The sequence below is a fragment of the Parasediminibacterium schistidii genome (assembly GCF_046546515.1).
Classification (GTDB): Bacteria; Bacteroidota; Bacteroidia; order Chitinophagales; family Chitinophagaceae; genus Parasediminibacterium.
Window position 1 is genome coordinate 1 of record NZ_JBKHKJ010000003.1, and the last position, 230686, is coordinate 230686.

Genomic DNA, 230686 nt, shown 5'->3' on the forward strand with positions numbered 1-230686 from the left:
CGAGACATCAGTGCAACAACAGTTTATCAAGCAATAATTATTGTTCAATAATACAAAATGCCCTGCCCCCTATTTGGGAGTGGGGCATTTTTATAAATTCCATTCTTCTTAGATATTGCATACTGATGTGCTTTCAGGTCAATTGCTTTAACCCGGATTTTGCAGTTGAAATCTATTGCAAGCCACAAATACTTCAAACACAAGCATTTGCTTGATTTTTTGGCCTTGCCATAGTACACTATGTTTTCGACCAAAAATTCGGCTCAAATACTTGTCTTTATTGCATTTGAGCCTTTCTTAACGAAGTCAACTGCAAAATCCGGGTTTAATCATTTAATTTTCGGTATAACATGAAAAAGATAACAATTTTCGCCATTTTATTTATTTCAATAACCTTCTCTTCCCAAGGGCAAGACGTGGGTAAATGGAGGGCAGGTAGTCCTTTTAAATTAACCGGGGGCGTATATACTTTAACTTGCTTTGTATCGAGGCCTGATGAAGAATGGGCTTATGATGCTAAAATAAAGAAGTTGAATGTGTTGAAAGAAAACCAGGAATGGATTAAAACGCAAGCGTTGAAATATGGGTTTAGTGTGGATTTTAGCGAGAGCGGGCATTTGGGTTTAAAAGAAGACATAAAGCTGCCTTCTATTGAAAGCGGCACAGGCTCGGGTAAAGAACCCGTAAATTTAGTATCCCAAGTACTCTATAAGGCTGGGTATAAAAGCACTTTAGATTTGTTTGACTGGGTGAAGCACCATACAAAAGCGGAAAACCTGCAAGTGATTATTTTTGCAAAAGGTCAGGGAAGGGGGTATTCGATGGCTTCGAGCAGCGCCATGAACAAGGAAAAATATTTTGTTGAAGGTACTGTTTTGTACGAAACATCTACTTCAGGTAAGGAGTCGTCCACATCCGCAATTGCACATGAGATATTGCATTTATATGGTGCATGGGACTTGTATAAAACATTTTGCCAAACAGCAGAAAATGAAAAGAAAGCCAGAGAGTTGTTCCCTAACTCGGTAATGCTAAAAGTTTCTAATAACCTTAATAGCTTGGAAGTAGATAAAGTAACGGCCTGGCGCATTGAATGGAACAATGAACCCGAAGAATGGTACGAATCGTTCCGTGGGGATTGCAGGCAGTGACACTATTTTTACTCCTGCCCTATTCTTAGTGCTTCTTCGTGTCTTTGTGGCTTCTTGGAAAAATAAATAGGGTGGACATAAAAAAACCCCATGCAATAAAGCACGGGGCCATTAAAAACACACAAACACAAAACTATAAAATTGTAATTTCTTTAGGCAAAACCTTTACTTCTTCTTTTTTAGGAAGCAATAGTTTTAAAATCCCGTTTTCATATTTTGCTTGAATATTTTCGCCATCAATCTTGTCGTCCAAGCTAAAGCTGCGTTTAAAGCTTTCATGGCTAAACTCGCGCCTAATGGTTTTGTAATCCTTTTCTTCAGTTTCTTCTTTCTTTTCAAAACTGATTGTCAACAAGCCATTTTCTACGTTTACTTTAAAGTCTTCCTTATTCCTGCCAGGTGCATTCAATTCTAAATGGTACCCATCAGTGCTTTCATGGATGTTAACCGCAGGGATAGAAGTGTTTGTGTGCAAGTCTTTCCCCCAGCCTGCTGGGAAAGTGTTGAAAATTTCATCAAACAAGTAGTTGATGCTTCTTGGGCTGTGCTTTACTAGTGTCATAACTGATGTTTTTTATTTGTTTTTTAAAAATTGTTTTCTGATAACATACATTACAATTGCTGTTCCAAGACAATTTTTAAACCAAAAAACAGACTTTATGTCGCTTTTACTAAACAATTGATGACATTAAGACACTTTCGATACTCGAAAAAAGGCAAATTGGCTCTTTATAGAAGAAAACTAATGTGCTGCTTTACCGTATTTTTGCACTTTAAATAAAACAATAGAAAATGTACCCAGCAGAAATAGTATTGCCCATGAAGGCAGAATTGACAGAGAATGGTTTTGAAGATATGAATACAGCCACCTTGGTTAGTGATACCATTAAACAAGAAGGCACAACACTAGTAGTCATCAATTCTGTATGTGGCTGCGCAGCAGGTGCTTGCAGGCCAGGCGTGCTAATGGCTGTAAACAACGCAACTAAGAAACCCGATCATTTAGGAACCAGCTTTGCAGGTTTTGACGTGGAAGCAGTAAACAAAGTGCGTGAATTGCTATTGCCTTACCCACCATCTTCACCAGCTATTGCCTTGTTTAAAGACGGCAACTTGGTAAGCATGGTAGAGCGCCACCAAATTGAAGGCCGCCCAGCACAAGTAATTGCCCATCACCTGATTAGCGAGTTTGAAAAATATTGCAATTAGCCTGTGATTAGCCACTTAGGCACAAAGAAGTTAATTTATCTGTAAAGCCCCACCCTAAAGTGGGGCTTTTGCACATTTATTCCTTTCATGGTTGATGGCAACTGCCGTTTATTATTTATCATTGCAAACTTTTCTACCACGCCAAAGGTTTATTTATAATTTATTGATATGTACCCTAATTTATACTATGCGTTCAAGGACTTGTTTGGTTTGCAATGGCCATTCTTGAAATTAGTCAACTCGTTTGGCTTTTTCGTGGCTATATGCTTCCTTACGGCTGCATGGTTGGTGAATCTGGAACTAAAACGAAAACAACAACAAGGCTTCTTAACCTATACCGAAGAAAAAATAATGGTGGGTGCACCTGCTTCTATTGCAGATTTGCTGGTAAATTTTTTGTTAGGGTTTGTATTTGGATATAAAATTATTGCGGCATTTGTAATGCCCACTGTTTTGAACGACCCTCAATCGTTCATCCTTTCTTCACAAGGAAATTGGCCTATTGGGTTGCTTGTTGGTGGCCTATTTGCAAGCCTAAAATGGTGGGAAAAAAACAAAGAAAAACTAGCCAACCCCGAGCAAAGGGTTATAAGGATATGGCCAAACGACCGTGTGGGCGATATGGTTATTTACGCAGCCGTTTTTGGCTTTGCTGGCGCAAAAATATTCCACAACCTAGAAAACTGGGGCGATTTTATCAAAAACCCCATTGATGCATTGATTTCTTTTAGTGGGCTTACCTTTTATGGAGGGTTAATATGTGCAGGTGCAGCTATTATTTTCTTTGCAAAAAAACACAAGATTATTATCATCCATTTGGCAGACGCATTTTGCCCAGCTTTGATGCTTGGCTATGCCATAGGCCGCATAGGCTGCCAAGTGAGCGGCGATGGCGATTGGGGCATTTTGAACAGCAGCTACATTTCTGCACCCACTGGGCAATTAATAGAAGCTAACCCTTATGATTTCCAGAAAGCTTTGGCACACAATTCAGACTTTTATACAAGCCAATTTAAAACACTAGATGCAGTACACCACATATCAGTACAGCCGTTCTGGCATTTACCCAACTGGTTGTTTGCCTACAACTACCCGCACAATGTGATCAGTGAGGGCGTAAGGGTTGCAGGCTGCGATGCCCAGCAATATTGCAGCCAACTGCCCATTGCAGTTTTTCCTACTGCTTTGTACGAGATTATTATGTGTACTACCCTGTTTTTTATCTTATGGTCATTGCGTAAGAAAATAAAAACGCCTGGCGTAATCACTGGTATTTACCTGATACTGAACGGCACAGAACGTTTTTTTATTGAAAAAATAAGGGTGAACACCAAATACGAGAGTCTCCCCTTCCAGCCAACACAAGCAGAGCTTATTTCTTTTTTATTGATTATAGCAGGGATATTTTTGTTAGTAAAAGTATCTAACAAGAAAACTGTGAAAACAGTCCCAAGTACGGCCTCGTAGGGGCAGAAAATCTCCTGCCCCTACATCTAAACTTACTATGCTTAACCACTCTATAAACTTATCAAAGTATTTCTTGGGTGCTGTGTAATTATTTCCCCACATTTTAGGTATTTAACTGACCTTGCGCAGACTTATACACAAAGTCAATGTATACAATGGTTGCAGAAGCATTAATGTAGTTTTCATAATCACCTAAAACCCTTGATAAACATACAATTTTTTATAAAGATGCAAAACATCAGTAATTCAGACTTTTTCCCACCATGGGGGCATTTTGGGGCACTCATGGTGGCATATTTCCCCCATATAGGATTGTTCTTTTGCTCGGGTCTCAAATCAATCCCAACTTTGTAGTATATAATCCCTTGTTTTAGTTGGTTCAATCCCTACAGAGGCCATAGCCTTGGTTCGTTACCCCACTGGGGCTCATTTTAATCACACAAAAAAACATTATTATGAACTACATCAGTACTCCAAAAAACACGAAAAAGTACTCACTTTTCTGCGGAAATCATGCACAAAATACGCACAAATCACGCATAAAATAAGCATAAAATAAGCACAAAATACGCATCTTAAAAAACATAAAAACACTGTATTTCAATGAGTTATGATGCATGAATACCTAAAAAATAAATTTAGGGTGCCAAAAGCCAGCCAAACCAAGGTAGCAATGCCCGTGAAAATGGGTCATAAAAGGTTTAGCTATGCTTCACTCAATATAAAATATCTAATCCTTTCCGCTACATAAAATCCTTCGTGCTGCTTTGCGTTTTGTGCCTTAGTAGCTATTTCATTTTGCACAATTCAAAACAACACAAGTGTGGCACGTTTATTTATTATGTTTTAACTAAAAAAAGGATTAATGAAAACAGCACACCAGCTTGAAGAAGATATTTTGGCCATAACAATGACTATAAACGAGCAATACCCGGAACTCTCAAAGTTTATAACGGAAATGCCCCTTAAAAACCAAAGTGAATCCAACCCGGAAATAAACACAAAAAACTTGCAGGATTATTATAATTCCTTGCAAGTACTAGTAAAAAATTATATTCCTACTCATCTATCTGAAAAACAATAATCATGACAATTGCAAAAAAGCTTGGCGTATGGATGGATCATTCAATAGCCCATTTGATGGAGTTTACAACAGACCCCATCCAAACAAAAACAATAGAATCGAGGTTTACTAGGCAGGAACACGCATACAGTTTAGCAAAATGCGAAACATTGGTTTACTTGCAGGAGCAAAAAAAACGTTCTGCTTATTATATGCAATTGGTAGAAATTATTAAAAATTACAAAGAAGTAATTCTCTTTGGCCCAACCTATGCAAAGGTTGATCTGTACAATGCCTTGAGAGCAGATACCCGTCTAATAAAAACGAAAATTGAAATAAGGCAAACTGAAAAGATGAGCGAGAACCAATTGCACGCATTTGTAAAGCAGCATTTTTCAAGGAAGGGTGGTATTACTTTTTGATTTTTAATTTCCATAATAAGTTAGCGATTAGTCCAAACCCCTCAAAAACTGAGAAAAGTGAGTAAAATATGACAGAACAAAAAGCACCAACAAAGCATAAATGGCTAAAAATTACAGGCTTAATGATAGGCTGTTTTTTGCTGTTGGTCATATTTGCAATTACTTGGCTTCAAACAGCATCAGGCAAAAACTTTGTGCTTACTAAGGCTGTAGGCTACTTGCAAAAAAAGATTGGCACAGGGGTAAAAGTTGGCGGGCTAGATTATAGTATACCTAACTGGATAAAACTAACAGATGTTGTATTTATAGACAAGCATAAAGACACTTTATTGGGCGGGCAGTCTCTATACGTGAAGCTAGATATGTTAGCCCTGATTAGGGGTAATATTGTATTAAACGAAATAAAACTAAACCAAATCAACATAAACATCAACCGTTCTGCTAAAGACAGCAGTTTTAATTTCCAATATATTGTAGATGCTTTCGCAAGCAAAAACCCCGACACAACCAGCAAAAAGGCTACCCAGCTTTCAATAGGGAAAGTATATCTGGACAGCATTGCTTTTAAATATAACGATGGGGTAAGCAAGCTAACTTGCAACGCAGTAGTAGGGCATTTGTATGGTAAACTAGAGGCCATAGACCTAGGCAAGATGAACTTTGCTGTAACAGATTTTATCCTTAACAACACCGCCGTAACCGTAATAGACAAAAGCCCTAAGATAGATAAGCCAGTTGGGGTAGATACATCTTCTACCACCTCCTCCCCTTTCAATTTGTCGGCAAACAATATTGATGTCCAAAAATTAACGGTAAGCTATGCAAGTCTGAAAAGTGGGTTAGATTATTATAACAGGATTGATACCCTTCAAGTACGCAATGCCAAGCTGGATTTATTGGCACAGGCATTTGCCGCAAAAGCCTTTACACTAAACAATTCTGCATTTACATTGGTAACAAACGATGCGGGCGTATCAATAAAAGACACGGTGGGCAATGTGCTAAAAGTGGCTGCACAAAAAGGATGGGATGTAAGGATAGACAACATTAGCTTGGCTAAAAACAATGTTTTGATGGATAACAATGCCTACCCTGCTGCAAAGGAAGGGCTAGACTATAACCATTTAAAACTAAACAATATAGCCCTGCAAACAAACGGAGCACATTATCATTTAGATACTGCTGCTGCCAATATCTTAAGCGGCACGGTGCTGGCTAATGATTTTTTGGTAAAAAATATAAAAGGCAATATTGCTTTGGATAATAAGAAGGCATTGGCAAAGGGTTTTTTGTTAAACACGCAAAACTCGTTGATAGCTGCAGATGCAGCCCTTGTTGCGCCAGCAACAAAAGCCCTTTCGACTAAACAAGGGAACAGCAATGATTACGAGTTTTTGGATGCGGCAAGCAAGGCAACCAGCAGCATACAAAAATCATATATTGGGTATAGCGATGTATTGTTTTTTATCCCTTCGTACAAAAGAAAATCACCGATTGACTTAAAGCCTACCCAAAAAATATTGTTCAATGGCAAGGCTGATGGCACGTTGAAAGAACTGGATATAGCACTATTGGATGTGGCAACCGATGATGGCAGGCTGCAACTGAATGCCAAAGGAAAGGCAGAAAATGTAATGGAGACAAAGAAGTTAAGGTACAATGTAGTAGTAAATAAACTATATGTAAACAAAACCATCCTATCTGCCAGTATGTTGCAACAGTTAAAAAAACAGCAGGTGAATTTGCCTGTAAACATGCAGGTAAATGGCACAATAGCTGGCGGTATTGATGATGTAAAAACCGTCTTGAAATTAACTTCCCCGTTTGGCCTAGCGAATATCAATGCCACTGTAAATAATTTTTCTAATGTAAAAGCCATGCAATACAACCTAGATGTAACTGGCAATCAATTGCAAACGGGCAAATGGATATATCAAGATAGTTTGCTGGGCTTGTTCACAGGAAATGTAAAAATAAAAGGCAGTGGCACAGACTACAAAAAAGCCACCATACAAACAACAGCAGCCATCAAAAGCTTTGTGGTGAAAGGGTATAAATACACCAATGTAAACTTAAATGCTGCCTTGCAAAAAGGAAGTTTTACAGCCAAAGGAACAATAAAAGATGAAAACTTAGCCACTGCAATAGACCTGAAAGGCACAGTTGGCGGTCAATACCCTACTGTGAAAGGGCATATAGCTTTAGACAATGCAGACTTGCGGAGACTTCATTTTACAAAAGACAGCATACAAATACTATCTACCATTTTTATTGATGTGGCAGACCTTAACCCAAAATCTATCAATGCCGTAGTGTCTTTAGATAGCAATATTATTATGTACAATGGCAAACGGTTATTTGCAGACAGCATGTTTATCAAAGCCAATGCAGCAAATGATACCACTAAATTATTTGTATCTGCCCCTTTTGTGCAAGCAAACATGGTTGGGAAATACGATTATGAACATTTGCCTACCGCCATCAAAGCATTTATACAAAACAATTATTTAAAAAACATACCTGACAGCTCGCAGAAAATTGCGACTAAACTGCATATACAAAAACTACCTACCGATACTGGTAAGGTTGTTCCCCAGCAAATGGTATTTAATGCGGTATTTAGGGAAGATGCTATTATAAAAGCAATGGCACCTGCATTGGTCATGGACAAGCCAGCCATTATACATGCTTCATTTGACAATAGCCAAAAAGATACTTCAGTTGTATTAGCAGCCAATATCCCTTCTGTTTTTTACAATGCCATAGAGGCAAATAATATTATCCTGAATGCTGATGGTATAAATAGTGCTTTAGAATTTAATTTAGGTACAAATTATGTTGTTGCGGGTGGCAACAAATTTTACAACGCTACTGCAAAAGGAAATTTCACTGACAATACAGCAAAGTTGACTGTAAAAACAGAAGATGGCAAGAAAAAAGAGTTTTATGCCATAAGCACAGTGATAGAATTACTAAAAGATGAAACAAAGATACATTTAAGCGATAGCCTACTACTAAACCATGAAAAATGGAATGTAAGCAAAGACAATTCAATTGAAATAAAAAACGATGGCTATATAGTTAATAATGTAGCCATCAACAAAAATGATGAGTCTATACTGATACATAATAAAGAGGCCGTTGCCACCTCACCTATCCTTATTAAAATAGAAAAATTTAACCTGGGTGATTTGCTAGCCATTGCCAATCAAGATAGTACTATGGCAGGGGGCATTTTAAACGTAGATGCTAGCCTTCAACAACCCATTACAAGTTTGCCATCTATTCTTGGCACGGTAGGGATAGACCAATTAACTTACCAAAAAGTGGCTATCGGCAATGTAGCCGTGAAAACAGCCATCGGTGCAGACGGTATTATTTCTGTAAAGGGCGGCATCAGCGGGCCAAACAACCTGACAATTGATGGCGGTTATAATACCAACGATGATGCGTTTAGCATCAGCACAGAAATAACACAACTGAACCTGAAAGCCGTAGAGGCTTTTTCGCAAGGGCAAATAAAAAGGGCTAAAGGCAATGTGCATGGCAGCATATTTGCCCATGGCACTGTTAGCGACCCACGCTGGCAAGGCGAACTGGTTTTTGATACCACCCAGCTATCTAGTGCTATGTTCGGCTCTTTGTACAATATAGACAATCAAAAAATAGATTTCGATTACCCAAAAATTGGCTTGTACGACTTCACTATTACTGATAGCATTGGCAATAAACTGGTACTTGATGGCTCGGTAGAAAGCACAGCAGACAAAGACTTTGCCCTGAACCTGAATGTAAACACCAAAAACTTTGTTGCCGTAAACACACCTAGCAGCCCCAATTCATTGGTATATGGGGTAGCCATCGTAGATGCAGCCATGATAGTGGGCGGCACCACTTCTGCCCCGGACGTTTCTGGCAATGTAACCTTAGACGACAAGAGCGATGTTCATTATGTGCAGGCAGGCAAGAATAACTACAAGGACGATTTGAAAGAAGTAGTAAGGTTTATAAACATTGATACTATTAAGTCTTTCAGCCATCGAAATACAATTTTCACCAGTGCGGCCGACACATCTTTAAAGCTAAAATATGCAGGCATACAATACAACCTAAACCTAGAAGTAAAAGAAAAAGCAAGTATTAGTGTAATCATGGATCCGGCATCGGGTGATGAGTTGAAAATTAAAGGCAAGGCACAGCTGAATGCAGGCGTTGATGAAAATGGCATACTTGGCCTTTCAGGCGTTTACCAACTAAAAGAAGGCTCTTACAACCTATCGTACCAATTCATAAAAAGGCGGTTTGATCTGATGGATGGCAGCACTATTACTTTTAGTGGCGACCCGTTGGATGCAGTGGCAGACATAACTGCACAGTATGAGGTAGAAACCTCACCAAAAGAGTTATTAGGGAATGAAGTTGCAGAAAACAGTTCCACCCTTGGCTCCGGTTACAACACCAAAGTGCCATTTGAAGTAATATTAAAAATAAAAGGCCCGCTTACCAAACCCGAATTAAGTTTTGACATTAAGGTAAAAGACAATGCAGAAAATGTAAACACCGCATTGGCCACTACTATCGAAAACAAACTAGTCCAGTACCGTGGCGATGTTTCTGAAATGAACAAGCAAGTTTTTGCCTTGCTGATATTGGGCAGGTTTATTGGCGACAGGAGCAGCGATTTTTTTGCCACCAACAGCAGCGGCGGCACTACTACCAACGATGCTGTGGTACAAAGCGTAAGCAAGTTTTTGGCAGAGGCCGTGAACCAGATTGCAGCCGATTTAATTAAAGGCGTGGATGTAAACCTAGACCTCAAAAACTACGAGGGTGATGCTACCACCAATACGGCTGCCCGTACCGATTTGAACGTGGCACTTTCTAAACAATTAATGAACGACAGGTTAATTGTAACCGTGGGCAAAACCTTTACCATAGATGGCGAAGACCCCGTGGCAAAAACACAAAGCAATAGCAACTTGCAATTTTTGCCAGATATTTCAACCACTTATAAATTATCCAAAGATGGCAAATATGCCCTAAAGGCATACAGGAAAAACCAGTACGAAGCCATACTGGATGGCTATTTTACGGAGACAGGTGTAGCGTTTTCATTGACCATGAATTATGAAAAATTTAAGGAGATATTGCAAAAAGGAAGAAAAAAGGCAAATAAATGAGCAAACCAACTACATATATAGCGAATATAAAATGGACTATGCCATTTTGCAAAAATGCAAGGAGCAAATATGCTTTGCAGGTAATGGTTATACCTTTAGTGCTTGCAATGCTTGCATCTTCCTGTAGTGTGCGTAAAAGGCTGCCGGCAGGGGAAACATTGTACAATGGCACTAAAATAACCGTAACAAAAGACAGCACTGGCTTTAAGCTAAATACGAAAAGCATGAAAAGCCAAATGAAGAAAATTGCAGTGCCGCAAAAAAACAAAATGCTATTGGGCTGGCCTTACAAAGTATGGGCATGGTACAAAATTGGCGAGCCAAAAAGACAAAAAGGGCTGAAACATTGGTTGAGTGAAAAATTTGGGGAAGCCCCTGTTTTTGGAAGCACAGTGCAAACCAAATTGAACGTAGAAAACATGAAAGGCTACCTCGAAAATGAGGGCTATTACCGCAGTAATGCCAGCGGCTCCACGTCGGTAAAGGGCTATAAACTAACTGCACTTTACAAAGTAATAGTAGCACACCCCTATACAATTAATACAATTGATTGGAAAATAGACAGCAGCAAATTGCTGAACAGCATTTTGGCTACGCTGAAAGATAAAACAGTATTAATACCGGGGGAAAGGATAACATTGGATAAAATAAAATCAGAACGCAGCAGGATAGACTTATTATTAAAAAACAAAGGCTATTACTATTTTAATGCAGATTACCTAGTGGCTTATGTGGACACCACCACCTTACACAGTGTAAAAGCAACTTCTCAGGCAGACAGTGTGCGTTTAGCCCGCATACCTGATGCTACAAAATCAACGCCAGGCAACTACAAAGCTACTATTTACATGAGCCTAAAAGCAGGCACGCCTGAAAAAGTAAAGCGTACTTATACCATTAACAGCATTGTTGTATTCCCCAACTATACATTGCTGAAACCGCCGCCAGATACTTCCCGTGCGGATTTGAAAGAAACAGACCATATTTATATTAGGGATACATTATATAAATTTAAGCCATTTGTATTTACAAAAGCAATCACTTACCGCCCAGGCAGTTTATATTCATTGACTGAGCAAAACAAAACGCTTAACCGCTTTATAAACCTAGGTGTTTTTAAGTTTGTAAAAAATAGGTATGAGCCTGCAGTGCGTAGCGATACGCCCAATAGTTTAAATGTTTACTATTATCTTACCCCACAAAAGAAAAAGACCATACAGGCAGAAATAGGTGGTTTTAGCAAATCAAATTCTTATACAGGCGGGCAGTTTAATGTAAACTGGCTGAACAGGAATGTTTTTAGTGGCGCAGAAGCATTAAATGTAAAAACCTATGTCTCTTACGAATCAGCTTCAATTGATTCTTTAAAAAACAACAACAATTACCATATTGGCACAGAGATTAGCTTAACCTTCCCACGGTTTTATGTACCCGTGAAATGGAAAGACGATTACTTGTTCCCGCCCCATACCAAAGTTACGCTTGGCTATGAATGGTTTAGGAGGCAACAATTATATACAAAGAATTTTGTACGGTTGCAATACGAAATAGATTGGAAAACAAAAATAAATGTTGAGCATACCATTGCGCCTATCAGCATCACTTATACTGGCACCTCGGCACTTGCCCCACAGTACTTGGCACAAATAGGCAACGATAGGGTTTTAAAATTAAGTACCCTTCCCGAGATTGTTAGCGGATCTTTTTATAGTTTCAGGACATCTACTACTTACCCCGATGCCACTAATATTTTTTATTTCAATGCTAATGTAGAAGCTGCTGGCAATATAGCAGGGGGTGTTACCGGGGCAAAAAACCCTTATTCCAAAACAGTAGCGGGCGGCTATTTTGCCGAATATGGCAAAATTGACCTCGATTTTAGGTACAGTAGAAAATTAGCCCCCAACTATTATTGGGCAAACCGTATTTTAATTGGTGCTAGTATGCCCTATGGCAATTCGAGGTTCTTGCCATTTTCCCGCCAGTTTATTATTGGTGGTTCCAGCAGCCTACGTGGTTTCAGTCCACGAAACATTGGGCCTGGTTCTACGCTTACTACCGCTTTCCAGCAACTGTATTACCCACAAGTTGGCGGCGACTACAAGTTGGAAATGAACACGGAGTTCCGCTTCCCCGTAATTGCCCCACGCTTAAAATCGGCCGTGTTTTTAGATGCTGGCAATATCTGGACAAGGGACAGCATACTTTACTCCCCTACTGGGCAATTAACCAAAAGTTTCTTAAAGCAATTGGCCGTTGATGCAGGTGTTGGCCTTCGCTTTGACATCAGTATTTTAATCATCCGCTTCGATATTGCCTTCCCACTTGCCAAGCCATGGCTACCCGAGGGGCAACGCTGGGTATTGTCGAAGGTAGATTTGGGGAACAGTGCATGGAGGTCAAGCAATTTGGTGTTTAATTTTGGCATTGGGTATCCTTTTTAATGATATATAAACCTTCGCTAATCTTCTTGCCTAAAATAGACTAACCTACCCCCGTGTTGCTTAGTATTTTGTACCCTTATGGCTTAAAAAAAGCATAGTGGATGTGGTGAGTAGTAACAAATTATTTTGTCCTAATAGCCACCACTGGATCCATCTTGGCTGCAATACTTGCAGGGATGATACCAGACAGGATACCAAGGATAATACAAAGGCTAAGTGCTAAGATAACAATATTTGGGGCAATAAAAATGGGAAAAGGCAAAATAGTACTAAGTACAGATGCGAGTATCCATACAAAAAATAGCCCAATCAGCCCACCAATAATACATAGAAAAGCACTTTCAATTAAAAACTCAATCAATATGGTACTCCTCCTAGCACCAATGGCTTTTTTTAGCCCTATTTGGCTAGTCCGCTCCCTTACTGTAACAAACATTATATTGGCAACGCCAAAGGCACCCACAATAAGGCTTAGCCCGGCTATAAACCATCCGCCTAGGTTAATGGAAGCAAAAAGGGAATCTGTTTTCTCGGCAAAAGAACTAATATCGTTCAAACTAAAATTATCGTCTTTCTGGGGGCTTAGTTTCCTAAGTTGCCGCACCACGCCTTTCAATTCATCTTGCAGGGCTTTGGTAGCAACGCCTTCTTTTCCTTGTATAAGTATGGAGGGGTCTGCCTTGTCTGGGTTGTACATACCAGCAAAATATTTGTAAGACGTAATCATGGCATTGTCAAAATCGAACACATTTACAAGGGACTGACCTTGTTTTTTAAGGACACCCGTAATTTCCATTTTACGGCCATTAAAAGTAATTTCTTTACCCACTGCATACCATGGTTCGCTAAAAAGCTGGATGGCTATTTCGTTGCCAATTACTACGGAAGGGGTGCCACGGCTAAACTCGCCATCGGCTAAATAACGACCAGCCTGTGTTTCTAGCAGCTGTATTTTGCTAAAATCTTCCGAAGTGCCAAAGAGGCCCACGTTAGAGAGGATATTGTCTTTGTAGCTTGCTTTGCTAGATTGCCTGCACAAGAAAGCAATATTGCCTGTTAGGAATGAACGTTGTTTTATTAGCTGCACTTCTTCATACTTAGGTACAGGGCGGTTGATATATTTCCACCATGGATAGTTGTTTCCTCCGCCATATTCCCATTTGTCTAGGTAAATGCTATTGGAGCCTACTTGTTTAATATCGCCTTGTACTTTTCTTTTCAGGCTATCCACGGTTGCCAAAACACCTATAATGCAAAATATACCAAATGTAACCCCCAAAAGGGAAAGAAACGTCCTTAGCTTATTGGCTTTTAACTCGCCAAAAGCCATCTTGAAACTATTCCATAATATGGTGAGTAACTTCATTATTAATTAGAAATTAAAAATTAGGTTGTTTATGAAACAAAGATAAGTGGTTGCTTCAATCTATTTAGCAGTATTTGCATTCCAATCTTTCCCAAAAACCCGTTGCAAAGTGGTTGATGTCCTAGCGGAAGCATTGGTGCGTATATTTATTTCTTGATCTTCTATTTTCTTGAACATTTGGTTGGTTACTACTATGGCCAGGATATTGTCTAGCCCAAGATTTAAATTAGCCTTATTGCCTAAAACGAGTTTTACAGGTGCAACCATTTTGTCCCATTCAGATGCTATTTTATATTCTTCCAAGGCATTGCGCATGACCGGCCTTACAGCAGTTCTTAAAGAATCCCCTACTTTGTTTCTTAAATAATCGGTGGCTGAAGTGCCACCATTTTTCACAATGCCAATGGCATCTGTAATGGTAATGTTTTTGATGCCATAGGCAAAAATGGGGGCAGATTTTGTAACCGTGGCCGTGGCTGCATTGTCAAGCGAGTTGGCAAAATGGTCTAGCTGGGAGGTTAACCCCAATTGCTCCAATGTTTTCACGACATTCTGGAGATTTTTTGGGAGTATGGCTGCAAGTAACACATCTCGGCTAAATGAGCCTTTTTGGCTTAAACTAGCTGACCCATTTTGCACGCCATTTAATAGTGCTTCCCGGATGGCATTGGCTGCATCGGCTTCCGAAAGGAAATTGCTAGCTATGTTTTTTAACGAATCGCAACTACTGAATAAGCAGGTAGTGGCTAAAAGGCATGTGTAAAGTAATTTCTTCATTGTACAAATTTATTGCATGAAGCATTATACAATGAACGTGCCTTAAATGTGATTCGCAACAGTTTTTCGTATTTAGTAGTTAAACTTTACCCAACCCCGACCTCATCCAGACCTTTCCAAAAGGAAAGGAGGAAGAACAACGACGAGGGCAATGCGAAAAACTCCTACGTTGAATGTAGCTTGGTTATAATTCAACCCGGATTTTGCAGTTAAAATCTATTGCAAGCCCCAACTACTTCAAACACAAACACTTGCTTGATTTTTTGGCCTCAACGTAGTGTACTATGTTTTCAGCCAAAAAATCGGCTCAAGTGCTTGTGTTTATTGCATTTGAGCCTTTCATAACGAAGTCAACTGCAAAATACGGGTTCAAGAAAAGGAGAAAAAAGGGGGTACAAAGAGCGTACCCACCTAATTTTTTGGCCTTTCGTTTCAGCATGGTGAATGTAGCGGGGGAGTTTGAGACAGTACAACCGAAAGTTCTTTTCTATGATAATTGTATTTCTTTGGCTTTTTTGCTAAGGAATTCCATGATACGGTTACTAACGGGTTTTGCTAAAGGCATATCGACTTCCATGATGTAATTTGTAAGTTCATCGACCACCATGTAATAGTAGCCGATGTGAATTTTTTTGTTCATTTTTTCGATGCTGCTTGCCATTTTGTGGATGTTGCCCATCTCGGCCGTAGTAAGCTGCCTGTTTTCTGCTAATGCGAGATTCTGTATCTCGGTAATCATGTTGTAGAAATTGCCAACTATTTGGTTGACGGATGTTTGTTTTGCAGAGCGAAGCAAGGGCCAGTTGTCTTGTTTAGACCAACGGGAGATAGTGTTCGGAGCTATTTTAAAAATTTCTGCTACCTGTTCTTGGGTAAGAGAGGAGTTGACAAAAAGAGATGCTGCGCGCCCACGTTCGAGTGTTTTTTTCATTTTTAATTTTTGGTTAGAAATTTTAGTAATTATTCATTATTGTAAATCATTGAAATACAGTCTTATTTCATCTTTTTAGACGGTTTTTCTGTGAAATTTTATATTGATTTCATGGTGATTTATTGTGGATGGAATGTTGATTCATTGTTGACTAATATTGATTTAATGTTTATCAAAAGTGATTTGTTGTGTATGAAAAGTGCTTGCCCCTACACATTCTAACCTCATCCCAGTACACAATGTTTTCGACCAAAAATCCGGCTCAAATACTTTTCTTTATTGCATTTGAGCCTTTCATAACGAAGTCAACTGCAAAATCCGGGTTTATTTGATTTATAATGAGCCCATTGGATATAAAGTTGGTTTTTATGTGTGGTTAAAACAAAAGAAGAATCCTATATGGGGGCATTTTGGGATGCTCATGGGGGCATATTTCCCCCATATAGGATTTTAGTGGTAAGCGGTGAGGCATAAGGGATAGGACAATAGGGACGTGGGGACATAAATTTCGGGTAATCACCCTTCATCCACATAAATAACCCTATTGTGATTAACATTTTAGTAATGAATTGCTTTATTTAGTTTTAATTCGTGTTTTATGTGCGTTTAAAACAAATATGGCTAAGGAGAAAATAGAAAATAGGGTTTTTGAGAATGAAACGGGGGTACAGGGGCAGTATAAAAACTGGTTTTTAGATTATGCTTCCTATGTAATCCTAGAGCGGGCTGTTCCTGCCGTGGAAGACGGGCTGAAACCCGTGCAGCGGCGCATTCTGCACGCCATGAAGGAAATGGATGATGGTAGGTTTAACAAAGTGGCCAATATTATTGGGCAGGCCATGCAGTACCATCCGCATGGGGATGCAAGCATTGGCGATGCCTTGGTAAACCTTGGGCAAAAAGATTTATTGATAGACACGCAGGGCAACTGGGGCGATGTGCGCACTGGAGACTCAGCTGCCGCCCCTCGATACATAGAAGCAAGGCTAAGCAAGTTTGCATTGGAAGTAGCCTTTAATGCAAAGACCACCAATTGGCAATTGAGTTACGATGGGCGCAAGCAAGAACCCGTTACCTTGCCAATGAAATTTCCTTTGCTATTGGCGCAGGGGGTAGAGGGTATTGCCGTGGGCTTGTCTACCAAGATAATGCCGCATAACTTCTGTGAAATTATAGATGCAGCCATTAAGTACCTGAAAGACAAGCCTTTTGAACTATATCCAGATTTTCAAACAGGGGGCATGGTAGATGTTTCTAACTACCAAGGCGGCAAGCGTGGCGGAAAGGTAAAAGTGCGCTGCATAATAGAAGAGCTGGACAAGAAAAGCCTTATTATCAGGGATGTGCCTTTTGGCGTTACTGTTTCGCAACTTTGCGACAGCATCACCAAGGCAAACGAGCAAGGCAAAATAAAAATCAAGAAACTTACAGAGTTCACGGGCAAAAACGTGGAAGTGCAGGTGGATTTGGCCCCGGGTATTTCGTCTGACATAACCATTGATGCCCTCTATGCTTTTACCGATTGCGAAGTAAGCATATCGCCCAATGCTTGCATTATTGAAGGGCAAAAGCCCCGTTTTGTAGAAGTGCAGGAGCTGCTGCGAGTATCGGTAGATAAAACAAAAGCCCTCCTGAACCGGGAGCTGGAGATAAAACTAGGCGAGCTAAACGACAAATGGCACTATACTTCGCTTGAAAAAATATTCTTTGAAGAAAAGATATACAAAGAGCTAGAGCAAAGGCACGAGACATGGGAAAAGGTAATAGAAGCCATAGAACTTGCTTTTGTGCCTTTTCAGCCCATGCTAAGGCGGCTGGTAACAAGGGAAGACGTACTGAAACTGACCGAGAAGCCAGTACGCCGGATTTATAAACTGGACATAGAAGACCTGAACAACCAAATAAGGGGGATAGAGGCCGAAATAGCCCAAGTGAAACACGACCTTGCCCACTTGACTGACTTTGCGATAGCTTATTTTGAAAACCTGTTGAAAAAATACGGCAAAGGCAGGGAACGCAAAACAGAGATAAAACTATTTGATACCATCAGCGTGCAGCAAGTGGCCATTGCCAATACAAAGCTGTATGTAAACCGGGCAGAGGGCTTTATAGGTACTTCCCTGAAAAAAGAAGAATACCTGTTTGATTGCAGCGATATAGACGACATCATCATTTTTACCAAGCGTGGCACGATGAAGGTTGTGAAAGTGGGCGACAAAGTGTTTGTAGGCAAAGACATTATACACATAGCCATCTTTAAAAAGAACGACGAACGCACAACTTACAACATGATTTACCTAGATGGGCAAAGTGGCACGTCTTATGCCAAAAGGTTCAACGTATCGGGCATTACCCGCGACAAGGAATATGACCTGACCAAGGGCAGCGACAAAAGTAAAGTGCATTACTTTACTACGAACCCCAATGGCGAGGCAGAAGTGGTGAAAATATCGCTAAGCCCCAATGCCACTGCAAGGACGAAAGAATTTGACTACCATTTTGAAGAGTTGGAAATAAAGGGTCGTAGCAGCCAAGGCAACACTGTAACCAAATACCCTGTAAGGGCTGTTAAGTTTAAAGAAGCAGGCAGAAGCACCCTTGCGGGCAGGAAGCTATGGTTTGACGACCAGTTTGGCCGGTTGAACATTGATGAAAAAGGCATGTATTTGGGCAGTTTTGAGGGTGACGACAAACTAGTGGTGATGTACACCGATGGGCAATATGAAATAACAGACACCGAGCTTACGCAACGCTTTGACTCGGACAAGATTATATTGATAGAACGCTTTGAAGCACGGAGGATATTCACGGCCGTTTACTTGGACAATGCCAAGCAGCAATACAATGTAAAACGGTTTAAAATAGAAACCACTACACTAAAAACCAAATACTTGTTTATTAAAGAAGGGGAAGGTAATATGCTGGAAACGGTAACCTCGATAGACGAGCCAGTATTGGTGGTAAAAGCAGGAACGGGCATACATGCTACAAAGTCGAAGTTTAAAATAGCCGACATGGTGGAAATGATGGGCTGGCGAGCTATTGGTGCCAAGCTGATGAACTATTCCAAGACAGTAGAGATGGAATGGGAACAAGCACCAAAGGATGAAAACCCCCAGCCGGAATTGTTTTAACCCGGATTTTGCAGTTGAAATCTATTGCAAGCCCCAACTACTAAGTTGTCTATGTTTTGTAAAAGCCTTTTTTATTGCCCAGTCGAAGCGGATCAATTTTTTGCCCAGTGCTTACAAATTTACCAAATTTTATACAGATATTGATTTCAAAATAACTTTCTCCAATGTGATTAATATCTTTTTTATGGCTAAAGCCTGATAAATACCCACTTGTACCCCATGCCTAAAGGTATAGGGGTATTAAGGATAGAAATCCCATAATGTTTTGGCTTGCACTCCCCTTGAAGGTATGGGAAAAAGCATCGTATATTCTTAATCACTATCCTTTATTTTCCGATAAAAGACTTTACCCCATCACCTTCCACTTTAAAGGCAAAGGCATAATCGCAGGGCTGGGTTTTTGGGGCAATGATTTCTAAGCCATCACTAGTACGCTTCCACGACAAATGCCCGCTGCTGCCCAGTAATGTTACGTTCTTGATTTTTCCTTGTAAAAGAGCGGTATTGCCTTCTGCCAACGATTGGATATTCCATTTCCCGTTTGTTGGCCAGCCCAGTGCAATTGCGTAAAGTGTATTGCCTTTCTTGGTAAACCGTATATCGGTTGCATCATACACCGCTTCTACCCTATCCTTTCCTGGCCCTTTCGGCCCAGGCTTGTGCGTGCCTTCAACGGCAAGGGCAGCAGGACGAGTACCATATATGGCTTCTCCATTTACTTTCAACCATTTGCCAAATTCTAGCAATATATGCTTTGGTTCTTCGGGTATAGTGCCATCGGCCTTGGGGCCAATATTTAGCAAATAGGTACCGTTCTTGCTTACAATATCCACCAATTCGTTGATGAGTTGCTTGGGCGATTTAAATTCCTCGTTGCTGATATAGCTCCACGATTTTGCACCAACCGAATTGTCGGTTTGCCAAAAATCTGCCCTTGCCGTATCTGATACATCCCTTTCTATATCAAACACTCCAGCACCTTTTGCTACGATATCTGTTTTGTAGTTAATAGCCACACCCGTTTTCCATTCTTCTGCCTTGTTATAGTAGTGTGCTGCAAATTGTTGCATGTAGGGCTGAAACTCCTTAGACCAACTACCCACCACATCGAAATAGACCAATTCTGGGTGATAGGTATCTACTAACTCGTTGCAACGTGCCAACCAATCTTTCAAAAATGACTTTCCTTCTGCACTACTTAAATCTTTTCGGTAAGGCCGTGCCGGCCCATACAAAGAATAGTAGGCAGTGTCCTGCACATCGCTGGGCAAGTTGCGGCCACCTTCGAAAAACCACCAATGTTCTGCCCTGTGCGACGATAAGCCAAAGTGCAAACCATTAGCCCTGATAGTCTTGGAGAGTTCGCCAATAATATCACGGTGTGGTCCCATTTTTACTGCGTTCCAAGAATTGATTTTGCTGTCATACATTGAAAAACCATCGTGGTGTTCTGCAACGGGAACAACATATCTTGCACCAGAAGCCTTGAACAATTCTGCCCATTCTGCGGGGTTAAATTTCTCTGCCTTGAACATCGGGATAAAATCCTTGTAGCCAAACTTATCTGGCGTGCCATAAGTGGCTACATGGTAATCATACACATGCGAACGGCTTTTTTCATCGTTTTTATACATCCATCGTGGATACCATTCATCGTGATAAGCTGGCACACTGTATACACCCCAATGGATAAAAATGCCAAACTTGGCATCCTTGTACCATTCGGGAACTTGGTATTGGCTAACGATGGATGGCCAATTAGGCTCAAATTTTTTAGGTTTAATTGGCTGTGAAATTCCTTGTAATTGTAATGCAAATACAAAAAAGCCAAGCAATCTAATAATTAGCTGTTTCATTGTAACTATAGTGTTCTTTTAAATGTATTCAAATTTGTATTTAAATTTTACTTTGCCCCAGCAAAATCTATATAGTTGCACAATAGCTTTTTAGCCACTGCGGAAGTAGATTCAGGTGATTGCAGGTTGCCACAAATATCTAGGGTAGAGAAAATGATTTTGCCCTTTCCGCAGTTTATGATGCCAACGCTCGTCCCCAATTTTTGTGGGTAACAATGATAGCTGCCAGCCACTAGCTCCTCCCCTTCCATTTCAAACCCCAATCGTTCATTGCCATTGTGGACCACCGCCTCATAAGGCCAGTTGAGCCCTTGGTTTACAGGCAAATCTTTAAACAATGGGTGTTCTTTTGCAAACGCAACTCCGCCAAGCCAATTGGTACCCACTTTAAACTTGTCAGTATATTTCAAGGAGGTGTTCTTTGCAATCAACTCCATCCAAGCATCGGAATTATCAATGATAACAAGGGTAGTGCCATCGTCTTTTACACGGTTGATAAGCGTTTGCCCATCAATAGGCAACGGATCGGGGATAGCCCAGAACAACCTGCAAGCCCCCGAATGGCGGCGGTGCTGCAAGGTTGCTTTTATGGATACAGCTTTTCCTTCAGTCAATTCTATATCTCCCTTTATCAGCTTTGCTTTGGCATCATAAGCCAGCTTTTTGCCGTTAATAAACAATGTGCCATCGCCACCGTAGGCAACCTCCATTTCAAAATGGTATCTGCCAGTATAAGGTGGCACTATACTTCCCTCCCATTTAATGCTGTAATTGTAAGTTGTAGGCACATTGGGGTGCGGTGTTGCGCCAGAATATACTGTAAGGTTTATGTCTTTATCTACCTGTTGTGCTACCTGCTTGTCAAAATCGGCACCGACATAATAGGTAGCTGTTACTCCTTTTGTTTTGCCAGTAACATCCCGCAATTGTTCATTTGGCACTATTGTAATATCCCCACCTTTTGGGGAACGAGACACCACTAACCAATCCAGTTTCTTAGCCGCATCGGTATAGTTGGGTACTTCTTTTTGCTTCGCATCTTTCAGGAAAGCTTTGACGATATTGCCATTTTCCCAAACAGCCCCAGTGCCTTTTAGGCTTTGTGATTGCCAATCTACGCCCAATATTTCATCGTGGCCAGTAGCAACAATACCTGATGGATTTTTGATTGTAGCAATTATTTTATACATGCCAGCCATTTTTGATAGGGTTATAGGGATACTATCGGCAATGAGCTGCCCATACATATCGCCACCGCTGATGGCCACAGGTATTTGCTTGGTAAATATCGCTTTACCGTTAGGGTCTTTCACATTTAGCTCCAAACTAAAATTCCCTTTTAGGTTCTTTTCATTCACAATATAAAAATCAACGGCTACATTACCGGGTAGTTCTACTACCTGTTTTCTTGGCTTTACTGCCACATACAAAGGCTGATTGTAGTAGGCAAGAATGGCAGGATCGGCCTTGGGGTTGCGGTAACAATCAACTATGCCAGAATGGTTTTCCAGTATCTCTGATTCCCAGCCGTTAATGGCGTATCCATCGCTAACATTCCCAACACGGATGTTTTCAATTTTCCGACCTTGGTGTTCCAAGGAAATTGCCCCCATGGCAGATGTCAATGCATCTACACTAGGAAAAGTATTCTGTAGCTTTTTATGCTGAATAAACTCATCAAATGCTTTGTATTCATCTAGGTACATCGCCCCGTCCCAGCCAATATTAGGCTGCTTTTCTACGGCTTTCTTTATTAAGCCAAGCCTTGATGGAGTGGACAATGCGCCTTCTTCCCCCCAGTAAACAATCTCCTTTTTGTTTGTGGTATAGCCATAGAAGTCGGTAGGGCTTTTGTATAATGACTGCATCCAAGTGTGTGACCCCGGCGCACGGTGGTAATCGAACCACCCGCTCATGTATTGGGCAGTATCAAAGGGGCGCATGTGGAGCTTGGCTTGGTCGTTTTTATCAATGCCCTCTATTGCCCAGCCAGAAGTACGGACTATCACACGGGAAGGGTCTATTTCATGTACCGCCCGCATATCGCTCCTGTGGGAGATAAACAGCAGGGAATCAACATCCCGCATTTCGTTTTGCATGGTGTAAATAATCATGCAAGGATGGCTACGGTCCCTCTTTACCATCCTGCAAAGCTTTTCACGCATACAAGCCCTTGAAAAAGCATCTTTGTTGCCTGCCAAGTAATTGCCAGGCTCCTCATAATACAATAACCCTATTTCATCGGCCTTTTCCATAATGATAGGCGACCCGATGCAACGGTGGAAGTTCAACATATTCAACCCCAAGGTTTTTGCGAGGCGTACTTGCTTTTCCGCAAGCTCGGGTGTTGGGAAGATGCCATTCTCTGGCCAAAATCCCCAGCTTATGGCAGTCCTCAAAACCATGCGCTTCCCATTCAACCGATACATTGCATAGCTGCCAATACCTGCCAATTCAAACCAACGGAAGCCAAATATTTTTTTATCTGCATCCATTGTTTTTCCTGCATCTTCCAATGAAATCTGGCAAGTATAAAGGTTGGGATTATCAATATCCCACAATTTGGCGGTTGGGGCGTTTATTTTAATGGAAACAGTGTCTTGCCCGGGCTTGATAGTAACGCCTTTCAATACCGTATGGAAAACTTCCACACTTGGGTTTTTCTTTTCCCTTACACTTATTGATAAATTGGTTTTATTAACTTTAGCAGTAGCATTTTTTAAAGTTATAATTGCGTTTGCAGTATGGTACTCGGGGGTGTTCTGTACATAAATATCGTCAATATAAACTTCATTGCAACTAATCAATTGCACTCGCCCCGTGATGCCACCAAAACCATGGCTGCCCGTTACTTTCACCTTGCCCCATTGGATATTGTCGCCATCGCCCCAGTCAAAGTTCCCACCCGGGTCTGTAACTCTCACGGCTAGCTGCACTGTTTCACCCGGCTTCACAGCATTGGTAATATCCACTTCAAAGGGGGTGTTGCCAATAAGGTCGTACCCCACCAGTTGATGGTTAATAAATACTTCCGAACGGTAACGGGCAGCTTCAAAACGGAGCAATACTTTATGTTTATTGCCCAAAGCAGGCACTTGTATGGAACGATACCACCAGCTCACGCCTTTTATATCCCCATCTGGCCCTGAAATTTTTTGCAAGTATTCTTCTGCTGTGCCGGGTACTTGCACATTCAGCCCATTGCTATTGTTCAACACATCCCAGCCACCCGTGGGTAGATGAATAGGCAGTTTTGCAATATCCACAGGCGGTAAAAACACTTCCTCCTGTTTCCATGTGGTGTCGGCGTCTTTCCAAAGTTTCCAACCTCCGCCAGATAAATCTGTTGTTACCCTATCTTGGGCAAAGGAGGTAATACAATTAAAAAGAAAAACATAAAGGGAAATACCTAAACTTATTTTTTTCATGGTTTAATTTATTATTGAAGCCTTATTTTCCTACAAAGCCACGGAGACTCGAAGTAGCTTACATGCCTTGATTTCTTCCATTTTTACTCCCCCTCCAAAGTATCATCGGCAACTTCCATTAATCGGTAGCCCTTTCCCCAACCCTTGGGGAAGCTGCTACCAATGGTTGGGAGTCCTCCCAATCATTGGTAGCGTCCTACCGACTATACGTAGCATCCCTCCGAGCATTTTATAGTCCTCCCAATCGTCCGTAGCGTCCTACCAACTATCCGTAGCACCGCTCCGAACGTTCCGTAGTACTCCCAACCATTGGGAGCGGTGTGCAAAACTGTTCGTAGTGTCCCAACCAACGTTCTGTAGCCCTCCAAATTATTGGGAGCGGTGCGCAGAACCATTCAAAGTATATTTACCAACGGTAGGCATTACTCCCAAATATTGTGAGGAGTATACTGAACTATCCGCGGCATTCCTCCGAGCATTTTGTAGTACCGCCAACCATTGGGAGCGGTGTGTAAAACTCTTTGTAGTATTCTTACCAACAGTCGGTATTACTCCAACTTTAAAACCACTGCATAATCGCAAGGCTTTTGGCTTGGCAAGGTTACTTTCAATCCTTCTCCATCTTGGCTGAATGTAATCTTGCTTTTACTACCAAGTAGCTTCACTGTTTTTAAAATTTTACTATCAGTATTTTTTGGCAATGATTGGATGGTAATAATTTCACCGTCCCCAGGCCAACCTAAAATAATGGCATATAGCACATTTCCTTTTGTTGTAAAACGAATGTCCTTTGCTGTGAATGGCTGTTTGGGTTCATTCATATACGCTGCTTTAATCATTGTTGGCCCCTCGCCAAATATTTTCCATGGCCGTGTCCCAAAAATGGCTTCTCCGTTTATAGGCATCCACTTAGCCAAATCTGCAAGCACCTGTTCACATTCAGGATATAGGCTACCATCCCCATATTGAGGAAAATTCATCAGCAGGTTGCCATTTTTGCTCACCACATCTGCAAGCGTATGGATAACGACAGCTGTTGTTTTGGTATGCGACATTTTATCGGCCTTCAATGTACTTTCAGTATTTAGAAAAAACCAGCCACCAAGGGAGGTATCGTCTTGCCAAGGGTTTGGCGTGATAGAGTCGGCAACGCCCCGCTCATAGTCCCTGATGCCAAAATTTCCTTTTACGTTTATAACGGCTTCTGGTTTCCCATTATGTTTTGCTGCATTTACATTATAAAAATGCGCTGCCAGCTTTAGCCCTGCTTCCTTTGAAAAAGGCAATGGTCCATCGAAGTATAATAGTTCGGGCTGGTATTTATCAATCATCTCCCGATGGCGGGCATACCATAAGGCAATAAACTCGGGTGATGGCTTGTCTTTAGGCCCATGTGGTTTTTGGTAAAGCGACCAATAAGCAGGATTGTTGCCATCGTAAGGGATGCCCTTTTTATCGCCAGATGTATCTGCCCCATAGCTACCCTTATAATACCACCATGCCCTATCTGCATGGGATGAAATGCCAAAATGCACATTATTTGCCCTTGCTGCTTTTGCCCAATCGCCTACTATATCCCTGTGCGGCCCCATTTCCACGGCATTCCAACGGGTGTAGCTAGAGGCATAATTGTCAAAATTGTCGTGGTGGCATGAAATGGTAAAAAAGTATTTGGCACCTGCGGCAACATATTTCTTCATCAATGCTTGAGGATTAAATTTTTCTGCTTTCCAATCCTCAATCACAGCCCTGAATCCTTTTTCAGATGGATGCCCATAGTGGGCAAGGTGGAACTTGTAATCTGCCGACCCTTGATGGTACATATCGGTTGGGTAGCCATTATCAATCCCTGGAACGGAGGCGGGTGTCCAATGGCTCCATATACCAAACTTTGCATCACGGAACCATTCGGGGCAAGGGATGCGTTTTAATGAATCATTTACTGGCTGAAAAGGCCCTTCATCAAAAGGCTTGGCCATCACTGCCTCTGCTGCTTTCAGGTTGGCAATATCTTTCTCAGGCTGTTCTTGTGCTAGTAAAATAATAGGCGTACCTAGTATTGTTATAAAGAGAAACACTAAAACCGTTTTTTTCATATAGACACCATTTTTAAAATACGCTTTGCTTAATCTTTCGTTTTAAAAAGATTCGGATTTTTATAAGGCTTTGCATTACTTACTCCCCACCACTTCTTTTCCATCACGCATTACCATCACTTTGGTTCTGTTGGTAGCATCTACAGCAAAATCTAGCACATCTTTTTGTCCATCTTTCCAAGCAATGGTCGTAATTGACCCTTCGGTTGTGATGGTTGGCAACTCTTCCCCATATTTAAAAGGTATCAACAACACTTTAAAGTTGGCAGTAACAGTGTTTTTATTGATTGCCAATCGATTGTAAGAGCCAATGCTTTGTACAAAATTGGTAAACTTTATCCCATCGGCTTTAGTGGCTTCTTTCACAGTTTCCATTACAACATTATTCTCCTCATTGGGTTTGGCAATGCTGTAAACCAGCAATAATGGGTCGCCTGTTTTAGGTGATAGAGGGGCTACATCTGTTCCTTTAGCCCAATCTTTTTCTAATTTATCGTCGTGTGCTAGCACCACTGCCCCTTTTGGCACATTCTTGTAATCGGCTTTCCAAACACCTTTTGCAGTCATGGCAGTCCATTGGTATAAGTGTTGGTTTGCATCTTTCTTGGCATCGTCCACAATTATTGAATACGGATGATTACCTTTTATCAAGCCTGCCGAACGATAAACATATTCAACTGGATTCCACAAAGCCCTTAGGTTGGGCACAAAATTGGAAAAATTGTAAGATGGCCACCAATACCTCATTTTGTAATGGGTAGTACCTACAAAATACTTGAAGTTATCAGGCCGTGTTTCCAATTCCCAGCCATCTTTGGCAACCGATGAATCGATGGTACTGAACCCTTCCCCCCATTTCATCGGCACTTGCGTGCACCATTGATAGGTATATGAATAAGTCATATTCTCTGAACTGAACGCACCCATTGGCTTTAGGTTTGCACCTAAATAATCGCCTCCTGCTGCTGGGCCTTCTGCTTCTGCTTTGCCATCTATAATAACCTCATTGTGGTATCGGGCTGAGTATGCCTTCGGCGATGGCGATTCCGTAATCCAGTTTACACCAAGCCCTGAGAAATAAAACATGCCTATATCTGCATGGTGATGGCCAGAACCAATATAGTGGTTGTTGCGCGTATGGAAACAAAGCCAAGTGGCATTTTCAGTATTGTCAGAGGAAGCAGAAAGGATGCCGTGGGTTTCGGTATTCCAAATAGTTGGCAGTTTCAAATCTTCTCGAGTAGTGGGTTTCCAATCCGTTACATAAGGAAAAGAAAAAACAAACCCTGGATAGCTAGTCCCTGGCAAACGCACGCCACTAATTTTCTTTTCTAGTTGGGCTTTGTAGGCATTCAAATCTAGTTGCGCTACATTTATGTCTGGAAATGCATTTTGCAACAGATAATCTGCTGCTCGGTCGTTCGGATAAAATGATTTAATACTCATCACACTTGGTGAAGAAAAAGCACTGCCACCCCAAGTGCCACTGCTTAATGTTTCTTTTCTGTTTGGCGAGGTGGTATAAACTTGTGCAGTAAGCATTTTTCTAAAATGCGGATGGCCAAAAAGGTTGTCCCCACGGCGCGCTTGCAATAGCATCGACAAAAATTCAAATTGGAAACCTCCCCCGCTTTTGCCATTGCTTTCAAACATCTGGCCTTTGTTATCAATACCCCATTCCAAAAAATCGCTAGTTAGTTCGCTACCAGTGGCATAGCCTTCTGGGTCAAAACCATCAAGCCCTTCTATTTCAGCCTCGCATATATAATGGGTCAAATGCCAAGTAACATGGTTCACGTCCCTGAACCCCCTGCGTGGGCCATCGCCCCCTTCTGCAACACGGCCATAAGTGGCTTTGGCTATCAGGCGTTCCACAAATTTCCTTTGCGCTGCCGTCATGTATTTCCCAGCATAGTCCAGGGACAAAGCCAAATCCATGTGTGGCACCATGCCAATCATGCCACGCCAAACGGTTTCAGCATTGTTAGCATCGTCGCCACTAATGCCAAACTCGCTATCGGAAGTCCGCAGGTGATTTTCTACCAGTTTATCTGCAATAATGTAATAGTTGCAAAGGGCATCAGCCACTTTTTTTCCCAAGGTTTCATTGTCTGTTAACAAACAATACAAAGCCATTGTGGTAAGGCAATTGGTAATATAGTTGGTGTGGGAAGTCTGAATGCCAGGTTTAAAATCCTTGGTCAATCCTACAACGGCATAGGTATTAGTACCCATGCCAGCAGGAACGTTCTTGTCAAAATCGCCGCTTGCCAGTTTATCAAATAATTTACCATCACTGGTTGTTGGGTCAAACCAAGTTTTCTTAAATAAAATCTCAATCTCTGCCATTGATTTTTGGGCAGTTTTATTTTCACTTATATGTTTCCTTAGCATTGGCAAATCTTCGGGGCTAAACAACAACCTTGGATAAACACCAGGAGCAGGTACTTTACTGCCTAATAAAGATTGGTTGAAACCACTATAATCGTACTGGCTTTTTGGCGTAACAGGCCATTCGGTTTCCTTACCTTCTTCCAACGCCTTTAGGTCTTCGGGTTTCACACGGGCGTGGTCTGTCCATTTTCCTTGTGCTTTTAACGTAGGCACATATTTAGTAGCAATATCTGGATCCATCAATTTTTCAGGTGTATCGAAAATACTCACGATACAGTCGCTCAAAACAGGGTCGCTATCTTGATAGGTAATGGGCTTATCGCTGATGAGCAAAAGCCCTCTTTTGGTCAGCAATATTTGTTTGCCCAATGCTTTTGCCAAATCATCCGCAGCGAAATAAACAGCCCCATTGATGGTTATTTTTTCTACCGAAGCGGGAATGATATAAGCTGGCCTATCTACCTCATACACCCAACGGGGTTGTAATACTTCCAAGCCTTTCGGGATGGGTTTAGGGTGTATTTCTTTCTGGCTCATGATGGTTGCAAATGCTTCTGGCACAAATATTTTACCATTCTGCTTTACTGCTTCTGCACGGAGGATGTCTTTGGTGTCTAGCCTTATTTTATAGCCATTCACATAAGCATAGCGGCTACCAGCAAACAAGGCTGTAGTACCCTTCAACGCTTCCAAGGCACGGGGGCGTGCAGAACGGGTGTAGGGCAGGCCAGCATCTTGCGGTGGCGGGGTAAGTTTAGGGGTTTGAGCATTGGTAAAAACACACACAATAAGTGGTGCAACAAAGGCAAGTAACTTTTTTTTCATAAACTATCTTCTCGTTAAATGGGGTGATTGTTTGAATAAACCATTAAAATAGATGAATTCAGAGGCTTTATTATTAAAAAGGTTTAATGGAAAGCCAAAATTTTAGGGAAATAATCTAATAAAGGAAAATAACGTTTATCAACTTTGGGAATGGTGTATGTCAGTCTTTCTATCAGGCATAAGCCCCCCAAAACAAACAAGCAACCAAAAATTTTCAGGATATACATGGCAATTATTTAGTATCGTCTTTAAGAAAGGCAATGCTAATGTTTAATATGCCAGCGGACTTGTGTGTATGTGCCTAACACTATACTGCATGGGGCAAAATAGATTGAAAAAAGAGGATAATGGAGCCGAAGGCTGCTTAAAAGTTTGTATGCTAGATTATGGAGTTTTACATGTAAGGCCTTGTTTTGACGTATCCAATTACGGTTGTAGTTTTAGCTTTTATCATATCCATTTTTCCTAGCTTTTTATTAAAATAGTTTCAGTTTTGCCAATTTTTGGTGTTTTTTCCTCCTTTGTCGTTTTTGAAAAATCGCTTTCACTCATTTAAACCATTAATTATCAACAATATAGCAAAATTTTTGTGCGTGTTTTATGCGTGTTTTGTGCGTACTTTTTGAGTGATTTGTGCGTATTTTGTGAGTGATTTGTGAGAAAAAGTGAGTGATTTATGGGTGATAAACGCAACACCCAATTTTGGCACTACAACTATTTTAATATTAGCAAAAAAAGAACTACGATAAAAATGCCTAAATATTAGCTTGTAAATAATTTTGTATCAAGTGCATTTCTGGCATAAAGATACGTGTTTTGTAAATTGGAGGCACTTGCTTTTATTCTAGCGGTTGGTGTCTCACCAACCGCTAGATAAATAAAGAGCCTTTTCTAATGTTTCGTATCTCACCAACCAACGTAAGCTAATCCCGAAAATCCTTTACTATGCCAAATTGGTCACTACCATCAAGGTAAAACCCTGCACTACTCCATAAATATTCTTCAGGATACCTACAAAGCGACCATTTATCTAGCGGTTGGTGTCTCACCAACCGCTAGATAAAATGAAGGGCCTTTTCTAATGTTTCGTATCTCAACAACCAACATAAGCTAATCCCGAAAATCCTTTACTATACCAAATTGGTCACTACCATCAAGGTAAAACCGTGCACTACTCCATAAATATTCTTCAGGATACCTACAAAGCGACCATTTTTCTTTAATGGGATTATTATGGATGTATTTTAATTTGTCCATTAAAATTATCTCCGAACTTATCTGGATAGCAAGAGGGTCACGTTTCCAAAATTGAAATGACCTATCACTTTTATCTGATTTATATTGTTGCAATAAGGTTGGATTAACCTGTAATAAATATTTTCTAAAAGCATGGGCAGTAAATTTTGTAAAGCTACCGGCCACACTTTCTTTGCCATTCATCTTCAAAATGTTCCAAATTAAATGGATGTGGTTAGGCATTATTACATACCCATAAATATCTGCCAATTCATTTTTTACCAGATATTGCCAAGATTGAATAATAATCATCTTTAAATCATCATTAGCTAGTAGGTGTTGAAAATGGTGAATGGTATCTGTATAAAAATAAGCCTGCCTAAAGCCCATTTGCCCCTGTCTTCTATGGATTATATGCATGATACTAGATATCTATTTTACTCGTCGCAAAATACTGATTATTAAATAAGAAATATTGGGATATATTGGGATGAAATTTCCTAATGATTGCTGAGACACCAACCATTAGAAGAAGGTATTTAATATTAGTAATGTTTCTGGATTATTTTTTCTATAGGTTGGTGAGACACCAACCTATAGAAAAACAGCTATACCTCAGTGGCTTTGTATGACAATGATACCTTATTGAACCTGCCGCTGGCACTGCAAAAAGCCAGCTTCGATTCAATAGTGCTTACCGCTCAATGGAAAAACCCAAGCATTGGCAAACATGCCTTGGTAGCCCATTTGCTAGATAGCACCGTTTGGGATTTCCCTTCCAGCCCTGTTGCTTTTACCATAAGTGCCCCACTACCTGTTACCATCACCCATTTCAACGCCTCCCCTAGCGGCTGCGGGGCGATTGTATTGTGGGATGTAGCCGATGAAACAAACGTGCAAACCTATCAACTACAGCAAAGCGATGCCGCAGGCATATTTACCACAATGAAAACAATATTAGCAGCAAACAATGGCAGCAACAACAGCTATACCACCCAGGTACCCCAAACTACTACCACGGCATATTACAGGCTGCTATTGCAAACCAACACAGGCCAGCAGCTATACAGCCAAACAGCCAAAGTGCAAACGGATTGCTCGGAAAAAGAAACCCTTGCATTGCTGCCCAACCCTTCCCAAAAAGGGCGTAGCGCTAGCCTTAGCTACAAAAACGTTGCTTCCGCCAGCATACAATCTGCCATTGCCATATATGATGCTGCGGGCAAGATGGTTTACCAACAACCCGTTTCCTGGCAAAAAGGTGATAACCAATACAAGCTGCCTACATTGCCCACGGGCATGTACATCATTAAACTGCTGCACAATGGCATGGCGGTTAAATGGCAGGTGCTGTAAAAATTGCCACAAAGGCACGAAAACACGTAGCACAAAGAAAAGTTGCTTATTAAGTGCAAGTTTGGCCAATCTGTCACGAAGTAACGCATGTACAAAAATCATTACCGTACTCTTCAACCTCAACGGCTTTAAACCCCACACCGCCGAAAGTATCGGCTACGACAAAAACGCTGGCTTTATCTTCTTTTATATTCACAATTCGAGCGTGGATGAGGAGGAGCTTATAGTGTTAGGGTGAAGGCGTAGATTTGTCATAACAAACAGGCTGGTGTATGTTCTCTGAACTGTGCCTAGCCATTGCTTATTTTGAGATATTGACAAACATCCCTAAATTGTCGAAAGCAAAAAACAAGAACTCCGGCAAGCACGGGCCGGGAGTCCTGCGCCAGAAAATTCAAAGACTTTCCCAAGCATTTAATTGTTATTTTTAAATTTAATCAATATAAAAAATGTCAGATAAAATATTAGTTAACAACCAATCCTTTTTTTATGATAGTTTAAAATACATGTATAGTTTACGACCTAAAAACAAATATGAAATTAGGGGCAAATTAAGTGGTGTTTCATATTCAAGCAGTCCTGATACGTCCATTGAAAGTGGGCAAGATTTTCCAATAATATTACAAAATATAAGAATAATAAACTCTGCAATTGTGATTAATTGCTTTGCTTTATTTGAAAGTGCTTTTGAAAGTTGTCTTTTAAAGAACTTAAACACATCATCGTTGACTGGAGTTCAAGAGAAAATTGTAAGTAATTATATTAATGATATAATAAAACTAAGTAGCGAAGTACGTTATGCTGCAGAATTTAAGTCAATTACTGGCAAAAGATTGAAAGATTTTTTTTCTTCATTTGAATATGAAAAATATGAAATTATTAAAGAATTTTATTTACTCAGGAATTTAATTGTACATGGTTCAGCGACAAAGCAGGTTCATATCAATGTAGAAGCCTACAGTAAATTCGAGATGGACTTAGATGATAAAGAATATCAAAACTTAGTTGAATTTATAAAATCAAAAAAAAAGATAGAGGTTTCAAATCATCTTTTTTCACTTGATGTAATGTTGTCATGTAATGACATCATTGATATGCTTTTTGTTGCGGTAATTACTGTTTCTGCCAAACTTACAGAGGACGTCAAGTTATTCAAGTTTATAGATGAGAATAAAAACATTTTTAAAGCTGCTGGCTTCGCTTCACATTTATTTTAGTTACTCCAGCCAGTCCATTTTATTTAATCCCAACTAAAACAACACAAATAAAAGAAGTTCTGCTAGTGCTGTTTATTAAAAAGCACAAAGGGCATATAAGTACTTTGTACACCCAGATAAGTGGGTAAACTTTGTATTTATATGCCCTGTTGTAATAGCCTTAAACCGCTAAGAATAGTTTGCTATTTGTTTATGATTAGTTTTTTCAAAACTGATTCTTCTCCTTTTACTACTTTAATATAGTACATGCCATTGCTTAGGCCAGCTATATTTAGGGTGGTTGAAGTGCCAGCAGATGTTGTTTGTATCACTTGTTTTCCCGTACTGCTTACAATATATATTACCGAGTTTTTTACATTTTGCAGGGTGATATAATTTTTGGCAGGGTTGGGGTAAACTGTTACCGCTTGATCCGGTGCAGTTTCTACAGCCTGTACAAAGCTTTGGGCTGCAGCATGGGTGGCATTGCTGGTGCTTGTGATGCTCATAGAAGAAAGCTTGTCGTTAAAACTAAGCGAGGTAAGGCAGGAAACATCTGCCGTTAAGGTAAGGGAGGTGCCAGTAAGGCTATCGCCATCGTATAAAACAACTGAATATCCAGCGGGGATGCGTATGGAGGAGGCATCGTTATTTACACCGCCTGCTGCTACAATATTTGCTGTATAATAAGTGCCTGCTACAAAAGCTGCTGACCAAGTACCTCCATAATTACAATCTTTAAACAATTGCACCTCCTGTATAAACTTGTGCCAGTTTACATTTAGGCTGCCTGATTCGTGGTAGTACCTAAGTACATGGCTGCCAGCAGTAAGGGCAATATGGTTTTTAGATACGGTGGTATATACGCTCCATCCGCCTGTGGAGGCAACATTTACGGTGCCAGTAACATTTACGCCGTCTATCAACAGATGGTATGCACCACTTAAAGCGGTTGCTACACGGGTATTGATGGTGTATTTGCCAGTAGCGGCTACGTTGATGGAATATTCTTGCTACTCGCCGGTTGATAGCCATCCTACGTTATAACCACCTTCGCTACAAGTTTGTATGTCTACATCATCAAACCTGTACTGGCCGCCTGTATTGCCAAAAGTAGTATCGTGATAAGATATGCCTTCGCCACCTTTATCGTAATTCTCGGCTTCTATTTGCCCGGGCACGGTAGCAGCACTTGGACCAGGATAAGGTGCCCGTGTTTCTGTTACCCTTACTTGTGCTGTGTTGGCAGCATAGCTCCAGTTTGGTGCGTCGAAAACTGTTGAGGTAATGCTGTGCGAGCCTGAAACCACGCCAGTGTAAGTGGTAGTGTAGGTAACAGAATCGAAAGAATTGGAGACTTTGTTTATGGTTAGGCCTGTAATTTCTACGCCATTATCGTAAAACTTAATGGAAGAAATGCAGTTGGCAATATTGGGGCTTTTTACACCTGTGGTAAGCGTAAGTGTAGCTGGTGCAACATAGCTACTAGCGGTTACTTTGATGATTGCTTTAGGATCTACACCCAAAACTTTGGTACTAGCAACGCTAGTGCGGAAAGAATCTGCGTATAAGCCTATGCGGTTAATATGCCAATCTGTACTGCCTGTAAGCTGTAGGGTAGCAGATAATCTTAAGCTATCCATTTGAAAAGGCACAATGGGGTTGGCCAATTTGTTGGTTACTTTTAAGTTGTTTTGAAATACCATGCCCCACTTCACGAATGGATCGCTTGTTTGGGCGTAGGTATTATTGGTTGTTCCGTTTGCATTGAACAAATTGGCATCTGATACATAATTGAAAACCTGTGTAGTGCCTGTGAAACCCATATACACATTGCCTTTTGTTTGAGACCAAAGGCGAGAGGTAAATGCCTTATTGGTACCAGCCACGGTATCAAGCAAATCAGCCAATTCTGGGTAAGCTGCGCGGTAAGTGGCACTGCTGTAATAAAGGGCTTTTAGGTTGTTGAATTTAGTAATATAGGCTGCAATGGTATCTCTCTCAAAGGAAGAACTAACTGGTTTTGAACAATTAATCAGCACGTTATTAAAGAACCGATTAAAGTAACCATCGTGGTTATATTGCCCAATTACCCCGTTTACAACTATATTATAATTGCAACTATCTCCTGATGTATAATTATCTAAGTATAGTCCGTTGCCATTGGGAGAATCATGCAGGTAATTGTGGTTTAATTTATTGCCCCTATCTTGCCAATTGCCTGTGGCATAAAAACCACCCATGTCACTATATTCTTTTACCACATCGTATACTTCGTTGTACTCTAGTAGATTATTGTTGCTATTATCAAATTCAATACCTACATGGGGGCAATCGTGTATTTTGTTATAGGCAACATAGTTGCCAATGCTATTGCGCACATCTACGGCTGGAGAATAGAGGGGTATTGTTGTAGCATAAGAATAAATGTGGTTATTAATTACCTGATGGTTAGCAGCAGGAAGGGTTTTCAGATCGTTTGTGTATGCGGTGTCCCTTATAATAACACCCCCCGCCCCTACTAAATGTATGTCGGAGCTTTTTACGGTACAGTTGCTACCATTCTTTATATAAACGCCGTTGTTAGTACAGTAGCTGATATCAAAACCAGCAATAGTTACGTTGGTACAATTGTTTAACTGCACGCCATTGCTTGAGCCACTTACTATTTTAATGTTTTGAAACTGTGTGTTGGTTACATCGGTAGCTACTATTGCAGATAAATCGCCATAGCTAGAGTATTGGATGGTGCCTGTTGAGGGTACCCACATGTACAACATTTTGGTATTGAAGTTTACGCTCCATTCGCCAACAGTATCTATTTCTTCAAACAAATTGCTTACAAAATAGGGTTCCTTATAGTTGCCCGTTGGGCGGTTGTATTTATCGCCAATACCACCAGTTGTATAATCTTTTTGGGTAATGATCATACCAAGGGTATCGATAGATTTTGTTTTTATAAAATCTTGCACCCACGGCACACGCCAATTGCCTGCTAGCCATACACCTTCATCGGCTAAGGCTTTTACCCAGTATTTGGTGCGTAGGTTTTTGTATTTGAAGATACCGCCAGAGTCGGGCTTGTTTACTCCATTATACAATACACCGTTCATAGACATAGTACTGTCGTTTGGGTAACGGGATAGGGGCAATGTAACACCGTCTTGGTAAAAGCTGGGTACTTTTAAGTTGGCAACGCCAAATACACTTAACCAAACAGTAAGATTTTGTAAATTATAAGGCGTAAGATCTAACTGCATTACATGCGTTTTTGCAGCAGTATCTACAATCCTGTTTTTAACACTGTCTGGGATAGGTTGAAAGTCTGACCTATTTAAGGTATTTACGGGTTGAAAAATAGCCATTAGCGGGTTAACCGCTTTGTAGGTAACAGGGTAAGCTGCTGCCCTCGCATCTGTGGCATCTAACGAAAACTGTGGGTAAGTGCCATCTTGTAACCAGATAACACAAGGAACGGTAGTGTTTGCTTTGGCTACATCCCTTGCCCTGCTTAGGTTTACAGGTGTACCAGCAGTGGTACCATTACCAGATGAACTTCCCGTTGGTGATACATAGATATTGACCGTTTGGGCATATATATGGGAAGAAAGAAAAAGGGTGATAACAACCAAACATATTTTTTTGAGTCTAGTTATATATTTCATATGGCAAAATTTATTTTATTAAATGAAGAAAACCGTGGCGGTTTAAGCAGCACAGTGTCAAACTGGAAGACTAAGAATCGTTTAAACAACAGCTATTGAAGCAATCTATTTTGATATTAGGGTGGTTGTATTGTTTGTGAAAACCTTAAAAAGGAATAGTAAACACATGCAACAGGTTGTTGCATTGCTGGCAAAGCAAATCGTTGGTTAATCATACAGGAATCGTTATGGTGTAAAAGTGCGTTTTATTTATTGTTGCTTATTATCCCAAAAGAGCAGCTTTATGTGAAGATGGTGCAATAGTTTATTTGTGGGCTAGTTCACTTCAACTTAATCCTGACTAAAATAATAATAAAAAAAAAGAAGTGTTGCTTGTGCAGCTAATAGCGTGTACTTATCGGTTTGTTCTTTTTACTGCTCGTAAGCGGTAAAACTTCCCGAAAGTTTTCAACTTTCGGGAAGTTTGGTGTACATTTTGACTTACTTACTTGTACAACAAAAAAGAACATTATATGCAAAAAATAATTCCAAATCTCTGGTTTGATGGCAACGTAAAAGAAGCCGCTGAATACTACCTGTCAATTTTCAAAGACGGGAAAATGATAAATACTACTTACTATCCAATGACAGAAACAGAAGGACTGGCAGACTTTCAGAAAGATTTTGCAGGCAAAATTCTTACTGTGGAGTTTGAAATTTTAGGTATGCGATTTATTGGTATCAATGCTGGCCCATTATTCAAATTCACTGAAGCAATTTCGTTCATGATACCATGCAAAGACCAAAAAGAAATTGACTACTACTGGAATGCACTCACAGCAAATGGCGGTGAAGAAAGTGTTTGCGGTTGGCTCAAGGACAAATACGGATTAAGCTGGCAAGTGTGCCCTGAAAATTGGGAAGAACTCAATAAAAAACCTGGTGCATTCAAAAAAATGATGGGAATGAAGAAGCTAATTATTGCTGATTTTTAAAGTGAATTTACTTACGACAAGTGACAATTATTAAGTCCAGCTTGTACACGTCAGCTTAATCCTAAATAAAACAAGGCAAATAAAAAGGGTTTCTGGTGTACTCATGTGGCGCGTACCCTTCTATGGGTTATCGTAGCGTAGTAATCACCCCACCCTTTGGCATCCCTCGAGAGGGGAATTTGGCCACTAGCCCAGCCGTTCAGCTTTAATTGGTCACTTGTGCTTACCCAATAAAAGAAAAAAATACCCCTACCCGTTTTACCAGATAGGGGCATTGTGTATTTATAATCAACCCTTTTAAAAAATCACTTTGCCATCCCTTACCAACTGTGATACGGTATGCCCGTCTGCTTGTTTGGTAAAAGTGTATTCGTCTTTCTGGTCTTTCCAAGTTACGGTTAAGTGCGTGCGGGTGGCATCCCAGAGTGTTTTGGGAAGTTCTTCGCCATGCAGGTAGGGGAACAACAGGACTTTGAAATTTGGCGACGTGGAGCGTGAGGGCACCACTAGGCGTTTTGCAATGTCCATGCTGCGCAGATAAAACTGGTGCATATCCTCTGTTTTCAGGTTTTCAAAGGCTTCTAGCCTAGGGTTGGGTTCTTGGTTGGGTATGGCAGCTTCTGTGCTTTCTAGTACCCTCACCAAAAGTTGCGGATCGCCTTTTTGTGGGGCAAAACGGCCTACATTGTAAACGCCGCCCACGGTATTGTCCACTTCCTCCATATTGCGTTTCATGCGCTTGTCGCCCAGCACAATATCGTATTCACCCTGTGTGCGCTGATCCGACAAAGCATTAAAGCCCAGCGTCAATGCCCCTGTTTGCTGCTTTACGTCCACCAATTGCTTGATGGATACCAGTTCCACATCTAACTGCATAGGCATTGCCCACTCGTACAAATGTTCTTGGTTGTCTTTTTTAATATCATCCACAATCAACACATAATCATGCTTGCCTTTTACCAAGCCAGCCGTGCGGAAGGCATATTCCACAGGGTAGTTTTTTAGCCGCATTGGCCAGGTATCTTCGCCCCACATCAGTGGGTTGGTTTCCATGTTGCCATTGTAGTAGTCGGCCACCTTTCGCAAAGGGTCGCGTTGCGGCACTTCGTTGGGGTAATAGCGTTTCAGCTTGTCAGCCGTGTTTTTATACACGCCTTCTGCCCATTGCGGGGGCATTTGCTTGCCCACCATATTGTCTGCCACTGGCGATTTCAGCCAACTCCAATCGAAGCAGTATTTATAATCAACCGTGCCAAAAGTGGCTTCGGGCTTGTCGAAGTAGTTTTTCCAAGCAGCAGGGGTGGCAAAATAGCCTTGCCCACGACCATCAATGGTTATCACGGAATGGTACTTGCTTTCGGTGCTGCGCCAGCCATCCATCACCCAAACACGGCCATTAGCAGCCAGCCAAAAATTGCCCCTGTCCGCATGGTCGTGCGATTGGTACATCATGTCTTGCCTGCCATCAAACTGGAACATCAACCCATCCTTGCCCCATTTGTTCCTTGCCACCAAGCTACCCCTAGTAGGCACAAAATAAGTAAGCGGCATCTGCACGGGCGGTATGTTGTTGTACTGGGCAGCGGTTTTGTCGGGGTCCATGCAAAATACAAAGGCCGACACATCAGGTACTTGCTTAATGTCTTTGAACAAGGAGTTGGCATATAAGTAATCTATCTTGGCATCGGTGGGGAAAAAGTACTTCATGATCATCATCATCAACCAAGGTATGTCTGCCGTGCTGCCTGTATCGCCATGCGAATGCCAAAGTGCCTTGGCGTTGGGCGCCAAGGTATAAATCAACCAATCGGGTATGGCACGGAAATGCGGGTTGGTGAATGTATTGTAGGTTTTGTCCCTCCGGGCAATGGCAGCCATGGCCAGCAGGTCGTTTGGAAAAGCGTTGAAGGTATAAACGATACCTTCTGAACTCATGCCCTCGGGCGTGTAGGAATAGGTAAGGTAATCGCTCACAACGTCTTTCCCTCGCTCGAAAATGCGCTTGTCCCACCCTTTTTCGTTCTCAACCGCCAAGATAGATAGCGGACATGCAATGGACATGGCAATATGGTTCCATCTACGCCAATGTGGGGGCATCTCCATGCCTAGGCCATAATGGCCATAAGTGGCTTTGGTGTAAAATTTAATGAACCATTGCTTGTCGGCAGCCGACATACCAGCAGCAGTAAAGTCGAACAACTTGGCAATTTCGCCATTTGTGTACAAAGCTTCTTTTACTTCCATGGCGTGTACTGGGTTCACTGGCTCGGCATCAATATGCAGGCAAAGAGCTTTTAGGTAACGGGCAGCAATGGTGCCTGTTTCGGTTAAAAGTGCTTTGTCGCTATTCAGTTGTGCCAGCAAGCCCTGCACGGCCAACAAATTGCCTAGTTCTTTAGCTGGCAGAGAGTCTTGCCCGGCAACCAATTCCCTTGTTTTTAGCAGTTGGTAATATTGCCCCAATTTGCCATCGCCCTTGTGCAGCTTGTCCAAAGCATCGTTTGCTAGTTGCATAAAGCGTTTGCCCATGGTGGTGGTTTCCAAGCGGCTTTTGATGGCTGCAAATTCATCGGGCGAGGTAAAGATGCGTGGATGAATCCCGTTGGCAGGTGTCTTGCCTATTTTAGACATATCGAAGCCCTCTGCATTTGGCACAAGGGTTTGCTTGTATGGGTTTACCCAATGCATCGTGCCGTTTAATGCTTCCTCTGCGGTAAAAGCCCTTTTGGGCTGCTCTAGAAGCCTTGCATCATTGGCAGCAAGGGTATCATCTGCCCAATATTTAAATGTCTCTTGGATAGACTGGGCAAAACTGTGGGATGCGATAAGCGCACCTGCCACCACTAGGAACTTTTTCTTCATATTCATACTCTATATTGCTTGTGAGGTTATTATTGCTGTTTTATTATTAAATGATATACTAACTTTTTTAGGCTTCTTTGAGCGAATCTTGTAATCAACCACTTTGCCTTTTTCCCATTGTATATCTACCGTAAAGCCGCCTCTTGCTTTTAATCCTTTTACTAAGCCACTAGGCCAAGCAGCAGGAAGCGCAGGTAGTAATATTATCCCATCATCGGTTGATTGCATTAACATCTCGGCAACGGCAGCAGTGCCCCCAAAATTGCCATCAATCTGGAATGGCGGGCAAGCATCTAGCAGGTTGGGGTAAGTGCCTCCTGGCCCGTTATAAATAATAGTATCGCCTATTGGCGGAAGATAGCGCAATAATTCCCTATACATTTTATAGGCATGGTTGCCGTCCTTTAGCCTAGCCCAAAGGTTAATTCTCCAACCCTTGCTCCAGCCTGTTGTTTCGTCGCCCTTAATCTCTAACGTTCTTTTACAAGCATTAGCTAATTCAGGTGTTTTGTCTAAGGTGATATGGCTGCCAGGAAACAAGCCAATCAAGTGTGATTGGTGGCGATGTGTAGGCTCGGGGTCCTTCCAATCGTAATACCATTCTTGCAGGTTTCCCGCTGCTCCAATTTGATAAGGGTGTAAATTATCCAATTTGTTTTGTAGCGCAGTTACAAAACCTGCGTCAACTTTCAAGGCTTTAGCTGCTTTGATAGTGCTGATAAAACATTCCCTTATAATGGCCAAATCTGCAGTGCCGCCATACAATACCGATCCATTGTAGCCTGCATCTGTAATAAATGTGTTTTCTGGAGAGGTAGATGGGGAAGTTATATAATTGCCTTTTTTATCTTTCACCAAAAAGTCCATGCAAAACTGGGCGGCACCTTTTAGTATGGGATAACCTTTTTGTTTTAGGTAAGCCGTGTCTTGCGAAAAGGAAAAATGTTCCCAGATATGTGTACTCAACCATGCCCCGCCCATCGAGAAATTGCTCCATCTTGGCCTGCCTAGCCTATCACCAACTGGGTTGCTCATTGCCCAAATATCTGAGTTGTGCCCACAACACCAACCGCGGCAATGATAGAAGTTGCGGGCATTGGCAGCCCCTGTTTTAGAAATGTTTTCAATCTGCCCCAATAAAGACAGATGCAATTCGGTGAGGTTGGTTGTTTCGGATGGCCAATAGTTTTCTTGAGCGTTAATGTTGGTGGTGTAGTTGCATTGCCAAGGTGGGCGTACATAATAGCTCCAAATACCTTGCAAGTTGGCTGGCAAGTTGGGGGTGCGGGAGCTACTGATTAGCAAATACCTGCCAAAGTTAAAGTACAAAGCCTCCAAAGCCTTGTCCTCTACACCTGTTGCATATTGCTGCAACCTTTCATCAGTGGGCAATGCTTTATCGGTTTTAGGCCATCCTAGCTGCAAATCTACCCTTGCAAACAAACGCCTATAATCTGCAATATGTGCTTTCTTTATGGCATCGTAGCTTTTGGCCATCGCTTTGTAAACAATGCTTTGCGCAACTGATTTATAAGGCTTCCCTTGTTTTACAGGGTCTTTATCAAAACCATTAAAACTTGTTGCCAACGATACATAGATAATAGCCTCTGTTGCACCCGTTATTTTAATGGTAGAATCACCTACTATTTGTTTACCATCCTTGGCCTTTACTGCCATGTTGGCACCAAAATGAATACCCCTGTTTTCATCATAAAATATTTTACCGATGGTACCTCGGGCAGATGCATCCTGCCTGTAAGGCGCATAGCCAACAGCCATAATACCGTTGTTGCACTTTTCAAAACCGTAGTGAAGCACGCTATTAAAGCCCAGCTCAAAGTTTAAGGCTGCTTTTTTACTTGCTTTTAGCTTGATAATAATCAGCTTATCGGGATTAGAAACCAAGTATTCCCTATCGTAGTTTACACCGTTTACAGTATAATGCACTTTTGAAATGGAACTATCCAAATTAAGCCTGCGATAATAATTTGTTACTGCTGTGTCATGATCCATTTGCAGGTAAAGCGTACCTAAAGCCATGTATGCCTGACTGTAATGCCCCTGTAATTTTTTTATTAATGTATCTGCCGCAGGATAATCCTCCCTTTGCAAAGCCTCCCTTACTGTAGGTAGGTTTAGGTAATAATCTTTATAAAGCGTATCGCTTACCGGCTCACCCGACCATAGTGTGGCATCATTCAAATAGATTTTTTCTTTTGCAACACCACCAAATACAGTAGCACCTTGTGTGCCATTGCCCAATAGAAGGCTCTCATTAAAAAAGCGGGCTGGCTTATCAAACCATAGCACTTTGTCAGGTGATTGCGCATTTGCCAACATCAACCATAGGGTTGATACAACGGCTAATAGAATTTTACTTATATTCTGTTTCATGTGTTTACTTTACCATGGTTTTAAGCATCTCCTGCATATTCTCCCAGCCTGCTTCATGGTCTTTTGCATCTTTGCTACTAACAATAACAATTGACTGCCCGGCAGGCAATAGGTAGCTTTTAGGGATAGCAAGCAAAGGGCTGGCATTGGGTGCAGTAGAAAGATGAATGCTTGAGGGAATACCTTTAATAATTATCCCACCAAAATTTAAGGTTGCATCGGTAGTTGACCCATTAAAGAAGATGGTGTATTGCTTTGCGTTCAAGTAAACCTGAAAAGCAATAACCCCATCCTTACTAGGCAATTGTTTTACAATTGCCTCCCCCTTTGCCCAGGTTGTTTTTATCTCGGCTATAAAATGATAATTGGTAGATAGCGGATAATGATGCTCCACATTTTCCCCTTCACCCGCTTCATCCTGCATCAGTATTTCTGTAATAGGGGCTTTTGGCAACCTAAAAGGCACTTCTGCCGCCTTTAGACTTTTGTAGTTGTGGTCATGGATTTTCACAATCAAATCGCCATAAGCATATTCATTGTTGCCTAATTCCTTGATTTTCTTGGGTGTTTCCGCCAAGGCCGTGCCACCAAAAACTAGGCTAATTACGCCATCTATGCCATAAGCTGCAGCTTGGTCTTTCAATGGTTCGATACCTAACAATCCAATCACCCTGTCTGGTAGCCCTAGCCAAAGTTGCATTCCCTTCCAATCTACCACTGGCCCTTTTGTTGAGCTTCCATATTGGTGCAACTGATATGACCCTGCAACAGCACTAAAATCCTTGCCCATCACCACTGAGCTTTTCAGTTTGGAAGTAAGCCAAGCATAAGCAGTTTTGTTTATGCTGCCGTCTTTGCTAACCACATCTTTTTTTGTACGAATGCGGGAGTAAACACTCATCAAGGATGAAGATAATTTGAACTTGTTATCTGTAGCTTGCAAACCCATGATGGTGGCAATGCCAGGCTCATTATCGGGTATATCCCTTACGGTGGCTGCATAGTTGAATTGCCCATACCATGCCCTTGGCCCACAAATATTCCTATCTATTACCGTATAGTTTTCTGGCAGTGGCACTGGCTTTATATCGTTCCTGTACCAGCCAATATTGGGACGTGCGTCAGGCCAGTTCTTTAAGTCTGGCTTATCATTTTCACCACCCAAATCCAATATCCAGCGCAAGTATGGATTTCCAGTAATGCTTGCAACAGGCTCCCCGCCACATGGGCGGGCATTATTGGCATTCCAAGTCCCTTTCCAAGAAGGCACTGTCCAAAATTCGCCTAAACGGCCACTAGAAACTGGTCCATACCATTCCGTTCGCCTGAGTAATTCGAAGCATTTTTCATCACCAGTTACTTCATAATAACGGGACAAATAAGACACATCTGCATCATGGTAAGCATGCGATTCATTTTGATGATCCTTATAAGCAACTGCCCCATCGGCATATATATTCTTTGCCTGCACTTCCATTAAAAACTTCGATTTGGCAAGCAAAGTATCATCATGCAGGAACAAACCAAAATTCAGCAGCTCGTAAGACAATGCAATATCTATATTGGCATAATCGCCCTGCCTGTCCTTGGCTTTGCCATACATAACCCTTGCCCCTATTTTCATCCCCTCCTTTAATTTCTCTTGTTGGCTTGGCAATAAAAGATTGGGGAACAATTCGGCAAACTCACGCAAAGCACAGCTTGCAGGGGCAATGGCAAAGTCATCGAATATCTGTTGCCCTGCTTTTACTTCCTTCCCATTAAGCAACCCATCCACATAAGCTAAGTACCTACGCAAAAAACGCTTGAAAAGTTCAGGATCGCCACCCATTGGGCTGGCGGGGTTAACTAACAGCCAAAGCATGGCTTGCAACCTAACTGCAGTAGCACGGGAACCATATGCCCCCCCGTTTTCCTTAAATATTTGGCTTGTAGGCGTTATTTTCCCCCATACAATATCTTCTTTTTTTAGTTCATCTTTTGCTCCTGCAACCAGCCTTTCAATATAGGGGTTGCCATCTTTTACCTTCGGCATCTTCAATGCGCTTATCAGGGAAACATCATTGGCTTTTGCCACAAATAAAGAAGGTGGTTTATTAATATTAGCCGCAATATCCGCCAAGACCACCGAAGCCTCCTCAGGCAAATTAGCAGACATGTCATTCTCCGCCTGTTCTATTGCCATTTCAAAAACTACTTTCTTCCATTTTTCAGGCTGGCTGCCTTGCGGCAAAGCACCTACTTTGTTTTTTAACAAAACAAGGCTGTCGCCAACTGTTGGCTTTGTTTGTACTTGGCCAAACGTTTGTAAGGAAGCCAATAATCCTATTAAGTAAAGAAGCTTTTTATATTTCATAATCAATTTATTTATGTTTTTAGCTGCCAATGCACCAAGGCAAGAAGTTGAACTAAGACCAGTTGAACCCTTCTTGGAGTTCTGAATTGTAACGTTCCTGCAAGTTTAGGGGGTAAACCCTGCAAGTTACGGGGTATCCCTACGAGTTATAGGGGCATCCCTAAGAGTTATAGGGGCATCCCTAAGAGTTATGGGGGCATCCCTAAGAGTTATGGGGGCATCCCTAAGAGTTATGGGGGTATCCCTAAGAGTTATAGGGGCATCCCTAAGAGCTATAGGGGCACCCCTAAGAGTTATAGGGGCATCCCTAAGAGTTATAGGGGCATCCCTGCAAACTCGTAATTCAAAGACCTAGGGTATATCTATTAAACAAAAACCCTCAAAGCAAAAACACTTGGCATAAGAATAAAAGGAAGCGCAAAACCTCCTATTTATTACTTACTACTACTTCACTGGCAACTCCCAATTATCTGTCCTGAAAACAGCGGCGGGCAAGCCAGCCTTGTTCCAAAAGTTCAAATCGGGTGTAGGATGATCTGCCCAACCATACCTTACTGACTTAGGGTTTGCCACATTAGGGCTTGTAACCACTACTTTATCCCCTTCTATCACGGCATTACCTACATAAAATTTCTTATCCTCCCCTGCTATGGAGAAGCCGCAAAGTGCAGTGTCTTTGGCTACCAAACCTCCGCCAATATGGGTAAAACTAAGTATGGCTTTGCTGCCTTTAAACTCCACGCTTTTGTACAAAGGCCCGGAGTATTCTACCTTTTGGTTATACGCCATTGCCTTTGCTGCCAATACCAGCCTTGCACCCAGGGGTTCTTTTCTTTTGTAATGTACATCTCCATCAGGTTCTACCAAATCTGTGGTAACTAGTAATGCAGTATTTGGCTCGCTCAATGCGGAACGTTGCGCATCGCTAACAGTTGCAATGCCACTTGGCAAGTTGGGGTCTAAGGTTTTCTTCCTGTTGGGGCAAAGCTGCACGATGAAAAAAGGTATATTGCCTTGCCCCCACTCGCTACGCCACTCTTTTATCAAGGCAGGCAACAATTGGTAATAAGTGTTTGCCCTACCCACATAGCTATTGTTTTCCCCTTGGTACCATACCATGCCTTTGATGGCGAAAGGGATTAGCGGGGCAATCATCCCATTGTATAATACATTGGGGCCTCGGTAATCGCCCACCATGCCAGCAGGCACTGGTGGGTATGGCAAATGCTGTTGCTTGGCAGCTTCTTTATCTGCAATGTATTTATCTACAATAGGTTTCATCTTTTCTTTTCTTCGCTCGTATTCGGCACGGGCAATTGAGGGATTGTTATTGGCATCTTTTGGCAACCCTATATCCACCAAAGTCTTTTCACTAATCCAAGCTTCAATGGGCGTTCCGCCAAAAGATGAATTGATTATGCCCACTGGCACGCCCAATTCTTTTTGCAACTTACTTCCATACCAATAGGCCGTAGCAGAAAATGTTTTGGTGGTTAAGGGGCTAGATGCCACCCATTTGCAAGGCACTTCGGTTTGGGGAGTGTCTTTAGAATTGTGGGGAATGGTCACCAAACGGAGCATGTCGTTCGCAGAATTGGCAATTGCTTCTTTGCCAGCAGTGTCATAACTCAATGAACGTTCCATATTGCTTTGCCCTGTACACAACCAAACTTCGCCTACTAAAATATTTTTAATAGTAATGGTGTTCGTTCCTTTTATGGTTAATGTGAAAGGGCCACCAGCTTTTAATGGCTTTAAACTCACTTTCCATTTGCCATCCATTGCGGTAGTTGTTAGCTTTTGGCCTTCAAATTCCACAACTACGTTCTCGCCTTCTGAAGCTGTTCCCCAAACAGGCACGTTGGTTTCTCGCTGCAACACCATGTTGTCGCTGAACAGGCTGGCAGGTTTCACTTGTGCCTTGGCATTTGTACCTACAACTGCCAGTACTAGCCCTAAAATTAATTTATTCATATACTTCACTTTTTATTAAAAACATTTTTTAGAGACCTCACCCCAACCCCTCTCCAAAGGAGAGGGGCAAGAATAGAACCTCTGAGATTTTTACTAAGACAACTATGTCTCGTTACTTACCAGAGGTCATTTCATTTACCTACATTATAAATCATAAACCAAAGCTTTCATCCTAAAAATGGCTGGGGCAGTTGGCAATGGCGGGTTAATGGTAGGATTTGATTTTATCCTGTAAACAGGGGTCTTTTTGCTCCATAACAAACCCGCCTCATCACCATTCATTAAAGTATTTTTTTTCCATTTCCCTTCACTAAAATTGCCTTCCCACACATCCCTAAGCCATACTTCTTTGGCGGGGTTGATTGATTTTGCACTTACGTAAATATTCTTCCCCGCCACAATACATTCATTCTCGCCTGTTTGTATCACTATCCCGTAGGTTGTTGGGTATTTTCCATTGGCGTACAAATCTTCGTTCCTTTTTGTATAAGGCCTTGTCAGGTGAACATTCAACAACACATCATTCCCTAATGCAATAAAACCGCCAATTGTATCGTTTTCATTCCTGTAAAACCCTTTCATTTTTCCTGAACCTTGGTATTGCAAGATGAATGGTGCCATCTGTTGCAACATCCCATACTCCAGTTTCATAGAATCTGTTTGATCATCTATGCCAAATGGCGAGAAACAAATTGCATTTAGGTTAGCAAAGGCGTATGTGGCTCTGCCAGCAATAGCTTTGGTTTCAGGAATAAACAATGGGTTGTCGTTCCGATGAAAAAAGCCCGCTTGCAAGTCAAAGTCGTCCCCATAAATATCAGGTGAGATAATGTCTATTGCAGGGGCGGCAGCTTTCCAAATATCTGCCACCATTATTATGGGGCCACCGCTTGGGTAGGTGCCAGGCTTTGTATAATTTGGCCTTGCTTCGGGTTTAGGGGTTGCTGGCATCCAACAGTTTATATAAGTGGGCAAAGCATAGATTTTTTTGCCAGCTAGCGCAATTTCATTTACAAAAACCCCATAGTGCCAAGCCATGAAAAACAAATCAGTAAAATCTGTTTTGCCAAAAACTTCTGCCCAACTGCCCTTGGTTTTTGAGCCATTTTCTTTCCAAGCTGCTTTTAATTCTACCTCTATTGTTGGCTCATTTTTAATTAAGTATTGCAAAAGCGACTGTGGCACTTCTTTGGAAAAAGCTTCGTTTGCTGGAGGGCTAAAGTCGCGGGTTTGGGCAAAAACCCCCACTTCATTTTCTACCTGCATTGCCAATACTGTGTTTTCTATTGCATCTACTTTTGCAATATGTTTCATTACTTCAACGTATGCTTTTTTGTCTGCTTCTAAAGTAGCATTGCAAAAGGCAGATAAGGTTTGCGTGTTTTTACCATCGGCATTTTTTACCCGCCAGTATTGTTCAGTGTTTTGCATCAACCACATTGGTGCATAAGGCGAAATCCCATTTTTCCAAGTGGCAAGCCAAAGGAAAACTATTTTTAAATTGTTCCTGCGAGCCAAAGACAATGTTTGGTCAATGCTTGAAAAATCGAATTGATTTTCTTTAGGCTCAATCAATTCCCAAGATATAGGAACAAAAACAGTGTTTAAGTTGGCACTACTTAAAGTTTTCATTGTGCTTTCCATATATGCCCTGTTGCTGGCAGATGAGTTATATAGCTCACCTGCAAGCATAAGAAAGGGCTTGCCTTTCACTACCATTTGTGTAACCCCATACTTATTCTTTTGCAAATGCGGCAGTTGTGCATAGCCACAGCAAAAGAAGAAAGCAAGAAACGTTACCAATATATTTTTCATACGCAACCACGGGTTGTTTAGCATTTAATTTTATTCTTTTTCCAAAACAAGCACATCCATTGCTTTTACAGTTACTGCTTTTGCCGTTTTGTTGGTGAATATATCTTTCATAGGTGTCGACAGCTCTATTGGCTGGTCTTCCTGAGAAAAATTTATGGCATACATATAGCTTTTTTTGTCTTTAAGCTCGGTAATGTCCACTAGCTTATTAGCACACTTAGCCAAAGGGGAAATATGTGCGTTTGCGATAAAATCATGAACAAGTTCATTAATCATACTGTCAGAAGGCACAGTGCCTATATAGTAAACTGCACCTTTACCTACCCTGTTTTTTACTACGGCTGGTTTGCCTTTTAGAAAACGGCTTTGATAAGTAGCCAAAACTTCAGCAGAAAGTGGTTTAAAATGGTCATACCATAAAGAGCCAGTATATCCCTGGTTAATGGAGTGGCTTGGAAAATCAATAGCCGTATTTTCTTGCTTTATCAATGCAAACTGCTCTTCCATTTCTATACCAGCCAATGATTCAATCCCTTTGTTCAGTAACCTGCCAAAAGATTTCATGGATGGATTCCTCAGGCCTGTCATGCAGGTTATCACTATGGTACTCCCGTTTTCTGCTGCCTTTTTCAATTGGGCACATAGTTCTGGAGTAACCAGTATTTGTGCAGGCACAAGCACCAAGGGATAAGCACTTAGGTTGTCTGTTGGTGATACTATGTCTGTTGTAATTCCCTGCTCACGCAAAGCCCTGTAATAAGCATAGATGTGGCGCATATACCTGAAATCTGAGCTTACTCTGCCATCCTCAAAAGCCCAATCGCATTTAAAATCCCTCAGTACAGCCGCTTTTGCAACAGGGAAGGCATTACCAAGTAGTGCTTTTATCTTAGAAAGCTCGGATGAGGTTTGCTTTACTTCTTCATACCTTCTCCTAGGGATATTATCTGCGTCTAGCACGCCGTTCATCATTTGCTCGTGGGCATATTCAAATGTCCGGTATGGGAAAAACAAGATGCTTTCTGCCCCGTGTGCAAGCCCTTGGTGACACCACAAACGAACCATGCCTGGCTCAATCATTTTCCTTTGTTTGCCAGCAGTCCTAGAGATTTGTTGTTCAGTAACCCAAAACGGCTTTTTGCTTGCCCCCCTTATTTGCGACAAAGCCATTGAAGCCATTGCTGGATGAAAATCGAAGTTATCTACCGGGGCATATTCATTCTCTAATGTCCAAGTGTAAGGGTAATTGTCAATAGATAAAAAATCGCAGTTGCGGGCAAGTTTATACATATCTAATTTGTAAATAAACCCACTTGAGCAAATATTGTGTGTAACCTTCAAACGAGGGGCGATCTTTTTAATGGCATTTCGCTGAAGGTTAAAATAATCGATGGTGCAGTCGCTATAAAATTCCTGATAATCTACAAAACACCCTGGATTATCTCCTTTTCTAGGGAGGAATACTTGGTTAAAATCTGTTAAGTTCTCACTCCAAAAAGCCAAGCCCCATGTTTTATTAAGGGTTTCAAGAGTCTTGTATTTTTCTTTCAGCCAGCTTGCAAATTTTTGCCTACAGGTTTCGCAATAGCAATAGGGGTCTTCCGCCATTAATTCATTGTCAATCTGAAAGCCCTCTACATTGGGATTATTGGCAAAAGTTGTAGCCAATTGTTCGGATATTTTCAATGAATATTGCCTGTAAGATTCATTATTAAGGCAAGCGTGCCGCCTTTTTCCATAGGGTTTCCTTTGCCCGGTTTCGGTGACTTGCATTATGTCTGGGTATTGGTCAAACATCCATTTAGGGATGGCGGCTGTTGGCGTGCATAGCAACGATTTCATTTGGTACTTGCCCAAGGTATCCACTGTCTTCACCAGCCAATCCAATGTATAGGTATGGTTATCAGGCTGCATGTTAAACCAAGCAAAATCTCCCATCCTCACTATGTTTAGTCCTCCCGCCTTCATCAATTGTGCATCTCTAGAAACGTTTTCTATTGGAAAATGCTCTGGATAATAATCTGCCCCCAATTGGAAAGATTGCCCAAAACAAAATGAAGCAATGTGGAAGAACACAATAAATATGGTTGTAAATTTTTGCAATATTTTCCTTTTTTAATTATTCAAATTCTTCAATACCAAATCCGCCAACCTCTCCCCAATTTCCTTTTTGCGTATGGGGTGTATATCATCAAGTTCACCCAAATCGTCCGTGGGCACCATTGCTGTGTTTGGGATAGACAAAGCTGCTTTTTGAGCTTCCCAAAGCTTGGGCAATAAATCAGGTGTGGCATTTTTTACTGGCCAGTCTTTATAAGCGAACGGAGCTATCTGCACATAATAAAAAGGGAAACTGCCCTCGCCCCATGCTTTTCGCCAACCACTTACCAATGCTTCCATCCGCTTTGCATAAAACATCCCATCCCCCAAGTTGGTTTCTCCTTGGTACCACAAAACCCCATGGATGCAGTAAGGGATTATTGGGGCAACCATGGCATTGTAAAGGCTGGAAGGGTTAGGATAGCTTAATTTATGACCTGACTGAACTGGCAGTGGTGGCCTAGAAATCCATTGTTCAGAGGGAGGCACTACCGATAAAGTATCCATCACCTGAAATATTGCCTTTTCCCATTCTTCTTTTTGCAAATGCGTGGAAGTGCTATAAAGGCTGTCCCCAACCTCCAATGTCCGCCTTTCTTTTTCAAAATCATTGCTTTCTTTCAAAATGGATGGCGGCGTCCAAGCTTGTATAGGCGACCCTCCCCAAGCTGCATTAATCAAACCCACAGGTACATTTAATTCTTTGTTTAGCTTTTTTGCAAAAAACCACGCAACTGCTGAACCCCAATAAATGGTTGCCGAATCGGTACAAACCCGCCAAGCTACATTGGTTTCGGGCAAAGGCAATCCAGAACTATAGTGTGGTATTTGCAAAACCCTAATCGTTGGATGATTTACATCCTTCAATGCATCCTCATAGCCCTGCACCCCACGATACATTTTGTATTTGCCCACGCACATTTCCATGTTCGATTGCCCCGAGCAAAACCAAACTTCCCCAACCAACACATTGGTAATGGTTATCTTGTTCTTGCCTTCAATTTCCATTACCTGCGGTTGGTTATTGGCAGGCATCGGTTGCAGCCACAACATCCATTTGCCTTGCTTGGCAGTGGTTGAAACTTTCTGCTCCCCAAAAGTAAGCCTCACTTTTTCCCCTTCCTCCGCAGTACCCCAAACTGGCACTTTCGCATTGCGCTGCAGCACCATATTGTTGCTGAAAACATTATTGGGCTTCACATTGGCATTGGTATTTTTTACCAGCACCAATAACAGCAAAACGCAAGCAAGCTTCTTCATATTTGAAAATTAATACCTATTATTTAATTAGTTAAAACGAAGCAAGCAACAAATCCTTCGAATGATTTATCAAAATTAAAATCATTAATTACTCATTTTTCATTCACGCCCCAACTATTACTATCTCCTGCCTTTAATGTCAAGGGCGTTACATCAAATGATGCAGGCTTTGCTCCCGAATAAAGGATGGCCTCCTCCCCTTTTGGCAGCGCAAGTGTTACCAAGCCATCATGTTGCACCATTTTCACCGCTTTGGATGCCAACAGCTTTATTGCTCCTTTCATATCGCATTTAATGGTGCAGGGTTCACCTTTTAAACTTTTGATGCTTATAAATTTAGTAATCCCACCTTTCTTAACTGCACTAACCAAAAAAGCTCCTTCTACCCTTAAGTTATAGAAACTTGCATCTTTCCAAGCAGCAGGGAATGAAGGGAACACCCGGATTTTGCCTCCCCAGCTTTGGAGCAGCATATCCAATTCGGAACGGGACGATGCAATAGGCGACTCGAACGTGGGCCAGCCATTTTCACTATATAGTGTATTGGGCGTTACCGTTGGGCCAGTGCGGGGATTTAAAACTACCAACGAACGGTTCAGCCATTTCAATGCCGAATCGCCATTGCCAATGGCTGCCCAAAGCGATGAGGCACCATTAAACTTGAACATACAGTTATCGCCGTCTATGCTTGTGAAATGCTCAATAGATTGCTGCATCAAGGGCAACGATTCTGGCTGTTGTTCGATATTCAGTTCATACAATGGGAAAATGCCAAACAAATGGCTATAATGCCTGTGTGGCTTTGCAAATGGAACGTCTTTCCCAATCATAATCCCTGTGGAATCGGTGGGATAATCTGCCATTTTGCTCAAAATATTCCTCCACTCTATCACGTTTTGCTGGTCAACCTTTAGCCTGTTTGCACATTCAATCAGTGTTTTATACCCCCATTTAGCCAATGCTATATTCAGGCTTGTTTCATTGGCATTGCCATATTCATCTGAATAGGTGTATGGGATATGGTATTTACCATCATCGCCCAACTGCATAATGCGGGTATAAATAGTAAAGGTTTTTTTCATTAATGGATAAATGGTATTGCGAAGCCTTTCATCATCCATCGACAATTGATTGTGCGTGTAAAAAAGCTGCATCAGCCAAGGCAGGGCAATCAAGCGCATGGGTGTTTTATTGTTTGTAGATAGCCCAACAGGTGCATTTAGCACACCATAGCCAACAGGATTGCCCAAGGCGGCACAATCGTTTCGAAATTCTGGAGGTACATTTTTAATTAACTGGTCGGTATTTTTCTCTATCAGTTGGTACAATGCATCTGCTATATCAAGGTGGTTGGTAGTGCCTAAGGTGTAATAAGCTAATTGGATGTTGAGGTTTGTCCAATAAGCCGCCCATACGGATGGCTTGAACCATGGCCCCATCAAATCTACCACAGGGCGGTTGCCCCGGGTGGCACTGGCCAACTTGTATAATTGGATCCAATAAAAACTCTCTAATCGGGCATCGGGCAGGGAAACAAAACTGGCCGGGTAATAGTTGTGCCACCAATTGCGGTGCGCTTTTTCCACCAAGCCCATATCCTTTTGCAAGGCAGCCTGTACCGTGGCCACGGCATCGGCGGCAGACCCATTGGCTGGCAATAACCTAACTGCCCACCGGTTGGCCACTGTTATGAACGCTGTGTGTGAACCATCGGCATTGGTACGGTTTAGCCAAGCGGTGGCATAGTCATCGCCTTCCAACAATGGCTGTGTGGTTACCTCTGTGCCATTGGTAACGGATGTGGTATAGGGTGGGTTTGGCAGGTACGCCCCTTTATCTCTATTAGGCTGAACGGTTGGGCGGGGATGGTTACCTTGCTCGGGGCGGAATGAGCAACAATTGCCCGTTTCGCCACCTGTGGCTTTTATGTCTAGTACTATAAATTCTTCTTCCGAAGGCACAAAGCAGCGCAAGGTTATAGTACCCTGCGTGGTAGTAAGGGTGCCACTAACCTCGGCATCCCAAAGGTTGGTGCGGAAGCTGACTGCCTTGATGGTTCCCAAGGGCGAAAGCAATAACTGCCCAATGGGTAACCTGCCAAAAGCATTGGTGCTTTTAATGGCCGCTGAGCGGTGGTCGTACACATCTGTGCGGCCAATTTCAAGGCATAAGGTATTTTCCTTCTTGCTGTCTTTAAACAGGATGGCACCCAGTAGCCCATTGCCAACGAAAGGCCCTTCGTAGTAGTCTGCGGGCATCCTAGCCCAAACCATGTCTTGCTGGGCAAGGAAATTTGGCCAATCTACCTTTAGCTGTACTTGCGCAATGGCGGGCTGCACGCATGAGAGGATAGCCCCGCAGGCGGCAAAAAGGTATAATATGGCAACATATCTTTTCATATGATCAGTAATGCCTTTTCGTGTTTTAAGTGCAAATGTACTTCACGCATCTTGCGTTGATGGCAACCTATTTTGCGAGGGCGGCACCCCTTCTTATAGCATAGCCCTTTGCAAGTTTAAGTAGCGTTCCCGCACTTTGCAGGTATGTCCCTGCACTTTGCAGGAGTGCCCCCGCACTTTGCAGGAACGTCCCAAGGTTTTACAGGAGTGTCCCCGTATTTTGCAGGAATGTTCCCGCACTTTGCAGGAGCGCCCCTGCGTTTTGCAGGAATGCCCCCGAACTTTGCAGGAGTGCCCCTGCGTTTTGCGGGAATGCCTCTGCAACTTATAGGGGCAATCATTGCCCAGTAATTAAGTTCCAAAATAATTATCCGTGTCGCCATCTTTCCATGGGTTTTGGCTAGGTAGCCTACCTGCTTCCTCTGCCGTTGGCAATTTTTTTCGGTACTTATCTATATAAAGCCCCATTTTATCAAACTTTATTTTCGGGAAACTAGGTATCTTCTCATAAATCGGCGCATTGGGCTTTACATTCAAATTGCCGGAATTTGCATCTATAAACCCCGGATCCTTATCGGTAACAAAATTACCTTCCATTCGGATGATGCCAGTATCTGCCTTATTTTCCTTACCCAGTTTGATTAATACAGGTTCGCCTTTTTTAATCCAAACCACATTGCCGATAAACTTGGTGCGGATTGGCAGCTCGGGGTGGCTGCTTAATAGTGTTGGCATTTCGGGGAATTCAATGCTCCATGGCGGAGAGCTAGCGTGGATAGCATCTACGCCTGACAATAACTTTTTATTGGTGGCATAACCCCTGCCTTTGCCACGCTCATCCATGCCAAAAACAGGGCCATCGTTCTTGATGAAGATATTATTTATGATACTGTGGTCGGGGCCGCTGGCAATCCATATACCCGTCCTGTTACCAGCAAAAATGTTCCCATAAACAAATGTGCCTGAGGAACCATCGTCTGGGTTTACGCCACCCACGGTATTGTGGATATAGTTGTACCTGATAACCACGCCACGGATTGTCCAATCGAGCCAAGAATAAAACGCCCCCACATCGGCGGTAGCGTAGGAACAACGGTGGATTTCATTGTATTCAAACACATTTTTTTGCCCAGCAAATAATACCCCGTCCCGTGGGGCATGGTGTATTAAGTTATGCCCTACATAAATGCCTACTGCATCTAGATTTTTATTATCAGAATAAAGGTCAACTGCGGCAGAATATTGCGATTTCAACGCACCATAATCGTGCAAATGGTTATTTATAACATAGTTGCCCGATTCTATCAGTTTTTCCTTGTTGCCGCCAGATATAACGATGCAACCCCTGCCCAAGCCATACATATCACAGCTTTGTATGCCGCTTTTTATGCCATCCAATACAACACCTCGACCTCCCAAGTTGCGGAAAGTGCAGCCCGCCACTAAGTTTTGGTTGCTTTTGGTAAATACCATGCCATCGCCCAAGGAGGCTTCTAGGGTTAGCCCTATAAACGCAACATTGGCAACATTATTAGCGGATATAATAGGCTGGTCCATTTGCGAAACCATAATATCTGCTTGGTCAATCGGGGCAGGCGGCCAGAAATAAACAATGCCTGTATTGAAGTCCATACACCATTCGCCGGGTTTGGTTATTTCTTCCAGCAAGTTAATGGCATACCACTCTTCTTTACCGGAGCCTTTTGGGCGTTTGTATTTGCTGCCAATGCCAGCCTGCAGGCCAACTTTAAAAGTGATTTGGTGCGTAGTTGTATCTATGCTAGCTACTTTTATGGCAGGGTTTTCCCAGCCTACCCGCCAGAAGCCTTTCAGCCATATATTGTTGTTGCCCTGCCAGTTTTGCACGGGGGTACTGTCTTGGTAAATAAAAGTACCCGGTATGTTTTTTTCGCCCGGGTTCACCACTTCTTTCATTGTGGTGTTGCCTTCATCAGGCCAGCGGGACAATGGCAACCGTTTGCCATTAAAAAATAATTCAAATATGCCTCCCCCATCGCTAAACATATCAGGGAAAACATCCTTGTGGTTAATGCCCAAAGCCTTGGTATCGAACTGATAAACATTGCCCTTAGCTATAGGGTTTATCCTTGCTAATATCTTAGGGTTGGCAACGGCACTAATGTCTTTTGAAGTAAGTTTTTTGCCGCCAATTAAACTAACCTCCTCGTCTTTCCAAGCCTTGTAAACAATTGGCGAACCTTCGGTGCCGCCATCATCAGCACTTAATTCAAATGATTTTACAAGTGGGTAAACACCACCCAACAAATTGATGGCAATACCGCCTTTGGGAAGGTTTTTATGCTTTTGTTTCTTCACTTCTTCTTTTGCACGTTCCAATGTGGCAAAGGGACCATCATTACCCGAAGCGGTTACTTTCATCCCGCTCCAGCCATCATTGCCCGTTGGGGAAATAAATAATTGGGTGGGGCATTTATCCGCATTTATGTCTATTTCTTTAATAGCAGGTGTATAGGTGATGGGCGAAAATGCTTGCCCATGAGCAGCAAATAAGCTGCAGGTTATTGCTACGATTAAAAATGTCCTTTTGTTCATGATGTGATATAGTATAAATTTTAGTTAATACAAATTCATTTGCCAATAAGAAAAGTATTGTACGATTTGGCCTCAAGGTCAACCGATAAAACTTTCCCGCCAATGGAGCATGAGAATTTTTTTGTGGTCGTTCCTTTGTTTGCTACTACAACTGCGATACTCCCATTTGGGTTTTGAAAGATGATAGCATTATCATTTGCTTTATTAGGCGTTAGCAAATAAGCACCCGGTGCTACAAAAGCACTAAAATGTTTCATCACATAAAATTGTGGCGTAAAAGAAAAGGTCTTGTTTTTGGTATCTACCACTACTGAACTGTTTTGGCTCCAATCCCAGCTGCTTTTTCCAGTTTCATCCAAAACCATGTTCCAATACATATAGGCTTGGCAGCCCCCTTTTAAATAAGCGTACATCAAGCCGTATGTATCCTCGCCTTCTTTCCAAGTGTTTTTCCCATTGTAGCACCTCGTTTCCGTTTCCATCATGGGCAAGTTGTAGTTTTTCCGAAGGAAAGTCAAGGCTTTTAAGCTGTTGTATTGCAAACCAAGGCCAGAAATGTAAGCGGCAGCCTCTTTGTCGTCCAAAATCTTTTTAAACCAATTCGTGTCGCTATTAGTAATAGTACCCAGCCAAATTTGTGCAGGCACTTTGTCTTCCTTAAACTTTGGGCCCAAGTAATTTTTAATATAATCACGCATGGAGTCTGCGTTCAACCATTGGCAGCTTGGGTATTTACTTTTAATAATAGGCTCATTTTGTGGGTGAATTGCCACCAGTGGAACGCCCGCTTTTTGGTATTCCTGCACATATTTTTCTTGGTAAAGCGCATAAGCCTGAAAAATTTTAGGTTCAAACTTTAGGCTCCCGCCAGCATAGTTGTTGTTTGTTTTCATCCAGGCCGGAGGGCTCCAAGGGGATGCCCACACTGTTAATTTGGGGCTGTATTTCATAGCTGCTTTAATAAAGGGTATCAATGTTTTCTTGTCCCTTTCAATAGAGAAATGTTTCATTTCGTAATCATCAGGAAAATCGTCATAGGAATAGGCATCCAACGCAAAATCACTTGCTGCCATCGGAGTACGGCAAATATTGAACTTGCTTCCTTCTTTTTGGTCAAACAAAGCCTTTAGCACTGCTTCCCTGTCTTTTTCGTCCAATACCTGCAACGCTTTCCATCCCAATTCATTGAAGCAGCCACCCCATCCTGTAATTTGTTGTGCTTTTTGTGATACATCAATCAAAAACAAAGAATCATTAACGCCACCATCCAATTTTTTTAATTGAAGCGTTGGATGCGCCTGCCACCTTGCGGAATCAGTGGTGCTTACCCATTTTACTTTTTGTGCTTGAACCCCAAATGCACAAAAGCCTACTAAACCAATTATTATCTTTTTCATATACTATTTTAAGAATTTTAGTAAGCTATCAAGAGCCTATCAAATTAATCCATTGGCGGGAACAACTCGAAGCTCCTCAACGAAATGCCTCCATTCCCTTTTATTTTATTAATAACTAAACGGACATATTGTGCTTTTATGGGTGCAAAAGTTTTTACATATTCATTCCTCGGCATATCGGTATCATTAAAAATAGTTACCCAATTATCGCCTTGCTTGTATTGCAAAGAGAATTTTTCGGGCATATTTGTAAAAGCACCAACCCTTACACTACCAATACTTTGTTCTGCCTGAAGGTTTATTTCTAGCCAACCTGTACTATCTTTTGAACGCCACTCGCTGCCGGGGTTGTCGTCAACCACATTCTTTACTAGCCTTGCTTTATCTTCCGTGCAGGAAGTAGATACTGGCTTGTCCGTGGCTAGGGAAGTAACACGTTTTATATCGCCTTCCACTTCCAAGGCAATAACAGAGGCGATGGAATCGGGGGCTATAGCAGGAAGTTGGAGGGTTAGTTTTTCACCAATGGCCTTTATCCCAATCTTTTGTTTATTGTCAGCCAATAAATAAGCCTTGGTTACTTTATTCGTTAATTTTAGTTTTAATAAACCATCCTTTGGCCAGTCATACACATGCAGGTACAAAGTATTTCCCTTGCGGGTATTTTCACCCCAAGGCAAGTAATCAAACGGCCCCCTGTCGCTGCCATAAATGGATTCCCCATTTTTGGCTAGCCATGAGCCCACGGCTTTTAACCTGTCCACATTGTCGGCAGGGATTAAGCCTTGTGCATCTGGGCCTACATTCAGCAGTATATTGCCGGCTTTGCTGGAAATATCAATTATCATTTTTAATATTTCTGAAGTTGGCTTTGCAGGCTTGTTTGTGTAGCCCCACCCGCCAGTTGTGGTAACACAGGCTTCCCAATAACCCTTTGGAGCAAAAGGGCTAATGTTTTGTTCTTGCGATTGAAAGTCGCCCCCTGCCAACCTAGAATCTTCAATAACATTGGGTTGGAATTGTTTTAAAATATCGTGAATTGGCTGCGCTAGTGCTGGCGTTATTCCTTTAGAGCCATCATTATCAAACCAAAACTCATAGATAGGCCCATATTCGGTTGCCAATTCCCTTACCTGTGGTACAGCAACTGTTTTCATGTAATCATCCAAGTTGCCATTCTGGGCTGAGTCCCAATGTGGGCAGCCAGCCTGCCCACCAGGATGGTGCCAGTCGGCAATAGTGGAATAGTAAATGCCAAACTTAATCCCTGCTTTTTTACAGGCTATGGATAATTCCTTTACTACATCACGCTTAAAAGGGGTGGCTTTTACTATCGTATAATCAGTAACTTTAGAATCGAACATTGCAAACCCATCATGGTGCTTGGAAGTAATGACTAGGTATTTCATCCCTGAGTTTTTGGCAATGGAAGCCCACTCATCTGCATTGAACTGTGTGGGGTTAAATTGGGCTGCCAGCTTTGCATACTCCGCCACTGATGTCTTGGACTGCCGCATATACCATTCGCCCTTGGCAGGGATGGCATACAGCCCCCAATGGATAAACATCCCAAATTTGGATTCGTTCCATTCCTTCATTTTCTGCTCATAAGTAAGGGGGACTGACTGGGCTGACAATACATTGCTCATTTGAAGGGCAATGATTACTATCAAAATACTGATTATTCTTTTCATAATTTTTTATGCCATGCTTTTTTGGCCACTATTCCTTGAAATTTCTAAGTGGCTATACGTAATTCTTTGTGCTTCTTCGTGTCTTTGTGCCTTAGTGGCTAATATTTCGTGACTAATACTTTTAATTACCAAAAAACTTTAATGCCTCTACTATTGTTGTTACCAACTTAGGTGTAAATGCCTTGAAAAAATCGGAATTCATCAAGGTAAGTTCCTTTTTATCTTGGCTAATGTATTCCGGTGTTTTATCCATAACAAACCCATAAGTGTCATTTACAAGCACACTGTTGGCTTCCATTATCTTCTTCACTCGCTGGTTCAGCAGGTATATTTTTTCATTGTCCAGTTGCCCAAACCATGCCGTGGGAAATGGTGCTTGCGTACCCCACATCAGTTTTGCACCTGTGTTTTTGAGGGTAGTAACCAAAGCAGTAATATCGGCATCAAACTTTTGCAAGCCTTGCTCTGAAAAATCGGTAATGCCGTCATACCCAACCGACAAGTAAATAACATCCCACTTGGTGCCGCCCAATGCACTTTCTACATTGTTATTAAAAGCTTTAGGGTTATTAACAGAAACGCCCGAATAAGACACACTTCCAAAGCCAGTTAACTTCTTAATAATTTCAGGGGCAACCGCCAACATCCTGCTATCTGTCAGCAATAAAATCTTCCGTTGTTTGCCATCCGAACTCCCGCCCATGTCATACAATACAGAAGGTAGGCTATCTAATGGTTGCAGCTTGGCAATTTCAGTTTCTACCTTAGTCATCCTCAGTTTCTGGTCTGCTGCTGCGGTGAAATCGAACACGTCCTTTTTATCAGGGAAAAAAGTAGTACCCCCAACAGAACATTCCCAATTGGTTAATATTTGATTGGCTATGGTCAATCCTTTTTCGCCTCCATTAATCAAATCCAATTGGCAAAGCATATACTCGCCTTTCCCTTGTTTTATGCTTGCCAGCACTGGATCACGGTTCAGGTACCACATTGCCTGCCGCATGTCTTTCCCTTCATTGATGTATTCAGCCCCAAAAGGTGGCACGCTCCAGTCGTTCCGCCAATTGCTCACCAATATGCGGAAACTATCATTCACCGAAACTGGGGAAATGCCTTTCATCTTCACCCCATTTTGAAACATGGCTTTACCGTTCCAATTAAGGGTTATGTTAGATAAACCAGAAAGGAAAGGGTCGTAATTGGGTTCAAAAGGCTGGGGTACCACCACGCTGTCATAATACTCAACGCCTGTTTTGGGCGTGCTACGCAATGTCCAGCTTGTAGCTGCTTTCACGCAGCCAGCTTTTTCATCCAGGAAAGGCTTGGTTAGGGTTAAGCTATCCCCGATCAATTTCTTGTAGCTGTCAATTGTTTTATTTGTAATTTGATAAATGCAAACTCTTCCCCCATTGTCTTCAAAAGATTTGATGGTTTTTACTTCTTCGTCTGTGAGTGCGTTTGTCCTTGCATCTAAGAATAATACTTTGAAATCTTTTATTGAAGCAGCATTTACAGCAGAAATTGGCTTCGCTGTTTTATTCATCCAAACAACAAAATCTGTTTGCCCATAAACTGCGGCTTCATTTGTCTTGATAATTGGTTTGTAATTAGCAGAATTGTCAATCAAGTTATGCAACAACCACCCCGCAACTGGCTCTAGCTTCGCTGTTTCTGTAAGTTTCAAGGAAGTTACCCACGCACATCCTTTGCCAGTATATATTTGATGCAATGCCGATGTCTTACCATCTTTGTCTCCTGTAATCAACACCCTTGAATTTTCAGAGACACTTGGTTTTTCCATCCCACCATATTCGTTGCCTCCCTTCCAAAAACTAAGTTCTTCCTGCCCAATACCATCTAAGACTTTGTAGTTTGCCCCGTTTGCAAATAGCCTCGCACTGCCTTTGAGCAAACCATTATCATTCATAAATTGAATTAATGTCAAGCCTTGATAAGCTTGTGTTTTTGCATAATCTGGAAGTTTGTTGCCTACAACCAAAACAATATTTGCATCTGCTGGATTACTCATTCCAAGTAGCTTCTTAAAAGGTATGCCTGCATCGGTAAGCACTTTAATCAATCCCCCATCTTCATCAATCACCCCAATCTTTTTCCCATTCAAATGCAAAAGCGAAGCCGATAACCTTGGGTAAATATGCCCTTCCCGTACATCTTTGTATCCTGCTTTGCCTTTGTACCAAAACTCACGCACAATATGGATATGCGTTTCCGTGGATATCGAAGGGATGTTAAAATGCCATTCCACGTCCCGCAGCATATCGCCTGGCTGCAAGGATTGTTTTTTGATGGTTTCGGACAAGACTTTGCCCTCTGGTGTTTCTATTTTGCAATGTATTTCATCCACAAAACGCAGGTCATCATACTGCAACAATGGGGTTTTAATGGAGGCATTTTCCCCACCAAAGAAGGAAAAGTTTTTGCTGTCATACGGGAAGCGTACCCATTTCATGTCCTCGGCAAACAAATAGTAGCCGGGGTTTGGCTCGTAAACGGGCAAGGTAGGGTCCCAGATGTTTACAGGGGTAGCACATGGCAGTATTTGTTTGGGTTTCACGCCCGGGCCTTCCAGTGTTTTATAGGCAGGCGCAATGCCACGGTATCGGTTGTAAGGCTGCCAGCGGAAAAACACGCAGCCAAAATCCCATGGGCTAAGGGCATTGATGCGGTGCAGGCTGCCGGCAAATGTTTTGCCTTCCCTCACAAGGTCGAACGCTGCTTTTATTTCGTTTTGCCCATCCCTGTAAATGCCCGTTGCATAATCTTGTGCTATTACTTCATAGCCGGCCGTGCCATTCCCAAGGGGGCGGTTGGGTTGCCAAACCTCGCCACATTCGTCCCACACCATGGGTTTGTTTGCCCCAAACTGTTCCCATTCCTTAAACACGGAATCGGTATTGTAGTGGTGGCCAATTATGTCGCCATGCGTGGAGAAAGCACTAAAGTCCGAAGCGAAAGCAGGACGGGTTTTGTCAATGGAATGGGCATGGTCTATCAGCCAAGGCTTTTCGCCACCGCCTTGCCAGCGCAATTCGTTAGATACGCTCCATGTAAAGATGGAGGGGTGGTTAATCAAGTTTTTCATCATATCGCCCAAGTGCTGCTTGGCAAATGTCTGGTCTGTAGGTACTTTAAAGTGGAAAGCAGGTTCTGCCTCCAGCAAAAAGCCCAGTTCGTCTGCTACTTCATACAAAACCTTGTGCCTTGGGTAAATATGCAGGCGCATAAAGTTCACACCCATCTTTTTTAGCTCGGTGAACCATGTTACAAAATAGGCACGGGAAGCCTGTACATCGCCTAGGTAATGTTCCCCATGCCCACGTAGGAACAGCTTCCTACCGTTGATAAACAAGTTAGGGCCAGCCCAGCTAATTTCCCTGAACCCAAAACGCTCTTTGTGCCAGTCTATCGCCGTGCCGTCTTTCTTATACAGCACTGTGTTGAAATGGTACAAATATGGGTCATGCGGGAACCATAAATGCGCATATGCCCAAGCCTCGTTTACCGCAAATGTTTTGCTTGTTTTGGCTGGCAGGGTTTGCTCGCCGCCATCAATTGTTTTTACCACTTTACCCGTGGCATCTGTAATAAAATATTTAATAATAAAAGTCTGGTTATCATCTGTAGTATTGTTAATAGGCACATCGCAGGATATGTTTTTATCTGTAAAAGATGTACGGATTACTAACCCTTGCTCCACAAAAATATCGGGCAGCACCTGCAATGAAATATCATCCCAAATACCTTTCGATTTCATGCTTTCCCCACCGCTTAGCCTTGTTTCCTCCTCTTCTATCCTGATTTTCAATGAGTGGCTGCCAATAGAAAGGTTTTTGCCCAGATCGAAATTCCTGGCACTGTATCCATCGTGGATAGTATCGAATATGTTGCCATCAAACAAAACAGAATAATTCTGCCAGCAGCCGTCTACATGCAGGCGTAAATTCTTTTTTTGCAGGTTAGCATCCAACACTAAATCTTTCTTGTAGATAGCCCCGCCCTTCCATTCACGGGGGTAGTTAAATACATCCCAATAGGGCTTGCCCCATTTGCCGTCCCAAACATTTGTGTATGCACCTGGCACACGGATTTGCGTAGTTTGCTTGGCTTTGTTACTTGTGAAATCCCATAGCCCGTTTAGGCTTATTTCCTTGCGAATTGATTTTGTAGGCAGTGCAAAAGGAAGATGGGAACCAACAGACTGAGCAAATGTGGTTTGAAAAAATATACAAGCAAAAACAACTACAAAAATTTTCTTCATAAAATAAAAATAAGAACCCTGTTTTGGATAATACAATAATACTTTATAGCTTTTTTAAACTCTATAAAGGTTGAAAATAAGTTTAAATCAGCTAACAATTAATCAACATCGGTTCTAAAAGGACTGGCAGGTAAACCTTCTTCGTTATATAAATTTACCTTAGGAAAAGCTTCAAATCCATAACGTGCTGCTGCTGGTTTACTTATTTCTGGGCTAGAAATAATTACCATATTGCCTTTTATCACTGCGGTAGCAGGTAAAAATTTTTTACCATCACCCGAAATTACAAATCCTTTTAGCTCCCCATCTTTTGCTACTAATCCATTGCCTACATGTGTAAATGAAACAGTAATGGTATTGTCTTTTACTTCAAAACCTTTATACAACGGACCAGAATACTCTATTTTTTCATTGTAAGCCAATGCTCTTGCTGCAATAGAGAGCCGATTACCAACTGGTTGCTTAAATGGTGGATGAATATCGGCAGAGTCGCCACAATCGGTAGTTACTGCCATTGCCGTATTGGGTACTTTTTGTAGAGTGAGCAATTGAGCTTCTCTTAACTTGGGGTTGGCTGAACGAAAGGGAGCAATTTGAACAAACAAAAAAGGAAAATCGCCCTGATTCCAATGCTGCCTCCAATCCTTAATCATTGTAGGGAAAAGCGTTTGGTATTCTTTAGCCCGACCGCCATTAGATTCGCCTTGATACCAAATTACCCCCTTAATTGCATAAGGAATTAATGGATTTATCATTCCATTATACAAACCTCCTGCACCTCCAGCAGGATTTCTTGGTGGTGCAGGCTTGGCAGGAATTGCTTTTTTTGCAATAGCAGCAGCCAAACTATCTTCTTTCCATTTGGCTAATAAGCTATACTGCTCTACTTTAAATTTTTCTGTGGCTTCTGGATAGGCTTTTAATGCTTTATCATAATCTTCCACTAGTTTTTTCAACTCAGGATTCGATTCTAACGCAGCCCTTGTAGTCCAGTTTTCGGCAGGAGTGCCTCCTACTGATGTAAATATCATCCCAATAGGCACATGAAGATGATTATATAAATCTCTAGCAAAAAAATAACCCACGGCACTAAAATTTAATACAGAAGCCGTATCGCAAACCACCCACTTAGAATTGGCATCATATACAAAACTATCCACTGCTTTTTTTGCCACAAAGTATTGGCGTATTTCAGGATATTTGGCTTTGGCAGCTTCTTCCATATAATTTACAATAGGTTTTTGTGAACCCCGCAGCCCCAACTGCCGCTCCATATTGCTTTGCCCACTGCAAACCCACACTTCACCTACCAACACGTTTTCAATAGTTATAGTATTGTCCCCAGTTATTGTCATTGTAAAAGGACCACCTGCTTTTAACGGTTTTAGTTTCAACATCCATTTACCTTCCTTAGCAGTAGTGCTTATTTTTTGACCATTAAAACTGATGGATATTTTTTCTCCATCATTTGCAGTACCCCAAACTGGAACAGCAACACCTTGTTGCAGCACCATATTATTAGAAAACAAAGAATTGGGTTTTACAAATGCAAAACCATAATTACATATCAATAGAAAAATAACAACAATTATTTTGTTCATACCCATCATTTTAAATTCAGTTCTTTTTAATTAATGACCATTTATTAGCAATCCTTATGTTTTATTAGGGATGCTTTTTTGATACCCGTAGGCACACAGCCCAAATTGCTACCTAAAGTGCAAGCTTTCTTTGTGCTTCTTTGAGTTTTTGTGGCTTTGTAGCTATTTCTATTTAAGCACCATTATTTCTTTGCCATCCCTTTTTATTGTTATCCGTGTACGACCATCAGCCGCTTTTGCATAGGTAATCATATCTATTTGCCCCGGCCATTCTACTTTCAGCACTGTATGGCTGGCATCCCACGAAGTAACTGGCATTTTCTGGCCTTTTTCATAAGGGAACAAGAGTACTTTATAATCTGGAGAAACTGTTTTGCAATTAATGACCATGTGATTCATGGATATATCTTTCATTGGAGGGTTAGGCAATAGATAATTTTCTACTATTGCTGGCGCAGAAGCATCTGCACCATCGGCATTCAACACCCGCACAAGCATTTGGCGGTTATCGCCATTGGCTCCAAGTATAATATCGTTTTTAAAGTTTTTATCTTTCTTATCCACAGTCGTCCCCTGCTGTAGCAAGTCATCTTCCAGCGACATGCCAAACTGGTAATCGTGTGGGCTTCCATCTTTCTGAATGTCATCTGTTATTAACACATAAGGGTATTTCCCCCTTACCAAGCCAGTGCTACGAAAAGCTTTTTGAACGGGATTGTTCGGCAGCCACCATTCAGACCCTTTCTTGGATGTTTGCCAATATGGCAAATCGCTATAAGGCATGTCCATCCATGGCAAACTACTTTTGTGCAATGGGAAATCATTGGCGGTAAATAGCACCTGTACGCCACCTTTCGGGAAGCGGTTATTGCCCCCCGTAGTCCAATCGTAGCTGGTTTTATAATCCCCTGCTATAAAAGTTGCATCTGCATTGTCTTGCATATCAACCGTTTTTCCTGGCGCAAAACCCGGGCCTTTGCCATCAATCAAATCAACAGACCTGTGCTTGGGCAGGTAATGTTCCTCCACTTGCCTAAGCGGTTTGTATATTACCCAGTAACGGCCTAGTGCGTGGATGTTAAAATGCGAGCGGTCAGCATATACATGCCCACCAGCCACATTGCGTGTAAGCGAATGTAATTGCAGGCAATCCTTGTCCCAAGAAGTACGGGTAATCATATTGCCCGTGTTGTTGCTAAAAAAAGTAAGTGGCTTGCCTGCCGTGGCCATGTCATGTGCTTGTGTGTATGATTTGCTCTCGTCATAAGGCACGCACAATATGGAGTTCATGAGGCCATTGTCCAGCAACAAGGGATGGCCAAAATGTACTTGTTTCTTTAAGAAAGCATAATCGTCCCCAACCCAATTCCTATATACAAAATCTATGGTGGGGTCGTTCGGGAACATCCTTTTTATCACCATTACATCTATCATTGGGGTGGTATTGCCCCTGCCGCCCAAAGAATCAAAGAAGGTAAAAAACTTGCCCCAAGGATCCATGGCATGTAGGTAATAATGGGCGACTTGCTGGCGTATTTGCGTTAAGGCTAACAAATCATCACCACGGCTGCAGATAGGAAGCAAGTCCTCGGCACACAAGAAGTTCTTGCCCATGCTTTCAAACATATCACCTGCCGGGAAAAAGCCAACACTTAAATAACGCTTGTAGCCTGCAACCGCCCTTTTATAAGCATTTAGGTCGCTGCCAGGCTCGCCTTCTATAGCGCAGCATAAGAAAATAAACACCTGGTGCATAGGTATCCAGTTAGAAGTATTGGCTGGGAATGCAGGCAATGCCTCGCAGTCAAGGAAACTAAAATTGCTAGTAGTTTTGGCAATGGTGCCGCGCACAATATCCCGCTGCTCTGTAGTCATCCAATTATAGGCAAAATCGTACCCTAGCCCCAACAACCCAGAATGGGTAAGGCTTTTTACTTCTTGGTAATCGTAATAGCCACCACTATCCCCATGCTTTTTTTTCCAACCCTCAATGTATTTATCCAAAGCGGCATTGTCTATTTTGGCTAATGTGGCCATCGCAGCGGCACATTTTTTACCACCTTCATTGTCATTATCAATCAAGCAACGGTAAGATTCGTAGATGATAGCACAAGCCACTTCCACATTGGTGATAGCAGGATTTTCAATGCCCTTGGCAGCATCTTCATATACATCTTTGTATTTTGCTTTGGGCGATAATATTAAATCTTCCAAAGCTTTACGGATGCCATCCATGCAAATTTTGCCAGGTTTGGTTTGGGCAATTTTGTTGCGGAGGGCTGGCAAGTCTTCTGCATTGAACAATATCCTAGGGTGTATGCCAACAGCGGGAGGCGCTTTCACCAATTCTTTTGCATACCCATCATAATTGTATTCAAATACCTGTGGGTAATCAAAGTATTTTTTTATTTCCTCATTGGTGTACCCAAAATTGTTGTTGCGCTTCAGCATCTCCCAGTCTAGGTATTCTTTTTTCACGATAGTAGAAGATGGTACTGACTGGCAATAGCTCTTGTTTGCTAATGGCAGCAACATAACTAGGCAAAACAAAGAGGATAAAAACAGTTTTTGAGCATTTTTTCCTTTGCAGCAATCGTTGTATTTACGCATCAAAATATTTTTGTCATAACAAGACTAGTAAACAAAAACAATAGTTTAACAGCAGCAATAGGCATTAATTGCCGTTATCTTACAATTGAACCATAGGAACCAGTGTTTGCAACATGGGGAATGAATAGTGGTGGCTTACCCAACTTATTCTATGCATTGACACAAAGATTCAAAGGCTCAAAGTGGCACGAAGGAAAGAAAGATTGCAACTGACCACATAGTCACATAGATTTAAGGGGGGCATTTCAAATCTTCGCTTTTAATTAGTCTGTTTTATTTAGAAGAAACTTACTAGGTGATTGTGAAAGCCCCACCCTACATCCCGACATCACCCAGCCAGACCTCACCCCAACCCTTTACAAAGGGAGAGGGAGCAAGAATAAAGGGGTGAATGTGAAGACCAAAGCGAATATTTGAAATGGGTTATTTTCCTCTTTTTTGGGGTTTATTTTTTTTCTATTTTCTTTTTTTTGCCTTTAACTCATTGATATTCAGTTTTTTATGTTTTTTAAGCCTCATTTTTTATTATAATTTAAGTGAATTTTATGATAATTTATGGATAATGGACTGATAGTTTTATGATAATAGAATAATAATTTATTGATAAGAAACTGATAAGATTTTGATGGTGGATTATCATTTCCTCCAGTCATCTACCAACTGGTGCAGGAGCTAAAGCTAAGGAGAATAGTTCCTAATTTAATGTAAAGTTGGCATGGATGAATATATAACCCAAAATAAAAATCCTATATGGGGGAAATATGCCCCCATGAGTATCCAAAATTTCCCCCATATAGGATTGTCCTTTTCAATAGCCCGTGAATTATTCCCAATTTTACAGTATATGTCGCACTTTGTCCCCGTTAGGCTCCAACCGAACCGGTTGCCCTAGCATAAGTCTTTGGCCTCTTGGTACTATTTTTAATATTAAATTAAAAAGATATTAAATATATTTATTTCCACTAAAAAAACATGGAAAATCACTCATTTTTCACTCACTTTTCACTCACAAATCACCCACACATCACTCAAAAAACACTCAAAAAACACTCACTTTTCACTCACAAAACACTCATCTTAAAAACCAAAAAAACACTGTATTTCAATGAGTTATCACCAATAAAGGCCTGACATTTAAAATCTAAGCCAAAAATACACTGCCAAACAAGGGGGCAAAGGCCCCAAAAAGGGTATAAAAAAGATGTTTTCGTACAGTAGCTCTTCTGAGGGGTACAGTAGGTGCAGCTATTTTTGGATAACACAATTAGGGAAAACGCTTGCAAAGTACTATGTTTTCTTTTTTTTCATTTTCTTGTCTATGTGTGCTATGTGCCTATTTGGTAAGTAATAAAAATACTTATATCATACCGTTGCTCACAGCAAGTTTCACTAGTGCCGCTGTGTTTTTAACGCTAAACTTGGTAAGCATATTTTTCCTATGTGAATCTACCGTCGTTACGGAGAGGAACAATTTGTTAGCAATTTCTGAATTGTTTAATCCTTCTGCTATCAATTCAAGCACTTCTTTCTCCCTTTTGGTCAGGATGGGCAATGTAGCCTTTGGTGCAGTGTTTTTTAAGGCAGTGGCCACGGAAAAACTAATATATTCTTTGCCTTTGCTCACTTGGTGAAGGGCAGCCATGATTTCATTCTTAGTAGCATCTTTCAATAAATAGCCAGATGCACCATTCTCCATCATCTTCTTGATAATGCTTGGCTGGTTCGCTATGCTCAAGGCAATAATATACATGGCTGGGTAAGCCGTTTTTATTTCCACGCATAAATCCAACCCGCTTTTTTCGGGTAGGTTTATGTCCATCAGCAAAATATCGGGCTGCTTATGTGGCAACATTTCCAGCAAAGCGGATGGCAGCTTGGCATACCCCATCCATTCAATCTCCTTCTCCCCTTCCAGTAAAGAACGGATGCCCTCAATTACCATCTGATGGTCTTCTAGAATAAATACTTTTATCATACACTAGTCGTAAGTGGTAAGTCGTAAGTCATTAGTCAAATGCAGAACTTAAAACTTAAAATACAAAACTCAAAACAATTTACCCTGCAATATCCGGTATTTCTATATGCACAGAAGTCCCTTTGCCAATATTACTTTGTATATCGATGCTGCCATCTAAATAAGCCACCCTGCTTTGCAGGTTGCTATAGCCAATGCCGTTACTGTCTTTTAGTATATTTACATCAAACCCTTTCCCGTCGTCCTCTACTGTGATGCTGATGCTATTTCCTGTTCTTATTATTTGCACCAAGGCATTTTTTGCCTCGGCATGTTTCAAGGTGTTGTTCATCAATTCCTGTATAATGCGGTAAATAATGGAAGCCTTGCTTTGCGGGATGGTAGCATCATCCATCTCAAAAGACTGGTAAACCAATTGTAACGCCCCACTTTGGGTGATGCCCGTACAAAAATCTTGCAAAGCCGTATCCAACCCAAATTTCATCAGCGCTTCGGGCATCATATTGTGTGCTACTCGCCGCAGCTCGCTGATTGATTTATCCAACATGCCCATGCTCCTTTCAAAGGCCGCTGCGTTTTCCTCCGTTACAATCAAATAATTTTTCATAGTACTAAATGAATATTTTGTGCTTGATAAAATGCCTCCCAATCCATCGTGCAGGTCCTTGGCAAGCCTTTGCCGCTCCTGCTCCTGCCCTTGCAATACAGATTCGGTGGCTAGCAAGTGTTTCTCTTGCTCTAGTTCCCTAATACGCTGTGCCTTTAGTGCATCTTTTGCCAATAGCAACCTGCTTTTCTGCTGGCTGTTCCTATAATATAAAAAGCCAAGCAGCCCAAGCACCATCAAGGATGCAGCCAGCACGAGGATAGTGGTATAACGCTGCCGCAGCATAAGGGCGGTAATTTCCTTTTCCTTGTTCAGGTTATTGATCTCCGCTTGCTTTTTGTTCAACGAATACGCTGCTTCCAATTGCTGGTTATATTTCAGTATCTTATTACTCACCCCTGCATCTTTTATAGAATCTGCTAGTCCTTTTTCGCTTTCAAACAGGCTTATATTGCCTGTGGCCAATGCAATATTGCCTATCAACCCATGCACGTCCTCTAAGATGGGGCGTAGCTTGTTTTCTGTAAGTATAGCTAGTGCCTCTGCAGAATATCGCCTTGCCTGCGTGTATGCTTTCTTTTTAAAATAATATTGGCCTAGCTGGTACCTAGCCACTGCCACCCCTTGCTTGTCATCCACAGATGTTGAGAGCCTTTCTATTTCAATGGCATTCTTTTCTACCTTGTATAGTTGATTGGTAGCCAACAACACTTCGTTGATGCAGGACAACGCCCCAGATTGATAGGTTTTATCATTTACCCGCACGCCAATGGCATACGCTTGGTTGGAAACTAGCAGGGCAGAGTCATATTTTTTCATCTTCATCAACAACGCGCTTAGGTTTTCCAGTCCAATGGCTTCGCCATAGTCGCTATGTCCCTCCCGACTATTGGATATGGCTTTCAATGCATATTGATAAGCCTTTTCCCTATCCTCGATAGATACATATACGCCCAAGATATTCCCATACACAATGCCTAGTTTAAACTTATTTCGCTCGCTTTCAAACACTGCCACCGCCTTTTGGTAATAAAGCAATGCCTTTTCTATATCCCCTTTGTCAAGGTAAATCTCCGCCACATTGTTATAAGCCCCGCCCAGCATATTGGGGTTATTGGCTTTCTCGGCAATCGACACGGCTTGCAAGGTTAGTTGCAATGCCTCGTCAAACCGGGCTGCCCTTTCCAGTATTTCCACCTTGCAAGCAATAAACCGCAACTTGCCCCTTGTATAGTTTAGCTTGTTGCTCCACTCATTGCCTTTCTGGTAATAATACATAGCAGAGTCTGGCAGGTTGGCTTGGTACAGGTTACCTATATACAACAAGGTTTCTACCATGTCACTGTCTTCTTTCTGGTGTGCCAGCCTAGTTAGCAAGCTATCCCTGTACAGCTTCCAATTTGGCTGGCACAGGGCAACCGTTGCGTTAAGCAGTATTATTATCAATCCAAGTGCCTTCATGAATGGTTGGTTATTGTATTGAAGAAAAACAAAAAAAATCTTTTGTGTCCCATCTATTCCCTTTCTATTGGGCATTTACGGCGATAGCACCGTTCAAGGCTTAGCTATCTATTGGGCTTTTTCCGAAGCGTAGATGTAAACTTCCCGAAAGTTCAAAACTTTCGGGAAGTTGCCAAGGAAAAGTTATCAGATAGCGAAGTAAAACCATTACAGACCCTAATTTTTTTATTCAAATGCTGACAATTTGTCTTTGTATGCCCAAAAAAGCCGCCGGATTGTCCAAAAGAATAACATTTTTCCGCATCAGAACAACAATTTTCCGCAAAAGAATTACCTAATCACGCATCAGAACAACTTTTTTTCGCATCAGAACAACCCAATTACGTGCTGGAACAACATTTTTGCTTACATGAATTACATTTATAGGCATCCGAGCGACATTTTTTTACCCCCATAAAAAAATAGGATTGAAAGTAGAGACGTTGCATGCAACGTCTCTAGACGCAGGTCTCCTATGAATATTTATTAAGCATCCTTCCCATTTCTTTTTTCCAAAAATATACAATTCAAAAAGCCCCGGCTTGCTTCTCCATGTAAAAGTGCAGCAATATTCTATTTCCAAAAATCCCCTTTTTAGGGGATAAAGCCCCCGGCTGCCTCCTTCTACTTTTATGCTGCGAAAAAAGGGTTGTATTTCAGCCCGCAATATTTCATTTCAGCACAATTAAAAACGCAACGTATGAAAAAAAATGCCTTCTTCTTATTCCTCATCATTGCGGCAGCAACATCTACTGCCTTAGCAAAAAACAACACAGACATAGCCTTTGCCAAGGCATTAAAAGACCCTACCAATCCCATAGCGGGCAAGTGGGTGCGACAATTTAGCGGGGTTTCGGTATTGCTCACAGCCAATGCAGATTATACTTCTTCCATTTCTGTAAATGGTCATGTTACTTCTACAGGTACTTATGTTGTGAAAGACAATGTGGTTACCCTGATCAATAAAACCGAGCCACGCAACCACTGCATTGGGGTAGAGGGCTTTTATACCTACACCATTAAAGACGGCAAGATGACCATGGCCGCCAAAAACGACCCCTGCGAGGGAAGGGCACAAGCAGTGGAAGGCATCTGGACAAAACAATAGATAATAGCTTGCCACTAAGGCTCCAAGGCTCAAAGAGGCACGAAGGAAATAAAGAAAAGAAGAAAATATTTTGTGTTATCCTATACCCTTTTAAACTTGTTTTTCTTAGTGCTACTTCGTGCTTTTGTGCCTTCGTGGCCACAATACCCTTTTTACATTTTAACCCCATTAATACTACAACAATGAAAAAACAAATACTCCTACTACTGCTAGCCATTGGCAGTTTAAGTGCTATGGCACAACCTTACCATGCACATTTCCTGAAAAAAATAACAGCTACGGGCTACGGCCCCACAAGTTTCAAATGCGTGGCGTATGACAAGCGGGGCAACATATATGCGGCGGGTAGCTTTAGGGACACCGCTACTTTTGACAACGGCACCAAACTGGTATCCACAGAATACAGCGAAGACATAGTGATTGCCAAGTTTGACAGAAAAGGAAAGACAATCTGGGCAAAAAAAGCGGGTGGCAGGCACGATATAGAAACGGCACACGACATAGCCGTGGACAGCAACAACAATGTGTACATAGTAGGTTTTGCCCAAGGAAACGCCAAGTTCGACAACATCATCATCAACCAAGACACTGCTGCTGGCGAGCATGGCTTTTTGGCCAAACTAGACAGCAACGGCAACTATAAATGGGTGAAAGGAGGGATTGCATTTGAATACAATGCCTATATAGCCAAGCAAACAGCACTGTACATTGATAAAAACAACAACCTGTTTTTTGGCGGGTCCATCACCAACCAAGTAACCTCCAAGCCCTATTTTGATGGTGTTGTTTTTACCAATATCGATTGCTGCAACAGCAATGTTTTTCTTTGGAAAATGGATGGAAATGGCAGCATCCTTGCCCGTTTTGAGCCTGCAAGGAATTTTGACTTTATCACAGGCATAACAGGAGATTCCAAAGGGAATATACTTGTAGTGGGCGGCTACACCTGCAGCGACTCTACCAATGCAGGTGCTTTGCAAATTGTGGCAGGCACACCTATAAAGAATGTAAAGGGCAGCTATGCTAGCGGGTACAACTCTGGCTACACCCTAAAGCTAGACAATAACCTAAAAACACAATGGATAAAGCCAAACTGGGGAAGTGCCAATTCTGTACCAACAGGGATAGCTGTAGATTCATTAGATAATGTTTATGTAGGCGGCACTTATAGCGATTCCGTTCAAATAGGCACTGGCAAATTGAATGCAGGGCAGAGCGCAACCAATATCTTTTATGCAAAATTTAATGCATCAGGTACGTTTCAATGGGCAAAAAACTATGGCGACTTTGGCACTTATGGCTATGATGCCTACCGCTTGGCTTATGACAAAGCCAATGATAAGCTATGGGCTACCATTCACACCAATAATTACCCCGTTACTTTCAGTGGCATAGACATCACCCACTACCTAGCCATCTGCGAGGTGAACAAAGCCAACGGCGCTATTACCACGATTATCCAAAACACCACCGACCCTGACGTAAAAGCAACAGGTCTTGCCGTTTGGAAAAAGAATGTGGCCGTTGTAGGTAGTTATGTTACTGGTTTTCCGGGTGTAGATACTACTGTTACCATATTGGGGCTACATGTACCCATTAGTTACAATGAACCAGAAGACGGTTTTATTTTCGAGTTTACCGATACTACCACATTGCTGCCAGTAGATATTGTTTCTGTAAAAGCATACCCAAAAGCCACCGTCGTAAGCATAGAATGGTCCGTACAAAATGAAATAAACATCGACCATTACGAAGTAGAAAAAAGCAATGATGGTATTGCCTTCGGCGAAATAAATAGTATAAAGGCTTTCAACACAGCCAATGCTTTTACCTATACAAGCATTGATGCTAACCCATTTGATGGGGCAACTTATTACCGCATTAAAATTGTAAGCAAAGAGGGCAACTTAAAATACACCCCCATAGTAGTTGTAAACGCCAGCAAGGCTGCAAGTGTGGTTAGGGCATATCCAAATCCTATAACACATGGCAACCTTTACTTACAACTATCCAACATGGAAAAAGGCAATTATAGCTTGCAGCTATTCAATACATTAGGGCAGTCAATCCTAACCCAAGCCATTGTGCATGAAGGTGGCTCATCCAATCGAAATATTGTTTTGCCCGGCAAATTAACTAGTGGCAATTACTTTTTACAAGTAAAGGGTGGAAGTGGTTTTGTTTATAATCAGGAATTGTTGGTAAAGTAGAATAAGTTTTAAATCTCTGTTTTAACAAATTTGCCAACCTTTTGAAGGTTGGCAAATTTGTTTGATAAAACCCTGAAAGGGTTAAACAATAGTAGCCATGGGTCTAACCCATGGCAGGCATTTCAGGTTTTAAGCAAACCCCATGTTTTTGCCTTTGTTCACCACGGGTTGCACCCATGGCTACTATTGTTCAACCCCTGTCGGGGTTTAATGCAATCATAGGTTTGCACTTATCGACAGTTCAAAAAAGAATTAGCCATTATTTGGCTTAACATTGCAGTTTATATAAATACTGTATGGCAAGGGACAAAAAAGATGCGGCATTGGGGTTTATTTTCGTAACGCTATTGATAGACATTATTGGGTTTGGGATTATCATCCCCATTCTGCCGCAACTAATACAAGGCTTGATACACGACACGGTAAGCGAGGCATCCCGCTATGGGGGCTGGCTTATTTTTGCTTATTCATTCATGCAGTTCCTCTGCTCCCCTATTATTGGCAACCTCAGCGACCAATATGGCCGCAGACCTGTTTTGCTTTTTTCATTGTTTGGTTTTGGGATAGATTATTTGTTCCTTGCTTTTGCCCCCACCATTGCATGGCTGTTTGTGGGCAGGTTGATTGCAGGCGTTACTGGGGCAAGTATCACTACTGGGTCTGCCTATATTGCCGACATTAGCACACCAGAAAAAAAGGCACAAAACTTCGGGATGATTGGGGCTGCATTTGGGCTAGGCTTTATCATAGGTCCAGTATTGGGTGGGCAGTTGGCGCATTTCGGGGTAAGGGCACCGTTTATAGGCGCAGCTTGCTTGTCCCTCATCAACTGGTTGTATGGTTATTTTATTTTGCCTGAATCGCTAAGCAAAGAAAACCGCCGCCCCTTTCAATGGTCAAGGGCAAACCCGGTTGGCTCGTTGCGTATGCTAAACAAATACCCTGTTATTGCGGGCATGGTTATTTCCATTACACTTATCTATATAGCCTCCCATTCTGTTCAAACTACATGGAGCTATTATACCATAGAAAAATTTGGGTGGTCCAGCAGGATGGTGGGCAACTCGCTTGGAGTAGTGGGCATTTGCGTGATGATAGTGCAGGGCTTGCTGATAAGAAAGATAATACCCAAGCTAGGGCAGGAAAAAAGCGTTTACACAGGGCTTGCTTTGTATGCAATAGGCTTTCTTTTATTTGCGTTTGCTACACAAACTTGGATGATGTTTGCCTTTACGGCTGTTTATTGCCTAGGGGGCATAGCTATGCCAGCTATACAAGGCATTATCTCTACCCATGTGCCACCTAACGAGCAAGGCGAATTGCAAGGTGCTTTAACCAGCCTAATGAGTGCTACCGCTATCATTGGCCCGTTGATAATGACCAATGCTTTTGCATATTTTACTTCATCGGCTGCACCCGTGCATTTCCCTGGCGCACCATTTATAGTAAGTGCGGTGCTTACGTTAATAAGTACCGTGTTGGCGTATAAAAGCCTGAGGAAATAGTTTTAAGTTTTGAGTTTTAGGTTTTAAGTTAAAAAATGCGTTACTATTCTGGTGCAAGTTTGGCTAATCTGCCACGAAGACAAAAAGAAGCACAAAGTTTTAAGAGAAGAAGAAAGAAAAAAAGAAGAAAAATGATGTTATCAATAACTTTTAGCCTTATTTTTCTTCGTGCAGCTTTGAGCCTTTGTGTCTTAGTGGCAACTTTTTTATACATCACAATTTAATTAATGAAGCAACCTATACCCCAATTTGCCGAAGGCAGGGTTTTATTATTCGATAAGCCAATTGGCTGGACAAGCTTTGATATTGTAAGAAAAGTGCGCAATTTGGTGCAAGTGCCTAAAGTAGGCCATGCGGGTACATTAGACCCATTGGCAACTGGCTTATTAATTGTATGCACCGGCAAGTTTACTAAAAAAATAAACGAATACATGGGCATGGAGAAGGAGTATACGGGTACATTTACCCTTGGCAGTACCACGCCCAGCTATGACTTGGAAACTGAACCTACTAACTTTATAGATACTGCTCATTTAACAGAAGATGCTATACATGCTGCAACAGAACAATTTACAGGCGATATATTACAAATGCCACCCCAACATTCCGCCATTAAAAAAGATGGCAAGCCCTTGTATTTGTCTGCAAGGCAGGGCATAGAAGTAAAAGTAGATGCACGGCCTGTAACCATTAAATCATTTATTATCACGCAAATAGAACTGCCTGTGGTGCATTTCAAAGTGGTTTGTTCCACAGGTACTTATATTAGGAGCTTGGCAAAGGATTTTGGTGCAGCATTAGGCGTGGGTGGCTATATGAGCAGCCTTTGCAGGACGAGGATAGGTGAATTTAAAAATGCAGATGCCATTTCAATAGATAGCTTTGAGCAGCAGGTAAGGAGTGGTGCATTTGCTTCTTTGGACTAAATCATAGGCGTATTAATGCACCCCTGCTAAAACTATTTAGCTTTACTTTTCCAAAAAACATCTAACTTGTAGCACTCTTTTAGGCTTGTTGATTATTGATGCCGATTTGTTTTGGCACAATAAATAATAGCATTTTCCTAAAAAGGATATTTTTTCAAATCCTTCATCTATATTTAAAACCATTGTATGTACCTGCTTGTTGGTATATGTAGAATAGCTATTTAAAAAGAAGCATGGCAAATTACCCGCTACCACATAATGAAGAAGAGCGTATAAAAGCGCTAAAAAATTACAACATTTTAGACACTTTGCCCGAAGAGCAATTTGACCGCCTTACTGAACTTGCTTCCGTAATATGCAATGTGCCCATTGCTTTGGTAAGCCTTATAGACGAGGACAGGCAATGGTTTAAATCAAGGCAAGGGCTAGCAGCATCACAAACCCCAAGGAATATTTCTTTTTGCCAATATGCTATTACCAGCCCTAGTGTATTTGAAATAGAAGATGCTACAAAAGATGAACGCTTTAACGCCAACCCTTTGGTTTTGGGAAACCCTGACATAAAATTCTATGCAGGCCATCCATTGGTAGACCCTGATGGATATGCTTTAGGCACGCTTTGCGTAATTGACCGCGTACCTAAAAAATTAAACCAAAACCAACTTAGGGCATTGGAAATATTGGCACAGGAAGTAGTAATGCAAATTGTTGCCAAAAAAGAGAAAAACGAACTTGAAAACTATGAAAGGCTTTTTAACCAATCTAGCGACATTATTTGCCTGATTAGTAAAGACGGGCTTTTCAAAAAAATAAACCCTGCTTTTATTAAAAGTTTGGGCTGGGAAGAAAAAGACTTGATAGATGTGCCTTTTTTGGATTTTATCCATCCTGACGATGCAAAAGCCAGCAAGGAACGAGTGGACAACCTAAGAAAAGGTGAAAAAGAACTGCAAACGATAAGCAGGTTCAGGACTAAAGACAATACCTATAAAATATTGCAATGGAGTGCAAGTACTGATAATGTTTCTGGCAACATTTATGCCATTGCCCATGATATAAGCAAGCTACGCGAGGCAGACAAAAAACTAAGGCTAAGCGAAGAACGCTGGAAATTTGCACTGGAAAACTCTGGCGATGGCCTTTGGGATTGGAACACAGCCACTAATAAAACATTCTATTCCGATAAATGGAAAAAAGTTTTGGGGCATGAGCCGGATGAAATTGGCGACACGCTTGAAGAATGGTCAACAAGGGTACACCCTGACGACCTTGCAGATTGCATTGAAGCACTGGAAAGCCATTTTAGGGGCGAAACACCTATCTATTCAAAAGAATTTAGGATGCGTTGCAAAGATGGGGGCTACAAATGGATACTTGCAAGGGGCAAAGTAATTGACTGGACTAGCGATAAAAAACCATTGAGGGTAGTAGGCATACACACCGACCTGACAGAGCGCAAACGGGCAGAAGATTTGATAGTAAAAGCAAAAGAACAAGCAGAAGCTGCCAATGTTGCCAAATCGGATTTTTTAGCCAATATGAGCCATGAAATCCGCACGCCGTTGAACGGGGTTATAGGGTTTACCGATCTGCTATTGCGTACCAACTTAGATGTCACGCAGGTGCAGTATATGTCTGCCGTTTACCAATCGGCTAATTCGCTGCTAGACATTATTAACGACATCCTTGATTTCTCTAAAATAGAAGCTGGCAAGCTAGAGTTAGATATAGAAAAAACAGACCTGCTGGAATTGGTAAACCAAGTGGCGGATGTAATTACCTATCAGGCACACCAGAAAAAACTGGAAGTGCTGCTAAATATAGCACCAGATATTTCTAGGTTTATATGGGCAGATCCCATAAGGATAAGGCAGGTACTGGTAAACTTGCTAGGTAACTCTGTAAAATTTACCCTGCAGGGCGAAATAGAGCTAAAAGTAGCCATACTTTCAGAATCGGATGAGCATGATGGTGAAACCAATTTCAGGTTTTCGGTAAGGGATACGGGTATAGGCATTTTACCAAAGAACCAGCAAAAAATATTTGAAGCATTCTCGCAGGAAGATGCTTCTACTACCCGGAAATATGGCGGCACAGGGCTTGGCCTTACTATATCAAATAAATTGCTATACTTAATGGGCAGCAAGCTGGAATTGGTTAGCGAGCCAGGCAAAGGCACTACTTTTTATTTCGACATTGCATTTAAATCAATGCAAGGCGACCCGATAGAATGGGAAAACATAGACCATATTGAAAATATTCTGATTGTAGATGACAATACCAATAACCGCATTATACTGCAAAATATGCTTGCTATCAAAAACATAGCTTGCGACATGGCAGAAAATGGCGTGGTGGCACTGGAAAAATTAAAATCTGGCAAAAAATACGATGCTATATTAATGGATTACCAAATGCCACAAATGGACGGCATAGAAACCATTAGGAATATACGCATGAATATCCACTTGCAGGCAAAAGAACAGCCTATTATCCTTTTGTATAGCTCTTCTGACGATGAAAGCATCAATATTGCCTGCCGTGAGTTGGAAGTGCAGCAACGCCTTGTAAAACCGATAAAAATAAGGCAGTTGTTCGATTCGCTTTCCAGGATAAGCACCAAAACATCGAAAAATCTTGTTCCTTTGAAAAATGGGGTTGAGTATGAATTAATCAATAAAATTGGTGGCATAATAACCATATTGATTGCAGAAGACAATATCGTAAATATGTTCTTGGCCAAGACAATTATTAACAGTGTTTTGCCCAGTGCTATCATTATAGAAGCTACCGATGGCAAAGAGGCAATATCTCAATTTAAAAAAGAGAACCCAGATATTATATTTATAGATGTACAGATGCCAGAAATGAACGGCTATGAAGCAACTGCTGCCATCAGGGAAGTAGAAGCATCTATGGGTACGCGAGTGCCTATTATTGCTTTAACTGCCGGCATTGTAAAAGGGGAAAAAGAAAAATGCTTAGAAGCCGGCATGGACGATTATATCAGTAAACCAATAGTGAAAGGGGCAATAGAAAAAGCCTTGGACTATTGGCTTGCAAGCAATAAAAAGGAAGATACTACCCATCATTTTGACGTTGAAAAACTACAAAAACGCCTTGGCAACAATGAGAACATATACAAGCAATTCCTTTTATTGATAAAAAACAACCTCGGCCAGCCTACAACAGATATGATTGAGGGAATGAGAAATTGTTTAAAAAGAAAAGACCTATCGGGGATAAGAACAATTGCACACAAAATAAAAGGCACAGCCTTGTCTGCTTGCTTTGGCGAGCTGGTGGAACTTTCAAAAAAAATTGAACAAGAGCAAGATTTCGAAAATGAGAATATTGGCAAGCTTATAGAGGCTTTAGACAAGGAAGTAATATTTTTAAAAACATTAATTGAGTAAGTGGCATTGTAGAAAACCACATTTACCGATTTTATGACTTTTCGCCTTTTTTTAGCATTTCAACATCAATCGTTTGTATGAAATTTGAGTCTGATTAGTATATATAAATTTTCAGGTTATGAAAAGGCATCAAATAAAACAAGCAGTTTTTTTATTAGTAGTTTCCGCAGTATTTTCCATTAGTTCATTTACCGCTTCTGCTCAACGTGGCGGCGGGCATCACCTTGGCTCTTTTTCTGGTTCTGGCCATTCTTCCCACAGTTCCTTTGGGGGTGGGTTTTCATCTGGTGGTTTTCACGGAAGCCAATCAGTTTACCATGGCGGCAATGTTGGTTACCATGGTGGCAACAATGTATATGCAAGGGCTTCTTATTATCCAAGGGGTTATGGTTATAGCCGTGCCTATTATCCGAATTATGGGTTCTACCCTAGTATCGGTTTCCGTGTAGGCTTTTTGCCTTACGGCTATTACAATTTTTGGCTGGGCAATAGTTGGTGCTATTATTACAACGATGTGTATTACAGGAGGGTAGCCGATGACAATTACGAAGTAATTGCCCCACCTCTTGGTGCTAAAATACCCCAGTTGCCTAGCCATGCAAAAGCTGTAATGATAGATGGCAAACAATACTATGAATGTGAAGGCACTTATTACAGGGAAGAATTGAATGCAAACAACCAAGTGCTTTACACAGTAGTAGGCGTTAATGGCGTGCTAAACCAGCAAGGTGGTGGTGGACAACAACAGCAAATATATGTAGAGCCGCAAATAGGCGATATAGTGCCACAATTGCCTAGTGATTGCAAGCCTGTGTACTTAAACGGCCAGCAATATTTCCTTTCTTCCGCCAATGTGTTTTACCAACAAGTTACCGATGGCAACAACACAGCTTATAAAATAGTGGGGAAATAATTTTTGCCACGATAGCATGAAAATACCAAGAAGCACAAAATTTTAAGAAAGAAGAAAAATAAGGCACATATTTCTTCTTTCTGTTTTTTAATGCAACTTTGAGACTTTGAAGCACCCAATATCACATCTATACCCTTTCAGGATAAACAGGTGTTTTTATATCATGATAAAATAAGAATATCCAGTTTTCCTGCAAGCCCTGCTGCCACCATTGCTGGCGCAGTTCCATGCACTTTTTGCCATTAAAATCGTATTTAGCCACGAACTTGCTTTTCATTTGCTGCAATTGCGGCGCATCGTCGCCACCAAAAAAAATAGTCTCCCCTCCTATTTTTAACCAAAAAACCTGATGGAATGGGCTATGCCCACCCGTAATTTCATGCTTTATAAAGCCTTCTATTTCCCCATCTCCATCCAGCCAATGCACTTGTGGATTATTTTCCAGTACTCCTATTTCTTCTGTCATGAAAGTAGGGTATGAAGTATCCATGGCAAATTCAAATTCCTTCTTTTGCACATAGTAGGTAGCATTGGGGAACGCAAGGCGATAATTGCCAAAGCTATCTTTTTTGCTTACCCCGCCTGCATGGTCTTTATGCAAATGACTCATCAATACTTTGGTAACACTTGCTGGGTCTATCCCCTTTTCAAGCAGGTTGGCGTGTATTTGCAATTGCTTGCCCTTGCTAAACCCTAGACCGGCATCAATCACAATTATGTCCTTTTCTGTTACAATACAAAAGGGCTGCACTTCTACAAGCAAACTGCCTATCGGCCGTTGCTGTAAATCGTCATTCTCAAGATTGAAGGGGACAAATATTTTGGTTTTGTCTATAGTAAATGCGCCTTCTGAAAGTGGAATGATTTGCCCCCCATTCTCACCCCCATCCCCTAAGGGGGGGATATTGATTGGTGGTTGGTTATTTTTTTCGTAATCCATTTTATCCAATAGTTTAAATACATTATTTCAAAATATTACGCCGTTGAAATCCTCGGCATCTTGCTCCCTTTATGGTTGGGGTTTATCTCAATACCATCTGCCTATCAGCATCTAATCTTACTAAGATAAATAACAAAATAGTAAAGCCCAGCAAAGACGATCCTCCATAGCTAATCAATGGAAGCGTAATGCCAATGATGGGGAACAAGCCGATGGTCATGCAAACATTTACCACGATATGGAAAAACAAAATACAGGCTACGCTATAAGCATATACCCTGCTGAATATACTTCGTTGCTTCTCGGCTGTATTGATAATACGGAGCAGCAGGAAAAGGTATAGACCTAAAAATACCACGCAACCAGCAAGCCCAAAAGCCTCGCCAATACTCGTAAAAATAAAGTCTGTATGCTGTTCCGGCACATACTTGCCACGGGTTTGCGTGCCTTTTAAAAATCCCTTCCCTATCAAACCACCTGAGCCAATGGCTATTTTACTTTGGCGTACATTATAATCATCAGGCTTTTTGGCTGCCTTTTCCTTGTCTGCAACCCTGCGTAAGGCACTTTTGTTTTGGCTACAATCATAATCCTTGCCCACCATGCTAAAAATACGGGTACTTTGGTAGCACTGGAACACATTATTGAAAATATAAGGCACAGCAAAACGCTGTACGCCCACGCAGATAGCCCAAACAATAATAATGGTTGCCAGCAAGTTTTTATTGCGCTTGCGTACCCTTTTTGTAAAATAAATGGTTGCACCAGCAATAATAGTAAGGGCGATGGCCAGTATATTGGGACTTACAACAAGCGTTGCAATAACCAATGCTCCAAAAGAAAAGCCAATAATCAATAAACCCGGGGGCAACCCTTCGCGGTACATGACTATAAAAAAAGAAAAATATACCAAAGCAAGCCCAGTTTCATTTTGCAAAATGGATAAAAAAGCAGGTGCAAGGGCTATACAGCCACCTATTAGCTGGGAACGGAGCTTTGTAAAATCTGTTTCTTGCCGTGCTAGGAATTTGGCTAACGCCAGTGCAGTAAAAATTTTGCATATTTCTGCAGGCTGCAGGTTAAAGCCCCCCCCTAGCGGTATCCAACTTTTGGAACCATTGATGCTTTTGCCAATTACAAAAGTGGCCAGCATCAGCACGATGCCAAAAGTGTACATCAGGTTTGCAAAAGCGGTGAATAGCTTGCTGTCTGCCAACAATATAAACACTGCCATGACCACGCAGATGCTGCTAAACATCAACTGCTTGCTATAGTTGGTTTTGCCAGCTAGGAAAGATTGGAGCAGGTTGCCGCCGGGCTTATATTCCACCATGAAAATACATAAGATGCCTATGCCTAGCAACAAAGCATATAGCCATACAATTACCCAATCTACACCCTGTGATATTACTTTATTATTTTTAGTACTAGTAGGCATTTATATAATAGGGTTAGGCTTTTGCAGTTTTTTTAATGTAATTATTTTTTCGTTCATCAGTCAAAATTGCTGCATTGTTAAATGCCATCCTTTTTTTGCCCGAATCCCTTGCGGGCTTTGCCTTTGCCGCTCTCGGCACAACTTCCTTTGAAGAAGTGGTATCTATTTTAATATCCTCCTCAGTGGTATCATCCGTTTCTTTTTGTTGTTGTATTTGCAGCTGGCTATTCATTTTTGCTTGCTTTATGGAGTCCATTCTTGCCATTGCTGCCCTCATCAAAGGGGGTATCAGGTTTGTTTTTGCCAATTGCTCTACCCTAGCTTGCCTTTCTGGCTCTGTAATAGAATCTTTTAAATATTTTTCAATCATCAAGCTGGCTATTGGTGCAGAGGAGGCTGCACCAAAGCCTGCATTCTCACATATCATGGCAATGGCTATGCGTGGGTTGTCCCTTGGTGCAAATGCCCCGAAAAAAGCATGGTCTTTTTGCTTTACCATTACCCCATTTACCTTTGCCGAGTTTTGCACTGTGCCTGTTTTGCCGCAAACAACTATGCCTGGCACTTTTGCCTCTGCGCCAGTGCCAAACTCCATTACCGCCTGCATACCATTCTGCACGTCTTCAAAAACACTATCAGGTACGCCCTTGGTTAGGTGCTTTACTTTGAATGTATCCAATAGCCCATACTCATCGCCTCCTTCAATAGAATCTACCAGATGGGGCGTATAATAATAGCCCCTGTTGGCAATGGTTGCCATCACATTGGCCAATTGCACAATGGTGGTTTGCACTTCGCCCTGCCCAATGGCATTGGAAATGATATTACAGGAATTCCAGTTTCGGCCAAATATCTTGCGGTAATAAGATGAAATAGGCAGGTTGCCGTTTTTTTCTGATGGCACATCTACCCCAAGCCTATGACCTAGCCCAAAGGAACGGGCATACTCATTGAAACTTTTCAGCCCACTGTCTGCGCCATTAAATTTAGGCTGGTCAAGCGTTCTTTTAAAAACAGTTGCGAAATAGGTATTGCAGCTATGGGCTATGGCCTCTTTGAGGTTAAAATAGCCTGGGTCAAGGCATTTGGGCTTGCCATTGCCACAGCCATAAAAAGCACCAGAACAACCTATGCGGCTGCTTTCGTTTATTACGCCTTCGGAAAGACCAATGATGCCCACAATGGTTTTAAAAGTAGAACCAGGTGAATATTTAGTGCTTACTGTACGGTTGAGCAAAGGCAGGCGCGGGTCTAGTGCCAATTCGCCATAATGTTTTCGGCGTTGGTTACCTGTTAAATAATTGGGGTTGTAGGTTGGTGCACTTATCATGCATAAAATGCCGCCTGTTTTTGGGTTTACTGCAACAATACTACCCACTTTGTTTGTCATTAGTTTTTCGCCTAGCTGTTGCAGTTCTACATCTAGGCTTAGGTGCAGGTTTTTCCCAGCAACGGCGGAAGTATCATACCTTCCATTTTCAAAGGGGCCTTGTATGCGGCTTTTATTGTCCCGAATAAACCTTTTTACGCCACGGCTACCCATCAATAGTTTCTCATAATTCCTTTCCAGACCAGTCATGCCTGCATAATCGCCTGTTTCGTAGCCTTCGTCTTTGTGCTTGCGCAAAAAACTACTGTCAACCTCAGCCGTATAGCCTAGTATATTGGCAGCAGTACTGTAAGGGTACATCCTGGCAGAACGCTCATTGAGTACAAATCCGGGGAACTTGTACATGTTTTCATTCAGCCTCCCATACATCTCAGGAGAAAGCAAAGGCTCAAAAACACTTGGCCGCACGCTCCCGTTTTTAAAAGCAATGTCTTTAATCCTCTTCTTGTATTCTGTAGTATCAATATCAAGTAGTTTGCACAGGCTTAGCGTGTCTATTCCTTTGGCTTCAACAGGCGTTACCACCAAGTCGTACATGATTGTATTTTCTAGTATGCTCCTGTTTTTCCTGTCATAAACAATGCCCCTGTCTGGATAAATGATTTTTCTGTAAATGGCGTTGTTTTCTGCTGCTAGCTTGTATTTGGAAGAAAATACCTGAAGGTTTATCAATTGGCCAAGTATAATCATAAACATAAGCCCAAAAGCTATCTGGATAATACCACTGCGACTTTGATTGAATACCGACATAATTGATTAGGTGGAAATTTGTAATACTGAACCGTGTAAAGTTGCCGATTACAAATGGATATTGCAAGAAAATAAACAATAAAATTTACCCACATAAGTGGTAAGTCATAAGTAGTAAGTCGTAAGTTATTAGTAATAGATTACCCATTAAATAATTTATGCCGCTTGATGGGCTTGCCTTTGCGTATGAGCACAGCATGATAAATACCTGGGACATCGTTTGCCCAATTTTTCAATAATAGTATAATCCCGATAATTTCTAGCCTAGTTATAAGGCCTATATAAAAAGAGAGCTGGAACAATACCCCAGCATTGCATGTAAGCATTACCTGGATTAAGGTAGAAAACAAAACCAAGACCCATAATTTTGAGGAGATACTATGCGTTGCTACTTCTTTCCGAAATTTCAAGAAACAAACTAAGTATGCAAGCCCTTCCAATAATAGTATGATAACCATTTGTATTTTATTGCCTAAAAAAAACTGGGGGCATTCTATATAGGTTGCTATGAGTACGCATAAAAAGAAAATCTGGTCTATTGTAGAATCTAACCTACGTAAGTGTTGTGTAGATATATTGAGATGCCTTGCAATAATGCCATCAAAAATATCTGTCAACAACCCAATTGTGAAAAGCACAACAGCAATTACTGGATAATAGCTTATATGCAAATAACTAAACATTAGTATAATGCCGCCAATTAGTAACCTAGAATAAATCAATAATTTCGGGATATATCTTGTGTAAAATATCATTGGTTTTATAGCTAAATTAATTAGTGTGCATAAAAGTTTTTCGCTTTTTTATTAAAAAATCAACTTAGCCCAACCTCACCCCTCCCGAAAGACCGAGACAAGTTACCCAAAGGAAAAGATAACAGGATCAGGGCAAGGTGACAATAATTGCACATTTTTATAATATTTATTTCATTACTTTTTTTATTAAAATAGTTTCAGTTTTGCCATTTTGGTGGGATTTTTACGCTGTTTCTTTTTTCAAAAATCGTTGCCACCCTTGTAAGCCATTGATTATCAATTACAACATCAAATTTTTGTGCGTGATTTGTGCTTATTTTGTGCTTATTTTTTGAGTAATTTGTGCGTATTTTATGCTCATTTTATGCTCATTTTGTGCTTGATTTGTGCGTATTTTACAGCCATTAATACAAGACCAAATTTTGTAACTACAACTATCTTAATATTAGTAAAAAAAGAGCTACGAGTAGGATGCCAAGAAACGAGTTTTGTAAGTAGTTTGTATCAAGTGCATTCCTAAACAAAGATACTATTTTTATAGATTGAGGGGTATCAGGACAAAGCGAAAAAGTTTTATGCACCCATTATGCTACCCCAAAAAACACTTTCCATATTTTTTTATATAATACCACTATACCCACATAATAGAGCCAACCTCTATATTTGCAACCCCAATTAGGTTTGCTAATTTGTTGTACATGAAAGAAATAGGCGCTATACCTTCTATTAGCATTGACACAATCATAGCCAATACGGGCAGGGCAAAGGCTGCAAACGATTTTCATGTTTTTAAAAGCAGCGAGCTAGACAAAACTAAAAGGCCTGCAAGGCCAGTAAGGATTGACCATTTTATTATCGTGTTAGTTACAGAAGGCACTGCACATATAAAAATAAACCTAGTAGATTACAGGATAGAGAAAAACAGCCTGCTAATTATTTCGCCCAATACAATCCATGAATTTATACAGCAAACAGATTATCATTTTATAGGCACTGGCTTTGTGCCTGCGTTCCTGTCGCAAATAGGATTCAACAAAAAACATATAGATGCTTTTGGCTTTTTCTCGACCAACAGCGACCCCTATTTCCCATTAGCACAAAAGGAAGCCGACATTTTGGTGAACCTAATGCTAATGCTGCACGAAAAAGACCATTCAACAGACGAGCATCCTTTTAAAGAAGAGGTTATACACCATGCGTTCAACTTATTGATGTTTGAACTGGCAGCCATAGCCCGGAAATACAGAGAAAATACAGTGGTGAAACTTACTAGAAAGGAAGATATACTAATGGCTTTTTTGCGTGTACTGCCACTACATTTTAAAGAAGAGCGGAGCGTGCAGTTTTATGCCAGTTTGTTGTTTATTACCCCTAAGCATTTAACCAAGACTGTAAAGGAAATAACCAATAAAACCTGTGGGGAGTTAATAGACGACATGGTAATCATGGAGGCAAAAGTGCTGCTGAACGATGTAACCCTATCTGTTGCAAACGTGGCAGACCTACTCAACTTTAGCGATCAGTTTTTCTTTAGTAAGTTTTTTAAGAAACATACTAGCCTTACCCCTTCGGAGTATAGGAAAAGCCTGTAAGGATTGAAATTCAAGCCATTGGGCGTTTATTTATAATTTTACGCCATATAGACATATTAATTGCACTTTTAAACATCACATTAAAGAAAAATACGAAAGAACTTTGTAATTGATTTAATACATAATTATGCAGGATATAAGCAATAGGCTAACAGGCAAAATTGTTTTAATTGCTGGGGGGGCCACGGTACATGGCAGGGGGATTGTGCATTACTTTTTAAAGGCAAATGCTACCGTAATTGTTCCGGGTACTAGCTTACAGGGCTTGAATGGATTAAAAGCAAGCATAGAAAACATTAATACTGGCCACCTTATTACGCACCTTACGGAGCTGCCAGATTATGACAAGGCTTTTGACATTGCCGAAACCATCGTGGAAGAATTTGGCAAAATAGATATTGGCATTGGCGTTTTTAGCAATGCCCCTTGCAGCAGTATGCTTACAGAAGCACATATAAACGACTGGCAGCAGATGATAGACACAGAGGTTACGCCTTTTTTTGTGTGTGCCCGTCTGATACTGAATGCGATGAAATTGATTGAGGATGGCCTTTATGTAAACGTTTGCTATGGCAAAGATTTTGAGGATGGCAATTATGCACCATTGTCTAAAATAGCACAAAATGCAAAGATGGAAATGTCTAAAATTTTTGCAGAAGAAAGCAAGAAGCACAACGTGAGGTACCAACATCTTTGGGTGAAACCAACGGATGATGGCGACAACAACCTTGCTAATTTAAATAGTGCAGAAACAATTGGCACGGAGATATTGAAATTGTTTATCGAAAAAACAGAAAATACAGATTGTATTTTTCATTCTATCCCCGAAAATGCTGGTGCATGATGCCTTCTCGTATTATGTTATTTTTACCAGCATTGCTTTAAAAGCCAATGCCACATACTTATTGTTAGCCCACATTTTATTAAAACCCCATATCCCTAGAATAGCACATGCTATGCCCGCCAAAACATCTAAAATATAGTGGTGGCTATTATAAATGGCTGCATACCATATACCAAGCATTACAAATGCAAAAAAAATATTGATGTAGCCCAATTTGTTTTTTAAGCCATAGTACAATACAATAACCGGGTACGATGAATGGAGGGAAGGCATGGCAGCAAACACATTGGAACTTTTGGCATATATTGAATGGAATACCTGCACATGAAAAAGGCTATCAAACCGCCCTAAGCCTGCAACATTGCCAGGGGTATGCGCTATAAACTGGAAGCCATGCTGCTGAACATACCAAGGCGGCGCAGCCGGATAAGTATAATAAACAACAAAGCCTAATAAGTTTACCAACAAGAATGTAGTGGAAAAAGCTATGAACTGGCTGCGGCTTTTATAAAACAAATAACATGCAAACAACATAGGCACAGGTACCCAGCACAAATAAAAAAAACCTGTTATAGTATCTAACATGCTGCTTGTGTGCTGTAACCAAAACTCGTTGGGTGTTAGTATTTTTCCATTGCTAGATATACCGAACAAATACTTTTCTGCATTGTAAAGGCTTTCAATATGCACAGCACTAACTGAGTAATTTGGTAGCGCTTTCATGTAGTCGAAAATAATCCAATACACTATAAATATAGAAAACCCGATAATAAATTTCCTAGTGCCTGCATTGATATAGTATAATGCATTAAAAATACCAGCTAAGAATAGTTGGTCTGATTTAAACCCTACTAATAAAGCCGACAAAGCCAAGTACGAAATAGTAATGATAGTTGTTGCAACAATGCTATTCTTGTGAAAGCCTTTTTTTAGATTATCCTCTTGCCTCATTATGCTGTTTCTTAGGAAAGTCTGATTGAAAAATTACATCCCACAATGCGGATGATACGCCATAACCTTTGGTAGGGTCGTCGTAATGATGCAGCATGTGGTGCTGCTTTATTTTCTTCATTAAAGGATTTTTAAAATTGTAATGGTGCATTGCAAAGTGGAGCATATCGTATATAAGATAGCCAGTAAGAAACCCCGGGAAAAATGCATATAAATCTATCTTATGCTTAAAAATAACATAAAACAAAAAATAAAAAACTGTTGCCAAAGGTATGCTTGCAGAGGGGGGCATTACCAGCCTTTTAGCATCTTTGGGATAATCGTGGTGCACACCATGGAAAATGAAATGGATGCGCTTGCCCCATGCAGAGCTAGGCTGAAAATGAAAAACAAAGCGGTGCAATAAGTATTCTGTGGCTGTCCAAACCAGCAACCCTATCAAATAATAAAAAATAAAAGCCTCAAGACCTATTTTACCTGTGAAAGCCTTGAAAGAAAAAAAAGCGATTACTGGTATATAAATAAAAAGCGGAACGCTAAAATGCACTTTTGACATGGACTCCATTAGACCATTACTAAACATCCTACTCGATTCTGTAGAATTTGAGACGTAATTCTTTTTCATGTTTCAACTTTTAATGCCCACTAACAAAAACAGTTACTACGCAAGTTTTTTTGCCACTAAGGCTGAAAGACTCAAAGTGGCACTAAGGAAATAAAGAAGAAGAAAAGAAAAACTGTTTTATATTATCCAATGCCTTTAAAACGTCACTTTCTTCGTGATTCTTCTTGTTTTTGTGCCTTTGTGGCTATGAATGAGTATGAGGCCAACATTAAATTTTCATCCGCTCTGTTATTTCCTGCCCTGTTGCTATGTCGTTGCCTTTCAGCTCTGCATACTCAACATTGGGAAACCAAAAGCTACCACCATTAATTTTAACAAAAATCCTTTTTAATATAATTTGTTTTTGGTTAATGGTAGCATAAATGCCATATTTATTATCGGCACCCAGCTTTAAATACAAAGGCATTTTTTTGTACGATACAAAATGCAGCTCGTAACTATTTTTTGCAAGTGGTTTCGACTTTATGCCGTAGGCAAAATTGCGTTGTACATAACTTAGCTCGGCACGCTCGCCTTTATCGCCATAACGTATCCAGAAAACATGCACAGGCTCGTCATTGTTCAATTCACCATTTTTATTATAGTTCAACTCGTAAACAATGGTATTGATATTGGGTGGGCGCTGCAAGAAAAATAATTGCTTAGGGTTTCCGTTTGGCACTGGGTAAACAAGCTCTTGCGAATGCACGCTTGCAGCTAACAGCAAGCAAATTATAAAACCAACGTATTTTGTAAAACTCTTCTTCATCTACTAAAAAAATTAAAAACCGCTATAATTTCCACATTAGCAATAGCCTTTCAGGAAATTTCCAACGCAATCATTTGCCAAGAATGGACTAATAGGCACTACTGTTTTTTCCTTGGTGCTTATTAGGATGTACAGCTTATATCCTTAAGGATGCAATTTTTCATCTGCCCGCTTCCTCCAGTGCTTTTTTTGCATCCATCAACCTTTTAATAGCTGTAAAATTGGTTAATACAGCCATTATAACTATAGGTATCGTAAACACTGTCATGGTTTCAAATACATGGAATGGGATGCCTTTTATATACAATTTATAATCGCCTCCCACCACTTTTGAAGTTGCGTAGCAAGCAATGGCCGAAGCAGCTATCAACACTACTCGTTCTGGCCGCTGCATTAACCCTCCTTTGTTTTCTATGCCTAAACCTTCGCTGCGCGCCCTAGTATAGCTAACCATCATAGACCCCATTAAGGCGATAAACGCAAACAAAGAACTTAAAAAATAATGATGTGCTATTAAATAATAGCAAATCCCTAAAAAAAGAATTAATTCGCTATATCTGTCCAGCACAGAATCGTACAACGCCCCGAAAGTAGAACTCATGTTGCCCAAGCGAGCTACCTGCCCATCTAGCATATCGAACAGGCCTGCAAATAAAATCAACCCACCAGCACAACCTATGTATGAAAAATCGCCACGGTTTCCTGCTTCGCCGCCTACAATAAAAATAATGGCCACCCCAACATTTAATACAAGCCCTATGGTAGTAACAATATTAGGTGTAAACCCAATTTTGATAAGGCATTTTACCAATGGGTTAATAATGACATATATTATTTGCTGTAGCTGGTTGCGTATCAATTGTTTCCGCATAATTTTTTTCTTAAAAATCAAATTTCACCCTTGTCCTGATGCCCCAGTCAGATATAGCAGGGTGATTGAGGTAGGTAAGCCTTTGCACATAGTCAACCCTTATCAACTTGAAAATATTTGCAATACCCGCGCTTACCTCTATATATGGCTCCTTACTTAATGCAAATGTACTTGGCAAACCAGTAATATTATCAATAGGGAATTTGTAAACTGCAGAATTTTTTGCAGGGTTGTTTTCATCCCTGATTCCACCATACAATACTTTGGCACTTGCTACTTCACGCAGTTTTAATTTTTTTAAAAGTGGTATCTTATTGAAAATAAATCCATTTAAATAATAATCAACGTTTACGCCCACTGAATGGTCGCTAACAAATTCCATAAAATTCATCAAGTTGTATGAATTTAGCTGGTAAGCATAGCTTTGATTGGCCCTGTGGATATTTAACAATGGGAAAGGTATTTGCCCAAATGTATAGCCACCTTCAAAAACCACATCGGCAAAACCAAACTGCGAGAAGTAAAAACGCTTATAGGCATTCAACTCTACTTTTTGGTAATTATACTCGCCATTTGCTAAGCCCTTTACACCTTCTGTGAACCTTGCCCTGAAAATGGGGTATTTATTAAAAATAGGTATGCGATAAACTTTGCCTTGATAAAATTGCTCATTGGGTGCCCACCTTAGCTCGCCAGACAATTCGGTGCTAGTAAGGCTCTGTATCGTGTCATTATTTATTTTCTCATAAGTAATGGTGCCTGCTGGCGTCTGCTTCACATTTTTAAATCCAAATGTGTACGAAAGGTTTTTACCAAATTCTCTTACGTACTCTGCTTTAAAAGTATTGTTATAAAGCCATTTATTATTGTCTCCTCGCTTAAATGAAAGCAAGAAATTGTCTTCCTGCACAAATTGCAGGTCTTGCCCAGGAATTTTGGTATCGTACTGGTAACTCAATTTCAGATAATTGAGTGGGTAGGCATATACGGATTTACCATTAAAAGAATAAGCCCCAGACACAAAATATTTCCATTTCTTGTCTTTAAAACCGTAGGCAGCATAATCTTCAACGTAGAAATTTTTACTTAACTTAGGCGTTGTCCTACCCCCTACCCTTAACCTGAAACCTTCTATTGGGTTAAAACTATAAAATGCGTTTACAGGGCCCATTTCAAAGGGACCAAAATTCTTATAGCCTGCCAACAGCAGTGTAGCAATATCCATGAACCGCTTGTATGACCGCATGTTTTGAAGGCTATCTATATTGGTATAAACGGTTGCTTCAATTTTCGACAATTGTGGATCCCGATTGGCTACCCAGAAGCTATCGTTGGTTACTGGTATATGTTGCCCTGTATAATCTGTTTTTGCTTGGTAAATGCTGTCGGGGGCTGGCTTGTCTACAATATAATTTTTAAACGAAACCGTCCGCTCGCCCAATATCCCACCCGAAGATTCTTTGCTTAACGCAAATTCTGCAAGCATATCGCTCATAGACAAATGATACCTACCATCTGGGCTTTTTTCGAAATTTTGGTTGATACGCAGTTCACGTGTCCAGTTGATATTGGCATTCTTGCTAATACCCATCACAATTTTTTTCACCGCATAGTTGCCATCTAGCGTAATGTACATAGTGCCACGAAATATTAAATCGGTAGAATTGCGTGGTGTAAAATACAATTTCACCAGTTTAATGCCATCTTCCTGTACAGTATCTCGGATATAAAACTGGTAGAATGTTGGTGCCATGTCGGCAATGGGGCTTAAAAATAGATTGCTAAGCACAGAAATATTGTTTTCATAAATATCAATATTCTCGTACATCCGATCTAGGTATTTGGTAATGCCATTGCCATCTATGTAGTCACCAAAATTTACTTTCTTCTCTCCTAATACAAATGTTTTTTCCTTTTGAGGCGATTTACGCAAATATTTTTGAGACAGTCTTTCTTCTAGGTAAATAGGCAAGAGCGACTTGCCTTCTAGCTTGGACGTATCTTGATTATCAAGTATAAATTTGTAATTTTTTAAGAAGCGGTTTTTTGCGAGTTTTTCTGGCTTGTTGGTCAAGGACAATTCCATTTTTTCGTATTGTTGGAATTGCTCATAGTCGTGGGCACCTACACGGTTGCTGTCTTTATTATCGATTACTTTTCTTATCAGCTCTACGGCAGGATTGTTTTTATTCCTGTATTTTGGCTTTTTGTTGGAGGTAACAACAACTTCTTTCAATGCCTGGTTTAGTTGAAGGTCTATATTTAGTACTTGCAATTGCCCTACCAATACTGGTTTATCTACTGTTTTGTACCCTACGCATGAAAATTCGATAGTTGATACTTTTGGGTTTGCTGTTTGCAGGTAATAATTGCCATTCTCGTCGCTAACCACCCCCTTGCTTCCTTTGAAGTAAACACTTACATAAGGCAAGGGCTTACCCGACTGGGCATCACGGACGAGGCCCTTAACCACCGTTTGTGCCTTTAAGAATTGCGACGACAACAGTACAATTAAAATAAACACAAATTGCTTAATTTGTTTGTCAATATTCATTATTTATCCAATTTCGCTTAAACACATATTTTTTTTGCAAAGGGTAGTTGTACCCATATGCTACCAAAACCGATGTAGCAAGTTTTGCTATTATATAATGTGTATTTGTATATTTAGAAAACAAGTACATGCTGCTAACATTCAATAGCAAATTACCTGCCCAAACCAAGAAGTATTTGTAAGCCTGTCTATAAGCATTTGCCTCGGTTGCATCAAAAGCCCAATGCCTGCCAATGAGAAAGTTGATGATGCCACCACTTACAGTTCCTGTAATGGTTGCTTCTAAAGGATTTACCTTAAAAAGGGTTACCAAGGATATTGTTATGAGGAAATCGGCTAAAGAGGCTACCAAACCGGCTACATTAGCCTTAAAAAAAGTAACCATATTAAATATTAAAAAGGTATAAATTCAATAACTAATTGCAGTATCAACCACGAATACACTCCTGCCAATACATCATCTGCCATTACTCCCCATCCACTTGGCAGTAATTCTGCCTTTTTTATGCCCAAGGGTTTTACAATATCAAAGAAACGGAAAAGGACAAGCCCAAAAGCCACATATTTTATTTCAATGGGTACAAAAAGCAGGGTAATCATCATCCCTGCTACTTCGTCTATTACTATTTTATTGCTGTCGTGCCCCCAAATACTTTCCAATACATTAGAATTCCATGTACCAACCGCTAATACGGCAGCCAACAACAATGGCTGCCAAAGCCATTTGTTACCTGGGGGTAGAAACATTAAAAATATACAGTAAGCTACTGCTGCGATAGTGCCAGATCCTTTACCTATATAACCAATACCGCAAACAGTAGCTATTGCCTTATGAAAACTCATCATATTTAAAAAGAAGCTGCCAACTCTTCGTAATAATCCTGGCCAAGATGCGTAATTAAATCCTCATCCATAATATAACGGAGGGTGTTTTGCAGCTTAATCAATTGCTTGAAAATATCATGCTCAGGGCGTAACCCGTCAAGGGTTTGCGGCGATTTAAAGTAAAAAGACAACCACTCTTGTATGCCACTCATGCTAGACCTTTTGGCAAGATCTAGGAACAAAGCGAGGTCTAGTACAATTGGCGCAGCAAGAATAGAATCCTTGCATAAAAAATTAATTTTAATCTGCATGGAATAGCCCAGCCAACCGAAAATGTCTATATTATCCCAGCTTTCTTTATTGTCGCCATGTGGAGGATAATATTCAATCCGTATTTTATGGAATAAATCCCCATACAATTCAGGGTTTACATCTGGTTGCAATATGTCTTCCAATACGCCCAGTTTGGATACTTCTTTAGTCCTAAAATTGTCAGGATTATCTAGCACTAAACCATCCCGGTTGCCCAATATATTGGTAGAAAACCAACCACGAACCCCCAATGCCCTTGCTTGCAAGCCAGGAGCAAGTATGGTTTTCATTAAGGTTTGCCCAGTTTTAAAATCTTTGCCACCAATTGGTGTTCCTGTTTCTTTTGCTAATTGTACCAAAGCCGGTATATCGCAAGTAAGGTTAGGGGCACCGTTTGCAAAAGGTACACCCAAGCGGATTGCTGCATAAGCATATATCATGCTAGGTGGTATCATTGGGTCATTGTTCCTCATCCCTTCCTCTAAGCTTTCTATAGTAGCGTGTACAGGGGCTTCTTCTATATACCTTTCGGTAGATCCACACCATACCATTACCAAGCGGCTACAATCGTTTAATTCCTGAAAATTTTGGATGTCTTCCATCACTTCCATTGCCAAATCGTATTTAGTAGCGGCAGTTTTTACATTCACCCCTGTGATGTTGGCAATATAAGTTTTGTCGAAAACGGCCTTCATTGGTTTAATGGCTTCCAATTCAGGCTTTATTGCGTTGAGCAATGCTGCATCCAATACTTTGGCCTTGCTTGCAGCTTCATACACATTGTCTTCAAAAATATCCCAGCCACCAAATACCACGTCTTGAAGGCTTGCCAATGGCACAAAATCTTTTATTTTCGGGTTTCTCTCTTCTGTTCTTTTCCCCAACCTGATAGACCCCATCTGCGTAATAGAGCCAAATGGCTGTGCCAATCCTTTTTTTACAGATTCAACGCCTGCAATAAATGTAGTGGCAACTGCACCAAGCCCTGGCAGCAATATACCTAATTTGCCATCTGCGGGCAATAAGTTCTCTTTCATGCTTTTCTTTTTCTTTAGTTAAAATTTCCTATAACCATTTATTATCCTTGTACCAAACCAATGTTTCTTCCAACCCTGATTTTAGATTATATTTAGGCTCAAAATCCAATTCTTTGCTTGCTTTGTCAATATTACAAATCCAGTTTGCAGCGGTTAATTCAGCCAGTTTTTCCTGGTTTACAACTGGGGTTTTACCAAACAAACCATACCCTTTTTCCAATACTACTGCAAAAAACTTAACCATGCCTTCTGGCAAAAAAAAGCGGGTTGTCTTTTTTCCTAAGAATTCTTTGGCAAAATCTGCCAACTCGTACCTGCTATATGATTGACCATCAGAAATATTAAATGCAATAGAAGTATTGTTTTTAAACAAGGCATCAACTACAATGCCAGCTATATCTTTTACATATACAAAACTTAATTGCTGCTTACGCTTTCCTATATATGGTTCCCAGCCCTTTAAAATGTAGCTAAAAAGGATAAAGATATCTTTCTCCCTAGGCCCGTATATAGCCGTAGGCCTTATTATAGTTAACGGTAACGCAAGCCCGTTAATCTTTTCTTCTGCCATCAATTTGCTTTTGCCGTAGGAAGTAACTGGCTGGGGCTTTGTTTCTTCCGTTATTGCGCCCTCTGCGCTGGGCAGCGGCCCCATAGCCGCAAGGCTGCTTACAAAAACAAATTTTTTCAAAGGTATTTCCAACATTGCTGCCGCTTTGGCAATATTGTAAGTATAAGTTACGTTTACCTTGCTATATTCATCCAAACTCGATGCCTTTGTAATGCCTGCCGCATGTATAATATATTGGTAATTGTTTTTTTCTATCTGGTTTTTCAAATCAGCTATATCATTAAAATCGGGATAGATATACTGGATCTCAAGGCCTTTCAAATGATCTATATTGCTGCTTTTCCTTATTGCAGCATGTACTTCCAAGCCCATTTTAAGGGCGGCTTCAATAATATGGAAGCCAAGGAAACCACTAGCGCCTGTTATCAAAACCTTTTCACGCATTCAATTCTTTTTTATAAATGCGGTATTTTTTATACACTTTGCCATTCATGCTTTCAATACCACTTTTCATTAATTCGTTGTGTTCCAATATCCACGAGGCTTCCCCGCCCCTCATGTTCCTTTCCTTTGCCCTCCTTATCATACTGGCATAGAAAACTGCTTCTATACCTTGTTTTTTATATCCTTCCACTACCCCCAACGCAAGTACCCTTACATTGTTTATTTTTTTCAAGCCAAGCAACAGTTTTATAATGCCTGTTGGCAGCAGCCTGCCTTTTTTTATCTTAATCAATACCTGGTTAATATCTGGTATTGCCAATCCAAACCCAATTAGCTTGCCATTGTGTTCGGCAAGCATGGCAAACTTTTCATCCACTATCATTTTTAGGTCTTTTGCCAGATAATTAAATTCATTGTCTGTCATAGGCACAAAGCCTAGATTTTTATCCCATGCTGTATTATACACCTCTTTTACCTTGGCAACTTCATTTTTATAATCCTTCATGTTGATAGGCCGGATGATAATATTTTTGCTTTTTAGCCTTTTTAGCAATGCTTCTTCCAGTTGTACTGGCCTGTCGTTTATCTCCCTGATGTCAATATCGTAAGCCAACAGGTCAATGTCTTTCTTAAACCCACAGGCTTCAATTAGTTCGTTATAATAAGGCTTATTATAGGTCATCATGGCAAGCGGTGGCTTGTCAAAACCTTCTATTAATGCTCCACAAGGTTCGTTGGTAGAAGGGTTTACCGGGCCTACAAAACTGGCAAGGCTACTATTTTTTTCTAGCAACCATGCTGCGGCAGTCTTAAAAAGAAGCTTTGCAACCGCCTTGTCGTTCACGCAATCAAAAAAACCAAAAAAACCATCACTTGCATGGTTAAATTCGTTGTGGTTGTTATTGATAATAGCAGCTATCCTCCCTTTTACCACATCATTTTCATAAACCAAAAAAAGCTGCAAAACAGAATGCTCGTGAAATGGGTGCTTGCCAGGGGTAAGCAAATCTCGTTGGGCTATAAAAAGTTCAGGCACATAGTTTACATCTCCCTTGTACAATTCATGAGGGAAATCAATAAAAGCGGCCATCTGTTTTTTGGTCTTTACTTCTTCTGCCCTAATCATATTGCTTGTTTTTGAACTTGGCGTTTAATATCCAGCTTTAAGGCTACTTTATTCAATTTTTCTATTGCTTCTTCTATTTGGCTATGCGTGTGCGTGGCCATGAGTGAAAAACGTATCAAAGAATCTGCCGAGGAAACTGCCGGGGAAACAACTGGGTTTACAAACACCCCTTCTTCCTGCAATTTCTTTGTAAACAAGAATGTTTTGTAGTTGTCCCTTACATATACTGGGATAATAGGGCTTTCTGTTTCACCTGTATCAAACCCATAATCCTGAAACATTTGCATTGAATAATGTGTATTTTCCCAAAGTTTTGCAATTAATTCAGGCTCCGACTGGATAATATCCAATGCAGCAATCACGCTTGCTACTGCTGCCGGGGTCATGCTTGCACTAAAAATCAAAGATCTAGCTTTATGCTTTAAATAGTCTATTACATCAGCATCACCCGATACAAAACCACCAAGCGATGCAAGGGACTTGCTGAAGGTACCCATCATTACATCAACCTTGTCAGTAAGCCCAAAATGAGAGGCTGTTCCAGCACCTTTATCGCCAATTACGCCAAGGCTATGGGCATCATCTACCATTACATTGGCACCGTATTTATCTGCAAGTGCTATAATCTCAGGCAATTTTACAATATCGCCTTCCATGCTAAAGATTCCATCAACGGCTATCAGTTTCATGGCATCAACTGGTAAGTTGGCCAATTTGGCTTCTAAATCTGCCATATTGTTGTGGCCATATTTAAGAACCCTAGAAAAAGATAACCTGCTGCCATCTATAATAGATGCATGGTCGCTTTCGTCAAGTATCAGGTAATCTGTACGACCTGTAATACAAGACAAAACCCCCAAGTTTGCCTGAAACCCTGTGCTAAACAATATTGCAGCTTCCTTGCCTGTATAAGCTGCAAGCCTGTTTTCCAGTTCAATATGAATATCTAAAGTGCCATTTAAAAACCTAGACCCAGCACAACCAGAACCATACTTATCAGTGGCTTTTTTTGCAGCTTCAATTATTTTAGGATGGTTAGTTAGCCCCAAATAAGAATTAGAGCCAAACATTAATACTTTCTTGTTGTTCAAGATAACCTCTGTACCCTGCCCAGACTGTATCGTTCGGAAATAGGGATATAAACCCATGCTCCTTACTTCCTCCGCATCCTTAAATGCTGAAACTCTCTGATGTAATTTTTTTTGCATAATTCGCCTTTTTTGCTCGTAAATGGCATCCATTCACTTTTCTATAATCTTTTTTAAAGCTGCTGCCTCTTTACGCGGAAAGGTAGTTTAATATCGCAAAATAGAATACAAAAATCTGAAATAATAGCTATTACAACAATGTCTGAAAGTCGTGCATATATGTCTGAAAGTCTTAAATTCCTTTCATTGTTCCATGCTTACATTGTAATAAAATATTGCAGACTTGTTCTTATTTTCAACTTTAGCCCCTTTTCGCATTAAGAACAATCCCTTTCCCAAAACAAATTTCTATTCTAAATATCTCTCTTGCAGCGAGTGAAACTTGACAGGATTGCAGTTACCATAACTGCAAATTAAACAATTGCAAATGAAATATTTGTAAAAAATTAGCTAAATAGTATAAAACCATCAGCCATTTATTTCGGAAATAAAAGATAAATGACTAAAATTCTACCGAAAATAGCTTATATTTTTTCAATAAAACATTCCTTTCGCTATTGAACTAAGCTTGCTAACAATTTCATTCTTCCTTTTGTGGAAAACTATACCTAAACAAAAAATATCTTCAATTTAAAAAGAAATTTGTAATTTGGTTTGCCCCACCCAATCATATTATATTTAATATCAACGTTTAGATGGCTAAAAAGATCTTTAGTACTGGCATTTTTTTTATTGTACTTTTTATTGTGTTTTCAAGCACTGCCAAATGCATGGCCCAGTGCAACAATGCTATTACTAACTACCCCTACCATGAAGATTTTGAAGCCTCTGATGGCAAGTGGGTAGCTGGCGGCATCAACTCGGACTGGGCATGGGGTACGCCACAAAAAGCCATTATCAACAAGGCGGCAAGCGGCACTAAGTGCTGGATTATAGGTGGGCTTACTGGCAATAAATACAATGATGGAGAGAAATCTACCTTGCAAAGCCCTTGCTTCAATTTATCATTGCTTACCAACCCATATTTAAGTTTTAAGGTATTTTGGGAAACTGAATCTAAATACGATGGTGCTAATTTTCAATATTCTATAGACAACGGTGCTAATTGGCTAAATCTAGGATCTTCTGCTGATGCCATTAACTGCCCAAATGACAATTGGTTTAACACTACTTCTATTACAGCTATTGGCTCAAATAGCACAAACAATTCAAACGGCTGGTCTGGCTCTGTTAGTAGTGGTGATGGGTCTGGCAAATGGGTAAGCGCAAAACATTCGCTAGATGCACTAAAGAGTCAAAAGCAAGTTATATTCAAGTTTAGTTTTTCCGCAGGTACAAAATTTAATGATTACAATGGCTTTGCTGTTGACGATATTAATATTAGCGAACCCCCACCAAACGTGGCTACGTTCACCTATGCTTGTTCGCCAAGCAAAAACAAAACCGTAGATTTTACAGGCGGGAATGTGGTATGCCCATCGGTATTTAACTGGGATTTTGGCGACCCCAATTCTGGGCCGGACAACAACACATCAAGCGACCCAGCCCCTAGCCATGAGTATTCTGCAGCAGGTAAATACACAGTAATACTTACCGTTACCAACCCTGCTACCCAACCTCCGGCAGTTGTAGTGAGCCCACCCGTGTATATACAAGTTGCAGATGCTACCATTAGCGTAGTGAAAGATATTTTATGTTATGGCGACACAACAGGGGCTTTGCAAGTATCCGTTAACCCCACTTTTTCAGATACATATACATACATCTGGAACAATAACCCAAGACTCACATCAGCATTAATACCCAACTTGCCAGCAAGCATATACTCCGTTGCCATTAGAAGTTCCAAAACCTGTGCATCTGCTGCACCTGTATCGCTTCCAACAAAACGATTGGAACCTTTGCAGCACAGTGCAGAAGCAGTAAACCCCGTTTGTGAAACCAAAGGCCGCATTACTATTATTGAAACTGGTGGAACTGGCAACTATATATCATATACATGGACACCCAATGTTTCCAACAGCTTGCAGGCCAGCAACTTAGTCGCAGGCACCTACAAGGTAGTAATAACAGATGATAATAACTGCACGGATACGTCCACCTTTACGCTTGTTGACATGAAAAATACAACTAGCGTAAACCTAGGGAACGATACCATTATTTGCCCAGGCGAAAAACTATTGCTAGATGCAGGCATTTTCCCTAGCTACAAATGGCAAGATTTATCAAACACGCAAACTTATGATGTTACCAAGACTGGGGTTTACAGTGTAATCGTTGCCGACAAAGATGGCTGTACTGCTTCTGACAATATTCAAGTAACGGTGCAATGCAACGACATCTTTTTCCCAACTGCTTTCACGCCCAATGGCGACCCTCAAAACCCTACATTTGGCCCCGGGCCAGCCGCTTCTTTAGCCGCTATATCTAAATATGAGTTTAAGATTTATAATCGGCTTGGGCAACTTATATTCACTTCCAACAACCCCTACAAGCAATGGGACGGCACTGTTAAAGGTGTAATTAGTAATGGTACTTATGTATGGTTTGCAAACTATACCATCGCCAACAGGAAAAACCTATCAAAACAAGGGGTGTTTTTATTGTTTAGATAATTAGTGAGTGGTCAGTAGACGGTATTGATTTGTAAAAAAGACTACCTTTTGCCTTATTACTGACCACTGACCACTTACGACTCTTCCTCCGGCTTATGATTTTTGGTGTACCCCCTCCATTTGTCAATCATTTGCTGCATGTCGTTTGGCAATTCGCTATTAAAAGTAATTAATTCTTCTGTACGGGGATGTATAAAACCAAGGGTTTTAGCATGTAATGCACAACGGGGGCATAGGTCAAAACAGTTTTCTACAAATTGTTTGTACTTAGTGTAGATGGTGCCTTTCAAAATCTTTTCGCCACCATATTCCCAGTCGTTGAATAAGGTATGCCCCAAGTGCTTCATGTGTACCCGTATCTGGTGGGTACGGCCTGTTTCCAGCACGCATTCTACCACTGTTACATAGTTTAAGCGTTCTATTACTGAATAGTGCGTAATGGCATGTTTGCCTATTTCCCCTTCTGGGTAAGCAGCAAACATTTTCCTGAACTGCTGGTGGCGAGCTATATGCGCATTGATGGTACCTTTGTCTTCCACCACATTGCCCCAAACAACTGCCACATACTTCCTCTGCACTGTATGGTTGAAAAATTGCTTGGATAAATGGGCGGCTGCCATTGCATTTTTGGCAAGTACTATTAGCCCTGTTGTGTTTTTGTCTATACGATGCACCAAGCCAAAACGAGGCAAGGTTTCCTCGTCAATATTCGGGTCTTGCTGCAATAAATGATGGAAAACGCCATTAAGCAATGTGCCTGAAAAATTGCCTACCCCGGGATGTACTACCATATTTGGCTGCTTGTTAAGCACCAAAACATCCTCATCCTCATACACAATATTAAGGGGGAGTTCCTCAGCCTTTAGTATGGTATAGTCAGGGTTTATAAAAGTCATCAACACAATATCATCGCCTGGTTTTATGCGGTAGTTGCTCTTTACTATTTTGCCGTTCACGGTTAAAAAACCAGCATCTATCCCTTGTTGTACCTTATTGCGGGTAGCCCCTTCTATATGGTTTTGTATCCATTTGTCTATGCGCAAGGGTTCTTGCCCTTTATCTACCGTAAAAGTTTTTTTCTCGTATAGCTCGTCGCTGTTTTCTTCCTGCACAATATTTACATCCACATTCATAATGGCAAATATAATCTATCATTGTTACTATTCAGCACATAGATAGATAGGCAGAAAAACATGAAAACATAAGGAAATAAAAAAAAACCTTTTTTAGTTAAACCTCACCCCAACCCCTCGCCAAAGGCGAGGGGCAAAGCAGCGAAGCTTTATAGCTTTTAAAAAGTATTGCGCAGCGAACCAGACCAAATATAGGCAACAAACAAAGCTGCATAAAAGATGCTGGCACCCATGGCAACATTAAGGTTAATTAATGCAGCAATGCAGCAAACTACAGCAACCAATAGTTGTAATTGGCTCAACAGCGGCCTGCCCCAGCTTTTGGCTAGTTGGATGGGGTATTCCATTTCATTAAAAATAATGGCGGTTGAAGCTATTACCAAGGGGATAAACAAATAATTATCGTTTACCAATAATATATAAACACAAGACACCAACCCCGAAAACATGGAAACAGACACTAGTTTTGCCCGCCACTGCTCATTGTGCGTGAGTATATAGCGGCCGTGTGGGGTAAATAAAAGGTACAAATTGGCAAACGAGCTGCCCAGCCAAGAAAACATAACCAAAACAAAATAAAGCCACATTACCACTATGCCAATAAGCTGGAACTTAGAATCTTTGCTTGCCGAAGCCAACACCCTCACCGCAAACCAAACGCCTAGAAGCACGCCAAGCCTTATGTTTTTGGTTTGCTTGTTCATCCATAAGTTGTATTGAAGCAGCCAGCGGTAGAATACCAATTTCGATTTCAGGGCAGCTTTGTAGCCGTCTTTGGCATAGCCATAGTTTGGGTTGATCCGCAATGCTTCACGGAAATGCTCGGCTGCTTGCTTGTGCTTTCCTTTTTCTAGGTAATGCCAGCCATAGTTGGCATGGGTAGTAAAGTTTTCAGGGTCTATGGCAAGTGCCTCGTTGATGGTTTCGTAGGCCTCGTCTTTCTTGTTTAGCCGGAACAATGCCGTGGAGCGCATATTGAGGCAAGAAACGCTTTCGGCATCTAATGCCAAGCCATAATCAGCAGCTTCTAATGCTAACTGGTATTCTTTCTGTTCCAAACGTATATGGGCAGCAAGGGCAAAATACCCTGCGTTGTACGGGAAAATAGAAAGGGCTTCGTTTAAAAAGCCAAGTGCTTTTTTATTGTCATTTTTTTGGTACCAAGCAAAAGCCATCAAGTAAAAAACATAATCGTTGCTGCTGTCGAGGTGCAAGCATTGGTTGAGTATATCAATGGCTTCGTCAAATAATCTTGTATCTAGTTTGCAATGTGCCAGTATCAACAGTGCTTCTACATCTTCAGGATCCGATTGCAGCACCATGCCTATCTCCCGCTCCGCATCTTTAAAACGCTTTTGCTTCCGCAGCAAGTCAGCCCGGCGTATTAAATTTTCCCTGTTCAGCATTCAATAATTTGTTTAAAAAAATTGCCACAAAGGCACGCATTGTTTTTGCCACGAAGGCACGAAAGCACAAAGAGGCACAAAGGAAAGGAAGATTAAATCTTTTAGATTTGGCAACTTCTGGAAAGTTACCAAATCAAGTTGCTAAATCTAAAAAGGAGGTAAGCAAAAAAAAAAACGAACAAAAATAATTTATACGCACCCTTCTAACTCATAATTCATAACTAGCTTTATTTTTTCGCCTTTATGTAGTTCAATATATCGTCATACAATCCCGTTTCATTTGCGTACAAAGCATAGTTGCGGGCAGTGCTAAACCATTCGCCTGTTGTGAATTTATGTTGTTTTACAGCCTTCAACAAATCCTTTGTAGTTAGCTTTTCTATGGCGCCTTTGGCCAACGATTCTTCCAGTTTATACTCCGTGGCAATGTCCACCACTGCTTTTAAGTCTGCCCCGGAATATTCCTCTGTTACCTTGGCGACAGCAGCTAAATCTATTGTTTCTGCTGGCTTGTCTTTCAAGTGCTGCTTTAAAATTTCCACCCTGCCTTCTATATCTGGAGGGGCAACAAAAACAACACGGTCGAACCTGCCCGGCCTTCTGAAAGCACTGTCTATGCTCCATGGGGCGTTGGTGGCAGCCAATATCAACACGCCTTCGTTGCTATGCTCCACTCCATCCATTTCTGCCAAGAATTGGTTAATTACATGCCTCATGCTGCTGCCTTTCAAGTCGCTACGGCTAGCGCCAATGGCATCTACCTCATCAAAAAACAATACGCAGGGTGCATTTTCCCTAGCTTGGGCAAAAACCTCGTGCAGGTTTTTTTCGCTGTTGCCCATCCACATATCCAAAATATCGTGAAGACCAATGTTGATGAATTTTGCGTCAATTTCCCCAGCAGTAGCACGGGCTAGGTAGGTTTTGCCACAGCCAGGGGGGCCATAAAGCAAAATGCCACCACCTGCTTTCTTGCCAAAAGCTTTGTATAAATCTGGGTTTTTAAGCGGCTGGATAATTTTTAAAGAAATTTCGTTTTTTACTTTTTTCATGCCGCCCACGTCTTCAAATTTCAGGTCGGGTTTCTCCATGAAAAAATCAGTCCTCCCTTCCCCTTCAAAGTCGTGCATCCCAAATATATCGTCCTCATCGTCCTCATCATCCTCGCCTTGCCTGCTGGCAGTGCTAGCCAAACGCAATGCGCCGTCAATTTCCTCATCCTTGAAACCAGGGTTTTGTTGCAATACCTTTTTATATACTTCCACTGCCTCATTGGTGGAGTGTTCTTTTATCAGGCATCTTATATAAGGCACCATCTCGTCCCCAGCCAGCATGTTGTCGCCCATCAATGCCTCGAATACCAATATGGCAGCAGAGTATTTTTTTTGCTTGAAGTAAACGTTTGCCAATCCTTTTCTAGCTTTATCGTTGCCATAATTCCGCTGCAATACCTCTTGGTATTCAACGGCAGCATCGTCCAGCATAAAGCCTTTTACCATCAGGTCTGCCAAGTGCAAACGCAATGGTATATTGTCTGGCGAAAAAGACAAAGCCTCCCTCAATTGTTCTATGCCCTCGTTCATAACTTTTTAAGTTGTACGTTATACGTTGTAAGTTTTAAGTTGTAGGTTATACGTTTTAAGTTGTACCTTTTTAAACTCTTTGCTATCAATTATCAATTAATATAGCATCCTTACTTTAATGGTTTCCTTTATGTTCCTTAGCAACTCGGCGGCTTGGGCAGATAATTTTTTATCCACGTCCAACACCACATAACCAATTTCTTCATTTGTTTTTAAATACTGGCCAAGTATATTGATATGGTGCTTGGCCAACTCCGTATTAATAGCACTCAACACGCCTGGCACATTGTTGTGGATGTGCAATATACGGTGCGCACCATCGACAGGCGGCAAGCCAATTGCAGGTACTGAATGCGAGCCATTGGTAATGCCTTTTTCAAGGAACTGGTACAATTTTGCACTTACGTCTTCCCCAATATTTTCCTGTGCTTCCTCGGTGCTGCCGCCAATGTGCGGGGTAAGGATAACATTTGACAAGCCCTGCAATGGGCTTGTAAACTTATCCCCATTTTTTTCTGGCTCCCACGGGAAAACATCAATGGCAGCACCACTTAAAGAACCTGATTTTAAGCATTCGGCCAATGCATCTAAGTCCACAACCTCGCCCCTTGCATAGTTAATGAGTATACCACCCTTTTTAAAATGTGTGAGTACTTCTTTATCTATCAGATTTTTGGTTTGCGCTGTTTCCGGTACGTGAAGGGAAACAATATCAGCCGATGCAACCAATTCTTCCAAACTTTTTGCAGCTATTGCATTACCTAATGGCAGCTTAGTTTCCGTATCGTAGAACATTACTTTCATGCCAAGGCTTTCAGCAATAACACTTACCTGCGAGCCTATATTGCCATAACCCACCAAGCCTAAGGTTTTGCCACGCATCTCATAGCTGCCTTTGGCTTCTTTTTTCCAGATGCCTTCATGTGCTGCTTTGTTTTTGTCGGGTATCCTCCTTATCAACATGATGGCCAAGCCTATTACCAATTCTGCCACGCTGCGTGTATTGCTGTAAGGCGCATTAAAAACCGTTACGCCCAAATGGGTAGCCGTTTTTAAATCTACTTGGTTTACACCAATACAAAAACAACCAATTGCTTGTAGCTTCTTGGCCGACTCCAAGACCTTTGCCGTTATCTGTGTTTTAGACCGTATGCCTAGTAAATGTACGTCTTTCACGGCTTTTATTAATTCTTCTTCACTCAAAGCACCATTCAGCTTTGTTACACTGGTATAGCCGTTGCTTTTAAAATACTGTACGGCTTTGTCGCTAATGTTTTCCAGGAAAAGAATATTGATTTTTTCCTTTGGATAACTAGTCAATTGCTCTTGATTCATTAATTCTCCATCGCTCATAGGCTGCAAAAATAAACAATTAGGAATTAGGAATGGATAATTATACCACTGATTAAATGATTTGCCTGATTTTAATGATTAAACCCCTTAGTCCGAAAGGCTTTTATTGGAATGGGCTTTGCAGACCATATATGTATTACACCCCTTCGGGGCTTTGTAGGAGGGCTATTTGCCATGAATCTTAGTATCAGAATAGTACTTGCTACTTGTTTGTAAAACAATCAATTATTATTAAAATAGTTTCAGTTTTGCAAATTTTGGAGTTTTTTTTCTGTTTGCGTTTTTTTGAAAAAACGTCTCTTCTCTTTTAAATCATTGATTATCAACAATAATGACAAATTTTTATGAGTGTTTTGTGCGTGTTTTGTGCGTACTTTTTGAGTGTTTTGTGCGTGATTTATAAGTGATTTGTGAGAAAAAGTGAGTGATTTGTGGGTGATAAAGGCAACACCAAATTTTGGCACTACAACTATTTTAATATTAGTAAATAAAGAACTTTGATTTTTTTAGCTTGTTTGAAGCATTTGGTAAATAACTTATGTATTGCTAATTTAGTACAAAGATAAGGCTTGGAGGTCATAATGGGAAAAAGCCTCCTGACAAGCAACTGATGTTTAGCTTATTACAACCTTTATATATAAAACCAATGCTTTTCTGGATTGGTGGCGCGATTTGTTTTTTCCGATGGGCTGCACCCATCGCTGGTATATGACACCCCTTCGGGGCTTTGTAAACAACAAAAACGCCCCAAAATTTCGGGGCGTTTTTTTGCGTTGTTTGCTAAATTAATTATTTATTTAACCTTAAAAGCATAAATCCAATTTATATTGCCTAAATCAGATGCAGGTTTCAACTTTTTATCAACGATTAAATTAATTGAAACAAGTTTTCCGGAGAGTGCTTTTGGGAGTATGTAAGCATAACTTACCAAATAGGTATTATAATTTACCCCTGAGATTGACTCAGAAATTATTTTATTTACCGTTAATGGAGCTACAGTTGAAATAACTATTGGGGCAGAAACAGAATCTAATAAATCTGACTGTTTAGGAATATATCCTCGTATAGAATCCTCTGCGGCAGCTACTGGGAACAATAATGTGGGCTTATTAAAAGTTGTAGGAGGCTGGAAAAACCTAAGATTTATACTTCTTTGACTAATGGCATAATCATCCCCTTTTAAATAAGCCAAAACAGTCAATGTATCCCCTACTTTATAAGAAGGTATTGTATTGCCTTTTGCAAGGGTATCATAAGTTAATTGTTTCCTGAACTTATTAAAACTTGAAGGCAAAACACCAGCCGGCAAATTGTAGATTGAAGAAGAATCCACCACAAACGCTGCCAAAACCCTATTCGTTAAAGAAAATGTAGTAGAATTGGCTATTGCAGTATTTGCATCACCATTTGTTGTATCATTATTTTTTGAACAGCCTGCTAATATTATACTTAGCGAGGATAATACAAATATTGTTTTTAATATTAATTTCATATTTAATGTTTTTAGGTAAAATAATTAGTTAAACAAATAGCGAACCCCAATTTGTGCCTGCCAACGTGAACCAATCCCAGTATCATCACGATAGCTGTTAACCAAAGGGATTTGATTTGCATTATCTAAGAATGGCACAGTAAACATTGGTTTTCCATCAGAACCAAGCCCAACATACCTGATTGGTGATGAATTATTAAACGTTCTTACTACACCCCATTGCCTGTTAATTAAGTTGCCAACATTAAATATATCGAATGTTACACGGAGCGTATGCTTTACGTTGTCTTTTGTTTTATAATAAAAATCTTGGGTAATATTCATATTCAGCTTCTTGAAATAAGGTGCTAAAGCACCATTCCGTTCTGCATACTGCCCACGACGCTGGCTAAGATAAGCATCTTGATTAATGTAATTATCTAATTGACTCCAAATTTGGCCTGGTGTCCTAGGGTCAGTAGCACTAGACTTTACAAGCACTATTTCACTTTGATTTCTTGGGATGTATATTAGATCGTTATTACCACCAGAGCCATCATTGTTTACATCGCCATTGTAAGTGTAAGAAGCAGTTCCATTTGTGGCTGCTTCAAAAGTTAAGCCAATAGAGGTGGCGAAATATTTTGCATATTCAGCACGGTATGTTCCATAAGCTATTACCCTATGTGGCTGGTAAAAATTTGAATAGCTTAAGTCATTCGCATTCGGGTCTCCACTTACTGGACGATCCCTCCAGTTGCTTTGAGCTATAGATCCACCATCATTAATGGTTTTAGATTGGTTGTAAGTATATGCAACACTACCAGTGAAGTTTTTCAACGTTTTTACTGCTTGAAAAGTAAGGTAATATGAATATCCTTTGCTTGAATTTTTCATTAAAATGGCACTGCTTATATTCGGATTGTCTAAAGTACTACCCGCATATATTTGAGACGAACTGTACCTAATCCTATTGTCTGGGCCTACCAGAGGTGAACCCGTTGTTGGTAAACCTATATTTTGGAAATACACCGCATTTATGTCATGTGCATAGTTAGCCTCAACAGTTACAGTCCAATTATCAGGCAATTTTCTGTCAATAGCCAAACTAGCTTTCAAGTTTTGTGGATATTTGAATTTAGGGTCAGTAACAGCAATGTTGTAGTTAGGGGACAATTTCCCAGCAAAAGTTTTTCTTATGCTATCAATATTGGTTAAGAAAGGCTGAGGTGCGGTTCTACTAAAAGAACCGAATTGAACACCATTGTTGCTTGCTTGGTTGCTAATCCAGACAAATGGCGGCGGCCCAGCAAACAACCCTATACCTCCACGTATTTGCGTAACTTTATCGCCATTAACATCCCAGTTGAAACCAACACGTGGGCTAAATAACATTTGTGTCTTAGGCTTTTGTCCAACATCAACCCTAATACCATCCCTAAAAGGAAGCGCGCTTAGAGCATCATTTTTGTCAAATTTGTTAACAAAAATTGGCACATCCCCCCTTATACCGTAAGTAACGGTAAGCTGGCTATTTACCCTCCATTTATCTTGTGCAAAAAAACCTAGTTCATGAACTTCTGTTTTTCCAAATGGGAAAGAGCCATCTGGCGTTGTTGCATATTGCAAATTAAATAATGATGTCTTATTTAATGCTGGATTAGTAGCACCATCATAGAAGTCTTGTAAAGTATTGAACCTATACAATCCTTGATAATTGGGTGCGAAACCATTTAAAAATTTCTTGTAATAGTATTGCGCTCCAGCAGTTATTTCATGCGATTTGTAATAATAAGTTGCTATGTCAGAATATTGAAAAATGTCTGAGTTTAGTTTATTATTATAAGTAAACGGTTCATATCCAAATGAGGTATACGTTTGTCCTTGACCATTTAAAATATCTACTAATGGAAAATTACCATTGGCAAGGGGTGCACGGAAATCTCTTAAAGCGGAGTAGCCAATTTGTAGTTTATTAGATATTTTATTGGTTAGTCTTGTATTTAGCTCTGCAATGAAAATATCAAAATTGTTATTTATGGTATAACCATTACCGCTAAATGGCAAGCCTGTTGTACTTGGCTGGCGAGTTCCTTGTGCACCACTATTGCTTGCTGCAATATCTTTTAATGAATGAAGGTAATTATACTTTATAGTGAAAGTATTTTTATCGTTAATATTCCAATCAATCTTAACTGTTGCCTTTTTGCTTTCAGTCCTATAATTGTAGTTTTGATATTCCCCTGGGTTATATCCATATCTACTAATAAGGAAATTCCTAAGTGAATCTAAATCAGTAGCTTTTGCTTGAGAAATATTACCTCCAGCAGTTTGCCCGGGTTGCAAAGCAACCAAACTTGTTGCTGGGGTACTTATTTTTTCTTGCTCATAGCTAGCAAAGAAAAAAACCTTGTTCTTTATAATTGGCCCACCAAGTGTTGCACCAATTTGCGTGTAATCAAACTGCGGTTTTGTTGCCCCATTTGCTAACAAATCAACAGATTTTACTTTATAGCCTTGTAAATTATTGTTTCTAATATAATTATAAACCGAACCCTTAAACTGGTTGGTCCCACTTCGTGTTACTGAATTTACACCTGCCCCTGTAAAATTTCCTTGTCTTACATCATAAGGAGAAAGATTTACTTGAATTTGCTCAATAGCATCAATACTTATAGGTTGAGATCCAGTTTGTCCACCTAATGTGCTACTTAAACCAAAGACGTTATTAAAATTAGCACCATCAACGGTAAGGTTATTATAAGAAGCATTTACGCCTCCAAAATTCAAGCCGTTTGAAGAGGGGGTAAGTTTAGTGAAATCTTGAAAAGATCGATTGATAGTCGGTAGCCTTTCCAATTGATTACGGGTTATTACCTCTTGGCTACCTGTACGAGAGTTATTAAAGACTTTATCTTGCTTTCCGCCTTTTACAACTACCTCGGTTAACATTGCAGATTCTGGGGTCAAGCCAAAATCTACTTTAAACTCCTGCCCTAATGATAAATAAATACCATCTTGCTTCTCCGTTTTGTAGCCTACATAGCCAATGGTTACGCTGTAGGGGCCGCCTATTTTAGCATTGGGTATGTTGTAACGCCCATCTTTACGGGTGCTGGTTACATACTTTGTGCCTGTGGGCAGGTGTATAGCCGTAACGCTGGCGCCGGGTACGCCCTTGCCTTTGTCAGTAACTGTACCCACAATATCTGATGTTGTTTCCTGTGCGCTAACTACAAAACAACACCCTAGCAATAGAAACGTTGCTAATAATTGGGTAAATTTTCTCTTCATGCTACTCATAAATTAAATTTTAATTTTAAAAAGTGAACCTTTATGCCAAATTGCTTAAACCAGAAAACATTAAAATATAGAATAAGGTACTTTGAACGCACTCTAGAGATAAAATATGCGAAGTAGCTACAAAAAATACATGGTATAAATTTTATATCTATGAAAATTAAGTGCCAAAAAGTAGCTTACTATGACTATTTGTATATAAAGAAGGTCGAGAAAACTATATTTTTCATTGAATAATTTCTAAAATTATTATTGGGATAAGGAGTTCTCATGCTGATTTAAAAGCCAATGCGTTCAAAACACCTAATTCTATTAAAATAATATGGGCAACCGATAAATAGAACGTTAAAATTAACTACAAATAAACAACTAGTTTTTACATAAAATACATTTATTGTAAAAAAATAGGTCAAATTGTTTTATTTTTTTAGTTTTTAGGTAGTCAAAATGAAAATACATTAAAATTTGCTTAAATGAATAGAAGGTAAATAAGCCTATTTGATTCTTCACTACATTTTTAACATTGCATTTCAGTTGCAAAAGTGCTTAAAAAAAGAATGTAACATCAAATTTCATGTTACCATTTTATTAACAAATAAAAAGTGGGTGTAGTTTTTATGTAGAGATGTTGCATGCAACGTCTTTACATAAAAACAAATATTGCTTTATACAATATTTGGCCATCGAATGATTTTACAACAATTGTGTAATTGCCTGCAAGTAGTGTTGATGGGAAGCGCAAAGGGTATGAACTATTGCCACCGGTATGGAAAATGGGCTGGCTGGCTATCTCGGCACCTATATTATTGTAGATAATTACTGTGTAATTACCGTTTGCGGCATTGCTAATCTGGAGGTTTACCCGTTTATTTTTTGAAGGGTTGGGGTACAATGCAAAACCAAAGTTGTCTAGCCTATTTTTAATTTCAGCAATATTGCTATACAATATCTCCCCATTAGTCGACACGGCTTTAACCCGATAGTAGGTATTGCCTTGAGGAACCGTATTGCAGGTATAACTATAAGCTGGCTGGTTAGTAGCCGATACACTATCTATGTTGGCAAATGCATTGCCATCGGCAGATTGGCCTATTTCAAAATACCGGGTACTGGCTGTTCCCGTAACCTGCCAATGAAGCAATGCCTTCTCTTGTACCTTAGCTGCTTGCAGGGCAATGTTTTTTATGGGCAAAGGGGCTGCCCTGCCGAACACCAATTGAAAACGTGTTGCACTATGGGAATTGCTATCGCCAGTGGTAGCAAAGGAATAAAAAGGGTTAGCTGTTATTTCTTGGGTAGTGCCTACAAAATTATCCTGCAGTTTTATAGAAGATAGCCTTTCAAATTGCCCAAAATCTGTAAAGTGGAGCATAAATTTGCTCGCTGTATTGTTATATACCAGCAGTGGAACGGTATCAGATAAAATAGCAAGCCGTTTTGTATTTACTGAAAGCAGCCATTTTTTTTTTGCCGTAGCTATGTAAGGTGGGGTTTCTGTATTTAAGCAATAAGTATCAAAATGGGTATATGCTTCATTGGAAATAGCAGTATCCGAACCGAACAACACAACCGCATCGCCTACAAAACTGCTATCAGTATTCAGTAGGGTGCATCTTAGCTTGTTGTTCCATGCTTGGCTTGGGGGCGAACCAAATATGGTAACGCTACCTTTAGGGGAGGCTGCCTTTTGCTGCTCAGAGAAAGACACTGTCCCGTCTGCAGCATCCGTCTTTTCTACAAAAAAAGCACTACCAGAAGGCACTACCACATCCGTAACATTGTCAGCCGAATAGTCAGTAGGCCAGTACCCTGTGCTTATCTTGGTGGCTTTGTTCCAACTGCCATAGCTGCGTGCTGTATTGCCAGTAACAGGATACATCCACAGGTTACCTGTAACTGTACTGCTGTTCGCAGCAATAAAAGCAGAGGCGTTCAAGGCACAGGGATAAGGATTGCCCAATAAAGTGTAAGCTGGATTTGCCCCATAGCTGGTAGTGCCATAAACGGTAGCCGTGGGCGATGTGGAGTATGCACCCGTGGCAGACAACACAACAGAATCGGGAGGGGCTGGATGTGAAGTATTTAACTGGTTGTTGCAACCTCCCCCATTGCCCCTTGTACCCCGGATATTGGCAGCATATCCCACACCAGGCATTAAACTGGTAGCATTGGTATTGGGTACGCTTACCCATCGGGAATTGTTCACAAAAGCTGCACTGTATGTATAAAGGGAAGACTTGTTGGTTAGGGTAACGTCAAAGCCATTGCTATTTACATTGCCACAAACGGCACCCCCTACCCCACTGCCTGTGATATATACCTGCTGCTGCCAGGCATTGTTTATTTGCTGGCTTACTGGGCTGCTGATGAATATGTTTTTCCTGGCAGTTTTGGCAGGTATATACCTTTCCACGGTAATATTACCAGTAATAGATGCCCCAGATTGTATCGGCACTAAGCTAGCAGTGGCAATAGAATTGCTTTTTAGCACAAGGTTGCCATTGGTATTCAAATTGCCGTTGGATAAGTTCAATGTACCTGTAATGTTTACTTTATTGCTACCACTTGCTATTGACACCCCATTACCATTGGCAATGGCTAAGTTGCTAATAGAGCCTATACCCATTATCTTTTGGGGTGATGAGCCAGCTAGGGTTGTAAAGCCATTTCCTACAATTGCCCCATTATTGGTAAGACTGTCGTTCACTTGAAGGTTGCCGTTTATTGCAACTGTTGCATTGTTATTTACAATTAGTTTCTTTACCGCTTGGGTTGCATTTACGGCGGGCTGTTTTATAGCGGCAGTTACCACAACATCCATATTTGTATTAGGGGCACCATTGCTCCAGTTGCCATTGGCAGTCCAAGAACTATTGTAGGCACCGCTCCATGTAGTGCCGGCGTTGGGGTAAATGCCCGTGTCTGACAGTGTTTCATTAAAGTTTTCCCACCCTTTGCCTATATCGTTTAGGTTGCTTGAGGAAACAATCAATACTTGTTGGTTGGCAGCCAATGAAAAAGTATTGCTGGTAATGATTTGTGGTTGGATAAGGGTAGAGTCTGTACGGGCATAGTGTGCTTGGGTAATATGGATAGAATCAGCAACAATAGAATTGCTGATGTTCAAAGTCATTGTACCAGTGCTATCGTTGCGGTAAGAAGAATAAATGTTGCCATTTAGTTTTACGATAAGCCCCGATAATTTTCCATTGCTTATCTTGGTTACCAAGGTATTCCCTGTGGCGTTGATATTCCTTATCTCCACCATAAAATATTTCTTGATCTTGCCAGAGTAATTGTATAGCGAAGTGCCATTAGACGAGTCGCATTTAAATACAATATCATACGCATTGAAGGGAGCAGCGTTTTCCAGTACGCCTGCATAAGCTGTGTCCACTTGGTTAAAATCGTACCCTTTAATAATCGTCCTCAAACTTCCATAGGTATATTGTTTGTTCAAGGTGTCAATCACCAATGTTTGTGGGTTTAATATACCATTCCTGCCATAAGTAAAACGCAACCTACCTGTTATTTCGTAGGCACTTGTTGTTCCAGTAGAATTGGTGGGGAACGTTTCCACGTAGCCAATCATCCTGTCGGGCAAGGTAATCCAATGCTGGTTAGATGACCAATTGGTTGCCTTTGCCTTTGGCCCCGAATATTGGCGTTGCAATATTGACGGCGTTGATGCACTTGCTGCGGTGCGGGAAACGCAAACCAAAGGCGAAATTTGAGTCATCATAAAGCCCCAGTCCAACACGGGCGAGGCTGGCGTGCTAAGGTTTACATGCACTTGGCTGCCTGCGAGCATCAAAACACTGTTCACGATTGAATCTTGTGTGTTGGCGTTTGATAAAGCTTGTGTAACCATAGAACCAACTAATGTAGGCATTCCTAAATTGCCCACTGGAGTTAGTACACCGGAAGCATAAGCAGTGGGGGCAACATTCCTTAACGAAACGCCATAAGAATAATTGCCATATCGACCCCTAGGGCCTTGGATGTTCCTGTCATACACCAAAAAACTAGAAGGCAATGACAAGGGGGCAATGCTGGGTTTATAAAATGCGAGGGATACTACCATTTCATTCCCATAACCTGCAGTCAGGTTTATTTGGTTCAGCTTGGCACGGTAATACCCACTCCCGCTCATGGCAACCAGCGGCTCGGCAGAAGCATTAACCGTCATGTTCCACATAGACTTCCATGCGGGTGCCGTATAATACTCTGGCACCGCCCTTGGTTCAAGGTTCATGATTTCATAGTTTGCAGTTTTGGAAACACAGTCCCACGCAGGCTGGTAGCCAGATACTGCCCATATTTTAGCCAAGGAATTATTGGTACCACCGTGGTAGTCTTCCGTTTCATTCTGATGGCCTAGGTAAGCATAGGCCCCATCGGGGAAACGGTCTGCAATGTTTACAGAATCTACTATTTGTTTTGCAAAAGAAACCCAATTACTATTGCCACGGAACAAGCCTAGGTTCATCAATATTTGCGCATAGCTAATATCCCTATTGGTGTAGTTGTAGCTATAAATGCTATCTGCCCATCCCCTATGCACTTTGCCCATTGTATCGGCGGCATCCAACAAACGCTGGTTCAACACAGATGGGATATACCCTGATGGGAAAGACTGTGCCACCATCCACCAAGCATAGCAGGATTTGGCAGCGGCAAACCAATCGTTCAGGGCATCTAACGTAGAGCCCGGTGTTCCATAAACACCTGTGCCACCATTCACTTGGTAGTCGTCGGAAGTGGCATAAACAATAGTGAGGAAACGCCGGAAAAGTTCTGGGTTGTATCGGTACTTGCTGTAAGGCGACACCAACAGCCAGTGCATATTCTCCGTATAACTGCCTAACGATCTAGCCACAATACTGCCTGCCGGGAAATTGACATATTCCCCTCTTACCGCTTTTGGGTAGGCCAAGCCTTGTGTATTATCAGCAAGATAGCTAGCAGCCCAACTGTATAAGGCGTTGATATAAGGGTTGGTGGTATCTGTAACAATGATGGTGGGATTGAACCCTACTGCGTTTGTAGGCACTACTGGCACATAATGCGCCGTATCGGCAAGCATGGCATTGATAGAAGTTGTCAGCGAGCTTACCTCGGCAGTAAACCCTGAATCTTGTGCCGTTTGGCGCCTATCCATGGCCACTGAGATAGCCATCTCGTGCATCTCGTGCAAGGAGTCTACTTTGAAAAAAGAAATATCATCAAACCAATAATACTTTGGGTAAGGCTCCGAAGGCGTAGGCGAAGAACTCAAACCTGTATTGGGGCGGATGGAGATACGCATATTGGTACGCTCGGTAGTAGTCCAATTGGTGAGGTCTACATACATTTTGCACATTTTCCAGTTGGTAGTAGCAATATACAAGTTGGCAGGCTGCGTGGCATCGCCACTGGCACCATTTGCATTGCTGGCAGCGGTTGACTTAAACACATTGGCCACCACGGAATCGCCCGCATTGCCCCCCTTCAAGTAAAAAGTAAGCACGCAAGGGGCTGCTGGAGGTATAGTGGTATTTGGAATTACTTGCAATAGCTTTATATCATTCCTATTGGTTTGCTTGGTAATGGTGATGTAAATAGCATTGCTGCCTGAATTCTGTGCAGTATTTACAATTTGTGATGTACCCGTGGATGAACTGGATACAAATGTTGTTTGCCATTGACCAGCCAAGGTATTGTTCATAGTGCCATTGCCTGTGGTTACGTTTGGGCTAGTACCTAAAGAAGAAGATTCAAAACCACCATTGGTAATGTAGTTTGTTTGTGCAATGAGAAATAGGGGTAAGTAACTTAACAGGGTAAGTATAGTTGCTTTCATTTGCTTCAACAATCGTTAGCTTCAAAAATATAACGATATTCTAAGTTGCATTTGCTTGTATGTTGCAGGTTATTGCCCTAGGTAATCATAATTGTAATGGCACATACAAATTGCATAACGAAGTGGCACAACGAAAAAGCAAGGGTAAAATCCTTGGTATATAAAGAGAAGATGCTTTTTGTGTCCAAGCAGCAGCCCAATATGTAGCTTTTACGGCGATAGCACCGTTCAAGGCTTAGCTATCTATTGGGCTTTTATCGTAGCGTAGATTTAAACAATTACACACACCTCCCCATCATATCGAATTAAGCATCTGGCGCACCAGAAAATGGTTAATGACGGTTTGTAGGGGCAATCCCTTGCGGTTGCCCTAGTCACTTCGATCTCCCTGCCATTGTAAGACACGGGACATCTAACCACCCCCCGCCACTTTCATAAAATAACCAACATTGATAGCTTCGGCAGCATTCAAACTTCCCGAAAGTTTTTGAACTTTCGGGAAGTTGCGCAGAGGAGACTTTCAGAAAGCGAAGGAAAACACTTGAAGCACCCAACCATCCCCATTGCCGACAGCCTCGGCTACGACAAAACCGCTGTCTTTATCTTCTTCTGCATCCACAACCCGAGCGTGGATGAGGAGGGAAGTTATAGTGTGAGGGTGGAGGCGTAAGGGGAAGGGAATTTTAGTGGAATTCACATGGTCGTTGACCTATGTGATAAAATTTTAATTATTTTTACTAGGTGGGATGCTGGATTATGACACCTTAAATAATAGTCGATATGAATAAACGCTAATTTACAATCATTATAATGGAAAAGAAAGAAGATATTTTAGTAAGGCTTTATGGTTCAGTTCTTATAAAATTTGAGAATGTAACTTTCAAACTTAGATCAATTATACTTGAAATACTATATCCAAAATATAGCTTGGAACAACTAACCTTTTGTGAAATAATGACAGAAGGGCTTACAGCTGACCCTTTAAGAAAGAAATTGCTAGCATTGATAATTTCTAAATATTCTGATGAATCTTTAATTTATAAGTACTACTTCGCAATTTCAAAACACTTTTCAAACACAATTGAAATAAGAAATTCTTTTGCTCATGGCACTATATATATAGGTTATGATGAGAATATTTACGGTGGGGAAATCGATTCTTTGTCAATTAGTCATTCTAAGATAAAAGCAACTGGGATTGATAGTAATCCCAAATCATTTTCAACAAAAAAATTAAATCTACTTATAGCCTATTTAATAGAAATAGAGAAGTCGCTTAAAATACTTTTCATTTTTATTTTACATCCAGATTTGAACATAAAAAACACGGCTACATTTGTTTCTAAAATTGAGGAGAGTATAGAAAAATTGAACAAATTTAAAATTGAACTAAAATAGACTTTAAAGATATACCTCACTATAATTTCGCCCAACCAAGAGTTCTAAGAAAACACAAGGTATTAAAGGATAAAATTTTAATAACAAAAAATATTTCAAATGAAAATCATCGGAATAATATTAATTCTGCTCCAAATTGCTGTTTATTTTTCGAGTTACTATGTTTCAATACATTTGCCTAAAGATTATAATTCAAATAATAACTTCTCAATACCTTACCTTTTAGGATATAATTTAATTGGAATTATTGGGTTAATTGTTATAATTATTGAACGTAAAAAAGGTGGTAAAGGGGCTGATATTTCTTGATATTTTAATTAGCTACTCCACGCTAAACTTAATCCTAATTAAATCAATACAAATAAAAGAACTGTTGCCGGTGCGTGCTTGTGGCATGTACCCTTCGCTCCGTTCTTCCCGTCCTTTCGACACAGGAGAAATTTAACCGGGGTATAGCCGGTCTGCTGTTTGTAGGTAACCGCAACTTTCGGAAGTTTAGTCCGTAACATAACACTGCGTTATTTGCCCTACCTGCCCCACCCAACCAATCTTTTGAGCAATCAAGACAAGTAAAGGCATTACGTCAATCACTATAAAACTCATTAAAGCGTTATTTTTACAAATTACGCTTTAAAAGGATACTAGATATCCTAATGAAGGCACTGATAAAAAATTGCTTGACCATGAAAAAAATAGGCTTAGGATTGGCTTTTGTTTTTTGTTTGATAAGTCCCTGTTTGCATGCACAGCCTTTGAATATCTATGTTTTACCAACTGGGGCCGCTACAGGTAGTGGCAGCAGCACGGCAAACCCTGTTTCCCTCGCAAGGGCTAGGGCTATTGCCAAAACAACTGCCAACAAAACAATTACTTGCCACATTTGGCTGATGGATGGGGTATATAGCTATTTGGCGTTGGACTCCACAGACAGCCGCACTGCGGCTGCGCCTGTAACCTACCATTCCCTTAATCCGCTAAAAGCCATCTTCCAACCCATTACGCCTATAAACCCTGCTGATATATTACCTTTGCCAGATTCTATTAAAAATAGGGTCATTGACACCAATGCCCGCAAGAAGGTGAAACAAGTAAACCTTGCCAGCTACAAACTGAGCAACATGAACACGTGGCCCAAAACATTTTCTTACCCGGTAAGTATAACTGCTACCACCAACAGTAGGCAGCAATGGCCCATTATATACCAAAACACAACGCCATTGCCCATGGCACAATACCCAAACAACGATGTGATGCGGATAAAAAGGGTACTTACCAATGGCACAGGCAATACTAGCCCCGGTGGCACTTTTGTGTATCGGGACGACAGGGCAAAATATTGGGGGCAAGCCATAAAAGATGGGCTTTGGCTGCGTGGCAGTTGGCGGGTAGATTGGCAAATGGATTTTGTGAAAACAGATTCCATATCCCTCACAGATTCCATTGTTTACCAAACCATTGGTGTGCAAGGAGGTATTGGCAACAAATATGCCCGGCCTGCGGGCAATGGCAAAGAACCTTATGTGGCTGTAAACCTGGTGGAAGAAATAGATGCCGTTGGGGAATGGAGCATCAACTTCGCAACTAAAATGCTGTACATATACCCGCCCGACACAGGCACACTGAACATTAGCAGCAACAGTGCCACCCAAAGCATTAAACTAACTGGTGTAAACTATACCAATTTTGAAGGCTTCAAGCTAGATGGCGGCTCATCTGACGGGGTGCTTTTAAGCAAATGCAACTATGTAACCCTCGCAGGCATGGAGATAACGCATGTGGCGGGCTATGGGGTTTTTATCACCAATGGCACCAACTGCACCGTAAGGAGCAATGACATTCACGATGTGGGCGAAGGTGGCGTTTTCCTAATCAACAGCAATTTTACTGCCGACCAGTTGACCCTTACACCTTGCAACCACAAAGTAGTGAACAACCATATTTACGATTATGCAAAGGATGTTTTTTTATATGCCGCCGCTGTAGATACCCGGAGCGTAATCGGTTGCTACACAGCCTTTAACCGTATACATGGCTGCCAGCACGTAGGCGTTTTGTATGGGGGCAACAACAACCGTTTTGAATACAACGACATTTCTGATGTGGTAGGCACTTATACAGACATGGGCGCTTTCTACGGCTCTGAAAACCAAACAGAAAGAGGCAATACATTCTACAACAACTATGTGCATGACATGCACTACAAAGGCAGTGGGCTGTACACTGACAACTGGTATTCTGGACAATTATTTACCAATAACATCATTACCAATTGCCTGTATGGATCGCAAAACAACTTTGGGTATTCCAACAATTTCTACAGCAATATTTATTACAACAACAGCAAGGCACACCATACCAATGCCACAGGTTTTTTGCCCGATACCAACAAAAGCAACCTGACCAATTATACCAACCTTAAGAAAGTTTACAATGCCAGCACTATTTACCAGCAGGCATACCCAGATTTGGCCGACCTGTTTCCAACCACCAACAGCGCCTACACATCTTTGATATGGCCGCAACTCAAAGGCAATGTATTCATAGGCACAGCTGTTGGCAAAGCCTGTTTGAACGGGGTGGCGGACAAAAGCCTGTTCAACACCAATGGCACTACCAATAGCAATTTTGCACAAACAGGAAGCCCTTTTAAGCAAAATGGGTTGGTTTTCCAACAAAACCTGCTCATGGGAGGTGCTTTGTTTAATGCAGGCAATAACAATTTGTTGGATAGCCTTAAATCTACAGGGGCATTTGCCAAAACCACCAGTACCAATTGGCATATCGCCAGGGTTGGGCTATTTAAAGATTCCATTTACAGGCCATCCATTACCACTACACAAACACCTGGCGTTACCCCTGCTTTTACATTGGCAGCTAGTAAACATGGGCTACTGCTCCCCGACACATTAGGCATAACCGTAACCATCAAAAACCCGAATATCAACAATAGTTATTCCGCAGTGGCATTATACGATAATGATACTTTATTGAATTTGCCACTGACGCTGCAAAAAGCTAGTTTCGATTCCATAGTGCTTACAGCCCAATGGCAAAACCCAAGCATTGGGAAACATACCTTGGTAGCACATTTGCTAGACAGTACCGTTTGGGATTTCCCTTCCAGCCCTGTTGCTTTTTCCATAAGTTCCCCTTTGCCTGTTACCATCAGCCGTTTCATTGCTTCCCCTAGCGGCTGCGGGGCAATTGTGTCGTGGGAGATAGCCGATGAAGCAAACGTGCAAACCTATCAAGTACAGCAAAGCGATGCCGCAGGCATATTTACCACCGTAAAAACAATATTGGCAGCAAACAATGGCAGCAACAACAACTATACCAGCCAAGTACCCCAAGCTGCTGCAACCGCATATTACAGGCTGCTTTTGCAAACCAACACAGGCCAGCAGTTATACAGCCAAACAGCCAAAGTGCAAGCAGGTTGCTTGGAAAAAGAAACCCTTGCATTGCTGCCCAACCCTTCCCAAAAAGGGAGTACCGCTAGCCTTAGCTACAAAAATGTTTCACCTACCAGCATACAATCTGCCATTGCCATATATTATGCTACGGGCAAGATGGTTTACCAACAACCCGTTTCCTGGCAGAAGGGGGATAACCAATACAAGCTGCCCACATTGCCCACGGGCATGTACATCATTAAACTGCTGCACAATGGCATGGCGGTTAAATGGCAGGTGCTGTAAACATTGCCACAAAGGCACAAAAACACGAAGCAGTACTAAGAAGAGGAAAAATGTTACCTAGCTGCTGATTGGGTGCATAAAAAAAATTTCGCTTTTTATTTAACCCAGCCCAACCTCACCACTCCCGAAAGACGGGACACGTTACCCAAAGGAAAAGGTAACAGGAACAGGGCAAGGGGATAGTATTTGCATATTTTTAATAATATTAATATCCCCTAGTGTTTTATTAAAATAGTTTCAGTTTTGCCATTTTTGTGGGGTTTTTACGCTGTTTCTTTTTTCAAAAATTGTTACCACCCTTGTAAGACATTGATTATCAACAATAACATCAAATTTTTGTGCGTGATTTGTGCTTAATTATAGAAAAAAACGGAAGCAGCAAAAAAAAATAAACCACCGAAAAACAAAAAACAATCCATTCCAAATCTTTGCTATTTGCTTCAATTTCCTTCCTTTGTTCTTGCTCCTTCTCCTTTCAAAGATGGTTGGGTTGGGTTTAGCTATTTAAGCATAATACAATCAGCGAAGTTTTGAAAATCACCCTAATAAAAGCCTTTCGGGCTAAGGGCTTCTATCATTAAAATCATCCAAAATCATTTAATCAATGGTATAACTTTTTAAAACAATTCCCTTATTTTCGGGACATGATATGTTAAAAACAAAACAATATCCAACACAATAAACGCTAATTAACTGCAAACAAACACACCATGAAAAAATGTACCAAAATCCTCCCCCTGCTTTTCTTACTCCTTGCTTTGGCGGCAGCCACAAAAACAAATGCACAAACAGCCCCATCCATCCAATGGCAAAAAGCCTTAGGAGGAAGTGCTGGAGATGAGGCTTACAGCATCCAACCAACTGCAGATGGGGGCTATATATTGGCTGGTACAAGTTCTAGTAACAATGGCGATGTAAGCGGTAACCATGGTGGCAATGATTGTTGGGTAGTGAAGCTGGGCAACACGGGTAACCTGCAATGGCAAAAGGTTTTCGATGGTACTGGTAATCATGTTGCTAGAAGCATACAACCAGCCGCCGATGGTGGCTATATAGTAGCTGGATATACTAAAAACAGCGATGGCGATAGTAGTAGTAGTGATTATTGGATAGTAAAATTTGACAACACGGGCAGTCTGCAATGGCAAAAGACATATGGAGGAACTGGTCATGATGTAGCCGAAAGCATACAACCAACAACCGATGGCGGTTATATAGTTGCGGGCGTTACTAATAGTAACGATGGCGATGTAAGTGGTACTCATGTCTATTATGGAAGTAATAGAAGTATTGTTACTTATGATTATTGGGTAATAAAGCTGGACAACGCAGGTAGCCTGCAATGGCAAAAGACTTTGGGGGGAACTAGTACTGATTGGGCATACAGCATCCAACAGGCAGCCGATGGGGGGTATATAGTGGCAGGCAGTGCTATGAGCAATGATGGCGATGTAAGCGGCAACCATGGGGATTATGATTATTGGGTAGTAAAGCTGGACAGCACAGGTATCCTGCAATGGCAAAAAGCCCTAGGAGGAACTGGTAATGATGGTGCTTACAGCATACAGCCAACTACCGATGGGGGCTATATAGTAGCTGGCTCTACTGGCAGCGATGATGGTGATGTTACTGGAAACCATAGTAGTGATGCTGATTGTTGGGTAGTAAAGTTGGATAGCACAGGCAGCCTGCTATGGCAAAAGACATTTGGGGGTAATCGTGGTGATGGAGCCCAAAGCATACAACCAACAGCCGATGGAGGATATATATTAGCGGGCTATACTGAAAATAGCAATGGCGATGTAAGCGGCAATCATAATAATTGGGATTATTTGGTAATAAAGCTAGACAGCACGGGCAGCCTGCAATGGCAAAAAACTTTGGGAGGTTCTAAACTTGATGAAGCCTATAGCATCACAGAAACAGCTGATAAGGGCTATATAATAGCTGGCTATACTTATAGCAACGATGGCGATGTAAGCGGCAATCATGGCGGTGGTGATTGCTGGATAGTAAAACTGGGTAGTGATTGCACAGGGGGAAACTGCACCACACCTGTAAAACTAGTAGCTTTTTCGGCCAATAGTACCAACAATGGGGTAGTAACCCAATGGCAAACCGCCAACGAAACCAATGCTGCCTATTTTGTAATAGAACGCAGCAGCAATGGCAGCAGCTTCACGGCCTTGGGCAAGGTAGCGGCCGCAGGCAATAGCAGTAGTATGCTTAATTATAGCTATATAGACAACAACCCCCTACAAGGCACAGCTTACTACCGGCTGCAAATGGTGGACAAAGACGGCAGCATTGCTTATAGCAATATTGTTTCAGTTCTTGGCTCACAGCTCTTGGCTGTTTCGGTTTACCCCAACCCTGCAAGCAGTTTTGTAACCATTACTGGCAGCCATATAGCATCGGTGCAGGTAATAGACAACCTGGGCAGGGTGGTAAAACTGCTGCCGCTAAAGGATGCCACTAACCCCATGCTTCCCCTCTCTGGTTTGCCTGCTGGTGTTTACCACCTTCGTATACTAACAACAGACGGCAAAGTGAGCAATGTGGGTTTTGAGAAGCAATAGGTTTTTTTTTGCCACAAAGGCAAGAGAATATAACCGCAGAGGTTCGCAGAGGTTTTCATGCAAAGAAGGCGTAAAGAGGGGAACAACCACCCTGGCCTACGGCCACCCCTCGAAAAGGGAATTGTCAAAAAACGCCCATAGCTCTTTTGTAACCACCAGCTCGCAGCTGGCCGCGTTCATTGACCTTGAACTGTATGCCCAACCCTTGTTCTATCAGCAATTTAGCTTGCGACAAACGTTGCCGTTCCTCAACAACCGCATACCTGGCAATGCCAAGGTCGACATTGGACAATATCGCCTTGCGACCACGGCTATGTTTCGTATATAAAACAGATAATCCCAACTTCTCAAAAAGCATTACCCAGCCATCTACACTCACGCAACTGTACCCTGTTAAGTTACCTATCTTTGAAGAGCCGAAACCCTTGGCCTTTGAAGAATCATTTGGCAACGCTGCCGCACACAATGACGCCTATCTGTTCGAAAACAATGTTCTAAAGATGCCTTTATCCCACTATCCAGAATAATTTCTTTTACTTTTATGCCCATACGATTGTTGGATATTCTTCTATATACTTTCGGCAGTTAACTCACGATAACTCGTGCCTAACTTACGTTCAACTCACGAATTATACGCCAACTACTGATTAACTTTCGGTTAACTCCCGTCCAACTCACCACTAATACACACAAACCAACCTTTCCCTCCTATCTTTGAAGCCTTGACGTATTTCGCTTTTTATGGTTAAAAAACAATTTATTCAGCGCGACATTAGTTGGCTTAGTTTCAATGCAAGGGTATTGCAGGAGGCAAACGACCCAACCGTGCCGCTGCGGGAGCGTATCCGTTTCCTAGGCATCTTCTCAAACAATACAGACGAATTTTTCAGGGTTAGGGTAGCCACGCTGAAACGCATGGTGGAGTTCTCGGAAAAACGCAAGCGCCTGAACATGCACCTAGAAGAAAACCCCCAACAGATACTAGACCAAATACACACCATTGTAATAAGGCAGCAAACAGAATTTAACCGGATATGGGAAGGTATCTTGAAAGAACTGAACGCCGAGAAAATTTTCTTGGCCGATGAAAAGCACTTGACCAAGGAGCAGCAGGAATTTGTAAAAACTTTTTTCGACGAGCATGTACGCAGCAACGTAATACCTCTAATCATAGAGCCCCTGCCCCAACTGCCTTATATAAGGGACAAGAGTATTTACCTGGGCGTGGTGATGCGGAAAAAGAATGATGCCTACCAGCAAAAATATGCCCTAATAGAAATACCTGTTACGGCCATCGGCCGCTTTGTGATACTGCCCGGCAAAAAAGATGAACACCATATTATCCTGTTGGAAGACGTGATACGTTTTAATCTTCCCAACATTTTCTCATACTTTGGGTACGACTATTTTGATGCCCATGTTTTTAAAATAACCAAGGATGCAGAGATAGACCTAGAGCAGGATGTAAGTACCACTTTTGTAGAAAAAATAGAAAAAGGGCTGAAAAACCGCCGCAGGGGCAAGCCCGTGCGCTTTGTGTATGACAAAGACATGGATCCTGGGCTGCTGGAATACCTGATACGGAAACTGAACCTCACCAGCAAAAGCAACATCATCCCGGGTGGGCGCATACACAATTACAGGCACTTTGTGGACTTCCCCAATGTATTTGCCACCAAAAGCGCACGCAACAAGCCTTTCACGCACCCAGAGTTGCAAGGAGCTATGCGGGTAACAGATGTGATACTAAAAAAAGACATCATGCTGCATTTCCCATACCATGCCTACGACAGCGTCATAGACCTGCTTAGGGAAGCGGCCATGGATCCTCAAGTACTAAGCATTAAAATAACCGCTTACAGGTTAGCATCTAATTCTAAAATAATAAATGCACTGGTAAATGCCTCCCGAAATGGCAAGGAAGTGGTAGTGATGCTGGAACTAAAAGCTAGGTTTGACGAGGAAGCCAACTTAACATGGAAAGAGGTGCTAGAGCAGGAAGGCGTAAAAGTATTGCTGGGGGTGCCAAAAATGAAGGTGCATGCCAAGCTGTGCATTATTAAAAAGAAAATAGGCAACCGCCTTATACAGTATGGCTTTGTAAGCACTGGCAACTTGAATGAAAGGACTGCAAAAGTATATGCAGACCATTGTTTGCTAACTGCCAATCGCACGGTAATGGCCGATATCAACCGCATGTTCAACTACCTCGAAAATTGGAAAACAGGCATCAACCACCTGCATCAATGCAAAACATTGCTCATCTGCCCTACCAATATGCGCAATGCTTTTGAAGCGCAGATAGCACGAGAAATAAAAGCAGCAAAAGCTGGCAAGCCGGCATCTGTTATTTTAAAAGTAAATGCGCTAAGCGATGCAAAACTCATAGGTTGGTTGTATGACGCTGCCGAGGCCGGTGTATCTATTGAGCTAATTGTAAGGGGGATTTATACAGCTTCCATGGAAAAAAAGAAATTCAAGGATACGGTAAGAGCCATCAGCATAGTGGATGAGTACCTTGAACATGCGAGGGTAATTATTTTCCACAATGGGGGCAAAGAGAAAATATACATATCTTCTGCCGACTGGATGGTACGCAACCTAGACCATCGGATAGAAGCTGCTATCCCTATCCTTGACCCTAGCATACGCAATGAAATAAAAGAAATTATTGGCATACAGCTAAAAGACAATGTAAAGGCACGGTTGTTGGATAAAGAATTGAGTAATAACTATGTACTTTTAGCCGGTAAAAAGAAAGTGCGGTCGCAGATAGAAACGTACAATTACCTATTTCATAAAACAAAAGAAAAAAATTGATACTAGCCGCAATAGATATTGGCAGCAATGCCGCCCGCTTGTTAATAACAGAGGTTTTAGAAAAAAACTTTGGCAAGCCAGAATTCAACAAGCTAAACCTGATACGTGTGCCGCTTAGGTTGGGCTTCGATGTGTTTGAAACAGGCGATATAAGCAAACATAAAACCACCATGCTCGTACAAACCATGAAAGCTTTTGCACACTTGATGAAAGCATACAACGTGGAGGAAGTAAAAGCCTGTGCCACTAGTGCCATGAGGGATGCCAAGAATGGGAAAGACATCATCAAGGAAGTAAAGGAAGAAACAGGCATACATATAGAAATAATCACTGGCGACATAGAAGCATCTATGATTAATCAAAACCATATTGCCGAAAGCCTAGACAAGCAACATTCTTACTTATATATAGATGTGGGCGGCGGCAGCACCGAGCTTACTTTTTTTGACGAGGGTAAAATGAAATACCGTGAAAGCTTTAACATAGGCACTATACGCTTGTTAAAAAATCAGGTAGGCAATGCCGAATGGGAAGAGATGCGGGAGCACCTTAAACAAAACACAAAATCTAGCTTGCCGCTTGCTGCTATTGGTAGCGGGGGCAACATCAATAAAATTTTCTCCCTTAGTAAAAAGAAAGAAGGCAAGCCCTTGACCCTGCAATTGCTACGCGATTTTTATAAAGAGCTAGGTAGCCATAGCTTGGAAGAATTGATAAGGGATTATAAATTAAGGGAAGACCGTGCCGATGTGATAGTACCAGCCCTGCTTATTTATATCAATGTCATGCGTTGGGCAGACATTGCAGAAATATATGTACCTAAAATAGGCTTGGCAGATGGCATGATACAAAGCTTGTACGAGGAAGTAAGGAAATAATGTGGCAATCTATCTATTTCTTAATTTAAACCCATGATAAATTACAACCCCAAGCAATGGTTTTACTTGATAGCAGGATTCCACAAAGGCGACACGCTTAGGAAACTATGGCCTTTGCTGCTTTTCATGGGCTGCTACAGTTGGTTGGTTGTGTTCCTGGAAGTAGATTTCTTGAAACTAGAGGAAGGCCACGAGGTAAAAAATATCCCTCAAATGCACAGCTTGCTTGGCTTTGCTATTTCCATGCTGCTCGTTTTCAGGACTAACACGGCTTACGATAGGTGGTGGGAAGGCCGGAAACTATGGGGCAGCCTGATAAATAATAGCCGGAACTTTGCTATACACATCAATGCACTACTTCCAAATGAAGACAATAAGAACAGGAGTTTTTTCAAGAAATTAATCCCTCGCTTTGCAGAGGAATTGCGTTTCCACTTGCAGGCAGAATCAACAAGGCTAGAGCTAGACGAAGATCTGCACCCCGAAATACCCCATTTTGACTCGAGCAAGCATATACCTGTGCAAGTATCTTCACTAATGCTGAATAAGGTAAACATCCTTTACAAAGAAGGGAAAATAAGCGATGCCCAACTAATAAACCTAAACACGGAATTGCAATCGTTCCTGGATATTTGTGGCAGTTGCGAGCGAATAAAAAACACGCCTATCCCCTATTCTTATAGCTCTTTTATCAAAAAGTTCATTTTTATTTACATGCTCACCATGCCTCTAGGGCTGGCACTTAGCCTTGGCTACCTTACCATACCCATAGTAGCTTTTGTGTTTTATGTACTAGCAAGCCTTGAAATAATTGCCGCAGAGATAGAAGACCCTTTTGGCAAAGATGCCAACGACCTGCCCATGCAGCGGCTTACTGCGACTATTAAAAAGAATGTGGAAGATATATTGTAATTGTTCCCCTTAGTTACTATAAATTTCCACAAAAGAAATAAGCCTTACAAAGAAGTTGCCACGAATGCACGAATAAAAACATTAGTCCCATTCGTGCATTCGTGGCAAAATATAAAAGTAACAACTTGCTTACACTTTTTTTGCCCTTAGTGCCTAACGTTGCATTGTTATTTCTTGAATACTACTTCAAAAGCCACTGTTTTCCATTTAGGCAAACTGCTTGGCTTTGTAATTGTAAGCGCATCGTCGCCTTGTTTCCAGCTTAGTTTTTCAGTGCTGCCCAGTAGTTTTACAGCAGCAATTTCCCTTGTATCTAATTTTGCATTTTTGCCTAAAGACACAATGCTAATGTCTGCTGTTGGCGGCTCCATCACAAATACATATACCTTGCCATTCTTAGTGGTGAAACGATAATCTGTAGACCCATATTTGCGTACATCTTTCAATCCACCAAAATGCCCTTTTTCTTGGGACGGTGCAGTAGATGGGCCCTCGCCATATATTTTCCAAGGGCGGCTGCCATAGATGCCTTCGCCGTTAGCGGATGTCCATGTACCCAAATCTTCCAATGTATTCACCATGTCCTGTTCTATATCGCCTTCGGGTGTCTGCACAATATTGATTAATAAATTACCATTCTTGCTTACAATATCAACCAGCATTTGGATAATTTCTGATGCACTTTTGTATTTCTGCCCGGTGCTGTAAAACCAGTCGCCAATAGATGTATCTGTTTGCCAAGGAAATTCGGCAATAACGTCATTCACGCCACGCTCAATGTCTTTTACATAAGTGCCATCCGCAGGCATAGTTTTATAGTTGTAAACGGCTTGCATTTTTCCATTATTGGCTTTTAGGTTGCCATTGTAGTAATTTGCCATCATTGCCAAGCCTGTATCTCCAAAAGGCAATTTACTATCAGAATACACTAAGTCGGGATGATAAGCATCTACCAGTTCCTTTACATCGTCAAACCATTCCTTAGCCCATTCAGGGCTCTTGGTAATCCATCCTTTATCGTTAGGAGCAGCTTTTGTATTGTACAAGTCTGCATAAGCAGGGTCGTTGCCATCGTAAGGAACGCCTTTAAACTCGCCCGAAGTGTCGGCACCGTGCGCTGTTTGGAACCAAGTATAACTTGCCGCCAAATGCTCAGACACGCCAAAATGCAACCCTTCTTTTTTTGCAGCTTTTTGCCAAATACCTACCACGTCTTTGTGTGGCCCCATTTCCACGGCGTTCCAACGGTGGATTTTAGATTTCCATAAAAAGAAATTATCGTGGTGGCTGCCCATGCTTACAAAATATTTGGCACCCGCTTTCTTGTATAGTTTCATCAAGTATTCTGGATCCCACTTTTCTGCTTTCCATAGCGGGATAATGTCTTTGTAGCCAAATTTTGAGGGGTGGCCATATGTTGCAACATGGTATTTGTTATCGCCACTGCCCTGTTGGTACAGCTTCTTTGCATACCAATCGCCATGGCGTGGCACAGCCTGCGGCCCCCAATGTGCCCAGATACCAAACTTGGCATCCCGGAACCATTCCGGGCATTTGTATTGTTTAAAACTTTCTGGTTTATTTGGGTTATAAGGCCCATCAACAATTGGTAATGTATTTTGTGCATGGCTACTTCCTATTGCGCCAGCAATTAAGCCAGTGGTAAAAAGCATTTTTTTTAAAAGCATCCGTTTCATATTTGTATTGTTTTTTGTGAACCAAGATTTTGATATTGCCACTAAGGAACGTTGTCAAAATAAAGTGAGCAAGTTTAAACGCAAAGGCCGCAAAGCCATTAAACGCAGAGAACGCGCCAAGGGTGTACTTATAGACAAAAAAAAGTTGCACTTGCCCCCATCTCCCTAAAGGGGGCAAAGTCAACGCAAAGGCTATTTGAGAAGGTTAATTCATTCTTAGATAGCCTAATTTAAAATTGCTCGACTTATTTAAATCACATTCTTAAGGAAACAGAAGAAAGGATTAAATCTTATAAAACGAACTGGCATTTCCCCCAAAAAACAAGCCCTGTTCATCTATCGTAAACTGTTTAAAATAATCTTTTACAATACCTAATGTAGCTTCATACGAAGCAGCCACCTGGCACACCGGCCAGTCTGAACCATACATGATGCGGTTGATGCCAAATGCATCTACTACCACATCCATATAAGGCGTAAAATCCGTAGGCTTCCAGTTTTTGTAATCGCCTTCTGTTACCATACCACTTATTTTGCAATGCACATTGGGGCATTGGGCAATGGCTTTTATACCTTTTGCCCATTCATCTATCAGCCCCGCTTTAATGTATGGCTTTGCAATATGGTCTATTACAAACGGTTGGTGAGGAAATTTGGCTACTAACTCAGTAGCCGCCTCTAAATGCTTAGGAAAAATCAGTATATCATAAGTAAAGTTATGTTTAGCCAGTGCGGCTATCCCATTAAGGAATGCGGGTTGCAGCATAAAAAATGGTTCTTCCCCTTGCAAAACATGCCTAAAACCTTGTATCTTACTTGATTGGGCATAATAAGCCAGCCTTTCTTCTATATTAGTTGCCCTCAAATCAACCCAGCCCACAATTCCTTTGATAAAATTGTTCTCTTTGGCCAATGCCAACAAAAAATCTGTCTCTACCTCGGTTTGGTCAGCCTGCACTGCAATGCAGCCATCTATATTGTTTTGATGAAGGATAGGGGCTAAATCGGCAGGAAGGAAATCTTTGCGGATTACAGCCATTTCATCGTTGATCCAACTATGTTTTACAGGCTCATAATACCAAAAATGCTGATGGGCATCTAGTGTATATTGCTTATTTTCCATTGCACAAGTTTTATCGTTAGGAACAAAAATTATAAGACAAGTGGTTTACTATAGATTTTCCCCCCCCGCCTTTGCGTCCTCTAAGTGAAACGTATTTTCTTGTCTAAGGTATTTCCCTTTGCGGCTTCTCTGCGTAAATCGCTTTGCGGGCTTTGCGGTTAATTTTTAATAACAACTATTTATCCATTTCTACCATTGCTTTTATCACGCCATTTTTGGGATCCAGCCAACTAGCAAAATTATCTTTTACCTCCCCAAACGAAACCCTATGCGTGATATAATTGGTTGGGTTCACAAACCCTTTTTTCATGGAGGCCACCACATGCTCAAAATCCTGCGAGGTGGCGTTGCGGCTGCTCATCAACGTGCCTTCCCTTTTATGAAACTCAGGATGGCTAAATGCTATTTCGTTCTTTTGCAAGCCAATCAGCACAAACCTAGCCCCATGTGCCATGTATTGGAAAGCATTATTAATGGCTCTCAGGTTGCCTGTGCAATCAATCACAACCGTAGGCATATCACCATTGGTGATGGTTTTTAGCTGGCCTGCAACATCGTCTGATAGGGCATTAATGGTATGCGCAACCCCTAATTTATCTTTGCAAAACTGCAAGCGCTGCTCGTTAATGTCTAGTGCTATTACATGGCCGCCAGCAATACGTGCAAATTCCATTGTCCCTAAGCCTATGGGGCCAGCCCCAATTACCAAGACATATTCCCCTTGCTCCACCGCTGCCCTCCTTACGCCATGTGCGCCAATGGCCAATGGTTCCACCAATGCTAGTTCATCGTAGCTCAAGCCTTCGCCATGTATCAATGAATAAGTAGGTACAGCCAAGTATTCCCTCATTCCACCATCTATATGCACGCCGCACACATTAATAGCTGCACAGCAATTGGGCTTGCCGCTGCGGCAGGCAATACATTTGCCACAATAAAAATATGGGCTAATGGTTACGGCTTCGCCTATAGAAAAGCCATTGCCAGGCTGTGTTTCCACTATTTCAGCCGCCAACTCATGCCCCAATATGCGGGGGTAATTGAAAAAAGGCTGTGTACCTTCATAAGCGTGCAAGTCGGTGCCGCATATACCAACCCTTTTTATTTTGAGCAATGTATAATTTTCTGGCACTTCAGGCTTTTCCATGTCCTTATATTCAAAAGAACCAGGTGTTATGCATACCAATGCTTTCATGATATTTTATTTTATACTCACCACATAGGCACATAGCCACATAGTAAGAAACTGAAAAGATGTAATGGTTTCATTATTATAAAGATCAACATAGGTTACTGAAAATGGCTGCTTTTTTCAAAATGCGCCTAATTTTAAAACCTGTGTTAGCCTATTTTACTGATAGGTCTATTTATACCTTATAGGTCTATTTGTCCGATGTTCCTATGTGGTGAAAATCTCTTAACCTGCCACAGGCAGGAAACTAGGTTCAAGCAGCCCATTTGTTACCATTGCTTCCCAAAAAGCAGGTGGCACTTGTGAAGTAGCCATGTTTATATTCCGCTTCACTTTCTCGGGCTTAGTGGTGCTGAGTGCTATTGATTTTACCCCCGGCACATTAAAACTAAAACTGAAGCAAGCCTCGGCAGGATCTATATTGTATTTTTTACATAACGTAAAGAAACCTTCCCGCCATTTATCTAGTACCTCGCCTTCAAGTGTTGCAGTATCCACTGGGGCATAATTGTAATGGCTGCCTCCTATCAGGTAGCCACCGTTGAACACGGCAGAATTAATTACAAATACCCCACGTTGTTCAAGTGATGCAATAAAGTCAATCAGTTCCGCCGGGTGGCTATGCAGGGTAAGGCTATTGGCCACCATTACCCAATCTAGTGCCACATCGTCGGAAATCCTCTTTATAATATCCCAATGTTTGCTCCCAACACCAATGGCCGCTACTTTTCCAGCCGCTTTTAATTCGGCTAATGCCCTGTAAGCTTCTAAAATATCGTGGTACAATTCATCTTCATGCTCTTTGCTTGTAGCTTTTGACAAGTACTCGTCTGGGTCGTGTACCGATACCATTTGTGGCATGTACCCACCTAATAGTTCATTGCCTTGGTAAAAACATTCAAGGATGCCATCATAGCTTATTTTTTGTACCGCATCGTGGTGAATATCTTTCCATACCCCTTTCTCAAAAGTAGGTTCAGGCGTTGTTAAAGGCGTTTGGACCCAGCCTAGTTTATTGCTGATAATTACTTTGTCAGGGCTTATACCCAATTCCATAAGGCACTGCCCGAGTACTTGCAATGACAAACCTGCGCCATATTTTCCAGCAGAGTCAAACACAGGCATACCAGGGGCATTTTCCACACAGGCTTTTACAATAGCAAGTTTGGTGGCATAAGGAACAGCTTCGTACAAATTACCTAACCCACTCGTTCCAAAAATAACAGGCCCCATTTCATCCAATATGCCCGGGGTTGTTTTTATTTCAAATGCTGTTTGCATAGGGCTTTATATTAAATGTTGTATTAATTGTCAATAAAATTTTACCACATAGGCACATAACCACATAGATAAAACCTATAATTTGATATTCTTAATATTATTCATTAAGAACAACATAGGATATTCGAAATTGCTTTTTTTGGTAGCACCCACCGCATTTGTAAACCCTATGTTGAACTTTTCATGCTTTTCTATGTGTCTATGTGGTGAACAAAAAAAGTGTTACAACTGGAATATCTTATCCATCAACAGCCACTTTTCGCCAGGCTTTGCAAATGGCATGGACTGTTGGAATTTCCACATCAACTGCTCCCATTCCTGTACTTTGGGGTTTGCAGCATCCATAGCGGCTTTGCGTTCAAAACTAAAAGTATCGTCCACCTCCATTATCATAAACATCCTGTTTGCTAGGCGGTATATCTCCATGTTGGAAATACCAGCATCCCTGATGCTTTGTGTAATTTCCGGCCATGCGTTGCCCGCCTTGTGCCAGTTCTCGTATTCTGCAATCAATGCAGCATCATCCACTAAATCTACCGCAAGGCAATATTTTTTCATTGTGTAATATGTTTTATACCACTGATTAAATGATTTGACTGATTCTAATGATTGAGGCCTTTTACTTGTAAGACTTTTGATAAAATGATTTTCGCAAACCATTTTCTTTTTAGTAAAATTTCTAGCAATCTTTATAGGGTTTTGAACCCTATAAAGATTGCTTTGTTTTATACCCTTTCCAGCCAAACAACAGTATAACTGTGAAAGAAGCCAATGGCACGCAATAGCCCAGTTGGATATTGCCTGTAGCATCGCTGATGTACCCAAATACTCTTGGTAGTATAGCACCGCCAACAATAGACATGATTACCAAGCTGCTGCCATACTCTGTATCCCCACCCAAATCCTTGATGCTTAGGGAAAAGATGGTCGGGAACATAATAGACATAAAAAAGCAAATGCCTAAAATAGCATAGATGGTTATCATTCCCGTGGCAGTTATGGCAACTGCGCAAAGCAGGATATTAATGCCTGCATAAAGTGCAAGCAATGTTTGAGGTTGTACAAATTTCATTAAAAAAGTACCTAAAAACCGCCCAATCAGGAATAAAAAACCGCATATACCTAGATAATCTGCTGCCATAACTTGGGATAACCCGGCTGATTTGGTAGCATACAAAATAAACAAGCTAAATACAGAAACCTGTGCCCCTACATAAAAAAACTGGGCAGATACCCCCCATGAAAGGTGCTTGTGCTTTAGGGCATGGAAAATGCTTTTACTAGCTTCGCCACGGCCTTCTTCTTGGATAACAGGCAACTTGGTAAAAGCAAATACGACTGCAATTATTACCAATATCAGCCCCAATATCATGTAAGGAGCTTTAACCGAGGATGCCTCTGAGGCAAGTGCTATTTTGCGGGCAGCCTCCGTCATTTTGCTTAATTCCTCATCGGAAAAGCCTTTGGTCAATATAACCCTTGCCCCTATCACTGGTGCCAATGCTGCTGCCAAGCCATTAAAGGATTGGGACAAATTTAGCCGCTGGGTAGCAGTTTCAGGTGCGCCTAAAGAAGCGGCATAAGGGTTGGCAGCGGTTTCCAATATTGCAAGGCCACAAGCCATCACGAACAAAGCCACCAAAAAGAAATTGTACAACTGCGTGTTTGCAGCAGGTATAAATAAAAAAGCACCTGTGGCAAAAAACAATAACCCAATAATGATACCGATTTTATAGCCAAACTTCTTCATAATAAACCCTGCTGGCAATGCCATTAAAAAATAAGCAGCAAACACAGAAGAATCTACTAAAGTAGATTGGGTAGTAGTAAGGGTAAATGATTTTTTTAAATGTGGGATTAAAATAGGATCCAAGTTGTGCGCAAAGCCCCAAAGGAAAAACAAGGAAGTAACAAGGATAAATGCAAACTGGTAGTTTCCAGAAGGTTGCGCAACCGTTTTTTTCTGTGGAGTCATAATCGTTTTAACTGTTTGGCAAGCATTGAAAAATAAATAAAAGCAACCTATCGTGGCCGCCAAAAGCGACCTTTAATTAAAAAGCAAATCTCTATGATATTCTATTCATTTCCATTACACAAAACAGCGTATTGTTTGAACAAATCCGACTATCAAAAAAAGCTGCCTATATTTGCACCCACTGTTGCATAATGGGCAATCACTGCCTTAGCAACTATAAATTTCATTGTAGATGCTATTAAAGTCAATATTTTCTTTATTGAACACCGATTATGTGCAGTTGAACAAAAGCTGGGACTATAAAAATGTCATCAGCCCATTTTACAGGCTGTATTATATAGATTCTGGGGAGGGTTTGCTTTCAAACCCCGATTATTCTATCACTTTGGAAAAAGGCTTCATATATCTTATACCCAGTTTTACCATCGTAAACCAAACCTGCGATGCTTTCCTAAGCCAGTATTATATACATTTTGTAGAGGAGTCTCAGGATGGCAGTTCCTTGTTTTCCAACAATAGGAAAATTTTAAAAATAAAAGCTTCAGACATGGATATAGAATGTTTTAAAAGGATACTGCATATCAACCCAGGAAGGGGGCTTAGAACTTCCGACAACCCCAAGGTGTATGAAAAAGGTGCAGTGATTAAAAGTTTCCGGGAGCTGAACAACCACCAGCCACTAGCTACCTTGGCTGAAACGCAAGGCATTATCCTGCAATTGCTATCACGCTTCCTTGTGCCAGGGCATTTCCATTTCCCCGATACAAAAAAAATACCATCTAGAATTCTGGATGCCATCCAATATATAGAAACCAACCTCACCAAGAACATTACTGTATTATACCTCGCCCATCGGGCTAACCTAGGCTACGACTATTTCTCGCGTATGTTTTATCACGACACAGGCATTAGGCCGCTTGCCTATATACAGCAAAAAAGGGTTGAAAGGGCACAGTTCCTCATTACCACAACCGATTTCCCATTCACTGTCATAGCCGCCGAAACTGGGTTTGAAAGCATGTCTTATTTCAACAGGGTATTTAAAAAAATAGCCGGCAAAACCCCTACTGAGTACAAAGACACCCAAAAGCATTTTATATAAATTTTGCTTATAACTAATAAGCCATCATTATCTTAATATAATTCTAAGAGGGGTTGGGGTGAGGTCTTTTAAACCCAGATTTTGCAGTTGACTTCGTTATGAAAGGCTCAAATGCAATAAAGACAGGTACTTGAGCCGAATTTTTGGTCGAAAACATAGTGAACTATGGCAAGGCCAAAAAATCAAGCAAGTGCTTGTCTTTGAAGTAGTTGGGTCTTGCAATAGATTTCAACTGCAAAATCTGGGTTAAATAAATAGTATGTACTTAATTAAGATTTTCCTCCACCATGGGGGCATTTTTGGGTACTCATGGGGGCATATTTCCCCCATATAGGATTGTTCTTTTGCACGGGTCTCAAATCAAGCCCATTTTTGTAGTATATAATCCCTTGTTTTCGTTGGTTCAATCCCTACGGCCGCCCTAGCCTTGGCTCGCTGCCTCGTGTGACTCATTTTTTTAACATAAAAAAAACATTTTATGAACTACATCCGTACTCAAAAAACACTCAAAAAGTACTCACTTTTCTGCGGAAATCATGCACAAAATACGCACAAAGTATGCATAAAATAAGCATAAAGTATGCATAAAATAAGCATAAAGTATGCATAAAATAAGCACAAAATACGCATCTTAAAAAACACAAAAGCACTGTATTTCAATGAGTTATGATACAGGAACACCTGAAAAATAAATTCAGGGCGCCAAAAGCCAGCCAAACCAAGGTAGCAATGCCCCTGGAAATGGGTCATAAAAGTTTTTCGGTATGCGTAAGGTCAGCTAATTAAGTCTGCATACTTATGGCAATTCTTCGTTGCACAATGCCCTGCGGCGAGAAGCATAAACCTTTCGATTACTGAAATTGATTGTTAATAAAACTGCATTACGGCTATCCTATCTTATTTTTGCAAAAATTTTTCGGGATGCTGAACAAGATAGAGGAAGGGATAGAAGCCATCAAGCGAGGCGAGATGGTGATTGTGGTAGATGACGAAGACCGTGAAAACGAAGGCGATTTTATAATGGCGGCAAGGTTTGCCACGCCTGAAGCCATTAATTTTATGGCAAGGGAAGGCCGGGGGTTGATTTGCGTGGCATTGACTGAGGAACGCTGTGCAGAGTTGGAATTAAAACCAATGGTGCCAGCCAATACATCTTTGCACGAAACAGCATTCACAGTTTCTGTTGACTTAATTGCACCAGACACCACCACAGGCATATCTGCACAAGACAGGTCCAAGACAATACAAGCATTGATAAACCCAGCGACCAAGCCTGCTGACTTAGGCAGGCCAGGGCATATATTCCCATTGATTGCTAAAAAAGGCGGTGTACTCCGCCGCACCGGGCATACAGAAGCAACGATAGACCTAGCAAGGCTAGCTAGACTAGAGCCTGCCGGAGTGTTGGTAGAAGTAATGACCGAGGATGGCAGCATGGCTAGGTTGCCAGAACTTACAGAACTTGCCAAGAAGCTTAACTTAAAGATTATATCCATTAAAGACCTGATTGAATACCGCCTTACCATAGATAGCCTAGTAGAGGAAGTGGTGCGGGTGGATATGCCTACCAAATATGGGCATTTTAAACTAGTAGCATTCAGGGATAAAACCAGTAATGCCGAGCACCTTGCGATGGTAAAAGGAGAATGGAAAAAAGGCGAAGCAGTACTTACCCGTGTGCACAGCAGCTGCTTTACAGGCGATATCCTAGCTAGTTTCCGATGCGACTGCGGCGAGCAATTGCACAAAGCCATGAAAATGGTAGAAGATGAGGGCAAGGGCATAATCTTGTACATGAACCAAGAAGGTCGTGGCATTGGGCTCATGAACAAGCTGAAAGCCTATAAACTACAAGAAGAAGGCATGGACACAGTAGAGGCCAACCTTCATCTAGGCTTTGCCATGGACGAGCGGGATTATGGCGTGGGTGCCCAAATGCTACGGATGCTTGGTGCAACGCAATTGAAACTGATGAGCAACAACCCTAGGAAAAGGGCTGCCTTGAAAGGTTATGGCTTGGAAATAGTGGAAATAGTACCGATAGAAATAATCCCGAACCAGTTTAATGAAAAATACCTGCAAACAAAGCGGGACAAGCTAGGGCATGAAATTTTGAGGTAGTTTATCTATGTAGGGGCGTATTGAATACCCCCCTACATGAATATCCCTCCTACTCCTTACCAAAATCATACAACCTTTTCACTTCGTTGGCATCCAAAAGCCTGTCGAACAATTGAACGCTGCCCGCAATAGCGTGGTGACCTGTAAAGAAATCTAGCGCATCTGTGGCAATCTCTTTTGTACCCGCGGCACTTGCTACCATTACACCATTTAGGTACAAAGCCATTTGGTTTTCATTGGCCGTCAATACTACGAACTGCCATTTTCCCAACTCTATCTTGCCGCCTGACAAACGGTTGGGCATAGCTTGCAAACTACCGTTGTTAATGCTGCACGAAAGGGTTTTATATCCTTTACCAAAAGCATTGTATCCATCCTTGCCAAATAGCTTCCCTGTTTTTTCATCTGTTTTAAACCACAATGCCACCGTAAGTGCATTTTCCCGCATTTTAATATCGTATAGTTTAAACCCTGGCTTGGTACCACCACCCTTTGCCACGTTTACATCTACAATAGGCATATTGGCTTCCAATGACTGCATCTCCAGCACTTTCCCTTTTAAACCGTTAACAAGGGTTGACAACGGCGCTACCCACACTTTGTAATTGGAAACAGTGGGATATTTCCTGCTTGTGCCATCCCAGCCATTAAAGTCAATCTGCCCAAGCGAACCCATTTCAGGTACTTTCACCAAATGGAAGCCCATGCTTGCAGGAGCCGTAATTGCCTTGCCATTTTTAAAAGCTGCCGTAGTTAAGTTGAGTGTTTGGCTTACGGTTATTTGCCCTTTATATAAAGATGATTGAGCATTCGGCATTGTGCCATCCAAAGTATATCGTATTTCTGCTTGTGGGTCTTTGCTAAAATCAAGAGAAACTTTAGTTGGTGCATATAACTCATACAAACTTTTATGATAAGCCGTGCCTGCGGGTAATACATCAACCAAAGATGGCCTGTATAAATTATTGCCATTCAAAGGAATAGTTTGCCCATCGGGAAGATCTACCTTGCAGCTTGCTTCCCCAGTACCAAACCTGATAGAGATTCGGTGCCAGCCTTCTTTTAAAGCCACTATACCAGTTGGGTTGCGCCCATAAACACCATGCTGTACAATGTATTCATCGTCTATTTTCAAGTGGTTCTGGCAACTCGCTTGTGTGCCGCCTAAACTTGCATTATCCCCATTCCTAATTGGCAGGCTAAAGTGGTAGGTGCCAGAAACAGTTGCTTGAAAATAGCCGTTGTAAACACGTATCGTATTTCGGCTACTAGTTGTTTCCATCGTGGTTACCCTTTCGCTTACAAATGGCTGTGCGGCTTCAATATCTAAAAAATCATTGTCCCTGCGTTTGCCTGTGCGGTCGAACACTTGCATGTCCAAGCCTGTTTCCAGCATAGGTAAGGAACTTATTGCTTCATGCCATGTAAGTTTTTCAGGCAATGCTGTAGTAGTTACTTTTATGTTCCCGTCATATAGCAACTCATTGGAAGCTATTGGGTGCAACTCGCCACCATCAATGGTATAGGAAACTTCAAAAGGCATGGGTTCTAAACTATTGATGTTCCAAAACAAAGGGTCGCATACCACCAAATTAATAGGATGCCAGCCTTTGCCCAGCACCACTTCTCCTTTCCTGTGGCTTTGCTGCTGGTGGAACAAACCAGTGGCTTCAATTACTGATTGGCTGCCAACCTCCAGCAAAACGGGGCCACATGAATTGACATCAAAAGTGAAAACACCCTTTTCGCTTGCATAGAAATAGCCTGTAAAGCGGTAAAAACCTTTGCATTGTTGCGCCATAGGCTGGCTAGTCGTTACATGGGGCAATACAAAGCCATTTGCAATGGAGGTTTGCAAAGGCTTGTAGCCATCTAAATTGGGCAACATTATTTTAGATGCTTCAAAAAAGCCTTTGTCATTGTATAGTTTAGTATTGATTTCATACACGCTTGCGAGCAAACCTGCTTTTGTTGCTGGTGGTGCTTGCACCAATCCAGCTACTACTTTTTTTGCGATGAAACGGGCATTCAACACATCGCTTTGCTGTAGCCCTGCTTGCCATGAGGTATCTATAACACTGGCTTTTAACAAGCAAGATTTATTAATGACAATGCTTTTTGTGTAAACTGATGATTGGCTATTGGGTTCTGTACCGTCAAGCGTATAGTAGATTTGGGCAGGGGCTGTTATCCGCTCCAATTGCACAAATAAGCTATCATCTACCAAATAAACAGGCACTTTTTGCTCGTCTCTTGTGTACCGGTAATCATTTTGGTTAAAATGGCTACCCCTTACTATCAAATTGGGCTTGGCTGGTTTTGCATGGCTGGTCAAAGTGCTTTTGCCATTCCTTGCCATGTTTAAAACAGTCCTTCCACCATCTGTTTGACTAAAGTTGTATAGATCTTTTTGGTCTTTTATTTCTATTGACAAAGCCGATTTGTCTTTGTTCCATTCGGTTTTGGGCATGGGGTCGCCAAATTGATAGGGATAAATCAGCACCCTAAATTCGGGCGAAATGGAATGGGCGGGTACCGTAACCAAGCTATACCCTTGAAACTTTTCCAGCTTTGGCACAGGGAAACCATAATCTGTATTGCGCCACAATATCCTTATCAAACAAAGCGGGTCGCCTTTCTTAAACAGGAACTTGCCTGTTTTCGGATTCTTGGTTATGCCCGCTTTGGTTAAAATAATATCATCTACCCTGTTTGAGGATGGTTCCGTGTTTTGAAAAACCACTTCTGGCGTACTTGCTTCTACCAATTCCGCATCTATTGGCACGGAAATATTCCAGTCGAAATAATGTTTTTCGTTGTCTTTTTTAGCATCGTCTATCACCAACACATACGGGTATGCACCTTTGGCTACCTGCACCGTGCGATAAGCCTGTTCCATAACATTGAATGGCTTGTAACTTTCCACCAGCCTTGTTTCCCCACTCCATGGGCCATAGTCGGTATGGGCATAGCCATCGTTGTATTTGATGGTGGAAGGCTGGAAAGCTATTTGCAAATCACGGCTCAAATCGAAATTGCCTTCAGCAAAAGGCGCGTAATAAGGCAGTTTTGCAGAAGGGAACGCCAACGGGTGCACTTGCATCACCTTGGTATAGGAATATCCTATCTTGCCATCACCTGCCGCTACCAACCCTTCTTTGGTTTCGTTGATGCCCAGCCAATTGCCGGGTGCAGGCGGCCAATGGCAGCCTTTGCCATCTACCGTAAGCATGTTTTGCAGGAAAGTGGCTTTTGTGGCCAGCATATTATTGTCCTGCACCCAGTTTACCCCATCTTTCCAAAGGGTGAGCCTATTGTTTTCCGAGCCTTCGTGGCCACCATAATAAAAATCCTGCTTGCACACAAAGCCTACATGCAGGTCGTCTTTCCGCCAGGAATTTCGGGTATCTACATATCCCCTTGCGCTATCCTGCCAGGTTAGTGGCAGGTGCAGTTTATCAATCAATGCTTGGTTTGTCCAGTCCAGGGGTTTATTTTCTTTGTCCACCATGCCCTGGTCTGCGTATAGCAACAATAGTTCCATGCAAATACCTACTGGGTCTGGCCATCTGGCTTCAGCATCCGTCAAGAAGGGGTGGGTTGAGAAAGTGGATTGGTATAAAAAATCAATGCTTTCATCTTTTGGGTGGTAGTAGTGCATCATCCAAATAACATGGAATGCCGATGCCCGCATTTCGTCCCTTATCTTCCATGCCCCATCTTCCCAGCGGATGGCCGCTTGGAAAAAGTGCATCTTGGCCATCAAGTGGCTATGTTTTAATAATTCCCGATGCCTTAGCCCTACTGCCACAAAGGCGGATACATTTAACCAACCTTTGATAGACTCGTAGCACATGCCATCTTTGTCTAGGTACCAATCCAGCATGGCATTTGCCTTGTGCGCCGCCAAGTCAAATAGCTTTTGGTCAAAACCTTTTTGCCCTTCAATCAGCAGCATTAGCCTGATATATTCCATGCCAAAGCCCTCATGGTTGTTGATCATAAAATGATCAGGCACCATCAAGAAATTGGAAATCCTGTTTTTAACGATGCGTGCAATAGTACTTCGAGCCAGTTCACATTCATCGGGTGTCATCCACTCGTGGAGGTAATCGTAGTTCAATAAATCCCATATTTCAGAGGGTGGGTCGGGTTCGCCAGAAGCAACAATAGACCGCTCCACTGCCCATAGGTTATCCCTATCAGAGTGATTGTCCATATCCGTCAGCTTTGGTCCCAATGCTTTTATCTTCCCTACCAACTCCTCTGCCAAGCGCCTGCCCAATGTTTTATCTTTTGTAACTAGTGCATAAAAAGGGCTTTGCGCTTTGGATACCCTTGCCCACATGGTGCGGAAAGAAATAGGTGCCTTCTCCCCCATCGCTAGCTTGGCACGTACTTTTTCCACATCCGATGGCGTTATTAAAACCCTTGGGTAAATGCCAGAGGCTGGCACTTTTGGCAATTGCCCCTCGTCAAATAGCGGGTCGTTGTAGTTTACATTTACTTCGGGCGATTTTGGCCAAAAATTATTGTTGATGGCATCTGCATAAGGCAAAATACCCCTTGGCTGCCATGCAGGCTCTTGGTAATATGCCCTGTCTTGGCTGAAAGATTGTACAGCAAATAGTGGTAAGAGTATTGGTAATAAGAGTAATTGTTTACGCATTTTTTTAATTTTTTTCTATTTATTAATCACAACCACCCTTTCCAAAGGCACAGCGGCCTGTACCAATGGGGGTATCCCCCTGCCCCATTGCCAGGCAACTACCGTTATTTTAATAGGGTATATTGCCTTTATGGGCATATTATTCAAAACAAGTATATTGCCAATTACGATTGCTGGCCCATCCTTCACATAATAATAAACGGGCAACCCAGCAGATGATACCGCACCCAGCTTTATAGATTGGGTTTTATCATTGATGGCAGGTATTTCGGGGAAATCGATTGCTTGTGCCTCGCCTTGCGTATTTTTCTCTGGGAATTTTATTTGTGCGGGCTGCTCGGCGTATTTGTAGGTTTCATCGCCCTCTTTATAGGCCATCACTTGGATATTGGAACAAAAACGGCTGGTGCCAAAATGGTCAAAGCGTATGCGGAAGCTGTCTGCCCCTACCTGCTCGCCGCCACCGCCCCAGCCACCAATTAGGCTGAAATGGATATTGCCTTTCGTGCTATGTGTTATCGGAATACCTGCACCTGCCACCCCTTCAGGGGTTTGGGTAAGATATCCTGCTTTTACACAAAAAGTTATCCCATCCGCTGAGGGCTGAAAAGCAAGTTCATTTATCCACGAGGCAGGCACGGGTTTATCATTTTGCATAAAACAAACACGCTGTTCTTTTTTCCCACCATATAATTGGGGGAAGGCATCCACGGCCTTTGCCATTTCTTCATCCAAATGCCAGAAAGTAAGGGTATTATCGCCCTTGAAATCCTTAAACGCAACTGGATGGAAGCGGTTATTATCCATGATATGTATATCTGTAAGCCACCCTTTGGTTTCATCAAGCGTGTTTAAGGCTACTTGTTTCCCATTCTCAGTCGTTCCCGCAGGTATGCGGTAATGAGCTGTTTTCTGTACGAAGATGGCACAGAGTGCAGCCAGTTTATCATCAAAATTAAAATGCCCGGCTCCGGGTTGCACCACTTCGCAAACAAGCGAATGCTCATACTTGCCCCGCAAGTCCAGCAAATCGCCCCGCAGCCATCGCCAATGTTTGTCAAGCGGTACCAAGGGGCTTGTCCACGATTCATATTCCCCCGTTACCGCCATTATGGGTATGCCTTCTATCCTTGCCTTTTGGTCATACTCAGGTGGGTTTACCATGGCGGCGGCGTGTAAAGTCAATATGCCAAACACCCGTTGGGGCTTGCAATAGGCAATACTGTATGCACCATTCGCCCCGCCAGAATGACCTATGGTAAGCAATGGTGCAGTGGCTATTTCAGCGTAACCAGACACTGCGGCCAAATCGTCCAATACCTTTTGTATTTGGGCAAAGCTGCTTGCCCCTTCCTTGTAATTAAATTGCGTGAAAGGCCCCCTGAAAACCAATACTATCCCCAAGCCTTCCTTTGTGCAAGCCTCCCTTATTTGTTTGTTGGCACAAAAAAGGTCTTCTAAAATTACTTGATTGGCAAAAATCAGCCCCCTCACCTGCTTGCAGGCTGGCGGCACCCAAAGGAACGCCCTCGACTCCTTGTCTTTCCCTTCCAGCGGCACCGACCATTGGTATATGGCCGCATGGGTATGCGTTGATGCTTGCAGGAAGCATACAATCAATATGATAAAATGTATTGTTCTCTTCATGGGGTATTCTATCTTTATATTCCCGTCATTTCGACGAAGGAGAAATCTCATCAAACATTGGCGAATCCTTTATTCGGTTAGATTTCTCCTTCGTCGAAATGACGGAAAGAACCAGCATTATCCAATATTGTTTCGGCTTCGCCGAAACAATAAAATTTCTTTTGTATCCCAGCTATCAGCCAGCTATTTGGCTTTTACGGCGATAGCACCGTTCAAGGTTTAGCTATCTATTGGGCTTTTACCGAAGCGTAGATTCAAACTTCCCGAAAGTTTAAAACTTTCGGGAAGTGGTTACGCTTGTTTTTACGTTGGGTTGTTACGCTGGGCGAGATGTTAGCGCAGCGCATCTCGCCTAAACAGATAAAAGGGATTTCTTAATCTCTTTTAGTGGCTTCGCAACTCAAAAAACTTCCCGAAAGTTTTAAACTTTCGGGAAGTTGCAGAGAGGAGACTTTCAGAAAGCGAAGAAAAACCATAACATCACCCAACCTTTTCATTGAAATACAGACAATTTGTCCTTGTATGCCCCAAAAGACTGCCGGATTGTCCATACAAACAACAATTTTACGCATACAAGGAACAATTTTATGCATACAAACAACCCGAACACGCATACAAACAACATTTTTGCCCATACAAACAACAATTTTGGGCATACAAGGAACAATTGTATCTATACAAACAACCAAATTGCTTATACAAGGCATTTTTATTTCAACACAAAAAAAGCCTTCCTTTTTTTCTTTTCTTCTTCCTTATCTCCTTTGTGCTGCTTTGAGTCTTCGTGCCTTTGTGGCTAAATAATACCTAGCTTATTTGTGCCTTCGTTGCAAAACCCTACTTCTTACTTTCTAAAATCACCTTTCCCTCCCTTTGAACAGTTATTTTAGTTCGTTTGCTTGCATCTTCCGAAAACAGTAACACATCTTTTTGCCCGTCTTTCCACGTTACAGTTGTTTTTCCATTTTCTGTTGCAATAACTGGTAGCTCCTCCCCATATTTAAAAGGTATCAAGAGTACTTTATAATTTGCTTTCACCGATTTGGTATTCACAGCCAACCGATCATAAAATTGTGTATTGGCAATACGGGAATTGGGCGGGCCCACTTCTGTAGAAACCTGCATCAACGGCAAGGCATCCGTTTCATTTGTTTTATCTGAAATATAAGCAACCAACAATAATGGCTCACCATTTTTAGGCGAAATCATTGCCTTGCCCGTATTTGCTTTTACGTCATAATCTCGCTTAGCCAATACAATCTGGTTTTTAGGAATACCTTTTACTGATGCCTGCCAAACGCCGCCATTCAGCATGGCAGTCCATTGGTAGAGATGTTCCTGTCCATCTTTTTTCAAGTCATCCACCACCACGCCATAGCTATGTTTGCCCCTCACCAACCCAGCAGAACGATATACATATTCCATCGGGTTGAACAATGCCCTAGAGGTGGCAATGTAGTTGGAGTAATTGTAAGTAGCCCACCAAGGACGCATCTTGTAGCGGGATGTGCCAGCAAACATTTTTAAATTCTGTGGCGATGGGTCTAATTCCCAGTTCAATACTTTTAACTTATCCTCCCAAATTGCACCGGGCTGTGTTTGCCACCTGTAAGTATAGGAGTTGGTTAAATCAGCCGTTGCAAAACCAGCATTATCATTTGAAGCTTCGCCGATATAAGTAGCCGCAGCCTGGTATCCCGTGCCCAAACCAGATGCGCCTTCTGGCTCCGATTCCCCATCAACCAGCACTTGGTTATGGTACTTGCCATCATATACCTGTGGGAAAGGGCTTTCCGTGATCCAATCAACGCCCAAGGCAGAAAAGTGGAACATTCCCGCATCGGCGTGGTGGTGGCCGCCACCTAGGTAATGGTCTGGCCGCACCATCATGTTTATCCATGTGGCATTTAGCGAAGCATCACTGTAGCTGGAAAACACCCCATGCGTTGGCGCATTGAAATTCAGAGGCAAATTCAAATCTTCCCGGGTTGTCAATTTAAAATCCGTATCGTACAACAGGCCAGGCACAAAGCCGGGATACATTGGGCTAGGCATCCGCAAGCGTTTTACATTGGCTACGTCCCGCTTGTATTTGTTGGCATCAAAATCATTAATCATCCAGCCTCTTTGGTATTCGTCATTCTTGTCGCCAAAAACGGTTGGCTGCGATAGCAGGTAATCGGCACTTAAATCGCCGGGGTAAAAAGACTTGTATTCATCAATGGTCTGCAAACTGAAATAAGATTGGCTAAAAGGCACATACTGCGTACCGCTGTTTACCACCACTTTACCATCGGGCGAAGTCATCATCACTTGCCCATGCAATAATTTACGCACATGCGGATGCCCCCATAAGTTGTCGCCACGCCTAGCCAAAGCAATCATGGCCAAGGTATGAAACTGCATACCGCCCGGTGTTTTGCCATTGCTTTCATATATAACACCCGAGTCGTCTATCCCCCATTCACAAAACGCTTTTACAGTCTCGCAATTGGACTCGTAGGATTCTTTGTCAAAACCATCCAGCCCTTCAATAGCCGTTACTGCCAAGAAATTAGGCAAGTCCCATGCAACCCAGTTAATATCCCTGAAACGCAGCGGGCCGTCTTGACCATACCCCCTCCTGCCATAAGTTGCTTTGGCTATCACCCGCCGCATGAGTTCTTTCTCTTCGGTAGTCATCCATTTACCAGCAAAATCCAATGACAAGCCTAGGTTCATGTGTGCCACTACCCCATGTATGTTGCGCCAAGCAGTAGCTGCCCCATTGCCCCCAACAGCAACTTTTGTTCCATCGGGTTTTGTGTAGCTTGTCGCCAATTCAGAATCGCTAGCCTTCACCCATTCTTCTATTAGTGGCTCGCGCAATTTAAAATAATTGGCTATGGCAGCGGCGGCCTGCCTTCCATGCACATCGTCATTCGTAAGCAAGCAATACAAAGCCATGTCCGTCAAACATTCCGGCACATAACTTACATGCGAGTTGTAAATGCCAGCCTTTTCATCTTTAAATTGATGGGGTACACTGCTAGGTGGGGCATTAGGTACGTTGCCTTCAGGCCATTGCAAAACTGCAAGGTTGCCACTATATAATTGCTTGAAAACCTTGCCATCGCTGGTTGATTCATCCCACCAACTATGTTTTAGCAAATATTCCACTTCAATCATCGATTTCTGACCCAACTTGCTACTCATGATCCTTTCGGCCAGCATGGGTATATCAGCTTCGCTAAACAATATCCGTGGGTAAATGCCCGGTGCCGGCACTTTGGAACCTAGCAAACGGGTATTGAAGCCAGTATAATCATATTTGGATGCAGGCGTAAACTGCCAGTCTGTTTCTGGGCCATCCAACACCTTCTGTTGCTCGGGGGTAACCTTCACAAAATCTGTCCACTTGCCCTGCCGCTTCAAGGTAGGTATGTATTGCGTTGCAATATCGGGGTCGGCAAATTTTTCAGGTGTATCAAACAAAGTAACAACGCAATCATCCAATACCTTGTCGTTTTCGTTGTAGTTAATTTTATTATTACTGATAAGCAACAGCCCTCTTTTGGTTTGATAGACTTGTTTGCTTAGGCTTTTTGAGTATGCGGCTGCATCAAAATAAGTAGCTCCTTTCACCGTTATTGTTTCAATAGATGCAGGAAGCGTTACATTTTCACGGCTTACCTCATACACCCACCTGTCCTCTAATATTTCCAATCCTTTTGGGATGGGCTTTGGGTGTATTTCCTTTTGTGCAAGCACAGCAGCAAAAGCCAATGGGATAAATACCTTCCCATTTTTCAAGACAGCTTCTGCCCTTAAGATGTCTTTTGTATCTAGCCGTATTCTATATCCATTCAGATACGCATACTTGCTTCCAGCAAAAATGGCCGTGGTATTGGCTATTGCACTTAGTGCCTTTGGCCTGGCAGAATGCGTATAAGGCAAACCGTCATCCTGTGGTGGGGCGGCTAAAGGGGGTACTTGTGCATATATACTGGTAAAATATAGTATTGCACCAAAACTAAACAAAACTCTTTTTTTCATATTATTTGAAAGGATTTGACAGGCGTTTATAAGGTTAAAACTATTGCGTGTTATACTATGTTCTATTCACATAAATAATCCTCCCAAGCCATTTTCAGGCAAGGGAGGATTATATTTTTTAGTTCATCATATTACTGTACCGTTACACTGGTATTATAAACCACTTGCTTGCTACTTACAGAACTAATAGTTACATTATACACCCCATTAGCCAGCTTTTCAGTAATGCTTAGGCTATGTGCCGCAGTGCCGCCACTGTGGCTTACCATTTCCTCATGCACTTTCTGCCCAAGGCTGTTGTACATGCTTACGGTGTATTTGCCTGCATTTACATTTTCCAATTTCACGTTTAGCTTGCTATTGATAACAGGGTTAGGATACAAACTGTAACTAATAACTGCACCTTTGACTACTGTTGTAACATTGCTGTAGCCAACACTACCATCTGCACTGGTAGCCTTGATGCGGTAGTAAGTGGTACCATTGGCTACGCTGTTGTCCACATAGCTGTATGCCGCAGTGGCCGTGTTCTTGGCTGTTGCCGTGCCTATTGCGGTGTATGCTGTGCCATCGGTTGATTTCTCTACTGTATATCCAGCTACCTTATCCTCCCCTGCCGTCTTCCAGCTTACTGTTGCTGAAATGTTGCCACTGTTTAGCGAAGCAGTCGCTGTGATGCTGTTCACTGCCAGCACTGTTGGTTTGAATACAATCCTGAACCTGTTTGCATAAGTGGCAGCAATCGTGTTGTCTGCCGCAAAGCTAATGGTGTTCAGGCTGCTCTCAAGTGCAGTGTAGGTTTTGGTATAGCCATCGTATATATAAGGCGTAAGGCCATTGCTGTTGTAGCTTGAAGCATCCACTTGCAATTGGTAATTGGCCTTGGCTACTTGTGCCAACTGGATAGCGATAATATCGCCCGTTGTGGCTGGCCGCCTGCCATCGATGCTCAATGCCTTGGTGGCGCTTAGTTCCCTTATGGACAGGTTGTCGCTGCTGTTATCCAGTTTAGGCGCATCCTCGTTGCTATTGTAGCCATTGCTGTAACTGTCGCTAAATACAATACTAGCCATGTCCATCTTGTGGTATTTGCCGCTGCCAGCTGACTCTTCCCTAAGCAAAGCAAGTGGCAGTTTGCTTTCAATGCCGAAAACTGCTGTCTGGTTGCCTGGCGCCTTGGCTGCTTCCGTGAAACCAATCACTGGGTATTTAGGGTAGCCTTTCTTGTTCTGTATAAAGATGGCCTGGCCAGCTTGTATGTAAGGGTTGCTCAATGAGTTACCCGCCACATAGGCACCTGTTGCGCCAATGGTTGGGTCCAAGTAATAATAGTACCCTTCTATGCTGTCCTTAGTAAGCAAGCGCCAGTCAACAGGGCAAACATAAGGGTTGGCAACTAGGTTGAAGCTGCTGTCTGTCAGGTTGTTCAAGCCATAAGTGCTGTTGGCGTAGGTACTGCCCGTAACTGCGTTGCTCACGCCTGTTGGGTCATAAGTAACATTGCCCGTAACCAAAGTGCCGCTTGCTTCCAGCCTTGTGGCGTTGTACATCAACAAGCCCAATGGCGTGTTAGGTATGCCTGTACCGTAAAGGTTGAAGCTCCTGTCGCCCCTGATCAATAGCCTGTAGCCCGTGAAAGGCGTTACTAACACATTGGTGTTTGCAACAGTTGCCCAATTGCCATTTATGTAGGTATAGGCCGTTTTCACACCATTGGCACTCACGTCAAAGTGGTTCGCATCTATACTGTTGGGGGTGCTGGTTGTGCCTGCAACACCTGTGCCACCCGTGATGAACATACCATAGCCACTCTTGCTATAGCTGCCGCTTTCTTGGTAGGTATTGTACAGGGTGTTGGATGTGTTGTACACACTTGGGGCGATGTCGCGATAGCTGCGGTAACCGCTAGGTATGTACCGTTCCACGGTTACCGTGCCGCTGATGCTGCCACTGTTGCCGCCTGTGCCTACAGCGGCCAATGTACCACTGCTGGCAATGCTGTTCGATTTGAACACCACGTTGCTATTAGTGATTAAAGTGCCGCTTTGCAGGGTCAACACGCCCGTGATGTTCAGCTTGTTGCTGCCGCTGGTAACTGTGGCACCTGCACTATTGTTTAAGGTAAGGCCAGCAACCGTACCCATGCCACTAATTGTTTGGGTAGATGTGCCGCTTAGGATGGTAGTACCCGTACCACTAATAGTGCCATTGTTGGTAAATGATGAATTTATGCTAAGTGTGCTGTTATTTACGATGTTGGCGCCGCTTGCAATTGTAAGGCTTTTTGCAAAACTTGCAGAAGCTATAACAGGTGCTTTAGCAACCACTGGAACTACAGCATCGTTGGTAGCACTTGGCGTACCATTATCCCAGTTAGCATCATTGTTCCAAGCTGTGTTGAAAGTACCTGTCCATGTTGTTAATGGTGATTCAACTGCGCCAGTATTACCAATCACGAAAAGATTATTACCAGAAGTAGGTATGGCAATACCTACTTTAGTAACCGTGTAAGGATTGCTTCCAACCGCAGTTACTGAACTAATAGCATAACTAGTGCCTGTTGTAAATATACCCAAGTCGTTGGTGCCAATGGTATATGCCGATGCTTTATCTGCATTGTTAAATTGGAAAACAACACTTGCAGTTGTTGCTGCACTTCCTGTTACACTCCATTGTAGGTTCACAACTTTGGTAGGGTCAACCGGGGCACTTGTAAAGGTAGATTGCACTGCGGCTGAAACATTTGATGTACCAGTTGTATTCGTAATTTTCAACGGAGCATAGCTTGTAGCCGTGCCTATTGGGAAATCAGTAGCTGTGTTACCTACACTATTGATAGTAAACTTACCAGTACCTGTAGTAGCCACATAATTGCTACTGCTGCCTGTGGTTACAGAAGCCACATTAAGGTTATATGTACTTAATTTCAGAAGGCCAGAGGTAAGAGCTAATTGGCCAGTAACAGTTAAGTTATTGCTTAACGTAACCCCTGCACTATTATTAATCGTTAAATTAGCAACGGTGTTGGAAGTAGGCGAAGTAGTGAATGCGCCTATTACTTGTGCTGCGGTGCCATTGAACTCGTAATTAGCAGCAGAAGACAAGGTTTTTAGAGAACCAGTACTACCAGCAGAAGTTGCTATACCGCCTGTATTGGCAGTTTTCAATGTACTTCCCGAAGCAGCGGTAAATGTTCCATTCCCACTAAATACGGCAGTTGTAAAATCCATTGTACCGTTTACAATTACCACATTATTGGAAGAAACAGAACTTGCAGATTTTATAGTAAGCGTAGAACCATTATTTACGGTTAAGGTATCACCCGTACCAACACCTCCACCTGTAATAGTCAATGTGCCATTTACAGTTGCATTAGAAGCTAATGCTACCGAAAGGCTAGTGCCAGCAGTTACCAAATTGTTCAACGCTGTTGGGTAAGTTGCAGGGTTAGGCACTTCTGCCCCTGTGCTGATGCTGCGTGCTGCCGTACCTCCTTGGTATTGCAGGTTTACAGTACCCGTAAAGGTAGGCGTACCTGTTAGGCTGCCAGATGTTGCAGCACTTCCACTACCAATAATAATGGTAGTTGCATTGGCAATAGTTAAATTAGAACCTGTAGCGAATATGCCATTGCTTAATCGCAGCCCTGCCACAGTAACTGCCTGACTTAAAGTAACGCCTCCGTTGGAAGTGCTATTATTAATATATAAGTTGGTTATCGTGTTTGTAAACGTGCTAGCTGCAATTGTTTGTTGAACAGTACCATTGAAAGAAACGATAGCATTTGCATTGGAAGCATCTATGTTTCCAGATGTCCTTGTGATATTGCCCGTAATAGCCAAAGTTCTAGCAGTAGCCCCAACTGGTGCAAATGCAAATGTGCCAGATGTTAATGCTAAATCACCTTTTAATGTTAATCCAGAAACAAGCTTAACACCCGTATGGTTGATAGTAAGCCCTGTAATAACGCCAAATCCACCACTGTTGTCGGCATTAATATTAATACTGCCAGCATTACCATTAATGGTTATTGTGGCAGTGTTAGTAGCCGACTGGTCTTTTAAGTATAGAATATTTGTGCTTATTGGTGAACCAATGCTGCTTCCAGAACTAACGGAAACAGATTGCCCAGCCGTACCAATAACAAAGTTTTTACCATTTAAGTTGATATAATTGCCAGATACTACACCCGCAGTAGTTTGGTCTGTGTTAGCAGAAGAAATGGCATTTCCACCTGCAGGCGCACTTATGGTAATATCAGAACCAAGGGTAAAATTATTACTTGACCCACCACTACCAAATACTATGTAAGGAATAATTAACGGAGTGCCTGTGGCAGGCCCTGTTACGGTTTGCGTAGCATTGCTGGTAAAAAATACTTTTCTTCCGTTGCCATCAAAGCCACCAGGCGTGCCGCTTCCACCATTAGCAGATGGATTATTATATTGAGTAGTACCTGTTGCAGAAATACTTCCTGCAATATACAAATCGCCACCGTTAGCAGAGCCTAGTATCAATCCATTGCCAGTTGTACTAGAAGAGTTGATTGTTAGGCTACCCAGCATTTGGTAATTGTTTCCAGAACCGCCAAAGCTAACAATTGTACTACCAGTAAAATTACCAATAGTGATTCCATAAGGAACTCCCGCACCAGATACAGTGTTGAACTTCCATTCGGTTCCAGGTGTTATTGAACCACCAGTATTGTATTGTATAGCAGAAGATGAACCATAAGTAGGATAACCTGTGCCAGCAACAGAACCGCCGCTATTCATCCTCAAGTTGCCACTAATAGAAGGCGCTGTGTTCAGTGTAAGCAAACCAGCAATGGTAATACTATTTAAACCCATGGCATTTGCCCCTCCTATTGTTGCAGCCCCAGCCATCGCAATCGTGCCGTTTGTACCTACAAATGCGCCATTATTTGTAATGGTTGCACCAGCATTAAAGTTCATGCCTATATTACTAGTTGTTATAGAAGCTCCTGAATTTATCGTTAAGCTATTGATACTGCTAACAGTAGTGCCAAGCGTTACAACATTATTTACCGTTGCCGTAATGGTGGATGTAGGTACCACGCCGCCTAGCCATGTTGAACCAGTACTCCATATCCCATCATTCCTTGTTACAAAACCTGCCAAGAAAGTACCACCCGTGTAGGTAACGCTACCGCCAGTATTGCTTACATAAACTGCATTGGTGCTTGCTGTGCCGCTCACCAATACTTTAAGCACTGTCGGTACACCCGTGATATCTAACAAAGTGGCTGAAACACCACCTACAGTAACAGCACTGCTTGATTGAAAACCAGTACCTGTTATGGTTAAAGTATCCCTTGCATAAAAATTACCAGCGGTAATATTTGGTATGCAAGAACTTATTGAGGTGATTGTTGGAGGTGGCGTGGCAGTTACACCCACTGCATAGTAAACATTAGCAGTACCAACTGCTAAACCTGCTGCTTGTATACTTGTACCCGATACGGCCCCGCCCAAAGATGAATAAGTACCATTTGCCGTAGTGCTACTTGCCAAAACAGTATTGCTGCCTAAGGTTGCTGGCACAAATGCCATGGTAAGTGAATTGCTAGCTACCGAAGATTTTACTGACCAGTATTCGTTACTGCTAATAGACGTTACCGTTGTTCCATCGGCAGTACCTGTATTAGTTTTAATACCCGTAACTGTAATAGTACCAGCAGTACCGATAGATGTTAATGTATCTGGGAAATAATTATCGCCAGAAACATAGTTGCCCACAGGGAAAATATAGGTATTTGCACTACCAGCTACTACAGTGCGACTCAATGGCCCGTCAATATATGCTGTGCTGCTTCCACCAGAAATAGCAGTTGCAGCAGTATTACTTACTGTTAAACTATTGGAGGAAGTTGTTAAAACCCTGCCTTTTGTAAGGGTAAGTACACCTGCACTACCTACTGTAACGGCGGAATTTAATGTTAACGCTGCAGTTGTATTCGCTTTATTAATAGTAAGGTTATTAAATGTAGCTGCATTAGTAATGCTTTGTGCAACAGAGCCATTAAACACAACCGTAGAGCCAGTGGTGGTTACAGTACCTGAACCCGTAGGGGCTGTATAATTGCCTGCAATGTTATATGTACCGCCGTTGGTAAAAGTGCGCGTACCCGTTGTGCCACCAGATATATCCAAGTTATTGTAGGTACCTGCCATTATATTCTGGTTTTGTGTAGTACCATTATATTGTATAGTACCACCCCACGTTTGCCCAGCAGGTATAGGTGCAGTGGTAGACTGTGTTTGGATAGTACCAGTTGTGCTATTTGCGAAACCTACCGCTCCGGTCAGGGCATTTGTACCCATATTTAACGTGCCTGTTACTGTAAGCGTACCACCCATCAAAAGCCTATTACTAATGGCTACAGATGCGCCACCTGCTATGCTGATTGGATACCTAACTGTATCGGTAGAAGAGCAATTTAATGTGCTACTAGCTCCTGTTAAAGTAATAGGTGTGCTGTTGGTGGTCAAAGTACCTATAGTACCACTATGTGAATCTACATAAGCACCCGAAACATTAATAGTACCCGCTTGGAAAGTAAGTGCCGAGTTTGTGCTGGTTAATGTAGTGTTGCCACTAGCAGTTGCAGCTTGAGACAATGTTAATATAGGAGAAAAAACAAAACTATTCCCGTTGTTAGCAGTACTTAGTATAGCGTTTGCACCAACAACCAATGTCCTCGAGAACGTGATGCTTGTTGCTCCAGAACCGCCAGTTGTACCACTTAAGGTGATGTTATTGCCAGAAATACCAGTAATATAGCAACTAGTAGCAGTAGGGCTGCTGCCTCCAGAAACGGCAGAAACATACATACCTACTACTAAGCCTGTATTAGAACTTACCACAATAGTAGGATTTGTGCTTGCTACCCAAGAGGTAACACTAGGCGATTGGTTAGTATAAGTGGCGGTTACCCTTAACGCACTGGAAGTAACATCGGTTCCAGCTAATAATTGCAAGGTTGACCCTATACCAGGAAGCGTAGTGGCGGTTGGCCAATTGGTAATAATAGTATTATCAGTAGGGTTTATATCTGCCGTGGTAGTTTGGCCTACAGTAAAACCAGTAATCGTAGTAGAAGCAGGTATGTTGCTACCAGTAATAGCAACGCCAGCAGTTACGCCAGTTGTACCGTTCGCAATGTTGGTAACCGTAGTAGAGCCACTAGTAGTAGTAGCCGAAACCCCATTCAAATAACCCCTTGAACCCGTTAAGGTAAGGTTGGTATAGGTAATGGCTGGTATTACCTGTGTGCCACTCTGCAAAACACTGCCACCGTTGTTCGGGTTGGTGAATAAAATAGTACCCCCAACTGTTGTAACATTACCTGCGCTAAATGTATTGTTAATGGTTAATGTTTGTGTAGCAGTACCATTACCAATAGTAGGTGCTGTGGTACCCGCAGTTGAAAAAGTGACATTATAAAAAGTAAGTCCAGTAGGAATGGTTTGGCTAGCACCTCCTGTAAATACAACAGTTGTTTTATTGGTAGAAATAGATGAACCAGTAAAAATGAAATTACCATTGATAGTCAATGTACCAGTTCCAACTCCGCTACCTGCATCTAAATTTCTTGTAGCAGTACCCACACCCCCAGAAGCATCTAAATTATTGTAAGTTCCTGGGTTAATTACATAAAACCCAGCAGAAGAATTAAAATACATAGTACCAGTGCTTGACCATGTTCTGCCACTTGGATAAGTACCCTTGGTAGCAATAGTACCAGCCCCAGTATTGGTGAAAGTAGCACCCACAGCAAGTGTGAAAGTATTCATATCAAATGTATTGCCCGAACCAACATTTAATGTTGCACCCGAAACAAAAGTTAAGTTGCCTGTTGCTGTAACAGTATTGCTACTACCGCTAATATCTAAGTTACCTAATGTAATGGCAGGAATATTTTTATTACCTGTCATAGCAATTTTGCCTGTACTTGCAGTAGCAATAGTACCTGTGCCTACAGCTAAGTTACCTGCCAAAGTAGCGGTAAATGTGCTGTAATCGAATATACCTTGTGTAAGGGTAAGGTCTTGATTGATAGTTATAGCAGAAGCAAGGGTAAGGGTATTGCTAGTAGCTGTTTTGTTTACCACAAGATAATCAAAGGTTTCAGGCCCTGTGATAGTAGTGTTTGCGCCAATGAAATTAACTGTCCTGCTATTAGGGGTAAATGTACCGCCACTGTTTGTCCAGTTACCAGAAACGCTTAAATCTGCGCTTGCCGTGCTACTCATGGCAAATGTGCCACCGCTAATTAATATGTTGCCTAGGGCAGACCTTGCCGATGTAGGCATAGTTACCGTGCCAGCAGCAACGGTTACGTTCTGTGGAACGCCTGCACCTAGCGTAGTGCCACTACCCCACTCTGCACCCACGGTGCTAGTTGTATTATAATATAAAGTAGCTGTTGAAGTATAAGTAGGCGCTGAGGATATACTTGCCCCACTGTTGATGGTAAGCCTTCCGTTGATACTTACACCAGACAAGCCAACAGTCCCTGCCACTTGCAAATTATTTACATTGCTAAGGCCTGTGAAGGTAGTATTGCCTGCTAATACAATGGTACCAGTGCCATAAGTAAACGTGCCAGATGTATTGTTGAAGCTACCGCCTGCTGCGATAGTTAATGTACCGCCGGAAGTCATAACTATAGAACCTGTATTAACAACCGCTGTGGTAGTTAAACTGCCCGATGCACCAAAAGTTAAAGATTTACTGGTATTTACTAATACGCTAGATGCTGCATTGCTCACAGTACTGTTTACAGTTACTATATGGTTGATGGTAGCGGCCGTGCTTGCAGGAGGAATAGCACCACCTGTCCAAGTGGCGGAAGTATTCCAGTCGCCATCTTGTGCAGTAATGTAACCAGCAATAGTTAATGTACCACCAGGGGTTGTCTGGGAATTAGTGGTGATAGATACAGCTCCAGTTGTAGCAGAAGTAGGTATTGTTACCGTTACTTGTGATGAATTAACCACAGTTGCAGCTTGTGCAGTACCGCCATTGAAAGATACAGTAGCAGTAGCACCGAAATTACTGCCATTAATGGTTAATGTTTGACCAAAATAACCCGTAGAAGTGGCACTACCACCAATGCTATACCCAGAAATTGCTGGGTTTGCAGTAAAATATCCATATACATAATTGCTAGCATTGCCAGCCGAGATAGTTGGTATAGCTGTAGTGGTGGTAATGGTATTGGTACCAACAGTTGCTGAACTGCCAATGGCAGCATAGGTGCCAGCCAATGTAGTACTAGTACCCACTAAAGTAAATATACCAACCGTACCTGTGCGCGTTAAGGCTATAGTGCCACCTGTAATATTGCCGACAGAAGCAGCTAAAGACCAATATTCTCCATTACTGATACCAGTAAGGCTAGTACCATCAGCACTACCACCTGAACCAGTTGTTGGAAATGCATTTGCTGTTGCTACTGTGGTTCCAGCCGTGCTAGTAGTAGGGCTGGTAATTGCCAATGGATAATAAGCACCACTGCTAGCCCCAATTGGGAATGTAAACGTGTTGCCCGCACTACTGGCAGGCAATGTCCAAGATAAATTGCCCTTAATATAATTGGTATTAGAAAAAGTACCTGAAACAGCAGTATTAACTGGATTGGTAACGCTTAATGCGTTGCTGCCTGTAGTAATGATGCCGCCATTTAGGTTGAGTGTGTTGGTAACTGTTACTGCATTATTTAACGTTAACCCGCCAGAATTACTGTTGGTTAATTTATAAAAACTGGTTGCCCCAGTGATGGTGGCTGCTGAACTACCTGTAAAATTAACCAAATTGGTATTGGGTGTAAATGTTCCGCTATTACTCCAGCTACCTGTTAAGGCCAAATCAGAACCTGCCGTTACTAACGAACCTGAGTTGATGGTTACCGCTTTTACAAATCCAGCAGTGGTAGTCCATTCATTGCTAGTAGTATTGTTACCGCTGGTATTGTATATTAAGTTATAACCACTACCCGCTGCAAAAGCAGCATCAGTAGTAATACCAGTAGTATTTATTTGTACAGTACCTGTTGGCTTTAAACTACCAGCAGAGGTAATGTTGGCTGCTTGTATTAATGTACCAGCAACTGTTCTTGCTTGGGTATTCATATTTAAAGCCGTTAATGCATATACATTGGTAGGCAATGAAGCACTAGGCCAAAATTTATCAGTTGAACTTACAGTATAAGTTGAAGTAGGGTTTAACACCAAAGTAGTTCCTGCAGCAAAAGTTGGAGCTGTTGATAAACTACCAACCAAACTATCCTTTAAAGAACCATTGATGGTAGTAGTACCGTTGGTCAATGCTGCACCTACAGTTAAGGTATCAGCAGCAGCAACCGTTAAGGTATTTACTGTAAATGGACTTAATATTTGGCTAGTCAATACACTGTTTACTGGAGCAGTCGTATTTAAGTTTAATATATTTGATGTAACAGTATTAGTAGCAATTGCACCAGCGTAATTCACATTTAATACACCTGCTACACTGGTTGTTCCACTTGCCAATGTTAAGCTAGAAGCTGTAAAAGATAAATTAGTAGTAGTTAATGCACTTGCATTTGCACTCATTTGTATCACCCCAGCAAACGTTAAAGTTATTGAAGTACCTGTAGCTTGAGTAGCTGTAACAGCCGTAGAAAGTGTTATATAAGTTCCAGTAATCCCAGATACATAAACTGTACCTGCAGGAAAGCCAGTACCACCCGATTGCGTTACAACCATTCCTAAAGCAATACCAGCTGGTACAGCAGCTGGAGAAGTAAAAGTAATCCTATTTGTATTGGTTACATTACTCCATGAAATGCTAGAACTTGCTGAAGCAACTACTTGTGGGGCTACATTTACAACTGTAGCATTTGCAGCTACACTAGCTGTGCCTGTAATTGCCATACCGGGTAAAATTCCCGTAACCGATGAACTTCCAATATTTAGATAAGTGGCAGTAGTTAAAAGTGGAGTAGCACCAGTTATAGTTGTACCTGTACTTTTTGCACCACCAACACTAAGGTTAGTGTAGCTACAAGTTGTAGGTATTGTTTGGTACCCTCCATTAAAAGCAACTGTACCAGTAAAAGTGCCAGTAAAAGCTCCAAATGGTGTAGTACTTGTATTTTCAGTTTGCAATGTTCCTGTGCCAGTATATGACGTATTGTTTGGTAATGATAATGCATTAAGTCCCAAGTCAAAAGTAGCCCCACTATTCACCTTTAAACTATTTGCAATAGTAAAAGAGGTTGTTGCACTTGGAGTGTATGTAGTTGGCTGAAATAGAGTACCCACTCCAGATATTACTAGGTCCCAAGGAATTTTATTGGCTGTTGATTGATTATAGGTGTATTGGGTTGCTCCGCCAGTATTTATAGTAATTGTACCGCCAGAAATATAATTATTACCATTACTTGACCCCCAGATAAAATCACCTGAAATGGTATTACCCGTATTCCTATTTTGAACATTGATATTACCTCCCGTCATGAAAAAGTTATTATTGAAGTTTAACCCAAATGCACAAGGGTAATTGCCATTAACCATGTAAGTACCTCCTGAAGCAATATTAAATGGTGCATTTAATATATTCAAAGTTCCGCCAGTAATCACATTATTACTGCCATTTGCAACCATTCCATATCCGCCATAAATATTTAACGTACCGCTAGTTAGGTTTAACTGGCCGCCACCGCCACTTTGCACTGGCGTAATAAATACTGGATTACTAGATCCCGTACCCCAATTAAATGTACCACTAGCAATTCTTAAGTTAAAACCTAAGTTAATAAGCAATGGAGCGGTGCTAGTAGCAGTTTGCGAAACTCCATTAACAATTGCACTTGTATTATTTAAAAACAACCCAGTTGCGGGTCCTGTACCAAAAGTTACTGTGTTTGAAGTGGTTAATCCATTTGCGGCAACAGTAGTTGCAGTAACATCACTACTTAATGTAACTACATTTCCAGAAATTGCACTGATGTAATAAGCAGCATTTGTAACCGCAGGTATTGCAGCAGCTGTAGCTGTAAGAAACTGACCAATAGCCAATCCTGCTGTTGAAGTAAGAGTAACATTATTTCCACTTACATTTGAAACTGAAATAGTTGCCACAGCAGCAACACTATTAGAACCAATAGTTCCTGCTGCACTACCAAAAGGGGTAATAGTGGATGCACTACTTATTTTTAAAGTACCACCAGTTAAAGTAAGGGTATGTGTTGTAGTTGCAGTATTCATTGTAAAAACTGTCTGTATATCAACCACATTACCAGCAGTGAAACCCATACCCATTGTGATATTATTAAATGCACATGAATTTCCAGTTACTGACGTACTAACATTATTATTAACATTTGCCGTAGCAAAAAATACATTAGTAACAGAACTACCTGTTATCATATTGAAAGTTCCGTTATTTGCTATCACACTTCCACCATTTCCACCATTAAGGTATAGTGTATTGGTTGCTGTAGAACTATTAGTAGACTGTACACAAGAGGAACTTGCAGCAATATTAATAGTACCGAAAAAAACATTATAACCACTAGCACTTGCTGTAGCACCAATACCCAATGTTGAATTGACTGGCGATACACTGGTAGAACCCCCAGAATAAACATTTGAAGCATTGTTTACCCATACATTGCCAATCGTGGCACCACCGGTGGCATCCACAGTTGCGTTGAAGTTGAGATAAATATTAGGAATGGTAAACCATCCGATGGTCATATTAGTTACCCTCGTGCCACTAGCTTTTGTGGAAAGTGTAAGGGTATAGCTTGTTCCAAATGTTAGAGTGGTGCCGGATGAAATACTTGCTTGAGTTTGGTTTACTGTAATAGCAGTGCCACTTGTTATGGTAGCAATGTATGTACCACCAGAAACACCTGTACCAGAAACAGATTGTCCAGGATACAAGCCTACAGTTGAAGTTACACTAATAGATGCACTACTTGTAACTGTTGCAGTAGTAGTAGTACTCGGCGCACTTCCTGCATTTACCGAAAGAATTGTCGTTCCAGTAGAAATACCTGTACCAGACACAATCATTCCTGCTACAATATTCGAGTTTTGTGCGCCAAGTGTTACAATATTTGATGAAATAACCTGATTTGAACTGATACCACCAGCATAGAACGTAAGGGGTGCATTAACAGCAGTAGCACCTATTGAAGTGGATAGGGTAATGGTTGTTGAACTAGAAGAATTTAAGCTAGCGATTGCCTGAATAGTTGTATTGGAACTAATGTTTGTACCTGTTACGTATTGCCCTACAACAAGACCAATACTATTTGGGACTGTGACTGAGTAGCCATTGGCTGCGCCAGTAGAATTACTCGCTTGCGTATAAGTCCAGGAAAAAGTAAGTGTAGTTCCAGAAGTTACTGATGCGGACGGAGCTGTGGAAAGTGTTAGGGAAGTACCTGAAATAGCTGATACCATTGTACCAGCGGTAATATTGGTTCCTGACACAAACTCTCCTTGGAAAATTAATGAGTTAGATCCACTTAAAGGAATAGAAGTTGTTGAAGATGCACTACCAGTAGTCTGGGTTGTACTAACACCAGAGGTGCTTGGTGCCACAGAAGCACTTACCCAAGTGCCGCCACTGTAAGTTTGCCAATTGGCTGCTGTACTAAATACAGAAGCAGCTGTATTCCGATAGTCACCTGATACAGGAGAAGTTTGAGCCTTAGCAGAACTACTAACTAATAAAACCGAACCCAGCAATGCCAATAGCATTAGCATAATCTTTATTGACATAAACTTAAAAACAAAAGAAGGTAGATTCTTTTTCATAAAACAAGAAATATGTAAAGTTGAGGAATAAAAATGTTGTTGTGTTAGCGTGGCAAATTGGCCACTTGCATTAGGCAATACTCGCTGTAGCAACACTGGCATAGCATATCGTTTCATAAAAGGCAATAATTAGAATGTAAAAGTACCTAGCTATTAACGTTGCTACTTATCCAAATGTTGCAAACACTTGTCCTTTTCGCTAATTCACTTGTTTTCGGGTGGTCTAGTGGGTTTCGGCAACGTTTGCAGTGGTGGAAATGCAAAAGTGAAGGTATCTATGTTTGGCTAGTTAATTGGGCGAAAAAGGGGTATCAGGCGTGCAGATAGAAGCGGATTAAATATACGCTCATTTCAAAATTTCGCTTTTTCTTGCTGCCCCGCAAGCATCCTATATGGGGGAATTTTGGGATGCTCATGGGGGCATATTTCCCCCATATAGGATTTTCATTTTGGCCTATATACTTATTCATGCCAATTTTACATTAAAGGAGCAACTAGTGGCATCTTGGCCTTGCCTCCTGCATCGGATGTTAGTTGGCTTAGCAAAATGACAATCCACCATCAAAATCTTATCAGTGTATTATCAATAAATTATCAGTTTCATATAATAAAACGATCATTCCATTATCAATATATAATCATAAAATTCACTTAAATTATCATAAAAAATGAAGCTATAAAAACAAAAAAAAACTGAATATCAATGAGTTACATGCAAAAAAGGAAAATTGAAAAAAAATAAATAACCAAAAAACAAAAAAAAACCACTTCAAACCCGGAGGTTTTTTGGGTTAGCCTAACCTTAGCTCGCTGCCCATAGGGGGTTCATTTTTAACATAAAAAAAACGTTATTATGAACTACATCCGTACTAAAAAAACACCCAAAAATCACTCACTTTTCAGCGGAAATCACTCATAAATCACTCACAAAACACTCAAAAATCACTCACAAAACACTCAAAAAACACTCACATTTCACTCACAAAACACTCATCTTAAAAAACTTAAAAGCACTGCATTTCAATGAGTTATAATGAAATAACATCTAAAAACTAAATTCAGGTTGCCAAAAGCTAGCCAAATCTGCGCTACGATGCTTGTAGCCTCGAAGCCCTTTGGTGTTGCTTGTAGCAACAAAATACTATGTTTCAAATTTTCCCTAGTTGTTAGTGAAACACCAACCGCTAGAAAATATCAACAAAAAAGCACGGCCTAAACAGGCAATAGTTAGTTCATGGCCTACTATCCTTATATCATTGCCAGAAAGCAATAAAACCCCTAAAAAGGGGCTTTATTGGTCGCATTCGGTACATTCTATTAATTCACTTTCAACCGCGTATCCAACTTTATATCTCCAGAAGATTCCCCTACGCCAATAGCATAATCGCCTGGATAAACAACATACTCATTTTTTGTTTCATCGTATTGCCTTAGCGAGGCAACTGCAAACTTGATGGAAACCTTTTCCGTGTTCCCCGCTTTGATGGCTGCTTTTTTAAAGCCAATTAATACTTTTACCGGGCGGAACCCGTGGATATTTTTTGCAGTGGCATAAAGCTGAACCACGCTCCCACCATCTACTGTTGAAACATTCTTCACTTTTACTGTAATGGAAACAGAATCTTTTGCGGTGGCAACAACTTGGGAAAGTTTTGCATTGGTATATGAAAAAGACGAATAGCTAAGCCCATAACCAAAAGGATACAGCGGTTTTCCTGTAAAATACCTATACGTCCTGCCTTTCATGTCATAGTCTTCAAATGCTGGCAAATCTTTTTCCGTCTTGTAAAAAGTAATGGGCAGCCTACCAGTTGGGTTATATGCCCCGGTTAATATATCAGCCAAGGCATTACCACCCTGCTGCCCTGGATACCAGGCTTCAACTATTGCATCAAGGTTTTCGTTCTCCCAGTTTAGTGCCAATGCACTGCCATTGGTAGTTACCAGCACCACTTTTTTCCCGGCAGCTTTCAGGGCTTTCAATGCATCTAACTGCACTTCGGGCAAATCTAGGCTTGTCCTGTCCCCTTTATAAAACCCCTTCATGTCTAGCTTGCTTTCCTCGCCTTCAACCCTTGAAGAAATACCGCCACAAAAAATAACCACATCGGCAGACTTGCACGCTTCTACCAATTTAGCAACGCTATCATCCTTATTCGCTTTACTGGCATATACTAGTTCAGGCTTTTTGATAAAGTTATTTGTGATAATAGTTGCTGATGAACCCTGTTTTGATTGAATGCCTTGTAAAAAAGTAACTGGCAGTGCAGGCGTGCCATTGTAATTGCCATTGAGTACCCCTTTGTCGTTGGCAAAAGGGCCTACCACCGCAACTGTGGCTTGCTTGCCACTTAAACTTAGCGGTAGTATCTTGCTTTTGTTTTGCAGCAATACCATGCTTTCCAAGGCCGTTTGTTTTGCCAATGCGTCATGTTCAGGGGTATTGTTTTCCGAATAAGGTATCTGCTTATATTTCACCAGCACATTATCGTCAAACATACCCAGTTTAAACAAGGCCAACATCAGGCGGTTTACTGAAACATCCAGTTCTTTTTCTGTAATAATACCGTTTTCTACTGCTTTCATCATGCTAGTGTATTCGCCGCCACAGGTAAGGTCGCACCCTGCTTTCACGGCCAAGGCCGATGCTTCTGGCTGCGACTTGGCATAGTGGTGGTGCTGGTAAATATCACCTATTGCCCCGCAATCGGATACTACATACCCCTTAAACCCCCATTTTTTGCGAAGCACTGTATCCAGCAAAAAGTTGCTGGCACAGGCTGGCACGCCGTTTATACGATTGTAAGCCCCCATCACGCTATATACTTTACCTTCTTTTACCAATGCTTCAAAAGCAGGCAGGTAGGTGTCGAACATATCTGCTTTGCTTACCACCGCATCAAAAACATGGCGGTTATATTCGCTGCCGCTATGCACGGCATAATGCTTGGCAGTTGCTATTACTTTAAAATAGGTAGGGTCGTTTCCTTGCAGCCCTTTTACAAAGGCAACACCAGTGCGGGCAGTGAGGAATGGGTCTTCTCCGTAGGTTTCTTGCCCCCTGCCCCAGCGTGGGTCCCGGAATATGTTGATATTTGGCGTCCACATGGTAAGCCCTTGGTAAATTTTACGTTCCCCCTTACGAATATGTTCTTCATGCTTGGCTCTTGCCTCGGTAGAAATGGCATCTGCCACACGGTACACAAGCGCGGGGTTCCAAGTAGCTGCAAAAGCTATTGCCTGTGGAAACACCGTAGCCACCCCATCTCTTGCCACCCCATGCAGGCATTCGTTCCACCAATTATATGCAGGTATGCCCAGCCTATCCACTGGCTTTGCATTGTTTTGCATTAATGCTAATTTTTCTTCAAGCGTCAGTTGGCTCACTAAATCTTTAGCCCTTTCTTCAAATGCAAATGAAGCATCCTGAAAGCGGTACAATTTGCTTTTAGCACTGTCATTCTGTGCATAAATAGGACGATAACTTAAAAACATTACTAGTAATGCCAAACAGGCAACCTTCAAATGTGTCATTATATATGTATTTGCATTTAATTGGGTTGAAATTAAGGTATTATAACATCTTACTCCACTACTACTTTCATCCTTTTTATGTTGCTGCCCTTATTTGTTACCTGTACCTCATAAGCCCCTGATGCTACTTTGCTGTTGCCAAAATCAATAGCTTGGGTAGCTTCACCTCCTGCATATTGTATTGTTTTAGACAGCACAGCTTGGCCAAGCAGGTTGTAAACGACTATATTATACGTGCCTGCCGGCATATTTTTAAAGTGCAGGTTAAAGGCATTAGCCACAATCAAGGTAGGGTACAAGCTAAGTTGAGGGTTGCTGCCCGAGAATTGAACCTGAATTGTATTGCTGTAGCTAGCACTGCCATCTAGTCCCAATGCTTTTACCCTATAATAGTTTGCACCTTCATCTGGGCTTGGGTCAATGGCTGTATAAGATTGTTGATGGGCAGCTTTTACAGTGGCAATCCCCTTATTGACAAACCCATCAATACTTTTTTCCACTACATAGCTACTAATGTTGGCCTCATTGGCAACACCCCAATTTAGCACTGTTTTGCCATTTACTATATTGCCATCCAGCCCTGTAAAAGTTACTGGCAATGTGCCTGCTTGCCCTATTACGAGCACAAAACGCCCTTTGCCCCTGCTGTTCGTGTCGCTTGTAATGGCAAAATCATACAAAGGGCTGATCGTAATGTTTTGCCGTGTGCCTAGCAAATTATCCAGCAGCACAATATCGGTAGTGCTATCAAAACCAACCAAGCCCGTGAAACGGAAGCGGAAACTACCTGGCACAGTGCTTGCCACAGATAACCGCACCGTGTCTTTCTTCAACCCTAATGGGCGGGTCGCTATCGCCAGCAGGTAGCCACTGTCTTTCTGTATGCACAAGGTTTGTGTGCCACTGTCAAAAGACGTGGCATCCCATGTTGGGTTGTATCCTTTGGTGCCTTGGCTGTGGTAGCGCACCGCAACCTCGTCAAGCAGCGTGTCATTTGTAGTGTACATGCCCATCCTGATTAATTGCTCGTTGCTTGTGCCAAAATAGCTAAAGTTGGGTATTGTGGAGTCTATTTTGTGCGTTTCCCTGAACGTGACGGATGTTCCTGTTTTATTCGCTTCCACAAAAAATGCCTGCCCTATGGCAATGAAATCACCTTTTGTATCGTTGTACCCCGTTGCCGCATTGGTAACCAATCCGTTTGAATAGGTAGTATAATTGCCATTGCCATAGTGGCTGTATGTCCACATTTTGTTGTTAATTGCTGGGTTAGCAGCTTGGAAAGCTGTAAACCGCATCTGGCAAGGATACGGGTTTGCCAATAATGAATAAAGGTAATTTGAAGTATCGTTCAAAGCTACTGTTACTGGCCCTTGTGCAAGCAGACCTGTTGCACTTAGCACAACGCTTGTTGGTGCTGCAGGGGTAAGGCTGTTTAGCTGGTCGGCACAGCTGCCCGTGTTCCTGTCGCCCCTTATGTTCATCGAGTACCCCGTGCCTGGCGTGAGCAGCGTGGCATTGGTGTTGGGCACAGAAATCCACCTGCTGCCATTTACTGCCACAGCTTGGCAAGTGTACATGCTTGGCTTGTTGCTTTGCGTTTTGTCAAAACCATTGCTGTTGAACTTGCTACCGCCAGTGCCGCAGACTGTGCCACCCGTGCCAGTACCTGTGATATAGATTTGCTGCTGCCATGCGCTATCTACACGTTGTGTTACAGTACTGCCTATATAGCTTGATTTGCGTGCTGTTTTAGAGGGTATATACAATTGTTGGGTAACTTTTCCAGTAATATACCCCCCATTGATACCACCTTGCGATACCCTTGCCGTGCCTGTTGTGGCATTGGATACAAGCGTTAGGTTGCCACCGGATGCCAAAATACCTGCGGTTGGCTTCACAATGTTAATTACGTTCAGCCCATTGCCCAAGGCAACCGTGCCGCTGCTATTCACCACCAAGGTATCCAATACATTGGTGGTTCCGGGCGTGGTTTGGTCAAAATTCAATGTGCCAGTACCCAGCATGGTTATGCCCGAGGAGGCTGACCCAGTTATGGTGCCTGTACCTGACAAGACACCATTCACAGTAAGGTTGTACCCATTCAAATTCAGCCCTGAAGACAGGGTAAGGTTATTAACTGATAAATTAGTAGTTAGCTTAGGGACATTTGTTGCAATGATTACATTGGTAGACGAAGTAGGCAAGCCACCGCACCAATTGCCTACGCTATTGGCATCCCCACCATTGGCACCTACATAACTACCAGGCGTGCAATTATTAACTACTGAATTCACATTACCCAAAACGCTTAAATAAGTAGTATTAGCAGCAAATGCAAGCCCCGATTTTGTGAGGCTATAAGCATTGCCTCCAAGGGAGGCTGGCGTGCCAATAGTGCTAGTAGCATAAGAAGTATTATAAATACCTACCTCGCAACTATTGCCAACTGCAAAAGATGTTGCTTGGTCTGCCGTGTTGAACTGGTAAAGCAAGGTAGTAGAACTGGTAGCAGTTGCCGCAGCAACAGACCATTGCAAGTTTACAATCTTAGAATAATCCGAAACGGCATTGGTTATAGTGGGGCTAACACCAACCGTCATATCCGAGGCAATGTTATTTGTAATGTTGATAGGTGAGTAGGATGTACTAGTGCCTAAAGGAAATGCAGTAGCCGTGGAAACCGCTTTGCGCACAAGCCTTCCCGTGCCATTGGTAACGATGTAGCTGGAAGATGAGGCAGAAGCAATTGCACTGCCACTATTAATAGTTAAATTATTATTGCCAAGTGCTATATTGCCACTTGTAAGTGTAAGTGTCCCCATAATGGTGGCAGCACTATTTAATGTAGCCCCAGCGGCATTGTTAATCGTTAGACTATTTAAAGTTGTTGCCCCAATCGACTGGCTGGCTGTGCCATTCAGGTTGATGGTATTATTGGTAACAATATAATTGCCAGTAGAAAAGCTTGCGGAAGCAATATAATTGCCCGCAATATTGATAGTGCTACCATTTACCAACGTAACACTGTTTGTACCCCTGCTGCCACCAATAGACAAATGGTAGTAGCTATTGGCAGGTATGTTTTGCGCCCCTGTGCCATTAAAGTTTACCGTGTTGCCTGTTGCTGTGTCGGCCATGCTTGCAATAGTATAGGTACCACCCAAGTTCAAGGTGCTGTTTGACCCTTGGGTTAAGCTTCCTGTGCCAGACAATGCAGTTGAAACTGTAAGTGTGCCATTATTGGTAACCACAGTAGGGCTGGTTACCGTTACATTAGGGATAGATAGCGTTCCTGCTATTGCTTGGCTATTGGTATTAAACGTATAAGTACCAGTGCCTGCCGTGAATGTGCCGCTGTTGCTGATGCCACCTTGGAAAGTAACATTTGCATTGTTGCCTGTGTTACTCCAAACACCATCGGAATTGATGTTTACTCCCCCTACAAATTTGTAGGTTCCAGAAGTAGTTGGTAAGGTAAACGTTGCTGTTGTGGTGCTTGATCCAGAACCGATATTTGCCGTGCTAGAATCTGTAAAGTTTTGGCTGTTCACATTGAAACTGCCCGCACTTAGTGTGAAAGATTTTACGTATGTAATTGGTTTCAAAAGCGAAACATTAGCATTATTGATAACCAAAGCATTTAGATAGGCATTGCCGCCTCCATTGTCAATATTTATATTTAACGACCCCGTTCCATTACCATTGATTGTGAGAGAGGATGTATTTGTGCCACCAGCTCTAATATATACTGAGCCAGTACAAGTTTGCCCAGCCGTACCTAAAGTGATATTCCTGGTGGAAACTGCTGAGTTATTTGAATTGATATAATTGGTTGTCCCCAAATTGGTTAATGTAACAGGATCGCCACCATTTATAGCCGTAATAGCAATATCGCTTCCCAAATTAATGGTAGTGGTGGAAGTATTGTTTACCCCAATGGTTACATAATCCAGCGACAAAGGATTACCTGTAGCAGGCCCTGTAAGCGACTGCGAACCAGAAGCCGCATTGAAATACACCATCCTGCCATTGCAAACAAGACCACCAGGGGCACTGTTATAGGCACTTGAAGCTACTTGAGTGGCACTAATGCCATTACCCCCAGTTACTTTTAAGTCTCCACCGCTTGCTGTACTTAACACTAAGCCGTTGCCTGTTGTGGCAGCACTAATGGTTAAAGCACCAGTTATTTGGCGATAGGCAGTAGCAGATCCGAAACTAACTACCGTGTTTGAGGCTGATGTGCCAATGGTTACATTCACAGGTACACCCGCGCCACTTGCAGCACCGCTTACCCATTCTACTCCGGGATTGGTAACAGCACCTGTATTATATGCAATGGTAGAGCTGCTGCCGTAATTGGGGCTATTACCAGCAATAGATGCCCCACTATTTAAACTAAGCGTACCATTGATGGTTGGGGCAGTATTAAAAGTTAAAGTATTGCCTGTGATAATGCTATTAAAGCTAATTGCTGTTGTTCCATTGATGGTGGCAGCACCATTAAACGTGGTGGTATTGGAAGTAAACGTAAAACTGCCATTATTGGTAATAGTTGCACCTGCATTAAAGGTTACCCCTGCGTTTGCGTTGGAAAGGGATGCGCCATTGCTTACCGTTAAATTGTTGATGCCCGATACTGTACTACCAATAGATACAGCATTGTTTATAGTAGCCGTAAAATTAGAAGAGGGTGTACTTGCACCTAGCCATGTAGTGCCTGTGCCAAAAGAACCATCATACCGGGTGGCGTAGCCATTTATAAAAGTTGCTAGGCTAGTGTTGGTAGTAGTGCCACCAGAGTTACTTACGGTAATTGTATTGTTACTTGCAGATGTGTTTACCAATATCTTCAAAGAAATAGGTACACCAGAAGTACTTAAAACAGTAGCTGATTGCCCACCCACAGTAACTACGCTGCCTGTTTCGAAACCTGTGCCTGTGATGGTAATGGTGTCACGTGCATAAAAGCTATTGGCAGCAGTCAATGGCACACAAGAACTCACGCCGGTAATAGCAGGTGCTGCAATGGTGGCAACAGCCGCTACTAGGTAAGTATTGGTATTGGCTGACAAAGCTAAACCAGTGGTAGTAATGCTGGTATTGTTATACGCCCCACCTTTGAAGCTATAAGTGGCTGCTGGCGTGGTGCTACTACTGCCTTGGGCTATCACTTTATTGCTGCCTAAACTGATGGGGGTAATAGCAATGCCGATGGTGTTTGCAACGCTGGAACTTACACGCCAATATTCGTTATTGCTTATAGAGTTAACGGTTGTACCATCTGCCGTTCCACCCGTGCTGCCATTGAATGCGGCAATAGTGATATTGCCTGCAGCACTAGTAGCCGTGATGGTATCGGGCAAGTAATAATCGGTAGAAGAGGCATAAATACCTACAGGGAATGGATAGCTTGTGCTACCTGCCGCAACTGTTCTTACCAATGGGCCATCTATATATGCAATGGCACTGCCACCACTGAGGGTTGCGGAATTGGTAAGTGTGAACGTATTGGTAGCCGTAGTTGTTACTCTTCCTTTTGTTAGGGAGAAAACGCCAGAAACGGAAACAGCACCACTGATGTTTAAGGCATTGGTGGTATTTGTTTTATTGATTTGAAGATTGGTAAAACTGGTTGCGGAATTAATCGCTTGGCTGTTCACTCCAGAAAATACTACTGTTGAACCTGTTGTGGTTAATGTGCCAGACGTATTAGGCAAATAATTGCTGGTAATGGTTACCGTGCCACCATTGGGCAGTATCCTTCCGCCTGTTGTGCCGCCGGATATATCCAAATTATTGTAGGTAGTAGCCACAATATTTTGCGTGCCAGTGGTGCTATTGTATTTTACAGTACCGCCATAACTAATACCGCTTGGTATAGGTGTTGTACCCGTATTTTGAGTGCGGATGGTGCCATTGTTGGTGATAGAAATACCTGAACCAGCTAATTGTCCATTACCTATGTCTAAGATTGCTCCAGCGTTAATGGTTAATGCCCCATTGATGGCAAGGTCGGTACTTGATGTAACAACACCTGCGGTATTAGCTATTGTTATATTATTGTAAGGATAAGCCGCATTGCCATCGATGGCTTCTGCAGCAGCACCACTCAAATTGATGGTATTGCCCGTAAATGAGAGGCTACCACTAGTAAAAGACAAGCCCGCTAATGATAAATTGCCCGTTATGTTTAAAGTACTGGGTATAGAAATATTGCCAGCCCTAGCACCAGTAAGTGTTAACCCATTATAGCCAAAGGATGGGACTGTTTGTGCAGCAACGCCGTTGAAAACAATAGTGCCCAAGCCGCCAGCATCTGTAATGGAGCTAGGTGTAAATACGTTGCTTACATAAACTGGTGCATTTACAAATGCCGTTGCAAAGCCACCTGTCAAGTCTAGGTTGTAGAACTGCATGGCAGGCACTGTTTGTTGGTTGCCTTTAAAAACAACGGTGGTTTGGTTGGGCGTGACTGTTCCAGTAGTTGCCACCAACGACCCTGTTAAATTAATAATGCCTGTAGGATAGCTGCTTCCTCCCAATACCCTTGGCCCATTGTTGCCACCAGACATATCAAGGCTTACATATGTGCCTGGGGCAACGGTTTGGGTGCTGCTGCTATAATAAACAACATTGCCAGCCCAAGTGGCATTAGGGGGCAAGGCACCTGTGGTAGTATTATTGGCAGTACGTAAAGTGCCATTGCCACTTACTATTTTTAGTGTGCCGCCAAGTAGATTAGTACCCAAGTCAAGGGTTGACTTAGTAGCCAATTTCAAAGTATCTATAACAGATACATTACCAGTAGCAGTGATGGTACCAAATGAGCTTGTGTTTACATTCAGGTTTTGATAAGTGCCAGCGGGTATGTATTGCGGTCCGCTCGCTGAATTAAGCTGCACCTGCCCAGCCCATGTTACCCCACTTGGTATGCACGGGTTGGTGGTGCTTTGGGTTTGTAAAATACCAGTTCCTGTAGCAGTTGTTACAGTTCCCGAAAGGTTATAACTTCCCATGTTCAACGTGTTGGCTGTAGCAATGTTCAGTACGCCATTCACTACCAAATTGGCAGCAGCAGTGGAAGTGCTACCAGCCGTACTTGCATTCACCGATAGCCTTTTATAAGTACCCCCCACTATCGTTTGGCCACCAGTAGATTTATTGTATTCTATGTTCACATTCCATGTTTGCGCAGCAGGGAATGGTGAAGTGGAGTTGCTGCTGGTTTTGATTATGCCAAGCCCCACAATGCTTCCTTGCAGGGTCATATCACCAGCCAATTGCAGCACAGAATCAACCCTCAAGGTTGCCCCTGTTTGTATAGATATTTTATTTGCATAAGCAATGGCATTGGTAATGGCGGGCATATTGGTAATGCCAGTGGAAGGGATTACCACATTGTCTGTTGCAGCAGGAATTACGCCAGTTGCCCAGTTGCCCGATTTGTTCCAGATTGTATCAATAGCCCCCGTCCAGCTAATGCCTGTATCGCCAGAATTAAGCCCAATATTTGTCCTGCCTGCACTATCCAAGCTAAAGGAAATGGTATTGGTTACGCCTGCATTGGTAATATAAACTTTGCTTTTATCAGCGCTCCAAGTAGTTACAGGAAGTGCATCACCATATTGAAAAGGGAATAGTAATACTTTAAATTGGGGGTCAACCGCATTTGCCTCTATTTTAAACCTTCTTAACCCAGTGGAGGTATATGTAGTAGAATCAATTCCGCCAGCAAGGGTGCTGCTGATGGCACCAGTGGCATTTAATACCCTTATCAATAACCGTCTATTGCCTGTGGCACTCGGCTCTTTTAAAACTACGTCAAACTTATAGTTGTTGTTGCTAAGGTTGGCATATGTGGTATCCACGCTTAAATCAGGCGCAATAGGCGTAATCCATTTATAATTGCTGGAAGCATTGTCTTTCTGTGCATCATCTGCCACTATTACATAAGGGTTCGTGGCCTGTATCATGGCAACTGTCCTGAATACCTTTTTCAGTATCCCATTAAAGTAAGGCCGCTCCACCGCTCGCACATAATAGTATGGCGGCGTGAAATTGTCTGTGAATGTCAACCGGTTATACAGTGCTATGTTGTCAAAAGAATAGAAAGGGCTATATCGATATTTATTGTATCCATCGTTAATTTTATTAACTGATGGCGGGCTTAATAGTGGGTTGTCATACAGCAAGCCCCCAAAACCCGAATTGTTCCATTGATAACTATAAGCGTGGGTAGCATCCCCAGCAATGGTCATGATGCTGTCTGTTTTTTTATAGAATACCATCCTGCCTGGTGCAACACCCGAAGACCATGAAGTGCCTGTATCTGGCGAAACGCCCAAATCGTTCACCAACACTGCACTGGACACCTGTGTAGTGGATACTAAATCAAATGTAGATTGCCCACTAGCAATGGTGGTAACCCTAGGGAACCAAATCCGTCCCAATGCACTATACAACACTTCATTTTTATTAGCATAAGTATGCCCTCCCCCATCTTGCCTACACGCAAAAAACACCATGGACGATGTAGAATCAAACCCACTACGCATCACGGCTTGCCCACCTAATGAATCGAAATAGAATTTATTGTTGCTTAGTGCTGCTTGTGCATAGCTGGTTACAGGGGCAGCGAAATAGTTGGAGGCAAATAGCAATCCTGGCACATGTGTATTGAAACCTGCCCCATAATTATCGCCACAGGTTGTATTATTATAAGCATAATAATTATTAGTTATGCCTGTCTGATTGGCATACTGACGCTGCATGGCATTTTTCCATATAAAATCCACCGAACTATCCGCTGGGAAAGCCCATTTCAAACCACCTAAATCCATGAACGTATGTTTCCACCCGCCTGTAGATGGGCTGTTGGTACCCGTGCCGCCCAATATATCTGTACCTATCAATGAATAGCCGAATGGCTGAACTACCGCAGGTAAATATTTCTGTGCATAAGCTCGAATATTGGGATGACCAAGCAAACTAAATCCTCTTTTTGCCATGGCAACCAATAAAAACTCGTTAAGGCGATTTTTCCCAATGCCTTCATACATATCCCCTGTTGGATAAATACCATAAGTCAAAAAATTCCATACCGTTTTTACCCAGCCTCTCAACAGTCCAGAGTCTTTGGCTGCATAGCCAGGCTCGCCTTCTACTGCTATATTGCAAATAATTTCACCTCCGAATGTAGCCCAGTTGGTGGTGGTGGTATAGGATGGTGCCCAAGCACCGTGTTCTTTGCTGCTATCAGGCAATGTTTTTAAAATGGCCATGCGCACAGTGTCTTGCTGCACTTTAGTCATTTGATCGTATAAAAAGTCATAAGCCATGGCATTGTGCAAGCCACCAAAATTGCTCATGTTCAAGGCCGGGACAATGGTAGTGTCTGCAATTACCTTTCTTGCCCAAACAGTTAAAGCAGTTGCCAGTTTTTTGGCACGGGTAGCATAAGATGTATTGGTAACTGTGTCTGTTTGGTTCCTGTATATCCAACATTCCATGGCTTCGTGCGAGAAGTTATAAGCCATTTTTGCATAATTGCCGCCCCATAAATTAGCATAATTGTTTGTAACCCCAATATCGCCCAAATACAAGGAGTCATAAAGTGTCTTTGTATCTATTGCCCCCACATTGGTAAAGTACTGGTTGCCCAAAGTATCCTTATTATAATAAGCAGTTTTACTATACCCTGAAAAACCTAATTGGACCAATGTTGTGTAGGCGTGTATAAAACGTGATGCGGCAATACCAGCAGGGGTATTTTTTAACCGATACCTGATTTCTGTGGAATCTGAAGGGCTGCAATAGATGCGGGGATGCTGCCCTACTGCTGGCACATGCTTGATATACCGCAAGCCTGTCATGTCTTGGTTAGAAGGCAAAATAGTTGCAGGGCCTATACCATAAGGGGCATAAGCGGTATTAGGGTCAAGGTAGGTCATGTTGAATGTATAACCACCCTGTGCAGAATCGGATAACAACACCGTTTGCGTTGCTGACCAGCCCGACTCTGTTGACACGCCTTTCACAGTGTCCATAAACTTATACCGATAGCTATAAGTATTGCCATTGGTGAGGGCAGTGTCAGTGAAATTGGTAGCCTTTTGGTAGCCACTAGAATGCCCACCACCAGCAACATTGTCAAAATAAAACTTTAAGGGAAGCCCGGCCAACGGGGCCGATGCTGCCATGAATATTTTTCCAGATTCGCTGTATTGTGGAAATATTAGCCATTGTGGGGTATTGTTATTGGGCACGCCAATAATAGAATCAGACAAATTACTTTCCTTGCCAGGGGCATACACTGCGCTTATCTTATATTTATAGCTATTGCCATTGGTAAGGTTATAGTGGGGGTAATAAGTGGGTGTGCCAACGGTACTATCAATGGCTGTTAATGCCCCGCCATTGACAGAAGCGTAAATCTTATAATAAGCAACGGGATAAGTGATTGAGGAGGAATCTATTTGAACATAGTTGAAAGTGTTGCCAGCATAAACGGAAGGGATAGTAGGTGAAGGGCTTATGGAAATGGTTGCTGGAATAAAAGTGGCCAAATTAGGTATTGCTGCAACACTAGTGTTTCTAGGGGCATAAACAATAGTATAAAACCCGTTTTTCAGGTTAAGCCCATCCAACAAGAAAGACAATTGCTTACTTCCAGCTATTTGTTGATAGGAAGTTACTTGTACTATATAGTTGCTATCGCTATTAAAATAGCCATTGGTGGGGTTATAAAGCAAATAGTAGCTATTGTTGGCAGTGTCTAATGCTCCTGCTTGGCCATAGGTGGTGAAATCGAAAAACACATTCAGTAACCCACCATAATTTGAAAGGTCGGTTTTGCTCACATACCAAGCACGGTTCCAACGGGTAATGCCAGTTGCCATGCTTACATTGCCAGTCAACGCATTATCCGCTGCCATTATGTAGCTGCCCTGTTTGCGTAAAAAGCCAGACACACCATTGATATTTTGCAAGCCAAGCCCATTGTTGGATCCTGTTGCATTGGTCGTATCTCCGGCGGCTTCAATGCCTATGCCTACAAGGTTATTGTTGAATGCAGGGTTGGGTGGATAGTACAATTGCCCATACGAATTGATGAGCGTATCCAACATGCCCCACTTGGTAGCCAAATACAAATCGATGATGCGCTTGCCTGATGTTTTGGTATCGTAGCCAGCCAATACTGTTTCGCTGATGCCCCAATGAACGGAATTGGTAAATTGGTATCTGTTCCCAATAGTTGTTGTTAAAGTTGAAGGTGGTGTAACTGCCCCGTTTGAAGAAAGGGTACCTCCACCATTATAGTAATAATTGCTAAAGGCAAGGCTACTAGTAGTAGGCAAATTGCCTGGAGTGTAGTTGCCGGGCAGGCACCATTGCCCCCTAAGGTCATTGTAGCTTGTATAATAATAACCTGTATTGTTCCTTATAGCCGAAACCACAAATTTGTTATTCCCTGTACCAGAAAGATATTTAATGCCAATTTGTGGCACACCCTGTGTGGCCACATTATTAGTGCTATAGGTACATACTCTAAAATCAGTCAAAGAAGTAGAAATGTCTGGATATACATAAACTACTTGCGCCAGATTATAGCCGTTTTGTGGTGCACCTAAGGCATTGGCAGCAATGTCAAGATTTTTTGTACCGTTGAATTCCACAAGGGTTTTGCCATTTTGAGTAGTGTAATGCGGTCTGTTTGCTGAAGTACCTTGTGTGGCCGATAAATTATTTGCCTTGTCTTTCCAAGTAGTTACGTTGCCAGCAAAGCCTGCACTATCCCTTGTTAAAGTTGATGAGTCTGCAGCATCTAGCCAAATATTTATCTTGCTTTTCGCAAAGCCCCCTGGGTAATACTGGGCATAGCTTATTGTCGAAACAAGCAGACAAACGGCAAGGGCAAAGGATTGGGTATATTTAATTTTCATACGGCTATGTAACAATTAAAGCTATGATAACAATCGGGCAACGTATCATAAGGCATATCCCTGTAATACAAAATACAAAGAAATAACTTTAAATACAGATTCACATTGCTGCATGTTGCAAACAATGGTTTGTGTGAGCCATGATTGTGTGTCGCAGGGATTGGGCTTACTTCCTGCCCTTTTTAAAACGGCAAAGGTATTTTTTGATAAAGCTATCGACCCATCATCGCACTATACCCCAAAACCAATTCCTGTAACCTCCAAAGTGGTGCTTACAGGGATTTGTTTTATACTACGCAAACAAAAACAATCTTTTATTTGCTTAAACACGTTATACTACTTAGAGTTTTGTGGCGAAAAAGACATGTTATCATTTTACAATATTTTACCGCCGGCCATTTGTTAGATAAAACAATCCGCCAAAAGTTGGCACAAACAATATGCCCACCAATCCTACAACCACAAGTTTTGTTTTGGTTCCTTGGTTATCGTTTATTAAAAGCTTCACCAGCCCAGCCATTAACATTACAAAACTTACAATTGCGAAAATAGACCAATATAGCATTCCAGGATTGGGGAGCAATAGTTTCATTTTGTATAAATTTTTACTATAATAACGTTTTATTGATAGCTCAAATGTATCAGAAAACTAGAACTTGAGCCATTTTACTGTGAAGATAATATTTAAAAAAAAGGTTATTAAAAATATTGCTACTATTCATCCTATATTAAATATCGCCCTTTTGGAGGAAAGTCAGTTAACAAAATTATTAAACACATTTACCAGGATTTATGTGGCTACCATATTGTTTCATTAATTCGGTGCATTTCAAAATTTCTTTTTTTGTTGTTTTATTTTTGGCAGAAACAGGAAATATTTAATTCAATGTCTTCATATTTGGAACTCGACAAGTATCCTATATTGGGGAATATTTCGCCCATATAGGATTTTTATTTTGGGCTATATAGGGTACATAAAAGTTTTCGCTTTGTCCTGTTAGCCCCAAATCTATAAAAACCTTATCTTTATGCTAGAAATGCACTTGATATAAATTAATTTCTAAACTAGTGTCTTGGCATCCCAACCGTAGCTCTTTTTTTACTAATATTAAGATAGTTCTAGTTGCAAAATTTGGTCTTGTATGTATGGCTGTAAAATACGCACAAATCAGGCACAAAATGAGCATAAAATACGCATAAACCAAGCACAAAATAAGCATAAAATAAGCACAAAATAAGCATAAATCACGCACAAAAATTTGGTGTTATTGTTGATAATCAATGACTTACAAGCGAGGAAACAATTTTTCAAAAAAAGAAACAGAGTGAAAACCCCATAAAAATGGCAAAACTGAAACTATTTTAATAAAAGCAAGATAAAAAATATATTATAAAAAATATACAAATATTGTCTCCTTGCCCTGTTCCTGTTACCTTTTCCTTTGGGTAACTAGTCCCGGTCTTTCGGGAGGGATAAGGTTGGCTAGGTTGATTTTTTAATAAAAAAGCGAAAAACTTTTATGCACCCGCTTCAAATGATAGACATTTTACGGCAACATATCATTGGCAGGCTTGGTACCGATATAGACAATTTAGACGCAGTTCTACATTGCTTCAAGCCTTTGAAAGTAGACAGGAATAAATTTTTAGTGCGGGAGGGGGAAGTTTGCAAGTACGTTTACTTTATAGCCAAAGGCTGCCTTCAAGTTTTTGTTTATGACCATGACATGAACGAAACAACTAGGGATATAGTAACAGAAGGCACTTGGTGTTCAGAGTTAATCAGCTTTGGCAGCGGCAAGCCCGCTACCGAAAACATCAAGACTATTGAACCCTGCGATTTGCTGGCAATAGACAGGCAAGGATTTCAAAAAATGATGGAGACCGTACCACAGTTCGATAAAGTGTACAAACAAATCCTTGAAACATCGTATGCAAACTCTGTTTATCGCATCAATACGTTTGTGGCGCTCTCTGCATTGGACAGAATAAAGTGGCTAATGGAATTTAGGCCCAAGCTAATGACAAGAGTGTCCAGCAAACTCATTGCATCGTATTTAGGCATCAACAAAGATGTTTTTAGCCGACTAAAGGCCAAGTTGTAAATAATTTAACCACAAGGCTTACAAAGTATTAAAACAAAGCACACTAAATAAAATAGGCCAATGTTTAAACGGATAGTACACAATGCTATCTGAAAACCCTGCTATTACATTGGAAATTGTACCTACTCTTTTTGCCTTTTATATACCTAATCACGTGCACCTTTTTGCTTCCTATTCCTTGTTAGCCTTGTGGTAAAAAACATAGACTTTTGTCATCATTCAACAAAATTATTCGCTTCATTTTTGTTCCATCATTCAAACTTTAAAAATACAAAAATGAAAGAGTACTTATTGTTATTCAGGAATGCCAGTGCCGAAAACGGTTATTTAGCCACTTCCCAAGACATGGCGGAAGACATGCCCAAGTGGCAATCATGGATTGGCAAAATTGCCATGCAGGGCAAATTGGTCTATACTGCACCCATTGAATATACCGCTTCCTTAGTAAGCAACGATGGCTTAGTAGAAGGCCCCCACAAACAAGCAAATAGCGTTTTGGTTTCTGGGTTTTTAATCTGCAAAGCTGATAGCTTGGAAGAAGTGCAAGCCTGGAGCAAGGCTTGCCCCATCCTAAAATACCCAAATAGCTCAGTAGAAATTAGGCCATTAATACCATTCCCAACCAACTAAAATTTCAAACTATGGATAAAATATTAAATCTAGGGAGATATATTTTCCCATTATCTTTTTTGTTGTATGTGGGCTTGCACCTTGGCAAGCCAGATGTTGGTGCAGCCTTTGTGCCAGACTATATCCCCTTCCCTTACTTTTGGAATTATTTTACCCTCGTTTGCATTTTGCTTTTCATAGTAAGTGCAGTGATAGGCAAGTTCGATAAATTAGCCTATTGCTTAATGGCAGTTTATGTAATTTTAATGGCCTTATTGGTTCACTTGCCTAGGTCAATGGGGCATGAATTAGATGCTACTGCCATGGCTGGAAGCATCGACAGGGAAAAAGAATTGGAGATGGTAAACTTTTTTAGGAACATTATGGTAACAGGTGCTTTACTGGCATTTGCAAAGTTTGTTGCAAAGGACAAGCGGGTTATTGGATAAAAAACTAAAAGTAGCTGGGATTTTTTTGTCCCAGCTATTTAACTTTAACTTTACTATATTAAACTACCGATTCTATAGAATGGTAAGTCTTAGAATACCAATAACCAAAAACTATGCGTTTTCCTTTTTACCCACTTTAGCCTATTTGCCTAAATACATATATTGCTAATATTCATCAGGCATCAGAATATTTTTCTTTTTGCTCGTCAATGGCATTGTTTAAAAAACTGGTTGGTGATTTGCCATATTGCTTTTTGAATGACTTGGTAAACGAGGATGGGCTTTTAAACCCTACCTCATACGAAATTTGCGATACGCTTAGCTTGCGTTCCAGCAACATCTCCATTGCTTTCCTCAACCTAAAATGATATATAAACTCAATAGGCGTTTGCCCTGTTACCGCTTTTAGCTTCCTGAACAAATTGCTCCGGCTCATGGCCACCATGCTTCCAAGTTCCTCTACGCTAAACTCCTCATTATCTAGGTTTTTGGTAACTGCATCCATCACATTCTGCAAAAACTCTTCGTCCAATGGGTTTTTGGCAATATCCTTAGGTATAATAACACCATTGTCTGCATTTACAAATTTTTCAATAATTCTTTTCTGCCCCTCTATAAAATTGGTCACTTTGGCTTTTAAAATATCTGGGTTAAAAGGCTTGGAAATATAATCGTCTGCCCCAATCTGCAAGCCTGCCAATGTATTTTCCACGGTGGCTTTTGCTGTCAATAGTATTAAAGGTATATGGCTAGTGTTGATGTTGGTTTTCAGTTCCTTACACAATTGTATGCCATCCATTTCTGGCATCATCACATCGCTCAAAATCAAATCTGGCTCATGGTTTTTTAGGTATTCCAATGCTTCCAGCCCGTTTATTGCCCTATCCACATTGTATTTATTTTGAAATACCATTTCAAGGTAATCCAATACTTCAATATTGTCATCCACCAGCAGCAGGCTATCTTTTGCTTTTTGTGTTTTGAAATGGCTAACACCTTCCAGTATATTGTCGTCAATCAAATCATCCACGTTGTAATCCAATGTGATTTGCTTTTCCACCAGCTTGTTAATGTTCGATTGTACAACCAAAGGTGTAATTTCTAAAGGCAGGTAAAATGAAAAGCTGGTTTTTACCCCAGGCTCGCTTTTGGCAGTTATCAAGCCATTGTGGAGCTCCACTAGGTTTTTGGTCAACGAGAGCCCAACACCCGTTCCTTTCAAGGCATTGTCGCTTTGGAAATAGCGTTCAAACAAATGGCTAAAATCATTATCGGATATTCCCTTGCCATTGTCCTCAATGGAAATACTGAGCCAGTTTGCGAATTTTAACTTTGGCACAGATGGCAGTGCATTAATACCTGCTTGCAGTATGTTAATATTGATAGTCCCTTTTTGCGGCACATATTTAAACGCATTGAACAATAGGTTATTCAAAACCATTTCCATTTTGCCTGGGTCAATGTTCATTGGGTATAGTTCCCTATCTGTTGTAAGGGTAAAATTGATTTCTTTTTTCTCTGCCAAGTGCAGGAAATTTTGATATACCTCTTTTACAAAAGCCACCATTTCCAATGGCTGTGGCTTCAATTGCAGTTTGCCTTCATCCAATTTTTGGAAAGTCATTAGCTCGTCAATCAAATACAAAAGTTTTTTACTGTTCCGGTGGATAAGTTGTGTTTTGTGCTTGGCATCTGCTGGTAGATCTTGCGATGATAGCATTTCCTCTGCCGGCCCCACTATCAAGGACAACGGTGTCCTAAACTCATGCGAAATATCGGTAAAAAACTGGGTTTTCATCTCGTCCAGCTTCCTTAGCTGTTCTTTTTCTATTTTTTCATATACTAGTTGTTGCCTTTGTTTTATCTGGATAAGGGTGTAACGGCTAACAATATAGAAAACTACTACTGCTATAATGGTATAGATTAAATAAGCCCACCACGTTTTCCAAGGTGGCGGCAAAATAGTAATTTGTAACTCGGCAGGCACATTGTTCCAAACGCCCAAGTAGTTGGCAGCTTTTAGTTTAAAAGTGTAGGTACCTGCATCTAAATTGGTATAGGTAGCACTACGGTTGTTGGCAGCAGCTTGTATCCAATCCTTATCGAAGCCTTGCATTTTATAGGCAAAGCTGTTTTTCTCAGGGTTGGCAAAGTGCAAAGCCGCAAAATCTATGGTAAAAACATTGTTGCGGTAGTTAAGTTCTATTTTCTTAGTATCGCCAATGGCTTGTTTCAAAATTACTTGACCATTAAATTGCTCATCAATTTTTACAGGCTTGTTAAAGAGTTTAATGTCTGAAATAGAAACAGTTGGCTTTTCCACATCAGTAAAAACCTTGGTGGGGTCAAATGTTATAAAGCCATCTGATGTGCCAAAATAAAACTGGTGGTTGCTAAGCTTGTAGCAGCAACTATAACTAAAGTAAAGGCTGGGCAGGTAGTTTTGGAATATCCCTTTTTGAATGTCGAACTTAACGAGCCCCTTGATGGTGCTTATCCATAAGTTGCCGGCATCGTCACTCAAAAGGCCGCTTATCGACTTGTCGGGCAAGCCGTTTTCCTCAGAATATGTTTTTATATTAGCGTCAGCAAAATTGCTTCCATTTGTGGGCAAGGCTACTTTTGTAAGCCCACTTTCCGACCCCATCCATATTGTATTTTTAGGGTACTCGGTAATGCTGTAAATGGTATTGCCCAATATAGCTTCTCCTTTTTTGTTGCCGCTAACAATATTCAATTTATTGGTGGCAATGTCCACCATGGCAACGCCACTATTCTCGAAACCTACCCATATATTGCCATTGCTGTCTTCAAAAACGGAGCGCACAAACAAAGAAGAAACAACGTTGTTTGTGTTTTGATTCAAAGTAATGCTGATAATAGAACCATCTGGCTTTTGTTTAAACAACCCATTATTGGTACCTATCCAAATGTTTTGCTTCCTGTCTTGGATAATGGCAAATACCACATGGCCGGGCAATACATTCTGGAAGCTAGAAGTGCCTTTAGATGGCACTTTTAAAACCCCGTTCAATGTGCCAAGCCATATATTTTTATTGTCAATAAAAAGGGAGCGGGTGGAATTGTAAAAAGACTGGGCAGGCTCCACCGTGTACGATTGCGAAGTATTGGTAGCTATATCGTAGTTTACAAAACCCTTGTTGAACGTGCAAAGCCAAACATTGCTGCCATTTACCGTATAAATACCTTTTATTTGGTCTACAAATTTTTGGTTAGCAAAAGTGTAGTAATGAAAAGGAAGACTATTTAGGTCTAATTTATTCAAACCCACTTCTGTACCGCACCAAAGCACGTTTGTTTTATCAATAAATACCTTATAAACCCTGTCGCTGCTGATGCTTCGGCTGTTCACTATATTGTTCCTGTAAAAGCTAATGCCTTGTTTCCCTTGCACATTTTTGGCAATCTTGGCTACGCCTTTGGATGTGCCCAGCCATATATCATTGTTAAGGGATGTGCGTATATCAAATACCTGCGTATCATCTAGCGATTCGTCCCCGGCAGAAAATGTGTTGAATTTTTTTATAGTCGTGTACGATTTGGCAGCCTTGTCATAAGGCAGCACCATCAACCCCTCGGCGGCAGTGGCAATATAAAGGTCTTTATTGTTTTCAAGCAATGCCCATACCTTATCCCCATAGGGGCCTGGTTTTACTTTAATTTCAAATACTTTGTATTTACCAGTATTGGTATTGTAATTGACAACGGCATCATCCATCGCTATCCATATCTCGTTGCCTGATGCAGCTATTATCTTGGTGATATTTCCATTAAGTTGGTGAATATCTATTTTTTTAAACGTGCCTTCTTGTATATTAAATTGGAACAAACCATTCCTCCCCCCTACCCACAATATACCTTGCTTGTCAAAATGCAGGGTATTGATCCTGCCACTCTGCTGCGCAGGTATTTTGCCTGGGAGAGAATAGTTTATAAATGTTTCTTTTTGCTGCTCAAATTTGCTAAGGCCTTCATTGGTAGCAATCCATATATCGTGTGCCGCATCCTCGGTAATATCATAAGCCCAGTTGCCCATAATACTGTTCTTGTCCTGCGACCTGAAGTAATTTTTAAATGTATATCCATCATAACGACTAATGCCATTCATGGTGCCTATCCATAAAAACCCTTTGCTATCCTGGAACAAGGAACGAATCCGCTCGTCTGGCAAACCGTTATAGGTATAAAAACGCTTAAAAAGCAGGCTCGGCAATATGGCTTTTTCCTGCGAAACAGTTAATTTATCCTGTGCAAAAACAGGACAGGTATTGGCAACAACAAATAGGAACAACAACAATCGTTTCATCAAAATGGCAACATTATGGGGGCGTAAAACTAACAAAGAATTATTGCCTTTGTTATTTACTTTATCAAGATGTATTCTTGAGGTTTTACCCATTATCTATTCAATTTAAATGCCATTTTGAATTAGCCACATCAAAAAGACGCTTTTCCTAGTTTCAAAGGCCTAACTCAAAATCTCCTTCCTAATTTGATTGATTCCCCCAGTTGGGTGGTACTTTCCCCAAGTTTAATGAGAACCTAACCCAACTATTAAAATTATTCCCATAGCTGCTAAAATCGTTCATCAGCTTATTTTAACTTTATATAAACGTGTTTTATGACTTCATTCTTTAAATCAACATTAAGATTTTGAGCCACAAATGCCATATCATACGTTTTACCAGAAACAAAAGAAGTGGAATCTAATGGAAGTGAATAGGCAGCATAACCACCATTTGAATTTAAAAACCTAAAGCCTTTTGATACTGTATTGGATGCATCTTTAAGAATCGCAGTTGGAAAATCGTGACGTACAGTATTTAAGTTAACTGGAGAAGTAATTACCCAACCTTCATAATCTATCTTGTTTGTTTTTGAATTATTACCCGGGTCGAATACTAAAGGATAGTTAGTTGTAATAACTACACCGCTAGAATTACTATTTTTCCCGTTGTAAACATAAGGAGTAGTAAGATTAGTGTATCCAAAATCTGCTATGTTCCAAGCACCATAATTAGTAGATATTTTACTAGGAGTTGTATCATAACGGCTTTTTTTCATATCAACCTGAGCCCAACCCGTGTAAGAAAAATTTGGCAAAGTATCACTTGTTAAACTTTGAGGTGAAGAATAAGAGGGAAAAAAAAGTGGTGTAAAAGCACTGTCTGGCAATTGCAAATTACTTAAAGTAAAGTTTTGAATTAAAAATTTACGTTGAGCTGTTAAAGTACTTTTATGGCCTAAAGCTTGAAAGGCGATATAAACAGTATCATACTTATTAAATGGAGATAAATCAATATTTCCCGAAAATACCCAACCTGTGGAAATTGATGTAGGCCATTGTACTAAATTAGTGATATCGAATTTAGTAGCATTAGCTATTCCTGTAGAATCATAGCTTTTTAGATTGGTAAGTACAAAAAGATGAAGGCTATCCCCAATGTTGTTTATAGTCCTTTGAGAGGCAGAATCTTGAAACTTTAGGATATTAATGCCTTTTCCATAATAGCGGTTACGATAATTAATATTCATCCCTGGTTGACCACTATAGAAAAGCAAATTATCTATTTTTTCGTTGATAAAAAAAACAGCAGTATCATTTATAGCATAAATAAATGTATCATTTATTTTGTTCGCCTGATTAGTAATCGAAACATTAAAGGCTCCCAATGATAATGGGTCAGCTATTTTCTTACATGCAATTGTACTTATAATAAAAGATGCCACAATTAAGGCAAAACAACTACTTAACTTATTCATATCTAAAGCTCTTAATATTAAATGATATAATTACCAACCTGGGTTTTGAGATAGACCAGTCTCTAATGTTAGTTCATTGGCTGGAATTGGAAACAAAACATATTTTTTTGGATTAAGTAAAAAATTTTGTGATGGCAATCTTGCTGAGGTTGAATATGTAGAGGGAGCATTAGAAACCGAAGAAAGTACATTTGAAATGGTATTAATCATTCCACTCAATCCCCAACGCTTTAAATCACTTCTTCTAACTCCTTCAAAACATAATTCTCTACTTCTTTCAACTTTAATGCTGTCCATTGTAAGATTTGAAACATCAACTGGAGAAACGGATAATGGATCATATCCAAAAGCACGACGTTTAACCTGATTATAGTAATAAATACCAGCACTTGAAGCTACGCCTCCATTAACCTGGATATCTGACTCAGCAGCCATTAATAACACATCGGCATATCTAATTATTGGAAAGTTACTAGAAGTGTAAGCCGTATTTTTAATAGTATTCAATTCATATTGGCGCCTCCATTTGGCCACAGTTCTATCGTATATTGAAAGATACCCAGACCCTCCATTAATCACATTTATTGCAGTAATTGAACCATTTGAATTGATGACAATATGGTAACTAAAATTAGTTCCTTTTAGCGGAAAACTTGCAGTAAGATTAATGGAAGGGGTATCTGCTGCTGGTGTTGAATGATAGGCAATACCCCCATTAGTTACTGAAATTGAAAGTACCGTTCCAGTAACGGGATCAACATTTGCATTAGCCGCAACACCAAAACCATATTTAGAAGTAATTACAATATTATTTAATTGAGTTAGACCAGTTGCATCCAATTTATAATTACCCATAACCCAATCTCTTCTTGTATCACCTGGTGCATATAAATTGTACAAGGTTGGATAAGGGCGATAAACAGAAGTACACTTTGGTAAACCGCCGCAAGGAATACCAAGTATTGCACCTAATTGCTGCGATACAGGATAACCTAAAGAAGCGTAAGATCCAACACCATTAGATAGAAAAGCAGCATCCCAAATACCCTCACTTAAATTATTATCTGTAAAATTATTTTGCATATTATTAATAAATACCCTTGCATAAGCTGGGGTGCTAGGGTATAGTGGATGAGATTGATTGTTTAGAGAATGAACATTTCTTTTTATCAATTTTATTGCCCATTTATTAGCAAGTGTGTAGTAGGGCACTCCGCCATTTACTGGATAACCAGCCGCTGTGATACACACCCTTGCCAAAATAGCTTCTACTGCAGATTTTGTTACAACAGTAGTCGTTTGGACTTCAAAAATGTTTGCAACTAAGCTATCAGCAGCAGACATATCTTTTATGATAGAGTCATAAATTGCTTTGCTTGGTGTTTCAGGCAAATTGAAATTTGTACCCATTTTGGAAGTGGGTATGTTTTTATAAGGTACATCTCCAAAGTTGTTAACCAATAAGTAAAAATAATAAGCCCGTAAAAATAAGGCCTGTCCTTTAATTCTTGCTCTGGCCGTAGAGTCCATTACGGGTTGATTTATAACATCTAGAATGATATTTGCCCTTTCAACCCCTTGGTATAAATCTTTCCAAAGGTTAAGGTAACTTACATCAATACTCGAAGACCTAAATGACTCGGTTAAAGCTTGGGAAGTGGTACCTCCAGCACTAATATTAAAACCTTCATCATTACCTGCTGCAAAATAACCCCACAAACCCCATCCATACAATTCACTTGCTTCCAGAACATTATAAACGCCAGCAATCTGATTATTCAACATTGCAGCATTGGTTTGGTCTGTGGTTGTAAAATTGTAAGGATTGAGGCTAATATCCTTTTTGCATGCCGATAATGAAACAGTTAGTAAAATAATAAATATTGCTATTTTGAATGTATTTTTCATACTAAATGATTATTAATAAATTAAAAAGAAATTAATGCACCTATTACATAAGTTCTGCCTCTTGGATAAGCTGTTAAATCATACCCTTGAGCCAAAGCAGGCGTACCTGAACTAGGCTGAACATAAGAATAACCTGCTCCACCAGTTGCATTTCCCCCGGTAATTCCTGAAGGTACATTTGATGGATTAGCTGCTCGATAGGTTGATACTTCTGGGTCTTGACCTGAATACTTTGTAATAGTAAAAATGTTTTGTGCAGATATATAAAAAGCTAGTGAAGACAGCTTATACTTATTTATAGTTTTAAAAGGTACACTGTATTTTAAACTAATTGTTTTGAATCTAAGGTAAGAAGCATCCTCAATCAATCGAGAGGATTCTCTGGTAATTCCATCAGGATCTTGTCCACCAATTTTATTTGTTGCTCTTGGAATGTCATTAGTTGGATTTGTAGGAGACCATCTATTTACATAGTCAGCAAACTGATTGGAATTAGTATAGAAGTTACCACTATAATCGAAAACCATTTTATTTTGATTTAGCACTTGATTACCATAACTCCATTGAAAGAAAATTCCTAAATCGAAATTGCCATATTTAAAGTTATTTGACAACCCACCTGTGTGAATAGGCAATGGACTTCCAATTATCGTTCTGTCACCTTCAGTTACAACTCCATCACCATTCAAATCTGCATATTTAGGATCACCTGGTTGTACCACAGCATTGTTTCCATAAGTAGGAATCCCGTTCTTTAATACATAATTACCATTTGCTAACTTATTGAAATCAGTGTATTGATATACACCCGCCCATTTGTATCCAAAGAATTGAGAAATAGGATAGCCAACCTTTGCAACCCAAGCTGATGGGGTAAGTTTAGTATCTACTCCATTATAAAAACTAATAATCTTATTTCTGTTAAATGCAATATTGAAAGAGGTAATCCAAGTAAACTTCTTTTTTTGGATGTTAGTAGTTGTCATTGTAAATTCGAACCCACGATTCCGAATAATACCTGCATTTTGATATTGTAATACATTGCCAACATTGTAACCCGAAATTGAAGATAATGGTACTGCTAATAAGCTATTAGTAGTTCGTTTATCATAGTAATCCATATCAATTAATATCTTATCTCCTAAAAAGCTCAAGGTTGTGCCAATGTCTAGTTGACCAGTTGTTTCCCACGTTAAAGTAGGATTACCAATGAAATAAGGAATTGTACCAGATGTATTTACATTATTTACTGGGTATCCAGAACCAGTTCCTGTAGCGTTTTGATAAAGATAGCTATAATCCCCTACTCTATTATTTCCTACGAACCCATAACTGACTCTAAGCTTTCCGTCATATAGTCTTGTTAATGTGGCAATTTTACTCATACCCCCTCTGCGCATAAAACTTTCGTTTGTAAAATGCCAAGCAAAAGCCCCAGAAGGGAAAAAGCCCCATTGTTTTCCTGGTGCAAACTTAGAAGAACCATCTTCGCGACCAGTTACTGTAAAAATATATCTCTCTAAAAGAGAATAGTTTATTCTACCCAAAACAGAATATAATTGATTTTGCGAAGGGCTATATCCAAACTTAGACACAGTTCCTCCGCCCAAGCTGTTAATCCCCAATCCTTCCAATCCTTGTGGAATAAGTATAGAAGTATAGCCATTGGCAGTTGCTTTGCCATAAGAATAGTCAACACCCATAACTGCATCGAGAATATGGCCCCTGTCCCTCACATTTCTGTAAGACATTAAGGCATTCAGCAGATAGGTATTATTATTGACATTATTTACGCTACCATTTATCCCGTTTATATTGTAAAGTGTTCCATTGGTGTTTTTTATTAATAATCCCTCCTTTGTTTTTGTATTATAAAAAGTTTCAGCAATTAAAGCAGTATTAGAAGTACCAGCAGTAACTCTAAGTTGTAGGTCTTGGTTAATCTTATATTCCAAATAGCTATTAAAAGTGGTAGTCTTTGTTATGTTCTTCCTGTATTCATTAGTTGCTTGTTGGAATGGATTAACCAAATTGTCAGGAGTAAAAGAACTGCCATTTATTTGGCTACTATCAATTAATTGAGCATCTAACAATGTGCCACCAATAATGTCAACTGGCCTGAAAGCCCACATATTAGAAACTACTCCACCAGTAGCACCACTAGTTGGTATTGTACCAAAACTGGTTGTATTTGAATAATTTAGGCTGAATCCATATTTAATATTATCACTAAACTTATTATCTATTGAAAATTTCCCATCGTACTTTTTTAAACCAGTATTAATAATTATCCCCTTTTGGTTAGTGTAAGACCCGTTTATAGCATATTTCAAATCGGTATTCCCTCCTATGATACTTAAGTTATGAGTCTGTAATAGGCCTGTTTGCAAAAGCATCTTTTGCCAATCATATCCATTTACGCTCTTATAATAATTAAGGTCTATTCCATTGGCAGTATCGATATAACGCCTATAACCTATAGGTGAAGTATTTCCGTAAGCACTATCAATATCAAGTTGAAGCTTTACAAATTCATAAGGGCTAAGTAATTTTATATGTTTAGTTTGCGTTTGAATACCATCAAAAACGTTATAGCTAATTCTTGTAGGCTGCGCTTTACCCTTTTTGGTTGTAATGATAATTACCCCATTCGCCCCACGAGAACCGTAGATGGCTATTGAAGAAGCATCTTTCAATATATCAATAGACTCAATGTCGTTTGTGTTGATAGAATTGATGTCCATATTTTCTATAGGAAACCCATCTACTACATACAATGGAGAAACATCCTGCCCTGCACTAGTACCTCTGATAGAAATTTGAGAACCAGCTCCAGGTTGGCCATCATTTGTAGATACTGTAACACCTGCAATTCTTCCAGCCAAAGCTTGGTCAAATGATGTTACAGGGGCTTTTCTCACATCATCCATATTTACCTTTCCTACAACTCCTGTTAGCTCTTTACGTTTCAAACTACCATAACCAATTACTATCACTTCATTCATGCTGTTAGCAGCGTCCATCATTACAATATCAACGTTAGTTCTATTATTAATCCTTATACTTTGGTTAATGTAGTTTACATAAGTAACAATCAATGTATCGGTAAGTGCTGCATTAATGCTAAACTTGCCATTTTCATCGGTTGTAGTACCTATGGTTCTGTTTTTTATCTTTATGCCAGCACCTACTAATGGCGACTTATCAGAATTGGTGACAGTACCCGTTATCTTTTGTGTCTTTCTAGGCTCTTGGGCGATAGACTGGCAAACAAATCCAATCATTAAAAGTGAGGAAAAAAGGAAAACCTTTAACAATTCACGGACGTGTGTACTACAGCAATAGTTACTCTTTCTGCTATTCATCTGGAAGCTATTTATATACGGTGCGCAAAATTGCGAAATTGTTGTTTACAAAAGGGTATTGTAATGTTATATGTTGCAACAAATGTTTCTAATGTGTCAAAGAGATTATAATTCGTTGACTCATAACTATTTCATTTTATATACACAAGCTAATTTTATACGATACTCAATAACTGTAACTTTTCGGAATTTCCAGTATTGATTTATATTGTTTGCTGCTTCAAATCAGTAATTAGTTTAAAAAAGCAGGCATTCTATTGATGATTGCTGACCTTATATTGGTGATTGCAAATCTTCTATTTGGCAGCCATTTTATTCAAATCTTTGCCTTTAACTAAATTTTCTACTTCAATACCGGCAAACATCACGGCAAATAACCCATGCGTGTCATCGTCAAAATAAGGGCGGTTGATATAATAATTCACATCGTCGGAACACATCGTACCCATGCAAATATCATGTACGGTGCCGTCCATATCTATTTTCGTTTTCAAGGCATTCCAGGCTTTCATTACTACGGGTTTGTAGGTATCGGCATCTAGCCAGCCATTGTTCACGCCCCTTGCAATGGCCATTGTAAAAATAGCTGTGCCAGACACTTCCTCTTTCGAGTCTGGCCTATCCAATACATTGTACCAAAAGCCATTGGCATTTTGCAGCTTCACCAAAGCAGAAACATGCTTGCGGTAGTGGTCGAGTATTGACTTGTATTGCGGATGGTTTTTTGGCAAGTTCATCAATACTTCAGAAGTTGCCCATATACCCCAGCCATTAGCACGGCTCCAATGCGGCATCAGGTTGTTGCTGTCAGAAAACTTAGCGTGGCGGTACAAATTGGCGTTGCTGTCCCAAACTTGGGTACTAAAATTGATTACTTGGTTGGCCGCATCGTCCAACAGTTTCTTTTTTAGTGTTGCATCCTGCGTATAAATAGATGCTTGCACCAAAAATGGAATGCCCATGAACATATCATCTACCCAAGTGGTATATTTCTGAGGGGTTAGCCTTGTAAATATATTGCTGCCAGGCATACGCAATTGTTCATTCACGGCATAGTTAATCATCTTATCTACAAATTGCTGGTAAGCTGCTTTGTTAGGGAAAGCAGCATCTTTTTGCAAGCGGTAAACCAATGGCAGGGATGGGGCCAATGTAAAATCAAGCAATGGCACACCCAAAATTTCCTTGTTGGCAGAGCTATCGGCATTCAATGTTTTTACCTGGTAGTTCACAAATGGTATCCCGTTCAAATGGAAGTCGCAGAAATTAACAGCATAATCCTTGTACTTTTTTTCGCCTGACAGTTCTGCCAGCTTTTCCATGGCCCAAGCCATGCCCCCATTGTGGTAGTTCCAGTTATAGCTTGTCCCCCATTTCTTGGGGTTAATCATGCCACCTAAAACTTCTACTTTAGGTATCGTCCAAGTAATGGGCTCGTCAATACCTTGGTACATATAGCCAAACACAATTTCTTTCTCTGGAGGAAAAACCTCATTTAAACCTGTATTGCCCTCGTTTTTAAAAGGTCCTACCACTAACCAATTAGAAACATTAACCAATGACTTTTCAATATATTTCATGCCTGCCAACCCAATTCCAGGATAAACAATAGTTTTGTTTAAAATAGCCCCCTTTGTACTAGGCGGTTGCATATATACTTTCCATTCCTTGCCAGCAGTTTCAGACTTAACCAACAAAATGTTTTTACCTTTTTTCAAGGAGAGCTTGCACTCGTTGCTCATTTGTACCCCTCTTTCCTCGTATTTCAAGTTAATAGGCCTTTCACCGCTTTTTTCATAAACCAAAGCATTATTTAGCCAAATTTTGCAGCCATCATTGTGTTCAAGCTGCATGGTAAAATCCATTGCCTCGGGTGCATTAAGAGTAGTAACTGCATAGGCTACGGCAGGTTGTTTCAACCCAAATGTCCTGCCAAAATCTATAACTTGGATGCCACTGAACGTTTTGCTTGGAGATGCTACTGATAGCTGGTATTTGAATGGGGTTTCTTTAATTAGCTTGTTGCCCACCAATTCTATTACCTCTAGCGGGGATTGCAAAGCAACAGTATTTTTTTGTGAAAATACGGATACTCCGCAAAATACAGACATGAATATACCAACAATGGCAATTCGGATTTTTGATGATGGCAGCAAAATAAAAGCAAGTCCCATTATATGGATTCGTTAGGCGTTCAAAAATGTAAAATAACTAAGAATGTAAAGATATGGCTTTACCAAATGGTGCAAAAAGCTAACCCAATGAGCCATTAACAACCAAAATTAAGGTTTTTAATCACTTTTTCGCTTGCCAAGCCCCATCTTTAGAAACCCTAAGTTGGGGTTGCCCTTTTAAATATCCTAGCTTAATTAAAAATAAATCAGCTTCGGTAATGGCATTTACAACCGTTGCCTCTGAAGCTGTGTATTTGGGAACTACAAAAGCGTGACGTGTTTTTTCCAGTAATATTATCTGGCAATTGTTGCCAGCAGCTTTCATGGAATCAGCAAAGCGGATAGATTGCTCGGGCAGTATTACTTTATCGTCTAGCCCATGCAGCACCAAGGTAGGAGGCTGGTGTGGATGCACGTTGAACACTGGGGACAAAGAACGCATCATTTTCTTGTCATCATCTGTAAGCAAAGCCAAGTTTTGGTTCATGTCTTTGCTAACAACGACCCTGTTTTTGATTACGGTTATCACATGGGGCGGCAAAGTCATGTCCACTCCTGGGTTGAATAATACCATTGCATTGGGCTTGGCACTAAAGCCCAAGTTATCCGCAGCATCGTCAAAGCCATCTATGGTGCCAAGGGCGGCAGCTAAATGCCCACCTGCCGAATCGCCCATCACTATTATTTTATCAGGGTCTATGTTCAATTCAGCAGCATGTTCCCGTATGTAGCGGATGGCCGATTTACAGTCTGTAAAACAATCCGCAAGGCTAGAGCCACCATATTTCACCAGCCTGTATTCTATGCTAATACCTACTGTACCCCTGAAAGCAAAGTACTTGGCATGGGGGAAAAAAGTTTCTGCCGTGCCAGCAGTCCATCCCCCGCCGTGTATCCACACTACAGCAGGGTATTTTTTCCCTGGCTTTGCACCTGCTGGCTTGGTATAATAGATTTTAAGCGTGGTGTCTTTTGTTTGCTTGTACACCAATTCCTGCATAGCTAGCTGGGGCAGCAGTAGTTCTTTTAAGGTAATGGTATCGGTGGCTTTGTTAGGCAATTGTACATTATTAGCATTGGCTTTTCTTACACAAGAAATAATTATTACACCTATGGTGCTTGCCAGCAATAATATCAAAAATTGTTTTTTCATATAAAAATCATGTTATTATTTACAACATCAAGCATAAAAAAGAAGTTTAAAGGGTACTGGCTTTGCTGGCTTTTGACACCCTCGAATTTAATTTTCAGATATTCCTGCATCATAACTCATTGAAATACAGTGTTTTTATGTTTTTAAAGATGCATGTTTTGTGCGTGAAAAGTGCGTATTTTATGCTTATTTTCTGCCTATTTTATGCTTATTTTATGCCTATTTTATGCTTATTTTATGCCTATTTTATGCTTATTTTATGCCTATTTTATGCGCATTTTGTGCGTAAAAAGTGAGGTTTTTTTTGTGTTTTGAGTTTGAATGTAGTTCATTATGATTTTTTATATATAATTAAGAATAAGCACAACGGGTCAACAAATCAAGGTAAGGGTAACAGCAGGGACTGTGTTAACCAAAAAAAGGGGCTATACACTGCAAAGTTGGGATTGATTTAGGAGATGAGCAAAAAGACAATCCTATATGGGGGAAATATGCCCCCATAAATGCCCAAAAATTCCCCCATAGTGGATGGAAAACTACTATAGAATGAAAGTTTTACACTCACCTGCACCTGAAAAAAATTAGCCCCTTCTTTTTTATTCCTCGTGCCACTTTGAGCCTTTGAGTCTTCGTGGCAAAAACCAAAATCATTTATAAATTAAAAAACTACGCTCTACAAAAGGGGCTGTTTGCACTTCGGGGCTAATGCTCCTGCCCCATTGATACGCAACCACCATAACTTTTACTGGGAACTTGGCACCCAATGGCAAGCTGGAGAAAATCAACTGGTTGCCTTCCACGTTTGCAGGACCGCTTTTTACAAAAAAAGAGACAGGCATACCCGAAGAAGCAGATGCCTTCAATAACAGTTTTTTTGTTGATACAGGCACATCTTTTATAGAAGCAAAATCAATCGTTTGCTTCTCCCCTTTTTCATTTGGTGTTAATACCAATTGTCCCGGCTCTATACAAGTTCGGTACTCTTCGTCCCCTTCAGTTTTAACGATGAAATAGGTAGATCCCGCTTTATAACTCCTTTCAGGGGCAAGCCTGAACGTGTTGCCAGTAATATGCTTGGCGTTGCCACAAAGCAATATTACATGCGGTTCGTTTTTGCCATGCCCTAAAGGCGTACCCGCAAACTTGAACGTGTCTGGTATAGCAGTAAGGAAAACAGGGTTTAGCGTAAAGGTTAGCCCATCCTCGCCAGTTATAAACGGTATTGGCCAAACAATGCCCTTGTAAAAGCCAGCAGGAGTGCCATCGTTGTTAGCAAAACCAGCTATTTGCGGCTTTCTTTTAAAATCAGCCGTGGCAAGCGCAATGGCATCTGCCGCCAGCTGCCTAGTAAAATACCAAGGGTAGTTTCTTTCATCACCTACGGCATCTTTATACATTTTCGGTTGCATCGGCAAGCCGCCTGGCAAAGGCAAGCCCGCTACCCAACCTTTGTTTAAGTCAACAGGCACTAACAAAGTATCATTTCCTTTCACCAGCCTTGCTTTCACTGCCTCGGCTATATAATCCGCCACCAGCTTTGTTAGCTCCTCGCTGCATTCAAAATGCCCTGTGTTGGGCGAAAAAAAATAAGAAAGCGGTTGCTGTTTTTCTTTTCTGTCTTTTAATACGCCTTGGTAATTCTTGATGGTATCAAAAGGGTGAATCAAGTCCTCCTTGTGCTGCGACCATTCAAAATATTCGCCTGCATTGCACATTACGGGTACACCAGTATTGTTATTAAACCCTGGGCCACCTTTCATTTTAAACGCAGCCAATATTCTATTGGCGTTGTTGCTTACCAATTCACCAACTAAGTTGTTAGTACCTGAATGCCCAATGCTTATCCACGGCACCCTTGCCAGCTCGCCATAGCCGGAAATGGCGGCCAGTGTATCCAAAATAGTTTGGATGTTTTTGCCGTTTACTTGCTTCGCCTTATCTTTTATGTCAATAAAAAAGCCAGGGCAAGACCATAGTATGGCAATATCATTTTCCCTGCATGTTTTCCTTATCAGCGGATGCTCGTCAAGCCATTGCTCCAGCACGTTCTGGCTGCTAATAATAACAGCTTTTATATGCCTGCACTGCGGCGGCACCCACAAATAATTGGTGCTGCTTTTGTCTTTCCCATTTGGTTGGGTAAAGGGAAGCGACACGCTAAACTGGTATTCTGTTTCTGGGGTGTGCCAAATAGGTTGCTTTGCTTGTGCAAATGACTGGCACACGCAAAACAAAAGGGCAAATGGCAGGATTTTATTTTTTAGCTGCATATTTAAAAATTTTAACCACAAGGAACACTAGGGTTTACACAAAGAACACAAGGAAATTCAGTAGTTTGCTCACTAAAATGACAAGAATGTTCTACTTAAAGGACACAAAGACTATGCAAACACCTTCCCTTTTAGAAAAAAAACAATTATATAGTGGGGGAAACAGCTAGGTCTCCGACTATCTCTAATTAGCGTAAAATTTTTATCCACTTCTTACAAGAATTGCAGTCTGCCTTATTCAACCTTTACTACTTTACCGGGCTTCGATACACCCGCCTCATTAAATACATCAACTGTAAACCAATAGCTATTGTTCGTATTTAAAGAACGTATATCCAGTGCAGTTTTCCCATTTACTATATAATTGCTGTATAGTTTATCACTAGCTATTCCATAACGCACATTATAACCAGTTGCCCCATCCACTTTTTCCCAAGACAGTTTAACTCTATGCTTGTCTTCTGGTTGCCTGATTATTGTAAAATCCGTAAATGCTTTTGGCAAAGGGGCATTTGCTTTGCCAAATACCCGAAGCCCTGAAATAGCAAACTTTCCATCGGGTGTTGCAATATTCATTACCCTTATGTATGCAGCCTTTATTGGCTTTTGCAACTGGAAATATGGGTGAGTTCGATCTTCATTGATTGTTGATTGATCAATAACTGTATGCCAGTTTTGCTTGTCATTTGAATACTCCACCACATATTGGTAGCCAGCTTGTACTTCAGGTCTGCCAAGCGTTTTTGTGTCTTGCTCCGCAAAATTTATTTGCATTGCGTTGATGGTAGGCTTGCCTTGTAAATCTACCATCAGCCACTCGCCCTTATTGCCAGTAGAAGCACTCCAATAGGTTTTAATATCCTCATCTACAGAAAATATAGGTTTGTATTTAACGGTATCTAAAGTAGAAGAAACGGTAACAGGCTTGTTGTAGGATAATAGCATCCACCCTTTGAACAATGCCTCCACATTGTCTATTTTTTTATCTGGGATAAGAAAAGGGTAATCGCCAAAACCTGTGAACACTTGCATGATACCATCCTTGTCAAACCCTGCGGGGAAAAGCCCAAGCCGCCTCTCGAATATATGTTTCACACTAATAACCATGGTCGAAACATGCCAGTAATTGCCGTATTTGTCCTGGAAAGTATTGCTATGACCCGCCCCGGCAATAAAACCACTAGGCTTATAAGAAAATGGGTTATGCGTTGCATAAGTAAAGGGGCCTAAAGGGTTAGTTGATTCATACACGCCATCTGCATAGCTTTTATATTGTGTGCCAGGGGCTGCATATTGAAGGTAATATTTACCATCGTGCTTATTTATCCATGAGCCTTCCATATAAGGGTTCCCGTTGCCCGTGTTTTCGTTGCCACCATGTTCAAACCCATGCTCCTTTGCATTGGAATAAATGGTGGGTATTGGGGTACCAATAAAAGAGAAGCCATTGTTATAATCTATCTCCACGGCTTTGAGCGGTTCTTTGCTGGAAGACCCGTAATAGAGATAAAGCCGTTTGTCATCGTCCAGAAACAGGCAAGGATCTATTACATGTATGGGTATTTGGCCACATTTCACCCAATTACCCAATACAGGGTCGCTGGTTTTATAAATGGTGCTGCCAGAAGCCAAAAAGTATAATTCATCCCCAATCACAACGGCAGTAGGGGCATAAGCCTCCCAAGGCAGGGTATTATTGGTTAAAAATTGCCAACTTTTCAAATCGTCTGATGCCCAGTAACCTCCCGATTTAGAAGCAAAAAGAAAATACTTGTTTTTAAAAAGTACAATCGTTGGGTCTGCCGCTTCTCTTCGTGATGGTGTATCTGGCCTAAAGCGGTAGCTAATATCCATTGGGTTGCAATAGGTATCCGGCTTTTTTAGTGCCTGTGCCTTCGATTGAAGGGCAGTGGCTATACATATAACCAGCAAAATAACTCTCAGCATTAGCAATATCTTTTTTATATCAAATAATTTTTAGGGTAGTTGGGGTTTGATAACCATGCACTCTAACCCACGCCCTTATTTAGCTACATCAGTCCTAAAAGGGCTAGCGGGCAAACCTTCTTCGTTGTACAAATTAACCTGTGGGCATAATCTCCAGCCCAGCCTTACCGCTTCGGGTTTATTGATGCCTTCGGCTGAAACAATTACTTTGTTGCCCTTGATAACTGCCTTGGCCGGCACAAATTTTTTGTCGGACTCAGCAATTACAAAATCTTTCAAGTCGCCGTCTTTAGCTGTCAATCCTTTGCCAATATGGGTAAAACTTATCTCTATAGTATTCCCCACCACTTTCATTGATTGGTAAATAGGGCCCATAAACTCTATCTTTTCTTTGTAAACCAACCCCTGTGCTGCCAATGCCAAACGCTCGCCCACGGGTTGCTTGTTGCCAGGGTGCACGTCCAACGTATCATCCGCATCGTTAATCACCGTCATGGAAGTATTGGGCAATTTCTGATAAGTAAGTAATTGTGCTTCCCTCAATTCGGGCTGGTGACCCTTCCATCCTGGTATCTGCACAATCATAAAAGGAAAATCGCCAATGCCCCACAAGCTCCTCCAATTGTTAATCATGGTAGGCAATAAAGTGCGGTATTGAATGCCTTGACCTCCATTTGCTTCGCCTTGGTACCACACTGCACCCTTGATGGCATAAGGTGCCAAGGGTAAAATCATGGTATTGTACAAGCCACTAGGGCCACCTCTTTCAGCAGGGGTAAGTGGTGCAGCAGGTTTACGTGGCATTTCTTTTTTATCCACTACAGCCGTGGCAGAATCGGCACTGTACTTTGCCATTGTTTTTTCAATATTTTCTTTGTATTTAGCCAGCTTACTGGGGAATTCTGCAAGGGCTTTGTAATAATTATCCAATATTGGCTTTAAGGTAGGGTTGGCTTCTAAAGAGTCTTTGCTAATCCAATTCTGGCAAGCAGTACCCCCGTAGGAAGAATTGATAATACCAATGGGGATTTTGATTTTCTTTTGTAATTCCCTAGCAAACAAGTAAGCCACGGCAGAAAAATCCTTAACCGTGGTAGTGTCGCAAACAAACCATTTGCCACCCGCATCAGCAATAGGCGCAGGAATATCCTCGCTCTTTTTCAAGGGAACTCTATATTGGCGAATGAGAGGATAGTTAGCCGCATCGGCAATCACCTCGCTCACTTTCGGATAATTGCCAATAGCCCTGATAGATCGTACCGGGAAACCCATATTGCTTTGCCCACTGCACAAAAACACATCGCCCACTAAAATATTCTTAACAGAAACGGTATTGCTACCAGCAATGGTCATGGTAAAAGGCCCTCCTTCTTTTAGGGGTTTTAGTTTAATCATCCACTTGCCATTGGCAGTTACCACAGTTTGCTTTTGCCCGGCAAATTCTACCGTAACTGTTTCGCCATCGCTGGCAGTGCCCCAAACCGGTACTGCAACACCCCGCTGCAACACCATATTGTCGGTAAAAAGGCTATTGGGCTTTACAGTAGCAAACGCCCCGCTACAAGAAAAAAGGGCAATAGCCGCAAAAAGTAATTGTTTCATAATTGTATATTTTAGACCCTTGATTAAATGATTTGACTGATTCTAATTACTAAACACATGACTGCAAAGGCTTTTATCAACATCATTTCCCAAACCTTATTCTTTTTCTTTTAAGTATTTATTCAACTTACAATGCTTCAGGTTTTGAATGCTTTTTGCTACCAAGGAAGCATTTAAAGTGGCACCAGCCATGGTGGTATGTGTATGATCTTTGGCTATATGGTATTTTTCAGTAACCGCAGCTTGACCCTCGGCATCATATACATCGGCAATCATGTTGTTTAAATCAATCGAAGGCACTTTTTCTTCTGCCGCTACCTGCAATGCCCAGCCTGCAAAACCCATCTCACCTCTTAGTAGCTTGCCATCTTTCCATTCATTTTTGGGTATGGACGAGCAAACAATAACCGTTACACCCTTCTCTTTTGCTAGCTTAATAAAACGTCGCATGTACCATCCAAAGCTGTGCACGGTTTCGTTTTGCTTGGTTACCGCATTGTATATCTTCAAACTATCTTCCCCTATCCCTTTTAAAGTGCCCCTTGCCCTTAAGCTGTCTGCAACAGCCCCTTGGTCGTTCAAGCCAAACTGTATTATCAAGTAATCGCCTTTTGCCAAATGGGTATACACCGTATCCCACATACCTCGCTTGTTTAATTTTTTGTCCCAAATGCCTCCTGTTTGAAAAGTCCTGGTACTGGTGCCGCCCTGCGCATAATTGCGGATAGATATCCTGTTTGTGTCAAAAAAAGTAGGCAGGAACTTGCCCCATCCCCACAAACCATTGCTCCCCGAACCATCATCCACGGTGGAGTCGCCAATTAGCCAAAGGGTAGGTTTCTTTTTTTCTTTTTGTATAAATGCAAATGCCGAAACGGCCAAAACCATACAGAGTGCTATTTTAAAAGTATGCTTCCTTGTTATACTTTTCATATTGATGGCCATGCCAATGATTAAATGATTAAAGTGGTAAAATAAAATGCCCGTTAACTCCAACGTTTTATAAAATGATCACCGCAGGCCTTTCCATGACGAAACTTATCCCAAATGTGCCTGGTACAATTTAAAAAAATGACTACCCTTTTCAGGACTTGCTTGTTGCAAACCACATTAAGTACAGTTCTTTAGTACAGCCGTTCCGTTCTAGCGTACGGTTCTTCCGTTCTTTAGTACAGTCGTTCTGTTATAGTGTACGGTTGTTCCGTTCTTTGGTACAGCCGTTCCGTTCTAGTGTACGGTTCCTCCGTTCTTTGGTACGGCCGTTCTGTTCCTTCCAACGGTTGTTCCGTTCCTTCCAACGGTTCTTCCGTTCTCTCCAACGGTTCTTCCGTTCTCACCAACGGTTCTTCCGTTCCTTCCAACGGTTCTTCCGTTCTCTCCAACGGTTGTTCCATTCCCTCTAACGGTTCTTCCGTTCTCGCCACCGGTTCTTCCGTTCTCTCCAACGGTTGTTCCGTTGTCTCCAACGATTGCTCCGTTCTTTGTCTATGTTCCGTTCAGCAAACCCTATTTTTTCAGTATGATAGTCGTGGTTTCGCCGGGCTTCAATTGTATCCGCTTTAAATCACGCACCTTATTCTCCCCCATCACCTGCTTTGCGGCTTTGCTGGTTTCTTCCATTATCGAAATACTCGCATCTAATGGCGTGGTATTGGTTACGGATACAACCAACTCCTCTTTTGTATCTTTCACGATGTTGGTAGCCACATTGTCAAAAGCCACTACCAAACCCTTGTCTTTCTGTATATATATGCCCGGCACTTCAATGGTGGTAAGCATCAACGAGGTTTCAGCCCATGTGGAAAGCGGCAACACATAGCCAATGTTTTCAACGCCCTCCCAATCGCCAAGGTTTATCCTTTCGCTAACATAGCCGTTAGTAGCGTTTCCGAGAGGCTTTTTAGGGTGAGGCAAATATTGGGTGATGTTATGAGCAATGTCCTGCAATAAATCTAAGTAAAATGGGTTGCCCGTATAACGGAACAGCTTTAGCAGCCCCACCCCCGAAGCCGTGCATAAGCCGGGCGATGCATGTTTGTTTTGCGTGTTGGCATACACCGTGCCAGCAGAATGGATGCTAGCCCTGCCATAAGCCGAGGTATCGGGAAAATGATAATTGTACCCAACCACCCATGTGGCCAATTGTTTGGCGGCATCCTCGGCAATGGGCAGCCATTTGCCATCGCCTGAAACTTCGTAAAGTGATACATAGCTTTCCAGCAAGCCTGCGATTGATTCAGAATCAAAATTCTGCACTGCATCGCCGGGGCCACCGCAGCTAATGCCTTTTTGGATAAAATTGGTATTGTAATAATCTGCAATAGCCATGGCCGTTTGCAAATATTTGGGTTCTTGGTAATATGCCGAGGCCAATGCCAATGCAGCAGGCACAATGCCCCCACTGCTGGAGCCTCCCACTACAATATCCCCCGTTTGGCTATCTACAAACTGCCCTATCTGGTGGTATTTGTCCCATAATTTCACAAAAACATCGCATACTTTTTTATTGCCATCGCTCCAAGATTGTTTTACGGGGATGCCCATTTTATCCATCAGCATAAATTGCTTGGTAATATACCAAACCGCATCGCCGCTCTTGCGGATGAGGTGCCAGTTTTTGGTATGGGGTTTCCTAATGTCGCCGCCCAGCCATTCTGTGCCTTTTCTGCCCGCATCGTAGTAAAATCCAGAGGGACTAATGCCATTGGGGAACAGCCAGTCGAAATTGCGCAATACATTTTCCTGTGTTTGCTTATTGCCCGCAAACAAGAGTGGATAGGTGCTAATCATGCCGCCTGTCCAGCCAATCTGCCAGTCCTGCAGGAAGTTTTCGCGAAAGCCAACAGAATAATAACCATATTGGGGAACAAAGTTCTTTTCATTAAATTTTTGCTCTAGCACTCCCATGCAGGCAGAATAAGGCAAGGCATTGGCCAGGAGGTTAGTGCCCGAGAAATCTTTTCTTATGGCTGCATACTTGTCAAAAATAGCCGTTGTTACGGGGGCTTTAAAGCCGTATAGCCTAAAAGTGATGGTTACTTCATCGCCAGTTTTAAAGTCTTTGGGCATATCCCAGCTTGGGTAGTGGGCATCGTTTTGCTTGTATAGATACTGTTCCCGCACAATGGGGGAAGTGATGGACAAAGTTGCTTTTTCCCTGTTCCTGCTCTCTGCAATGTCCATCCCATAATCGCCCAGGCTGTTGCCTTGTTTGGTCAATAGCCAAATGCCCGTTTTTGCAGTATCTGAAATAAAACCAATACTCGGCACAGCCATATCGCCACTGCGCTCCTGTATCCTAGAAACAGCGCCATTGCCGTTTAGTTTTGGCACATCGGTGAGTATAATGGGCTTGTCTATGCCAATATCCTGCACTTCATACAACTTAGGGGAGTAACGCAGCCTCCGCCACTCGTAGCGGTTGCCATTATAAGCGGCTGAAGGGAGCAGCACATAATTTTTCTCGCTCCATTTATCAAAATCAATGTCAACGGATACACTTGCCACATCCACATGGCCACTTGTACACTTAAACGTTACATTGTATTCAACAGCATCTGGCTTATCCAAAACGAAGTTTGCAAGGGTGCTTACCTCCCACTTTGATTGCTGGAAAACCTGTTGCTGCTTTGCACCGCCTAGGGGGAATTTATTTTGGTTAATGAGTAAATTGTATTGTTCCTTGTTGTATTGATTTATCCTAGCGGATATATGCCCATTGCTGGAAGCCAACCAATTGCTGATGGGCAAGGGTATTTGTGCCGATAAGTATTGGGCGGAAAGTACATAAAAAGCAAACAATAATTTTTTCATATTTATATTTATAAAACGTATACATCATTAAATCATCATACCCATTCGCTTTCTGCATCCCCGTCATTTCGAGGCACGAGAAATCTAATTGTAATAATCTTGCATCAATTTCCCGAAAGCTTAAAGCTTTCGGGAAATTTAATACCCGGTTAGATTTCTCCTATCGTCGAAATGACGGGGAGGGGGTGGCTTAACCGAACTAACCTCTATCGAAAACTAGGATAAAATTGCTACTTCTTGCTCTTAATATCCAATACCGTCCTGCCACTTTCATTTTCAACAAAACCAATTACTTGTGCCTCGCCATTAACCCACTTAACGGTAAGCTTTGTATGGCTTTTGTCCCATGAGGTTTTGGGCAACTCATCCCCATTCCTATAAGGGTACAATAATACCTTGTAGGCTGGCGAAACTGCATCTGCAGGTATAATCAGCTTCCTAATTGGCCCGTACTTGCTTTTGGGTATATTGCTTCGCCATTCTTGTATAACTGGCTGCCCTGCATTGTCCGCATTTAAAACCCTTACTAATAACATGGGTTGCTTTTCTGGTATTTTTGCACCTTTCTCCAATATGCCTTCCAAGGTATCTTTGCCAAAACTTGTTAATTGCTTAGGGTCGTTGCCAGTAAGCAGTATATCCATTTCCTTGTCATTGGCCTTGTCTATTTTCACTATTTGAATATCATGTTCCAAGGTTAATATCCAATCAAAATGATGGGTATTTTCATCTTTTGAAATATCATCTACTACCAATGCATAAGGCTTTGAGGAACGGATAATGCCAGCAGTCCTGAATGCCTTTTTAACAGGATAGTTAACCTGCCTCATTACTGGCTTTATGGCTCCATCCGGAAATATCCAATGTGGTGATTCACTTTTAGGCACATTCAAATACGCATAAGGCAGCTTGGTATAGCTAAAATAATTAATGGAATGGTTTTCCAGTTCCCACCCTTTGGGTAGTGGTATTTTATTGCCCCTTACATCTTCGGCTGTATATAAGCCCCTTTTATAATCATATTCCTTCCAGTTCCAATCCCAGGCATATTTTGCATCACCAGTTGCAAATGTGAAGAAAGCCTCATCTTTAAAATCAACCATTGTGGCAGGGGTATATTCTACTTGTGGCTGCTTGTCAATCACTACAACGCTTTGCTTAAAATTATCAAAGGCATGAATGCCCTGCACTGGCGACCAAACCCTGCCTGCACCTGCCAGCATTATCGCATTCCTATCCGAAGAGGGGTGGCCACCGTTTGCTTGGCGTGTGTGCATGTTCAGCATCAGGGCATCTTTGGTATCCCAACTGCTCCTTGTCATCATCAAGGCACGCTCGCCACAAAAAAAGGTATTGCCTAAGCCAAGCTTAGCAGGGTTGCTATTAGTTACATCAAAGTCAGTGGCAAAAATGGCATAAAACAATAAGCCATTGTAGTAGCCAAAGCCATCTGGCCTCACGGGTATATTACTATAATCTTCCCCAACTACGGTACGATATACCCAGTCTATTTTTTTATCATTTGGAAACATATATTTTAATCCCAGCAAATCGCAAGAGGTGAAACCTGCTTCTTTTGCATGGCTACCGCCGAGTAAATCATATTTCACCAAGCCATCTTGTGTGGGGATGACACTATGGGGCAAAAAATGGTTGGCATAAGCCTGTAAGTAAGGATGGCCGGAAATATCCTCGAACCCGTACATTTTTAAGCGTTTGGCAAATGCAATGATGCCATCCATGCCCAGCTGATTTTTGGCTTCGCCCTCATAAGTTGCACCAGACTTGAACCAGCCATAGTTCAATAAATTGCGCCAGCCACGGTACATCCCTTTTACTTTCAGTTCGTTAAAACCTGGCTCCCCTTCAATAGCCAGCACTTCAAACAACCAATTAGAAAAAGAAGCCCAGTTGCTGCGCGAGCCTTCGGCTGTATTGAATGTGCCGTAATTATCATGCGACCAAGTAGTTTGTGCCAACTCATCATGTATAATTTTCTTTTGCTCGGGCGTTAACCAATTGAAAATAAAGTCGTATGTAAATGCCAATTGATATGTTCCTACTGGCTGCTCAATTGGTTTTGTAATATTATTTGCAGCCCTCAATGAATCCCTTTTGGCAACATCAACCTTTAAAGCCGTAACTACAACTTTTGCAAGTTTTTGTGCTGCTAACCCATCGTTATCTATCAAACAACGAAAACCCTCGAGCGAAAAAACACTCCAGTAATATGGAGGGAAACTTCTAGCGGAACCGTCAGCAAGCTTATTGTAATATTCCAAAGCCAGCGAATTATGGTTGTACTCTTCCCCCTTTACCCTTGGTACACCTAGCCTCCATAAGGGCATTTTGCCGTGTAGCCCACCAAACTCGCCTTTAATTACATCGGGCTGTGCATAAAAGTCTTTATCATCGTATTTGCCTTTCATCATTTCTGTCCATGAAAGGATATTTTTCCAAGCTTCTTGCCCGCATTTTGTTTCTTTCAGGTTCTTCCTTATGTCGGGCAAATCTTCTGGCCCAAAATATACACGGGGATGGATGCCGGGTGCAGGCACTTGCCGCAACTTACGGACATTTGTTTGGTCAAGCAGTACATTCCTTGAGCCAAAATCATTTGGCTTTAATGAACCCCATAATATCAACCCAGGCTTGCCATTTATATCAGTATAATTGGAATAAGAATCCGCAGGCTTATCAGCAAACGGAGAAATTGTTTGGGCAAAGGCTATGCTTGCGCATCCTATTGCAACAATACCTATAATTAAAACTGATTTTATCATTTATAAAGCTGTTTTTCTTTATTGCTTTTTTTCACCATATGGTCGCATATGACTCATACATGGATTATGTGCGAGTAAAAAACATGGATTTTTTTGGGTTTTCTTTTATATTTTTCAATTTCCTTATTAATTTTTAATAAGGCTTATTTCTTGCTACTAATATCCAACACCGTCCTGCCACTTTCATTTTCAGCAAAGCCAATAATCTGGGTTTCGCCATTAGCCCATTTAACAGTGAGCTTAGTATGGCTTTTATCCCACGAAGTTTTGGGCAATTCATCGCCATTCCTGTAAGGGTACAATAATACCTTGTAAGCTGGCGAAACAGCATCTGCATGTATCACCAGTTTTCTAACAGGGCTATTTACACTTTTAGGCGTGTTACTGCGCCATTCCTCAATCACTGGCTGGCCAGCATTGTCTGCATTTAAAACCCTAACCAGCAGCATGGGCAGCTTTTCGGGTATTTTAGCACCTTTTTCCATGATTCCTTGCATGGTGTCTTTGCCAAAACCCGCCAACTGCTCAGGGTCGTTGCCCGTAAGCAGTATGTCCATTTCCTTGTTGTTCAATTTGTTTACGCTTACTATCTGTATATCATGTTCAAGGGTCAATATCCAGTCGTAATGATGGGCAGTTTCATCCTTTGCAATATCATCCACTACCAAGGCATAAGGCTTTGCAGAACGGATAATGCCAGCAGTTCTGAATGCTTTTTTCACGGGATAGTTTACTTGCTTTATAACCGGCCTCACGGCTCCATCGGGCAATATCCAGTGTGGTGATTCGCTCCTTGGCCTGTCCAAATAAGCATAAGGTAACTTGGTATAGCTGAAATAGTTGGTGGAATGGGTTTCCAGTTCCCAGCCTTTTGGTAGTTCCACTTTGTTATCCCTTACATCTTGGGCAGTATAATAGCCTTTTTTGCGTTCCTGCTCTTTCCAGTTCCAGTCCCACGTATATTTGGCATCGCCCACTGCAAAAGTGAAAAATGGTTCGTCTTTAAAATCTACAATGGTTGCCGGGCCATATTCTGTCTGTGGCTGCTTGTCTATCACCACAACGCTTTGCTTGAAATTATCAAACGAATGCCCACCCTGGACAGGCGACCAAACCCTGCCTGCACCTGCCAGCATAATGGCATTGCGGTCAGCAGATGGGTGACCTCCGTTAGCTTGGCGAGTGTGCATGTTCAGCATCAAGGCGTCCTTGGTTTCCCAACTGCTTCTTGTCATCATCAAGGCACGCTCGCCACAAAAAAAGGTATTGCCAAAGCCTAGCTTGGCGGGGTTGCTATTGTCGGCATCGAAGTCAGTGGCAAAAATGGCAAAAAACAACAAGCCATTGTAATAGCCGTCTGGCCTGTCAGGTACATTGCTGTAATCTTCACGCATGGCAGTACGGTACACCCAGTCTATCTTTTTATCGTCAGGGAACATATATTTTAGCCCCAGCAAATCGCATATGGTAAAGCCGCCCCCCTTTGCCCTGCTGCCCCCCAGCAAATCGTATTTCACAAAGCCATCCTGCGTTGGTATGATACTATGCGGTAAAAATTGGTTAGCATAAGCCTGTAAGTAAGGGTGGCCAGAAATATCCTCGAAACCATACATTTTCAGCCGCTTTGCAAAAGTGATGATGCCATCCATTCCCAACTGGTTTTTGGCTTCGCCTTCATATGTAGCTCCAGATTTGTACCAGCCATAGTTCATCAAATTGCGCCAGCCACGGTACATACCCTTTACTTTCAGGTCGTTAAACCCAGGTTCCCCTTCAATGGCCAGCACTTCAAATAACCAATAGGAGAAAGTGGCCCAGTTGCTACGGGAGCCTTCGGCAGTATTGAAAGTGCCGTAATTATCATGCGACCAAGTGGTTAAAGCCAGCTCATCGTGCATCGTTTGCTTTTGCTCGGGCGTTAACCAATTAAAAATAAAGTCGTAGGTAAATGCCAGTTGAAATGCACCCACAGGTTGTTCAATGGGCTTGGTAATATTCTTTGCCACCCTTAGCGAATCCCTTTTGGCAACATCGATTTTTAAAGCTGTAACCACAGCTTTAGCTAGTTTTTTCGCAGCTTCCTTGTCGTCATCTATCAAGCAACGGAAAGCCTCCAGCGAAAAAACATTCCAGTAAAAGGCAGGGAAACTGGTAGCCGAACCATCGGCTAATTTGTTGTAATATTCCAAGGCGAGCGAGCTGTGGTTGTACTCCTCCCCTTTTACCCTTGGCACCCCCATCCTAAACAAAGGCACTTTGCCATGCAGCCCACCAAAATCGCCTTTCTGTACATCGGGTTGTGCATATGGGGCTTTGTCGTTGTATTTGCCTTTCATCATCTCCGTCCAGCAAAGGATATTTTTCCATGCTTCTTGCCCACACTTTGTTTCTTTCAGGTTCTTCCTGATGTCGGGCAAATCGTCTGGCCCAAAATAAATACGGGGGTGGATGCCAGGTGCAGGCACTTGCCGCAACTTGCGGACGTTTGTTTGGTCTAACGGTACATTCCTAGAGCCGAAATCATTTGGTTTCAATGAACCCCATAGTATCACGCCAGACTTGCCATTAATATCGTTATAATTGGAATATGAATTCGCAGGCTTGTCAGCAAAAGGGGAAGTTGTTTGGGCAAAGGCTGTGCTTGCGCATCCTATTGCAACAATCCCTGTAATCAAAACTGATTTTATCATTTTAATATTGTTTTTATTTACTTTCTTTAAACAGCCATTTTGTAAAATCATCAGCGGCTTTATTGTTGTCCCAACCATTTTTATAGCCTAGTCTTCCGTTGAGGTATTCGTTATAAAACCAAGGGTCGCCAATTACTACAACCATACCCTTGCCTACTTTGGCAGCCGCCCCTACAATGTATTTTTCTGTTTGGTGTACCAGTATAGGCTTGGCTGTCTTGGATAAGTTTAATGAGCTCACCTCTTTTAAATACACTTTTTTTGCAGTGGTAAAAATGGGATCGCCTTGGGGGATGAGAAAAGCCGCCATTTCATATTTATCGTTGTACACCTTGCTCTTGCTATCGCCATTCAGGTGGATGCCGAAGGTTTCGGTGAGGTGGTTCAGGTGTTCAAATTCCACGTTCAGGGTATCGTTGGCCATTACTACTAGCACACCGCCTTTCTTCACCCATTTGGCAATGGCTTTAATATGTTCATGTTGTATAAAATTGGGGGTTGCCGTTTCTTTCTCCGTGTCTGGGTCCACCATCAGGTAAACAGATGTACCCTTTAAATTCTTTTTGGTTGGCGCAGCTTCCAGACTTTTCAGTGCAAAACCATTCTGTACAAAAACAGCCCCGAGTTTGCTGTAGCCACTTTGGGCGGTGTCTTCCCAAGTATAATGGAAACGCTCCATTTCGCCTTTGCTGTTCTTCTTAAACTCGTGGTTGAAGAAATAATCGAGTATTACGGTTTTTGTTTGGCTGTAGGATACGCCATTGGCCAAGAGCATCAGCAGTATGGCAAAACAATCTTTCATTTTCTTTTTTTTCATTTTTTTTCATTTTTTTTCATTTACCATATAGGCACAATAGGACACATAGATTTTAGAAAGTAAAAAGAGAATACATAGTTTTTTCACTCATTGCCATCCAGTTATATCTACTATTGCATTGTATTAAGAATAATATAGCGCTTCTTATTTTCCGCTTAAACTTTATTCATCCTTGCTTTATTCTTCGTTCAGCCTTCGCAAGTTGTTCGCTAGACATTCTCGAGTTATTCGCAAGTCATTTACCCCGCCTTCGTTCATCCTTCGTTCATCCTTCGTTATAGCTGCGCTATAACTTCGCTCCGCATTTAGGGAGCGTTCGAAAATTAATCGCAAGTTTGTCGGATGTAAATTCAGGTGCTTTTGTTCAACATCTATTAAATTATCTTCACCGAATATCTCCTGGCTTAATTATTCATTTACCATTTTCAATTTCTTTCCACTAGCGGTTTCAATAGCTGAACTCACCATTTTTCCATCCTTCCATTCAACCCTTACGGTTGATTGGCCTTCTGTATGCAGCTTGAAATTTACATTCCATTGCTTGGGGAAAGCGGGCAACAGTAGCACATCGTTACCCACGCATTGCAACAGCATCAATTGCAAGGCGTTTTGCAATACCCCGCCATGGTCTTCGTCTGGCGAATAATCATGCCCTGGCCCCCAGAATGCCGGGAACCGGAAATCGTTGTCTTTCTTGTCTTTTGCATTTTTGAGGCTGCAAATTTTAATCAGTTCATTTTTAGCTGCTTCGGTTTCGCCTAGTAAGGCGGCAGACAAAATATCGTGGTGCCAGCAGCCAACGGTTTTTATCATGCGCTCATTAAATGTATTCTTGGCCAGCTGCAAATCTGGCTTGTTAAGCCCATACACCCGGAAAGGGAAAATGGTGTACAATTCGGGGTTTTCGGTGTTGTGGCGTATGGAATCTGTTTGCTCGGCCACTGCAATTACGGGCTTGCCATTTTTAGTACCCATTGGCAAATCGGGGGCAATGGCTAGGTATTGCTGCCAAGTACTCCGCCGCTGCGTGCTTACAAGGTTGTCTGGAAGGGCAAGCAATGTTTTAATGATATAGGTAAACCCTGCAATATCGGTGGCGGGGTTTTTAGCTTTCCAGTAGGTTTCCATGGCATTGTCGGGATAAAAAACCAGCTTGCCTGTGGCATCCTTTTTAAACCGTTCCGTAAAAAAGCGGAGGGCATCATCTGCTAGGGGCAATAATTTTGTTTTGGCAAAATCAACATCGCCACTGTAATTGTAATAGTCCAGCATCATTGCCAGCAGTTCCAGGGATTGTGTATAATAATGCTGCACATACCCAGGCTTTGAATCGTCTTTTGCTTCGGCTACCAGCCCATAAAATGGGGAGGTCTCGGCAAAACAAACCCCATTTACTCCATACATATTTTTTACTGCTTCCTTATTTCCAGGCACCATGTTGAGGTACATATTGAAAAATGGCTGTAACAAGTCAAAATCGCCAGCGGCCAGCATAGGCCAGTACATGTGCCGTGTGTTCTGCATCCAATAACTGCCGCCCCAGCTCCTGAAATCGCCATTCACGGCAACAGGGTGTTTCATTTTATTCTTGTCAGCAAGCAGCAATGTATCATCCATTGTAAAAATAGAACCATTGTATTTGATAGCATAATTGCCTCTCCCAGCACATGCAGATACGAACCGTTGCAAAATATACGCCCTAGTGATGGTTTCTGCATCCTTGTCGCCATCTAAAAACACCCAGCTACGGTTCCAGAATGCATTCCACCAACGTTTGTGTGCTTCATAGTCGGCGGTAAACAAGGTTGCGTCCCTCATTTTAGATAGTGCAATTTGCTGCCACCCATTGATGGTAGGCTCGTTGTTGGTAGCAACTGTAATGCTGATGTTGCTTTTTTTCTGTGGGGATGAAGAGACCAATGTGGTTTCATCCTTTGTAACCAAGCCATCTCCTTGGGCTATGGCACCAAATTTTAGGTTGGTCAATTGAGGTGTTTTTTTATTTTGGTTTTGGTAAACCCATGCAATTTTGTTGGGCTGGTTGGCAATTATATCATCGATGTGCAGTTTGCTTCTTAGCAACGAGTCTTTAGCAGCCTGTATAGCGGGCGTACGTAACGATTCAAAAGAAAGTGTATATTCATCCGGCTGAAGGCTTGCCGCATCTACATGGATAACTGGGTGGTTGGCATCTACCCAAACCTTTAGGGTTAAATTGTTATTGCCTTTTATGGTGATAGTACCTGTTCTTAGGTCTAATACCTGTGAAGAAAATGCCCCTTCCTTCAAAGGGTTTCCATTGATGTGCAGGCGCATCCTACCAATTTTCAATAACCCTTCCGTGGTGCTAGGGTTCTCAGACCAACTATCTGACTTTCCAATGTAAAAAAGTAAGTCACCCGTTTTTTCAACCCAAACATTCAAGCCAATATCTCCATTGCCTATAGGCATAGAGCCTTTGCTATTTCCACTGGGGGTGTTCCAGAAAACATTGTAGTTGTCAAGGCGTTTTAATACCTCTGCATCTGCCTTGGTTGATTGGGCGTTTATATGCCCAATGGAAAGTAGACAGGCAAAAGCTAAGGCTATATTATATAAATACTTTTTTTTCATTGTTCATTTTTTTACCACGGGTTGCACCCGTGGCTACTAATGTAAGGTGCATTTCAAAACTTCTCTAATTGCCTTACTCTTAAATTGCTAAACCCACCCCCTAACCCCCTCCGAGGAAGGGAAAGCGAAGAACTAAGCGAAGATTTAAAATGGACGGTTTTATTAATCTCAATTTTCCTCCTTCGTGCTTCTTTGTGCTTTTGTGCCTTTGTGGCTATTTCTATTTCACCAATGGCTCGTATTTAAACCAATCAAAATCTGCATTGGCGGTAGATTTTTGCCCATTGCCAGCGGCATACAGCCCTATGATTACGCCATTGTAGCCCCCTGAAACTTCTGTACCTAAGAACCTTGTGTTTATTTTGCCAATCTCAACTGCTGCTCCTTTGTCCTGCTTATAATAGAAGGTATATATTTTTTTATCCCCTTGTACCATCAATTCCACCTCGCCATCGGCAATAGGTATTTGGCGCATCGTTTGGTTCAATGAATCCAATGTGTAGCGGAGATTAATTTGCCTTTTGCCCCCTTTGGTGCTGATAAAGCAATCGTAATGGAAGCGGTTATCCATCATCATCGTCAGGCCTGCTTCTTCATTTGCTTTTTTTGGGTTGAAATCTATTTTGGTAGAAGCCGTAAAATCGAAGTGTTGTTGCCGCCTTGCTATCAAGGTTGGCGATTCCCAATCGTAGAGACTGTATTCAGCGCCTTTTAGGCGTATATATCCTGGGCGTTCCGATAATGAATAATTTGCAGAATCTGGGTTGCGGAGGTGTAGCCACTCATAGCTTAATGGCCTGTCGAAACCAGTGAACACGGTGGTATTAAAAGGCTGTGGTATTGCTGCTTGGTAGTTGGGCGGCGTTTTCTTGATGGTTATATCGCTTTGACCATTCCCATTCACGGTAGGCCAGTCGCCGTCAGGCCATTCAACAGGGGTTAGGCAAGTTTCCCGGCCAATAAAGTGTATGCCATCTACCGCAGGGCGGAAACCAAGGTGCACCATCCACCAACTGCCATCGGTAGCCTGTATCATGTCTGCATGGCCGGTGCCTTGTAATTGGCTGTAAGACATGCGGTTGGTTAATATGGGGTTGTGCGGGCAACTTTCGTAAGGCCCCCAGATATTGCTGCTCCTCCCAATAGCTACGGAGTGGCCATAAGCCGTGCCACCTTCGGCCGTTTGCAAATAGTAGTACCCATCTTTTTTGTACATGTGCGGGCTTTCCACATAGGTGCCGCCACTACCCTTCCAAATTTCTTTTATGTCGCTAAGCCTTTTGCCTGTTCTACTATCAATTTCCGATTGGTAAATAGCCCTTGGGTCGCTGGATTTTGTACCACGGTTAGATATAAAATAGGTCTTGCCATCTTCGTCCCAAAACAAAGAAGGGTCAATGCCGCTTTGGTCCACATGGATGGGTTCGCTCCAAGGCCCTGCTGGGTTGGTTGCTGTAACATAAAAATTGCCATAACCCATATTGCCCGTAACCAAGGTAACCACCATGTAAAATACTCCCTCGTGATAGCGGATGGTGGGTGCATAAATGCCATTGGAAGGCTTGCAATTTTTCAAAGGCAATTGGGATGCCCTGTCCAGCACATTGCCAATCTGCTGCCAATGCACCATATCGGTACTGTGCCAAACTGGCACACCAGGAAAATACTCGAAACTGCTGTTTACAAGGTAATAATCGTTGCCCACGCGGCAAATACTAGGGTCTGGGTAAAAACCGGGGATGACAGGATTTTTGTAGCCTTGTGCTATGCTAGCACTCAAGCTGAATAAGAATATTAAGCAAGCAAGCAACATTTTTTCAAGATAAGCCACAGCAACCATTTATATCGTTCTTAAAAAGAACGCAATGGTAACATTTAATTTGCGAAAGGGATTGCTTGCATGTGTACAACACTATACCGCATGGGGCAGAATGGATTGAAACCAGAGGGCAAATCCTAATGCAGGCAGTTTGCCTGAGCCGGATTAATGTGAATATTTGATACTACCTGGCCATTCCCATTTCAAAAGATCATTACTCCAGGCAATTCCAATCGATGAATTTCTGTCAAACCCTCCCTCCAGTTCACTTTTAGGACCAGAACCATGAAAAAACATTAAATACTTTCCAAAATGATTATCCTTTTTCAAATTAAGGACGGCACCAGCAGTAATTCTACCCTTTGCCCAATCCCATTCATTTTGCCCTAATGTAATGAGACTTCCCCAATTAACCCAATTTTTTAAATCTGAAGAGCGTTTAATAGCTATACCATTTGCAGGAGAATGCACTAAAGTGTATTGACCCTGTTCAACTAATACACATACATTTTCACCTGATTGTACAGATCCAACAAATGTCCAATTTTCAAAATTATAACTGTAAGACATGCTTACGCCATTTTGTTTAAAAAAGCACCACCATTTCCCTTTTACATCTTTATCCTCGACCAAATATGGATCAATCATCCTTCCCATATCAGCAGCTTTTATGCCTGGTCCTTTAACTTTTAATATTTCTGGCTTAGTCCACTCTATTAGGTTTTTGCTTCGCATTATGAATACCCTTGCATCATTCGTTCCAAATCGTGGTTTGTCTTCGGATGTGTAATTGGGTCGTGGGTATGTTTGCAAACATAAAATCCATTCATTTCTATATCTAATAATATTTCCAGGACTACAAAAATCCAATGACTGATCCCGAGGTGTAATAATCTTAATGGGACTCCAATTTTTCAGGTCATAAGATGTGCTAAAGGCAGTATATGAATATATCAACCCTTTTTCCGTTTTTACTAACGTGAAAAACAAGTAAAAAACATTTTCGTGAAATAAGATGGCAGGGTCACGGAATGCTGTAGTATTATCACCTTTAAAAATAATGGGGGATTCTAAAGCTCCTAATAATTTAGATTGTGCTTTTATAGAACAGGCAAACCTGATTAAAAGTAGGAATGTAAAAATTCTTATATTGATTTTGCCCATTTTTATCTTTTAAATCCTAGTGTGCCATATTTTTATTTGCTCTTCTATAAACTAACCCCCCCACTCACTACAATCGACTTTGAAGAACCGCCTACTTCTATTGTGTAGTCGCCTTTTTCAGTTGCCCATGCGTTCTTGTCTTCGTCGTAATACTGGAAAGCATCTTTTCTTAGTTGTATGGTAACCGTTTTTGTTTCCCCAGGTTGCAGGAATACTTTTTGGAAACCTTTCAGTTCTTTTTCCGCACGGGCAATGGCTGTTTTATTTTTATGTACATACAACTGCGTTACTTCCCCGCCATATACTTTGCCGGTGTTGGTAATGGTAAAAGTGGCCGTAACAAGCCCGGCTGCATCTTTGGCTACTTTCAGGTTTTTGTAGGCAAAGTCGGTATAAGAAAGCCCATGGCCAAAAGCAAATTGCGGCTCTACTTTGTAAGTGTCATAATAACGGTAGCCTACAAAAATACCTTCCCTGTAAACTGCTACACCATTTTTGCCGGGGAAATCGCCCATTTTGTGTGCAGGCACATCTTCCAGCACTTTAGGGAAGGTAACAGGCAATTTGCCCGAAGGGTTTATTTTACCAAAAATTACTTCTGCCAAGGCTGTCCCACCTTCCATGCCACCGTACCAAGCTTCTATTATGCCTTTTGTATTGCCCACCCATTGTGTCATATCTATTGGCCCGCCACCTATCAATACGACTATTGTATTGGGGTTGGCTTTTACTACCGCTTTAATCAATTCATCCTGGCCAAAAGGCATTTTCATGTCTGGCTTGTCCACGCCTTCTGCATCAAAAGCATTATCATCCCAAACAGCATAGTTGTAGCCATGCGCCCAACCGCCTACTACTATTGCCACATCCGATTTTTTGGCAGCTTCCACAGCATCATTTATCATGGCTGTTGTTGGTGTGGCATTGCGGGCAATGGTATAGCCTTCGGCATAATTAAACACAATGTCTTTGGCTATGCTTTTCAATCCTGCCAATGGCGTGATTTCGTATAAGGCTTTTACCTGCGAACTACCACCGCCCATGGAGTTTTTACGGGTTGCATTGGCACCAATGATGGCAATAGATTTAGTTGTAGCCAAACTTAATGGCAAAATATGAGCTTCATTTTTCAACAATACTATTGACTCTTCGGCCACTTTTTTAGCCGTGGCAATATGTGCTGCCGAGCCATATTCGCCTGGGGAGGTTTTGCTGAACACTTCTGTTTTAAACATTACCCTCAATATCCGCCTTACCTTTTCGTCCACAATAGATTCTGGCATTTTGCCGCTTTTTACCAATGCCACTACCGTGTCGCCCAAATAGAAATTGGGGAAACTCATTCGTGGTGTGCCAATATCGCTGCCCATTTCCAGGTCGGTGCCGTTGTATAAAGCTTCCATCGTATTATGGACAGCTCCCCAGTCGCTCATTAAAACACCTTTGAAGCCCCACTCCCCTTTCATTATCTTATTTACTAGGTATTCGTTATGCGTGCAAAACTGCCCACGGAACTTATTGTACGCACCCATGATGGTGTTTACATCCCCTTCCATCACAGCGGCTTTAAAACCTGGCAGGTAAATTTCCCGCAATGCCCTTTCGCTCATTTGTACATCCACTGTACCCCTGTCCACTTCCTCGTTATTGGCCATAAAGTGTTTCACGCAGGCAGAAGTGCCTTGGCTTTGCACGCCTTTTATATAGCCCACCACCATTTTAGATACCAAATAAGGGTCTTCGCTTTGGTACTCGAAATTCCTGCCGTTAAGGGGCGAGCGCATGATGTTTATGCCAGGCCCCAGAATTACATTTTTGCCACGGTACTTGGCTTCGCTGCCAAGTACTTTGCCAAATTCAAAACCTAGGGAAGGATTCCATGTAGAAGCCAATGCCACGCCTACAGGAAGGTAAGTGCCAGAATCGTTTACATCTTTCAGTTCGCCCCATCCCCTGCCATGCTCCAGCCTTACGCCATGCGGCCCATCGGAAGTTACCAGTTCGGGTATGCCCAACCGTGGCACGCCCGCCGATGTAAAGGAAGAATTGGCATGTATCATCCTTACTTTTTCTTCTATTATCATTTTTTTAATCAGGGCATTTATCTTTTCTTCATTTTGGGAAGATGTTTGTGCTTTTGCTACGGAGATAAACCCTACGATGGATACAATGCCCACCAACAATTGTTTTTTCATACTTTTTTATCCTTTCTTGTTTACTTGTTTTCGACTATTTATGCAATCATTATTAGAAAAGTAAAAATACAGCGTGAACACTTTCGTGTAGTTATCTATTTGATTATAATAGGGTGGTATTTTGTTAATTGAAGGGGATTTAAACTGCCAAGCATAAAGTTTTCTCAAAGAAACATAAAGCAGGTTGTTATATCTTTTATAGCCCACCTTTCTCCTCATTATCCAGCACCTGTCCCGCTTTCAGCGGCTAGATGAAGATTGGGCAAAAGCGTAGTAACGTCTAACCGTTGTCCAAAACCCTACTTCCCGAAAGTTTAAAATTTTCGGGAAGTAGCCGTTTAAGCCCAGCTGGAATTGGGAAATCCCTCTTATATATTTAGGCGAGATGCGCTGGCCTAACATCTCGCCCAGCAAAGATGGGGTTACCAAAACTTAAAACTAAATAACAATATTCCATTCTATTTCTACAATCGCAGCAACCCAATCTTATTCATCGCACTAATGGGCTTATTGTCCCAGAATAATTCAAAGTCTTCCAGCCCGGCGGCTTCATAACTTTCTTTTACTTCTTGCAAAGTGGTGGTTTTTAAATGGCTTACGGATAATTTTTCCAATATTGTTGCTAGCCATTCCCCTTCTGGCAGGCTGGTTTTGATGTTGAAGGTTTCCTTTTTTGTTTGGAAAGTAAGGGATGCCATCTGCCACTGGTTGCCTTTTTTTGATTTGGTAAATTCTTCTACCAATGGGGCTTTGCCCAGCCAAACTATTTTGGCATTGGGTTTAAAGGTGGTGGGTTCTGCTTCTAGCAGGGCATTGACAATATAATCAGGGGCAATTTTTGTTTTGGGCACTTTAAAATCGAACCAGTTTTGCAAAGGGTCGTCCAAGCAAAGGTTGTGCATGAAATTCAGCAGCGACTTTTTTAGCCCAAAGCCAAAAGTTTCGTGGTCTGTGCCTGTGCTATCGGTAAATGCTATATCGTTGTTGGCAAAGCTGCCTAGTGTTTCTGTGTCCTTTTTTACACCGTATATATCGGGGTTCAGGCCAACGGGACTGTGGGCAGTCATGGCAAATTGGTGCCAGAAGGCAGACTGCAATACGCCCGCTTTAAACATTTGCCGCACCATTTCCAGCGAGTCGATAGTTTCCTGCGTGGTTTGGGTGGGGAACCCGTACATGAGGTAGGCATGTACCATGATGCCTGCCTCGGTAAAGTTGCGGTTTACCCTTGCCACTTGCGCCACGGTGATGCCTTTTTGTATTAATTCGAGTAAACGGTCGGAAGCCACTTCCAGTCCGCCAGAAACTGCTATGCAACCAGCCGCTTTGAGTAGCAGGCATAAATCGAGCGTAAAGCTTTTTTCAAACCGCACGTTTGTCCACCAGCTTACCACCAGTTTACGCCTAAGTATTTCCAAAGCCAATGCCCGCATGAGGGCGGGTGGGGCCGCTTCATCTACAAAGTGGAAACCGTTCTGGCCTGTTTGGGCTATGATGGTTTCCATGCGGTCGCACAGTATTTGGGCAGTAATGGGTTCGTAGCGTTGGATATAATCCAGCGAAATATCGCAGAAAGTACATTTGCCCCAGTAGCATCCATGTGCCATGGTGAGTTTGTTCCACCGGCCATCGCTCCAAAGGCTGTGCATGGGGTTTACTATTTCTATGGCAGAAATGTATTTATCCAGCAAAAAATCGCTATAATCTGGCGTTCCTACCTGACCTTGTTTATAATCAGTACAAAGCTGGTTGTTGAAATAAGTAACTTTTCCATCCACTAGCGTAAAACAGCGTTTAAGGGTTTCAACTGGGGCTTTGCCTTCTATATGGTAAATAAGGTTTTCTATTGGGGCTTCGCCATCGTCAAGTGTAATAAAGTCGTAAAACTCAAATACACGGGCATCGGATAGTGAGCGAAGTTCTGTATTGGCAAAGCCGCCGCCCATGGCCACTTTTACGTTTGGGTAATGGGTTTTTATCCATTGCCCGCAACGAAGGGAAGTATAAAGATTGCCGGGGAAAGGAACAGAAATAGCGACCAGCTTGGGTTGAACCTGCTGCATCCTTTCTGCCAGTATGGCCAATAACAATTCATCAATATAAGTATAAGGCTGCTGCAAGGCTTGGTACAAGCCATCGAAACTATTGGCAGACCGCCCGAGGCGTTCTGCATAGCGGCTAAAGCCAAAATGAGGGTCGATACTGGCAGAAATAAAATCGGACAAATCTTCCAAATACATGGTGGCTAGGTGCTTGGCTTTGTCTTGTATGCCCATGCTGCCAAAAGCCCAGTTAAGGTCGTCCAATTGGGCAAATCGGGATGCTTCGGGCAGTAAATCACGTTTGCAAATAAGGTTGGCCAGCGTTGGGTTTTTGCCTTGCAAGAAATGGACTACTTCGTCTATGGTGTTGATATAATCTTCACGCAGGGCGAATATCCTAGCGGTATTTTCTGTAAAAGGTGCTGCCCCTTCCCTATTTGCTGCTGTGTTGAACATTTGTTGCAGCCCTTGTTTGCTAAACAAGGCAAGGGTTACCTCTATGCCCAAATCTGCCTGAAAGGCAGTTATGTTTTTGGTATTGAGAAATCCTTTTAAATAGGCCGTGGCGGGGTATGGCGTATTTAACTGCGTGAAAGGCGGCGTGATAAGGAAAACAGTAGCACTCAAATTCAACTGAAAGCGTTTAGGTGCAAAAGTAAGTTATGAGTTATGAATTATAAGTTATGAATTACACTTACACTACAAATTCATCATTCATAACTCATAATTTATCCTCTGTTCCCAATCGTTCATTAGCTTACCCCATAGTCTTATTGGCAATCAAAACCATTTTTTGCATCATTCAGCAAAGTATTCTTTAAAAAAGGCAAATAATATTGTGTTGCTATATTCTTATTTAAAACGATTGTTAAACAAAGATTGCCATTTATGAAACAAAATTGCTATGCATTTTGCTGCCCATCCTTTTTGGACAGCGTTTATGTTGAAGCCAAGCTACTACCACGCAAAGGTTGCTTGGCTTTTTTATTGGGCATAATTGCCAGTGCCTTGCTAGGCTCGGCGTCCACTGCCCAAAACTATTACCCTGGAGGCTTGCCCGCATCCGTCATTAATGTATGGCATGATGCATCTGACCCCAGTAGCCTAACTTATAGCACTGGAATCACTTACGCTTCTACAGGATTAACTGGCAGCGGTACCATCAGCACCAATACCATTACTACCACTGCTACTGTAAGCGGGTTGGCAACGGGGAACATTGTCCGTTGGGGCAGCAACACGGTAGATTATACGGTACAAAGCATAAGCGGTACCACCATTACCCTTACATCGAACCTGTTGGCAACATTCTCTGCGCAAACCATCAACAGGAAAGACTCCAACCTACTAAGCCAATGGAGCGACAAAAGCGGCAAGAACATGCACGCAGTGCAGGCAACAGTAGGCTCCCAACCTATGCTGAACACTTTGAATGGCAAAAAAATTGTAGAGTTTAACGGTACTAAACTATTGGGTGTGGCCGACAATGATTACTTAGATCCTACCACGGGCTACAACCTAGCACAAGCTATTTATGTTTACAGCGATGCGCCTACTAGCGTTACGGATTTTAGAAATGGTACTTATACTAGAAACAATGGAGGTTTGAATACCAATACACCCACTATTGCAGTGCGATATAGTACTACGGACAGTAAATACGAAACTGGCTTATCGCAAAATAATTCTGGGATGATGATTACGAGTGTGGCAGATTTGCGAAACCAATGGAGCATGGTAGAAAACTATGTAACTGCTGGTTACAACAAAGCTTATGTTACCCTAAATGCAGGCACAACAGTTAACAATGGTATTTATACAGTAACTTATACCAATAATACCAACGCACTAACTATTGGCAACAGAACCACTTATCCTACAGCGGTACATTGGGGCGTAAGCGAAACCGTACTTACTGGTAGCCCTATTGGCAATGCTGGAAGAAAGATTTTAGAAAGTTATCTCGCTTGGAAATGGGGCATGCAGTCTAAACTTCCTAGTAGTTTACTCAATTTATTCAATCCATCCAATATTTCTTTCAACAATAAGTTAGTAGGTATTGGCAAAGAAGCCAATGGCGATAGCATTGTAACTACTGGTTCTAATGACGGGCTTGGGTTTACCAATACCAGCTTTCTAAAAGATTCTGGCGATTATATTATTGCTGCACACAATGGATTAACGGGTACAGGTAGCATTGCTACAGATTTCACACGTAGTAATAGGATATGGTGTCTTTCCAAAACAGATGCAAGCAACAATGGTGGGTTGATTAGTTTATTTTTCAATTTTACTTCACTTGGTCTTACGCTAGATACTACCAATAACTATTACAACATCCTGTTTAATGCAACTGACCCCACATTTGCTACAGGCACTAACTCTTTTATCACCACTAATTCTTTTACCCAAGATGGAAGCGGTACGCAACTATCTTTTTCTTTAGATGCAGCAAATCTTTCCTCAGGCTATTATACAGTGGTTTATACGCCAAAAGCAACCACTACTTATACCACTACACCCTATGCACCTGCTGGTTTGGCAAAAAGCCAATACAATTTGTGGTTTGATGCAAGCGACACTAGTACTATTACAGTAGCTGGTGGCCTAATTACCAAATGGGTTGATAAGGCCAACGGCTTGCAAGCATTGCCTTACGGCACTGGCTACAACCCTGTTTTGAATACACAAAATGGAAAGTATATCGTAGAATTTAATGGCGTAAAAGCATTGAGCATTGCCGATAACCCATTGTTGGACCCATCAACGGGCTATCATTTGGCACAAAGTGTTTTTGTGTACAGCGATGCACCCACTTCGGTTACAGATTCTCGGGTTGGTACTTACAGCCGCAATACGTTTGGATCCAACACCCCACAAATCGGCATCCGGTACAGTACCACTGATACCAAGTATGAACTGAATCTATGTAGAAACAATAGCTTTTACAACATTAATACACAGCCTGACTTGAGGAATACTTGGTCGTTAGTGCAGAATTATGTACCTATGGGTTATGCCAATATGTATATAGCCTTGAATGGCGGTGCTACCGAAACCGATACAGCTAGTTTTATTGATTTCTCTAGTGCCGCCAGTCTTGGTAATAGATATACTAGTGCTGCAAGTGTGCATTGGGGCATCGGCGAAACCTTGCTTACAGGTGCATCCGTGGGCAATTCCGGCAGAAAAATTATTGCGAGCTATTTGGCTTGGAAATGGGGTTTCCAATCCAATTTGTTTAGTGGGCAATTGAGCCTTTTCAATCCTTCCAACACAGCTTTCTCCAATAAATTGATTGGCATAGGCATGGATGGCATTACCGATAGTATCACTACTACCGCCACGCACGAGGGGCTAAGTATTGCGAATGGGAACGGTATAGCTGGCTTTCTTCGCGAAGCAGGTGATTATATGATGGCTGCGCACAATGCAGCTACTGGCACTGCCACAATCGGCACTTATTTCACCCGTTGGAACAGGGCTTGGTTTATCAACAAAACAGATGTGAATGGCTTTGGTGGAAACGTGAACCTCACTTTCGACTTTGCAGAATATGGGCTGAATGGCTTGGTAGATATGCTTAGTAAAAGCTACTATATACTCTATAACGCCACAGATGGCTCTTTTGCAAGTGGCAATAACTATATTATTCCAGTAAGCTCTTA

The 230686-nt window shown here is 41.5% G+C and carries 117 protein-coding genes (1 of these 117 cut by a window edge); 34 read left to right on the forward strand and 83 right to left on the reverse strand.

Annotated elements, in window-relative coordinates:
* The first annotated feature begins 350 nt into the window (after nt 1-350).
* On the forward strand, nt 351-1151 hold the full coding sequence (locus ACHFIY_RS02380) for a hypothetical protein (RefSeq protein WP_410844449.1): 801 nt from the start codon (nt 351-353) through the stop codon (nt 1149-1151).
* A 133-nt stretch (nt 1152-1284) separates the two neighbouring features.
* Here the strand turns inward: ACHFIY_RS02380 and ACHFIY_RS02385 are convergent, their stop codons facing one another.
* Nucleotides 1285-1713: an Hsp20/alpha crystallin family protein gene (locus ACHFIY_RS02385; protein ID WP_410844450.1), complete on the reverse strand. Its 429-nt coding sequence runs from the start codon at nt 1711-1713 to the stop codon at nt 1285-1287.
* 230 nt (nt 1714-1943) lie between these two features.
* Here ACHFIY_RS02385 and ACHFIY_RS02390 point away from each other — a divergent pair, with 230 nt between their 5' ends.
* The 6 genes from ACHFIY_RS02390 to tamL all read left to right on the forward strand — a co-directional run bounded on the left by ACHFIY_RS02390 (nt 1944) and on the right by tamL (nt 12936).
* Nucleotides 1944-2360, forward strand: a complete 417-nt coding sequence (locus ACHFIY_RS02390) for a BrxA/BrxB family bacilliredoxin (protein WP_410844451.1) — start codon at nt 1944-1946, stop codon at nt 2358-2360.
* 168 nt (nt 2361-2528) lie between these two features.
* The gene (locus ACHFIY_RS02395; RefSeq protein ID WP_410844452.1) at nt 2529-3827 is read left to right on the forward strand and encodes a prolipoprotein diacylglyceryl transferase; all 1299 of its coding nucleotides are present in this window, start codon (nt 2529-2531) and stop codon (nt 3825-3827) included.
* A gap of 865 nt (nt 3828-4692) precedes the next feature.
* On the forward strand, nt 4693-4911 hold the full coding sequence (locus ACHFIY_RS02400) for a hypothetical protein (protein WP_410844453.1): 219 nt from the start codon (nt 4693-4695) through the stop codon (nt 4909-4911).
* Nucleotides 4912-4913: 2 nt separating this feature from the next.
* Nucleotides 4914-5312 (forward strand): hypothetical protein, encoded by a 399-nt coding sequence (locus ACHFIY_RS02405; protein WP_410844454.1) that lies wholly within the window; start codon nt 4914-4916, stop codon nt 5310-5312.
* A gap of 68 nt (nt 5313-5380) precedes the next feature.
* A complete protein-coding gene (locus tag ACHFIY_RS02410) occupies nt 5381-10492 on the forward strand; it encodes a translocation/assembly module TamB domain-containing protein (protein WP_410844455.1) in 5112 nt (1703 codons plus the stop codon).
* Nucleotides 10489-12936 carry a translocation and assembly module lipoprotein TamL gene (gene tamL, locus ACHFIY_RS02415; RefSeq protein ID WP_410844456.1) on the forward strand — a complete coding sequence of 816 codons (2448 nt, stop codon included), beginning with the start codon at nt 10489-10491 and terminating at the stop codon, nt 12934-12936. Before ACHFIY_RS02410 ends, tamL begins: the two co-directional genes overlap by 4 nt.
* Nucleotides 12937-13057: 121 nt before the next feature.
* Here tamL and ACHFIY_RS02420 read toward each other — a convergent pair whose 3' ends face one another.
* The 3 genes from ACHFIY_RS02420 to ACHFIY_RS02430 form a co-directional block, all read right to left on the reverse strand.
* Complete coding sequence (locus ACHFIY_RS02420; RefSeq protein ID WP_410844457.1) at nt 13058-14302, reverse strand: ABC transporter permease; 1245 nt, start codon at nt 14300-14302, stop codon at nt 13058-13060.
* 60 nt (nt 14303-14362) lie between these two features.
* Entirely contained in the window at nt 14363-15079 is a 717-nt protein-coding gene (locus ACHFIY_RS02425) for a DUF4197 domain-containing protein (RefSeq protein WP_410844458.1), read from the reverse strand.
* A gap of 487 nt (nt 15080-15566) precedes the next feature.
* Nucleotides 15567-16010, reverse strand: a complete 444-nt coding sequence (locus tag ACHFIY_RS02430; protein WP_410844459.1) for a hypothetical protein — start codon at nt 16008-16010, stop codon at nt 15567-15569.
* A gap of 617 nt (nt 16011-16627) precedes the next feature.
* Between ACHFIY_RS02430 and ACHFIY_RS02435 the strand changes: the two genes are divergently transcribed.
* The gene (locus ACHFIY_RS02435; protein ID WP_410844460.1) at nt 16628-19144 is read left to right on the forward strand and encodes a DNA gyrase/topoisomerase IV subunit A; all 2517 of its coding nucleotides are present in this window, start codon (nt 16628-16630) and stop codon (nt 19142-19144) included.
* 326 nt (nt 19145-19470) lie between these two features.
* On the opposite strand, the gene ACHFIY_RS02440 is transcribed toward ACHFIY_RS02435, so the two are convergent.
* The 5 genes from ACHFIY_RS02440 to ACHFIY_RS02460 form a co-directional block, all read right to left on the reverse strand.
* Nucleotides 19471-21000 (reverse strand): alpha-L-fucosidase, encoded by a 1530-nt coding sequence (locus ACHFIY_RS02440; RefSeq protein ID WP_410844461.1) that lies wholly within the window; start codon nt 20998-21000, stop codon nt 19471-19473.
* Nucleotides 21001-21047: 47 nt separating this feature from the next.
* Nucleotides 21048-24428 (reverse strand): PA14 domain-containing protein, encoded by a 3381-nt coding sequence (locus tag ACHFIY_RS02445; RefSeq protein ID WP_410844462.1) that lies wholly within the window; start codon nt 24426-24428, stop codon nt 21048-21050.
* A gap of 548 nt (nt 24429-24976) precedes the next feature.
* Nucleotides 24977-26524, reverse strand: a complete 1548-nt coding sequence (locus ACHFIY_RS02450) for an alpha-L-fucosidase (protein WP_410844463.1) — start codon at nt 26522-26524, stop codon at nt 24977-24979.
* 75 nt (nt 26525-26599) lie between these two features.
* Entirely contained in the window at nt 26600-29743 is a 3144-nt protein-coding gene (locus tag ACHFIY_RS02455; RefSeq protein WP_410844464.1) for a hypothetical protein, read from the reverse strand.
* A 1110-nt stretch (nt 29744-30853) separates the two neighbouring features.
* Entirely contained in the window at nt 30854-31399 is a 546-nt protein-coding gene (locus tag ACHFIY_RS02460; protein ID WP_410844465.1) for a transposase, read from the reverse strand.
* A gap of 198 nt (nt 31400-31597) precedes the next feature.
* On the opposite strand from ACHFIY_RS02460, the gene ACHFIY_RS02465 reads away from it, so the two are divergent.
* A complete protein-coding gene (locus ACHFIY_RS02465) occupies nt 31598-32335 on the forward strand; it encodes a T9SS type A sorting domain-containing protein (protein ID WP_410844466.1) in 738 nt (245 codons plus the stop codon).
* A gap of 449 nt (nt 32336-32784) precedes the next feature.
* Entirely contained in the window at nt 32785-33552 is a 768-nt protein-coding gene (locus tag ACHFIY_RS02470; protein ID WP_410844467.1) for a hypothetical protein, read from the forward strand.
* Nucleotides 33553-33734: 182 nt separating this feature from the next.
* Here ACHFIY_RS02470 and ACHFIY_RS02475 read toward each other — a convergent pair whose 3' ends face one another.
* Both ACHFIY_RS02475 and ACHFIY_RS02480 read right to left on the reverse strand, forming a co-directional pair.
* The gene (locus ACHFIY_RS02475) at nt 33735-34532 is read right to left on the reverse strand and encodes a T9SS type A sorting domain-containing protein (protein ID WP_410844583.1); all 798 of its coding nucleotides are present in this window, start codon (nt 34530-34532) and stop codon (nt 33735-33737) included.
* Nucleotides 34533-34544: 12 nt separating this feature from the next.
* Nucleotides 34545-37196: a right-handed parallel beta-helix repeat-containing protein gene (locus tag ACHFIY_RS02480; RefSeq protein WP_410844468.1), complete on the reverse strand. Its 2652-nt coding sequence runs from the start codon at nt 37194-37196 to the stop codon at nt 34545-34547.
* A 512-nt stretch (nt 37197-37708) separates the two neighbouring features.
* Here ACHFIY_RS02480 and ACHFIY_RS02485 point away from each other — a divergent pair.
* Nucleotides 37709-38170: a VOC family protein gene (locus ACHFIY_RS02485; protein WP_410844469.1), complete on the forward strand. Its 462-nt coding sequence runs from the start codon at nt 37709-37711 to the stop codon at nt 38168-38170.
* 297 nt (nt 38171-38467) lie between these two features.
* Here ACHFIY_RS02485 and ACHFIY_RS02490 read toward each other — a convergent pair whose 3' ends face one another.
* From ACHFIY_RS02490 to ACHFIY_RS02565, 16 genes are all read right to left on the reverse strand, one after another.
* The gene (locus ACHFIY_RS02490; protein ID WP_410844470.1) at nt 38468-41032 is read right to left on the reverse strand and encodes a heparinase II/III family protein; all 2565 of its coding nucleotides are present in this window, start codon (nt 41030-41032) and stop codon (nt 38468-38470) included.
* 9 nt (nt 41033-41041) lie between these two features.
* Nucleotides 41042-43426, reverse strand: a complete 2385-nt coding sequence (locus ACHFIY_RS02495; RefSeq protein ID WP_410844471.1) for a glycoside hydrolase family 95 protein — start codon at nt 43424-43426, stop codon at nt 41042-41044.
* Between the two features lie 4 nt (nt 43427-43430).
* A complete protein-coding gene (locus ACHFIY_RS02500; RefSeq protein ID WP_410844472.1) occupies nt 43431-45782 on the reverse strand; it encodes a hypothetical protein in 2352 nt (783 codons plus the stop codon).
* Nucleotides 45783-46226: 444 nt separating this feature from the next.
* Nucleotides 46227-47756 carry a sialate O-acetylesterase gene (locus tag ACHFIY_RS02505; RefSeq protein WP_410844473.1) on the reverse strand — a complete coding sequence of 510 codons (1530 nt, stop codon included), beginning with the start codon at nt 47754-47756 and terminating at the stop codon, nt 46227-46229.
* A gap of 144 nt (nt 47757-47900) precedes the next feature.
* On the reverse strand, nt 47901-49571 hold the full coding sequence (locus tag ACHFIY_RS02510; protein WP_410844474.1) for a GH35 family beta-galactosidase: 1671 nt from the start codon (nt 49569-49571) through the stop codon (nt 47901-47903).
* Between the two features lie 30 nt (nt 49572-49601).
* A complete protein-coding gene (locus ACHFIY_RS02515; protein ID WP_410844475.1) occupies nt 49602-51674 on the reverse strand; it encodes a beta-galactosidase in 2073 nt (690 codons plus the stop codon).
* Nucleotides 51675-51686: 12 nt separating this feature from the next.
* Complete coding sequence (locus ACHFIY_RS02520) at nt 51687-52931, reverse strand: sialate O-acetylesterase (protein WP_410844476.1); 1245 nt, start codon at nt 52929-52931, stop codon at nt 51687-51689.
* 92 nt (nt 52932-53023) lie between these two features.
* A complete protein-coding gene (locus ACHFIY_RS02525) occupies nt 53024-55330 on the reverse strand; it encodes a glycosyl hydrolase family 95 catalytic domain-containing protein (RefSeq protein WP_410844477.1) in 2307 nt (768 codons plus the stop codon).
* Between the two features lie 351 nt (nt 55331-55681).
* Nucleotides 55682-57904: a right-handed parallel beta-helix repeat-containing protein gene (locus tag ACHFIY_RS02530; protein WP_410844478.1), complete on the reverse strand. Its 2223-nt coding sequence runs from the start codon at nt 57902-57904 to the stop codon at nt 55682-55684.
* Between the two features lie 35 nt (nt 57905-57939).
* A complete protein-coding gene (locus tag ACHFIY_RS02535) occupies nt 57940-59301 on the reverse strand; it encodes a glycoside hydrolase family 30 protein (RefSeq protein WP_410844479.1) in 1362 nt (453 codons plus the stop codon).
* A 44-nt stretch (nt 59302-59345) separates the two neighbouring features.
* Nucleotides 59346-60995 (reverse strand): alpha-L-fucosidase, encoded by a 1650-nt coding sequence (locus ACHFIY_RS02540; protein WP_410844480.1) that lies wholly within the window; start codon nt 60993-60995, stop codon nt 59346-59348.
* A 121-nt stretch (nt 60996-61116) separates the two neighbouring features.
* The gene (locus ACHFIY_RS02545; RefSeq protein WP_410844481.1) at nt 61117-65274 is read right to left on the reverse strand and encodes a glycoside hydrolase family 2 TIM barrel-domain containing protein; all 4158 of its coding nucleotides are present in this window, start codon (nt 65272-65274) and stop codon (nt 61117-61119) included.
* Between the two features lie 98 nt (nt 65275-65372).
* The gene (locus ACHFIY_RS02550) at nt 65373-66875 is read right to left on the reverse strand and encodes a sialate O-acetylesterase (RefSeq protein WP_410844482.1); all 1503 of its coding nucleotides are present in this window, start codon (nt 66873-66875) and stop codon (nt 65373-65375) included.
* Nucleotides 66876-67043: 168 nt separating this feature from the next.
* Nucleotides 67044-69485, reverse strand: a complete 2442-nt coding sequence (locus tag ACHFIY_RS02555; RefSeq protein WP_410844483.1) for a hypothetical protein — start codon at nt 69483-69485, stop codon at nt 67044-67046.
* 1357 nt (nt 69486-70842) lie between these two features.
* Nucleotides 70843-71460 (reverse strand): response regulator, encoded by a 618-nt coding sequence (locus ACHFIY_RS02560; RefSeq protein ID WP_410844484.1) that lies wholly within the window; start codon nt 71458-71460, stop codon nt 70843-70845.
* Between the two features lie 79 nt (nt 71461-71539).
* Nucleotides 71540-73528, reverse strand: coding sequence for a tetratricopeptide repeat-containing sensor histidine kinase (locus ACHFIY_RS02565; protein ID WP_410844485.1), 1989 nt, complete (start codon nt 73526-73528; stop codon nt 71540-71542).
* Between the two features lie 739 nt (nt 73529-74267).
* Here ACHFIY_RS02565 and ACHFIY_RS02570 point away from each other — a divergent pair.
* The 7 genes from ACHFIY_RS02570 (at nt 74268) to ACHFIY_RS02600 (ending at nt 83645) form a co-directional block, all read left to right on the forward strand.
* Nucleotides 74268-74675 (forward strand): hypothetical protein, encoded by a 408-nt coding sequence (locus ACHFIY_RS02570; protein WP_410844486.1) that lies wholly within the window; start codon nt 74268-74270, stop codon nt 74673-74675.
* A gap of 182 nt (nt 74676-74857) precedes the next feature.
* Nucleotides 74858-76885, forward strand: a complete 2028-nt coding sequence (locus tag ACHFIY_RS02575) for an SBBP repeat-containing protein (protein WP_410844487.1) — start codon at nt 74858-74860, stop codon at nt 76883-76885.
* Between the two features lie 296 nt (nt 76886-77181).
* The gene (locus tag ACHFIY_RS02580; protein WP_410844488.1) at nt 77182-78390 is read left to right on the forward strand and encodes a TCR/Tet family MFS transporter; all 1209 of its coding nucleotides are present in this window, start codon (nt 77182-77184) and stop codon (nt 78388-78390) included.
* 35 nt (nt 78391-78425) lie between these two features.
* The gene (locus ACHFIY_RS02585; protein ID WP_410844489.1) at nt 78426-78614 is read left to right on the forward strand and encodes a hypothetical protein; all 189 of its coding nucleotides are present in this window, start codon (nt 78426-78428) and stop codon (nt 78612-78614) included.
* A 3-nt stretch (nt 78615-78617) separates the two neighbouring features.
* Nucleotides 78618-79316: a tRNA pseudouridine(55) synthase TruB gene (gene truB / locus ACHFIY_RS02590; RefSeq protein WP_410844490.1), complete on the forward strand. Its 699-nt coding sequence runs from the start codon at nt 78618-78620 to the stop codon at nt 79314-79316.
* Nucleotides 79317-79549: 233 nt separating this feature from the next.
* On the forward strand, nt 79550-82732 hold the full coding sequence (locus ACHFIY_RS02595) for a response regulator (protein WP_410844491.1): 3183 nt from the start codon (nt 79550-79552) through the stop codon (nt 82730-82732).
* A 118-nt stretch (nt 82733-82850) separates the two neighbouring features.
* Nucleotides 82851-83645 carry a DUF6515 family protein gene (locus ACHFIY_RS02600; RefSeq protein WP_410844492.1) on the forward strand — a complete coding sequence of 265 codons (795 nt, stop codon included), beginning with the start codon at nt 82851-82853 and terminating at the stop codon, nt 83643-83645.
* A 127-nt stretch (nt 83646-83772) separates the two neighbouring features.
* On the opposite strand, the gene ACHFIY_RS02605 is transcribed toward ACHFIY_RS02600, so the two are convergent.
* The 4 genes from ACHFIY_RS02605 to ACHFIY_RS02620 all read right to left on the reverse strand — a co-directional run bounded on the left by ACHFIY_RS02605 (nt 83773) and on the right by ACHFIY_RS02620 (nt 88918).
* A complete protein-coding gene (locus ACHFIY_RS02605) occupies nt 83773-84585 on the reverse strand; it encodes an MBL fold metallo-hydrolase (RefSeq protein ID WP_410844493.1) in 813 nt (270 codons plus the stop codon).
* Nucleotides 84586-84667: 82 nt separating this feature from the next.
* Nucleotides 84668-86023: a rod shape-determining protein RodA gene (gene rodA, locus ACHFIY_RS02610; protein WP_410844494.1), complete on the reverse strand. Its 1356-nt coding sequence runs from the start codon at nt 86021-86023 to the stop codon at nt 84668-84670.
* A gap of 13 nt (nt 86024-86036) precedes the next feature.
* Nucleotides 86037-88163, reverse strand: coding sequence for a penicillin-binding protein 2 (gene mrdA / locus ACHFIY_RS02615; RefSeq protein WP_410844495.1), 2127 nt, complete (start codon nt 88161-88163; stop codon nt 86037-86039).
* 140 nt (nt 88164-88303) lie between these two features.
* The gene (locus ACHFIY_RS02620) at nt 88304-88918 is read right to left on the reverse strand and encodes a CDP-alcohol phosphatidyltransferase family protein (RefSeq protein ID WP_410844496.1); all 615 of its coding nucleotides are present in this window, start codon (nt 88916-88918) and stop codon (nt 88304-88306) included.
* Between the two features lie 698 nt (nt 88919-89616).
* Here ACHFIY_RS02620 and ACHFIY_RS02625 point away from each other — a divergent pair.
* Together ACHFIY_RS02625 and ACHFIY_RS02630 are read left to right on the forward strand one after the other, a co-directional pair.
* Nucleotides 89617-90510, forward strand: a complete 894-nt coding sequence (locus tag ACHFIY_RS02625; protein ID WP_410844497.1) for an AraC family transcriptional regulator — start codon at nt 89617-89619, stop codon at nt 90508-90510.
* A gap of 127 nt (nt 90511-90637) precedes the next feature.
* Complete coding sequence (locus tag ACHFIY_RS02630) at nt 90638-91354, forward strand: SDR family NAD(P)-dependent oxidoreductase (protein ID WP_410844498.1); 717 nt, start codon at nt 90638-90640, stop codon at nt 91352-91354.
* Between the two features lie 12 nt (nt 91355-91366).
* On the opposite strand, the gene ACHFIY_RS02635 is transcribed toward ACHFIY_RS02630, so the two are convergent.
* The 11 genes from ACHFIY_RS02635 to spt all read right to left on the reverse strand — a co-directional run bounded on the left by ACHFIY_RS02635 (nt 91367) and on the right by spt (nt 102626).
* On the reverse strand, nt 91367-92305 hold the full coding sequence (locus tag ACHFIY_RS02635) for a phosphatase PAP2 family protein (RefSeq protein WP_410844499.1): 939 nt from the start codon (nt 92303-92305) through the stop codon (nt 91367-91369).
* Nucleotides 92289-92930 (reverse strand): sterol desaturase family protein, encoded by a 642-nt coding sequence (locus ACHFIY_RS02640; RefSeq protein ID WP_410844500.1) that lies wholly within the window; start codon nt 92928-92930, stop codon nt 92289-92291. The genes ACHFIY_RS02635 and ACHFIY_RS02640 overlap by 17 nt, the downstream gene beginning before the upstream one ends.
* A gap of 208 nt (nt 92931-93138) precedes the next feature.
* Complete coding sequence (locus ACHFIY_RS02645) at nt 93139-93678, reverse strand: DUF4833 domain-containing protein (RefSeq protein ID WP_410844501.1); 540 nt, start codon at nt 93676-93678, stop codon at nt 93139-93141.
* A 160-nt stretch (nt 93679-93838) separates the two neighbouring features.
* Nucleotides 93839-94549 (reverse strand): CDP-alcohol phosphatidyltransferase family protein, encoded by a 711-nt coding sequence (locus ACHFIY_RS02650; RefSeq protein ID WP_410844502.1) that lies wholly within the window; start codon nt 94547-94549, stop codon nt 93839-93841.
* 10 nt (nt 94550-94559) lie between these two features.
* On the reverse strand, nt 94560-97103 hold the full coding sequence (locus ACHFIY_RS02655) for a DUF5686 and carboxypeptidase-like regulatory domain-containing protein (RefSeq protein ID WP_410844503.1): 2544 nt from the start codon (nt 97101-97103) through the stop codon (nt 94560-94562).
* Nucleotides 97093-97488 (reverse strand): GtrA family protein, encoded by a 396-nt coding sequence (locus ACHFIY_RS02660; protein ID WP_410844504.1) that lies wholly within the window; start codon nt 97486-97488, stop codon nt 97093-97095. Before ACHFIY_RS02660 ends, ACHFIY_RS02655 begins: the two co-directional genes overlap by 11 nt.
* Nucleotides 97489-97496: 8 nt before the next feature.
* Nucleotides 97497-97949 (reverse strand): phosphatidylglycerophosphatase A family protein, encoded by a 453-nt coding sequence (locus tag ACHFIY_RS02665; RefSeq protein WP_410844505.1) that lies wholly within the window; start codon nt 97947-97949, stop codon nt 97497-97499.
* Between the two features lie 2 nt (nt 97950-97951).
* The gene (locus tag ACHFIY_RS02670; RefSeq protein WP_410844506.1) at nt 97952-99277 is read right to left on the reverse strand and encodes an inositol-3-phosphate synthase; all 1326 of its coding nucleotides are present in this window, start codon (nt 99275-99277) and stop codon (nt 97952-97954) included.
* A gap of 28 nt (nt 99278-99305) precedes the next feature.
* Nucleotides 99306-100292, reverse strand: a complete 987-nt coding sequence (locus ACHFIY_RS02675; RefSeq protein WP_410844507.1) for an NAD-dependent epimerase/dehydratase family protein — start codon at nt 100290-100292, stop codon at nt 99306-99308.
* Complete coding sequence (locus ACHFIY_RS02680; protein ID WP_410844508.1) at nt 100285-101418, reverse strand: hypothetical protein; 1134 nt, start codon at nt 101416-101418, stop codon at nt 100285-100287. Before ACHFIY_RS02680 ends, ACHFIY_RS02675 begins: the two co-directional genes overlap by 8 nt.
* Nucleotides 101415-102626: a serine palmitoyltransferase gene (spt, locus tag ACHFIY_RS02685; protein ID WP_410844509.1), complete on the reverse strand. Its 1212-nt coding sequence runs from the start codon at nt 102624-102626 to the stop codon at nt 101415-101417. Before spt ends, ACHFIY_RS02680 begins: the two co-directional genes overlap by 4 nt.
* Before the next feature lie 635 nt (nt 102627-103261).
* Here spt and ACHFIY_RS02690 point away from each other — a divergent pair.
* The gene (locus ACHFIY_RS02690) at nt 103262-105181 is read left to right on the forward strand and encodes a T9SS type B sorting domain-containing protein (protein WP_410844510.1); all 1920 of its coding nucleotides are present in this window, start codon (nt 103262-103264) and stop codon (nt 105179-105181) included.
* A 74-nt stretch (nt 105182-105255) separates the two neighbouring features.
* Here ACHFIY_RS02690 and ACHFIY_RS02695 read toward each other — a convergent pair whose 3' ends face one another.
* The 7 genes from ACHFIY_RS02695 to ACHFIY_RS02725 all read right to left on the reverse strand — a co-directional run bounded on the left by ACHFIY_RS02695 (nt 105256) and on the right by ACHFIY_RS02725 (nt 121269).
* Nucleotides 105256-106314: an RluA family pseudouridine synthase gene (locus tag ACHFIY_RS02695; protein ID WP_410844511.1), complete on the reverse strand. Its 1059-nt coding sequence runs from the start codon at nt 106312-106314 to the stop codon at nt 105256-105258.
* A 158-nt stretch (nt 106315-106472) separates the two neighbouring features.
* Nucleotides 106473-107720: a tetratricopeptide repeat protein gene (locus ACHFIY_RS02700; protein WP_410844512.1), complete on the reverse strand. Its 1248-nt coding sequence runs from the start codon at nt 107718-107720 to the stop codon at nt 106473-106475.
* A gap of 227 nt (nt 107721-107947) precedes the next feature.
* Nucleotides 107948-109303 (reverse strand): AAA family ATPase, encoded by a 1356-nt coding sequence (locus tag ACHFIY_RS02705; RefSeq protein ID WP_410844513.1) that lies wholly within the window; start codon nt 109301-109303, stop codon nt 107948-107950.
* A gap of 96 nt (nt 109304-109399) precedes the next feature.
* Entirely contained in the window at nt 109400-110656 is a 1257-nt protein-coding gene (gene serA / locus ACHFIY_RS02710; protein WP_489685635.1) for a phosphoglycerate dehydrogenase, read from the reverse strand.
* Between the two features lie 793 nt (nt 110657-111449).
* Nucleotides 111450-112148 carry a hypothetical protein gene (locus ACHFIY_RS02715; RefSeq protein WP_410844514.1) on the reverse strand — a complete coding sequence of 233 codons (699 nt, stop codon included), beginning with the start codon at nt 112146-112148 and terminating at the stop codon, nt 111450-111452.
* Between the two features lie 24 nt (nt 112149-112172).
* Nucleotides 112173-115421, reverse strand: a complete 3249-nt coding sequence (locus ACHFIY_RS02720) for a TonB-dependent receptor (RefSeq protein WP_410844515.1) — start codon at nt 115419-115421, stop codon at nt 112173-112175.
* 649 nt (nt 115422-116070) lie between these two features.
* The gene (locus tag ACHFIY_RS02725) at nt 116071-121269 is read right to left on the reverse strand and encodes a DUF8693 domain-containing protein (RefSeq protein WP_410844516.1); all 5199 of its coding nucleotides are present in this window, start codon (nt 121267-121269) and stop codon (nt 116071-116073) included.
* Between the two features lie 810 nt (nt 121270-122079).
* Between ACHFIY_RS02725 and ACHFIY_RS02730 the strand changes: the two genes are divergently transcribed.
* The 4 genes from ACHFIY_RS02730 (at nt 122080) to ACHFIY_RS02745 (ending at nt 128944) form a co-directional block, all read left to right on the forward strand.
* Nucleotides 122080-122667 carry a hypothetical protein gene (locus ACHFIY_RS02730; protein WP_410844517.1) on the forward strand — a complete coding sequence of 196 codons (588 nt, stop codon included), beginning with the start codon at nt 122080-122082 and terminating at the stop codon, nt 122665-122667.
* Nucleotides 122668-122766: 99 nt separating this feature from the next.
* Nucleotides 122767-122976 (forward strand): hypothetical protein, encoded by a 210-nt coding sequence (locus ACHFIY_RS02735; protein ID WP_410844518.1) that lies wholly within the window; start codon nt 122767-122769, stop codon nt 122974-122976.
* 374 nt (nt 122977-123350) lie between these two features.
* Nucleotides 123351-126365, forward strand: a complete 3015-nt coding sequence (locus ACHFIY_RS02740; protein WP_410844519.1) for a right-handed parallel beta-helix repeat-containing protein — start codon at nt 123351-123353, stop codon at nt 126363-126365.
* Nucleotides 126366-127075: 710 nt separating this feature from the next.
* A complete protein-coding gene (locus tag ACHFIY_RS02745) occupies nt 127076-128944 on the forward strand; it encodes a T9SS type A sorting domain-containing protein (RefSeq protein WP_410844520.1) in 1869 nt (622 codons plus the stop codon).
* A gap of 124 nt (nt 128945-129068) precedes the next feature.
* Here the strand turns inward: ACHFIY_RS02745 and ACHFIY_RS02750 are convergent, their stop codons facing one another.
* Complete coding sequence (locus ACHFIY_RS02750; protein ID WP_410844521.1) at nt 129069-129323, reverse strand: hypothetical protein; 255 nt, start codon at nt 129321-129323, stop codon at nt 129069-129071.
* Nucleotides 129324-129685: 362 nt separating this feature from the next.
* Here ACHFIY_RS02750 and ppk1 point away from each other — a divergent pair, with 362 nt between their 5' ends.
* The 3 genes from ppk1 to ACHFIY_RS02765 are packed head-to-tail and all read left to right on the forward strand — an operon-like array spanning nt 129686 to nt 133554.
* Nucleotides 129686-131764, forward strand: a complete 2079-nt coding sequence (ppk1, locus tag ACHFIY_RS02755; protein ID WP_410844522.1) for a polyphosphate kinase 1 — start codon at nt 129686-129688, stop codon at nt 131762-131764.
* Nucleotides 131761-132642: a Ppx/GppA phosphatase family protein gene (locus ACHFIY_RS02760; protein WP_410844523.1), complete on the forward strand. Its 882-nt coding sequence runs from the start codon at nt 131761-131763 to the stop codon at nt 132640-132642. The genes ppk1 and ACHFIY_RS02760 overlap by 4 nt, the downstream gene beginning before the upstream one ends.
* Nucleotides 132643-132675: 33 nt before the next feature.
* Nucleotides 132676-133554, forward strand: coding sequence for a bestrophin family protein (locus ACHFIY_RS02765; protein WP_410844524.1), 879 nt, complete (start codon nt 132676-132678; stop codon nt 133552-133554).
* A 167-nt stretch (nt 133555-133721) separates the two neighbouring features.
* On the opposite strand, the gene ACHFIY_RS02770 is transcribed toward ACHFIY_RS02765, so the two are convergent.
* From ACHFIY_RS02770 to fucP, 6 genes are all read right to left on the reverse strand, one after another.
* A complete protein-coding gene (locus tag ACHFIY_RS02770) occupies nt 133722-135251 on the reverse strand; it encodes an alpha-L-fucosidase (RefSeq protein ID WP_410844525.1) in 1530 nt (509 codons plus the stop codon).
* A gap of 283 nt (nt 135252-135534) precedes the next feature.
* A complete protein-coding gene (locus tag ACHFIY_RS02775; RefSeq protein WP_410844526.1) occupies nt 135535-136374 on the reverse strand; it encodes an amidohydrolase family protein in 840 nt (279 codons plus the stop codon).
* A gap of 175 nt (nt 136375-136549) precedes the next feature.
* Nucleotides 136550-137569: a zinc-binding alcohol dehydrogenase family protein gene (locus tag ACHFIY_RS02780; protein WP_410844527.1), complete on the reverse strand. Its 1020-nt coding sequence runs from the start codon at nt 137567-137569 to the stop codon at nt 136550-136552.
* A gap of 222 nt (nt 137570-137791) precedes the next feature.
* The gene (locus tag ACHFIY_RS02785) at nt 137792-138847 is read right to left on the reverse strand and encodes an aldo/keto reductase (protein WP_410844528.1); all 1056 of its coding nucleotides are present in this window, start codon (nt 138845-138847) and stop codon (nt 137792-137794) included.
* Between the two features lie 222 nt (nt 138848-139069).
* Complete coding sequence (locus ACHFIY_RS02790; protein ID WP_410844529.1) at nt 139070-139405, reverse strand: L-rhamnose mutarotase; 336 nt, start codon at nt 139403-139405, stop codon at nt 139070-139072.
* Between the two features lie 148 nt (nt 139406-139553).
* Nucleotides 139554-140822, reverse strand: a complete 1269-nt coding sequence (fucP, locus tag ACHFIY_RS02795) for an L-fucose:H+ symporter permease (RefSeq protein ID WP_410844530.1) — start codon at nt 140820-140822, stop codon at nt 139554-139556.
* 232 nt (nt 140823-141054) lie between these two features.
* Here fucP and ACHFIY_RS02800 point away from each other — a divergent pair, with 232 nt between their 5' ends.
* Nucleotides 141055-141924 carry a helix-turn-helix domain-containing protein gene (locus ACHFIY_RS02800; RefSeq protein WP_410844531.1) on the forward strand — a complete coding sequence of 290 codons (870 nt, stop codon included), beginning with the start codon at nt 141055-141057 and terminating at the stop codon, nt 141922-141924.
* Between the two features lie 921 nt (nt 141925-142845).
* A complete protein-coding gene (locus tag ACHFIY_RS02805) occupies nt 142846-144045 on the forward strand; it encodes a bifunctional 3,4-dihydroxy-2-butanone-4-phosphate synthase/GTP cyclohydrolase II (protein WP_410844532.1) in 1200 nt (399 codons plus the stop codon).
* Nucleotides 144046-144094: 49 nt separating this feature from the next.
* Here ACHFIY_RS02805 and ACHFIY_RS02810 read toward each other — a convergent pair whose 3' ends face one another.
* The 8 genes from ACHFIY_RS02810 to ACHFIY_RS02845 all read right to left on the reverse strand — a co-directional run bounded on the left by ACHFIY_RS02810 (nt 144095) and on the right by ACHFIY_RS02845 (nt 184308).
* Nucleotides 144095-148714: a chitobiase/beta-hexosaminidase C-terminal domain-containing protein gene (locus ACHFIY_RS02810; protein WP_410844533.1), complete on the reverse strand. Its 4620-nt coding sequence runs from the start codon at nt 148712-148714 to the stop codon at nt 144095-144097.
* A 15-nt stretch (nt 148715-148729) separates the two neighbouring features.
* Nucleotides 148730-150361 carry a hypothetical protein gene (locus ACHFIY_RS02815; RefSeq protein ID WP_410844534.1) on the reverse strand — a complete coding sequence of 544 codons (1632 nt, stop codon included), beginning with the start codon at nt 150359-150361 and terminating at the stop codon, nt 148730-148732.
* Between the two features lie 374 nt (nt 150362-150735).
* Nucleotides 150736-150996, reverse strand: a complete 261-nt coding sequence (locus ACHFIY_RS02820; RefSeq protein WP_410844535.1) for a hypothetical protein — start codon at nt 150994-150996, stop codon at nt 150736-150738.
* Nucleotides 150997-151198: 202 nt separating this feature from the next.
* Entirely contained in the window at nt 151199-154396 is a 3198-nt protein-coding gene (locus tag ACHFIY_RS02825; RefSeq protein ID WP_410844536.1) for a stalk domain-containing protein, read from the reverse strand.
* A 131-nt stretch (nt 154397-154527) separates the two neighbouring features.
* Nucleotides 154528-168234 carry a T9SS type A sorting domain-containing protein gene (locus ACHFIY_RS02830; RefSeq protein ID WP_410844537.1) on the reverse strand — a complete coding sequence of 4569 codons (13707 nt, stop codon included), beginning with the start codon at nt 168232-168234 and terminating at the stop codon, nt 154528-154530.
* Nucleotides 168235-169551: 1317 nt separating this feature from the next.
* Nucleotides 169552-171768, reverse strand: coding sequence for a glycoside hydrolase family 3 C-terminal domain-containing protein (locus ACHFIY_RS02835; protein WP_410844538.1), 2217 nt, complete (start codon nt 171766-171768; stop codon nt 169552-169554).
* Nucleotides 171769-171818: 50 nt separating this feature from the next.
* Nucleotides 171819-183716: a beta strand repeat-containing protein gene (locus ACHFIY_RS02840; RefSeq protein WP_410844539.1), complete on the reverse strand. Its 11898-nt coding sequence runs from the start codon at nt 183714-183716 to the stop codon at nt 171819-171821.
* A 385-nt stretch (nt 183717-184101) separates the two neighbouring features.
* A complete protein-coding gene (locus tag ACHFIY_RS02845; protein WP_410844540.1) occupies nt 184102-184308 on the reverse strand; it encodes a hypothetical protein in 207 nt (68 codons plus the stop codon).
* A gap of 928 nt (nt 184309-185236) precedes the next feature.
* On the opposite strand from ACHFIY_RS02845, the gene ACHFIY_RS02850 reads away from it, so the two are divergent.
* The 3 genes from ACHFIY_RS02850 (at nt 185237) to ACHFIY_RS02860 (ending at nt 186879) form a co-directional block, all read left to right on the forward strand.
* A complete protein-coding gene (locus tag ACHFIY_RS02850; RefSeq protein ID WP_410844541.1) occupies nt 185237-185821 on the forward strand; it encodes a Crp/Fnr family transcriptional regulator in 585 nt (194 codons plus the stop codon).
* A 276-nt stretch (nt 185822-186097) separates the two neighbouring features.
* A complete protein-coding gene (locus ACHFIY_RS02855) occupies nt 186098-186451 on the forward strand; it encodes a YciI family protein (RefSeq protein ID WP_410844542.1) in 354 nt (117 codons plus the stop codon).
* Nucleotides 186452-186462: 11 nt separating this feature from the next.
* Nucleotides 186463-186879 carry a hypothetical protein gene (locus ACHFIY_RS02860; protein ID WP_410844543.1) on the forward strand — a complete coding sequence of 139 codons (417 nt, stop codon included), beginning with the start codon at nt 186463-186465 and terminating at the stop codon, nt 186877-186879.
* A 175-nt stretch (nt 186880-187054) separates the two neighbouring features.
* Here ACHFIY_RS02860 and ACHFIY_RS02865 read toward each other — a convergent pair whose 3' ends face one another.
* The 19 genes from ACHFIY_RS02865 to ACHFIY_RS02955 form a co-directional block, all read right to left on the reverse strand.
* Complete coding sequence (locus ACHFIY_RS02865) at nt 187055-191299, reverse strand: hybrid sensor histidine kinase/response regulator transcription factor (RefSeq protein ID WP_410844544.1); 4245 nt, start codon at nt 191297-191299, stop codon at nt 187055-187057.
* Nucleotides 191300-191493: 194 nt separating this feature from the next.
* Nucleotides 191494-192663, reverse strand: coding sequence for a DUF5017 domain-containing protein (locus ACHFIY_RS02870; protein WP_410844545.1), 1170 nt, complete (start codon nt 192661-192663; stop codon nt 191494-191496).
* A gap of 30 nt (nt 192664-192693) precedes the next feature.
* Nucleotides 192694-194571, reverse strand: coding sequence for a RagB/SusD family nutrient uptake outer membrane protein (locus ACHFIY_RS02875; protein WP_410844546.1), 1878 nt, complete (start codon nt 194569-194571; stop codon nt 192694-192696).
* Nucleotides 194572-194591: 20 nt separating this feature from the next.
* The gene (locus ACHFIY_RS02880; protein WP_410844547.1) at nt 194592-197855 is read right to left on the reverse strand and encodes a SusC/RagA family TonB-linked outer membrane protein; all 3264 of its coding nucleotides are present in this window, start codon (nt 197853-197855) and stop codon (nt 194592-194594) included.
* A gap of 377 nt (nt 197856-198232) precedes the next feature.
* Complete coding sequence (locus ACHFIY_RS02885) at nt 198233-199996, reverse strand: glycoside hydrolase family 88/105 protein (RefSeq protein ID WP_410844548.1); 1764 nt, start codon at nt 199994-199996, stop codon at nt 198233-198235.
* Nucleotides 199997-200231: 235 nt separating this feature from the next.
* Nucleotides 200232-201263 carry an alpha/beta hydrolase gene (locus tag ACHFIY_RS02890; RefSeq protein WP_410844549.1) on the reverse strand — a complete coding sequence of 344 codons (1032 nt, stop codon included), beginning with the start codon at nt 201261-201263 and terminating at the stop codon, nt 200232-200234.
* Between the two features lie 647 nt (nt 201264-201910).
* Entirely contained in the window at nt 201911-203533 is a 1623-nt protein-coding gene (locus ACHFIY_RS02895; RefSeq protein WP_410844550.1) for a hypothetical protein, read from the reverse strand.
* A 234-nt stretch (nt 203534-203767) separates the two neighbouring features.
* Nucleotides 203768-205480, reverse strand: a complete 1713-nt coding sequence (locus tag ACHFIY_RS02900; RefSeq protein ID WP_410844551.1) for a family 43 glycosylhydrolase — start codon at nt 205478-205480, stop codon at nt 203768-203770.
* Between the two features lie 75 nt (nt 205481-205555).
* Complete coding sequence (locus ACHFIY_RS02905) at nt 205556-207082, reverse strand: sialate O-acetylesterase (protein WP_410844552.1); 1527 nt, start codon at nt 207080-207082, stop codon at nt 205556-205558.
* 96 nt (nt 207083-207178) lie between these two features.
* The gene (locus ACHFIY_RS02910; RefSeq protein ID WP_410844553.1) at nt 207179-207970 is read right to left on the reverse strand and encodes a rhamnogalacturonan acetylesterase; all 792 of its coding nucleotides are present in this window, start codon (nt 207968-207970) and stop codon (nt 207179-207181) included.
* A gap of 618 nt (nt 207971-208588) precedes the next feature.
* The gene (locus ACHFIY_RS02915; protein ID WP_410844554.1) at nt 208589-210895 is read right to left on the reverse strand and encodes a glycoside hydrolase family protein; all 2307 of its coding nucleotides are present in this window, start codon (nt 210893-210895) and stop codon (nt 208589-208591) included.
* Nucleotides 210896-211125: 230 nt separating this feature from the next.
* On the reverse strand, nt 211126-213678 hold the full coding sequence (locus ACHFIY_RS02920; protein WP_410844555.1) for a hypothetical protein: 2553 nt from the start codon (nt 213676-213678) through the stop codon (nt 211126-211128).
* 143 nt (nt 213679-213821) lie between these two features.
* The gene (locus tag ACHFIY_RS02925; RefSeq protein WP_410844556.1) at nt 213822-216368 is read right to left on the reverse strand and encodes a hypothetical protein; all 2547 of its coding nucleotides are present in this window, start codon (nt 216366-216368) and stop codon (nt 213822-213824) included.
* Between the two features lie 13 nt (nt 216369-216381).
* Nucleotides 216382-217185, reverse strand: a complete 804-nt coding sequence (locus ACHFIY_RS02930) for a DUF4350 domain-containing protein (protein WP_410844557.1) — start codon at nt 217183-217185, stop codon at nt 216382-216384.
* Nucleotides 217186-217593: 408 nt separating this feature from the next.
* On the reverse strand, nt 217594-219798 hold the full coding sequence (locus ACHFIY_RS02935) for a DUF5703 domain-containing protein (protein ID WP_410844558.1): 2205 nt from the start codon (nt 219796-219798) through the stop codon (nt 217594-217596).
* Between the two features lie 220 nt (nt 219799-220018).
* The gene (locus ACHFIY_RS02940; RefSeq protein ID WP_410844559.1) at nt 220019-221578 is read right to left on the reverse strand and encodes a glycoside hydrolase family 43 protein; all 1560 of its coding nucleotides are present in this window, start codon (nt 221576-221578) and stop codon (nt 220019-220021) included.
* A gap of 204 nt (nt 221579-221782) precedes the next feature.
* Complete coding sequence (locus ACHFIY_RS02945; RefSeq protein ID WP_410844560.1) at nt 221783-222781, reverse strand: hypothetical protein; 999 nt, start codon at nt 222779-222781, stop codon at nt 221783-221785.
* A 44-nt stretch (nt 222782-222825) separates the two neighbouring features.
* Nucleotides 222826-224976 carry a glycoside hydrolase family 3 C-terminal domain-containing protein gene (locus tag ACHFIY_RS02950; RefSeq protein WP_410844561.1) on the reverse strand — a complete coding sequence of 717 codons (2151 nt, stop codon included), beginning with the start codon at nt 224974-224976 and terminating at the stop codon, nt 222826-222828.
* A 464-nt stretch (nt 224977-225440) separates the two neighbouring features.
* Nucleotides 225441-227645 (reverse strand): B12-binding domain-containing radical SAM protein, encoded by a 2205-nt coding sequence (locus ACHFIY_RS02955; protein WP_410844562.1) that lies wholly within the window; start codon nt 227643-227645, stop codon nt 225441-225443.
* A 261-nt stretch (nt 227646-227906) separates the two neighbouring features.
* Between ACHFIY_RS02955 and ACHFIY_RS02960 the strand changes: the two genes are divergently transcribed.
* Nucleotides 227907-230686 carry the 5' end (the start) of a T9SS type A sorting domain-containing protein gene (locus tag ACHFIY_RS02960; protein WP_410844563.1) on the forward strand. Its footprint extends 3520 nt past the window's final position, so only the first 2780 of its 6300 coding nucleotides appear in the window; it begins with the start codon at nt 227907-227909; its stop codon lies off the right edge, out of view.

Bases quoted from the DNA above. Each gene is read 5' to 3' on its own strand.
- ACHFIY_RS02380 (WP_410844449.1), top strand. From the start codon at position 351: ATGAAAAAGATAACAATTTTCGCCATTTTATTTATTTCAATAACCTTC.
- ACHFIY_RS02385 (WP_410844450.1), bottom strand. From the start codon at position 1,713: ATGACACTAGTAAAGCACAGCCCAAGAAGCATCAACTACTTGTTTGAT.
- ACHFIY_RS02390 (WP_410844451.1), top strand. From the start codon at position 1,944: ATGTACCCAGCAGAAATAGTATTGCCCATGAAGGCAGAATTGACAGAG.
- ACHFIY_RS02395 (WP_410844452.1), top strand. From the start codon at position 2,529: ATGTACCCTAATTTATACTATGCGTTCAAGGACTTGTTTGGTTTGCAA.
- ACHFIY_RS02400 (WP_410844453.1), top strand. From the start codon at position 4,693: ATGAAAACAGCACACCAGCTTGAAGAAGATATTTTGGCCATAACAATG.
- ACHFIY_RS02405 (WP_410844454.1), top strand. From the start codon at position 4,914: ATGACAATTGCAAAAAAGCTTGGCGTATGGATGGATCATTCAATAGCC.
- ACHFIY_RS02410 (WP_410844455.1), top strand. From the start codon at position 5,381: ATGACAGAACAAAAAGCACCAACAAAGCATAAATGGCTAAAAATTACA.
- tamL (WP_410844456.1), top strand. From the start codon at position 10,489: ATGAGCAAACCAACTACATATATAGCGAATATAAAATGGACTATGCCA.
- ACHFIY_RS02420 (WP_410844457.1), bottom strand. From the start codon at position 14,302: ATGAAGTTACTCACCATATTATGGAATAGTTTCAAGATGGCTTTTGGC.
- ACHFIY_RS02425 (WP_410844458.1), bottom strand. From the start codon at position 15,079: ATGAAGAAATTACTTTACACATGCCTTTTAGCCACTACCTGCTTATTC.
- ACHFIY_RS02430 (WP_410844459.1), bottom strand. From the start codon at position 16,010: ATGAAAAAAACACTCGAACGTGGGCGCGCAGCATCTCTTTTTGTCAAC.
- ACHFIY_RS02435 (WP_410844460.1), top strand. From the start codon at position 16,628: ATGGCTAAGGAGAAAATAGAAAATAGGGTTTTTGAGAATGAAACGGGG.
- ACHFIY_RS02440 (WP_410844461.1), bottom strand. From the start codon at position 21,000: ATGAAACAGCTAATTATTAGATTGCTTGGCTTTTTTGTATTTGCATTA.
- ACHFIY_RS02445 (WP_410844462.1), bottom strand. From the start codon at position 24,428: ATGAAAAAAATAAGTTTAGGTATTTCCCTTTATGTTTTTCTTTTTAAT.
- ACHFIY_RS02450 (WP_410844463.1), bottom strand. From the start codon at position 26,524: ATGAAAAAAACGGTTTTAGTGTTTCTCTTTATAACAATACTAGGTACG.
- ACHFIY_RS02455 (WP_410844464.1), bottom strand. From the start codon at position 29,743: ATGAAAAAAAAGTTACTTGCCTTTGTTGCACCACTTATTGTGTGTGTT.
- ACHFIY_RS02460 (WP_410844465.1), bottom strand. From the start codon at position 31,399: ATGCATATAATCCATAGAAGACAGGGGCAAATGGGCTTTAGGCAGGCT.
- ACHFIY_RS02470 (WP_410844467.1), top strand. From the start codon at position 32,785: ATGTCAGATAAAATATTAGTTAACAACCAATCCTTTTTTTATGATAGT.
- ACHFIY_RS02480 (WP_410844468.1), bottom strand. From the start codon at position 37,196: ATGAAATATATAACTAGACTCAAAAAAATATGTTTGGTTGTTATCACC.
- ACHFIY_RS02485 (WP_410844469.1), top strand. From the start codon at position 37,709: ATGCAAAAAATAATTCCAAATCTCTGGTTTGATGGCAACGTAAAAGAA.
- ACHFIY_RS02490 (WP_410844470.1), bottom strand. From the start codon at position 41,032: ATGAAGAAAAAGTTCCTAGTGGTGGCAGGTGCGCTTATCGCATCCCAC.
- ACHFIY_RS02495 (WP_410844471.1), bottom strand. From the start codon at position 43,426: ATGAAACAGAATATAAGTAAAATTCTATTAGCCGTTGTATCAACCCTA.
- ACHFIY_RS02500 (WP_410844472.1), bottom strand. From the start codon at position 45,782: ATGAAATATAAAAAGCTTCTTTACTTAATAGGATTATTGGCTTCCTTA.
- ACHFIY_RS02505 (WP_410844473.1), bottom strand. From the start codon at position 47,756: ATGAATAAATTAATTTTAGGGCTAGTACTGGCAGTTGTAGGTACAAAT.
- ACHFIY_RS02510 (WP_410844474.1), bottom strand. From the start codon at position 49,571: ATGAAAAATATATTGGTAACGTTTCTTGCTTTCTTCTTTTGCTGTGGC.
- ACHFIY_RS02520 (WP_410844476.1), bottom strand. From the start codon at position 52,931: ATGAAGAAGCTTGCTTGCGTTTTGCTGTTATTGGTGCTGGTAAAAAAT.
- ACHFIY_RS02525 (WP_410844477.1), bottom strand. From the start codon at position 55,330: ATGAAAAGATATGTTGCCATATTATACCTTTTTGCCGCCTGCGGGGCT.
- ACHFIY_RS02530 (WP_410844478.1), bottom strand. From the start codon at position 57,904: ATGAACAAAAGGACATTTTTAATCGTAGCAATAACCTGCAGCTTATTT.
- ACHFIY_RS02535 (WP_410844479.1), bottom strand. From the start codon at position 59,301: ATGAAAAAGATAATAATTGGTTTAGTAGGCTTTTGTGCATTTGGGGTT.
- ACHFIY_RS02540 (WP_410844480.1), bottom strand. From the start codon at position 60,995: ATGAAAAGAATAATCAGTATTTTGATAGTAATCATTGCCCTTCAAATG.
- ACHFIY_RS02545 (WP_410844481.1), bottom strand. From the start codon at position 65,274: ATGAAGAAAATTTTTGTAGTTGTTTTTGCTTGTATATTTTTTCAAACC.
- ACHFIY_RS02550 (WP_410844482.1), bottom strand. From the start codon at position 66,875: ATGAACAAAATAATTGTTGTTATTTTTCTATTGATATGTAATTATGGT.
- ACHFIY_RS02555 (WP_410844483.1), bottom strand. From the start codon at position 69,485: ATGCGTAAATACAACGATTGCTGCAAAGGAAAAAATGCTCAAAAACTG.
- ACHFIY_RS02560 (WP_410844484.1), bottom strand. From the start codon at position 71,460: ATGATAAAAGTATTTATTCTAGAAGACCATCAGATGGTAATTGAGGGC.
- ACHFIY_RS02565 (WP_410844485.1), bottom strand. From the start codon at position 73,528: ATGAAGGCACTTGGATTGATAATAATACTGCTTAACGCAACGGTTGCC.
- ACHFIY_RS02570 (WP_410844486.1), top strand. From the start codon at position 74,268: ATGAAAAAAAATGCCTTCTTCTTATTCCTCATCATTGCGGCAGCAACA.
- ACHFIY_RS02575 (WP_410844487.1), top strand. From the start codon at position 74,858: ATGAAAAAACAAATACTCCTACTACTGCTAGCCATTGGCAGTTTAAGT.
- ACHFIY_RS02580 (WP_410844488.1), top strand. From the start codon at position 77,182: ATGGCAAGGGACAAAAAAGATGCGGCATTGGGGTTTATTTTCGTAACG.
- ACHFIY_RS02585 (WP_410844489.1), top strand. From the start codon at position 78,426: ATGCGTTACTATTCTGGTGCAAGTTTGGCTAATCTGCCACGAAGACAA.
- truB (WP_410844490.1), top strand. From the start codon at position 78,618: ATGAAGCAACCTATACCCCAATTTGCCGAAGGCAGGGTTTTATTATTC.
- ACHFIY_RS02595 (WP_410844491.1), top strand. From the start codon at position 79,550: ATGGCAAATTACCCGCTACCACATAATGAAGAAGAGCGTATAAAAGCG.
- ACHFIY_RS02600 (WP_410844492.1), top strand. From the start codon at position 82,851: ATGAAAAGGCATCAAATAAAACAAGCAGTTTTTTTATTAGTAGTTTCC.
- ACHFIY_RS02605 (WP_410844493.1), bottom strand. From the start codon at position 84,585: ATGGATTACGAAAAAAATAACCAACCACCAATCAATATCCCCCCCTTA.
- rodA (WP_410844494.1), bottom strand. From the start codon at position 86,023: ATGCCTACTAGTACTAAAAATAATAAAGTAATATCACAGGGTGTAGAT.
- mrdA (WP_410844495.1), bottom strand. From the start codon at position 88,163: ATGTCGGTATTCAATCAAAGTCGCAGTGGTATTATCCAGATAGCTTTT.
- ACHFIY_RS02620 (WP_410844496.1), bottom strand. From the start codon at position 88,918: ATGATATTTTACACAAGATATATCCCGAAATTATTGATTTATTCTAGG.
- ACHFIY_RS02625 (WP_410844497.1), top strand. From the start codon at position 89,617: ATGAAAGAAATAGGCGCTATACCTTCTATTAGCATTGACACAATCATA.
- ACHFIY_RS02630 (WP_410844498.1), top strand. From the start codon at position 90,638: ATGCAGGATATAAGCAATAGGCTAACAGGCAAAATTGTTTTAATTGCT.
- ACHFIY_RS02635 (WP_410844499.1), bottom strand. From the start codon at position 92,305: ATGAGGCAAGAGGATAATCTAAAAAAAGGCTTTCACAAGAATAGCATT.
- ACHFIY_RS02640 (WP_410844500.1), bottom strand. From the start codon at position 92,930: ATGAAAAAGAATTACGTCTCAAATTCTACAGAATCGAGTAGGATGTTT.
- ACHFIY_RS02645 (WP_410844501.1), bottom strand. From the start codon at position 93,678: ATGAAGAAGAGTTTTACAAAATACGTTGGTTTTATAATTTGCTTGCTG.
- ACHFIY_RS02650 (WP_410844502.1), bottom strand. From the start codon at position 94,549: ATGCGGAAACAATTGATACGCAACCAGCTACAGCAAATAATATATGTC.
- ACHFIY_RS02655 (WP_410844503.1), bottom strand. From the start codon at position 97,103: ATGAATATTGACAAACAAATTAAGCAATTTGTGTTTATTTTAATTGTA.
- ACHFIY_RS02660 (WP_410844504.1), bottom strand. From the start codon at position 97,488: ATGGTTACTTTTTTTAAGGCTAATGTAGCCGGTTTGGTAGCCTCTTTA.
- ACHFIY_RS02665 (WP_410844505.1), bottom strand. From the start codon at position 97,949: ATGATGAGTTTTCATAAGGCAATAGCTACTGTTTGCGGTATTGGTTAT.
- ACHFIY_RS02670 (WP_410844506.1), bottom strand. From the start codon at position 99,277: ATGAAAGAGAACTTATTGCCCGCAGATGGCAAATTAGGTATATTGCTG.
- ACHFIY_RS02675 (WP_410844507.1), bottom strand. From the start codon at position 100,292: ATGCGTGAAAAGGTTTTGATAACAGGCGCTAGTGGTTTCCTTGGCTTC.
- ACHFIY_RS02680 (WP_410844508.1), bottom strand. From the start codon at position 101,418: ATGATTAGGGCAGAAGAAGTAAAGACCAAAAAACAGATGGCCGCTTTT.
- spt (WP_410844509.1), bottom strand. From the start codon at position 102,626: ATGCAAAAAAAATTACATCAGAGAGTTTCAGCATTTAAGGATGCGGAG.
- ACHFIY_RS02690 (WP_410844510.1), top strand. From the start codon at position 103,262: ATGGCTAAAAAGATCTTTAGTACTGGCATTTTTTTTATTGTACTTTTT.
- ACHFIY_RS02695 (WP_410844511.1), bottom strand. From the start codon at position 106,314: ATGAATGTGGATGTAAATATTGTGCAGGAAGAAAACAGCGACGAGCTA.
- ACHFIY_RS02700 (WP_410844512.1), bottom strand. From the start codon at position 107,720: ATGCTGAACAGGGAAAATTTAATACGCCGGGCTGACTTGCTGCGGAAG.
- ACHFIY_RS02705 (WP_410844513.1), bottom strand. From the start codon at position 109,303: ATGAACGAGGGCATAGAACAATTGAGGGAGGCTTTGTCTTTTTCGCCA.
- serA (WP_489685635.1), bottom strand. From the start codon at position 110,656: ATGAGCGATGGAGAATTAATGAATCAAGAGCAATTGACTAGTTATCCA.
- ACHFIY_RS02715 (WP_410844514.1), bottom strand. From the start codon at position 112,148: ATGAAATTAATATTAAAAACAATATTTGTATTATCCTCGCTAAGTATA.
- ACHFIY_RS02720 (WP_410844515.1), bottom strand. From the start codon at position 115,421: ATGAAGAGAAAATTTACCCAATTATTAGCAACGTTTCTATTGCTAGGG.
- ACHFIY_RS02725 (WP_410844516.1), bottom strand. From the start codon at position 121,269: ATGAAAGCAACTATACTTACCCTGTTAAGTTACTTACCCCTATTTCTC.
- ACHFIY_RS02730 (WP_410844517.1), top strand. From the start codon at position 122,080: ATGGAAAAGAAAGAAGATATTTTAGTAAGGCTTTATGGTTCAGTTCTT.
- ACHFIY_RS02735 (WP_410844518.1), top strand. From the start codon at position 122,767: ATGAAAATCATCGGAATAATATTAATTCTGCTCCAAATTGCTGTTTAT.
- ACHFIY_RS02740 (WP_410844519.1), top strand. From the start codon at position 123,351: ATGAAAAAAATAGGCTTAGGATTGGCTTTTGTTTTTTGTTTGATAAGT.
- ACHFIY_RS02745 (WP_410844520.1), top strand. From the start codon at position 127,076: ATGAAAAAATGTACCAAAATCCTCCCCCTGCTTTTCTTACTCCTTGCT.
- ppk1 (WP_410844522.1), top strand. From the start codon at position 129,686: ATGGTTAAAAAACAATTTATTCAGCGCGACATTAGTTGGCTTAGTTTC.
- ACHFIY_RS02765 (WP_410844524.1), top strand. From the start codon at position 132,676: ATGATAAATTACAACCCCAAGCAATGGTTTTACTTGATAGCAGGATTC.
- ACHFIY_RS02770 (WP_410844525.1), bottom strand. From the start codon at position 135,251: ATGAAACGGATGCTTTTAAAAAAAATGCTTTTTACCACTGGCTTAATT.
- ACHFIY_RS02775 (WP_410844526.1), bottom strand. From the start codon at position 136,374: ATGGAAAATAAGCAATATACACTAGATGCCCATCAGCATTTTTGGTAT.
- ACHFIY_RS02780 (WP_410844527.1), bottom strand. From the start codon at position 137,569: ATGAAAGCATTGGTATGCATAACACCTGGTTCTTTTGAATATAAGGAC.
- ACHFIY_RS02785 (WP_410844528.1), bottom strand. From the start codon at position 138,847: ATGCAAACAGCATTTGAAATAAAAACAACCCCGGGCATATTGGATGAA.
- ACHFIY_RS02790 (WP_410844529.1), bottom strand. From the start codon at position 139,405: ATGAAAAAATATTGCCTTGCGGTAGATTTAGTGGATGATGCTGCATTG.
- fucP (WP_410844530.1), bottom strand. From the start codon at position 140,822: ATGACTCCACAGAAAAAAACGGTTGCGCAACCTTCTGGAAACTACCAG.
- ACHFIY_RS02800 (WP_410844531.1), top strand. From the start codon at position 141,055: ATGCTATTAAAGTCAATATTTTCTTTATTGAACACCGATTATGTGCAG.
- ACHFIY_RS02805 (WP_410844532.1), top strand. From the start codon at position 142,846: ATGCTGAACAAGATAGAGGAAGGGATAGAAGCCATCAAGCGAGGCGAG.
- ACHFIY_RS02810 (WP_410844533.1), bottom strand. From the start codon at position 148,714: ATGCGTAAACAATTACTCTTATTACCAATACTCTTACCACTATTTGCT.
- ACHFIY_RS02815 (WP_410844534.1), bottom strand. From the start codon at position 150,361: ATGAAGAGAACAATACATTTTATCATATTGATTGTATGCTTCCTGCAA.
- ACHFIY_RS02820 (WP_410844535.1), bottom strand. From the start codon at position 150,996: ATGGGCAAAAATGTTGTTTGTATGCGTGTTCGGGTTGTTTGTATGCAT.
- ACHFIY_RS02825 (WP_410844536.1), bottom strand. From the start codon at position 154,396: ATGAAAAAAAGAGTTTTGTTTAGTTTTGGTGCAATACTATATTTTACC.
- ACHFIY_RS02830 (WP_410844537.1), bottom strand. From the start codon at position 168,234: ATGAAAAAGAATCTACCTTCTTTTGTTTTTAAGTTTATGTCAATAAAG.
- ACHFIY_RS02835 (WP_410844538.1), bottom strand. From the start codon at position 171,768: ATGACACATTTGAAGGTTGCCTGTTTGGCATTACTAGTAATGTTTTTA.
- ACHFIY_RS02840 (WP_410844539.1), bottom strand. From the start codon at position 183,716: ATGAAAATTAAATATACCCAATCCTTTGCCCTTGCCGTTTGTCTGCTT.
- ACHFIY_RS02845 (WP_410844540.1), bottom strand. From the start codon at position 184,308: ATGAAACTATTGCTCCCCAATCCTGGAATGCTATATTGGTCTATTTTC.
- ACHFIY_RS02850 (WP_410844541.1), top strand. From the start codon at position 185,237: ATGCACCCGCTTCAAATGATAGACATTTTACGGCAACATATCATTGGC.
- ACHFIY_RS02855 (WP_410844542.1), top strand. From the start codon at position 186,098: ATGAAAGAGTACTTATTGTTATTCAGGAATGCCAGTGCCGAAAACGGT.
- ACHFIY_RS02860 (WP_410844543.1), top strand. From the start codon at position 186,463: ATGGATAAAATATTAAATCTAGGGAGATATATTTTCCCATTATCTTTT.
- ACHFIY_RS02865 (WP_410844544.1), bottom strand. From the start codon at position 191,299: ATGGGTAAAACCTCAAGAATACATCTTGATAAAGTAAATAACAAAGGC.
- ACHFIY_RS02870 (WP_410844545.1), bottom strand. From the start codon at position 192,663: ATGAATAAGTTAAGTAGTTGTTTTGCCTTAATTGTGGCATCTTTTATT.
- ACHFIY_RS02875 (WP_410844546.1), bottom strand. From the start codon at position 194,571: ATGAAAAATACATTCAAAATAGCAATATTTATTATTTTACTAACTGTT.
- ACHFIY_RS02880 (WP_410844547.1), bottom strand. From the start codon at position 197,855: ATGATTGGATTTGTTTGCCAGTCTATCGCCCAAGAGCCTAGAAAGACA.
- ACHFIY_RS02890 (WP_410844549.1), bottom strand. From the start codon at position 201,263: ATGAAAAAACAATTTTTGATATTATTGCTGGCAAGCACCATAGGTGTA.
- ACHFIY_RS02895 (WP_410844550.1), bottom strand. From the start codon at position 203,533: ATGCAGCTAAAAAATAAAATCCTGCCATTTGCCCTTTTGTTTTGCGTG.
- ACHFIY_RS02900 (WP_410844551.1), bottom strand. From the start codon at position 205,480: ATGCTGAGAGTTATTTTGCTGGTTATATGTATAGCCACTGCCCTTCAA.
- ACHFIY_RS02905 (WP_410844552.1), bottom strand. From the start codon at position 207,082: ATGAAACAATTACTTTTTGCGGCTATTGCCCTTTTTTCTTGTAGCGGG.
- ACHFIY_RS02910 (WP_410844553.1), bottom strand. From the start codon at position 207,970: ATGGTTTTGGCCGTTTCGGCATTTGCATTTATACAAAAAGAAAAAAAG.
- ACHFIY_RS02915 (WP_410844554.1), bottom strand. From the start codon at position 210,895: ATGAAAAAATTATTGTTTGCTTTTTATGTACTTTCCGCCCAATACTTA.
- ACHFIY_RS02920 (WP_410844555.1), bottom strand. From the start codon at position 213,678: ATGATAAAATCAGTTTTAATTATAGGTATTGTTGCAATAGGATGCGCA.
- ACHFIY_RS02925 (WP_410844556.1), bottom strand. From the start codon at position 216,368: ATGATAAAATCAGTTTTGATTACAGGGATTGTTGCAATAGGATGCGCA.
- ACHFIY_RS02930 (WP_410844557.1), bottom strand. From the start codon at position 217,185: ATGAAAAAAAAGAAAATGAAAGATTGTTTTGCCATACTGCTGATGCTC.
- ACHFIY_RS02935 (WP_410844558.1), bottom strand. From the start codon at position 219,798: ATGAAAAAAAAGTATTTATATAATATAGCCTTAGCTTTTGCCTGTCTA.
- ACHFIY_RS02945 (WP_410844560.1), bottom strand. From the start codon at position 222,781: ATGGGCAAAATCAATATAAGAATTTTTACATTCCTACTTTTAATCAGG.
- ACHFIY_RS02950 (WP_410844561.1), bottom strand. From the start codon at position 224,976: ATGAAAAAACAATTGTTGGTGGGCATTGTATCCATCGTAGGGTTTATC.